The organism is Leptotrichia hofstadii, assembly GCF_007990525.1.
Lineage (GTDB): Bacteria > Fusobacteriota > Fusobacteriia > Fusobacteriales > Leptotrichiaceae > Leptotrichia > Leptotrichia hofstadii.
The window spans coordinates 460,497-691,182 of record NZ_AP019823.1; the positions used below are offsets into that span (position 1 = coordinate 460,497).

Sequence of the window (230,686 nt, forward strand, 5' to 3'; positions counted from 1 at the left end):
GGTTATAATTATCTATATATTTAGAAACTTTTTATTTTTTTAAATGAGAAGATTGAAAATTATAAATTTAAAAACAAAAATAGAATTGGAGATAATTATGAGAGAAAAAATATTAGTAATTGAAGATGATCCTAAAATTTCGAGATTACTTGAAATCGAATTAAAATTTGAAGGGTTTGATGTATTTTTTGCATACGATGGTAAAGAAGGTCTAAATATGGCAAAATATGGTTCGTATGACATCATCTTGCTAGATGTTATGCTTCCTAAGATGAGTGGAATGGAAGTATGTAAAAGGATAAGGGAAACTTCACAAGTACCTATCATTATGCTTACTGCAAAAGATGAAATTAGTGACAAAGTAGTTGGATTTGACTATGGAGCAGATGACTACATGACAAAACCATTCTCAAATGAAGAATTGCTTGCGAGAATAAAAGCTCTTCTTAGAAGAACTAAAAAATCTGTTGTTCATAAAGGAATATTTGAATTTGAAGATTTGACAATTAACTATTCAACTTATGAAGTGTTCAGAGAATACGGAAAAAATCTAATTCAACTTTCAAAAAGAGAATTTGAATTACTTGATTTTTTAGTGTTAAATAAAGGTATTGTTCTATCAAGAGATAAAATCTTGGAAGAAGTTTGGGGATTTGATTATATCGGAAATGATAATATTCTTGATTTGTATATTAAATATTTAAGAGATAAAATTGACAGACCTTATGAGAGAAAATTTATTCAGACTGTAAGAGGAATTGGATTTATTTTTAAATAAGGAGTAAAGAATGAAAAATTTAAAATTAGAAGATCGTATTTCAGCAAATTACGCTCTTCTATTTTTGGTATTAATATTAGTTTCTAATATTATTCTTGTTTATTCACTGCAAAGGCAGTCAAATAAAATGCTTGAAGTTTCTGCAGGCAGTAAAATGGAGGAAATAAACAGTTTTCTGGATAAAGTTGGAATTTTTTCTGACAAGACGAATGTTCTTACACTTGATTTTAATCCTGAAATTGTGGAAGGAAAGAAAGTCATCCACGTAAAGCCGTTTAATCCTGGCGAAGAGAATTATCTGTATGTTCTTGAAATAAAGCAGAACAAGGATTCGGTAATTCCTATTAATACGGTTGGAGATACAGATACGGAAGAAGCCTCCATGACCAACGAAAAAATGGTTGATTTGCTTGAAAGCTATAATTTAAAGGATAACGTTTCGGATGGGAAAATAATAAATATTGAAAAAAATAAATATTTTGTCTTCAAGGTAAGCCGTGAAATAAAAAATTATAAATTTAATATTTATACTTTAAAGAATGTAACGCAGGAAAATAAAATTTATAAAAGGCTGGAATATCTTGTTATCCTGTTTACTATAATTGGAGTTGTCATAACAATCATCGTTTCAAAGATAATGAGCCGAAGAATCTTAAAGCCGATTAATAATGTAATAAAAACGGCAAAAAGCATTTCAACGGATGACCTGAGCAAGAGAATAGAAATACCAAAAGAGGAAGACGAGCTGCAGAATTTGACGCTTATTATAAATGAAATGCTTGATAGGCTGGAAACTTCATTTGAAAATCAGACGAAATTTGTATCAGACGCTTCACACGAACTGCGTACACCGCTTGCAATAATAAAAGGTTATGCGGAAATTATACGAAAACGTGGAACTGCTGATATTGACATCTTTGTGGAATCGATTGATTCGATAATAAGTGAAACTGACAATATGCGTAATTTAATCCAAAAACTTTTATTTTTGGCTAAAGGTGAGATTACAAAAATTAATACAAAATTTATAGATATTGATGCAAATGAAATGGTGCATCAGATTCATTCTGATACAGTAGTTTCAACTAAAACGCATAGTTTTCATCTGGAAATGGGAGAAAATTATAAAATTAAAGGAGATGAAACATTGCTTCAGCAGGCAATCAGAGCCTTAATTGAAAATGCTGCAAAATATTCAGAACCAAACACAAATATTTATATAAAATCTTTCATAAAAGATGGATTTGGCTGGATTTCAATTCAAGATGAGGGAGTTGGAATTTCTGATGAAGATGCAAAAAGAATTTTTGACAGATTTTACAGGGTTGACCTGTCGAGAACAAAGGCAACTGGTGGAACTGGACTGGGACTTGCGATAGTAAAACGGATTGTAGAGATTCATAATGGAAGAATTGAAATTAATTCCAAAATGAATAAGGGAACGGAAATTTCAATTGTACTGCCAATTGGAGAAACTGATACAGCTGTTTCAGAAGAAACGGCAAAAAATGTCAAAAAGAACAAATTGGAAAAAAAGGCTGTTTTCAGTTTTTTAAAAAAAGAAAGCGAAAAAGAAAATAAAAGAAAAAATAAAAAGAATAGGAAGGAAGTATAATGGCTAGAAAATATTTTGGAACCGATGGAATGAGAGGGGAAGCCAACAAAGACTTGACAATCGACTTAGTTACCCGTCTAGGACTTGCTCTTGGATATTATTTAAAAAAACATAGAAAAAAAGCTGGCAAGCCAAAAATTATTCTTGGAACTGACACAAGAATTTCAGGTTATATGATTCGTTCAGCGCTTACTGCCGGATTAAATTCTATGGGTGTGAATATTGACTTTGTAGGAGTGCTGCCTACTCCAGGAGTTTGCTATTTAACTAGAAAATTAAAGGCTGACGCAGGAATTATGATTTCAGCTTCACATAATCCTGTAAAGGACAATGGAATAAAAATATTCAGTCAAAATGGCTATAAACTGCCTGATTCTGTTGAAGAGGAACTTGAAAAATTAATGGAAAAAAAAGATGAACTTTTAAAACATCAAGTCCCAGGTGATGATTTAGGAACATTTAAATATGTGGAAGATGATATGAGAATCTATTTGGATTACCTTACTTCTACTGTAAAAACTAGTTTTTCAAAATTGCGAATTGTAATTGATACAGCAAATGGAGCCGCTTATAGAGTTGCTTCAAAAGTTTTTCAAAATTTAGGAGCGGACGTTATCGTAATTAATAATATTCCAAATGGAAAAAATATTAATGTGAATTGCGGATCTACACATCCAGAACTTCTTCAAGAAGTTGTCAAGGTTTATAAGGCTGATTTAGGGCTTGCTTATGATGGAGATGCTGACAGGCTGATTGCTGTCGATAATACTGGTGCAATTATAAATGGAGATTTGATTATTGCGATTATTGCTGAATATATGCAAAAGAGAGGGCTTTTGAACGACAATAAGGTCGTGACAACTGTTCTTAGCAATATGGGATTTGAAAAATACTTGGATGAAAAGGGAATCGGATTAATTCGTGCAAATGTTGGAGATAGATACGTTCTTGAAAAGATGAAGGAATATGGACTGAACATCGGTGGGGAGCAGTCTGGACATATTCTGATGCTTGACTACAACACGACTGGAGATGGAGTTTTATCATCAATTCAGCTTGTTGCAGCTATTTTAGAAAGTGGAAAAACATTGCATGAACTTGTAAAAGGAATTAAATTATGGCCTCAAGATTCTAAGAATATCTTTGTTGCAAAAGAGAAAAAAGCAACTTGGGAAACAAATAAGGAATTAATTGACTTTATTAAGGCAAAGGAAAAAGAAATCGCTGGAAAAGGTAGAATTTTAGTAAGGGCTTCGGGAACAGAATCACTTATAAGAGTAATGGTTGAAGCAGAAAGCCAAAAAATTGTTGATAAATACGTAGCAGAATTAAGTAAAAAAGTGGAAGAAACACTTTGTTAATTAGAAAAAATATTTATAAAAAAAGAAAATCATAGTTAAATAGGCTATGATTTTTTTCTATTAAATTAATTTTTCTTCCTTGAATTTACTTCATTTACAAATTTTTTAAATAACTTTTGTGCAGTTTCATCATTAATTGCCATCATTTCTGGATGCCATTGAACTCCAACGATAAAAATTTCATCTGAAATATTTTCAATTGCTTCTATTACTCCGTCTGTACTTTTTGCCGTTACAACAAATCCTTGTGCCAGCTTATTTATTGTCTGATGATGGTAGCTGTTTATAAATCCAATTCCTTCAGGATAAATGTCGCTTAAAAAGCAGTTGCTTGCCACAGTAATGGAGTGAGTCGGAGTGTGGGCTCTAGCTTTCTGAAAATGCTTTATTGAAACATTTTCATTGTAGGAAAGGTCCTGATAAAGGGAACCTCCACATTCAACATTGGCTATCTGCATTCCACGGCAAATTCCGAAAATTGGCTTTTTATAAGTTATTGCATAACGGATAAGAAGCGAGTCAAATTTATCACGTTCAGGAAATATTTCTCCAAGCTTCTCTTTTGGCTCTTCCCCATAAAGAAGCGGAAAAACATCATTTCCTCCAGTTAAAATTATTCCATCTACATTTTTTACAAATTCCTCAATAACATCCTCATACTCGTTTAAAGGTAGAAGATGTGGTATACCACCAGCATTTATTACGGCATTGATATAGGAAACATCAACATAAGCACGCTTATATCCAGCAAAAAGCCCTTTTTCCAGTCCAAGTATATTGCTGGAAATCCCGATAATAGGTTTTTTCATACTATCCTCCCAATTATTAATTTTATATATAATTTAACCATATATTTTTTTATTAGTCAAATAATTTGTATGAGAGATTAAAAATAGTGTTGACAAAAAAGAAAGAGTATGATATTATAAATGAGCTAGTTTATTCTGGTAATACCAATATTTTATTGGGAGGGATAGAAACGATGAGAGTACAAGTTATTTTGGAATGCACTGAAACTAAGTTGAGACACTATGTGACAACTAAAAACAAAAAAACTCATCCTGAAAGATTAGAGATGAGAAAATATAATCCAGTGCTTAAAAGACATTCTCTTTACAGAGAAGTTAAATAATCTCATAAAAATAGATAGGTCAGTAGTTCAATTGGTAGAGCGTCGGTCTCCAAAACCGAAAGTTGCGGGTTCGATTCCTGCCTGGCCTGCCATTTTATTTTATGGGAATTTTTTTTTAAAATATTAATTTGATTGAAATCTTGAAGAGTAATCAAATTTTGTATGATTATACAGTCAGTATTTAGGTTCTTATTAAATGCCTAAATCATTCTAGGAGAAAAATCATGAGTAAATTTAATTTAAAAGAAGTTTTTGGAAATTTACGTGAAGAATATAAAAAAATATACTGGCCTGATAAAATTGAAGTTTATCATGTTACTGTGATTGTAATTTTGATGACAGCGTTTATAGCATTATATACAGTGCTTTTTGATACAGCCTTTAATTTTGTGCTGGCAAAAATAAGTGATGCTTTGAGAAATATTTTAGGAGGCGCGTAAAGTGACTGAAACGAAAGAAAGAATTGAAGATGAAGTTGTATACGAGAAAAAATGGTATATAATTCACACTTATTCTGGCTATGAAAAAAAAGTAGCGGCTGACCTTGAAAAAAGAATAGAGTCGCTTGACTTGACAGACAGAGTGTTTAGAATCTTGGTGCCTGAAGAAGAGGTGCTGGAAGAAAAACGCGGAAAAATGGTAAAAGTTCCAAGAAAACTTTTTCCAAGCTATGTAATGATAGAAATGCGTTCTGTTAGGGAAGAAAATGAGCTGGGACTAGGATACCGTGTTGACAGTGATGCCTGGTATGTAATAAGAAATACCAATGGAGTTACTGGATTTGTAGGTGTTGGAAGTGATCCTATACCGTTGTCAGATGAAGAAGCCTCGGATTTGCTGGCTAAAGTGGGAATGGACGTTGACGGGGAAAATGCTCCAAGAATCGGTATTGACTTTAAAGTTGGCGAAGTTGTTGCGATACGAGGAGGTTCGTTTGACGGGCAGCAAGGAGAAATTTCAGAAATTGACTATGAACACGGTAAAGTAAAAGTGATGCTTGAAGTATTGGGGCGTTTGACTCCTGTAGAAGTAGAGCATACAGAAATAGCAAAAATTGACTATTAAAAACTAAAAAACAAAAGTATTATTAGAGAATATTAATTAGCGAAATTTTAATTTGAAAGAAAAAGTGGGAGATTTAACAAATTCAATTACCACAGAGGAGGAAAGATGGCTAAAGAAGTAATCGGAAAGATTAAATTACAATTAGAAGCAGGGAAAGCGAATCCTGCACCACCAGTAGGACCTGCGTTAGGACAACATGGGGTAAATATTGCAGAATTCTGTAAATCATTTAATGCACAGACACAAGATAAAATGGGATTTGTAATTCCTGTGGAAATTACTGTTTATGCAGATAGAAGTTTTACATTCGTTTTAAAAACGCCACCTGCATCAGACTTGTTAAAAAAAGCGGCTAAAGTTCAGAAAGGTGCTGGAAATTCTATAAAAGAAGTTGCTGGAACTATAACTAAAGCTCAATTACAAGAAATTGCAGAAACTAAATTACCAGATTTGAATGCTGGATCAGTTGAAGCGGCTATGAACATTATTGCAGGAACTGCAAGAAGCATGGGAATTAAAATTTCTGAATAATTAAAATTATTCAAGTTTTAAAAATTGAATAAATGAAAAATAAAATTTAAATGATTTAGAATAAGTGGGAGATTTAGTAAATTCAATTACCACAGAGGAGGAAATAATAAATGGCAAAAAGAGGAAAAAGATATAACGACATTTCTCAAAAAGTAGATAAAATGAAAGTTTACACACCAGAAGAAGCGTTGGAATTAATTTTCGACACGAAAAGCGCTAAGTTTGTGGAAACAGTGGAATTAGCAATAAGATTGGGAGTAGATCCAAGACATGCTGACCAGCAAGTAAGAGGTACAGTTTCATTACCAAACGGTACAGGTAAAACTGTAAGAATCTTAGTTATCACAAGTGGAGAAAACATTGACAAAGCATTAGCTGCAGGAGCGGATTTTGCTGGAGATGACGAATATATTAACAAAATTCAAAATGGATGGCTAGATTTTGATTTAGTAATCGCTACACCTGATATGATGCCTAAATTAGGAAGATTAGGAAGAATCTTAGGAACAAAAGGATTAATGCCTAACCCTAAATCAGGAACAGTTACAACAAATGTTGAACAAACAGTTCAAGAATTTAAAAAAGGAAAAGTTGCGTTTAAAGTTGATAAATTAGGATCGATTCACTTGCCAATCGGAAAAGTTGACTTTACAAAAGAAGCTGTCGTAGAAAACTTTAAAGTTGCATTAGATCAAATTATCAAATTAAAACCAGCTGCTTCAAAAGGGCAATATTTAAGAACAGTTGCAATCTCATTAACTATGGGGCCTGGAATTAAAATAGATCCATTATTAGCTGGAGCATTTGTAGCTAAATAGTAAATAATCTTAATAATAATTTTTATTACCGGGTAGATTTTTCTATTCGGTAATTTATACTGTAATTTAAATGTTCTTTTCTCAACAAATTAATAAAAGACAAACTAATTCAAAGCTTAAATATAATATTTTAAATATTTTAGCTTGATTAAAAACATAGTTGTGAGATTAATAAAAAAAATGAAAAATACTTGCAATTTTGTTAAAATTGTAGTATAATACTATATATTGGTTTATAACGATATAAATCATATATAAATAACCAAAGACAGTAGGTAGAACGCAAGTTCTTTAAACCCTACCGAGGTAAGTATTATTATAAATAGATATTAAAATTAAATAATAGATATTTTTATAGTATGATACCTCTGGGCTTATTGTTTTTGTTTCAGAGGTTTTTATTATAAGGAGGTGAAACAAATTGCCAGCACAAGCAAAATTAGAAGCGGTAAAAGGTTTAGTTGAAAAATTAAAAGAAGCTAAAGCAGTAGTATTTGTTGATTATAAAGGGATCAGCGTTAATGAAGATACTGAACTTCGTAAAACGGCTAGAGAATCTGGAGTAGAGTACTTTGTTGCTAAAAACAGATTATTTAAAATAGCGTTGAAAGAAGCAGGATTTGATACAAATGTTGATGATCTGTTAGAAGGTACTACATCATTTGCATTAGGATATGAAGATGGAGTTGCGCCATCTAAATTAATCTTTGATTTTGGGAAAAAATTAAAAGATAAATTAACAATCAAAGGTGGATTGCTAGAATCTGAAAGAGTTGATGTATCAACTGTGGAAGCATTGGCTAAATTACCATCAAGAGACGAATTACTTGGTCAAATTGCTTATGGATTGCTGTCGCCAGTTAGAATGTTGGCTGTTGCATTAACAAATGTCGCAGAACAAAAAGGAACTGGAGAACCAACGGCAGAGTAATTTTTAAAATTATAAATAAACTTAAATAATAAAATAAAATCAAGAAAAAAATTAGGAGGAAATAAAATAATGGCATTTAATAAAGAACAATTTATAGAAGATTTAAAAGCTATGTCTGTATTAGAATTAAAAGAAGTAGTTGAAGCTATCGAAGAAACATTTGGAGTATCAGCTCAACCAGTAGCAGTTGCAGGAGGTGCAGTGGCAGGAGGCGCAGCAGCTGAAGAAAAAACTGAATTTGATGTAATCTTAGTATCAGCAGGAGCAGCTAAATTAGCAGTAATTAAAGAAGTAAGAGGAATTACTGGATTAGGACTTAAAGAAGCCAAAGAATTAGTTGAAGCTGGTGGAAAAGCAGTTAAAGAAGGAGTTGCTAAAGAAGAAGCTGAAGCATTAAAAGCTCAATTAGAAGGTGCAGGAGCAACTGTAGAATTAAAATAGTAAAAAACAGATTAATAGTGGAGGCACTCTTAAAATATAGAGAGTGTCTTTTTCCACTATAAAACTTGGAAAAAAGAAATTTTTCTTTTTTGTATTAATTTTTATAAAAGTCAATATAGATTATTCATAATTACAGTAAAACACTTTAAATTTAGACATAAAATTAAAACGTTTCTACATGCCTGCATGCTTTAAAAAATTTAATTTTAGCCTAGTTTAAAAAGCTTAGGCACATAATAATTCATTTTAAGACTAAATATGAAAGTTTAAATTTTCAAAAAAACGGTATTTTTAGTCTATTTTTTAGTTTTTTATATAGCAAAATGCTTTTGAAATTGTTCAATGCTATATAATATGAATTATAAAATAAACAGTAGAATTTAAGACTTTGTAAAAATAAAAAGATTTACAGTAAATAGTTTGAAGATACAATGTAAAGATGGATGATAATCAGATATTTTTTAGATTGCTTATTGAGATAATTAAATTTTTTGTAATTGGATTATTGTTTGAGTAATATGTAATAACAAATCGAAATTATGAGAACATTTTTTTGATAAAAGTTTAATTTTTGAATTAAAACAGAATATGTTCTTTATAGGGAGGAATTTTTTAAATGAACAAACTTATTGAAAGATATAGTTTCGGAAAAATAGTAGACAGGGGGGAAATGCCGCACTTTTTAGAATTTCAGTTAAATTCTTATGAAGATTTTTTACAGACAAAAGTGCCACCTCAAAAGCGTGAAAATAAAGGTTTTGAAGCAATCTTTAATGAAATTTTTCCAATCGAATCTAGTAACGGATTATTAAAATTAGAATACTTATGGTATGAAATTCACGATAATGACGAACCTTTAAACGATGAATTAGAGTGTAAAAAAAGAGGTAAAACATATTCTGGTCAATTAAAAGTTAGACTAAAATTAACTAACAAAAGAACAGGAGAAATTCAGGAAACATTAGTTCATTTCGGAGATATACCACTTATGACTGATAAAGCCACATTTATTATAAATGGTGCTGAAAGAGTCGTTATTTCTCAATTGCACAGATCGCCAGGAATCACTTTTAACAAAGAATTAAATATTCAGACAGGAAAAGATGTGTTTATTGGGAAAATTATCCCTTATAAAGGAACATGGCTTGAATTTGAAACTGATAAAAATGACATTTTAAATGTAAAAATTGATAGAAGAAAGAAAGTTTTATTACCTGTATTTTTAAAAGCAGTAGATTTTTTCCAAAATAATGCGGAAATTATGGGTCACTTTTTTGAAGAAAAAGAAGTTGAATTGTCAGAACTTTATGAAAAATATAGAGATACTGAGTTAGAAGAAGTTCTACGTTCAAGATTAGAAGGAAGTTTTGTAAAAGAGGACATTTTAGATGAGGAAACAGGGGAATTTGTTGCAGAAGCCGAGGAAATTGTTGACATGCCGGTTATTCAAAAAATAATTGATGCAAAAGTGCCTGTACTAAGCATTTGGGAAGTAAAACCTGAAGATAGAATTATCGCTAATGCTTTGGTTCATGATAGTACAAAAAACAGTGATGAGGCTGTTATAGAAGTGTTTAGAAAATTACGTCCAGGAGATTTGGTAACTGTGGACAGTGCCAGATCGCTTGTTAAACAGATGTTCTTTAATCCTCAAAGATACGATTTGGCAGATGTGGGAAGATATAAAGTCAACAAAAGATTGAAACTGGATGTACCAGCGGATGTAATCGTATTGACAAAAGAGGATGTTTTACAGACTATTGAGTATGTAAAGAATCTTGTAAGTGGAGAAGGATTTACAGATGATATTGACAACTTGTCAAATAGACGTGTAAGAGGTGTTGGAGAGCTGCTTTCTATCCAAATAAAAGGTGGAATGCTTAAAATGTCTAAAATGGTCAGAGAAAAAATGACAATTCAAGATATTACAACACTGACTCCGCAAAGTCTTTTAAATACAAAACCATTAAATGCGTTAATTCTTGAGTTTTTTGGAAGTGGACAGCTGTCACAATTTATGGATCAGTCTAATCCATTGTCAGAATTGACTCATAAGAGAAGAATTTCAGCATTAGGACCAGGAGGACTTTCAAGAGATAGAGCAGGATTTGAGGTGCGTGATGTTCATAACTCGCATTATGGAAGAATTTGTCCAATAGAAACTCCAGAGGGACCAAATATCGGACTTATTGCTTCACTTTCAACTTATGGGAAAGTTAATAAATACGGATTTATAGAAACTCCGTTTGTAAAAATAAATGATGGAAAAGCTGATTTTAATGATATTAGATATTTAGCGGCTGATGAAGAGGAAGGTCTGTTTATCGCACAGGCTGATACTCCTATTGATAAAGATGGAAACTTTCTGACTGACGAAGTTGTTTGCCGTTACGGAGATGAAATCGTACATATTGACAAATCAAAAGTTGATATTCTGGATGTGTCGCCTAAACAGCTAGTATCTGTTTCAGCGGGATTAATTCCATTCTTGGAACATGATGATGCCAACCGTGCGTTAATGGGATCAAATATGCAGCGTCAAGCTGTACCGTTATTAAAAACTCAGGCTCCTTATGTAGGAACTGGGCTTGAAAGAAAAGTTGCTGTGGATTCAGGGGCAGTTATCACTTCAAAAGCAGCTGGAACTGTAACTTTTGTAGATGCGAGAAAAATTATTGTAACTGATGAAGATGGAAAAGAGCATTACCATAGATTACTAAACTTTGAAAAGTCTAACCAGTCAATGTGTTTACATCAAAAACCGATTATTGACTTGGGAGATAAAGTTAAAAAAGGCGATATTATTGCGGATGGTCCATCTACTGCAGGTGGAGATTTGGCATTAGGTAAAAATATTCTACTGGCATTTATGCCTTGGGAAGGCTATAACTTTGAGGATGGAATCCTTATTTCTGAAAGACTTAGAAAAGATGATGTGTTTACGTCAATTCATATTGAAGAATTTGATATTGAGGCAAGAACTACAAAATTAGGAGACGAGGAAATCACAAGAGAAATTCCTAATGTTTCTGAGGAAGCCTTGAGAAACCTTGATGAAAATGGAATTATAAGAATAGGAGCTCACGTAACTCCTGATGATATTCTTGTTGGAAAAGTAACTCCTAAAGGGGAAACTGAACCGCCAGCAGAAGAAAAATTACTGCGTGCAATCTTTGGGGAAAAGGCAAAAGATGTAAGAGATACTTCATTAAGACTTCCACATGGTGTAAAAGGTACTGTTGTGGATGTGCTTGAATTATCTAAGGAAAATGGAGACGACCTGAAAGCTGGAGTAAACAAACTAATCAGAATTTATATTGCAGAAAAAAGAAAAATAATGGTTGGGGATAAAATGTCTGGACGTCATGGAAACAAAGGGGTAATTTCAAGAGTATTGCCAGTCGAAGATATGCCACATTTAGAAAATGGAACACCGATAGATGTTTGTCTTAACCCACTTGGGGTGCCATCACGTATGAATATCGGACAGGTTCTGGAAGTGCATTTGGGACTTGCAATTGGAGATATTGACAAATATATTGCAACACCAGTATTTGATGGAGCAAGTGAAGAAGATGTTAAAAATTACTTGGAAGAAGCTGGATACAGCAGAACTGGTAAAGTAAAACTTATTGACGGAAGAACTGGACAGCCATTTGACAATCCAGTAACAGTTGGACGTATGTATATGCTAAAACTTCACCACTTGGTAGAAGACAAAATGCACGCCAGAGCAATTGGACCGTATTCACTTGTTACTCAACAGCCACTTGGAGGAAAAGCCCAATTTGGTGGACAAAGACTTGGGGAAATGGAAGTTTGGGCATTGGAAGCCTACGGTGCGTCAAATATCCTTCAAGAAATGCTTACAGTTAAATCAGACGACATTAGCGGAAGAACAAAAACTTATGAAGCTATCGTAAAAGGGCAGGCAATGCCAGAAGCAGACGCTCCAGAATCATTTAGAGTGTTAATTAAGGAATTCCAGTCACTTGGACTAGATGTGGCTCTTTATGATAAAGATGGGGAACCAATTGAATTAGATAAGAATGTAGATGCTTAGAAAAAAATGATTAAAACAGATTTTTAAATTTAAAATTGGAATATAAAAAGATTTTCCCACTTTACTTTTCAAAAAAAGTGGAATTAAAGAATAGAGGAGGCTCTTAACGAATGAGTATAAGAGATTTTGACAGTATTCAAATAAAATTGGCATCGCCAGAAAAGATTTTGGAATGGTCGTATGGTGAAATTACAAAAGCCGAAACAATAAATTATAGAACTTTAAAACCTGAAATGGACGGATTATTCTGTGAGAGAATATTTGGACCGTCTAAAGATTATGAGTGTGCCTGCGGGAAGTACAAGAGAATGCGTTACAAAGGCATGGTATGTGAAAAATGTGGTGTTGAAGTGACGACTTCAAAAGTTAGACGTGAAAGAATGGGACATATTAAACTTGCTACACCAATTGCACATATCTGGTATTCTAAAGGTACGCCTAACAAGATGAGCCTTTTATTGGGAATCAGTACGAAGGAACTTGAGTCAGTTCTGTATTTTTCAAGATACATTGTAACTGATCCAGGAGAAACTGAGCTTAAAAAAGGGGAAATTTTGACTGAACGTGAATACAAATTGCATGAAAATCAGTTTAAAAACGAGTTTACAGCGAAAATGGGGGCTGAAGGAGTTTTAGCCTTGCTTGAGGAAATTGACCTGTTTGATTTGGAGAAAAAACTGCAAGGTGAAATGGATACAGAACATTCTACGCAAAAAAGAAGAAAAATTATAAAAAGATTAAAAGTAGTAAGAGATTTAATAGAGGCTGGGAATAGGCCTGAATGGATGATTTTGACTGTACTGCCTGTAATTCCTGCAGATTTGCGTCCAATGGTTCAGTTAGATGGTGGAAGATTTGCCACTTCTGACTTGAATGATTTGTACAGAAGAGTAATCAACAGAAATATAAGACTTAAAAAATTAATGTCAATAAAAGCGCCTGAAATTGTAATAAAAAATGAAAAAAGAATGCTTCAGGAAGCAGTTGACGCATTAATTGACAATGGTAGACGTGGAAAACCAGTTGTTACACAAAATAACAGGGAATTAAAATCGCTTTCTGATATGTTGAAAGGTAAACAAGGACGTTTTAGACAAAATCTTTTGGGAAAACGTGTAGACTATTCGGGAAGATCGGTTATCGTCGTTGGACCAAACTTGAAAATGAATCAATGCGGACTTCCTAAAAAAATGGCACTTGAGCTGTATAAACCATTTTTAATGAGAGAACTTGTAAAAAGAGAACTTGCTTCAAATATAAAAGTGGCTAAGAAAATGGTTGAAGAAGAAGACGAAAATGTATGGGAATTAATTGAAGAAATTATTAAAAATCACCCAGTTCTTTTAAATAGGGCACCAACATTGCACAGACTTTCAATTCAAGCCTTTGAGCCAACATTAATTGAAGGGAAGGCAATAAGACTTCATCCACTTGTATGTTCTGCTTTTAATGCGGATTTTGATGGAGACCAAATGGCAGTGCACTTAGTATTGTCACAAGAAGCACAAATGGAAGCAAAATTATTGATGCTTGCAACAAATAACATTATTGCACCATCAAGTGGTAGACCAATAGCGGTTCCATCACAAGATATGGTAATGGGATGTTATTATATGACAAAGGAAAGAAAAGGTGTTAAGGGAGAAGGGAAATCGTTTTCTAACAAAAATCAGTTAATCACAGCCTATCAAAATGGGCAAGTTGCAGTTCACGCACTTGTAAATGTGAGAATTGATGGAGAAATGGTTCAAACTACGCCAGGACGTCTTATGTTTAATACAATGCTTCCAAAAGAAGTGAGAGATTACACGAAGACTTTTGGTAAAGGTGAATTAGGAAAATTAATCGCTGAATTATATAAAAAATTTGGATTTGAAAAAACATCAGAATTATTGGATAAAATTAAAGCATTTGGATTCCATTATGGGACACTTGCGGGGATTACTGTTGGAATTGAGGATCTGGAAATTCCAGAAAGCAAAAAAAGTATTTTGGAAAAAGCTGAAAATGAAGTGGCTGAAATTGAAGATCAGTATAAATCTGGTGAAATTATCGATGCAGAAAGATACAGAAGAACAGTTGCTATATGGGATGAAGCTGTTTCAAAGGTAACTAAGGAAATGATGGATAACTTGGATGAATTCAATCCAGTTTATATGATGGCGAACTCTGGAGCCAGAGGTTCGATTGCACAAATGCGTCAGCTTGGTGGAATGCGTGGACTTATGGCAGATACGCAAGGGCGTATTATCGAAATGCCAATTAAAGCCAACTTTAGAGAAGGACTTAATATTCTTGAATTCTTTATGTCATCACACGGAGCGAGAAAAGGACTTGCCGATACAGCATTGAGAACTGCCGATTCGGGATATTTAACAAGAAGACTTGTTGATATTTCACACGAAGTTATTGTAAATCATGATGATTGTGGATGCGAACACGGAATTGTCGTATCAGATTTGATGGATGCCGGAGAAGTAATTGAAAAGTTAAGTGAAAGAATTTATGGAAGAAACTTGGCAACAGACTTAATTCATGAAGGAAAAGTAATTGCCAAAAGAAATACTTTAATAACGGATGATTTGATTAAGAAGATTGAAGAATTAGATATTCGTGAAGTTGAAATAAGAACACCTTTGACATGTAAACTGGAAAAAGGAGTTTGTAAAAAATGTTACGGATTAGATCTTTCTAATCACAAGGAAATTCTTAAAGGGGAAGCAGTTGGAGTTATCGCGGCCCAGTCAATTGGAGAGCCAGGTACACAGCTTACAATGCGTACTTTCCATACTGGAGGAGTAGCAACGGCAGCATCTGTTCAATCTGATTACAAAGCTGATGTTTCTGGAAAAGTTAAGCTTAAAGACATTTCTGTACTTGTAAATGATGAAGGAAAAGAAATTGTTGTTTCACAAAATGGACGTGTGATAATAGGAAAACACAGATATGAAGTGCCATCAGGTTCAACTTTGCATGTGAAAGATGGAGATTCAGTTAAGAAAGGGCAAGTGCTAGTCGAATTTGATCCTTATCAAATACCGATTATTACTTCTGTGGCAGGAAAAGTAGAATTTAGAGATATTTACGTGAGAGAAAATATTGACGTGAAATATGGGGTTACTGAAAAAGTAGCAATAAAACCTGTGGAAAGTAACGATGTCAACCCTAGAATCATAATTTATACAAAAGGTGACAAGAAAGTGGAATATGCAGTTCCTTATGGAGCATATTTGATGGTAAATGAAGGAGACACAGTAAAAAAAGGACAAATTATTACAAAAATCTTGAAAACTGGAGAAGGAAATAAAGATATTACAGGAGGTCTTCCTCGTGTCCAAGAGTTGTTTGAGGCAAGAAATCCTAAAGGGAAAGCCATTTTATCAGAAGTCGCAGGACGTGTAGTTTTCTCAGATAAAAAGAAAAAGGGTATGAGATTAATCTTGATTGAAGATCCTGAAAATGGGGAACTGATTCAAGAATATACAGTTCCAGTGGGAGAACATTTAGTTGTAACTAATGAAATGTTAATTGAAAAAGGTACGAAAATAACAGATGGACCTGTTTCACCACATGATATTTTGAAAATAAAAGGGCTTGTAGAAGCACAGCAATTTATTCTTGAGTCAGTACAGCAAGTATATAGGGAGCAAGGAGTTGCAGTTAATGACAAGCATATTGAAATAATTGTTAAACAAATGTTCCAAAAGATTAAGATTAAGGAAGCTGGAGATTCATTATTCCTAGAAGATGAACTAATTGATAAGAAAGTTGTGGAACGTGAAAATGAAATATTAATTTCAAAAGGAAAACGTCCAGCAACTTATGAGCCAGTAATTCAAGGTATTACAAAAGCCGCAGTAAATACAGAAAGTTTCATTTCGGCATCATCATTCCAAGAAACAACAAAAGTTCTTGCAAATGCTGCTGTTGAAGGTAAAACAGACAGACTTGAAGGTCTTAAGGAAAATGTAATTATTGGTAAGAAAATACCTGGAGGAACTGGATTTAAGGATTATAAATATTTGGATGCAGTTTTGAAAAATGACGTTGCAGAAGAAGAGGAACAAGACCAGGAAGATGTTAAAAATCAGGAAATTAAGGCATTGGGAACTTTAAGCAAAGAAGCGAATAGCGTTGCAGAAAACACGGAAGAAACAGAAGTTTAATAATCATCAGCCTAAAATCTAAAGAAAATTAAGAAAGAACGGTGAATAGGGAGATTTATGAATATGAATTTCCCTTATTCGCTTAAAAATAAAGGTGGTTTTTTATGAAAGGAAAACTATTCATTGTTTCAGGGCCTTCAGGTTCAGGAAAATCAACAGTCACAAAATTAGTAAAAGATAGACTGAATATCCCGTTATCAATATCAGCTACAACTCGACAGCCAAGAGATGGAGAAATCGATGGCAAAGACTACTTTTTTTTAACTAAGGAAATATTTGAACAGAAAATAAAAAATGATGAATTTTATGAATATGCAAATGTTCATGGAAATTATTACGGCACATTGAAGGAAGTTGTGGAAAGTAACCTGAACAAAGGGCTGAATGTAATTCTGGAAATTGATGTGCAAGGAGCATTGATTGCGAAAGAAAAGAAAAAGGACGCTGTATTGGTGTTTTTTCGTACAAAGGATATGGAAACTCTTGAAAAAAGACTTCGTGACAGGAAGACTGATACGGAGGAAGTTATTCAGACACGTCTAAAAAACGCATTAAAAGAGCTGGAATATGAAAAAAAATACGATTATACTATAATAAATGATGATATTGAAATGTCTTGTCAAGAATTGATAAACATTATTAATTCATAAGTATACTCAAAACCTTTTAAAATTAAACATAGGATCAAAGAATCTTAGATGTGATTTTGAAGTGGTTTTATTATATAAGAGGAGAATTTAAAAATGAAAAAAGAAAAAATAACGATAGATGAACTATTGACTAAAATACCTAATAAATATGAGCTTGCGATTGTTTCAGGAAAAATTGCGAAAAAGGAATTTGCTAAAGGGAAACAGAAATCAGAAATAATGGATGAAGTTTTTAAAGATATAATGGAAGATGAAGTGGAAGTAGTTCGTGAAATTAATGAGGAAAATTAAAAAATTTTGTTTACAAAGTATTGACTATTTGGAAAAATAAATTATACTAATAGTGTAAATATTTTTTATTGACTGTTTTTTGGAGGAATAAAAAATAATGATTTATAGTGAAAAAGAAATACAGAAACTGATTGACAATCTGGATATTGTTCAAGTAATCGGAGAATATGTAAATTTAAAAAAGGCAGGTTCAGATTATAAAGGGCTTTCTCCTTTTAAAGATGAAAAAACTCCTTCCTTTACAGTCAGCCCAGTGAAAAATATTTTTAAAGACTTTAGTACACAAATTGGCGGAAACGTAATTTCTTTTTATATGAAAATCAATGACATCGGTTTTCTTCAAGCTGTAGAAGAATTGTCGCGAAAATATAATATTCCACTCAAAAAAAGCAGGGAATACAGGACAATTGATCAGGAAATTGAGAGAAAAAAAGCTGTAAACAGGGAATATTATGAAATAATGAATGAAGCCCAGATATTTTTCAGGGAAAATATTGAAAAATATTCCGAAGCATTGGAATATATGAAGGAACGTGATTTTTCCCTTGAGGAAATAAGAAGATTTGGAATTGGTTTTGCCCCTAGTTTCCGTGATAACTTATTTCAGCATTTAGTAAAAAAGGAATTTCCAGAAGAGAAGATAATGTCGTTAGGACTTGCCAAAAGAAATGAAACTGGCGAGATTTATGATAGTTTCAGAAACAGGATAATTTTTCCAATTTATAATGTAAATGCTCAGATTGTAGGATTTGGAGGGCGTATAATTGAAAAAAATACCAATTTGCCTAAATATTTAAATTCTCCAGATTCTCCTATTTTTAAAAAAGGAAATGAGCTTTTTGGAATAAAGCATCAGGGAGAAAATATTAGGAAAAAAGGGTTTGCAATGCTGATGGAAGGCTATCTTGACGTATTGACAGCCCAGAAAAATGGTTTTGAAAGTGCAGTTGCAAGCCTTGGAACAGCATTTACTGAGGAACAGGCGCAGCTTTTAAAAAAATATACGGATAAAATACTGATTTCGTATGACAATGATGAAGCTGGAAAAAATGCCATAATAAAAGCAGGATATATTTTAAAGAAATATGATTTTGATGTAAAATGTCTAGTTATGGATGGAAATGAAAAGGATCCCGACGAGTTTCTAAGAAAAAATGGAAAGAAGGCGTTTATAGAAGTTGTAAAGAAATCGGAAGAAATTTTTGATTTTTTGACAAAGGAAGCTTCAAAAGATTTGGATTTGAATGATATAAGCGGTAAAAGAAAGTTCATTGAAAGATTAAAGCCATTTTTTTCAAATGTTACGAGCAATCTGAATAAAAATCTGTATTTACAGAGATTATCAGCTAATTTTGAAATTGATGAATTTATTTTAGCAGAGGAACTGAAAAATTTATCGAAGAAAACTTCCGAAGGGAAAAAGAGAAAAATCTATGAAAATCAGAAAGTTCAATATAAAAAATTAAAAAAAGACTTGTATATTGAGCTGGAAGAACAGACACTCATGTACATCCTGGAATTTTACAGATCTGAAAAGGAAAAGTGCATGGAACTGCTGAGCAAAGGATTTAGCCATCCGCTCTTTAATGAACTGATAGAAAAGTTAAAGGCTGTAGAGTTTGATATAATGCAGCTTGAAAAAATTGATATTAGTGAAGAAAACAGAGAAATCATTACAAAGCTGAAATTACGGGCAGATAATGATATCAAAGACAAGAAAATTTATTTTAGGGAAATTTATTCTGGATGGTTTGAGCGTGAAATAGACGAGGAAAGACAAAAAACTGAAGAGGAAAACGATAGAATCAAGAAAATTGAATTAAAAAAATTATTATCAAAGTTAAAAAATATTAATAAAATTAGTGAAATAGAAAAATTATATAACGAATTTATATTGATAAGGAGACCGAATTATGTCTGATAAAAAACAAAATTTAAAAAATAGTCTCGCAAATTTTATAAAACAGGCACGAGAGCAAAAAGTTGTAAGTTACGAAGAAATAAATTCTGTTTTATCTATCGGATTTTCAACTGAAAAAATTGATCAGTTAATAAAAAAATTGACTGATGACGGTGTTCAAATCGTAGATACTGCAAGGGAAAAGGAGGATTTGCTGAAAGTCCCTGATTCTATAGAAGCTATCGAAAAAATGGAAATATCAGATTTTGAAGATTCGCATGATGAATTTGTAGAGAGTGAAATCGACGATTCGGAAGTGGATAAATTATTACAGACAGATCTATTGAAAATGGCAGAAAGTATGGATGTGGATGAGCCGATTAAAATGTACTTGCGTGAAATCGGACAAATTCCATTACTTAGCTATGAAGAGGAAATTGACTACGCTCAAAGAGTTTTAAATGGAGAAGAGGAAGCAAAACAAAAATTAATTGAATCAAATTTAAGACTTGTTGTAAGTATTGCTAAAAAGCATACAAATCGTGGTTTAAAAATGCTGGATTTAATTCAAGAGGGAAATATGGGTCTTATGAAAGCCGTAGAAAAATTTGAATATGAAAAAGGATTCAAATTTTCAACTTATGCAACTTGGTGGATTAGACAGGCTATAACACGTGCAATTGCAGATCAAGGAAGAACAATAAGAATACCTGTTCATATGATTGAAACAATTAACAAAATCAAAAAGGAAAGCCGTATTATTTTACAGGAAACTGGAAAAGAGCCAACAGCTGAGGAATTAGCGGAAAAGCTGGAATTACCAGTAGAAAAGGTAAAAAGTATTTTGGAAATGAATCAGGATCCAATTTCACTTGAAACACCAGTTGGAAGTGAAGAAGACAGCGAACTTGGAGATTTTGTAGAAGATGATAAATTTGCAAATCCTTATGATGCAACAACAAGAGTTCTGTTAAAAGAACAGCTTGACGAAGTTTTAAAAACATTAAATGAGCGAGAAGAGATGGTACTCAGATATAGATATGGATTGGATGACGGTTCTCAAAAAACACTGGAGGAAGTTGGAAAAATATTTAATGTTACAAGAGAGCGAATCAGACAGATTGAGGTAAAAGCATTAAGAAAATTAAGACACCCAAGTAGAAGAAAAAAATTGGAAGATTACAGGAGCTAAAGGTATTATTTAGCTCTTTTTAGATATTAAGACTAACGGGAGAAAGAAAAGGATGTTAAAAGATATTTTTGAAGATATTAGAAAAAAAGGAAGTTTTAGCTTTGAAAAAATTATAGAAAATTATACAATGAACGATGATGATTTTTTTGAGTTTTTAAAATTTATTCATTTGGAAAACATTCCAGAAGTTAGGACTTCAACTGATGGAAGTGATTTTATTGTTTTAGAAGATGAAAATATATTTATTGAAGAAAAAGATACAATAAAATTGTATTTGGAAAACATAAAGGAAAAATACGAAGATCTTGAGAAAAAAAGTGAAACTGGGGAAGAAAAGGAAGAATTAATTGATAAATATTTAAAAATTGCAGTAAAAGAAAGCTTGCTTTACTCAAAATATGGATTTTCATTTTTGGATACAGTTCAGGAAGCTACACTTGGGATTATGTCAGGCTTGAATTATTATAATAAAATTATGGAAATTACAAAAGAGCCTGAATTTTTTGTAAAAAATTTTGCTGTAAAGTATATTTTAGAATTTCAGAAAAATCTTTTAAAGGATATTAAATCGTCTGAATTATCGTATATATTATATTTAAAAGTAAAAGTTGATAGAAGTATGGGATTTTCAATGGATGAAATTAGTAAGCAAATGAATGTTTCAACAGAATATATTGAACAGCTTGAAAAATTGTTTGACGAAGTAGAGCCTGAAGAGTTAATCGGAAATACACAAATATTGGAGAAAGCCGATAAAATTACACAAATGTATATCTTAGAAAATATTCCAAAAAAATTGAATTATCTAGATGAACAGATTTTGGTAATGACTTATGGACTAGATGATAAAGTGTATACAGAAAAGGAAATTGCAAAATCACTAAATATAGCAAGTCACAATGTGAAGATTTTAAAGGAAAAGGCTCTTAATAAATTGTCAATTGATTTAATGAGAAATGATTTTGTGGAAAATAGTGAAGCAACGGATTATACAATAAATTAATTAAATTACGAAAGGGAAAAATAATTATGAAACTTTGGGAAATAATGGGAGAACTACATACAATTTTTAGTCCAAGAATTGCAGAAGACTGGGACAATGTGGGGCTTTTGATAGGAGATAACACAAGAGAAGTAAACAAAGTATTGTTTTGTCTAGATGTTACTGAAAAAGTTGTACAAAAGGCGATAGATAAAAATATAGATTTGATAATTTCACATCATCCAGTAATTTTTTCTGGCTTGAAACGAATTACAAATGAAACTTCACATGGAAGAAAACTTTTAAAATTGATGGAAAATAGAATAGCAGTTTACTCAATTCATACAAATGCCGACTTTGCTATTAATGGTTTGAATGACTTTATAATGGACAAATTAAATTTAGATGGAGAAAAAATAATTTATAACGAGCAAAAATTTGATGATTATAACCCAATAAAACGTAAAATGGAGCATGTACATGGTGGGCTTGCCAGAATAAAAGTATTGAACAAAACAATGAAACTGGGAGATCTGCTTGAAAGAATAAAGGATTCGCTTGGAATAAGCTATGTAAGATATGTTGGAGATAAAAATGCTTATGTACGTAAAATTGGACTTGTTACAGGTGGTGGAAGCTCATTTTTACATGATATTGCAGATAAAATTGATGTTTTCTTGACTGGAGATTTGAGATATCATGAAGCTTTGGATGCTCTGGAAGATGGAAAGATTCTCGTAGATGTAGGACATTTTGAAAGTGAATATTTGTTTGTGGATATGATGGAAAAAGAAATGTCAAAATTTTTTGATGGAGAAATGATAAGGTATTTTGAAGAGGAAGTATTTAAATTAGGATAGAAAAATATTAAAAATAATCTAATAAAAATTAAAAATATTGATAAAAATACTAAAAAAATTTTGAATATTCAGTACAAAATGTTATAATATCCCTATAATTTCAAAAATTTGACTATCAAATGACTTGTTATAATTTTTGGAAAGACTAAGAGAAAAGGAAGGTATTTTTATGACAGCTACTCACTCAAGCTGGTATCACAAGTTTAAAGCCTTTGGACCTGGTATCCTTATGGCTTCAGCAGCTATTGGAGGTTCCCATATCGTAGCATCTACGCAGGCAGGTGCATTATATGGATGGCAACTGGCAATTATAGTTATTTTAGTCAATATTTTCAAATATCCATTTTTCCGTTTTGGGACACAATACACGCTGGAACGTAAACATTCGTTAATAGAAGGATATGAAGAAAAGGGGAAAATTTATCTTTGGGTATTCTTTATTATGAATATATTTTCTGCAGTTATTAACGTGGCGGCAATTGGTATTTTGACAGCGGCAATTTTAGCAAATATTTTAAAATTGACATTTTTAAGCAGTCTTACTCCTGCGGCGATGGCTTCAATGATTAACCTGCTTACTACAATTGTTCTTGTAGGTTCACTTGCAATGCTGGTATTTGGAGGTTATAAACTGTTGGACAGTTCTTCAAAATTTATTGTTATTTCATTGACAGTTGCAACAATTATCGCAGTTGTTATTGCGTTATTCAAGCAACATCCGATGGCACCTGATTTTGTTATCCAATCGCCTTGGAAATTGACAGCATTGCCATTTATTGTATCATTAATGGGATGGATGCCTGCTCCAATTGAAATTTCCGCAATTAATTCGATGTGGACTGTTGAAAAACAGCAAAATATGAAAGTTCCCCACAAACTTGCAATGTTGGATTTTAATGTAGGTTACTGGGTTACAACAATTCTAGCCTTCGTATTTTTGGCACTTGGAGCATTGATTCAATATGGAACGGGAACAGCGATTAAAGGAGCAAGTGCAGCTTATATCGCCCAGTTTATTCAAATGTATTCAAGCGTTATCGGAAGCTGGTCAGGACTTCTTATTGCATTTATCGCATTTATGTGTATTTTTGGTACAACAATTACAGTTGTAGATGGTTATTCACGTGCTAATGCTGAATGTCTTAGATTAATTATGAAACAGAAAGAAGTTAAAACCTCGCATTTTAATATATGGATGATAGTAACAGTAGCTGTGGCAATGGTTATCGTATTCTTTTTTGCTGGAAATGTCGCCGCAATGATGAATTTTGCCATGATATTCTCATTTGTTTCAGCTCCAGTATATTCGTATCTTAATTTTTCACTTGTTAAAGACAATAACAAGCTGCCTGTTTGGCTGTGGTTCTTATCAGTGGCAGGAATTATATATTTAGCAGGGTTTACAATATTTTTCCTTGTTTATTTGTCTGGAATTTTGAAATAATATCGTTATTTTATAGAGGAAACCATCCTATAGTATGATTTGTCAATTGTATTAGAGGGAGTTTTCTCTTTTTTGTATTTTGAATCTATTGAAATTATTTGTTTTTAAATTTATTAGTCTTGTAACATTTCTTCAAAAATTTCTTTTAAGTCAATGCTTTCAATAATTGATTTAAAAATTAATTTTTTTAGTTCTTCTGAAAAAATGACTTTTATATCTTCTTTTTTGCATTCTTCAATTAATTTTGGATTTTCCTCTTTTTTAGCTGGAGTTATAACCAAAATTTTATCAATTAGTTTACCCTCTTCCTCTTCCCGTCCATATTTTTCGGCTTTTTTTACTTGATCTATAATTGTATTAATGTTTTCATCAGAAATCTTACCTTTGTAATTTTTTACTTGTATAGCTATGTTGTAACTTTCTGAAATTGAGATTCCAGGTACATTTACCAAAACATCCGTTCCATGTTCTTCTTCTTTACTACCACCCGTTTTTTTAATCTTATATCCAGGATAGATTTTTTCTAAAATATCTTTTAATACCTCTTCCCACTGAGAAGCTACAAATTTTTGATTATATTCATCAACAATTTTGTCACAACATTCTTTTAAATTAAAATAAGATTTTACTTGCTCTGATACAATATTTTTTATATTTTCAATAACACTTATTGATTCCCTATTTCCTTCTAAATTTTTTATAATTTTTTCAATATCCTCTGAAAAACGGCTAATATTCCAAAATCTATTTCTTGCTTTTAACGTACTTTGTATATTTCCAGAAACATCTTTTCCGTGTCTATTAAAACATCCTCTGTACTTTGCAGGAAAAATATGTCCAAAATCCTTCTTTTCATCATCAATTTCAAATCTATATCCTTTTTCTTTATCTTTAACATTCCAATCTTCAGTTGCTTCAGCTATAGCAACACTACCCCAATCTGGTAATCTGGGTATTAATAAAATATCTCCTTTTTTTACATTATCATACATACTTAAATTTTTTCTAGCACCATTATCCGTTGTATCAGGCAATTTTTGGTTTTCAGCATATCCCCAACCTTGTCGTAAACGTCCTTGTTCTAATTCCTTAAAAAAGAAATCCTGATTTTTTACATCAATTCTGTACCCCCAGTAATTCTTTTCTCTTTCTTGTGTCTTTTCCATTCTAAATCCCTTCTTTCTATAATATTAATCAATTTATTTAACTGAATCTTCCACAATGTAAGCAATGATATTTATGAAATTTTCATTTTCTGGATATATTTGCAGTGCCCAAAGAAATGCCCGCTCATTAAGAATATTAGTCATTATTTTAGCGATATCTTTTATCTGAGTCAATTCGATATTTTTTCCTGCTGTTATATTTAAAAATATTTTATAAGTTTTATTTTTATCAAAAGTTTCCAGCTTTAGTTTTAGGTTTTGTAGGAAATCATCAAAAGTTTCTAAATTTCCTTTTTCAAAAATTACGAAAGATTTTGAGGTTTTTTGAAATACCGTTTTTAAGTCAGCTAAATCAAGAGTAACCATTCCTTTTGCTGTTAAAGTTTTTGTTATTCCATTGATTCCATTTTTTAAATCTTCGGAAGATTTGCATTTTATGATAAAGTTTATTTTTGAATCAAATAGGTCGGTATAGCCATTTCCAATATCGTAAATTCCAGTAAAAATATCGTTTTTTTCAGTGTTTCTAATTATTTCTAAGGCAAAATTTTTATCATTTTCAAAATATGTATTTAAAATTATCAAAATTACATCTGTATCTTGAAAATTTATTTTTAAATCTTTGTAGTCATTTTTAATTGTAATAATGCTTATATTTTCATGTGTAATTATTTCTTTCTCGATAGTATTTAATGCTGTTTCCCCTAAACTTATTATTTTTATTTTTGGTATTTTTTCCATAGATTTTCTCCTTTTTATAGAAATTTATTTTAAAATTTTGTATTCAATAACATAATCTCCCTGACTTCGTAGCCACATTTCCGCTCCAAAACTTCCATAAACTTCGATTTTTACAGTATAAACTGTAGTTTCTCGATTATTTTCTTTAACTATTTTTTTATCCAGTATTTCTGCAGTTGGAAATTTATCAAGCACATACTCGATATAGCCTCTATATTTAAATTCTATTCTTGTAAGAGACCCTGAGTGCATAAAATGTATATATTTTCTAAATTTACCATCTTTAAATTTTTCAGAATAATTCAAAATCTTAAATTTCTTGCCAGTATTTTCGATTTCAGTAATTCTATCAATCCTTAAAATTGCAGGGTATTCTTCTTTATTTTCGATGTATGCGATTAAGTAAAAGTAGTATTCAGAAAACATTACGGACAAAGGCTTTATATTGTAATTTTTACCTTGTTTATCTTTTGTAGTGTAATTTATATGTATTAATTCCTGTTTTTTTATATGCTGTGCTAAATTCCAGATAACTGTGAGCAGATTTTGTCCGTGCTGCAAAGGGATATAATTCGATTTTTCGCTATTGATAAGACCTTTTATTGTTTCTCTGTCATTTCCTGACGAGTGATTAATTAACTTATTTATTAATGTTTGAGTTTCATTTTTGTTAAATGCCCTACTTTCAAGTATAATTTTACTTATTGCTAAAAGCTCTTCATTAGTAAAAGAATTTTGACTATTTTCTTCAAGATAATACCCTTTTTTAGATTTGGAATACTTTATTTCTGCTCCATTTTCTTCCAAAAAATAGGCTCTCAAAGTTTCTATATCTCTTTGTATAGTCTTTATATCAACGTTAAATTCATTAGCTAAATCAGTTCCATTTAACATTTCCTTCTGATACAACCTTTTTATTATTTTTAGTATTCTAATTGATTTTTCTTCAGAATTTTGATTTTTTCCCGCCATAATCAAGCCTTTCGTACATTTTTTTTACTCCATGCTTTAATTATAACTTTATTTAGTATTTTGTCAAATAATTAAAATTTTCTTTTCTAATCTTTTACCAAAACCGAATACCACCTTTTCGCCTTTCATCTTTAATATATTTATCGTATTCATCTTTTATATCTAAACTACCTCTCGTTTCATTAAATTTTTCTATTTTTTCTGTTATTTCATCCAATATTTCCTTTATTTTACTCACCGAAGCATCTTTATCTACTTTTAAATAAAATAATGGAACTTCTTTCTCTTTTAAGTCAACTTCTTCCAAATAAATTTTTTGAAAATCTGGAAATATATTTTTTAATTCACATTGAATTGATTCAAACATATCTTCTTGCAATTCATCAAGATGAAACCAATTTAACACAAACAGTATATCAAATTCTCTATTTCTATTTTTTTTATATACACATTCTACAAAAAATTCATCTTTTATCCACTTTATATAGTAATCATTTCTATATACATCATAGTTTTTTCTTTTTTTATCAAAATACCACTCCAAAATACTGTATAGTGCTGAAACATTAAAAGAGTCATAATCCTCTTCACTTACTTCTCGCATGAGCTGGTTATAATAACTATCAAAAATACTGTCATCAATGTCTTTTTTAAAAGTTTTAAAAAATTCTAAAAGTTTTTCTTCGTCATACATAATAATTTTTTCTCCTATTTCTTCTTTTTCATATCTAGAAATTTTATCAGGAGTAATGTATACGATTTTTATTTTATCTGTCTCATTATTTCCTAAATTTTCATATATTTTAAGTAATTGAACTAGTTCTTGATTATATTCAAAAAAATATGGTGAAAATTCGTCATAGTCAAAACATTTGAAAAATATATATTTTCTATTGCTCTTTTTCTTTTTATTCACAATAAATAAAAGTGTATATTCATTTAGAATTCTATTAATAAAATCCTCATAGTCCTTCCCAATATAAAAATTAGAATAACATATTTCAATATCTTTCGTATTCAGTTTCTGTCCTAAAATTTCCTCAACGAATTTTTTTGCCATATTTTTTAAAGCTTTTTTATTACTATTATTTGTAGTATCGACTTTTAACCATTTTAACATCCAATACAAAAAAATATCATTATCAAATTTCATATTGTAAAAAGCATCATTTTCAGTTAATTTTAAATTACTCATAATAATTATCTCCTTATAATATTTTTTACATTATACTTTTTATAAAGGACATATTTTGTCTGTTAAAAAAAATTGTGTAATTCTCTAAATTTTAGAGTTTTACACAAATTTAAATTATTATTTTTATTTATTATTTCTTCGCAGTAATCACATAAATTGGATTTTCTGCCATCATCATATTAAAATCCTAAATTTTTTAATTTTTCCTTGTTTTTGCTTATTTAGTTTTGATAAATTTTATAAAATATAGTATAATAAAAACAAGAGTTTATAATAATTTAATTTTCATTAGAGATAGTAAAATTATTTTTTTATAGTTTCTATTTCAAAGGTTATAATATAATTTTAAACAAGGAGGAAAAATGATTTATTTGGATAATTCAGCCAGTACAAAGCCACGTAAAGAAGTTATAAATGTGTTAGTTCAAACAATGGAAGAAAATTATGCAAATCCCGATGCAATTCATGATTTTTCTCATAAAACTTTATTAAAAATAAAAAATGCTAAAAAGATAATATCTGATTACTTAAAAGTTGAAGCTGACAGAATTTACTTTACAGCAGGTGGCGGAGATGGAAATAACCTTGTATTGCAAGGAATTATCAATGCAAATTCACGAATAAAAAAACATCTAATTACAACAAAAATTGAACATCCGTCAGTCTATGAAGTGTTTAAGCATTATGAAAACTTGGGCTTTGAAGTGGATTATCTGAATGTGGATAAAGATGGTTTTATAGATATTGAAGAACTTGAAAATACGATTAGGGAAGATACAGTAATAGTTTCGGTTGGAGCAGTGAATAGTGAAACTGGGGCGATTCAAGATTTGGAGCAAATTTCAAAAATTATTAAAATGAAAAACAGAGATACATATTTTCATACTGATTTTGTACAGGGACTTGGATGTACGAATATAAAGTTTGATAAAATTCCTGTGGATGCAATAACAATAAGTGGACATAAAATTCATGCACCAAAGGGAATTGGAGCCATCTATATAAATAAACGTGTCAAAATTGCAAATATAATTTATGGTTCAAATGCTGAAAATGGAATTGTAAAAAGAACAATGCCGACAGAATTAATTTTGGCTTTTGCAAAAGCTGTAGAGATTTTGATAAAAGAGGAAAAAAACGAAATGGAGCATTCACAAAAGTTAAAAGAAATGCTTGCAAATAAAATCTCTGAGGAAATTACAAATATAAAATTTAATTCTTTGCTTAGCATTGAAAAATCAAGTCCTAAAGTATTGAATGTATCGTTTAACGGCACAAAAGGTGAGGTGTTGACACATTTTCTAGGAATGTATCAAATTTATGTTTCGACAGGCTCAGCCTGTTCATCAAAAAAAGGGAACAGCAGAATACTTGAAGTTATGGGGCTTACTCAATCAGAACTGGATGGAGCAATAAGGTTCAGTTTTTCAAAGGATAATACAGAAAAGGAAATTGATGAAGTTGTGAAGCGACTGAAGGAAAGTGTCGAAAGAATTAGGAAAATGAGATAATATTTTTTAAATAAAAAACAGAAAGGAAAAAGATGAGCAATTATACTGATAAAAATTTATTGAATGCAATAGGGCTTTCTTATGGAGAGTTGTCACTAAAAGGTAAAAACAGGGGGCAATTTGAAAAGAAATTGCGAAATAAGATTAATAAGGTGTTAAAAGGATTTGATTATCAGTTATTTGATGATTTATCAAAATTATATGTTTTAATAAATCCTGAAAATTTGGATGAGGTTACAGACAAGCTAAAAAAAGTTTTTGGAATAGTGAGTCTTAATCAATCGGCAAAAGTTGAAAGAAATGATGAATTTATAAAGGAAAAAGTATTAGAATTTGCAAATTATGCTTATGAAAATGGAGCTAGAACTTTTAAAATAACAGTTAATCGTAGTAACAAAGGATTTGAGAAGAAATCTATGGACTATGCACGTGAACTGGGAGGGCATGTGCTAGTAAACAGTCCTTTTGAAAAAGTTAAAATGAAAGATCCTGATGTTATGATAAATGTTGACATTAGAAAAAATGCTTATATTTATACGGATAGAATAAAAACTTATGGTGGACTTCCGCTTGGTTCAACGGGAAAGGGACTTGTTCTTTTATCAGGTGGAATAGACAGCCCAGTTGCTTCGTTTATGATGGCAAAAAGAGGGATGCGTTTAAATTTTATAACATTCCACAGTTTCCCATTTACAAGCCAGCAGGCTCTTGAAAAAGTAAAGGAACTAACTGATATTTTATCGCTTTATGTTGGTAAAACAAGACTTTATTCCTTAAATATATTAAAAATACAGGAAGCAATAAACACGCAGACAAAAAAAGATTTGGCTACAATTTTGACAAGACGTGCTATGATGCGTCTAGCTGAAAGATTGTCAAATATGATGCAGTATCAGGCATTAATTACGGGGGAAAGTCTTGGGCAGGTGGCATCACAGACAATAGGAGGACTTACTTGTACAAATGCTTCTGTAGAAAAATTGCCAGTATTTAGACCTCTTATTGGAATGGATAAGACAGAAATAATTGAAATTGCAAAGGAAATAGAAACTTATGAAAAATCCATTGAGCCATACGAGGATTCATGCGTGATTTTTGCTCCAAAACATCCTGTTACAAATCCTAAGCTGGAAGATGTTCTGGCAGAAGAGACAAAAATTGAAAACTATGATGAAATTATGAATGAAATTTTTGATGAACGTGAATATTTTAATTTTGGATAAATTTATTTTATAAAAAGAATAGGCATAAATATGATGTTTGTAGTATTCAGATACATTTAATAAAAAATAAAAAAGAAAATGGAGAAAGTTTATGAAAGAAAAGAAAAATTTTCAAAAACAAAAAAAAGAAGCAAAAGAAAACAGATTTAAGAAAAAAATGTCCGAAATAAAAAGAATGATTTACTTGATTTATCGAAATTATCGTGATGGTGAAACGCAAATACTTGCGATTTCTTTAACTTACTATTCACTTCTTGCCATTTTTCCAGTAGTTGCTCTTGTGTTAGGAATCACAAAGGGATTTGGGCTGGATAAAATATTCATACAGAAGTTTTTTGAATTATGGCCGGGAAATAACAGTTTTTTAAGGGTAATTGTGGATGTTGCTCAAAGGCTTCTTCTGTCTACAGAAAGTAGTATATTAACTGGAGTTGGGATTGTCATTCTGATTTATTCAGCAGTAAAAGTTCTAATAACGCTAGAAAATTCATTTAATAAAATATGGAAAATTAATAAGAAAAGATCAATTACGAGAAGAGTTGTTGACTATATCGCAATTATATTTTTAGGACCAATATTTTTTGTATTGCTGTCAGCCTTAAATTCGGTTGCAGTTGAGGAAATAGCAAAACATTTTTCGGAAAACGCAGTAATTATGAACTTATTTATTGGATTATTCGGGCCTGCAACATATATTATTTTATTTAGCTATCTATTTTATATTATTCCAAATACAAACGTAAAAATAAAACCAGCAGTTTATGCAGGAATTGTAACGACATTACTTACTTTTGGTTGGAAATTGCTGTTCTTATTATTACAGTCGTCAATTACAAGATACAATATAATTTACGGAAGTTTGGCTTTAATTCCTATTTTCCTAATATGGGTACAATATGTTTGGGTAACAATTTTGCTAGGAGCGCAAATAGCTTTTTCAATTCAAACATCTGATGAATTTTTATACAGTGAAAAAATTGAAATGCCAATTAAAGTAAAAAGGGAAGCTGGAATTTTAATTTTATCCTTAATTATCAAAAATTTTGTTGAAAAAAAAGAGTCCTTTACGTATCAGAAATTAACTGATAGACTAGGTATGGAAGTATTTTTTGTGAAAGAAATTTTGTCTGATTTGGAAAAAATGGGATTTATTAATGAAGTTTTTTATGATAAAAATTCAGACAGTCAATACCAAGTTGCATATAGTCCAGAATCTATAACAATCAGAGAATTTATGAAAAAATTTGATACAAAGAATATTGAACATTATGAAAATATTTTTGATAATTTAAATGAAGACGATCAAAAGCTTCTTGAAAAGATAAGGGAAAAGCTGGCAATGAAAAAAATTGAAAGTTCCGAGAATGAAAATGAAATTTCAAAACAGGAAACAGAATTTTCAGAAAAAGAATATTTTAAAGAAGCAAAACCCCCAGTAAATCCAAGAAAATCACAAGAATTAACAATAGACTTCCAGATTTCAAAACAGTCAAGACAAAAAAATGAAAATTTACAAACAAAAGATTCTCCAAAAATAATAAGAAAAGAAAAAATTAACCGTGAATCAGAAGTTCAAGATTCTCAATCAGAAGATAATAATTCTCAAGATACTCAAAAAAGAGTCAGATACGAAGATGGAACTTGGAAATTCTTTTAATTAGAAATGAGGAATAGAAATGATAACAGTAGTAATAATTATCGTGATAATAAACATTGTTACAGTTGTTGGAACAATTATTTTTCTTAATAAAAAAAACATTGAAAATGAAGAAAAAATGCTGTTAAATCAGATTAACGAAAATAATCAGCAAAATTTTGAGGAAAATAAGAAAAAATTTGATGAAATTGAAAAAACAATAAGCCTAAATGCAAAAAATAACTTACTTGAAGGCATAAATAACTTACAGAATAAATTATCTGAAAATAATGAAAAATTACTTTTAAGATTTAATCAGCTGGGACAAAATTTAAGTGGTACAATGAACGATAATAATCAGTTGTTATCTAAAAATCATACTGAAAACAGCCAACTTTTAACTTCCAGCATGAATAATAACATTCAAAAGCTGTCAGTTCGCTTAAATGAAAATAATACAGCGTTGACAGGTGTAATGACTGAAAATAATCAGAATTTGACAAAAAATATAAACGAATTTAAAGATGGACTTACAAAAAATATAAATGAAAATTTTGAAAAATTAAGTCAAAAAATTGAAAATAGACTTGATGTAATGAATATGAAAGTAGAAGAACGCTTATCAAAAGGGTTTGAAGAAACAACAAAAACTTTTGGAAACGTATTGGAACGTCTGAGTAAAATTGATGAAGCACAGAAAAAAATTGAAGCTCTGTCAAGTAATGTCGTTTCACTTCAAGACATTCTTACTGATAAAAAAAGTCGTGGAATTTTTGGTGAAATTCAGCTTTACCAAATATTATCCTCCGTTTTTGGAGAAAAAAACGATAAACTTTATCAAAAACAATATAAACTTTCAAATGGGACAATCGTCGATTCAATTATTTTCACGCCAGAACCACTTGGAAATATCGCAGTTGACTCAAAATTTCCATTAGAAAATTATAGAAAAATGTATAACAACGAATTATCGCAAATTGAAAGAGAAAATGCTCGGAAAGATTTTGTTAGTGATTTGAAAAAACATATAGATGCAATTTCTTCCAAATATATAATAAAAAATGAAACGAGTGAACAGGCAATATTGTTTCTTCCAGCTGAAGCAATTTTTGCTGAAATAAACGCTTATCATACAGATATAATAGAATATGCCTACAAAAAAAACGTACGGATAGCCTCCCCAACAACTTTAATTTCAGTATTGACAGTAATTCAGGTTATGATGACAAACTTAGAACGTGATAAATATGCAAATATAATTCAGCAGGAACTCGAAAAATTGAATGTTGAGTTTACGAGATACCGTACTCGTTGGGATAATTTGCAAAAAGATATCGAAAAAGTTTCTAAAGATGTAAAAGAAATCAATACAACTTCAAACAAAATAAGCAAAAGATTTACAGAAATTTCGAATGCAAAATTTGAAGAAAAAGTAGTTAATAATAATGTTGAAAATTTAAAAATTTTAGAAATGGAAGAATAGATTTTGTCAAAATTTAGTAAGTGAGATTTACTTCAAAAAGGAGAATAAAATAAAAAATGCAAAAAAATGGAATAATATTTGGAAAGTTTTATCCACTTCATATTGGACATGTTGATTTTATTCAAAGAGCCAGTGGTTACGTAGAAAATTTATATGTTGTGGTATGCACTGATGATGACAGGGATAAAAAATTATTTGAAGACTCAAAAATGAAAAAAATGCCAACTGTAAAAGATAGAATTAGATTTGCAGAAAAAACTTTTAAACACCAGAAAAATATAAAAATAATACATCTTGCGGAAGATGGTATACCATTTTATCCCAATGGCTGGAAATTATGGAGTGAAAGAGTACAGGAAACACTTTTAAAAAATAAAATTAAAGTGGACATAATTTTTACAAATGAAACTCAAGATGTGGAAAACTACAAAAATAATTTTTTGACATTGCCCAATTTTGAAAAAACTTTCAATAAAAATTTAGAAATTAAATTAATAGACATAAATAGAAACAATTTTCATATTAGTGCAACAGAAATAAGAAAAAATCCATATAAAAACTGGTTTTTTATTCCAAAATATGTAAGAGAATTTTTTGTCCTAAAAGTAGCAATAATTGGTTCTGAATATTCAGGAAAAACTAACTTAACTCATAAATTAGCAAATTATTATAACACAACTTATGTAAAAGAATATCGAAAAGAGTATATAAAAGAAGAAATGCAGAATCATATAGAAAACATTCAGTACTCTGATTACAGCAATATTGCTTATGAACACAATAGAAGAATATTAGAATCTATCAAAAATGCTGATAAACTAACTTTTATAGATACAGAATTTTCTTCTTTACAAACATTTTCAATAATTCAAAATGATACAAAAAACCCAGTAATAGAAGATTTTATTAAACATAGCAATTTTGATCTTCTGCTATATATTGAAAAAAAATCAAACTCAAAAGATAAATCAAAATATAAAACTTCTGAATATGATAAAATATTACAATCCTTACTTGAACAAAATAACCAAGAGTTTATACAATTATATTACAAAAATAATAGCAGTCTTACAGAAAATTATATAAAAAGTATTGAAATAATAAATAAATATCTTGAAATAAACTAATATAAAATAATACCTTTTTAAGAAATAAAAAATAGACTACGAATAAAAATATTCAAAAACACAAATTTTTTGAAAAAAAGTAGTTGACAAATAAATCCAGTTATGATAATATATATCCTGTCGATACGAAATCGTGTCGCAGGACAATTGAGATAAGAATAGAAGAAGCAATAATGTGTAAAAGATAGATAGTAGTCAAGAGCTCTTGTTGTAGAACAAGATTCTCGTCAAGACAAAGGTGGAATTTAAATATATGTGGAATATATTGAATGAAGAGTTTGATCCTGGCTCAGGATGAACGCTGACAGAATGCTTAACACATGCAAGTCTTTGGCGAATCTGTGCTTGCACAGGCTAGCCAAGGCGGACGGGTGAGTAACGCGTAAAGAACTTGCCCTGCAGACAGGGATAACAGACGGAAACGACTGACAACACCTGATACAGTTGCCGGCACGCATGTGCCCGGCAATGAAAAGAGATGCTGCGGGAGAGCTTTGCGTCCTATTAGCTTGTTGGCGGGGTAACGGCCCACCAAGGCGATGATAGGTAGCCGGCCTGAGAGGGTGGACGGCCACAAGGGGACTGAGATACGGCCCTTACTCCTACGGGAGGCAGCAGTGGGGAATATTGGACAATGGGGGCAACCCTGATCCAGCAATTCTGTGTGCACGAGGAAGGTTTTCGGATTGTAAAGTGCTTTCAGCAGGGAAGAAGGAAGTGACGGTACCTGCAGAAGAAGCGACGGCTAAATACGTGCCAGCAGCCGCGGTAATACGTATGTCGCAAGCGTTATCCGGAATTATTGGGCATAAAGGGCATCTAGGCGGCCAGGCAAGTCTGGGGTAAAAACTTGCGGCTCAACCGCAAGCCTGCCCTGGAAACTGCCTGGCTAGAGTGCTGGAGAGGTGGACGGAACTGCACGAGTAGAGGTGAAATTCGTAGATATGTGCAGGAATGCCGATGATGAAGATAGTTCACTGGACGGCAACTGACGCTGAAGTGCGAAAGCTGGGGGAGCAAACAGGATTAGATACCCTGGTAGTCCCAGCCGTAAACGATGATTACTGGGTGTGGGCATGAAGAGTGTCCGTGCCGAAGCGAATGCGATAAGTAATCCGCCTGGGGAGTACGGCCGCAAGGCTGAAACTCAAAGGAATTGACGGGGACCCGCACAAGCGGTGGAGCATGTGGTTTAATTCGACGCAACGCGAGGAACCTTACCAGATCTTGACATCCCACGTATGCCCGCGAGAGCGGGCAGTGCCTTCGGGAACGTGGAGACAGGTGGTGCATGGCTGTCGACAGCTCGTGTCGTGAGATGTTGGGTTAAGTCCCGCAACGAGCGCAACCCCTATCGCCAGTTGCCATCATTAAGTTGGGGACTCTGGCGAGACTGCCTGCGAAGAGCAGGAGGAAGGTGGGGATGACGTCAAGTCATCATGCCCCTTATGATCTGGGCTACACACGTGCTACAATGGCCGGTACAGAGAGCTGCGAGGCGGCAACGCCCAGCGAATCTTCAAAGCCGGTCCAAGTTCGGATTGAAGTCTGCAACTCGACTTCATGAAGCTGGAATCGCTAGTAATCGCAGATCAGCAATGCTGCGGTGAATACGTTCTCGGGTCTTGTACACACCGCCCGTCACACCACGAGAGTTGTCTGCACCTGAAGCTGCCGGTCTAACCGCAAGGAGGAAGGCATCTAAGGTGTGGACAGTGATTGGGGTGAAGTCGTAACAAGGTATCCGTACCGGAAGGTGCGGATGGATCACCTCCTTTCTAAGGAGCTAATTCATTGCACTGCTTCTTCGCATATCTTTATAGTCTTTAGGACAATGGGAAATGAATAGTAGGTAAAAGATTACAATGAAACTGGAGTAAAAGTTATTCTGGATAAAAAGCTAACAAGGGCACACGGAGGATGCCTAGGCAACAACAGCCGATGAAGGACGTGATAAGCTGCGATAAGCCGGGAGAAGATGCACATAATCGTTAATCCCCGGATTTCCGAATGGGAAAACCTGCATGCCTGGAGGGCATGCGTGAAAACGGTAAGCCCGCGAACTGAAACATCTAAGTAGCGGGAGGAAAGGAAAGTAAAAACGATTCCCTGAGTAGCGGCGAGCGAACGGGGAAAAGCCTAAACCGTGCCAGTGCCAAGCGGACAGCGTTGCTGGCACGGGGTTGCGGGACTTCCATTAACGGATTGTCATAATGTTTAAGCTGTATGCATGTAAGTGGAATCAGCTGGGAAGCTGGACCAAAGAAGGTGATAGTCCTGTAGAACATAAAATGCATATGGCGACTGGAAGCACCCGAGTAGCGTCAGGCACGAGGAATCTGGCGTGAATCAGCGTGGACCATATCACGCAAGGCTAAATACTGCTGTTGACCGATAGTGAAGAGTACCGTGAGGGAAAGGTGAAAAGAACCCTGAGCAAGGGAGTGAAACAGAATTTGAAACCGTGTGCTTACAAACGGTAGGAGCGCTTTATGCGTGACTGCGTGGATTTTGGTTAATCATCCTGCGAGTTATGGTCAGCGGCAAGGTTAATATAGCGGAGCCGAAGGGAAACCGAGTCTTAACAGGGCGACAAGTCGCTGGCCATAGACGCGAAACCTAGTGATCTAGGCCTGTCCAGGCTGAAGCTGAGGTAAGACTCAGTGGAGGGCCGAACTCACCGCCGTTGAAAAGTTGGGAGATGAGGCAGGTCTAGGGGTGAAAAGCCAATCGAACTAGGAGATAGCTCGTTCTCTCCGAAATGCATTTAGGTGCAGCCTTGACGTCAAGATATGTGGGGGTAGAGCTCTGTATGGTCTAGGGGGCGTACTGCTTACCGAAATCAAGCAAACTTCGAATACCATATATTAATAGTCAGGAGTGAGTCCATGGATGACAAGGTCCATGGACGAGAGGGGAACAGCCCAGACCGCCAGCTAAGGTCCCTAATTATGTCTAAGTGGGAAAGGAGGTGGATATTCACAGACAACCAGGAGGTTGGCTTAGAAGCAGCCATACCTTGAAAGAGTGCGTAACAGCTCACTGGTCGAGAGTATCTGCGCCGAAGATGTAACGGGGCTAAGACATAAACCGAAGCTGCGGAGGCGTGTTTTCACGCCTGGTAGGAGAGCGTTCTGTAGGCCGTTGAAGGAATGCCGCAAGGCCATTCTGGAGGTATCAGAAGTGAGAATGCAGGAATGAGTAGCGAGAAGGCGGGCGAGAATCCCGCCGGCCGGAAGTCCAAGGTTTCCAGGGGAAGGTTTGTCCGCCCTGGGGAAGTCGGGACCTAAGCATAAGCAAAAATGTGATGGCGAATGGAAAACAGGTTAATATTCCTGTACCGCTGTTATCGCCCTCGAGAGACGGAGTGACGCAGGAAGGTATGCGGGAAGGCTGACGGAATAGCCTTTCTAAGGGCGTAGCATGGGCATGCAGGAAAATCCGCATGCCTAAATGTGAGACCTGACGGGTAAGTGCATCTTGCATAAGCCGCAGATCCTACACTGCCGAGAAAAACTTCTATCGATGAGAACCAGCGCCCGTACTGTAAACCGACACAGGTGGACAGAGTGAGAAACTTAAGGCCGACAGGATAACTCTAGCTAAGGAACTCTGCAAAATAGCCCCGTAACTTCGGGAGAAGGGGTGCCTGACATACCTGAGAGGAGAAGCGCCTCAAGGGGAAACAGGCCGCAGTGAAGAGTCCCAAGCAACTGTTTACCAAAAACACAGGTCTATGCTAAGCTGAAAGGCGACGTATATGGGCTGACACCTGCCCAGTGCCGGAAGGTTAAGAGGAGGAGTGAGAGCTCCGAATTGAAGCCCCGGTGAACGGCGGCCGTAACTATAACGGTCCTAAGGTAGCGAAATTCCTTGTCGGGTAAGTTCCGACCTGCACGAATGGTGAAATGATTTGGGAGCTGTCTTGGCTGGAGACCTGGTGAAGTTGTAATGCCGGTGAAGATACCGGCTACCTGCAGTAGGACGGAAAGACCCCGTGGAGCTTTACTGCAGTCTGGCATTGGGTTTTGGCTGTGTGTGTATAGGATAGTTGGGAGACTGTGAAGCTGAGGCGTCAGTTTCAGCAGAGTCGCCGTTGGAATACCAACCATATGCCGTTGAAATTCTAATCTGGTAACGGAGACAGTGCTAGATGGGCAGTTTGACTGGGGCGGTCGCCTCCAAAAGAGTAACGGAGGCGTTCAAAGGTTCCCTCAGGCTGGATGGAAATCAGCCTAGGAGTGCAAACGCATAAGGGAGCTTGACTGCAAGACTGACGGGTCGAGCAGGCACGAAAGTGGGAGTTAGTGATCCGGCGGTTCCGTATGGAAGGACCGTCGCTCAACGGATAAAAGCTACCCCGGGGATAACAGGCTGATACTTCCCAAGAGTCCATATCGACGGAAGTGTTTGGCACCTCGATGTCGGCTCGTCTCATCCTGGGGCTGGAGAAGGTCCCAAGGGTTGGGCTGTTCGCCCATTAAAGAGGCACGCGAGCTGGGTTCAGAACGTCGTGAGACAGTTCGGTCCCTATCCACTGCAGGCGCCTGAATACTGAAAAGATCTGACCTTAGTACGAGAGGACCGGGTTGGACAGACCTCTGATGTACCAGTTGTCACGCCAGTGGCACGGCTGGGTAGTCACGTCTGGGACGGATAACCGCTGAAAGCATCTAAGCGGGAAGCCGGCTTTGAGATGAGTGTTCGCAGTATCCATGGAGAACACATGGTTGATAGGCCAGGGGTGCAAGCGCAGCAATGCGTTCAGCTGACTGGTACTAATATTACATCTGCTTTTTAGTCAATCTTTTACTGCTACTATTTATTTCCCATTGCCTTAGCTAGGCAGTTTAGTTTTTAAAGTTTGGTGATGCTAGCAGCAGGGATACACCCGGTCACATTTCGAACCCGGCAGTTAAGTCTGCTTACGCCTACGATACTTGGATTCGTCCCGGGAAAATAGGCAGTTGCCAAACTTTTTTCTTTTGCGTGTCTCCGTAGCTCAGCCGGTTAGAGCATCTGACTGTTAATCAGAGGGCCGTTGGTTCGAGTCCAACCGGGGACGCCATTTTTTTTTGCAAAATTTCATAGGAGTTTAAGGCAGAGAGGCATGAAGCATTGTACAGCATGTCAATGAACAGAGCTGCTGTAAATATGAGGGCAGCAGGTTGCTGTGGGGAATATGGGAAACTTGGGCAGGGAAGGATTAAGGCGCTCCTGCCTTTTTTTGTTTTCAAGAAAGTAGATTTATGTTGTGGAAGGTTTATCCAAAAGAATGGAAATTTCTAAAAGAAAAAACAAATGGTAGAGTAAATGTTCCTAGGAGTTTCCAGTGTATTCTAACTTGTCGAAAAAGACTGAGAATTGTAGGAAACAGAAGTGTAAATTTACCCTAATTAAGTGGTAATTCAGGAAAGAAAAATAAGAGTTATGCATACCGTGACGTATTCCCTAAAATATTGAAATTAATGAAACAAGGGTACTTCTCAAAAGATTTATTAGTAACAAAAAGAATTAAATTAGAAGACATCGTAAATGAAGGATTTGAAGCACTTGTAAAAGAAAAAAGCCAAGTTAAGATTTTAGTATCACCTAAATAATTAATAAAATAAAGGGCTATCTGAATATGGATAGTCCTTTTATGTTTTTTATTAATTTACAGATTTATATATTTCTCTAAAGTTTTTTAGTTTTTCATCAAGTTCAGCAATTCCCCATTTTCCATTATCTTTTTCTAAATAAATTGTTGTTTTCATAGAAGCATACTTATCGGTTTTTTGGAAGGCTTGTTTCATTGAACTAAACATTTTTGTTATTATTTTATCAAAGATTTCGTCTTCTGAGAAATTATTTAGATTTTTCATTTCTTTTTCGTTTAGAAAGTTGTTATTCATTAATTCTGAATATTTTTGTAAATTTGTTGTTACATCTGGCGTTTTTATATTTAATGTTACTTCAACAATATCATTTGTAACATATCTTATCTTCTCAACGTCAATTTTGTTTTTATCCATTATATAATCAAACATATTATTATATAATTCGTTCATTTTTTTCTGAAATTTAAGAGAATTTTTTTGACTTATTGCGGGTAATTGAATTTCTTCACCCATCATTCTGGAAATCATAGATTTCATTCCAATTGATGCTGCTCGTTTAATTGAATCATAATCCCTTTTAGCCGCAATCTCAATTTCACTGTTATTTTTTGTAATTTCCTGCTGTGATAAAGTAACGCCTTTCTTTAGAACAACTTTGTAATTAGCTGAGAATAGCTGGATTGAAAGTGTCAGTAGTAGAAAAGTTAGTAGTTTTTTCATAGGTAATCAACTCCTTTTATAATTTTGTTTGTGAGTTTATTTTAACATATTTTTTTGTATTTTTTTAGAGAGTAAAAAATTTATTTAATATAATATTTTTCTCCATAACTTTGCATAAGTTCCAAAATAGGCAATAAATCTTTTCCTTTTTCTGAGAGGATATATTCTGTCTTTTTTGGGTAAACATTGTATTCCCGTTTTTCTATAAGTTTTTCTTTGATTAAATAGTTTAAATGCTCAATAATCATTTTTTCGTTGCTGCCTTTTATTTGATTTTTGAAATCTTTTGTTCTGACTTTTCCGTGTCTTAAAAGCCATAATATGATGACTGTCCATTTTTTTGATAATATTTTTTGAGTTAGTTCCAGCGGACAAGTGTAAATTTTTTCTTCCATATAAATTTTCCTTTCAATAAAATTATTTGAAATTTTAAAAAACACCAAATAATCTTGATTTTACTATAATTCTTTTATTTTTTCTATATTTTTTTAGAAATTTTTATAAAATACCACACTCGAATTAGCAGTCCTGCTGTCCAGCCTATCGGTGCGGCAATCCAAATTCCGTTATAGCCTAACGATGTTTTGGAAAGTAAAATGGCTAGAGGCACTTGAAACATACAAAATGAAGTAATAGAGGCTATTAGTGGAACTAAGGATTTTCCGTAGCCTAGTAGCAATCCATTTAGTATTTGCATTGTGCAGAAAATTACGTAAAATGCTGAAATTATACGTAAATATTGATTTCCTATAAAAATCACTTCGGGATTTCGGTTAAATATTGAAATAAAGAATGCTGGAAAAATAAAAATAATAATTGAGATTATGATGGAAAATGAGATTCCTAAAATTAGGCTATCTTTTCCACCTTTAATTATTCTATCCATTTTTTTGGCTCCATAATTTTGGGCTGTAAAAGTCATCAACGCCTGTCCTAAATTTATGGATGGCAATTCTGCGAAGGAATCAATTCGGGAAGCAGAAATAAAAGCTGCAATACAGTCTGTTCCAAATCCATTTACAAGAATTTGAATGACAATAAATCCTAGGCTGATTAAAACTTGCTGTAACATTGCTGGCATTCCAATAATCAGTATTTCTTTTAAAATATTAAAATTTAAGTTGAAATAATATTTTTTAAAAATTAAATTTGGATATTTAAATTTTATGTAAAATAAGCAAAGAAAAAAGGAAATAAACTGTGAAATAACTGTTGCAATTGCCACTCCTGCAACTCCAGAGTTTAGTACTGCTACAAAAAATATATCTAAAATAATATTTAAAATTACGGAAGTAATTAAGATGTAAGTCGGTGTTTTTGAATCACCTACACCTTTTAACGTATTTGTAAGAGAATTGTAGCCAAAAGTTGGGACAACTCCAATAAAAATAATTTTTAAATAGATATTTGCCTTCAGTAACAATTTTTGCAGAACATTAATTAAAATTAAAATATTATTTGACAGTAAAAAACCTAATGTTGTAACAATAAGAGATAAAACTATGGAAAAAATAAATCCTGTATTTGCCGTGATTTTCAAATTTTCCATATCTTTTGCACCAAAATATTGGGAAATTAGAATGCTTGTCCCTAATGAAATACCTATCGAAACAGCTATTATAAGTACATTAATTTGATAACTTGAGCCTACAGCCGCAAGGCTTTCCTTTCCTAAAAAATTTCCCACAATGATTGTGTCTGAAATATTGTAAATCTGCTGAAATAAATTTCCTATTAAAATTGGCAAAGAAAAATAAATTATTGTTTTCAGTTCATTTCCTTTTGTTAAGTCTTTCATTTTTATTTTTTCTCCTTGTTTTTATTTATCTGCCTGTTAATTGATATTTTAACATTTATTTCATTTGATATGAATAACATACTTTTTTGTGAGTATAGTCCGTTCACTTAAAATAGAAGTAAAAATATATAAAAATTAGATATAGCCTAACCTTCTCCTTTTATTTTAAACTAGAATTATCATATATTTTTTTTATAAAAATAAAAAAAGAGAATGGGGAAATTTTTGTTTGACTTATATTTTCTCACATTGTATAATAAAATATATTTAAAAAAATGAAGAGTCTAAAAATACTGCTTCATAATAAATTGATACGGAAAAGAGGTTAAAATTTATGGAAAACGCTATGAAAAGCTTTGGAGAAAATGTCTTTAGGGACAGTAATTTGAAAAAAAGAGTTTCCAAGGCTGTTTTTAAAGAGTTTAAGGCGTCGCAACTGGGGGAAACTGAATTGTCGAAAGAAACTGCTGAAGTTATTGCAAACGCTATTAAGGACTGGGCGACTAAAAGAGGAGCTACTCACTACTGTCACTGGTTTCAGCCATTGAATGACTTGACAGCTGAAAAGCATGATTCATTTTTGGAACCTACTGAAAATGAGGAACTTATTTACAAGTTTTCTGGAAAAAATTTGATAAAAGGCGAATCTGATGCATCTTCATTTCCGAATGGAGGACTTCGTAGCACATTTGAAGCAAGAGGTTACACAATCTGGGATACGAGTTCATATCCATTTATAAGAGAAAATAAAAATGGAGTTACATTGTATATTCCCACAGCCTTTATTTCATTTACTGGTGAAGCGTTGGATAAAAAAGTACCTTTATTAAGATCAATGAAATATATAAGTGGACAAGCATTAAGAGTCTTGCGTGCTTTTGGAAATAAAACTTCTAATCATGTATTTAATACTTTGGGAGTAGAGCAGGAATATTTTCTTGTAAAAAAAGATATGTTTGAAGCAAGAGACGATTTATTGCTTACAGGAAGAACCTTATTCGGAGCTTCTGCACCTAAAGGACAGGAATTAAGCGATCATTATTATGGAAAAATTAAAGAAAAAGTAATAAACTTTATGAGTGATGTTGACGTTGAATTATGGAAATTAGGTATTCCATCAAAAACAAGACATAATGAAGTGGCTCCAAATCAGTTTGAAGTAGCACCATTATTTTCAGTAGCAAACTTGGCATCAGATCAAAATCAGATAATAATGGAAACTATTGAAAAAACAGCGTTAAGACACGATTTAGTAGCATTGCTTCACGAAAAACCGTTTGCAGGGGTAAATGGTTCAGGGAAACATAATAACTGGTCACTGGGAACAGATGATGGCAAAAATCTTTTCAGTCCTGGAAAAGATATGAAATCAAACACACAATTTTTAATTTTTGTAGCCGCGGTAATAGAAGCTGTTGACAGATATTACCCAATGTTGAGATATGCGACTGCAACTGCGACAAATGATCACAGACTTGGGGGACATGAAGCGCCGCCTGCAATTATTTCAGTTTTCTTAGGTGATGAATTGACAACAATTTTAAGCAATATTGCATATAAAAAAGATGCACCTGTGTCAGAATCATCAAAAGTGAATTTGTCAGTTGATGTGTTGCCTGCATTTAGTATGGATGCTGGAGATAGAAACAGAACTTCGCCATTTGCATTCACTGGAAATAAATTTGAATTTAGAATGCCGGGATCAAGTTCGACACCTGCAACTTCTGCGGCTGTAATAAATGCTATGGTAGGAAAAGTGCTGTCTGAATATGCAGATAAACTTGAAAAAGCAACTGAAAAATCATTCCCGAAAGTGGCAAATGACATTATTGCCAATGCGTATAAAAAACATCATAGAATAATTTTTAATGGAAATGGATACAGCGAAGAATGGGCAAAAGAAGCTAAAAAACGTGGACTTACAAACGAAGTGGCTTCAAATACAGCACTTAGAAAAATGATAGACAAAGATGTGCTAGAACTAACTCAGGAAATTGGAATGCTCTCTGAACAGGAATCTGTCGCAAGATACAATGCCTATGCAGACAGATATGTAACACAATTAAGCATAGAATCAAGAACATTAATTGACATTGCAAATAAAAATATCTTGCCATCTGGATTAAAATATTCAAATTTATTAGCTGATCATATTGAAAAAAATTCAAAATACGGGAAAGCGTTCATAAAGGAGCAGGAAGAAATTCTAAAAGATGTGTTAGCAAATATTACAAGCTTGAGAAAAGAAGTAAAATCGCTTGAAAAAGAAATTAATAGAGTAAGAAATGAAAAAGATTTAGGAAAACAGACAGATTTGGCAAAAGAAAAATTGGTAACAGGACTTGAGGCATTAAGAGTACCTTGTGATAATTTGGAAAAAATTATTAATAAGGAATACTGGAATTTCCCAACTTATACTGATTTACTGTTTAAGTTATAATATTGATAAAAAGTGCAGGGACTTTAACGAGTCCTTGCTTTGTTTGTTTAAAATAATATTTTTGTAGTGAATTGTTGTAAAATCAACTTTAAATGTTATGGAATTATTAGATTTGATTTTGAAAGAAATGGGTATAGTAAAGAAAGGAAAGTTTAAAAATGATTTTTTTGAAATCACTGGGAAGTATTTTCCCTATTATTGTTATGATTGCGATTGGATATATTTTGAAAAAAAGGCACTGGTTTCATCACACATTTAGTGAAAATGTGTCAAAACTTATTACAAATGTGGCTTTGCCTTGTTCGATATTCTATTCAGTCTTGAAATATCTAAATATGGATGCTTTGAAGGAAGTGTCAAACCGTTTGATTTTTACATTTGCTTCAGTTATTATCGGATATGTTGCAGCTTTTTTTGTAATAAAATTAGTGAAGATGAGAGAAGGTCGACGTGGAGTCTTTTATAATGCGGTAGTAAATGCAAATACGATATTTATTGGACTTCCATTGAATATGGCACTTTTTGGAGAAGCAGCTTCCAAATATTATTTAATGTATTATATTACAAATACTGTATCAATTTGGACTTTAGGGTATATGCTTTTGGCAGGTGATTCATTAGAAGGCAATAAAGATGAAAAAAGTGGATTTAATCTGAAAAAGTTGTTATCGCCTCCACTTATTGCTTTTGTAATAGCCTTTATTGTACTTTTGTCAGGCATAAAAGTAATAACTCCAATTGTGGAAACTACAAAATATCTTGGAAGCGTTGTAACACCTCTTGCATTACTATATATCGGAATAGTGCTGGCAGATGCAGGGCTTCACAGTATTCGTTTTGATTTGGATACAAATTTGGCTTTGCTTGGAAGATTTGTATTTTCATCAATTGTCATGATTGTGTTGTTGAAAATTGCTGGACATTTTGTGCAGTTAAATGATTTGGAAATAAAAACGTTTGTGATACAGTCGGCAGCGCCAGTATTTGCAGCATTGCCAATTTTAGTTAATGAAACTAATGGAGATATTGGATATTCCACAAATGTAGTTACAACAAGTACAATTTTATTCATATTAGTTGTTCCAATTCTGATGAGCATTCTTAATATAATTCATATATAAAATTTTAAATTTGGAAAATCATTAATTTGATTTTCTTTTTTACGTAAAAACCTGATTTTTAAGTTTGATTTTAAAGAGGTTTTAATATACGGCTTGAAATTAATAAAAAAATATGGTAAACTTTTATTAAAGAGAATGGATAACTAAAATAAAAGTGAAAAAAAAGTTATATAAATAATTTTAAAATATTTTTGAAATATCATTATAATACAAAACTAAATATATTGAAATTTTATTATAATTTTATTTTTTATAAAATATTAAGATTAGTGTAATAATTATGAAATTTAGGAGGAAAAGTGAAAAAAATAATCATATTGCTTGTTTTATTGGTAACAGGAATTTCTTTTTCAGATACCTGCAAATGGATAAAAAATCCGAATGTATATGTGCTGAAGGAAATAGAGCTTATAAATAAATCCCGTTTAATAGGAAATGTCTATTGTGATGTAGAGCATGACTTTATGACATATTATGTTGGAATAGATAATTTGGAAGTAGGGCTTGTATACAACACGCGTGAGAGAAAGGAACTGACATACGAAAATATTTTCAAAATATTAATTGATTTTGAGAGTGACATTGCAAAACTGATTCCTAGAAATATTCCTGCAAAGGATAATCAGAAAAAACCACGATACTATACTTTTAGACTCTATGCCTACGATGCGGCTAAAAAAGATACTTTTATGCTGTTTAAGTATATTCTTGATACAAAAAAGATAGACGGGGACTGGAAAACTTACTATAATAATGAAATATTTTCAAAGACAGGCGAAAAAATGCTAAAAACATTAAAAGACAGCGGATATAGCCCTACGGAAGATATCATGTACTAACTGAGGGGAAAAATGGAATTAATTTTAGAAGAAGATATAATATATAAAACTAAAATCAATGATTTTGGAGTTGAACCGATTAATAAGAGAATTATAACAACTGGAGAAAAGCTGATATACTTTAATAAAAATAAATTTGAAAAAGAAAGCGGAGGAAAAGTAAAAAATTGTGAAATTATAAAATATATAAAGGAAAAAAATCAATTGTTCATTTCGAGCATGTTTTTTGTTTCGACTCCAAACGGAAAAGTGTACAAGTGTGACGGAAATAAAAAGAAAATAGTCGAACTTGTATTTGATACAAATGATAGCATAAAAGTAATGAATTTCATAACAAGCGGCAGGATTGTCTATATTGAAAAAAATTGCCTATTTTCCTATGATGTTGACACAGAGGAACTTATCTCCGCAAAATTGGCAAGAACTAGAAAAAATGGAAATTATAAAATTTTCACAAGTGGAGAAAACGTTATAATCAAATTTAGGGAAGACCATAAACATATAAATACAATAAATATTTTTGAAAATAAATTAAAAAAAATATTTGAAGTAAAAACGGAAAATAATCACACTTACTCAAAAATAGTTGGACTTCAATATTTTGCGGGAACAGAAGATGGTGAAATAGAAATATGGAACATTCTGGATCAGGAACTTTATAATTCAATAAAAATTTCTGACAGAAAAATAACGTACATTGAAGAATTTGAAGGGAAATATTTTATTGGTTTGGAAAGTGGAGAATTGGTAATTACAGATAGTAAATTTCATATTTTAAAGCAGGAAAAGATACTGAAGGAAAGAATTGTAAAAATCTGTGTAATTGAAAATGAGATTTATGTGATGGGGTGTGAAAATAGGATAGTGAAGTATAGGATGGTTTTATAAAAAGATATTTTATTTATTAATCACAGTTATTAATTTAGCTGTGATTTTTTTTTAAAATTCATTTTGCAATTTTAATTGTAAAAATTGTGTATAAATGATATAATTTGGCGAAAAAATAAGTCAAAAAAATGAATAAAAATATGTGAAAAATAAATAAATTTTTACGACTATGGAAATAACATTTTAAAAAGAAATTTAAATCATAGATTTAAAGGATTTTAAGTGCAATGTGAAAATTGATGAAATAGGAGAGGAAGTGATGAATGAGTTGGAAAATAATAAAATTAAGCTGTATGGATTCAATAATTTAACAAAGACATTAAGTTTTAATATTTATGATATTTGCTATGCGGAAACAGAGAGGGAGCAGAAGGACTATATTGCATATATTGACGAGCAATATAATTCGGAAAGGCTTACAAAAATACTTATTCGTGTTGCGGAAATGATAGGGGCACAAGTCTTGAATATATCAAAGCAGGATTATGAGCCACAAGGAGCCTCTGTAAATGTTTTAATTGCAGAAGAAAGAATAAGTCCTGAGAATATTGATAAATCTTGTAATCAAGGAAAGCCGTTCTTTGAAGAAATTGGGATAGATAGCCAGAGCATGAAAAAGGGAAATACAAGTCAAGACACCGATACGGTTCACGCTCATTTGGATAAAAGCCATATAACAGTGCATACTTTCCCAGAATACCATCCAGATAATTCAATTTCCACTTTTAGAGCGGATATTGATATTGCAACTTGTGGAGAAATTTCGCCATTAAATACATTAAACTATCTGATAGACAGCTTTGATTCGGATATAATCACGATTGATTACAGAATACGTGGATTTACAAGGGATATTTCAGGAAAGAAATTTTTTACAGATCACAATATAACTTCTATTCAAGATTATATTGAGCTAGAAAAGTTAAAAATTTACGATGCGATTGATGTAAATGTATATCAGTCAAATATTTTTCATACAAAAATGCTTATAAAGGAAATTGAGCTGAAAAATTATCTTTTCAATCAGGATGTCTATGAAATTGCACCAAAAAAAAGGCTGGAAATTACGGATAGACTTAGGAAGGAAATGATTGAAATTTATAGTGGAATGAATATTTATTAGAGTCATTCAATAATAAATTAAGTATTCAGATAAGTTATTTTTTATAATTTTATGTCATTAAGTTATTTTTATTAATATTCGTTCTTTTATTTATATTAATGTTTTTTCTTTTTTATGTGCAAAGGGGAACAGTCGCCATCCCCTTTGCAAACCCGGCTCGTCTAAGCATTTTTTTGAAATAAAAACGAAACTCGTTACGTAAAACTTCGCTCAAACAGTCGTTTTCATTCCAAAAAAATCACGACAATTTTAAGTTTAACTACAATAACTAATTTGATTAAAATAAACATTGAAGAAAAATTTCGTTAAAAAAATATAAATAAAATAACAAAAACTATTTTAATCAAAATTTTCTAAAATAAAAATTTATAAAGCTGAATACTTAATATAAAATTTAGAAATTTAAAATTATAATAAATAAAAGTAAAAATATGTAAGGAGTTAAAAAATGGGGAAAAATATTGATAAAGATAGACAGAATAAGACAGTTCTTTTTGATGCTTTAAAAAATCATCTTTCTAACAGGGTTGTGAGATTTGATGTGCCGGGGCATAAAGGAGGGCGTGGAAATAAGGAGTTTCGGGATTTTATCGGACTGGATGCGATGCAGATGGATGTTAATTCAATGAAGCCGCTTGATAATTTATGCCATCCAACTTCAGTTATTAAAGAGGCTCAGGATATAGCGGCGGAGGCTTTTGGGGCAAAAGAGGCTTATTTTATGGTAAGCGGGACGACTGGGGCTGTACAGGCTATGATTATGGCAACTTGCAAGGCTGGAGATAAAATCATTATTCCAAGAAATGTGCATAGAAGCGCTATTAATGCACTGGTAATTTGTGGAGCGATACCAGTTTATATTAATCCCGGACTTAACAAGAAATTGGGAATATCTCTTGGGATGTCGATTAATGATGTGAAAAAGGCAATTCAGGAAAATCCTGATGCAAAAGCAATATTAGTGAATAATCCTACTTATTACGGAATTTGTTCAGATTTGAAATCTATTGTAAAACTGGCACATGAAAATGATATGTTTGTGCTAGTTGATGAGGCACACGGAGCACATTTTTACTTTGATGAAAATTTACCAATTTCAGCTATGGAAGCTGGAGCAGATATGGCGGCAATCAGTATGCATAAGACAGGTGGTTCTTTAACACAAAGTTCAATTTTGTTAAGTGGTGAGAGAATAAACGCTGATTATGTTCGGCAAGTTATAAACTTGACTCAAACTACGAGTGCATCGTATTTACTTATGACTTCACTTGATGTGGCAAGAAAAAATTTGGCGATAAATGGAAGGGAGCTTTTTGAAAAGACAGTTAAATTTGCAGAATATGCCAGAAATGAAATTAATAAACTGGGTGGATATTATGCGTATGGGAAAGAACTGATTGATGGAGATTCGGTTTATGACTTTGATACGACAAAATTATCTGTGTATACAAAAGATATTGGGCTTGCTGGAATTGAAGTTTATGATATTTTGCGGGATGATTATGAAATTCAGATTGAATTTGGAGATTTGGGAAATATTTTGGCGATAATTTCGGCGGGAGACAGAGGCTTGGAAATAGAACGGCTAATATCTTCACTTGCAGAAATTAAACGGCTTTACTCAAAAGACTCTACAGGAATGTTTGATCATGAATATATAAACCCTGACGTTGTACTTCCTCCACAAAAAGCCTTTTATTCAGAAAAGGAAATGATTCCCATAAAAGAAAGTGCTGGTAAAATAAGTGGTGAATTTGTTATGGCTTATCCACCAGGGATACCGATATTAGCACCAGGAGAGCGAATTACTGAGGAAATCATAAATTATATTGAATATGCAAAGGAAAAGGGATGTCTATTAACAGGGACTGAGGATATGCATGTTGAGAAGATAAATGTTGTTTTAGAGTGAAAATTTTTGACGTAAGAACGCAGACAGTATCTGTGAAATTCCAATTAAAATAAATGAAAGAAGGAAACAAAAATGGCTGACAGCAGATTTTTGAAATTTTTTAATTATATTTTGCTAGTTGAAGGAAGCTACTCTAATGATAAGAATGATAAAGGCGGGGAAACAAAATACGGCATTACTAAGGAACGAGCTAGAGAATGTGGATACAAAGGTAGCATGAAAGATTTAACAAAAGCAATGGCAGAAAAAATTTATGAGGAAAAATATTATAAGGCTAGAAAATTGGATCAAGTGAGAAATGATAAAGTGGCACTAAGCATATTTGATTTTTCAGTAAATGCTGGAAGATATGGAATTAAAAAGGCTCAAGAGGCTGTGAACAAGGTTTATGGTAAAAATGTAATTAGTGTAGATGGAGCGGTTGGACCTATGACATTAAAATATTTAAACGAAGTTAATCCAGCTAAATTTTTGATGGTTTATCATAATTTACAGCGTGAATATTACAAATCTCTTGCTAAAAATAATGTAACTCAGAATGATTTTCTAGCTGGATGGCTGAACAGAGTTAAGGTTAAGGAAAATTATTTGAGAAACGTTTAATGAGTGCAAGAAAATAGAATAAAATTATAAACAATGGAAAATTTGAGGAATTTATAAAAAAGTTTTAAAGTACAAAACATTGGAAATAAAAGGTTAGATATTAAAAAAATAGGTAATACAAATTGAAAGGAGTGTAGCAGATGGAATTATGGTACACAGAAGAACATACGAAAAATGTTCGTTTTTCTATAAAGATTGATAAGCAGTTAGTTAGTGCAAAAAGTAATTTTCAGAGAATTGATATTTTTGAGTCGCCAGAATTTGGGCGATTTTTGACATTGGATGGGTTTATGATGCTGACAGAAAAGGATGAGTTTATTTACCATGAGATGATAACTCACGTTCCTATGGCTGTAAATCCTAAGGCTAAGAAAATATTGGTAATTGGTGCTGGAGATGGAGGTACTGTTCGTGAACTTGTAAAATATGAACATATTGAGAGAATTGATATGGTGGAAATTGACAAGATGGTTGTCGACCTTTGTCGTGAATATTTACCTAAGACAGCGAATAAGCTGGAGGATAAGAGAGTTCATATTTATTATGAGGATGGATTGAAATTTGTACGTTCCAAGGCAAATGAATATGATATTGTAATTGTGGATTCGACAGATCCGTTTGGGCCTGGAGAAGATTTATTTACAAGAGAATTTTATGGAAACTGCTTTAATGCACTAAAAGAGGATGGAATTCTTGTGAATCAGCACGAGAGCCCATATTATGAGGCAGATGCTAAAGCAACAGCAAGGGCAAACAAACAATTAAGGGCGGTTTTCCCATTTGCGACAGTTTATCAGTTGCATATACCGACATATCCATCAGGACATTGGCTATTTGGATTTGCTTCAAAAAAATACAATCCTGTAAAGGACTTGAAAGCTGATGAATGGAATAAGTTTGGAATAGAAACGAAATATTATAACACGGAATTGCATAAAGGAGCTTTTGCTTTGCCAAATTATGTGAAAGATTTAATAAAATAATTTAGAATAAAAACTAGAAGGAGAATTTATATGAGAAATAAAAATATACATACATTTATAGGGTGTGACAATGAATACAATGAGAGCAAAATTGCTATTTTTGGAGCGCCGTTTGACAGTACAACTTCGTTTAGACCAGGGACTAGATTTGCTTCAGCAGTTATGAGAAATGAGAGTTTTGGAATAGAAACGTATAGTCCTTATCAAGATAAGGATTTGGAGGATATTAAGGTTTTTGATGGAGGAGATTTGGAACTTTCATTTGGAAATTCGGAAAGTACGTTGCAGGATATTCAGGATGAAACGACAGAAATTTTGAAGGATGGGAAAATTCCGTTTATGATTGGTGGAGAGCATTCTGTTACGTTGGGAGCTGTGAGAGCAGTTGCTGAAAAATATCCAGATTTGCATATTATCCAGTTTGATGCACATACAGACTTGAGAGATGAGTATTTAGGGCAGTATTATTCGCATGCTTCTGTAATTAGAAGATGTTGGGACATTGTTGGAGATGACAGAATTTTTCAGTTTGGAATAAGAAGTGGGGAAAGAGATGAATGGAAATTTGCAAAGGAACATCTTCATACAACAAAATTTAATTTTGATGGACTTGATGAAGTTGTAGAAAAATTAAAAGGGAAACCTGTGTATTTTACATTGGATTTAGATGTACTTGATCCATCGGAATTTCCTGGAACTGGAACACCTGAAGCTGGAGGAGTTACTTTTGTGGAACTTCATAAGGCAATAGAAAAAATTTCGCAGTTAAATATTGTTGGGCTTGACATGAACGAATTATCGCCTGTATATGATCAGTCTGGGCAATCTACAGCACTAGCTTGCAAACTGCTTAGGGAAATTTTGCTGTTTATTTATAAATAGTCTAGTTTGGTATTGACCAGGTAAAAAGGGAGGAATGTTAAATGAAGAAAAAACTGCCAATAGGAATATCAGATTTTAAAAAAATAATAGACGGAAATTACTATTATTTTGATAAAACAGAATTGATAAAAAGCATTATAGGAGAACCTGGCGAAGTTAAGCTGTTTACACGTCCGAGAAGATTTGGAAAAACACTTAATATGTCGATGATAAAATATTTTTTTGATATTGAAAATAAAAATGAAAATAAAAAACTGTTTGAGAATTTAAAAATTTCTGAAAATGAGTATTTTGAAAAGCAGGGAACTGCTCCAGTTATTTCGATTTCATTTAGGAATTATGATGAAAGTAGCTGGGGAAATGGGTTTGAGATGATAAAAAATACAATTTCGGATTTATATGATGAATTTGAATTTGTAAAGGAAAATTTAAGTGCGAGAAAAAAAGAAAAATACGATTCAATTTTATTTAACAGAGCAACAGAAGCAACATGGAAATTATCCTTGCTGGATTTAACAAAATATCTATATGAATATTATGGACAAAAAGTGGTAGTGCTAATAGACGAGTATGATCAGCCGATAATTGATTCATACGTGAAAGGCTATTATCAAGAAGCAATTAGCTTTTTTAAAACATTTTATGGAGTTGTCCTAAAGGATAATAATTATCTGGAAATGGGAATTATGACTGGGATTTTGAGAGTTGCAAAGGAAAATATATTTTCTGGATTGAATAATTTAAGAGTTCATACAATTCTGGACAATAGATTTACAGAATATTTTGGGATTACGGAAAGTGAAGTTGAGCAGGCTTTAAAGGATTTTGATTTAGAATTTGAACTTAAAGATGTCCAACGATGGTACAATGGATATTTGTTTGGAGATATAAAAGTTTACAATCCGTGGTCGATTATTAATTTTCTGAATGATGAAAAATTAAAGTCGTACTGGGTAAATACGAGTGGAAATGAATTGATAAAATTATATTTAAAAAAACTCAAAAATGAGATTTTTGATGATTTTTCAAAACTTTTGAATAAAAAATCCATTTTAAGAAGAATAGATGAGAATATGACTTTTGCAAACTTGGAAGCAAATTATGAAGAAAATATATGGAATTTGTTTTTTCACAGCGGTTATTTGACATTGGCAGAAGAAGTTCAAGATGATGAGGAACAAGTTTATTTGAAAATTCCGAATGAAGAAATATTAAAAATGTTTTCAAAAATGTTTATAGAAGTATATTTTGAGAATTATAACAGCTTTTATAATATGGTGTATTCCTTGAAAAATGGAGATATTGAAACTTTTAAGAAGGAATTAAGAAAAATTTTATTGGAAAACGTGGGAATATTCGATGTAAGCGGAGTTTATAAAGAGCAATTTTATCATGGCTTAATGCTTGGAATAATTTTGACTTTGAAAAATGAGTATGAAATAACTTCAAATAATTTTGCCGGGAAAGGCAGATATGATTTGCTTTTGAAGCCTAAAAATCTGGAAAAAAGAAAAGAAGGGATTATTTTGGAATTGAAGGTTGTAAATGCAATGGAAAATTTGAGTGAAGATAAAATTTTTGAAAAATTAGAGAATGAGTGTGATATTGCATTACAGCAGATTGAAAAGAAAGAATATGCTTCTGTATTAAAAAATTCTGGAGTTGAGAATGTATTGAAAATTGGGATAGCATTTTTTGGAAAAGAATTAGCAGTTAAATTTGATAGATAAATTCAATTTATATTGAACCTTGTTTAAATAAGAATTTGTTACGAACTTTTCTAACAAAAGATATAAACCAATATTCTTATAATAGTTGAAAATTTATTAAATATTCACTATTTAAATATGGAATAGTATAAAATTATAAATTATTTTGTAAATTAAAAATATATTTATAAAAAATTTGTGAGTTTTGAGGTGGTTTTACAATGATTGACAAAATAAAGGAATTGGAAAATCTTGAGAATAAGTATAAGGAAATTGGGAGAATAAATTCGGAGATAGAATCAATAATTGCAAATATAAAAAATGAGGCTGGAATAAGCAGGGAAAAGGAACTTTTGGAAAAGAATGAAAGATTGGCGAAAGATTTAAAGGCATTTCATGAAAAGATAAAAGTTAGGGAAGAGGAAATTGGAAGGCTTAAAAATAGTAATGCAGTGCTTATTGAGGAATTGAAGGAAGCGAAAAAGGTTAGGAGAAATGGTGAGATTGATAAGTTTCAGAATATTTTGGCGCAGAAGATGAATGTGGAATTGGAAAGTGGAGTGACTAGAAGGCTTTCTAATTATGCAGAGGAAATGAAGAGAAAAGTCAAAATGCTGGAAAGAAATCTTTCTCACGAATTTTCAGATGAAGCTGATTCTTTAAGAGATGAACTCAAAAAAATTAATGGAAAAATTGGTAATTTTTTAGAGAAAAGTAATAGGAAAACTTTTGAAAATAAGGTATTTCTTCAAGAGGAATCTTCGGTGTTTCATAATAAGATAAAAGAAGAAACAGCTTTGAAGGAAGGGGAATTTCTTTTTGAAAGAGAGAAAAAAAGATTTGTATTTGAAAAACTTATTGGTTTGAAGGGTTTTAACTTTTTAGGGATAATATCAATCTTTTTGGGAGTTTTTTTGGTATTTCGGACACAGTTTGTAAAAATTCTGGCAAATAATTATGTAAAAAGTTCAGCTTCATATTTGCTAGGGATGTTTTTTCTTTTTGCTGGAGAAAAATTTTATCAGAAAAATAAGAAGCATTTTGCAGTTGGGCTGATTGGTGGTGGAATTGGGATTCTTTATTTGACTACACTTCTTTCCACGCTTTATCTCAAACTTTATCCAATGACAGCGGGTCTTTTTATATCAGTAATACTGACAGGGCTAGTTGTGATTCTTTCGTTGCGATATGATAGCCAGATAATTGGAGTATTGTCGCTGATTGGTGGATATTTACCTTATGGAGCTTATATTTTGGTGAATAGGAGCAACGTTCAGATTTATTATGTTTTGGCATATTCTTTGATTTTGCAGGGAATTGTGCTTGGGGTTTCTTGGAAAAAGGACTGGATATACAGCAAGATTTTTGGATTTGTTACAGGTGTAGTGAATATGACGGGGCTGATTTATTACTTAAATCACAGTATTCATGATAAGATTACGGCATTTTTCTACATCGTAATTTTCACAACAGCATACAGTTTCATTTTCCTAAATTCTCACAAAAAAGAAAATCGTCAAAGCAACATAATCGACTATGTATTTCTAAGTTTAAATCTAATTATAAAATTTTCATTGATTTACAGCCTGTTTGACAAGACAACACCAAGCTGGCTAAAAGCCGTATTAGTCGGAACAGTCGGAATAATTTACGGATTTTTTGGTGACAGGCTAAAGGACAACAAAGTTGCAAAAATATTTTATATCGTGGCATTAGGAAGTTTTATCCTAATTATCCCGTTAATTGTACCAGAAAAATTTGTTGTGATTGCATGGGGTGTTGAAACTGCACTATTGTATTTCTTTTATAGAAAATATAAAAATAAGGAAATGCGATATGGGACAATTGCGATTTATCTAGTTTCGCTGGTAAGTAATTTAATTGTGCGGGAAGAAAAATATTTACTTGCGTATATTCAGGATTTGATGATAATATCTTTTTCATTTGTGCTTTATTTCCTGATAAAACAAAAGAGTTATAAAAAGGAAGTTAGGATTTTAAATGGAATATTTAAATATCTGATTTTTGCGTATTCAATATTTTTTATAAATAAAGTTATTTTTAATGTTGTCACTTCATTTGAAGCGATAAATTATGGTAAAGATGCATTATTTTGTATATTAGTTTCACTGTTTGTTTTAAGAACAGTAACGTATAGAGTAAAGAAATTACAGGATAGTTTTAGCTTGAAATTTTTAGTAATAATTGAAATAATTTATTTGTTATTTATGAATATGTACAACTTTTTCTTATATATTTCTGGTTGGAGCTGGAATATACAAGAAGAGAAAATTCCAATAAGTTATCTGCTATCTTTAATTTTATTAATTTTTGTAAATTTTTATTTGTTTATTGTGGCTAAAAATGATATTCATTTATGCTTTTTCAAGAAAAATGAGAAAAAGCCGTTGTGGATACTGGAAGAATCAATATATTTCCTTTGTGTAGCAAATATTATTTTACGGATATATGAACATTCAGGTGTATTAATTTTAGGAGCTGGACTAGCTTTGGATATAGTTGGTCTGCTATTGTGCGGATATTTAGTCTGGAAAGGATTTAGAGTGCCAAATAGAAATGTTAGAAGAATTGGGCTTGGAATAGGAATATTTTTTGTGGCAAAAAGTTTCCTTTGGGATTTCTTACGATTTGATAATTCCTATAAATTGATTGCTTACTTTAGTATGGGGGCTATTCTGATTGGAACTTCCTATATTTATCAGACAGCTTTGAAGAAATTGGAGCAGGAAGTGAAAGAGAGTTTGAGTGACACGGATTTTGGGAAAGGTGAGAAAAATGAAGAAAATAAATAAAATAATATTGTTTTTATTTTTAATAACAATTGTTCAACTTTTTTCCAGCCAGTATTTTAAAACTATAAAAATAACAGGAAAGTCGGCATACAAGCAATTTTTTCTAACAGAGGATATTTATGAGAACAGTAAAAATAATCTTGGAGATATACGGATAATTGATAAAAATGGGAAAGAAATTCCTTATGTTATTGAATCTGGAAAAGAGCAGGAAAAGCACAGCGAAAAAATTGTAGCAAGGGCAAAAATAGATGAAGTATTGACGAAAAAGGATAAAATGGAATTTATTGTGAAATTTAATTCTGACAGTTCGTTAAAGGATATAATTGGAAACAGGCTTGAGCTGATTCCTTCCAAAAATTTTTACACCGAATATACTTTGTTTGGAAGTAATAACGGTACAGACTGGGAACAGATAACTTCGGGAGAAATTTATAAGACACCTGATAAGTCAAACTTGACAATCGAATTTTCAGAAAAAAGATATGAATTTTATAAAATTGTAACGCCGTTAGATAAAGGAAATATCTTTAGTGAAGCAATTTTGAAATTGTCAAATAATGAGGCTGGAAAACTTAAAACTGTAGGGACAAAATTGGATTATAAAATTGAGCAGGAAGGAAAAAATACAATTCTGAAAATCAAGAGCAAGTTTTTGCCATTAAAAAATATTGTTCTAGATGTAAATGATGAGTTTCAGAGAAATTATACTGTGAGAAGCGGAGATAATTTTTATGCGGAAGGGGTAATTTCTAAAGTTGGAGAAAAGTCAAATTTGATGATAAATTTAGAAAATGTTCCGAAATTGTCTGAAATAATCGTTGAAATACAGAATGGAGATAATTCACCGCTCAAAATAAATAGAGTAACAGGAAACTATGTTCCGGACAGAATTGTGTTTAGGGCTACAGAAGGGGAAGATTATAAAATAACCTTTGGAGATGAGAACTTGAATAAGCCTGAGTACGATATTGCAGAATTTGCTGATTCAATAAAGGAACGGGATGAAGTTTTGGTAGGAAAATTGGAAAAATCAGAGGGAAATAATATCTCAAAATCAAAAGATTACACGGTTTATTATAATATTTTTATAGTATTTATCGTAATAGTCTTGATTGGATTTATGGTAAAAAAAATAGCCAAAAATAAAAAATAGAAGAGGAGAATGAATTATGAATATTGTATTTATTTTAATAGGAATTTTGGTAGTTTTGGTTGTAATGGGGATGGGAATTTATAATAAGTATATTAGACTGAAAAATCTGAATGAGGAAGGTTGGAGCGGAATAGGTGTTTATTTGCAAAAAAGACTGGATTTGATACCAAATCTTGTGAATACTGTTAAAGGGTATGCGACGCATGAAAAGGAAACGCTGGAAAATGTGGTAAAATTGAGAAGTCAGATGATGTCAATTGATACAAAGGATATTGATAATATTGAAAAGATTCAGAAACTTGAAAATGAAATGACAAAAACATTAAGATCAATAATGATGTTACAGGAAAATTATCCAGACTTGAAGGCAAATGAAAATTTTTTGAGATTGCAGTCACAACTGACTCAAATAGAAACAGAAATTCAAAGTTCAAGAAAATATTATAATGGCACAACAAGGGACAGAAATACTTTCGTGGAAACTTTCCCAAATAATATAATAGGTGGATTTTTAGGATTTAAAAAAGCTGAGTTCTTTAATGCTGTAGAAGGAGCGGAAAAAGTTCCAGAAGTTAAATTTTAATTTGTTTAAAGTTTAGTAAAATTATCATAAAGGAAATAATTTTATGGAAATAAGTTTGACTCAAATAATGATTTTATTGATAATGTTAGTAACATTGGCGATTTATAGCTATATTACGTGGAAAAAATTTGGGAAGGATTCTGTCGATGAAATTATTTCGGTATCAGAGCCACCTAAAGAAATTTCAGCAATGATGACTGCTTATATAAATAGTTCTCAGAAAGAAATGTCAAATTATCTGGTATATATTGGATTGCTGGAGTTGATAAGCAAAGGATTTGTAATAATTGAAGATTATGTTGACTTGAAAAAATATAATAAAGTTAAGAAAAATTCAAAAATGACAGAAGATGAATACGAAATAAAAAAAGATAAAAAAACTGTTGAAATTATTGACATTGAAAAATATTATAGACAGATAACCAAGAAGAAATATGCATTCAATATGGAAAAAGTCAATGATTATGGGTGCAGGCAGTGGGAACTTTCGGAAGAGGAGAGAATGATTCTGGAATTTTTAATTGAATATGATAAGGACAGTATTCTCGGGCATAAAAAGCCTATTATGGAGCAATTTTTTAAAATTCTTGAAGTTTTGAAGGAAAAGTTTGATGGGAGAGGAAACTACACTTTCTTGTATTTAATTGGAATAAAGTCTATAAAAAGGGAAAGATGGGATAAAAGGCTTTATAATTCAAATTGGAAGTTTAAAACATTTTACATAGTTATAATATTTTTGTTTGGAATTTTACTTTTTATTTTTGAAGGAATGAAAGCGATTGTTCCATCAATTGTTCTTTTTCCAATATTTTTCTGGGTAATACTTTTGTCAAATATACTTTTTTTAATTTTAAAAACTAAAGCATTCCCAATATTGATGAGATTAATGATTTCTCTTTTAATAGGAGCATTCTGTGGTATTATGTATTTTTGGGCAGGACTTATGTTATTTCTTTTTGGAATAGCAGGAGTTCTCATAACCTTGGCAACAATTTTACTTGTACTTTATTTTAGGAATATTGGAAAGTTTACAGATAGAGGAGCTAGGGTAAAAAAGGACTTGGAAGGATTTAGGATGTACGTAAAAAGCGGGGAAGTTAAAAAATTTAATGATGTAGAAGAGTTGATTTCATATTTTAAAAAGATTTTACCATTTTCACAAGCTTTGAAAGTGCAAAAACATGTTGTAGAAATGGTGAAAAGATCTATAGAAATATCAGGATTTAATGATAAAAAGGAATATATTGAAAATATGCTTAATATATTTATTTATAAAAATGATAAATTTATGAAATCGTTTGGGAATGAGATATTGACAAACGAGATATTAGAAAGTGCTCGTAATGATGCATTGGGAGGAAATTACTATGAAGAGTTTTAGCAATCGAAAATGGAAGAGTATTTTTTCAATAAGTTTTGTATTTTTCACATTGTTTTTTTTTAATGCAAAATCATTAATTGCTGAAGCAAACCAGATTATGAAATTTAACGATGTAGATGAGCTTGCGGAATATTTCAAAGGTATTTTATGCGGTTGCTTTGGGAGTCAAGAATAAAGCTATAAAATTGTTAGAGAATATGATAAAGGTGTATAATTTTTAAAGTTTACTATTGAAAGAGTTTGAGAATAACTAAAAAATAAGGATAGATAAGATATGATATTTCAAAATAAAAAATTTTCAATATTATTTATATTCATGGTAATGTTTTTATTTAATTCAAGCAGGCTTGATGCAGTAATATTGCATAGTGAAAAAATAAGAAATTATGAAGTTACAGTGCAAATTAATAAAAATGGCACGCTGACTGTAAATGAAGTGATTGATTACCAGTTTGGCGAAGAGTTTAAGCACGGGATTTATAGATATATTCCTTTGCGTTCAAAAAGGTTTGGATTTGATGTTCATAAGTCTTTTATCAAAATGAATTGGATAAAGAGAGACGGAGAGGATGAAGAATACACAAAAAATCATTTTTATGAAGGAATAAGGTACAGAATAGGTTCCGAAACAGAACTTGTAAATTTGTATAGGACTGAGAGCAGATATGAGCTGAATTACGATATTTATAATGCCGTGTTTGAAAAAGATGGAATTTATCAAGTGTATTACAATGCTATTGGACAGCTTTGGAATGTTCCTATTGAACAGGCAAGTGTTATTATAAGATTTCCTGATGGGCAAAAAATTAAAAAAAATGAAATTGAAAAGTTGGAAGTTTATACTGGAAGTTATGGAGAAAAAGGTGAAAATTATGACATTTTAGAAAATGATGAGGAAATACACATTTCAACAAAAGAGCTGGAGGCCAAAAACGGGCTTACATTTATGCTAAATTTGAAAACGGATAAAATAAGTCCAACTTTAGCAGATAAGCTAAAAATTGTATATCTTTCCAATCCAGCAATAATAATTTTGCCATTTTTATTGTTATTTTTAACAATATATTCTATTGTAACATGGAATCTTTTTGGAAGAGATCCGCAAGGAAAATCTGTAATTCCAGAATTTAATTTGCCAAAAGACATTTCTCCAATGTTTGCGGCATATATAAATGGTGAAAGAGACACAGTGGAAATATTAAATGCAGGAATATTTACATTACTTACAAAAGGGTTTATAGTAGCAAATAGAGTTAATGGTGAAATTAAATATAACAAGGAATACAAAACTGTGTATACACAGGAAACTGAGCTGGCTGAAGAGGAAAGGATGCTGCTTGATGCTCTTTCTTCAGAAAAGAATAATATTTTTGGTGGTGAAAAAAGAATTTATAATAAGGCAAATAGTATTATTGAAATCCTGAAGGATAAGTATCATAAAATAATTTATAAAAATAATGGAAGTTTTTTAGTTCCGTTTTATTGTGCAGCTCCTGTTTTTATAATTTTTATATTTTCACAGACAAATTTTGAGTTTTTCAATCCTTTTATAATATTGTATATACTTATAACATTAGGCTCATTTTTTCATAGAATTTGGATAACTGTTAGTAAAAAATTGTTAACAGGGCTAATAATTATAGCGATTTTAGGTGTATCTTTTTATCAGGGAATTGAGATTTTTGTTTTTGTAGCATATTTTGTAATACTATTTATTACGTATTCAAAGTTAATTGGGAAATATACAAATGAAGGCTTGAGAAAAAAAGAATACCTGAAAGGTATGAAAATGTATATAAAAACAGCAGAAGAGAATCAGATAAGAAAATTTGACAATGTAAAGGAATTAATCGAATATTTTAATGGAATCTTGCCTTTTGCAGTAGCGCTTGGAGTAAAAAGCGAGGCAATAAAATTAATGAAAAAAACAATAAAAATATACAACTTCGACATAAATGAATCTTATATAAATAGCCGCACTCATATGTACGCTTATAGTAATCATAGTTTTACGAACGCATTTTCAAGAAGTTATAGCAGTGGAAAATCGAAAATTATGAGTGAAAAATTTAGTTCATCCAAGAGTGGCTCAGGCGGAGGCGGCTTCTTTAGTGGGGGAGGCTTCTCTGGCGGAGGTTCCGGTGGGGGAGGTGGAGGAAGCTGGTAGAAATACTGGCTTTTTTTCTTGTTGTAAAGTATTGTTTTTTAGTTTATAATATTGGTATAAATATTATTTTTTTAAATTTGTGCAAGAATACAGATAAATCCAACAGAATACAAAAAATGAAAGAGATGAAATATGAAAAGATACGATTTGAAATTTAAGGAGCCTATTAATGAATAAATCTTATATGGTTATAATTGAAATTATTGTAGTTATACTTGTCGCAATATATTCTGTCTTAACATGGCATTTTTTTGGAAGAGATCCAAAAAGAAAAACAGTTATTCCTGAATTTAATGTGCCAGATAATATTTCTGCAATGTTCATCGCATATATTAATGGGGAAAGAGATTCAATAAGAATATTAAAGATTGGAATATTGTCATTATTATCCAAAAATTATATTTCCGTTACTAAAGATAAAAAAGGGAAAATTAAAAAATTTATTTTGAATAATAAAAATAAAAAAAATTTAGAATTAAGAAAGATAAATTTATTTGAAGAAGAAAATGAATTACTGGATATTTTGTCTGACGGGGACTTATTTTCCAACAAACAGTTAATTTTAAAATATAAAAATCGTATTGTACATTTTTTAGAGAAAAAATATAAGAAAACGATATATAAAAATAATTATTTTTGTTTTGTTCCATTTATTTTAGGAACTGCGATTTTATTATTTTTTATATTATTGAAATTAACAAAGGGAAATGTTGAAAATTCAGTTCGTACCACAATAGCAGGAATTATATGGTTAAAACTTGTGTATGATATGTCAAGGGGAGTTTTGAAATTCTTATATATTACAGTTGTTATAGGTGGAATTATTGGGGTTATAATGTATGTCGATATTTATTCGGGCATAAGTTTATTTGCTTTAGGGATAATATTTTTGGTTTATGAAAAAGCTATAGGAAAGTACACGACTGCAGGAAGAAGAAAAATGGAATATATCGAAGGGATGAAAATGTATTTTAATACAACGGAAAGATACAGGATAGATAAATTTGAAACGCAAGAGGAAAAGTTGAATTATTTTAATTATTTGCTTCCTTATGCTGTTGCGCTTAAAATAGAAGATGAAAGTTTTAAATTATTTATGGATTCTTTAAATTTTTTAAACATGATGGGAAGTTACAAAGAGGCAAAATATTTTGTCGATGAATATACAGTTTCGATATTTCCTAATAAATTGTTTAAAAATGTATTTGATTTTTTTAAAGTTTGACTTATTAAGATTAGATAAGTTTAGAGCTTGAGAAGGTTAAAGTATAAAAATGTATTAAAGGAGCTTATTAATGAATAAATCTTATATAGTTATAATTGAAATTATTGTAGTTATACTTGTCGCAATATATTCTGTCTTAACTTGGCATTTTTTTGGAAGGGATCCGAAGAGAAAGGCAGTTGTTCCTGAATTTATGGAGCCAGATTACATTTCTTCAATGTTTGTGGCTTATATTAATGGCGAGAGGGATTCAAAAGAAATAATAAAAATAGGTATATTATCGTTAATACTGAAAGGATACATTTCCAAAGCTGATGAAACTGGGACAGGGAATAAAAAGTATGTTTTGAATAAGAAAAATAGGGATAATTTGACGTTGAGAAAAGAAACCTTGTTTGAGGAAGAAAATAATTTGCTGGATGTTCTTTCAGAAAATGAGTTATTTGAGAATAAACTTAAGATTATTGGGTACAAAAATCGGATTGCTCATTTTTTAGAAAAGAAATATAAAAAGATGATTTATAAAAATAATTACCCGTATTTTATTCCTTTTATTTCGGGAACTGCAATTTGTGTGGCTTTTACATTGTCAAAATTAATGAAAAAAGATATTGCAAGTTCGATGATTATCACAATTTTTATATTTGGATGGCTAGCGCATGTGTACGGAATGCAGAGGGGAATACTGAAATTTTTGTATGTAACAATTACTGTGGGCGGGCTTATTGGCGTGATATTGTATGCAGATATTTTTTCTGGAATAATTTTGCTAATTTTAGGGATAATGTTTTTGGTATATGCGAAGGCGATAGGGAAATATACAGTTTCAGGACGGCGAAAAATGGAGTACATCGAAGGACTAAAAATGTATTTTGAAACTGCTGAGAAAAATAAAATAGATAAATTTGAAACAGAAGAAGAAAAACTTAATTATTTTAATCGAATATTTCCTTATATTGTCGCACTTAAAATGGAAGATGAAAAAATAGGAATTTTTAAGGATTCTTTGGATTTTTTAAATATAATGGGAAGTTATGCTGAGGCTCAATATTATATTGATGAATATATAGATAGGAAATTTCCGATTTTTAGAAAAAAATATATTTTTTGGTAAGATAAGCAGATAATTAGAAAGGCAAAATATATTTTTGAATTAAAAACAGTTCACTATAATTATAAAATTTTATAAATCATAAAATAAAGAAATGAAAAAAAGGAGAAGAAAGTTAAAAATGAAAATAGTATATTTAGATAATGCCGCAACTACAAAAATGTCCGACAAAGTGATAGAAGAAATGACAAAATCGTTTAGTGAAAATTACGGAAATCCGTCTTCTGTGCATTCAATGGGACAACGTGCAAAATCAGCTGTGGAAAGGGCAAGATATATTATAGCACAGAATTTGAAGATTGAAACAACTGAAATTGTATTTACATCTGGCGGAGCTGAAGGGAATAATCTTGCGATAAGAGGATTTTTGAAAGCGAATAAGAATAAAGGAAAACATATTATAACATCTAAGATTGAGCATTCTACGATTTTAAAAACTTTTGAGCAGCTGGAAAATGAAGGGTATGAAGTTTCGTATATTAGCGTTGATGAAAATGGAGCTGTGGATATTGAAGAATTGAAGCAGGAATTGAGGGAAGATACGGTACTTGTTTCAATAATGTTTGTGAATAATGAAACTGGAGTTATTCAGCCAATTAAGGAAATTGGAGAAATTTTGGCAGAGAGAAATATATTTTTTCATACGGATGCAGTTCAGGCAATAGGGAAATTGGAAATTTTTCCAAAAGAATTGAAAATAGGAGCTTTGACGGCAACAGCTCATAAATTTTATGGGCCTAAGGGAGCAGGATTTGTATTTATTGATAAAAAATATTCAGTTGAAAAGGAAATCTGGGGCGGATCGCAGGAAAGAAACAGACGGGCTGGAACGGAAAATGTTCACGGAATTTTGGGACTTGGTGTGGCACTTGAGGAAGTTTATGAAAATTTGGAAGAAATGTCGGAAAAAGAAGATAAACTGCAAAATTATCTAGAAAATAAACTGAAAACTGAAATTAAAAAATTAGGTAAAAAAATACGGATAAATGGAGAAAAAGCCAATAGAATAAAAACAACAACGAATGTCTACATAGAAGGAGCGGATATTCAAATGCTGCTGGTAGCACTAGATTTAAGAGGAATCTGTATAAGCGGTGGTTCTGCATGCATGTCAGGCTCGCTTGAAAATTCCCATGTTTTGAAGGCTATGGGACTTACTGATGAGGAATTGAAAGGTTCATTTAGAATTAGTATTGGAAAAGATACCACTATTGAAGATATAGATTATTTTGTCGAAAATTTAATTGAAGTTATTTTATAATTAAATCTTTAAATAAGACAGATTGTATAATAAAATGCAACAAATTTAAAATTTGTGGAGGAGGAATAGGTAATGAGAATAAGGGATAAAAAAGCTTTGCCAATTGGGTTATCTGATTTTAAAAGCATTATAGAAGAAAATTACTATTATGTCGATAAAACTGATTTAATAAGCAATCTTCTGTATGATGGGGCAAAAGTGAACTTATTTACTCGTCCGAGAAGATTTGGGAAGACGCTTAATATGTCGATGCTAAAGCATTTTTTTGATATTGAAAATGGAGCGGAAAATCGTAAGTTATTTGAAAATCTTAAAATTTCAGACAGTAAATATATGACAGAACAGGGGAAATATCCAGTAATATTCATAAGTTTTAAAAATTTGGAAGAGGAAGACTGGAAAAATTGCTTGAGAAAAATAAAAAATTTGATTGGTGATTTGTATAATGAATTTGAGTTTTTACGCAAGAAATTGAATAAGAGGGATTTAAAATTTTTTGATAGCATTTGGATGGAAGAAGAGGATGTGGTGTGGGAAAGTGCGTTGAAGAACTTGACAAGATATTTGTATAATTATTATGGGGAAAGAAAGGTAATTGTACTGATTGATGAGTATGACACGCCGATAATCCAGTCGTATCAGGAAGGTTATTATAAAAAGGCGATATTGTTTTTTAAGAAGTTTTATGGGGATGCATTGAAAGATAATAGTTATTTGCAATATGGAGTTATGACAGGTATTTTAAGAATCGCAAAGGAAGGAATTTTTTCTGGTTTGAATAATTTGAAAGTGGATACAATATTTAATGAAGGATATTCGGATTTTTTTGGGCTTACAGAAAAGGAAGTTACAAAAGCTGTGAGATATTATGAACTTGAATATGAAATGGAAGAAGTAAAAAAATGGTATGATGGCTATCAGTTTGGAAGTAGTGAAATCTATAATCCATGGTCGATTATTAATTTTTTGTCAGCTAAACAATTACGTCCTTATTGGATTGGAGTTTCTGGAAATAAACTGATAGATGAAATGCTGGATAATGGAAATAAGGAATTGTTTGATGATTTGGGAAAATTGTTTAATAAGGAGAAAGTTTATAAGCAGATAAATGATTACTCTGAATTTACTTTCGATATAAATGATATATGGCAATTATTTTTGTATAGCGGTTATTTGACAACGGATGGAGAAAAGCAGAAAAAGGAATATCCGTTGCGAATACCAAATAAGGAAATTTTGGATTTTTTCGAAAATAGATTTATAGCTAGATTTATTAGGGAAACTCAAAAATTTACAGATATTATAAAAAATTTGAAAAAAGGAAAAATAGCAGAATTTGCCAAAGGTTTACAGGATGAAATATTATCATCGCTAAGTTATTTTGACACAGATAAGGATGAAAAATATTACAAAGTGTTTTTAATAGGAATATTTATAGTTTTGGGAGATGACTATATCAGGCTTTCAGAAAGGGAAGCTGGATATGGAAGGGCTGATTTGGTGCTTGAGCCGAAAAATAAGGAAAATCCAGCGTATATTTTTGAATTTAAGACGACTGAAAACGAGAGCGAGCTTGAAAGTTATGCAAATGAAGGGTTTGAGCAGATAAAAGTAAAAGAGTACGATGTGGAGCTGAAAATCCGTGGAGTTAAGGAAATTATCTATATTGGACTTGCTTTTTACAGAAAAATGTTGAAAATGAAGTATGAAAAAGTGGAATTTTAAGTATGAAATTTGCTTGATAATCAAAATTTTGAATTAAAAAAATTTGTTAATAAGGAGTTGAATTAAAATGAATAATATAAAAGCGATATTTATGGATTTGGACGGAACAGTGCTGACAAGTGAGCATAAAGTTTCGGAAAATTTGATAAAAAAATTGAGAGAATTGGAAGAAAAAGGAGTGGAAACATTTATTGCAACTGGGAGAACCTTTATTTCTTCAAAACCTTTTGTAGAAATGCTGGGGATAAAAAATCCAGTAATTAATTATAATGGAGGAAGAGTTACAAATCCGTTAAATAATGAAGTTATCTTTGAAAAACCTGTTGAGGCGCAGGATGTTAAGGAACTTATTAAAGTTTCAAGAGAAAAGGGAATTCACTTAAATTTATATATGGATGACAAGTTATATATTGAACATGAAACAGATGAAGGTAAAAAATATTCAGAAAGTGTGGAAATTCCATATTATGTGAAAAATTTTGATGAATTCATTGGAAAAACTTCTACGAAAGCCTTATTTATTGCAGAAAATTCCATTTTGCTGGAGTTAAAAAAGGAGTTGGAAGAAAAATTGCCACATATTAATTTTGTATTTTCAAAACCGCATTATTTAGAATGCTTGAATAAAGAAGTGAATAAAGGGCTGGCAATAAAGGAACTATTGAAAAAATATGATACTTCTCCAGAAGAAACAATGGCGTTTGGGGATCAGTGGAACGATTTGGAAATGTTGAAGTTTGTGAAATATGGGTATCTTATGGGGAATGCTACGGAAGAATTGAAACAGGAATTTTCAAAGGATAAAATTACTTTATCGAATGATGAAGATGGGATTTATGAAGTGATAAAAGAACTTTAGGTATTTTTATAAAAATAGAAATTAGGTAGAAATTATGGGAAATAAATTTGTACATTTGAAATTGCATACGGAGTATTCACTGCTTGAAGGAGTAGGGAAAATAGATGAATATGTTGAAAAGGCTAAGGAAATTGGAATAAAAGCACTTGCAATTACCGATACTTCGATGTTTGGGGCAATCGAATTTTTTAAAAAGTGTAAAAATGCTGGAATAAAGCCAATTATTGGACTTGAAGTGTTTCTGGATGGGTTGGAGAAAGTGGGAGAATTTTCGCTTACTTTGCTTGCTAAAAATCAGAATGGGTATAAAAATTTATCAAAATTGTCGTCAATTTCATATAGCAGGTTTACACGGAATCGGAATAAAATTAAGTATGATGAATTGAAAAAATATTCAGATGACTTGTATATTTTGTCAGGTGGCATAAATAGTGAGGTTATAAAGGGTATTCTGGATTTGGAAAATACTCAGGTTAGAAGGGTTATTGAGAAACTTGGTAAAGATTTTGGGGATAATTTTTTTATTGAAGTTCCTGCTGTGGAAAAGCTGGAAAAGGCTAGGAAAATGCTTTTTGACATTGTGCGTAAAAATAAATTTGACAATTTTGTTATTACGAATGATGTTTATTATCAAAATCGGAAAGATGCAGTTTTGCAGAAAATTGTGGAATCAATAAAAGAAGGAAGCAAAATTGATACAGAAAAATCCGAAAATAGTGAAATTTTGTATGATGATCTGTATTTAAAATCTGAAAATGAAATAGAAAAAAGTTTTGAAAATAAGGAATATAGCGAGTTTTATGAAACTGGAATTAACAATGTGGAAAAAATTGTGGAAAACTGCAATGTTGATTTTGAGTTTCATCATTTTAAATTTCCAAAATATTCGTTGCCACAAAATGTAAGTGAAAAGGAATTTTTACGAAATTTAGTATTTGAGGGGCTTTTTCACAAATACTTGAAAAAATCTGTTTCAGATTCTGAAAAATTACAGCTGGATAAAAATTTTGAAATAATAGAAAAAGAGATTGCAAAAGATGAAATTGCTGGGCAGAAATTGAAAGAAGTTAAAATTCGGGAAGAATTATTAAAAAATAATTTGGAAAATGTTTTAGAGCGTGCAGAGTATGAGCTGGAAATTATTGATAAAATGGGATACAATGGATATTTTATCATTGTCTGGGATTTTATAAAATTCTCACGTGAAAATGGGGTTTATGTTGGACCTGGAAGGGGTTCTGCGGCTGGAAGCATTGTTTCGTATGCCTTGAATATTACCGAAATTGACCCGCTTGAATATAATCTGATTTTTGAACGTTTTTTGAACCCTGAACGTATTTCGATGCCAGATATTGACATAGATTTTGATCAGGAACAGCGGGAAATTGTCATAAATTATGTGGTGAATAAATACGGGGCGGAGTATGTGGCACATATCATTACGTTTGGAACGCTAAAGGCAAGGCTTGCGATTCGTGATGTGGGGCGTGTGTTAAATGTTTCGCTTGTAAAAGTCGATAAAATCGCTAAAATGATACCGTTTAATACAGAACTGAAAGATGCCCTGAACAATATCCCTGAAATTAGAAAAATGTATGAAACTGACAGGGAAATAAGAAGGGTAATTGATTATTCGCTTAAATTAGAAGGAAAAGTACGTCACGCCTCTGTTCATGCGGCTGGAGTCGTTATTTCCAAAGATGTGCTAAGTGATGAGATTCCGACTTATTCTGATGGGAAAACAAAGATTGTTTCGACACAGTATCAGATGAAAGAACTGGAAGAGCTGGGAATTTTAAAAATGGATTTTCTTGGCTTGAAAAATCTTACGATTTTGCGGAAAACTGTGGAAAATATTGAGAAAAGAAGAAAAACAAAAATTGTATTAAATGATATTCCTCTAAATGATGAAAAAACGTATGAATTGCTTACAAAGGCTGATACAATGGGAGTTTTTCAATGTGAGTCAGCTGGAATCAGAAGCCTTATGAAAAAAATGAAAATTGAAAAATTTGAGGACATAATCGCATTGCTTGCACTGTATCGTCCAGGACCTTTGCGAAGTGGAATGGTGGATGATTTTATAAATGTGAAAAATAACAGGACAGAAATAAAATATATTGATGATTCCCTGAAATACATACTTGAGGAAACTTACGGAATAATTTTGTATCAGGAGCAGGTTATGAAAATCGTGAGTGAAATGGCAAATTATTCGCTTGGAGAAGCTGATGAGCTACGGCGTGCAATTGGAAAGAAAAATCCTGAACTAATGAAGAAAAATCGTGAAAAATTTGTAACAAATGCTCAAAAAAACGGAGTTTTATCGAAAAAAGCAAACGAAATTTATGATTTAGTGGAAAAATTTGGTGGATATGGATTTAACAAGTCACATTCGGCGGCTTACGCCTTGATTGTTTACTGGACAGCGTATTTTAAGGCAAATTATCCATTGGAGTTTTTTGCTGCGATAATGACAACTGAAGTACATAATTTGGATAGATTTGTTGTTTTTGTGAATGAAGCGAAGGAAAAAGGGATTAATATATTTTTGCCAGATGTGAATTTGTCTGATTATGATTTTGAAATTGAAGAAAATCAGGAGGATAAAGAAAATTTTGGAAAGGCTGGAATAAGATTTGGGCTTTTTGCGATAAAAGGCGTGGGGGCAGCTTTAATTAATGAAATAAAAAAAGAACGAAAAAACGGAAAGTTTGTTTCCTACAAAGATTTTGGATATCGGATGAAGCAAAACGGAATTACAAAAAAACAGCTGGAATCACTAATTTTGTCGGGAGCATTGGATGGACTTGATGGAAACAGGTTTGAAAAATACAAGTCCATTGACAAAGTTCTGGAATACAGCCAGAAAAAATACGAATCTGAAGAAGATTTTCAATTAATTTTATTCGGAGGGAAAAAGGAAATATCAGTTGACTTCCAGATGGAAAAAAGTGAGGAATTTCCTCAAAAAGTCTTGCTTCAAAATGAAAAGGAATATTTGGGAATCTACGTTTCGAGCCATCCTTTAAATGAGAAAAAAAATCTGATAAATATAATTTCCCATAATAAAATATCAGAAATTTCTCAAAAAAAGCTAAAAAAAGTACGAATTATCGGAATAGTAAAAAATGTAAAAAAATTTGCAACACGGGCTGGAAAAGAGCCGATGGTAAAATTTGAAATGGAAGATTTTCAAAAAAGCATTGAAGTAATCTGTTTTCCAAGAGAATACATAACTTTTGGATATAAAATCACGGAAGGGCAGATTATGGTGCTGGAAGGAATTGTAAATTCCGAGCAAAATAAAAATACACTTATTTTAAACAACATTTGCAACATTGAAAATCTGGAAGAAAACAAGAATCTGAAATTATACATCTTAATTGATGAAGAAATGAAAGAAAAGAATCAGGAATTGAAGCAGATTATTTTAAAAAATAAAGGTGACAATCAAGTATTTTTGGCGTTTAAAACGAACGAGAAAAAAGAAGTTGTAAAACTGTCTGAAAAATATAATGTGAACTTGTCGATCAAGTTTATTAGGAAAGTTGCGAAATTGGTGGGGGCTGATAGGATAAAGTTGAAATAAAAAATTTTGAAAAGATAGAATAGGAAAAACATATACCTCTTAACAAATTAATTGTAAGGGGTATTTTTTCTTATTTATACTAAACCATTAATTTTATTCATTACCAATGAATCTTGAACTTCTTGCTAATACTATTTTCTTTTTTAAATAGCGGAAATCAAGAAATTCATGAAAATTAAAATTATTTTTTACAAGATTATGTCGATATATTTGCTTATTAACTATCATAGATTGTATAATATATTGCGACAAACTGAAAAAATATAAAAACTCATGATAATTTCGTGTTAAAATGTTAGTAACGACAAAAACATTAACGAAAGGAAATATATCATGAGCCATAAATATTTTACCATAAATGAAAGAAATAAACTAGAGGTCCTGTTAAAAGAAAATTACAGAATTTCTAAAATTGCCAAAATCCTTGACAGGCACAGGACTACCATTTACCGTGAAATCAAAAGAATTGATGGCGAATACTCTTCTGAGAATGCTCAGGCAGATGCCAGTACAAAAGCTGCTAATAAAGGAAGAAGCTCAAAAATTACTGCTGAATTGAAAAACCTGATAGAGGACAGGCTCTACAAAACCTGGTCCCCTGAACAAATTGCTGGCAGGGAACTAAAGGGGAGACTGTCATTTAAAACTATCTATAACTGGCTGTACAGTAATTTTCTGGATGTTTCCCTGAATGTCTTGAGAAGAAAGGGGAGGAGAGTGAAAACTAAGGAGACGAGAGGAAAATTCAATATTGGGAAGTCAATTGGCGACAGACCGGAAGAAGTCAGGAAAAAAGAAGTTTTTGGGCATTGGGAGCTGGACTCGGTAGTTTCAGCAAGAGGAGAAAGCAAAGCCTGCTTTGCAACATTTGTGGAATTGAAGACACGGTTTTATGTTGCGATAAAGATGAAAGATAGAAGTAAAAGTTCAATGCTGGAAGCAATAAGACAGCTGACAGCCGGTATTCTCCAAAAGGAGCATTCAAGACTTTCACATCAGACAGGGGAAGGAATTTTCGTGCTGGGAAGAGGTGGAGAAGATGGGAATAGATTTCTATTTTGCAGATCCTTACTGCTCATGGCAGAGAGGCTGCAATGAAAACAGCAACGGCCTTCTAAGAGAATTTTACCCAAAGAAGACCGACATATCAAAAATAGACACAGAAGACTTGATAAGAACCTTAATGCTGATAAATTCGAGACCAAGAAAATGTTTAAACTATGCAACGCCATTTGAAAAATTTTTACACGAAATTAGTTTTTAAAAAAAATTTGGTAAAATGTCGCAATTAATATTGCAATTTATGTAGGAATACTGTAAAATTAAGCGCAAAACAAAACAAAGATAATATAAAATATTTTTTAAAGAGCAGAAATTTTTTGCTCTTTAATTTTTTTTTCAAAATCATTTTTTCCTGCTTAACTTCTTTTTCTCAATATAATGGCAATGTACTAAATTTTTAATTGGTCTTGGGGAGGTGGAAATAATTTATTAAAAAAGTAGAAAAATACTAGGAATAGGTGTATAATAGGAGAAAACAAAAAATTAATGTTGAAAGGGATGAAATTAATGAAAGAAAAAACTGGGTTAGTATTGGAAGGTGGAGGACTTAGGGGGATATTTACGGCAGGAGTGCTAGATTTCTTTTTGGAAAAAAATATTGAATTTGATAGTTGCATAGGCGTATCTGCTGGGGCTTGTCATGCCTGCAGTTATTTAGCCAAACAGCATAAGAGAGCGTTTAATGTGTCGGTAGATTATTTAGATGATAAAAGATATTGCAGTTTATACAGCTTAATTACTACTGGAGATTTGTTTGGAGTAGACTTTGTTTATGATGAGATTCCGAATAAATTGAATCCAATTGACAATGAGGCGTTTATGAAAAATAAGACAAAATTTCAGGTAGTAATTACAAATTGTGAGACTGGAGAAGCGGAATATCCTGAAGTTAAGGATTTTGATAAGGATACCGTTTATGTAAGGGCTTCAAGCTCTTTGCCGTTACTTGCCAGAATGGTTAATATTAATGGAAATGTTTATCTGGATGGTGGAGTTTCTGATTCAATACCAATTAAAAAGTCTATAGAAAATGGAAATACAAAAAATGTAGTTGTCTTGACACGTGATAAAAATTATAGAAAAAAACAAAGTGTATTGGGTAAAATTACTGGGATAAGATATAAGAAGTTTCCTAAATTTGTAGAACTTATGAATACAAGATATAGCCGATATAATGAAGTGCTTGACTATATTGATGAGCTGGAGGCAAAAGGAGAGATTTTTGTGATTCGTCCAGAAGTGGAACTGACACTTGGGAGAATTGAGAAAAATAAGAAGAAACTTTTGGAAGTGTATAGTATTGGCTATGAAACAGCGAAAAAAAATTATGAAAATTTGAAAAAATATTTGGAAGGGTAATAATTTTTTGATTATCTGAACTTGAGCATTTATAAATAAGAATTGAATTTGTAGAAGGAAAATATTGAGAAAGCTGGTTTAAATAATGCTTTAGAAGTTAAAAATAAATAAAATGGAAGAGGAAAAAAGTGAAAAATGAAAAAATATGGTATGAGCTGGACGCTTTTGCAAAAACATATTCTTCAATAATTAGCGAAGGAAGAACGACCTGTTTTCGGCTTTCAGCATTGTTTTCTGAAAATATTGACTTGGAAATATTGCAAAAAGTTGTGATTTCGCTTGAAAAGAAATATCCGTTTTATAATTCGGAGCTGAAAAAGGGAATTTTTTGGAATTACTTGCAGCAGAAAAAAGCTCATTTTATGATTGAAGAGGAAAAAACTTATCCTTGTACGGATATACAGAAGGATAATCCACTGAGAATCATTTATTTTAATAATAAATTATCGATAGAAATAGCACATTTTTTGACCGATGGAAAAGGTGCGGCGTTATTTTTTCAGGATTTGATTGAAGAATATTTGGAGAAAAAGTATTTTTTGGAAAATATTGAAAAAGATAAAAAGGATAATTTAATTGATAAGACTGAAAAAAAGAAGGAAGTAGAAATTGAGAAAATAAATAAAATAATTAATTTTGGAAAAAAGATAAATAAAAATGAAAAAGATTTTGAAAATAAAAAATTTGAAAAAAACTTTTTTGAAAAAACAAGAGAACTGCTGGGAAATGACAGTGGATTGAAAAATTCTCAAAAAAATGAGTATGTCGATCTTTATGAAAAATATATGCGAAAAGTAAGCAAGGAAACTACGATAAAGTCAGCATTTCACTTGCCAATGAAAATACTGGAAAAAGGGCAGTACCATATTACAACTGGAGAAATTGATGTGGAAAGCCTGAAGGAAGAAAGTAAAAAATATGGGACTACTATTGGGAAGTATCTTCTCTCAGTATATTTCAAAATTTTGCTGGATAGGTATTCTCAAGCCAAAAATCCTATTGTTATTGGAGTGCCGGTTGATTTACGAAAAATTTTTGAGGAAACTACATACAGAAATTTTTTTATAAACATAACTCCTAGTATGGATGCAAGTCTTGGTGCATATTCCCTCTCTGAAATCATAACCTATCTGGATAACTATTTTGCCCTAAAAATTACAAAAAAAGAATTTTACAAAAGTATATACAAGGCAATGAATCCAATGCAAAATATAATAATAAAGTCTGTTCCATATTTGATAAAACGCATGTTTTTCCCATTTATATTTGATTATTACGGAGAACGGGGCTATACAACAGGATTTTCAAATTTAGGAATTTTTAAAGTTAATAAAAAGTATGAAAAATATCTAAAGGGATTTCGATTTTTACCACCACCAAGCAAAAGGTGCAAAATCAAGATGGGAGTTATAAGTGACTGTAAAAAAGTTTATGTAAATTTTGGAAATTTGACTGCAAATTATGATATTGAGAGAGATTTTTTTGTTTATTTAAGAAAGAGAGGAATAAAATCCAAGATTATTACGAATTATTTTTAAATGTTTAATTGAATTTTTTCAAAATTAATATGGATGAAAATTACATTTTGAAAAAAATAGCACAATTTTTGAGTTCAGTTTTAAAGTAGAATTATTATAGAAAAAAGAGGATAAGTATGTATTGTATAAAATGTGGAGTGGAACTGGAAGACGGAGCGCAAAGATGTCCGCTGTGTGAAACGCCTGTTCCTGAATTAGAGGGTCTGGAAGATAAGGAATTTGTGAAGGAATATCCGACAATTAATATAAATTTGTATGAAATGAAAATGAAGAAAGTTAAAAAGGCTGTATTTTTATCATTTTTTACAATATCAATAATTTCGATTCTGGAAGTTCTTTTTCAAAATTTGATAATGTATGGAAAATTGGAATGGGGTTATTATGCAATTCCATCTATTTTAATATTTGATTTAGGTTTATTTGTTTTTTTAGATTCGTACAGAATGAGAACAAATCTATTTTTATTGCTAAGTGGCTTTATTGCCTATTTTCTTTTGCTTGATTTTGGAGATGAAAAATTGACTTGGAGCCTTAGACTTGGCATTCCCATTGTCCTTGCCCTTTATCTTATCAGCCTTATTTTTTCGTATGTCTGGGATAAGCATAGGAGCGACAAATTAAAGATGCTAAACTTTTTCATTTTTTTTGTTGGAATATTTCTTTTGATTTTGGAACTGATTATAAGTAAAAAAATGACATGGAGCATATTTTCATCTATTCCGTTATTTATTTTAAGCATAATGCTAAGATATGCCTATAAATCTTACAAGGAAGAGTTTAAACGCAGATTACATAGGTAATAAAAGAGGCTAGATATTTTTCTAGCCCCAATTTTTTTAGTATAAATTCAGCTTGTATGTCAAGTAGTATAATGGTTTATTTTGATTCTGCACAGCAAAGTCGTATTCATTGAATACTTTTTTTACTTGAGGAATATTTTTTTGAAGCTGTGTGGACAGGCTGAATTTTTCTGTAACCATGTTTGTAAAGGATTTTAATTTTTGTGAGAAATCCTCTTCCAGATAAATACTTTCCACAGCGTAATCTTTACGCAGTCCCAAATCTTTTGCCATTATTTTTATAACTTCATCAAGACTTGCAATTCCATCAACTAAATTTATATTTTTAGCTTCATCTCCAAGCCATATTTTACCTTGTGCATAATTTTCAAGAGCATTTTCATCAATCTTACGGTTTTTAGAAACACGTGACTTGAATTCCTTGTATGTTTCTTCCATTGATTGAGTAATTTTAGCACGGGATTCTTCAGATAATGGGGCAAAGCTGTCATTGATATCAGAATATTTTCCTTTTGATACTGAATTTGAATGAACTCCATATTTATCTTGTGCATTGTAAAGTTTTGGAATCATTGAAACTACTCCGATTGAGCCTGTAATTGTGGCATTGTTTGCAAAAACTTTATTTCCAGCCATTGAGATGTAGTAACCTCCAGAGGCTGCTGTATCAGACATTGAAACGTAAATTGGAATATTCAGTTTTGTAAGTTCCTGATAAATTATTTCAGAAGCAAGCGCTGAACCTCCGCCTGAATTTACCCGAAGGACAATTCCCTTTAAATTTTTAGTCTGCATTGCTTTTTCAACTTTTTGCAAAATGTTGTCAGGTGTAATGACACCTTCGGTAACTCCGTTTGGATCGTACAGGATTGAACCTTCGGCATAAATTACAGCGATAGTTCCATTTCTAGGATTACCAATGTTCTGATCTTTTACTCGTTTTTCATAATAATCAGTAATATCTGCAACGTTATCTTCACGAATGTTTAGACGTTTTGTAAAATCGGAAAAATGTTCCAATTTATCAACTAAATTCTTATCACGTGCGGCAAATGGTGTCAAGCTTGTATCATTCCCGTTTATAATATCGTTATTCAATGTATTTTTATCAATTTTACGATTTTTTGAAATATCAGTAATAAACTTATTGTATCTGTTTTCCAGTATTCTTGTAAGTTCTGAACGTAATTCAGGAGTCATTTCATTTCCAGTATAATTTTCACCATAAGACTTGTAGTTTCCGATACGGACAACCTCCATGCTTATTCCTAATTTGTCAAACAGCCCTTTATAGTAAATATCCGAATAATGGTAGCCAGTTAAATCCAGGCTTGCCGACGTGGATGGAACCATTACAACTTCATTTGCAATAGCGGCCAGTTTATAATTGGCATTTGTAATATAGGCTCCAAAAGCGTAAACTTTTTTGTTATTTGCCTTCAGTTCCTCAAATTTCTTTGAAAGCTCCTCAATTTTTGAAGATGGTAAATCTATTGTGTCAAGTGCAATAATAACACCTTTTACTTGGCTGTTGTTCTTTATGTCGTCTAAGCTCTGCAGAATATCCATATAGGACAGGTTTTCTTCAGAGAGGAAGTTTCCCTTGATTTTATCTTCATTGACATTTGTAACATTAAAAAGTATGTATTCGTAGCTTTTTTTTCTTTCATTCTTATTTTTAGAATCGAAAATCGCAATAGTGGAAATCCCAATAATAAAAATTAGAAGTATAAACAGAGCTGTTTTCAGAAAAAACGAATATGTTTCCTTTAATGTGAACATTAAAGCCCTTTTTAAAAAGTTCCAGAATTTCATTTTTTTATTTTCCTCCCAATCTAGCATTAAATTTAAATCCGAGTTTCTTAAAACCATACCTGAACTTCATCAGCAGTAAACTGCTGAAAATAAGCCGCTCTTAACTGTGAGCAGGAAAAGTCATAAATTTTGAGTCCGGCTTTAAATAATCCAAATTATATCACTTTAATTAATAAATAGCAATAAATAAGTTTTTTATAACTTCCATATTTCTAAACTCGTACTAAACCCAAATTATTGACAAAAGGAAAAAGTAATGTATAATTAAATTATAATTTACAGAATATTTAAAGAAGCCAAATAAAATGAAAAAACTTGCTATATTAGGAATTATTGCTTTAGTATACATGGAACAAGCTGGATATTAATAATCAAAAAAGTTTCAGTAAAGAGAGCGTTGCTTCCTTGTATATTTTTTAAAATCCAAATTGTTTCACATTCTAAGTTTTTTATAAAATATAAAATAAAACTTCCCACTTGCTAAATACCTAAATTTATGCGATAATTTAACATATTAAGAAGAGTTTTAGTTTAATTTGTCAGGAGGTATCAGAATGAACGATAGAATTGTTATTACGGTTATTGGAACGGATAAAACGGGAATTGTTGCGAATGTATCAACAAAATTAAGCGAACTTAGCTTAAATATTATTGACATCACACAAAAGGTCTTTGAAAACGATATTTTTGCCATGATTATGCTTGTAGAAGCAGAAAAAAATACAGATATAAAAGGTTTGCAGGAGAAATTTAAAGATGTTGAGGAAAAAATTGGGGTAAGAGTTTACTTGCAGCATGAAAATATTTTTAAGGCAATGCATAGAATCTAATTTTTTCAAAATTTTTTAAGCAATTATTATAAGAAATTTAGGAGGGAAAAATGAATTTATTACCTGATGAGATACTGGAAACGATAGATATGGTAGAAATGCAGCACCTTGATGTGAGAACTGTCACAATGGGGATAAGCCTGCTTGACTGCATTGATGCAAATGCCAAAAAAACAGCAGAAAATATTTATAACAAAATTACGGAAAATGGAAAAGATTTGGTAAGAATTGCCGATGAAGTAGCAAGCAAATACAATATGCCAATTATTAACAAAAGAGTTTCAGTTACTCCAATTTCAATAATTGGAAATGCAACTAACGCCGAAGATTATACAATTTTTGCAAAAGCACTGGATAAAGCGGCGAAAACAATCGGAATTGACTTTATTGGAGGATTTTCGGCACTTGTGGACAAAGGTTTTACAAAAGGGGATGTTAAGCTGATAAACAGTATTCCAAAGGCGCTTTCTGAAACAGACAGAGTTTGCTCCTCTGTAAATGTAGGCTCTACAAAGTCAGGAATCAACTTGGATGCTGTAAAAATGATGGGAAAAACTGTAAAGGAACTGGCTGAACTTTCCAAAGATTCAGACGGATTGGCAGCCGCAAAATTTGTCGTATTTACAAATGCTGTTCCAGATAATCCGTTTATGGCAGGTGCATTTCATGGCGTAGAAAATCCAGATGTTGTGCTAAACGTTGGAATTAGTGGACCAGGAGTTGTAAGACACATACTTGCCAATATTTCAAAAACGGCAAAAATTGATGAAATAACGGAAGCAATAAAAAAAGTAAGTTTCAAAATCACAAGAATGGGAGAATTAATCGGAAAAGAAGTTGCTGAAAGACTTGGGGTTGAATTTGGAATAATTGACTTGTCACTTGCACCAACTCCAGCTGTAGGCGATAGTGTTGGAAATGTACTGGAAGAATTTGGACTGGAAGCAGTCGGAGCTTATGGAACAACACTTGCACTTGCAATATTGAATGACGCTGTAAAAAAAGGCGGAGCAATGGCTGCAACTCGTGTGGGAGGCTTAACAGGGGCATTTATCCCAGTAAGTGAAGATCAGGGAATGATAGAAGCCACAAGCAAAGGATATTTGACACTTGAAAAACTGGAAGCAATGACTTGTGTATGTTCTGTCGGACTTGATATGATAGCTATTCCAGGTGATACTTCTGAAGCTGTAATTTCTGGAATAATAGCAGATGAAATGGCAATCGGAATGGTAAACAGCAAAACTACTGCAGTCAGAATAATCCCAGTTCCTGGAAAAAAAGCTGGAGATAGAGTAGTGTTTGGAGGACTTCTCGGAGAAGCAGATATTATAAATATAAATAATTTAGACTGTTCTGTCTTAATAAATCGCGGTGGAAAAGTAGCTCCGCCAATTCAGGCGTTGAAAAATTAATTTAAAAATATACTCGAACCCATTTAAAACCGAACTATTGAAAATTATATAAATTTAGGGTTTGAGTAAAATAGTCATAGCTTTTGAGTTCGGCTTTAAAGCAGTTTTACTATACAATAAATAAAAAATGGAAAGTTAGGATTTACTCTTGGCTTTCTTTTTAAACTATAATTTAAAATAAGGAGTGATAAAATGTATCATATAAAAGATGAAGAATTTTTAAGAGGAAAAGTTCCTATGACAAAAGAGGAAATCCGTTTTGTAAGCCTTGGGAAAATGGAGATGAAAGATGATGATATTTGTCTTGACATTGGTGGCGGAACTGGTTCTGTAAGTATGGAAATGGCGAGATTTGCACGAAACGGAAAAGTTTTTGTAATTGAGAGAAATGATGAGGCAGTTGAGCTAATTCATAAAAACAAGGAAAAATTAGGATTGGAAAATATTACTGTAATTAAAGGAATGGCTCCAGATGGACTAAAAGACTTAAATACAAGGTTTAATAAAATTTTTATTGGAGGTTCTGCTGGAAATCTGGTGGAAATTATAAAATATTCTTATGATAACCTTGTTGAAGATGGAATTTTAGTATTAAACTTTATCGTGCTGGAAAATATTTTTACGGCTGTTGAGGAATTGAAAAAATATGACTTTAAAGATGTGGATATTTGTCAGTTAATTGTGAGTAAAAATAGAAAAGTTAAAGATTTTAATATGATGATGGCAGAAAATCCAATTTATGTGATTACTGCGAAGAAATAAGAATGCAGCAAAATTTTTTAATTTGCTAGTTTAATTTTAAGAGAATTAAGTATAATTTTAAATTTGTGTAAAGCTCTGAAAAGATATATATTTATATTACTAAATTAGAGAATTACACAAATTTTTTATATTATTTAATTTTATATACTTTGCCAAAAGACATTCCCATACCTTGACTTGAAATATCCCATCCATTTTTAGTCTTGCTTAACATAATAAAACCTGATTTTCTCTTATATGTTTTAATTTTTGCGATTTCAGCATGAGCTGTATCTGCTGTTATTGAAAAAACATCTTTTAAGTACAATTGTTCCTGAATTTTTGATGAAGATTTTTTGGAAATTTCGCTAATATTAAATCCATATTTTTGTTTAAATTTAAACCCAATAGTTTTAATAATAGCATTGTAATCTCTTTCAGAAAGATTTTTTACATTCGATTCATAAGAAACGGCCGCAACTGTATTAGAACGATATTCAATTTTGGTAATCATAAAAGAAGCATCTTTAAACTGCTCTTCCATTAAAATTCTCATCACTCTAACTTCATTTGGAGAAGAAAAGCCTAAAAACGCCGTAACCTCTTCATCTGTAACTTGAAATAAATTTTCCGGACTTAGCAGCTTTTCAATCTGAGCATTATTTTTTTGCAATTCACTTTCACTAAGGCTGACTTTATCACTGCGAAAAACAGGATAACTGAATAAGAATGAAGATATAGCAAAAGTCAAAATAGCTATCAGTAATTTATTTTTCATAAAAATTCTCGCTTTCTATTTTTGATTTAAAGTATAACTATGTTAATTATAGCACATTATTTTTGAAAAACAAGTTGGAAAATTATATTGGTTTTATATGCTGGTTAATGTAATAGGGCAAATTTTAACGATAGCGGAGCAGTTAGAATTTAAATACACTGAAAACTATGAAAAAAAAAGAAAGTTATTCAAGACATTTTGAAAAAATTATAAAATAATTTTGAATTCATTACAAAATATAAAAGTATTTTTTGTAAAAATATGATATAATTCTAAAAGATATAAATTTAGAAAAATGAAAGATTAAAAATGAATAAACTTAACTGGAAAAGAATTTATGAAAAAACTGAAGAAGCTGATGGTTTTAGAGTGTTTGTAGACAGGCTGTGGGCAAGGGGAATGAAAAAGGAAGATGCCAAAATTGATTACTGGGCAAAGGAAATTACACCTACAAAGGAGCTTAGGGAAGATTACCATAAAGGAAGAATTGATTTTGAGACGTTTGCAGCAGGATATTTGAATGAATTGGAAAAAAATCCTAATTTTGATAAATTTTTACAAATAATAAAATCTGAACTGGTTTCAAAAAATGTTACAATGGTTTTTGCAAGCAAGACTCCTGAAATTAGTCATATTCCGATTTTGAAAAAATATTTGGAGAATAAGTTATAATAAAGAGGAGAAAAATATGATTACGACATTATGTTATTTAGAAAAAGATGAAAAATATCTGATGCTACATAGAACTAAAAAGAAAAATGATATAAATAAAGGAAAATGGCTAGGAATTGGTGGGAAATTGGAAGCTGGGGAAACACCCGAAGAGTGCTTAAAAAGAGAAGTTCAAGAGGAAACTGGCTACAAATTGAATAGTTATGAATTTCGTGGACTTGTGATTTTTAATTACAATGATGATGAGTCGCTATTTATGTATCTTTACACAAGTTCAGATTTTTCAGGAAATCAGCATGAATGTGACGAAGGCAACTTAAAATGGATTCCTAAAAAAGAAATTTTCAATTTAAAATTGTGGGAAGGCGACAAAATATTTTTAGAATTATTGTTTAAAAATACACCATTTTTTTATTTGACTTTAAACTATGAAAACGACGATTTATTGAGTTCAAAATTAGAATTTAAAGAAAAATATAGCTGTTTTGAAGTTTTTGTACCAGAAAATTATGTGGAAAAAATTGTGGAAAACTTGCAAAAATACAACCTTTTGACAGAAGGATTTTACGCAGATGTTTATTCTACGATTGATGGAATTGGACATTGGAAAACTCTGGAAGGTGGGAGTCCTTTTGACGGAGAAGTGGGAAAATCAAGTGTTGCAGATGAAAAAATAATGAAGTTCAGAGTAAAAAGAGAATTTGAGGAACTGGCATATTATCTGGTAAAAGAGGCTCATCCTTATGAAACTGCAGTTATTAATGTATTCAGGATGGAAGTGTAGAAAATTTTAAGAAGAGGTTTAAAAATATGAAAAAGAATTTTATTAAAATATTTTTATTGATATTTTTAATTAGTAATCTGATTTTTTCAGAAAATAAAAAATTAAATGGAAATTTTGGAATAGAAGATGGAGAAGTTTATTACATAAATAGAAAAATTGAGGGAGCTGATGCAAAGACTTTTGAAGTTTTTGAAGATAATGAATATGCAAAAGATAAGAAAAATGTTTATTATGGAGACAAAGTTCTTAATGAAGCAGATCCTAAAAGTTTTAAATTATTGACAAAAATTAGTTACGGATTGGGAAAAGATAAAAATAATCTTTATTTTTTTGAGGACAAGGTAAATAATATAGATATAAAAACTCTTGAAATAATGGCAGATGAATTTTTGATTTATTTAAAGGACAAAAATGGAGTATATATTTTATTGCCAACTAGTGGAGGATTTCCTGACGATTTAGATAATGGTATAATATCTCCAAAAATTTTAAAAAATGTTGACAAACAAACTTTTCAACTAATTGGTGGAGGGTATTCAAAAGATAAAAATAGTGTTTATTATATTGGTAAAAAAATAGAGGAAGTAAATCCCAAAAACTTTAAAGTTTTAAAAGACTATATTTTTACAGATGGAAAAAATGTGTATCTTTATGGAGAAAAAAAAGAAGAAATAGATTTACAGACATTAAAATTTTTTGATGATAATTCCAGTTATTTTTTTGACAAAAATAATATTTATTTTCAAGGTGATAAACTCGAAAATGCTGATTTTAAAAGTTTTAAAACAATGGAATTGAATTTTTCAAAAGATAAAAATAATGTTTATGAAGGAAATGAAAAAATTGAAGGTGCAGATGCAAAAACTTTTGAAGTAATTGATATTTATGCAGGATTTGCGAGAGATAAAAATTATTTGTATTATTCTAATGAAAGAATAAAAAATTCTGATCCGTATACTTTTCAAAGAATTAATGAACATTTGGTAAGAGATAAAAATCAATTTTATTCTAATGACGGAACAGTTTTAAATGTGGATGGAAAAAGTTTTCAAATAGTAAAAGATTATGAAAAAGATTATTTTATGTATGCAAAAGATAAAAATAAAGCATATTACATAAATTTTATGGCTGGAAAAGATGAAATGGTAAAAGAGTTAAAAGGATTAAATCCTAAAAATTTTAAAGTGCTAAATCCTTATTATACAAAAGATGATAAAAAAGTTTATTTTAGTAAAGAATATGCGGATATACAAGAACTTCAAAATGCAGATGTGAAATCATTTGAAGCGTTACATTTGGAAAATATAGAGAATAAAGATGATTTTGGAAAAGATAAAAATAAAGTTTATTTGTTTGGTCTTGAATTAAAAGATGTAAAACCTGAAAAATTTCAAGTTGTGAAAGAGCCAATAACGGAAAAAATTATATATGTTCGAGATGAAAATAATTTATCTGTAATTTTTTATGATTATTTTTCGGGATTTAATTTTGTAAAGACTAAAAAATTTGAAAATATAGATTTTGAAACTCTTAAATGGAAATCAGCAAGAGAACTGGAAGATAAAAATGGAAAATATATTGTGAATGGCAGCGTAATTGATGAAGATAAAATAGAAATTAAATTTATAAAGAAATAGAAAAAAGGAGATAAAATGAGAACAGCAATTTATTGCGTAAGCAAAAACGGATATGAAACTTGTTTAAAAGTAAAAGAAAATGTGTACAATAATTTGCATATTTACGTATCAGGAAGAGTAGCTAACTTGCTAAATCTTGAAAATGAAAATAACGAAAATTTAATTATAATAAATGAAAGAGTGCCAATTTTACTGGAAAAGACATTTAATAAATATGATTTACACATATTTGTTGCAGCGACTGGGGCAGTTGTGAGAATTATTGAAGGAAAATTTAAAAGCAAAGATACTGATCCTGCAGTTATAACGATTGATGATCACGCTAATTTTGTAATTTCATTGCTTTCGGGACATCTTGGTGGTGCAAATGAAGAATGTAAAAAGATTGCTAATGGAATAGGAGCAATACCAGTAATTACAACGGCATCCGATGTTGGCGGAAAAATAGCAGTTGATACATTATCACAAAAAATCAAAGCCAAATTGAATGATTTGGATGGAGCAAAGAGAGTAACTTCGTTAATTGTAAATGGAGAAAATGTAAGCCTTCATTTACCAAAAAACATTGTAAATCATGATGAAAATAGTGCTGGAGCAATAATTGTGTCAAATAGAAAAAATATTGAAATCTCAAAAATTATTCCACAGAATATTTTTATTGGTATTGGATGTAAAAGAGGAGTTAGCAAGGAACACATTATCGAAAAACTGAAATATGCAATGGATAAACAGAATTTAGAGCTTTCATCTATAAAAATGGCAGCATCTGCCTGGGTAAAATCTGATGAAACAGGACTTCTTGAAGCGATGAAGGAGCTTGATATCCCAATAAAATTTTTTGAAAAGGAAGAAATTTTGAAACTGGAAAATTTGATTGAAGAACGTTCTGAATTTGTAAAAAATCAAATTGGGGTATATGGTGTTTCTGAGCCTTGTGCCTATCTAGCTTCAAGTAGAAAAGGAAGTTTTTTGGTGAAAAAAGTGAAGTTGGAAGGAGTTACAATTTCAATTTTTGAGGAACAAATGTAAGAATGGAAATATACAAATTGTCATTTATAACAATAGTACTATTTATGATACACGAATTTGAAGAAATAATTTTTATAAAAAAATTTATAGAAAAAAATAAAGTTGTAAAAGATATGAAAAATGAATTATTTGTGAAGAAAAAGGAAAGTTATCCATCTACAGAAACAACTTCATTAATGATTGCCCAAGAATTTATAATTTTATCAACATTACTTTTTATGGCAAGCGAGTTTAGGATGTATGAAATAGTTCTGTCATTATTTATTGTATATATTGTACATTTAGTACCTCATATATATGATGCGCTTAGATATAGAAAGTTTTCCCCAGGAAGTCGGACTTCTTTTATAATTTTCCCTTTAGGAATTTTAATGATCTGGAATGTTATTTTAAATAAAGAAATTAATTTTGTTATTTTTATTTTATGTGTTATAATAATTGGATTTCTGATGATTTTAAATTTGATATTTTTGCATAAAATTAGTAAAAAAATTGATAAGTATCTTCAGAAATAAAAAAATTATAAAAATATTTAAAATAAAAATAGATTAAAAAATTTAAGAAAGGAAAATAATATGAAAAAAATATTTCTAATCATAGTCCTTTTTTTAATAAATCTAAATTTAACCGCCTTAACAATGAAAGAAAAAATCCAGCAGGATTTGTCAAAAGTTGGGGTGAAAAAGGAAATTATTGATGAAACTGTGAAATTGGATAAAGAAACAGGAGAGGGATTTACAACGAAAAACGAAGATGGAGAAGTATCAACAAAAGATAGGGACAAATGGGAAAAAATTTATTTAAAGGATAAAAGAAATTACGTTGCTTTGGAAAGATTAATAGAATTCTATTTTTTGACTAGAACAGAGAATGATTCTAAAAAAGAGAAGTATATTTCAGAATATTTGAAAACAAATATTTCTGAAGATAGAAAAAATTTCTTTTTGGGAAAGAATTTTTGGATCAGTTCAGAAGGAAAAACTGAGAAAAATAAATATTTTGAAAAAGTTAAAAGTATCAGCAATAATCAGTATTATTTGAAAGTAATAGATTTTTTTGAGTATTTATCAAAGGAATCACAAAATATAAATCAAGATAATAATTTAAAAACAGTTAAGCCCAAAATAGATGAAATAATGCAAAAAATAGAGAAAATTGATAAAATACTTAATAATAAAGATTTGAGGGAAAAATACAGAATTTCTGATGAAGAGGCATATTCTGATCAACTAATTTTTTTTATGGCTGGCGGTATTCTAAAAGCAGTAGCAGGTGATATAGAAGGAATGGTCAATGATTTTATAAATAAAATTGCGAATAAACAGGTTTCTAAGGAAGTGGCAGAATATAATAAAAATAAAGAAATAATGACTGTTATGACAATTCAGATGACAATGGCTTTGAAAGGATTTTTTGGAGAAATGTCAGAAAAAGAAATTACAAAACTTGAAAAATTGACAAAAAAACTTCAAGATACTGAAATGTTTAAAAGAATTATGGAAAATTCTGAAAAAGAGGAAACTATTGAAAGCGATATTCATTTAGAAGATAAAAGAAAAAAATTTGAAGCATTTTCAGATGATGAGCAAATAAAACGAATTGTTGCTCAAAAAAAATTTGACTATATCGAAACAAGAATAGACAAGGAGAAAAAGATTTTTGATTGGACATTTGGATGTAGTGGATTAAATTGCAAACTTGTTTTTTTAGGAAAAAATAAAGATTTTGAGAAAAAAATAAAATTAAAAGATCTGAAAGAAAAAGAAAAAATTGTTAGAATTCTTGTTTTTGGAAAAAGAGAAGAAGATGAAGAAATTTCAGAAGGAGTATTTTTAAGAAAAGGAACTGACAGTAAAGGCAATGAATTTTATGTGTATGATGATGAAAATAAAGATAAAATATTAACAGTTTTTGTAGGTCAAAATGAAAATTTAGATTTTTTTAAATTTGTAAATGAAATATTGGGAGAAAGTTATAAAAATATTGAAGCGAAATATGGTGGAAGAGATTAAAAAATATTAAAATTCAAATAATTAAGGAAAAAATAGGAGAAAAAATACTTTTATCGCTAGCATTATTTTGTATCCTAAACCTAAATTTAAATGCTTTAACAATGAAGGAAAAAATCCAGCAAGATTTGTCCAAAATAGGAATAAATGAAAAAATTATTTTTATAAAAAAGAATATGAAAAAGGAATTGACTATTATTTAAGCATAGCAAATGTGAAAAAAGAAAGCTTGAAAAAATTTGTTTTATTTAAACAAGAAATGATGTGGTTATTTGTCGCTTCAAGTGTTGGTAATTTAGAAATACTGGAAAAAGCCAGAGAAAAAATAAAGAATCTTGAAGCATTAGACATATATAATAAAATTGTAAATTAATTTTTTAATTAATTAGATAATAAAATTTAGGAGGAGAGAAAAAATGAACAAAAAAGGAAAAATTTATGTAGTAGGAATTGGGCCAGGAAAAAAGGCAGATATGACTTTTAAGGCTTATGAAGCAATGGAGAAAAGCGATATAATTGTTGGGTATAAAACTTATACTGACTTGATTAAGGAATATTTTCCAAATACGGAAATAAAAAGTTCAAGTATGATGAAGGAAGTTGACAGATGTATTGAAGTTTTGGAACTTGCAAAATCTGGTAAAAATGTTGCTTTGATTAGCAGTGGAGATGCTGGAGTATACGGTATGGCTGGAATAATGTATGAGGTTATTGATGAAAAGGATGATGTGGAAATTGAAGTAATCTCAGGAGTTACAGCAACAAACGCTGCAGCCGCAATCGTAGGAGCTCCAATTATGCACGATTATGTAACAATCAGCCTAAGCAACCTTCTAACAGACTGGGAACTAATAAAAAAACGTCTAGAATTAGCTGCACAAGGTGATTTCATCATAAGCTTATACAATCCAAAAAGTAAAGGAAGAACAACTCAAATCGTAGAAGCACAGCAAATTATGCTAAAACACAAATCAAAAGACACGCCAGTTGCAATCGTAAGAAATGCAGGACGTGAAACTGAAGAGCATGAAATCACAACACTTGAAAAAATGCTTGATTCTGAAATAAATATGCTTACAATTGTATTAATCGGAAATTCAAATACATTTGTTAAAAAAGGAAAAATGGTTACACCTAGAGGTTATGATAAAAAATATGAATATTAATACTTTTTAAAAAGTCAGAAACAAAATTTGATAATATACTCGAACCTATTTAAAATTAAACTGCTAGAAATTATATAATTTAGGGTTTGAGTAAAATAGTCATAATTTTTGAGTTCTGTTTTAAACTAGTTTTATTATATTTATAAAATAAAAAAATTGGACTATCATATAAAGTTAGTCCATTTTTATTTTCAAATCTGTCATTTTTATTTCTTCTTGAACCATTCAAACACTTTTTTCAGCGACAATACTGGTTTATTTCTTACAATTTTTTCATTTCCTAAAAAATCACGCATTGTCTTTAATGTTTTTCCAGCATTTTTTACAACGAAATTATATGAGCCAGCACTTTTAGTATCTATGAAAAAACCACGAATATATTTGTCTTTAAAAAAAATCTGTGCCCTTACTCTTATAATTTCTCCCCAAGGAATCTGAATATAGTCTTCGGGATTACGGTTATTATAAAATTCAAAGGCTTTGTCTCCCACAAGTATATTTCCATTTTTATTCCCAATCATTCCCGATAGAGAATTTGCCTTTGTTGTAAATAACACTTTTGTATTCATCGAAATAGCCACTTTTATTCCTCATTTCTTTAATTCAAATTTATTACATAAAATTAGAAAAAAGTTGGCTTTTTAGTTCCAACTTCTCTCCTTTAAGTAAATTTTCCAATTATTTAATTAGTAGTAATTCTTTATTTTTAGAATATTTTAACTAAATGTCCTAAAATTCCAACTAAGAATAATCCAAAGATAATTAGAATTGGACTTATTTTTTTCTTTAACAGCCACATACATAGGAATGTTAATAATAAAGCCGCTAATCCCGGTACTAGTTGATTTAAGTTATCTTGTAAAGTCGTTACTTTTTCTGGAGAAAGCGATAGTCCTTTTGCTACATCTCCAAGAATTTTTTGTAACTGGGTACTGTCTATAGGTCCTTTTGGAAATTCTACATAAGCCCCTTTTGCTAAAGGAACTTTTGATACAACCATTGGGAAATTAATTGTTGTCCAACGTTGAACTAGTATTCCCATAACGAACATTCCTAAAATGGATGCTCCTTTAGTAATTGTTTGTAATAAACCACCTGATAAATCTTTTGTAATTTCAGCACCTTTTTGGTAACCAAATTCTTGAGTATACCATAAAAAGCCTATACGTATTACATTCCATACAATAAAGAAGAAGAAAGGTGCTATAAGTGATCCACCTGCTGCCAATGAAGCTGCAATTGCTCCTAAAATTGGACGTACTGTGAACCAGAATACTGGATCTCCGATTCCTGCAAGTGGTCCCATCATTCCAACTTTTACCCCTTGAATAGCTGCATCATCAATTTTTGATCCATTTGCTCTTTCTTCTTCAAGAGCAAGAGTTACTCCTAAAATTGGTGCAGCAATATATGGGTGAGTATTAAAGAATTCCATATGTCTTTTTAAAGCTGCTGAAGCATCATCTTTATTTGGATATAATTTTTTCAATGCTGGGATTAAAGAATAAGCCCAACCTCCATTTTGCATACGTTCGTAGTTCCAAGAACCTTGAAGAAATTGAGAACGTAACATTACACTACGACGATCTGATTTTGATAATTTTATTCTATTATTTTCTGCCATTTCTTGTTCCTCCCTTATTAATAATCGTTTAAAATGTCACCTAGCGGATCTCCAGAAGAAGATGCTCCGCCATCTCCGCCACCGTTACCTTTATTATTTGTAACATTTAAGTAAATAATAGCTGCACATACACCTATAATACCAGTTGCAATCAATGTCAATTCATTTAATGGTGCTAATGCAAAACCTAGGAAGAAGAACGGCCATACTTCTTTAGTTGCCATTAAGTTAATAACCATTGCATATCCTACTGCTACAACGAATCCACCACCAATTTTCATTCCATCAGTAAACCATTCTGGCAATAATTTAAGAGCATGTTGAATAACAGGAGAAGGTATAAATAACAATAATAGGGCAGGAATAGCAATACGTAAACCTTGACATGCAAGCGCAACCATATGCCATAATTCTACACCTTTGAAATTTCCTTTTTCTGCTTCTCTATCAGCTTGGTGAACAATAACTACTGATAAAGTACGAACAACCATAGTTAAAACTAACCCAGCTGTAGCAAGTGCAATCGCTGTACCAATCGCTACAGTTTGACCCGCAGCATCAAATTTTCCAGCTTTAACAAAAATAATTGCCGAAGCTACAGAAGCAAGAGCCGCGTCTGGAGCAACTGCCGCTCCTACATTTGCCCAACCTAAAGCCATTAACTGTAAAGCTCCACCTAACATAACACATTCCTTTATATGTCCTGTCGCAACTCCAACTAATGAACACGCAATAATTGGCTGATGGAATTGGAACTGATCAAGGATTCCTTCCATTCCTGCTAGAAATGCGACGATTAATATTAAAATAATTGATAAAATATTAAAATCCATAATAACCTCCTAAAATTAAAGTTTTAATCCTTCATTTTGTTTTTCTGAAATTAATTTAAATAAATCTGCCTTCTTGTCAGCGGCAACTTTTCTTACATCAAATTGAACACCTAAATCTCTAAGTTTCTTATAAGTGTCAACATCTTTCTGATCCATTGAAAGCACATTGTTTACCATTACTTTTCCAACAGTATGCGCCATCGAACCTACGTTTAACTCTTTAATGTCCACACCTTTTTCAATTACATAAAGTGCATCCTGAGGATTTTCAAATAGTAATAATGCTTTTGTATTTCCAAATCTTGGATCTTTTGAAATTGCTACTAATTTGTCAAGTGGTATAACGTGTGCACGTACACCTGGAGGTGCCGCCTGTTCAATTAATTTTTTACGTAATTCATCTTTTGAAACTGTGTCTGAAACAACAATTATTCTGTTTGGATTTGTTGCTTTTGTCCAGCTTGTTGCAACTTGTCCGTGTAACAAACGTGTATCAATACGGGCTAGAACAAATTTTATTTTCCCATCTCCGATAACTGTTCCTTCTGGAATTGCTCCTTTTGGCGTGTCATCTTGAGCCGCTGCTTTTGCTGCTGTTTCTTTAGGCTGTAATTCTTCAGGACGAACCTTAACTTGATCTTTTCCTTCTGGAACAATAGCTTTTGCTACTTCGTGAGCTGTATCTAAATCTTCTCTTTCTGATAAAGCCGCTAACAGCATTGGCAAGTTAAGTCCTGCTACAATTGCTCTTTTTTCAGGTGCTTCTTCAAAGAAACGATTTGATTGGTTGAAAGGGCTTCCTCCCCATAAGTCAACTAAGAAAAGAACTTCTTCAGTTCCTAGTTTGGCAATGGCATCTTGAATTTTTTTATATAAGTCATCTGGTCCTTCACTTGGCATAAATACAACTGATTCCAGCAATTCCGCCTCACCTAGAATCATTGAAGCCGACTGCTTTATACCAGCCGCAAATTCACCATGACTTGCAACGATAATTCCTACCATTTTGAACCTCCTTTTAAATAAAATTTATTTTTTATGTTTTCACTTTACAAATTTTTAACATCCTTAATTATCTCTAAGAATGATTTTACTGAAATTAAAAGTGAACAACCTCATACTATAAGTCTACCACATTTTTTTAGATTTGCAAGCATATTATAAGAAATTTATAAAAAAAAATTAATAGATATTGATTTTTAGTATATTTTTTATAATTTATAATATTGTAATAAATATAGTTTGATATTAAAAATAATTTCTAATAATGTGTATATACAAAGGAAATATGACAGGAGCAGATAAAAATTAGAATACTAAAATGATAAATAAAGGATTAATTTGAATTTTTTTATACAAAGAATAATTAAATTAATTTATTAGATATTTTTGATTTTATAGAGAGCTGTCATCATATATAATTTGAAACAGCTCTTTTTATACTATTTAATTGAGTAAATTTTCTATTGAAAAATTTTGACTAAACTTAACTGGTTGAAATTCGATTATTTCATAATCTGCTATTTCTTCAATATAAAATGGATCTTCATACAGTATTTTTTTTGCTTCTTTCAAATTGTTAGAATCAAACAAGATTACTCCTCCTAATTCAGGAAAACTTTTCTTCCCTGTACATATAAATTTTTCTTTTTCAAAATATTTGTCAAGATATTCTAAATGAGCTTCTAAAACCTTATTTACTTCTTTTATTGATTTTTTATATTTTAAATTAGCAATAAACATTCATTTTCAAATATTTTATATGCCATGTGCTTCTGGGGTCGAGAAAATATTAAATTACGGTAAAAAATGGGTGAAGATATTATACTGCTTGATAAAAAAGACGAATTTAGAAAAAATATTGGTAACTAATTTTATTAAAATAAAGAATAAGATATATTCATAGCATTTTATCAGAATGTTATGTTTTTTTTTAAGAAAAAACTTGCATTATTTTTTAAAAAGGTATAAAATTAGTTTGATAGCTAAAATATTTGAATTTCAGAGTATTTGTTACACTTTTGAAATAATTTTAAAGTGAATCCTTAAAATAAAAGTTTATCAAAAAACTTATTTTAAAATTATTTTAAATAAAAAAACTTCAGAAATCAAAAATAATAATGAGAGGAGATGGACTAAAATGACTCTAGTGGAAGGAAAAATTGGAGAGAAATTTTTGCTAAAAGATATTGATGAGAGGACATTGGATACACGATTATTAAGTTTGGGAGTTTGCAGAGGCGACGCATGTACAATAGAAAATATTGCAAATGGAAATATTTTAATAAAGACAGTGGAAACAAAAATCGTAATCAGTACAAATTTAGCAAATCATATTCAAATTGAGGTGGTAAAATGATAAACGTAGCATTTGTTGGAAATCCTAACGTAGGAAAAACCGCTTTAATTAATCAAATCTCACATGCAAGTTTAAAAATAGGAAACTGGCCAGGAGTAACAATAGAAAAAAAAGAAGTTTTTTTTAAGATAGGCAATGAAGATATAAAACTTATCGATTTGCCGGGAATTTACAATTTATCAATAAATACTCCTGAAGAACGTGTTTCAAGAGATTTTTTATTAAATGAAAAAGTTGATATAATAATCAATGTTATGGATTCCACATCGCTTGAGAAAAATATTTATTTAACAGCTCTATTAAAGGAACTCAGCATTCCAATCGTTATGGCACTTAACTTTGAGGATGAATTTAAAAGGATTGGTTATAAGCTGGATGTGGACAGATTTCAAAAGCAGCTTGGCATCCCAGTCGTCTTTACAAGTGGAAAATCTGGAAACGGTGTAGACAAGCTTATGGAAAAAGTAGTTGAAATTTCAAAACAAACTTCATCAGAACATAAACAGCACAGACTTTTGTTTGACAAAGAAATTGAAAGTAATATCGAAACTTTGAAAAATAAACTAAAAAATGAGAAATCCTATGAAAAAATGCTAGAAAAATATCCTGTTGACTGGCTTGTTATCAAAATTTTAGAAAATGATACAAATGTAATAGCAAGAGTAAAAAATGAATTCGGGATCAACTTATTAGATGTTGGAAGTCTTGAGAAGAAAAATCTTGAGGAACATTACGGAATTGAGCCTGAAGATGTATTGGCAAGGGCAAGATACGGAATTGTGCGTGGAATTATTTCGGCAAATTTAACAAGAGGTACTGGAAATAAATTTGCCTTGACAGATAAAATTGATAAAATACTTCTAAATAAATTTTTGGGCGGAATCGCATTTCTTGCTATAATTTATGCAGTGTTTGTTATTGTATTTGATGGAAGTTCGCCCTTTATTGACTGGATTGACGGATTTTTTAGTGATTTTGTAATAAAATATGTAGGGCATGCTATTGAAGGAGTACCTGACTGGCTAAGCAGCTTTGTGCTGGAAGGAATTCTTGCTGGAGTAGGTTCAGTCTTGACATTTGTTCCGCTTATGTTCTTTATATATTTTTTCATGGCAATTCTTGAAGAAAGTGGGTATATGGCACGTGTAGCGTTTATTCTGAATAAAATGATGACAAAGGTTGGGCTTTCTGGAAAAGCATTTATCCCAATGTTAATCGGATTTGGATGTACAGTTCCAGCAATTTATTCAACAAGAACCTTAGAAGATGAGAAAACAAGAAGGCTGACAGGAGTTATTGCCACTTTTATGTCTTGTGGTGCAAGACTTCCAGTTTATTCTCTTCTTGCGGCAGCTTTTTTCAGCAAACAGGCAGCCCTAGTTGTAGTTTCAATTTATCTTTTTGGAGTATTTATGGCTCTTTTTGTGGCATTTATACTAAAACGGTTCAATTACTTCAAGGGAAATAACACGGAACTTCTAATAGAACTGCCTCCATATAGATTACCAAGTGCAAAAGTTGTATGGAACAATATGAAATCAAAAACTTTTGCTTATGTAAAAAAAGCAACCACAGTAATTTTAGGAATACTGCTAATTATCTGGTTTTTCCAATATTTTCCAAATAAAGGAGATGCCGAAAATTCTTACTTAGGACAAGCGGCAAAAGTTGTACAGCCTGTTTTCAAGCCAACTGGCTTTGGTGACAGATGGGAACCTGTAGCTTCCATTGTTCCAAGTATTATAGCAAAGGAAACTGTTGTAGGATTTTTAGGGCAAATTTTGTTGTCAGAGAAAGAAGACGAGCAACAGGAATATAATTTTGTAAATGATTTAAAAAAGCAAGGAATTGGTCTAGGAAATGCTGTACTTGATTCTATAAAATCTTTAGGACACATTGCGACTTTCAAAATTTCAACTTTGGAAATGAAAAGTCAGGAAGATCTTGATGAGGATGCTGGAGGAAATATCGTTCCAGCAATTAGAAATCTATGGAATGATAAATATGGTCCAATAAGAGCTTATTCATTTATGCTGTATGTTCTTCTTGTAGTGCCGTGTGCTGTAGCAATGGGAGCATTAAAACAGGAATTTGGCTGGAAATTGTTAGCATTTCAGGTATCAATGCTATTAATTTTACCTTATGCTGTATCAGTACTGTTTTTTAATGTCGCACGATTATTTGTATAATTTTAGAATCTTTGATTATTGTAACTCAAATACATTTTTAGATTAAAATATATTTTCAAAATAAAATTTATTGTTATTTATACAATCTTGAAAGGAAGTTAAAACATGGTAAAAACAGTCGTTGTTGCTGCAATTGCAGCTGTAATTGCGCTTACAGTCTTTAGAAAAATATACAAAGATTATAAGAAAAATAAAAATTTTTGTGGAACAGATTGCTGTAGCTGTTCAGGTGCTTCATCCTGCAATTCACATGGAGAAGCAGAAGATTATAATAAATAGTGCAATTCAATCATTATCATTATTTAAAGACAAAACAAAGTTTTTAAAAACTTTATTATAAGAGTTATCCTGTATAATCATATCTGACCAATAGAAAAAGTGAAAACTTTTTTCTTCAAAACTCCTTTTTAAATATGCTATCACAAGGGTAGCATATTTTTTTTGCCAATTTTTTACAAAGCAAGGTAATACAGTACCAAAAAGGTATTCAGTTACCTTTTTCATTTTTTAATATTTTTTATTTATTTGTGATTTTTCCAAAAAAGGTACTCATTTACCTTGCCGGTTGGTCCCCCGTTGGACCCCAAATTCATTGCCTACAAATTATCAGTTTTATTGATTCAATTAATGGTTTTAATTTACATCATTCAAAAATTTGATGTTATCCATTGATACAGTCAATTCCTCGATATCTGATTGAATATAATATTCATTTGTAGTGCTTATGTCCTCATGTCCTAGTATATCGGTTATTACAACGCTATTTATTTTCTGATTGTTCATAAAGGTTGCCAATGTCTTTCGGCAATCGTGTGGCTTATGATTCATTTCCAACTCTTCCAGCGTCTTATAAAACTTTTCTCTAAAATAATTTGTACGTATCGGCTTATTTTCTTTTTTCTTTTTCTCGAATACCCATTTTTTATTATATAGCAAATATTCAGTTGGACTGCTCTCATATAGTCCTTTCACTAACTGAAATATGTCCTTGTGTATAGGTATTTGTCTATGTCTCCCTTTTTCCGTCTTGTTTCCGCCATTTATAATCCTACGTAATAAGTCAACGTTTTCTTTTTTCAGTTCTGTAATTTCGCCTATTCTCATACCTGTGTAAATCATAATTAAAATATAGTCTACCCATTGTATGCCAATATTATTCCATAGCTTTTGAATTTCATAGCCTGTAAACACATTCTTTTGCCTTTTACTGCTTTCCTTTGGCAATCTTATAAACTTTGCCCTGTTCACTGTCATTATCTCAAGCTCCATAGCATAGTTGGATAATACTGTCAGAAAATTCTTTGTGATTTTCTTTGTTGCTACACTGCAATCAAGACTGTTTACCGTGTCTTGCATTTGAGGGCTTTTTATTTCCCTAAATATTAGACTATGTAACGGCTTACATCTTTTAAAGCTGTTCTCGTAGCCCTTTATCGTGCCAACTGCAACCAGTCCTTTCTGATTCTCTATAAACAATCTATACAGCCCCTTAAATGTCATTGTGCTGTTCTCTACATCATAGGGATTGTATAAATATTCATTCAGCACTTCCATTGCCTGTTTCCTTGTTTCATAATATCCCAGCGATACCCTTTTCTTTGTTTTCCAGTCCGTAACTCTTACCCTGTACGGCTTTCTTTTCGTGGTTTTTGTTACACTTCCAGTACCATTTGCATTTTTTATTCTTTTCATTTCTTCCACCAATCCAAAAATCTAGCTAATAGGCACTACTCTGCCCTATAATTTTAATACCGTTTTTTACAATAGTCAAAAAAATATTTTAATCAATTCATTGTCCGTTAGTTCTAATAACTCTTTTATTTTGTATATTTCCGACTGTGTAAAATAATTTTTTCCGTTTATTTTTTTATTAAGTCCACTTTCCGATATTCTTAATTCCTTAGCTAATTTCTGGTAATTTAATCTTTTCTCCCTTATCTTGTGCTTTAATACAATGTATTCCATTCTTTTTGATTTCAAGTTCAATTAAATCACCCCGTTTTGTTATTTGAATATCCCTGAAGTAGTAAACAGCCTTTTCCTGTCGTTTATCATTTCAAAAAAGGCCCGAATTTCCATATCATAAAGTTTCATTATACGCTTTTTCCTTGCAACCGTGATATATCTCAATACTTTTTCTATATCTTCATCAGTATTCTTTACCACTTTTACATCAATAGCGTTTGTGATAGTTTCCTTTTTCCATTTTTTCCAAGTCTTTTCCAGTTTTTCAATTTCTTTTTTTCTAATCCAATGCTTTTTAAAATCCTCTCTAACTCCTAATAATAAATGGATATGCGGTAAAAGTCTTTTAGAATATTTATTATAGGAAATTTCAACTATCTTTACATAACCCAGCATTATTGCCTGTATGCTCCTTTTCCTTACGATTTTTGCCACTATGTCATTATTTTCCCCCACTTCCTTGCTTAGTTTTGATAAATCGCTTATTTCTCTGCCATTAAATGTCATTAGGATATATCGGATTCCCTTTTGTTCGTTTATTTTTTCCTTTAGCTTTAAATATGTCTTGTATTTCCTGTTTTCCCTGCATAGAGGACAAGTCTGACGCTTGCACCTTGTTATATAGCTTATTTCTCCATTTCCATACAAAAGTTCATTGTTTATGCATTCAAGCGTTTCATCAATCTCACTTTCTTTCCTGTATTCCTCTATGATTTCCAATATTTCTATTATCCTGTCTGTGTCTTCTTCCGTGTATCTATATCTTTTCGGATAATTTCCCCTTTCACTCATTAATTTCACTTCCTTACCCAAATGTTAAATTCGGCGTGCATTTTCCCTCTCTTTTCTCTATAATTATTTTTCTTTGTGTATGTCTGTATATAATCAATTAATTATCATTGCTTTTCTTTGAATTATATAGATTATTTTGTATTCTAGGCTTTTATTTATGCTATCTAGGGTATTTCTTTGTATCTAAAATGATAAAAAATGTAAAATCCAATCCCACATTACTATATAAAGTAAAGGAAAAAAATTTTTGCTTATTCAAAATTACGTAATTTTTTTAACCTTGTATTAATCTTACATTTTTGGCTGTTATGGTATCTAACTTTACATTTTTATTTGCTATTTTTTACTTCAAAAATGTATAATTTGTTATGGTATTTAATCTTACATTTTTATTCTCTTATCATTTAAAGATTGGGACCTAAATTTTGATTGTCTTAAATGCTGTGATATGGTATAATTGATACATAGAAATACACCAAAATAATTATGATTGCTTGTTAAATCACTCCCCCCTTTTGTGAAATAACAGGCATTTTTTTATTTCCCACTCTTTTTCTTCGGCTTGAATACTGGGGCTGTGTTTCCATAGTTCACTTTGCCACATTTCTTGCATTTGGCAACATAATAAATACGATTGTTCTCTATTCCAAATAAGAATGTTCCACAATGCTTGCAATATACTGATTTCATATTTTCTCCTTTCTCTGTTATGATAATGGTTGTCCGTCTTCCTCTTCATCGAGGACTTGCATTATTTGTTCGCTTTCGTCAATAAGTGCTTCAAAAACAACATTATCTATTGACACTTCTAACAAATCGGTAACTTTATCCACTATTTGAATTATTTGTTCACTAGGTATTTGTAATTCACCCAAAAACTCAACAAATGCCACTGCCTGTATTTTCCGTTCTTTTTGTGTTTCAATCCACTTCTTTTTTCGTTCTTCATTTGCTGTTGTTACGACTTTTCTTAATATATCTATTTTATCCATTCTATCCCCCTTAATTGTATGCTAACGCTGTTATTTTTATACCAAGCTCCATTAATTCATATATTGATGTTAAATGTCTCTCATATAGCTTATAATCGTCTATTTCCTTATCTAATTTCTTTATCACGCTTTCTATATCCTCGTTATAATTTTTATGTTTCTGTATCTTTTGAATGTTTTTTCTAACATTCGGCATTTTCTTTTCGTATGCTCCCATTATTTTTCTCCTCTAGCTTTCTGTTTGTCAGTATTCCTAACTTAATTAATAATTTCTCCATTTCTTCCACGCTTAATTGTTCAAATGCTTTGATTATCGCCTTTGCTCTTTCGCTACTGTTTGCTTTCTCCATTTTTAAATTTCTCCTATTTTTTCAAATTTAAAGCCTAAAATTACAATTATCTTGAAAAATTAGGCTATTTTTTATAATTAATATCCTATTTTCCACACAGGCCCATTATCTACGTTTTCAACTCTCTGTAATGCCTTTAACAGCACCTTAGCCTTGATTTCTGTTCTGTCCTTTACTTCTTGATACATAAGTACAAAAGGTATGTTTTCCGCCATACATTCGTTTATAACCGCTGCCATAATCAACTCAACTTGCTGTAGTATTCCTAATTGTCCTTGCGTCAATTCGTCTCTCTTGATTCCTTTTGGTATTCCAGCAATGTTCCGTGCCAAGTTTGAATAATGAATATAATATATTTTCTGTTTCTCTTTTCTTACTTTTCCATACTCCAGCAATGCCTTTAAATTCAATGTTTCAATGTTCCTTGTTACTTTGCTTAATTCTCTTGCCTGTAACCTTGCAAGCTCCTCTAATTGCCTGTTTTGGTTTTCCAAATAGTCTATATACTCAATCACGGCTTTTCTTACAAATTTGCTTTCTCTCATTAAAACTTGTTTGGCTTTTTCTAAAGGCAATACATACATATCTCTTTTTTCGCCTTTTTCATCTAAGTATTTGCTAAGGGAAAATTTCCCCTGTGCTATTTCGTTTTCAACCGGCTCAATTTTGAGCCCGTTAATTTCTTCTGAAAATTCATCTTTTATTGTTCTTAAAAGATTTTTATGTCTTAATTCAATAAACTTTCCTCTTTTAATTTCCGATTCCGTTAATGTTCCAGCCTTTGCCTTTTCTTCGTATTCCTTTTCTCTAAGTTCATTGATTTTCTTTAATAAATCCCTACTTGTTATCATTTCGTTGTTTCCTGTCAATTCCATTTTCTTTCCCTCCGTCTTTTATATTTTCTGTTTCAAATAGTTCTGTTTCTGGTATTTCAAACAATTCTACATCTTCTATTTCCGGCAATTCAATTTCTTCTATCTCTTCCAGCTCTATTTTTTCCAATTCAAATAAATCTTTTTCCAGTAATTCCAATATTTCTGTAAATTCCATTGTTACTGCTCCATTTCCATTCTTGCCACTTGTTTTCCTAACTTAAAAAAAGTTTTTTGTGTTTCTACAAGCAAATCAGCAAAAAAATTACTCGCCTCTCTACTGCTTTTAAGTTCTTTCATTACAATATCCATTTTTCTTTTGCAACGTATCTCAAGTTCTATATCTGCCCATTCAAGTATTGCTTCTTCCATACTTTTTTTTGCTTTTTCTTTCATTTCTTCCATTTAATCCACGCTCCTTAATTTGATTTATCTAATATTTCTTTTATTGTTTTTTCTTCCTCTGTAAATACATCAATTACAACTATGCTTTCACGTATAACGTTTTCAATATCCATATTACTGATGTTTTCCCTGTATGTTTTTTGTAAATCTTCCTTGACTGTTATTTCTTCCCTTGCTACCTGTATAGCTGTAAACAGTTCAATTAATTTTTCTTTTACTTTTTCATTCTTAGCAAGTTTTAGGCTTTCACGTTCTGCATACCTCTCTTTTTGCCATATTTCTTCCCTTATCTCGTCTGCCTTGTCGCCTAAAATTTCTTCCCTTATTTTCTTTTCCATAATTATTTCACTCCCTTAATCATTCTTTTTATTATGTTAATCACTTTATTTCGGGCCTTTTCCCTTGCTTTGTCGCTGTTTTTGTTTACCATTCCTATAGCTTCAAATTTGTGTTTCATTCCTTACCACTCCATTTCAATATTAAATTTTCTGTGTATCTCCGTTTTCGATGTATCAAAAAATTATTAAGCCCAACGCTTAACCTAACAATCAAATTTATTTGTGTATTTTCTTATCGCCTAGAAATGTATTTTATATGCTTTATACTTGATTTTTTATATGTTTTCTGATATGATTTGTATGGTTTATTTATTTTTAAGCATTAAAAAAATACTACAAATTCCTTTGCATTCTTAAGAAGTTTGTAGTATAATTTACTTGCTACAGTATATTTATTATACTACAACTCTTTTATCTAAGGATATATGGAGTTTGCCTTATATAACTTAAATAGTTGTATAGGGCTTTTTTTTAATTCCTTTTTATAATTATTTGCTTGTTTTCTTCATCTAAAATGATTTTAATATCATTGTTTTCTTTTGACAATTCCAAAAATCTAGCAAATTCAGCTGGTATTGTTACCTTGTTCGTTGTTCCGTTTCCAGCTTTATAAAAAGTGATTTTTGCATTTTTCTCTTTCATAAAACTCTCCTATCCGTTAGTACAAACATATTATATAATATTAGTACTAACTTGTCAAGTTATAATTTACATTTTTTTCATAAATTACACTACAAACTTCTCAAGTATGCTATTTGATTGTGATTGTCCGTATTAATTGGCTGTTACATCAGGCCCAATTGTTTCTGATTTTCATTGATTTTGTATATATTTGGCATATCCAGTTTCATAAATTGCATTAATTGGTAGCCAAGTGCTTTGCATTTTCCGTAAATATCTTTATAAAACAACTGCTTTTCCATACTCTCAAATATAACTTTTGAAAATAAGTCCTCTAGCTTTTTGATATGTAGCAACGTTTCAACATCGACCGTTTCCCTTGTTCCGTCATCTACTCCTGCAAGTCTATTTACAAGCCTTGAATACACAATATAAAGCCTGTCAGCATTGTTGCTCCCCTGTGATTTTGCATAAGGTATTAATACAGCTATTGCGTCCGTTTCCTTTCGCCTTGTGATTTTTCCTTGCTTTCTAGTGAGTAGCCATTCATTATTTTGCCTGTTCCATAATGCCTGCCTTAACATCTGATTTTGTTTTTCCAGCTTTTCAATATAATCAAATACTTTTTCTCTCACTTCTATGCTTTCCTTTGTCAAAAGTCTTAATGATTGCTTTAAAGTCAAATCAAACTTAGGCTGGTTTCTATTCCAATTATCCTTATACGAGGTCGGCGAAATTTTTCCCTCACCTATTTGTTTTCTAAATTCATTTCTTATAGCTTTCAATAGGTCTTTATGTTCTAATTTTGTTTTATTTCCGTCTTCTATCCTAAACTTATTGATTAATTCCAATAATTCCAAACTTGTGATACTTTCCTTAGGCTCTTTGCCTATTTTTGTTACTAATTCATTCATTTTCATTCACTCCTATACTGTTTTTTATTTGTTCTGACCGATTTTAATTCGTTCAGAATTTTTTTAATATTACTCGGCTAAAATTTCAGCCCAGCCCTATTCGTTTATAAAGATTTCTACTACTTCATCATTGGTTAAATTAAAGATTTTTTTCATTTTAGCGATTTCCTTATCTTTAAAACCTTTTCCATTGATTTTATTTGTAAATGCTGTTTTTGATAATCCTATAACCTTTGAAAAATTATCATAATTGAAACTGTATTCTTTCAATTTCCCCTTTAATTTGTTGTTTACCATTTTTACCACACTCCTAAAAGTAATATTTTATGTTACCAATTCTAAATAATAGTAACATATATTGTTACTTTAGTCAATGTATTTTTTATAAAAAATATAAAAAGTTGCTTTTTTTGTTACTTTTTGATATTATATTATTAGAAAATTAATAATTAATATGGAGAAAAAATGGAAAAAGAAATTAATGATTTTAAGCATTTGGGGGAAGTTGTTAAATTTTTAAGAAAATCTAAAAAAATGACACAAATAGAATTAGCGAAAAAATTAAATAAAACCCCATACACTATAAAAAGATATGAAAAAAACGGAAAAATTCCTTTGGAAGTAGTTAAGGAAATTTTTTTAATATTTGAGGTTTCTAAAACATTAGCAGCTTCTTTTATTTCTAATGCATTTTTAGATTATAGAGCTTTAACTGAAACCGAAAGGCAAGAAGTAGTAAAGATTTTAAAGGCTGGAGTAGACGAAATGACAGAAGAAGAAGAATTTGAAAAAGGTTTTGAAATATTAGTAAACCTTTCACATTTTAATAGATTTTCAGTTTACAAAGAAGATGAATATATTATTGTAAGGATAGCGGATTATGATTTTAACGAATATTTTAAGGTAAAAAAAAGTGATGTAGGTAGAATAGCGGAATTTCTTAATGAAAATATAACAAATACATTACAAAGCTATTTGTATATTTTGAAAGCTCTTGTAAATATTGAAGAAAAGAAAAAAATTAAAACAAAGTCTGAGAAAGATGAGAACGGTTATATTATTTTAAAACCCGATAAATCTCAAAAGGATTCCGATTAATTCGTTATCCTAAAATCAGCTGGCAAAACTTCTACCATCTTATTGTGATGGCGTCCACCAAAATGACACCATAATTAAACGACTGGGCAAATCGCCTACCCATAGTTAAAGGACTGGGAGAATTGCCTACCCCTATTAAACGGATTGTTAAGGGAGTCCGTTAAAATGACACCCTTTGAAGTGTGTAGATTAAATCTACTGTGTTATCTTTTGTTAGCCAGTATATAAAATTTATATATCAGATAACGGGCTATGTTAAACTTAGGTCGTGAATAATCATTGAATACAGCCAATAGGGATAAACTCCCCTTTGGTTGTTTTTATTTCTCCATTTGTGGGAAAAATTAATAAGCGATACATCTTACCTATTTGACTTCGCCACAAGTGGCGAAAATGATTTTATTCTAGTTATTTTTTGAATCACTGTTTGTGATTCAGAATTATACCGACAAAGCTCGACAATTTCCCTTATAACTTTTTCCAGCATAAATAAGTGATAACCTAATGCGTAAACTTTCCGTATTGTGAATAATAATTTTTTTCGTTTCCTCGTGAAACACAACCCCATATAAACGAAATACAAGCCCATACACGCTTTCAATTCAATTCCTTGATAATTTATTGCCTAACTTATCAAAATACTTCCACAGCTTGTTTTTAAGCTCACAGCATTGTGAAACTTACAGACAATTAATTTACATTTGGGCCTTTTGAAAATTCTCTATAATTCCCCGAATAGCTTGTAAAAATTAAAAAATAAAACATTTTTTTAATGTTAATAGAAATTAAATTGTTGGCTTTTGTTAAGTTTTTATATCCGTACTGCATAAATCTAACTTAGGGAGTTTTTTTATACCCTAATTCAAGTTTAGTGTTTCCAGTTTTAAAAAATTAGTATTTTTTAGTAATTTATATTTTCTATTTCACAATTTATTTCTCAGACGTTCACAGACGAACGTAGAGGGGGTATCACGTTCACTAAATTAAATTTTGGTATTAATCTATGGCTAGGGTATAAATCTATCTTAAATCGCTTAATTTTCATTAAAAAATTATTTTTATTTTTAATTTTTACAGGCTATTCGCGTTTTTATAGGATATTTTTAGCTGTTACTTAAATTTAAGTAGTAGCTCCGGCGTTCTTCTTTGTGAAGTACGCAGGTAAAATATTTTACTCACATCGTTTTTGAATAGGTCTGCTAAAATTCCAGCCAACCAAAATACGAAACCTTAAATTTTCATATTTTGCCAAATTTTCTATAATTGTATTAAAGACTGATTTTTAAGTTATTTAAAGAATTTTAAAAAATTTCCTAAAAGTTTTCAATTTAAGGTTTCATAAAAATTATTGCACGAAAAATATCCCTCCTGAAATATTAGGGGAGCTTTTAGCTGATACGGAAATTTTTCGCATCAGCTTTTATAATTTGACTCCATAATTTTTTGGAGTAAGATTTTTATAATTTACATTTCAACACTTGTTCTTAAAATCAATTTTAAGGTGGCTAGCGTTTCGCTCACGTTCGTTTGTAAACTTTTTGATATAAAACTATGGCTAAGATGTAAAATGTTCTCAAATCGCTTTAAATTTGTTAATAATTAATTATTTCCGTTTTTATTAAATGGTAAAATTGCTTGCAAGTACGTAAATAAGCTATGTTGGATATTTATTTGATTTAAAAAAAATGGAACGGAAATGAAATTTGAAAATAATAGCGTGTATAAATTAATTGGGACTCGCCAGACCCACAGGGCAAAAAAGTCTCCCCAAAGTACCTTTTCATTTTTGCATAAAAAAATCACAGCTAAATTAATAACTGTGATTCGTTTATCTTATCCAAACAGGTCGCTGTGAGTTCCTGTATCTGTCAATAACAGTATCAAGCCCTTTTCTGTTATCTTGTATATCAACAGCCAATCAGGCGCTATATGACACTCACGATGTCCTACATAGTCTCCTATCAAAGAATGGTCTTTATTCTTTTCGGGTAACTTTTCCCCTTTTGCCAGTTCTTTCCATTTCTTCTGCCTCTTTAATAGCGGCCAATAACTCTTGTCTTGGGCGTGGATTCCTAATTTCAAAAGGTATCTTTTGTTCTTTTATTGCCTGTTTTAAGAATATGTTTATCGCTGTAGTTAAGTTCATTCCTAAGTCCTTAAATAACTCCTGTGCTTCTTTTTTAGTAGTATCGTCTATATTTATAGTTGTTGCGCTCATCTCTATCACTCCTTAATATTTATATTATACATATATTATACACTTAAAATATATAAAAAGCAATAAAAAAAGCCAAATCTTTACATCAGGCCCATTTATTCAAGTTCAATTATAATTTTATTTCCAACGTTCGCTCGTTTTTAACGTTCGTTGTCTCATTTTTTGTCATAACCAATCATTATTTACGCTATCCTTTAACCCTTATAATTTCTATGCTGTAATGTATTTTGAACGTCCCAACGTTCGTTCGCTTTTGGCTGTATTTTTTCCGTGATTTTCCAATTTTTCATGTTCCTGTACAATTTGCAACCTTTTTTTAGTGGGTGCATTTTGGTTTTTACTGCCATTTTTTGCCATTATTATTTGGTTTTGGTTACCGTTTCAATATACCATAATTACAGGCTTATTTGATAGTTTGCATCCTTTTGCTTTGGGGTGCATTTTTGAAAAAAGGGTGCAAATTTTTCCGCGTTTTTCCATAAAATTTTATTTTCGGTTGTTACCTTTAACCCTTATTATTGCTGTATTCTTTAGCATTTTGCAACCATTAAAATTGGTTGTGTTTTTGGTTACTTTTGGTTGTATTCCCAATTCTAAGTGGTTGCATTATTAAATTTTTATGGAGTAGTACCATTATGAAATACACTACTAGCCTTTGGATTGGTAATATAATTATACCATATTTTACAAAGAAATTGAATCAGCTACAAAATAATTTACATCAAAAAAGGACTACTCAAATTTGAATAATCCTTTTTTTATTAGCTAGATTTTTTTGTTTTAAAATTGCAAAAGTAGTGGTATTTTTCTTGGTACTCGCAACCCCCCATAAATAGCGACTTCATTTTTTTACTTTTCGAGGTTGGTCTCCTGTTGGTCTCCAAATTAAATTTTATGCCCATTTTTACTGGCTTTCTCTTAAAAAAGAAGTTTTTTCTTCAACTCCTTTTTAAATATGCTATCACAAGGGTAGCATATTTTTTTTGCCAATTTTTTACAAAGCAAGGTAATACAGTACCAAAAAGGTATTCAGTTACCTTTTTCATTTTTTTAGTTTTGTTTCCACCGTGTATAAATTCCTGCTGTAAATCTGGATTTTTCTTTTTTTATTCCACAGTTTCTTCGGTTTTTATGCCTGCGTTACAGTGTAAATAAAGATTTTGTTGGAAAATAGAAGTTGTCAAGGCTTGAAATATCCTTACTCAAGAAAAACTTCAGATGAAATTTATCTGAGTTTTAAAAGTTGTAGATATTTTCATAATTTTTATAAAAAATAATAAATTTTATACTAATTAAAAATTTAAAGATAGTGAAAATGTTTTTGTCAGGAATATTTAAATATTTTGAAGAGTTGTAAATTAGGCTAATTATAGTGGTTATAATCTAAAATTAATGTCAACTTTGCAGTTTAAAAATAATCGGAAAATATAAAAAAATCAAGAGAAACAGATTTTATCAAGAAATTCACAAATGAAAAACTAATAAACGAGTGTTAAAATACATTTTGGTAAATTTATTTAGATAATGAAAAGAGGTTAAAAGGAATAAAAATGAAAAAAAAGTTAAACATTGGTAGAAGAAGTAAAAAAATAATTATATCCATGGCATTTTTAACAGTCTCAGCACTTTCGTTTGCTAGCGGAGAAGATTATTATGACTACAAATCGCTCTTGATTGGGGATATTAATGGAAATATTATAAAAGAGGACAACAGTTCAGCTGTAAGACCTCTGGCATCGGTAACAAAAATTATGACATCAATATTAACATTGGATAAAATAAAAAATGGACAAATTTCATACGAAGATAAGGTAACAGTTTCAGCAAAAGCCGCTTCAGTTCCGTATGGAATAAAATTAACTGCTGGAAAGCAATATACAGTAAGAGATCTGTTAAAGGCAACAATTATAAAATCATCAAATAATGCGGCATACGCTCTTGCCGAGTATGTCGGAGGGGATGTTTCAAACTTTGTGCATTCAATGAACGAAAAAGCTAGAAGTTATGGACTAAATTCTCTTAGATACTGTTCTCCGCACGGATTGCCGCCTAGCTATACAGGTTCATGCATGGATCAGGGAAACGCAAAAGATTTGTACAAACTTGCTCAAATAACATTAAAAGATTACAGTGAATACTTGAATTTTTCAAAAAATAAGACGGATTATGTAGACAACGGAAATACAAAGGTAACTTCAACAAATTCACTTTTAGGAAATGTGCTGGGAGTGGACGGAATAAAAACAGGTTATCACGATGCTGCCGGTTCCAATATAGTTTTGACTGCAAACAGAGGAAATGACAGAATGATTGCTATTATTCTTGGTTCAAACAGAGCTAAGGACAGAAACGCAATTGGAGCAAAGGAAATAAATGATTATTACGCTAACGGATATGCAAGAAAAGCAAGCATGAACACTAATACTTCAAGACATGTTGAAAGTACCCATAATACTGACAGTACGGAAACTAGTAAAAATTCCAAAGGAAATAGTAAAGTAGATCAGTTTTTCAATATGATTTTTGGAAAAAATCATAACAATTCAGCTGGTAAAAAAATGAAAATCATAAATAAGAATGATGTTGTGGCAACAGCAACAATAGAAGATGTTAAATATAATCTCTATCCGACAAAGGATGTGGAAATAACTGCAACCGAGCGTCCAAACTTAACTTATTCAGTCAACCTTAATTCAGGAGTGACTAAGGAAAGCCGTGGAAAAATTGTAGGAACATACGTTGCAACTGATGGTACATTGACTTATAGCGGAGAATTAATTATGAAATAAACTGAAATAAAAATAGAGCTGTTTTTTAACGGCTCAATTTTATTGTTTTAGATAAACATTTTGAATATACAAAGAAAGGAAGTACAATGTCAATTGGTGTATTTGATTCTGGAATTGGGGGGCTAACAGTATTAAAAGAAATTAGAAAAGTCCTCCCAAATGAAAAAATATATTATTTTGGAGATACTGCAAGAGTTCCGTATGGAGAAAAAACAAAAGAATTAATTATTCGATATTCAAAAGAAATAGTTGAATTTTTGCTAGAAAAAGATGTGAGTGCAATCGTAGTAGCCTGCAATACAGCAACGGCACTAGCCTTAAAGGAGTTGAAGGAAATATTTAAAATTCCTATTATAGGAGTAATTGAAGCAGGTGCAAGAACGGCGATAAATACTACAAAAAGTAATGAAATTGGGGTGATAGGAACAAAAGCAACGATAAAATCAGAAAAATACATAGAAGAAATAAAGCTTTTCAATCCAAAAGTAAAAGTTTTTCAGAAAGCTTGTCCGCTTTTTGTACCAGCAGTAGAAGAAGGGATTTTAAGTGGAAAATTAGTAAATCAAATAATAAAAACATATCTTGATGATTTTGAAGAGAAAATCGACACATTAATATTAGGTTGTACTCATTATCCTTTGTTAAAAGATGCAATTAGTAAAATTTATCCTGATATAAAAATAGTAGATCCAGCAAAAGAAACAGCTTTAGATTTAAAAAGTATTTTACAAAAAAATAAATTTTTAAAAAACGATGCTCTTAAAAATGAAGAAGTAAATTATTATGTAACTGATGGACAGGAAAAATTTAAAGAAATCGGTATTATGTTTTTAGAAGAAAATATTAAAAAAGTAGAGCTCGTTAAATTGTAATAATAGAAATTATATTATATAGAAATAGTTATAACATATTATAAAGAAAGGAAATAAATGTTTGAATATATTTCTGGAAAATTAACAATAAAAAAAATTGATTATGTAGCCTTAGATATAAATGGTTTGGCGTATAAAGTATATGTATCCTTAAAAACATTTGAAAAATTAGATAACATTGGAAATGATGAAAAATTATACGTTTATACAAATGTAAAGGAAGACGATATTTCATTATATGGCTTCAAAACCCAAAATGAAAGAGAACTTTTCAAGGCATTAATAAGTATAAGCGGTGTAGGACCTAAACTTGGAATTGCAATACTATCGACATTTAATACACGTGAAATTATTGATATTGTAAATGAAAATGAATCAAAGATTTTCACAAGAGTTCCAGGGCTAGGAATAAAAAAAGCCCAAAAAATAATTTTAGACTTAAAAGATAAAGTAAAAAAACTAGATTTAACAGAAACAATAGAAGAAATCAGTGATATATCATCAGGTAAATTAATAACATCAAACACATCAAATCCAAAATTACTATTAATGAAAGAAGATTTAAAGTTAGCTTTAGAATCTTTAGGATACATAAATAGTGATGTTTCTAAATGGATAACAGATAAGGAATTAGCACAAGTGAAAGATATAAGTGAAGCTATAAAAATGATTTTACAAAAAATTCAAAAATAAAAAGGACTTGAAAAGAAGGTAAAACTTCTAAAGTACAAAATATTGTACATAATACAAATTAAACTTAGATTTTAAAGCACTTTCTAAGAAATAAAAAATAGACTACGAATAAAAATATTCAAAAACACAAATTTTTTGAAAAAAAGTAGTTGACAAATAAATCCAGTTATGATAATATATATCCTGTCGATACGAAATCGTGTCGCAGGACAATTGAGATAAGAATAGAAGAAGCAATAATGTGTAAAAGATAAATAACAGTCAAGAGCTCTTGTTGTAAAACAAGATTCTCGTCAAGACGAAGGTGGAACTTAAATATATGTAAAATATATTGAATGAAGAGTTTGATCCTGGCTCAGGATGAACGCTGACAGAATGCTTAACACATGCAAGTCTTTGGCGAATCTGTGCTTGCACAGGCTAGCCAAGGCGGACGGGTGAGTAACGCGTAAAGAACTTGCCCTGCAGACAGGGATAACAGACGGAAACGACTGACAACACCTGATACAGTTGCCGGCACGCATGTGCCCGGCAATGAAAAGAGATGCTGCGGGAGAGCTTTGCGTCCTATTAGCTTGTTGGCGGGGTAACGGCCCACCAAGGCGATGATAGGTAGCCGGCCTGAGAGGGTGGACGGCCACAAGGGGACTGAGATACGGCCCTTACTCCTACGGGAGGCAGCAGTGGGGAATATTGGACAATGGGGGCAACCCTGATCCAGCAATTCTGTGTGCACGAGGAAGGTTTTCGGATTGTAAAGTGCTTTCAGCAGGGAAGAAGGAAGTGACGGTACCTGCAGAAGAAGCGACGGCTAAATACGTGCCAGCAGCCGCGGTAATACGTATGTCGCAAGCGTTATCCGGAATTATTGGGCATAAAGGGCATCTAGGCGGCCAGGCAAGTCTGGGGTGAAAACTTGCGGCTCAACCGCAAGCCTGCCCTGGAAACTGCCTGGCTAGAGTGCTGGAGAGGTGGACGGAACTGCACGAGTAGAGGTGAAATTCGTAGATATGTGCAGGAATGCCGATGATGAAGATAGTTCACTGGACGGCAACTGACGCTGAAGTGCGAAAGCTGGGGGAGCAAACAGGATTAGATACCCTGGTAGTCCCAGCCGTAAACGATGATTACTGGGTGTGGGCATGAAGAGTGTCCGTGCCGAAGCAAATGCGATAAGTAATCCGCCTGGGGAGTACGGCCGCAAGGCTGAAACTCAAAGGAATTGACGGGGACCCGCACAAGCGGTGGAGCATGTGGTTTAATTCGACGCAACGCGAGGAACCTTACCAGATCTTGACATCCCACGTATGCCTGCGAGAGCGGGCAGTGCCTTCGGGAACGTGGAGACAGGTGGTGCATGGCTGTCGACAGCTCGTGTCGTGAGATGTTGGGTTAAGTCCCGCAACGAGCGCAACCCCTATCGCCAGTTGCCATCATTAAGTTGGGGACTCTGGCGAGACTGCCTGCGAAGAGCAGGAGGAAGGTGGGGATGACGTCAAGTCATCATGCCCCTTATGATCTGGGCTACACACGTGCTACAATGGCCGGTACAGAGAGCTGCGAGGCGGCAACGCCCAGCGAATCTTCAAAGCCGGTCCAAGTTCGGATTGAAGTCTGCAACTCGACTTCATGAAGCTGGAATCGCTAGTAATCGCAGATCAGCAATGCTGCGGTGAATACGTTCTCGGGTCTTGTACACACCGCCCGTCACACCACGAGAGTTGTCTGCACCTGAAGCTGCCGGTCTAACCGCAAGGAGGAAGGCATCTAAGGTGTGGACAGTGATTGGGGTGAAGTCGTAACAAGGTATCCGTACCGGAAGGTGCGGATGGATCACCTCCTTTCTAAGGAGCTAATTCACTGCACTGCTTCTTCGCATATCTTATGGGCGTGTAGCTCAGGTGGTTAGAGCACTGTGCTGATAACGCAGGGGTCGCTGGTTCGAGTCCAGCCATGCCCACCATATTATGTCTTGGGGATATAGCTCAGTTGGGAGAGCGCTGCCCTTGCAAGGCAGAGGTCAGCGGTTCGAACCCGCTTATCTCCACCAATTAATTTTTAGGACAATGGGAAATGAATAGTAGGTAAAAGATTACAATGAAACTGGAGTAAAAGTTATTCTGGATAAAAAGCTGACAAGGGCACACGGAGGATGCCTAGGCAACAACAGCCGACGAAGGACGTGATAAGCTGCGATAAGCCGGGAGGAGATGCACATAATCGTTGATCCCCGGATCTCCGAATGGGAAAACCTGCATGCCTGGAGGGCATGCGTGAAAACGGTAAGCCCGCGAACTGAAACATCTAAGTAGCGGGAGGAAAGAAAAGTAAAAACGATTCCCTCAGTAGTGGCGAGCGAACGGGGAAAAGCCTAAACCGTGCCAGTGCCAAGCGGACAGCGTTGCTGGCACGGGGTTGCGGGACTTCCATTAACGGATTGTCATAATGTTTAAGCTGTATGCATGTAAGTGGAACCAGCTGGGAAGCTGGACCAAAGAAGGTGATAGTCCTGTAGAACATAAAATGCATATGGTGACTGGAAGCACCCGAGTAGCGTCAGGCACGAGGAATCTGGCGTGAATCAGCGTGGACCATATCACGCAAGGCTAAATACTGTTGTTGACCGATAGTGAAGAGTACCGTGAGGGAAAGGTGAAAAGAACCCTGAGCAAGGGAGTGAAACAGAATTTGAAACCGTGTGCTTACAAACGGTAGGAGCGCTTTACGCGTGACTGCGTGGATTTTGGTTAATCATCCTGCGAGTTATGATCAGTGGCAAGGTTAATAAAGCGGAGCCGAAGGGAAACCGAGTCTTAACAGGGCGACAAGTCGCTGGCCATAGACGCGAAACCTAGTGATCTAGGCCTGTCCAGGCTGAAGCTGAGGTAAGACTCAGTGGAGGGCCGAACTCACCGCCGTTGAAAAGTTGGGAGATGAGGCAGGTCTAGGGGTGAAAAGCCAATCGAACTAGGAGATAGCTCGTTCTCTCCGAAATGCATTTAGGTGCAGCCTTGACGTCAAGATATGTGGGGGTAGAGCTCTGTATGGTCTAGGGGGCGTACTGCTTACCGAAATCAAGCAAACTTCGAATACCATATATTAATAGTCGGGGAGTGAGTCCGCGGATGACAAGGTCCGCGGACGAGAGGGGAACAGCCCAGACCGCCAGCTAAGGTCCCTAATTATGTCTAAGTGGGAAAGGAGGTGGATATTCACAGACAACCAGGAGGTTGGCTTAGAAGCGTACCATGCCTTGAAAGAGTGCGTAACAGCTCACTGGTCGAGAGTATCTGCGCCGAAGATGTAACGGGGCTAAGACATAAACCGAAGCTGCGGAGGCGTGTCTGCACGCCTGGTAGGAGAGCGTTCTGTAGGCCGTTGAAGGAATGCCGCAAGGCCGTTCTGGAGGTATCAGAAGTGAGAATGCAGGAATGAGTAGCGAGAAGGCGGGCGAGAATCCCGCCGGCCGGAAGTCCAAGGTTTCCAGGGGAAGGTTTGTCCGCCCTGGGGAAGTCGGGACCTAAGCATAAGCAAAAATGTGATGGCGAATGGAAAACAGGTTAATATTCCTGTACCGCTGTTATCGCCTGAGAGACGGAGTGACGCAGGAAGGTATGCGGGAAGGCTGACGGAATAGCCTTTCTAAGGGCGTAGCATGGGCATGCAGGAAAATCCGCATGCCTAAATGTGAGACCTGACGGGTAAGTGCATCTTGCATAAGCCGCAGATCCTACACTGCCGAGAAAAACTTCTATCGATGAGAACCAGCGCCCGTACTGTAAACCGACACAGGTGGACAGAGTGAGAAACTTAAGGCCGACAGGATAACTCTAGCTAAGGAACTCTGCAAAATAGCCCCGTAACTTCGGGAGAAGGGGTGCCCGACATACCGCGAGGAGAAGCGCCTCAAGGGGAAACAGGCCGCAGTGAAGAGTCCCAAGCAACTGTTTACCAAAAACACAGGTCTATGCTAAGCTGAAAGGCGACGTATATGGGCTGACACCTGCCCAGTGCCGGAAGGTTAAGAGGAGGAGTGAGAGCTCCGAATTGAAGCCCCGGTGAACGGCGGCCGTAACTATAACGGTCCTAAGGTAGCGAAATTCCTTGTCGGGTAAGTTCCGACCTGCACGAATGGTGAAATGATTTGGGAGCTGTCTTGGCTGGAGACCTGGTGAAGTTGTAATGCCGGTGAAGATACCGGCTACCTGCAGTAGGACGGAAAGACCCCGTGGAGCTTTACTGTAGTTTGGCATTGGGTTTTGGCTGTGTGTGTATAGGATAGTTGGGAGACTGTGAAGTTAAGGCGTCAGTTTTAACAGAGTCGCCGTTGGAATACCAACCATATGCCGTTGAAATTCTAATCTGGAAGCGGAGACAGTGCTAGATGGGCAGTTTGACTGGGGCGGTCGCCTCCCAAAGAGTAACGGAGGCGTTCAAAGGTTCCCTCAGGCTGGATGGAAATCAGCCTAGGAGTGCAAACGCATAAGGGAGCTTGACTGCAAGACTGACGGGTCGAGCAGGCACGAAAGTGGGAGTTAGTGATCCGGCGGTTCCGTATGGAAGGACCGTCGCTCAACGGATAAAAGCTACCCCGGGGATAACAGGCTGATACTTCCCAAGAGTCCATATCGACGGAAGTGTTTGGCACCTCGATGTCGGCTCGTCTCATCCTGGGGCTGGAGAAGGTCCCAAGGGTTGGGCTGTTCGCCCATTAAAGAGGCACGCGAGCTGGGTTCAGAACGTCGTGAGACAGTTCGGTCCCTATCCACTGCAGGCGCCTGAATACTGAAAAGATCTGACCTTAGTACGAGAGGACCGGGTTGGACAGACCTCTGATGTACCAGTTGTCACGCCAGTGGCATGGCTGGGTAGTCACGTCTGGGACGGATAACCGCTGAAAGCATCTAAGCGGGAAGCCGGCTTTGAGATGAGTGTTCGCAGTATCCATGGAGAACACATGGTTGATAGGCCAGGGGTACAAGCGCAGCAATGCGTTCAGCTGACTGGTACTAATATTACATCTGCTTTTTAGTCAATCTTTTACTGCTACTATTTATTTCCCATTGTCTTAGCTAGACAGTTTAGTTTTTTGAAGTTTGGTGATGCTAGCAGCAGGGATACACCCGGTCACATTTCGAACCCGGCAGTTAAGTCTGCTTACGCCTACGATACTTGGATTCGTCCCGGGAAAATAGGCAGTTGCCAAACTTTTTTCTTTTGCGTGTCTCCGTAGCTCAGCCGGTTAGAGCATCTGACTGTTAATCAGAGGGCCGTTGGTTCGAGTCCAACCGGGGACGCCATTTTTTTTTGCAAAATTTCATAAGAGTTTAAAGCAATGAGGCATAAAGTATTGGACAGCATGTTATTGTGGGGAATATGGGCAACTTAGGCAGGGAAGCTTTGATAGGGAAGGATTAAGGCGTTCTTGCCTTTTTTTGTTTTCAAGGATGAGTGATTATCTATTTCAAAGCTGCTTTTCTGAAATATCTCTACTGTTCAAGCTTTTTAAAAATATTTCTATTCGATGTTCCTAATATTTAATGAGAATTTATTTCTTTTATTTAAATTTAAAAATACGATATGACTCCAATTTTAAAGAGGTTTATAACTAGGTTGGAAATAAAAAAAACTGCTTCATTTACAATACTGAAACAGTTTTTGAATAAATATGCTTATTAATAATGATGTTATTTAGGAACTTCATAGGCTTGGTGACAAATCGGACATTTCATAAATTCCTGCTTCTTGCTTATTGGAAAAACAGGTATCCAAAAAAGCGTAAACCATTGCTGTGTACTTATAAACTCTAAGTCTGATAAATTGTGACATCGAGAACATTCGTATGTTCCCACTACGCCTAGATTTTTTATTTTATTTTTTGTTCCAAATATTATAATCATTTTAGACAGTTCTCCTTTCAGTTTTTAGGTTAAAAATATGCATCACCATTTTCAATATTACCTATAATATATCCAATTGTAATACATTTAAACACAAAATATTTAATAAAAATAATATCAAATATTTTAATTTTCTCATTTTAGTTACCTTAATTCTTTTTAAAATTACTAATTTTCTTTTTCAGTTTCTAATAATTTCAATCTTAAATCTTCTGCAAGTATATTTTCTTCAATTTCAGCAGGAGCTCCTGTCATCAAATCCTGTCCTTTATTTGTTTTAGGGAATGGGATTACTTCTTTTATAGAATTTTCTTTTAGCATTGCCATAAGCCATCTGTCGATTCCAAAGGCAAGACCTCCGTGCGGTGGTACTCCATATTTCAGAACTTCCAAAAAGAAGCCAAATTTTTCTTGTTGTTCTTCTTTGTTAAGCCCTAATTTTTCAAATACTTTTTCCTGTAATTCCTCTTCGTGAATTCTGATACTTCCTCCACCGATTTCATAACCGTTTAGAACCATATCGTAGGAATCTGTTTTAATCTTATCAAGCTCATTTGAATCAAGATATTTTCTATCTTCTTGCTTTATTGAAGTAAACGGATGATGTTGAGCCTTATATCTATTTTCCTCTTCGCTCCATTCAAACATTGGGAAGTCAATTACCCATAGGAATTTGAAAGAATCTTTGTCAATTAATTCTAGTTCTTCTCCAAGTTTTAGTCTTAATGCTCCCAGTCCGTCGTGGACAATTTTGTATTTATCAGCTAGAATTAAAGCAATTTCATTATTTTTAATTTCCAATTTTTGAGTAATTTCAGCCAGTTTTTCTTCGGTAAAAAATTTGGCAATTGGAGAATTAATTTCACCATCTTCATTAATTTTGATATAAGCTAGTCCTTTTGCTTTGAAATATGTTTTTACAAAGTCTTCTAAATCTTTGATGTATTTTCTTGAAAATTTTTCAGCATTTGGAGCAACAATCGCTTTTACATTTCCACCATCTTTTACTGCATTTTCAAATACTCCAAATCCACAATTTTGTGTTTCTTTGGATAAATCAATTAATTTCATGTCAAATCTTAAATCAGGCTTATCTGAACCATAAAAATTCATTGCATCATCATAACTCATTCTTTCAAAGTTTTCAGTAATTTCAATGCCTGTAACATCTTTAAATACTTGTTTTGCAAGTGCTTCTGTCACATTTAAAATATCTTCTTGCTCAATAAACGACATTTCCAAGTCCAATTGTGTAAATTCAGGCTGTCTGTCGGCTCTTAAATCCTCGTCTCTAAAACATTTTGCAAGCTGGTAATATTTATCAACACCCGATACCATAAGTATTTGCTTAAATAACTGTGGAGATTGCGGCAAAGCATAAAAGTCGCCTTTGTTTATTCGGCTTGGAACAACAAAATCTCTCGCTCCTTCGGGAGTGGCTTTCGCTAAAATAGGAGTGTCAATATCTAAAAATCCATTTTCATTCATAAATTTTCTAATTGAAAACAGCATATCGTTTCTTTTTATAATGTTATTTAACATTCTTGGACGTCTTATATCGAGGTATCTGTAAGTTAGACGCATATTTTCATTAAGATTTCCTGTTTCATCAATTTCAAATGGTAATTGTTTAGAACGGCTCAGAATTTCAATATTTTTTGCTTCAACTTCAATATCTCCAGTAGGAATATTTTTATTTTTGCTGCTTCTTTCAGCTACTTTTCCAGTAACTTTTATAACCCACTCATTTTTTAATTTTCTAGCTTCTTCAAAAAGTTCTTTTCCTGAAACTTCTTCATTTACTAAAATTTGAGTAATTCCATATCTATCTCGCAAATCAATGAATGTGAAATGCCCCAAATCCCTAACTTTTGAAACCCATCCAGATAAAACAACTTCTTCTCCGATGTTTTCCATTCTTAATTCATTTAATTTATAATTTCTGTACATTTTATTTCCTTTCTTTATATTCAAATTTCTTTTAATTTATTTATATAAAAATCTCTAAAATAATTGGTATAAATAATGCCGGCAACATATTTGCAATTTTTATTTCTTTTTTTAATAATAAATTTACTCCGATTGCCATAACCATTATTCCACCAAGAAAATTTATATCTGAAATTGTTTTTTCAGTTAAATATGGTTTTAGATAATTAGCAAAAAGATAGAAAAATCCTTGGTAAATAAAAACTGAAACAGCTGAAAACATAACGCCTATTCCATATAGAGATGTTATAACGATGGAAATTACTCCATCTAAAATTGCTTTTATCTTTAACGTTGTATCGTCACCTGTAAGTCCGCTGTTTATTGCTCCTACAATTGCCATTGCTCCTGTACAAAATAAAATTGTAGCAGTTGAAAAGCCTTTTGCAAAACTTTTTTCAGTATCATTAGTTTCTGAATTTTTGATAGCAAAATTAAGTTTTTTTTCCAAAAATAATCCCAAATTTTTTAATTTTAAATCAATATCTATGATTTGTCCAATTATCGAACCGATAATCAGATAAATTAAAACAATAATATCTCGATTTGAATTTATCGTGCTTTTCAAACCAGCAACTATTATAAATAGTCCGGCACACTCCATTATAAGATCTTTCATTTCATTTTTAAATTTATGGCCTACGAAAAATCCTATCAAACTACCCAAAATAATAGCTAAAAAATTTATAAAATTTCCCATAGCCCCCCTATTTTTCAAGACTCTTTCTTTCAAAATGTTTCAAAACTTGCTCAAAACTGTATTTTTCCTGTTCTCCAGTACTAAATTTCTTTATTGTAACTACATTTTCTTTTTGTTCATCTTCACCTAAAATCAATACATAGTCTGCATTTTCACGGTTTGCCTTTTTCATTTGGGCTCCAAAACTTTTTGGATTGTAGTCAAAGTTGACTTTTATTCCATTTTTTCGTAGTTCTTCTACTATTTTTACAAAATATTCTTTTGTTTCGTCAAAATAAATAACGTAAATCTTGCTTTCTTCTTTTGCAATCAAATTTTCGTCCATAAGCATTGCAATTCTTTCCATTCCAGCCGCAAATCCTATTCCCGGTACTTTTGCATTTCCAAGTATTTCAAGGAGCCTGTCGTAGCGTCCTCCAGCCAGTACAGTTGCCTGCGAACCTAATTTGTCGGATTTTATCTCAAAGACTGTATCGGAGTAATAGTCAAGTCCACGCACCAGCTTGTCATTTACCACATAATTAACATTCATCAATTCAAGATATTTTTTTGTATCTTCAAAATAATTTTTACTTTCTTCATCAAGATAGTCGTATAATTTCGGGGCATTGATAAATTGTTCCTGATCGCCTTTATCCTTTGAATCTAATGCTCTTAGCGGATTTGTTGCATATCTTCGTTTTGAGTCGTCACTAAGTTTATCCAGCCTTTTTTCCATAAATGCTTTTAAATCATCAATGTATTTTTTTCTTGATTCAATATTTCCTAGACTGTTTATTTCCACAACTAAGCCAGTAATTCCAAGTTTTTCAAGAAATTCACATCCCATTCGGATGATTTCTGCATCAAGGTAAGCAGAACGGACTCCAAACATTTCAATACCAATTTGGTGAAATTCTCTGAATCTTCCTTTTTGTGGGGCTTCGTAACGGTACATTGGACCATGATAAAACCATTTTACAATTGGAGAGGATTTGTGGAAACCAGCTTCCAAATAGGCACGCACGACTCCAGCGGTACCTTCTGGACGCATTGTAACATTTCTGTTGCCTTTGTCTGTAAATTCGTACATTTCCTTTGAAACAACATCTGTTTCATCTCCAACACCACGTCTAAAAAGCTCAGTTTCTTCCAGAATAGGTGTTATAATTCGTTCAAATCCATATTTTTCAAATACATTTTTTGCTGTATCAACAATTAAGTCATATTTTTTTACATCGTCAGAATATCTATCTTTCATTCCCTTTAAAACATTAATCATTCTTAATTTGTCCTTTCATTACATGCAATTTTAGCAATTAAAAATTTATCTTCTCATATTATATCAAAAAATGTAAGTTATTATCAACATTTATTTTGAATTTACCTTCAAGTAGTCAAATAAGAAGGTTTTACGTTAAATAGGACTTTCGCTATTAGTGTTAAATGATAGGTCATTATAACTGTTATTGTGAAATAAGAGGTATGGCATCCGATGCTTCTGCGTCAAAAGAACTGATACTAAATAAAATAAGAAAAAATTGATTTTTATTAATTCTAAAGGTATACTATAATAAATAGGGAATAAAGATTGAAAAAGGAGCTGTTGAAAATGTGAACAAGAATAGTTAGAGTAATATTAATGATAATTTTTGGAATGATTGTTGTTAGTTGCAGTCTTTTTGATGCTGATGAGTGGAGAGAAGCACACAGAGAGCGAGTAAAAAATGGAGAAAAATGTTACGAAAAATCTAATGGAACTTTTTATTGTGAAGATAAGTATGGAAACAGGACTTACTAACTAAACTGAGAATAAATGAAAAGGAGTTGTTGAAAATGCGAACAAGAATAGTTAGAGTAATATTAATGATAATTTTTGGAATGATTGTTGTTAGTTGTAGCCTTTTTGATAGTAATGAGTGGAAAGAAGCACATCGTAGAAGTGTTGAGCATGGTAGAACATGTTATGAAAGAGCAAATGGAAGTATTTATTGTAAGGATACTAAATAGTAAAGAGTTATTTGAAAAAATAAATAGGTGTTAGAGAAAGCCTTTTGTAATAAAGTATTATTGTAATTGGCTTTCTCTTTTTTTGTGAAATGTAAAAATTAATGTAATTGATCGAAACCTTCTCCAAAAACTTTTGTTGTGTCGGTTACTGTTACAAAGGAAGTTGGATCGTGAATTTTTAGGAATTTTCTTAGCTGAATGAACTGCCTTCTTTCGATAATTGTGAGTAAAATATCCTTTTCAGCTCCAGAATAGCCTCCAACGGCTTTAAGCACAGTGCAGCCTCTGTCAAAGTCTTTTAAAATGTAGTTTAGCACGATGTCCTTGTTTGAAGTGATAATCATAATCTGCTTACGTGAATTAAATCCTTCAATAAACTTGTCAATGATAAATCCTGTTACATAAACACTTAAAAGTCCCACAAGTCCCAGTTCAATTCCAAAGGCGAAAATCGCTAAAAGAGTAACAATTGCGTCTACGATGAAGCTAGACATTCCGTAACTGATGTGGCAATATTTTGTAAGAATTCTTGCAATGATTGAAGTACCGCCAGTAGAAGCTTCATAAAAATATATAATCGTTATTCCTAAAGCACATAATGCGCTTCCAAAAATTGTCGCTAAAATTAAATCGTGAGTAAGAGCATAGTTAGGGTAAAATTTTTCAAAATATGAAAGAAAAACGGATAAAATTACCGTAGCATAAATGCTTTTTATACCAAACTGCCCACTGATTACAATAAACGCAAGTGTAAACAGGATAAAATTGCTAACTGCAACAAAGAATCCTGTTGAAATGTTAAAAATACTATTGACAACCAGTGCCAGCCCTGTTACTCCGCCACTTGCTATTTTATTCTGGAAAAAGAAAAAATGTAATCCAAACGCCAGGATAAAAGTTCCAAGTCCAATTAAAAAATACTCTTTAATCAAGGTAAAAATTGTATTTGTTCTCATAAAAATGTCCTTCATCAAAAATTTACGTTAATTCAGGATAACGCATGCTCCTTTTTTGAATTATACATGATATTTCTTTTTTTTTCCTTTAAATTTTTTACTAATATTTGAAAAATTTTACTAAATTAATGTAACACATGTTATTTTTTTCGATAAATAAAGGATTTAAAACTAATAAAAAAATAGAAATTATTGTTTTTCATGGTTAAATTATGATTAAAAATATGGAAAAATTTTTTCATAAAATAATTGAAAATTTGAAAAAAGTATGGTATACTCCTATTGAAATTTTAGAAGGTATTCAAAAAATTTCAAAAATGTAATTATTATAGCCAGATTACTTTAAAATGGATACAGTTTGGGCTATTCTCAAACAGAACTTATATGTTTCATTTTTAGGAGTTTGAGCATATAATAAAAAAATAAATTGAAGAAAAGAGAGTGAGTGTTATGAAATCAGCAAACAAAATGATTTTAACAGCTTTAGTTGGAGTTTTAGCTCTTAGTTCTATTGGTTTTTCAGCAGTGAGAGCAAGATCTTCAAGAAAAGCATCAAATGTAACAAGAAAATTTAGCTGCAGCAGCAGAGATGTGACAGTACAAAATCTTTCAACAGACAAAGTAAGATTGACAGATGGAAATGGAAAAGTTTACAATCTGAAATTAACAAGATCTGGTAGTGGAGAAGAATACACAGGTGGAGGAGTTTCTATTCACATAAAAGGAAACGACGCAGTCTTCACAAAAAATGGAAGTGATGAAAGCTGCTCTATGACAGCAAGTGACAACTCAGGAAGCTACAACCAAAGTTCTAGCAGCAACTTGCTAAGAAAATACAGCTGTGATGGTTATCAAGACATAACAGTTGAAAACGTTTCAACAGACAAAGTAAAAGTAGCTGACGGTTATGGTGGAATTCACACTTTAAGTTCAGCAACATCTGGTAGTGGAGAAAGATATTCAAATGGAAATATCTCAATTCACATGAAAGGTAATGATGCTATTTATACTGAAAATGGAAAAGATAAAAGCTGTAGCCTTCAAAACTCTGGGCATGGTTCAATTAACGAATAAAGCCTGAAAAATTGAAATTAACAATTAAAAACTAATTTAAAAAGCTGTTTATATAATTTTTAAAATTATATCAAATGGCTTTTTTCTATATTTTTAAAAAGAAAAGTTGAAAAAAAGCCTATTATATAGTAAAATCTTTACTATAGGAGGAAAGATGAAAATTGCTGAATTTATTAGTGCAAAGGCAATGGAAGATATGCGTCTGGAAATCAGTGAATCTGGTGGGAATGAAGTCTTTTTCAGAGGGATTCCTGATGGAGAAGGGATTGTTTCTGCAGTCGAGGTTATTGCAAGAGGAAATTCCAGCTCTGTTGCTGCATTATTAAATATGATGAGAAAAAATGAAGTTATAATACATAATCATCCATCTGGGGTGCTGATTCCATCAGATGAGGATGTGAATATTTCCAGCATGTATGGGGAAGTTGGGGGAGCTTCATACATTGTGAATAATGCTGTGGATGATATTTATGTGATTGTGCCTTTAAAAGAATTTATAAAAATAGATGTGGATGAATATTTTGGAGAAAATGGGGCTATCCATAAGAATTTTGGCAAATTTGAGGTACGGCGTGAGCAGTATGAAATGGCTAAGTTTATTGAAAATAGCATGAATGAGAATAAGAAACTTATAGTAGAGGCTGGTACTGGTACTGGAAAGACGATTGCCTATTTATTGCCAACATTGCTTTACGCGATTGAAAATAATCTAAAGGTAATTGTTTCCACAAATACCATCAATTTACAGGAACAGCTTATTAATAAAGATATTCCGCTTTTAAAGAAAATTATTGACGAGGATTTTAATTATCAGATCGTAAAGGGACGAGGGAATTATCTTTGCAAGAGAAAACTTTACAATATAGATGTTACAGAGAAGGAAACAGATACGGAAGAGGAAAAAAATGAAAAAAATATTATAAGAAATCTTATTGACTGGGATAAAAATGTTACGAGGACAGGTGACAGGAATGAACTGAAATACGAAATTTCAAACAGTATCTGGGAAAAAGTGAATAGTGAAGCGGATATGTGTAAAGGAGTAAAGTGTCCGTATTATTCAAAATGCCACTTTTTTAATGCTAGAAAAAATATTGCGGATGCAACACTTCTTATTGTTAATCATCATATGTTCTTTGCAGATTTAGCAATTAGAAATCAGACAGGATTTTATACAAATTATTCAATTTTGCCAAATTATGATATTGTTGTTTTTGATGAGGCTCACAATATAGAAGATACGGCTCGAAATTATTTTACTTTTGAAACGTCGAAAATATCATTTGGACGGCTTATGGGGAATATTTATAATAGACGTGTTGTAAATTCTAGTAATGGTGGGGCTATCGTAAGGTTAATGACTTATCTGAACGAAAGTCTTTCAAGTGAAGAATATGAAAAAGTTGATGAATTGAAGGAAGATGTTATTGCGGAATTGAATGTATTTTACGATAAAGGAATAGATATTTTTGATAAATTGATTTATCTTTTTTCAGAAAATAATAACAACAGGGAAATCAAGATAAAGATTGATAAGCAGAAAATGCGAAGTAATAAGGCTTTTCGTGAAGTTATGGAAATTAATAGTCAATTTAAGGAAAGTTATGGAAATTTAGTTATAAGAATTAACAAGTTTTTGAATACTGTGAGCAATTATAATTTAGAAGACAAAGAGGGTTTTTTATTTGAATTTTCAAGATACTATGAAAGATTGAAGCAGTATTATAAGAAATTTGAATTTATTCTGGAAGGGAAAGAAGAAGGGTATGTTTACTGGGCTAATGTTACTACTGTCCGTCCAAATGTAAAATTATACGCTACTCCTTTTGATATTTCAGATGAACTGAATGATAATTTGTTTACAAAAATGGATAGGATGGTTTTTACTTCAGCAACACTTGCTGTTGACAATAAGTTTGACTATTATAAAAAAAGTATTGGGCTTATGAAGGAAAATCGTAGAAAAATAGATGAAAAAATTGTAAAATCGCCATTCGATTATGAAAAGCAAATGAAAGTTTATATTCCAGAAGATGCACTTGATCCAACAAATATTGAATTTATAAGGGATTTGGAAGAATTTATTGAAGGCGTGATAAAAAGTACGAAAGGACACTGTTTTTTATTATTTACTTCATACAGTACTTTGAACTTTTTGTACAACCAGTTAAAATCACGTTTTTCAGAAAAGGAATATACGCTTATAAAGCAAAATGATTTTCCACGGCATGAAATGATAGAAATATTTAAAAATTCTAAAAATCCGATATTATTTGGGACAGACAGCTTTTGGGAAGGTGTCGATGTACAGGGAGAACAGTTGAAATCAGTAATTATCACAAAATTGCCATTTAAAGTGCCAAATGATCCTGTAACTGAGGCGATTATTGAAAATATTAGAAAAAATGGACAAAATCCATTTAATGACTATCAGGTTCCGCAGGCTGTAATTAAGTTTAAGCAGGGAGTTGGAAGGCTTATAAGAAGTAAAACTGACAGCGGAAATATTATAATTCTTGATAATAGAATAATAAAAAAAATGTACGGAAAAAAATTTTTAGCGACTTTGCCAAGAAACAAGGTGGTTGAAAGTAAAAGTGAAATTTTAAAAAAGATGAAGTAAAAAGGGAGTTTTATAAAATTTAGGAAAGGAAAGGGAAAATGAGAGTAAATATACTAGGGCGAGAATTTGTTTTTGAAGTGAAGGAAAGAAAGACTAAAAGCAAAGAAACACAGTATAAAGTCAAAAACAAGTTCATGTTCAGATTTATTATTTTGACAATAACATTTATGATATTTGGAATAATTATCGAAATGTCGAGATTAAATGTGAATTATGTTGTTGGCAGCATTGCAAAATCTGATATTGTGGCTTATAAAAATGTATCTTATTTTATAGATATTTTGGACGACAGCATTGAAGAAAAAATAATGAAGACTACGCAGCCTGAATTTGATAAACTGAAGGATGTGAATAGAGAAACTATAATTTCGCTTAACAAATTTTTACGTGATGTACGAAATTTATCTGATGATGCAGCGATTAAAGGGTATATAAAAGATAATAAGTACACGTTTTCGGTTGAGGATATTAAGGAAATAAAGGCAAGAACTGAAAATGTTGAGTATTCTGTAAATCTGACGGACATTATATCAGAAATTTATAGTGATGGAATTTATAAAATGGAAAATCTGTCAAAAATAATACGAAAAAAAGATATAAAAGCTGATAATCTGGATATGAAAGTTCTGCAAAATTTTATGAAGCCAAATCTGGTTATTAATGAAGAGGCTACAAAGAAAAAAATTGCAGACAATATGATGTCGTTAAGGGATAAGGAAATTAAGATTTATAAAGGAGACATTATTGTAAAAAAAGGCGAGACGATTGATTCAGATGCGCTTTTAAAGCTGGAAAAGTTAAATCTGGTAAGAAATGGAGACAAGTTCAGAAAAATAGTTGGACTTGCTGCTACATTTTCGCTTCTTATGATTTTAATTTATTATTTACTCAGAAAAAACGCGAAAAAAGTTGTAGAATCGAAAGCGTTTTATCCGACACTTCTCACAATAATGTTTGTAAACACCATCTATATTTTGTTTTTGAACAATGAATTTTTTATTTATTTACTTCCATTTGCAATGCTTCCGATTATATCGACGATTTTGGGAAACAGGGCATACGCAATTATAATGACGTTTTCAAATATGATTATTCTGTCACGGGAAGAATCGTGGTTTCTAGTTACAATAGCAGTTTCGCTAGTTGCAATTTATAAGGCTGCAAATCTTGTAAGCAGAAGTGATATTGTAAAACTCAGTTTCTTTCTGGGAATATTTCAGGCTTTGATGTCGTTTAGCTATGGGCTTGTTAACCAGTCAAGCTTTGGTTTGATGATGTTAATGATAGTATTTTCAGTGTTTTCAGGAATTCTGACTGGAATGGTGTCGCTTGCGGTGCTGCCATACTTTGAAGATTACTTTGAAATACTGACAACGATGAAATTGCTGGAACTGAGCGATTTTTCACATACATTGCTTAAACAGATGCTTATGAAAGCTCCTGGAACTTTTCATCATAGCATAATGGTTGGAGCTCTTGCGGAAGGAGCGGCTGAAAGTATAGGAGCAAATGCTACGTTTGCAAGGATTGCGTCATATTATCACGATATTGGGAAAATGAAGCGTCCAGAATTTTTTGTAGAAAATCAGCGGGACGGAGTCAATCCCCATAATAAGATAAAACCGTCGTTAAGTGCATTAATATTGACTTCGCATACAAAAGATGGATATATTATGGGAAAAGAGAATAAATTGCCAAGTGAGATACTGGATGTAATACTACAGCATCATGGAACAACGCTGACACAGTATTTTTACTACAAGGCTTTAGAAAATGGAGAAGAAGTTGTGGAAAGCAATTTCCGATACAGCGGGCCTAAGCCAAAGACAAAGGAATCAGGAATAATCCTTTTGGCAGATACAGTGGAAGCGGCTACAAGAACGCTTGAAAACAAAAGCAAGGAAGGAATTGAAAACTTTATCAGGTATCTAGTAAAATCCAAAATTGAAGACAAGCAGCTAAGTGATTCCGATTTAACTTTGGGAGAAATAGAAACCGTAGTGCAGTCATTCATAAATACACTGCAAGGTGTTTACCACGAAAGAATAAAATATCCAAAAATGGATGAAAAAATGAAAAAAAATTAAAGCTAAAATGGAGAAAATTATGTTAAGCATTGATATAACTTATGATATTGAACAAATTGACAATTTTTTTGATGAAGAAAAAATAAAGGAATTTGTCAGCTACATCTTAAAGGATGAATACAAGGAAGAATTTGACAAAAATGAATATTATTTGTCATTATTAATTACAACAAATGCGCAAATTCAGGAAATAAACCGTGAATATCGTCAAAAAGACACTCCAACCGATGTAATTTCTTTTGCTTATAATGAAACTGAAAACTTCGGAGCAATGAATATGCTGGGAGACATTGTAATCTCAATCGAGCGTGTAAAAGAGCAGTCTAGTGAATACGGACATTCTGATGAGCGGGAATTTTATTATGTTTTGTGTCACGGAATGCTGCATTTACTGGGATACGACCACATTGAAGAGAAAGATAAAGTTGTTATGAGAAGACGAGAAGAGGAAATTTTGAGTAAATTTAATTATTGCAGATAAATTTACCTGTAATTAAAAATGGAAAGGAGTAGAAAATTGGAAGAAAAAAATAGAGAAAATAAAGATAAAGAAACTAAGAAGGCGAAAAAGTCAATATTTTCATTCTTTCATAAGAAAGATAGGTATAATTGGGATATAATGAAGGAACGGGCAAGAGATAAACGGCTTGTGGACAGTTTTAATTTTGCGATTGACGGTATGATTTCGGCATTACGGAATGAAAAGCATATGAAAGTACATATACTTGCGGCAATTGTTATCGTGATTTTGGCAATTTTAATAAATGCGAGCAAAGTGGAGATTCTTGTGATTTCACTGTCGGTGTGCTTTGTAATAATTACGGAGCTTATAAATACAGCCGTTGAAGCGCTTGTGGATTTGGTTTCTCCTGAACGGCATCCACTTGCAAAATTGGCTAAGGATGTGGCGGCTGGGGCAGTATTGGTTGCGGCGATAAATGCAGTCTGTGTTGGATATTTGCTGTTTTATGATAAATTGCTAGATGTTTTTGATGGTACGAACAAATTGCATATTATAGCGGGAAGAAAGGGTAATATTACACTTTTAATATTACTTCTGGTTGGAATTTTAGTAATCGTCCTAAAATCCTTTTTTCAAAAAGGTACACCTCTTGAAGGAGGTATGCCGAGCGGACATAGTGCCATAGCTTTTGCAGCTTTTGGAATATTGCTTTTTATGACATCTGACATAAGAATATTAATTTTAGGTTTTTTTATGGCAGGATTGGTAGCACAGAGCCGTGTTAAATCTGGAATTCATAGCATAAGGGAAGTTCTTGCGGGTGGACTGCTTGGATTTTCAGTTGCATTTATCATATTGTTTGTAATGCTGCAATTTGGGATTTTGTATAATTAACACTAGCTCTGTCTTAGATAATGAATTTATTACAAATTTTTCTAATTAAAGGATAAAACTTAATATTTTAATTGATAAAAAGGAGATAATATTCAATGTTTAAGAAAATTTTACTCTGTTCATACTTGTTATGTCCGTCGTGGGATGTGAATTGTTTGATGCAAAAAGATGGGATAGAATAAATCGAGAAGATGCTGAAAGAGGTGTGAAATGTTATGAAAGGGCTAACGGTGATTATTACTGCAAGGATAGATACGGAAACATAACATACTAACCTCAATGCGACATGGAAAAGATATTGGGGTGGATAATGAGAATAAAAAAAGGAATGAAATATATACAAAGGGCAGGGACTTTCCGTACAGGAGAAGGATTTCTTGCCCTTTTTTCTTTTTTTATTTTCGTAGGATTGCTCATTGCCGCAAATCCTACAACCTATGGCTAGTCTACGACATTTTTCTGTGCTGACAAAAAACTCGCTATGCTCAGACAGTTTTGCCATCACAGAAAAATGCTCCGACAAATTAATTTATATTAGAATCTGTTTAAAAAGTGAAAATTATATTTTAAGTTTTTAAATGTAAAAAACTAAAATCTAAATATAATAATTTTTATAATTTAATATAAGAATGTCGTAATTTTTTTGAAATGGAAACGACTAAACACATTTATGTGTTTCTTTCGCCATAACCTTTATCGCAAATATATTTTATGGAGTTGTTATAGTCTTTATTTGCGAAAGTGAGCGTCAGCGAGTTTCGTTTTCGTAGTAATTCAGGTTTATCCAAATAATAAATGTTTTGACTACTTTCCCAAATAAAATTTGGGAATATTCCAAAAAAATGTTTAGACAAGCCAGGGTTAGTGCGTAGCACTTTCGTCATTTTCTTTAATATGCTATTAGTTAAATATGTTAAAATAACTATTATTGCGAAATGAGGGGAAATGGCGACTGATTTCCCTTGCTTATATAATTAAAGGAAAAACATAGTAATATAAAAAATATTTATTAATAATAAACAGTTTTTGAAAATCTGAATAAAAATTCCTTATATAAATACTTAAAAATTAGATTTAAATTTTTTAACAAGGATTAAATTAATTATTATAGATTTTTTTTATTTCATTTTTTAGTTGTATTTTCAGAAGTATATTTTACATTAGTGCTACATTTGATTATACAATACACCATACAAGAATTGATAGAAATTTGTACAAGAAAAAATTGAAAAAAGTTTAAAAATATGCTACAATAATTGGTGTTGAAAGTTACTTTATTAAAAAAAATCAACATAATAAAATTCAAAAATTATTTAAAAATTTAGGAGTTGAAAAATAAATTATGTTTCAAAAATTAGACGATGTTGTCTTAAAGCATAAAGAACTTACAGAAATGCTTATGGATCCTGAAGTTGTTTCAGACCCAAAGAAAATTATGGAGTATAATAAGGCTTTAAACAGCATTGATGAAGTTGTTCAAAAATATACATATTACAAAAATCGTAAAGAGGAAATGGAAAGCCTGAAGGAAGATTTAAAAGCTGAAAAAGATTCAGAAATGAAGGAAATGATGCTTGAAGAAATTCATTCAATCGAAGAAGAAATTCCACAGCTTGAAGAAGAATTAAAGATACTTTTACTTCCAAAAGATCCTAACGATGATAAAAATGTTATCATGGAAATCCGTGCTGGAGCGGGTGGAGATGAAGCGGCATTATTTGCAGCTGATATTTTCAGAATGTTTACAAGATATGCAGAAAGAAACCGTTGGAAAACTGAAATCATTGACAAAAGTGAAATTGGGGTTGGCGGACTGAAGGAAGTAACGTTCCTGATTAAAGGTAATGGAGCTTATTCAAGATTAAAATTTGAAAGCGGAGTTCACCGTGTACAAAGGGTTCCGGCTACTGAATCTTCTGGAAGAGTTCACACATCTACAATTACAGTTGCAGTATTGCCTGAAATAGATGATGTAAGTGAGGTTGAAATTAATCCAAGTGATTTAAAGATTGACACATACAGATCAAGCGGAGCGGGTGGTCAGCACGTAAATACTACTGATTCTGCCGTAAGAATTACTCACTTGCCAACTGGACTTGTGGTAACTTCGCAAGATGGACGTTCACAAATAAAAAATAGAGAGGCTGCAATGAAAGTACTGGCTTCTAAGCTATATGAAATGGAATACGAAAAACAAAGAAGCGCAGTTGAAAACGAAAGACGTTCGCAAGTTGGAAGTGGAGATAGATCAGAAAAAATCAGAACTTATAACTTTCCACAGGGAAGAGTTACAGATCATAGGATTAAATTGACGCTTCATAGACTTGAAGGTGTTCTGGATGGGGATTTGGACGAAATGATAGATGCTCTGATTGCTTATGAACAGGCAGAATTATTAAAAGAGGTTGGAAGTAGCAATGAATAATTTGCTGGATATTTTGAATAAATCGGTTAATTATTTGGAAAAAAAAAATATAAAAAATGCTAGATTGACAGCAGAAAGTATAATTTCAGAAGTAATGGGAATGGAAAGAATAATGCTTTATGCTGAATTTGAGCGTATGTTATCAGAAGATGAATTAAAAAAAATTAGAGAAAAACTAAACGATATAGTAAATGATGATAAAAAAATATCTGAGAATAATGATTTTGAAAATAATGAAAAATCTGAAAAGCAGTTAAAATTGCTGCTTGATAAAAGCATTTCATATCTTAAAAAAAATAATATTGATGAGAGCAGGTTAATTGCTGAAATTGTATTTTCACATGTTTTGAATACAGATAGAATGATGCTTTTTACAAAGTATAGAGACGAAATTGAAAATGAAAAAATCGAAAAAATCAGATATTTTATTCAAAAAATCGGACGTGAAAAATTTCCAGTTCAATATTTGTTAAATGAACAGGAATTTTATGGAAGAAAATTTTACGTTGACAAGGGAGTTTTAATTCCACGTCAGGATACTGAGGTTTTGGTTGAAAAGATGATTGAAATTTTAAAAAATAATATTCTAAAAAATAAAAATTTAGAAAAAAATTTAAAAATTCATCCAAAAATACTTGATATTGGCGTTGGAAGTGGTATAATAGGAATAACAGCCGCATTGGAAATAAAGGATTCCTATGTATTAGGCGTGGATATTTCTGAAAAGGCGCTTGAAACTGCTGAAAAAAACAAGGAACTTTTAAAAGTTCCAAATATAAAATTTTTAAAATCAAATTTATTTGAAAATATCGAATTTAAGCAGTTTGATATGATAGTGTCAAATCCACCGTATATTTCCCTTAATGAAGCTGGTATTATGTCAGATGACACTTTATTGCATGAGCCAAGTGAAGCACTTTTTGCAGAAAATGACGGATTATATTTTTATTATGAGATTTGTCAGAAAGCACTTGATTATTTGGCTGATTTTGGGTATTTACTATTTGAAATTGGCTATAAGCAGGGGAAAAATGTTGCTGAAATTATGACAAGCTCAGGCTTTAAAAATGTGGAAGTTATAAAGGATTTAGCTGGACTGGATAGAGTTGTCGTGGGACAGAAATTATAAATAAAATTAAAAATTAACAAAGGGATTAGATAATTTCAGATTTTTATTTCATTATAAAATTGGAATTTAAAACGTCAGAAAATATTTAATCAAGAAAGAATGGAGATGAATTAATGATTAGTGATAGGAGAATGTTTAAAAAGACAGGAGCATTGTTATTGGGATTAACGTATTCAATAATATCATTTGGAAGTGAGAGTATTAAGGAGGTGGCTTCATCATCAGAAAATATTGAAACTGTAAATACACCAAAACCTGAACCAAAATTTGTAGCTTCTACAAGAACAAACGTTAGTAATTCTCAATTGGAAAATTTAATTAAGAATCAGTATAATAATAAAAGCATTGACTTAAATGTAAATACAAGTTTAAGAAATATGCGTGACAGCGGAAGCTATGAGCGTCCAAATGTAAATACCTATACGGCAAACAGAAAGACACAGCAGGAAACTTCCGATATGAAATTATCAAAGGAGCAGCTGTTAGCCGTGGCTGAAAAAATATTCCAAAATGAAACAGGTGGAGTTAGAAACAATCTGGTTGACTGGAATGACGGAGAAAATTTCCCTTCACTTGGAATAGGGCATTTTACTTGGTTTAAAGCAAGCGGTGGAAGAAGCGGATTTGGAGACAGTTTACCTGATATGGTGGCATACTATAAGCAAAAAGGAATCTCTTTGCCTAAATTGCTGACAGATTTTAGATATTCGCCATGGAACAGTAAATCAGAACTGATGGCTAAAAAAGCTAGTGGAGATAAGGATATTGAAGAATTGATAGCATTTTTTGATAATACAAGAGACGTTCAGGTTATGTTTATTTATGACAGGTTAAAAAGTTCGCTTGATAAAATGATAGAAGCGTCTTCAAACAAGGAAAATTTAAGAAACCAGTTTGAAAGAATGGTAAATACTCCTAATGGACTTTATGCGTTGATTGACTATGTAAACTTTAAAGGTGAAGGATTGAAAGGTGTTTCTGCATACAATAATATAGCTTGGGGACTAAGACAAGTGCTTGAAAATATGAAAGGAACAGCAGTAGGACAAAGTGCATTAGTAGAATTTAGCAACTCTGCCAAGGATGTGTTGGCAAGACGTGTGAGAAATGCTCCAAGAAATGAGAGAAGATGGCTGCAAGGATGGTATAACAGAGTAGACACATACAAAACTTTTGAAATTGGAAGAGCATATTAATTGAATAATAATTATGGCAGGGAATTATTAAATTCCCTGTTTCCTTTGAAATAAACAAAAATAAAAAAAGAAAATATAGAAATAGGAGAAATAAATTAAATGAAAATTTCAGATTTTGATTTTGAACTGCCTGAGGAACTGATAGCACAGCATGCTGTAAATCCGAGAGATCATTCAAAATTATTAGTGTTGAATAAAAAAGAAAAAACATTGGAACATAAAAAATTTTATAATATTATCGATTATTTAAAAAAAGATGATGTTTTAGTAATTAACCGTACGAAAGTTATTCCCGCAAGACTGTTTGGGCATAAGGAAAATGGGGTTGTGCTGGAATGTTTTCTTTTAAAAAGATACGACTTATATACGTGGGAAGTTTTGCTGAAACCTGCTAAAAAATTAAAAATTGGACAGAAACTTATATTTCTGGAGGGAGTTTTAGAAGCAGAACTTATGGAAATAAAGGAAGATGGGAACAGAATCATAAAATTTAATTTTGAAGGAAGATTTGAGGAAATTTTGGATAAATTAGGAGAAATGCCGCTTCCACCATATATTGTGGAAAAACTGGAGGATAAGAACCGATACCAGACTGTTTATGCTAAAGAGGGGGAATCGGTAGCCGCACCGACTGCAGGACTTCATTTTACAAATGAACTTTTAGGTAAAATCCGTGAAAAAGGAGTTATTATAACAGAAGTATTTTTGGATGTGGGGCTTGGAACATTTCGTCCAGTACAGGTGGAAAACGTTCTGGATCATAAAATGCACAGCGAAAAGTACCGAATTCCTGAAGAAACTGTTAAAATTATTAACAAAGCTAAAGAAAAAGGGAATCGTGTAATTGCGGTAGGAACGACCTCAGTAAGAACATTGGAATCTTCAGTCGATGACAATGGAAAGCTCATAGCTTCAGAAGGGGATACAAATATTTTTATTTATGGAGATTATAATTTTAAAATTACTGATGCAATAATTACAAATTTCCATTTGCCAAAATCTACTTTAATTATGTTAATTTCAGCATTTGGTGGTAAGGAGCTTATTTTTGAAGCTTATAAGAAAGCTATTGAAGAAAAGTATAGATTTTATAGTTTTGGAGATTCGATGTTTATTTATTAAAATATTAATTCTGGTAAAAAATAAAAAATTGTTTCATAATATTTACGGTTCTAGATTAATGAAACAGTTTAATTTAATTAACATAAATTACATTGCTTACCTTTCAATAGAAGTCTACCATACAAATTAGCTAAATATAATACAATTTTCGATTTATTTCTTAAAAATTTTAATTGTCTGACCTAAATAAAATATTTAGTGACAATCTGTTTTTAAGTATATTTTTTATGGTATAATATAAAATAATGAAAAAATAATTTTTTAATATTGTTTAGAAAAAATTTAAATAAAAGATGGTGCTGTTTAAATAAGGAAGTGATTACTATGAAAAGTGATGATTTTAGATGTAAAAATTGCGGCGGGATGATGCGATTTGATCCAAAATCTGGAAATTTGAAATGCGAGAATTGTGAAACAGAAGAAGAACTGCCTAAAATCCTTACGTACAAAAGACACGGAATAGATAATTACGAAGAAAGAATGAAAAGTGAAATAACGGAGGGGAAGATAATAGTAGAGTGCAGTTCCTGTGGAGCTACAATTGAAATGGATACTTTTGAAACTTCCCAAAAATGTCCTTATTGCGATTCCAATATTGTGTTGAGTGAAAGAGCAGTGGCTGTGCTGGAACCAGATGGAATGAAACCTTTTTTGATTGATAAAAAAGAAGTTGGTCAGCTTTTTTCAGAATGGATAAAAAAAAGATGGTTTGCTCCAAATGTTCTGAAAACTTTGTATCAAAGCGGAAAAGTGACAGGCATATATCTTCCATACTGGTCTTTTGATACTGATGCGGATAGTGAATATACTGCTGAAGGAGGGATTGATAGAACAGAAACTTATGAAGAAGATGGGAAGATAAAGACTAGGATAGTTACAGACTGGTATTTTGTAAGAGGAAATGTCCAAAATGAATTTGAAAATGTAATAATGCGGGCCTCTAGAACATTAAAGGACAGTCTTATAAAAAATCTAGGTGGATTTAATGTGGAGGACACAATAGATTTTGCTTCAGGATATTTGTCAGGCTATAATTCTGAAATTTTTAAGGTTCCTATGAGGCAAGGATATGAAGAATCTAAGCAAATAATGGAAAATAGGATTTATAATACTATCAGTTCGGATGTTTTAAGAAGATATGACAGAGTAAGGAATATAAGATTTCATGTTTATTGGAGCAATGAATATTATAGACTTTTATTATTGCCTGTGTATTCAATGTCTTATTCTTTTAATGGAAAATCCTATCAAGTTCTTATAAATGGAGAAAGTGGAATAATGGTGGGAGAATATCCGAAATCTGCAGTTAAGATAGCATTTGCTGTGATAGCGGCATTAATTGCGGCCGCAGCAATAATTTACTATTTATATAAATAAAATTTAATAAATAAATTAGGAGGAATAAAAATGGCTGGTATTTTAGAAAGATTTAAAACAATTATGTCGTCTAATATTAATGCATTATTGGACAAAATGGAGGATCCTGAAAAAATGATAGATCAGTATCTAAGAGATATGGAAAAGGATCTAGGTAGTGTAAAGGCTGAAACTGTTGCTGTAATGGCACAGGAAAGCGCTGCGAAGAGAAAAGTTGCAGAATGCGAAGACGAGATTAAAAAAATGGAAAGTTATGCGAAAAAGGCTCTTCAAGCAGGAAATGAAGCGGATGCAAGAATGTTCTTGGAAAAGAAGGAGTCTATCAGGATAAAGCTGGAGTCTTTAGAAAAGGAAAAAATGATTGCGGTTGAAAATTCTTTGAAAATGCGAGAAATGCATGATAAACTTACATCAGATATACAAAAACTTAATGCAAAAAGAAATGAAATAAAATCCAAAATAAAAATGGCAAAATCTGCACAAAAAATTAATTCAATGTCATCTTCTGCTGGAATAAGCGGGAAAATGGATTCATTTAACTCTATTGAAGAAAAAGTGGATAGAATGCTAGACGAAGCAAATGCGTCTATGGAACTTAATTCGCCTAAAAAAGATGAAGTGGATGATCTTATGAAAAAATATGACAGTGGAGAATCAGAAAGTTCATCAGCAGTTGATGAAGAACTGGAAAGATTGAAAAAGGAAATGGGTTTATAAATTGAAAGGAGCAGTTTAAAATGGGATTATTTGGCAATCAGCTTGCGAACGTAGTAGAATGGGAGCAATTTAATGATGAGATGATTTTTTGGAAATGGTCAAATAAGGAAATAAAAAAAGGTTCAAGATTAATTATAAGACCTGGACAGGATGCAATTTTTCTTTTTAATGGAAAAGTAGAAGGTGTGTTTGAAAATGAGGGGAGTTATGATATTGCCTCTCAAATTGTGCCTTTTCTATCAACATTGAAGGGGTTTAAATTCGGATTTAATTCGGGAATGAGAGCAGAAGTGCTTTTTGTCAATACAAAAGAAATCACTGTAAAGTGGGGAACCAAAAACGCCATTAATATTCCAGCGCCAGGACTTCCAGGAGGAATGCCAATAAGAGCCTTTGGTACAATGGCTTGTAAAGTTGATAACCATAACGTATTAATTGATAAAATTGCTGGAATTAAGCAGCAATTTAACATTGATGATGTAAAGGAAAGAGTAATTTCAATGTTAGATCAGCTTCTTATGAAATGGATAGCGAGAGAAGGAAAGGATATGTTCAATCTTCAGATAAATTCATTTGAAATAGGGAATGGAATAAAGGAGGATATGGACTTTGAAATGCGAAAAATAGGGCTTTCTATTCCTAGTTTTTCTATTTCCAGTTTCAGTTATCCAGAAGAAGTCAAGAGAATGCAGGAAAAGGCGGCAGGACAAAGTATGGTTGGAGATGTAAATAAATATACTCAAATGTCTATGGCTGACTCAATGGAAAATGGCGGAGGAGCAGGAAATATGGCTGGAAGTATGGCAGGTATGCAGATGGGAATGATGATGGGACAGCAGATGGCAAATCAGATGAACCAGTCAAATCAAATGCAAAACAGACAGCAATCTGCAGGAAGTGAACAATCAGCAGGAAACGCTGCCGCGCCAAAGTTCTGCCCGGAATGCGGTACAAAAACAAATGGCAGTAAATTCTGCCCAGAATGTGGAACTAAATTGTATTGATTTTTATAATTCGGAGCATAAAATTATATGGACTAATATTTCTTAATATTTTTTAGGATTAGTCCATATTTTTATTAATGTAGAATTTTTAATAGTTTCTTCAACGGAAGTGCGTGTGAGCAAAGTTATAAAAGTCTTTAAGGTGGATACTTAAAAATTAGATTTGATTTTTTTAATAAGGCTTTTAAATCAATTGTTATAGAATTTTATTGCCGTTTTTTTTATGAAGAATAGTGTTAAGTACAGATAAAAAAAGAAGTTTTATGTTATTTTGGTATAAAAAAACATGATCTTTAAACTAATTTTTGTGTCTAGTCGTTAGATCATGTTTTATAAAGCGGAAGTTAATCCTTTTAATTTCCAGAAGAAAATAGCTCACTTAATTTATCATAGCTTACAACACCACTTTGAATATCCTGAATCACAGAATTTTGGATTTTTAAGTTATACGGAACTGATTTAATTTTAAAAGCATTTATTAAAGATCTGTCAAGATCGTAGTATACAGGAAAAGTGAAACCATTTTCATCTATAAATTTCTTTGAATCTGCCAATGTTGTATTTTTGCTTATGAAAACAACGGCAACATTTACAGAGTCCTTGTTTTCTTCATAGAATCTTTGAATTTCAGGAAGTTCATGCTGGCAATGTGGACACCATTCGGCAACAAATACAAGCAGTGTAGGATTTCCATTGTTTAAAATCTTGTGGCTTTTTATTTTTGTCCTGTTAAAATCCATAAGTTCAAAACTTGGAAGCTTTGCTCCTTTTCTTACATTAATTTCAGCATTTTTTCCATATCCAACTAAAAATACCATAAACATTGAAATAATAACTAATAATTTTTTCATTTTTATCCCTTCTTTCTATAAATTTAAAATTCTTAATTAGATTATATAACATTATTTGGAATATGTAAAATAATTTTTTTATAAATATATTATTTTTATTTGACATTATCTGTAAAAATTATTATAATTATATAAATAGTAAAATAAATTTTAAATGAAACTCAAAGGAGTAAAAATAAAATGAAAATTATTATTTGAATTTAAAGTTATTATAAATAAAGGAGGAGTGAAGATATTTTATGAAAAAAATAGGAATAATAGTGATAATAATGTCAGTTATTGTATTTTTATCATTACATAAAAAAAAGCCGGAAGATGAAATTTCAAAAGAACCTTCCAAAGAACAGATTGTATTGGAACAGAATAAGGAAAAATACAGTAAGCATATACGATTTTATAATCGAATTTTAAATATTGACAAAGGACTTTTGTATTATTTTGAAGATGCTGGAATGGATAAAAAATTTAAAAATATTCAAAATGAAGATATTGCAGCTGATATTGCAATTGATAAAAACTTTATTGATAAATTAAAAGAATTATCTGAAAGCAAAGAAAAAAAGGATGAATTGGATAAAAAAGCAGTGGCTATGCTTCCGATACTTGAGAAAATGCTGCCAGTTGCTGATGAAATGAGAGCATATTACAAAAATAAGCAGTATTTGCAGGACAATTATGAAAAAGCCCAGACTTTACATACGCAGCTGCTTGAGGCTTTGGATAAGTATAATCAAGTTACAAAAAGCTACAAGGAAGCATTTGAAAAAAAATCTGATGAAATTAAAAAGCTGATGATAAAGGATTATGACAAGAGAAGCCAGTTTATCACATATAATCAGTTTATGTTTATTGAAGAAGGTGACAAAATTATAAAGGAAATACATAAGCAAGGACTGGATGCAAGTGATTTTACTGCAAAAGGCAATGTAAAAAAATTCAAGAGAATGGAAGAAAAAATGGATAAAGCCTTTATAAAATTTGAAAAATCTATAAAAAATACAAAACAGCTTGGAAAAGAAGGATATAATCCTGGAGACCACAGTGAATTTATCCAGAAAGCAAATAAATTTAAGCAATCTGTAAATGTATTTATCCAAAGAATAGAGAAAAAGGAAAAAGCTTCGCATTCGTCTGTAAGTGATAGTTTCTTTGCACAGACTGAGGAAGGGACACCAGAAAATGTACTTGCAAACTTCAACGAAGTAATAAAGGAACACAACAAATTATTAGCGAAAAAAACTAAAAAATAATAATTAAAATTAATTTATGAAAGAAAGATTTGATTTTATCAGATTTTTCTTTTTTTTTGCAAAAATGTGTTATAATTATAATGAAAAAATATTAAGGAGTGATAGTAATGAAGAAAGCAGTTATATTTTTGGTAATGGCAGTTGGAATAAATGCAATGGCACATTTAGGGGAACCTTGTTCGTTAGAAGAAAAAAAATGTGTTATAAGAGGTTTTAACATAGATGGAAATGTACTGAATGAGTCGGAAGCATCAACTATTAGAGAAATTGTCAATGATTTAAATAAATATGGTAAATCTGGAACAATTGATGTTATAGGGCATACAGATTCTACAGGTTCACAAAAACATAATTTAAAATTATCAGAAACAAGAGCAAAAAACTTTGCAAGATTAATGAGGGAATTTGGGCTGGATAAAAGATTTTCCTTTGGAAAAATAAAAGGCGAAGGAGCAAATTCGCCTGTAGATACAGACGATAGAGCTGATGGGAGATACAATAACCGAAGGGTTGAGATTCTTTTGAATAATGTGGAATTTGAAACTTCAGGAAAATAAAATCGAATTTAGAAAAGGGGGAGTTTAAAATTTATTGCATTTTATTATAGAATTTATCTAGGGAAAAAAGTTATGAAAAAATTAATTATACTTTTGATGATAGTAACAGGTATGAGTGTGCAGGCAGAGGAAATTTTAAAAAAAGAGGAAAAAGTTAATACGGAGAATACTAAGTATATTCCAGAACCCCCAAAGTCAACTCAGATAATTTGCGGTTTTCCACCTTGTGATTTGACATATGGAAAATGTGTAGTTCGTGGATTTAAGGTGGATGGAGAAAAAATGAATGAATCTGAAAGTTATGATTTGAAATACATTGCAAATATGCTTAATACCCATATAGAAAAAGGTTCTCTTGAAATTATAGGGCATACAGATTCAACTGGTTCAAAAAAACATAATCTAAAATTATCTTTGGAAAGGGCAATAAATGCGGCTAAATTATTGCGGGAATATGGATTAGATAAAAGATTTTCCATTGTGAAAATTATAGGAAAAGGTGGAGAGGAACCTATGGATACAAATGAAACTGTAGAAGGAAGATATAATAATAGAAGAATTGAAATCATTTTAAATGATTTGGAATATAAAGAATCAAGATTTATAAATGAATAAATATCAAATGAATTTAAAGAAATATTATTATAAATTTTTATGATTATTATTCTTTTTGAGTTATAAAATATTTTATAATTTAATACCAAAAATTAAAGTTGATATTTTCAAAAATTTATAAAAAAAACTATTTTATCAAAATAAAATAGTCCTAAAATTATAATATGAGTGATTTTTATAAAGTGGTGCCGCTTGTCGGACTCGAACCAACCACCTACTGATTACAAGTCAGTTGCTCTACCAGATGAGCTAAAGCGGCAAAATTTACAAAGATATTATATCGGATTTTTATTGTAATGTCAAGGAAAATTTAATTTGATTTTTTGTTGTTTTTTCAAAAGACTTTGTGATATACTTTTATTATTAATACTTGTTAATTTTATTGAAATTTAAAAGATTGGAGAACAAAATGAGTGAAAAGAATTTAAAAATCTTAGGATGGATTGGAACATTACTTTCTGTAATAATGTATGTGTCTTATGTTCCACAAATAATGGGAAATTTGCACGGACACAAAACATTTTTTTTACAGCCTTTAGCAGCAGCAATTAACTGTACGATATGGACAAGTTATGGGCTTTTAAAGGAAAAAAAAGATTATCCTTTATCAGCAGCAAACTTTCCAGGGGTAGTCTTTGGGCTACTTGCAACGATTACAGCATTTTAGAAATTTAATTTTAAAGATTTAATATGAAAAGTTCATTTGAATGATGATTAATCATTTTAGTGAGCTTTTTTTGTTAATTTTTTTATAAAAGTAGAAAAAAACTCATCTTTGTGATAAAATATACAATATGATTTGTGAAATAAAAAAATTTAAATAAAAACTATATATAATTAAAACAGGAGGAAAAATAATGCCAAACGAACTGAATAAAGTTTATTCACCAAATGAAATAGAAGATAAATGGTATAAAATATGGGAAGAAAAAGGGTATTTTAATGCACAGCACAATGCAGAAAAGCCAGGATATTCAATTGCTATTCCGCCGCCAAATGTTACAGGGATTTTGCATATGGGTCATATGCTTAACAACTCAATACAGGATGCGATTATTAGATATAAGAGAATGAGCGGATTTGATACACTTTGGATTCCGGGAATGGATCATGCTGGAATTGCTACGCAAAATAAAGTTGAGAGAATGCTGGCTGATGAAGGAACTTCTAAAGAAGAAATTGGGTATGATGAGTTTTTGAGAAGAACTTGGGAATGGAAGGAAAAACATGGCGGGCTGATTACAAAGCAGCTTAGAAAACTGGGAGTTTCACTGGACTGGACAAGAGAGAGATTTACTATGGATGAAGGGCTTTCGGAAGCTGTAAAGGAAGTATTTATCAAACTTTATAATGATGGGCTTATTTATCGTGGAGAATACATTGTAAACTGGTGTCCGCACGACAAGACGGCACTTGCTGATGATGAGGTAAATCACGAGGATAAAAATGGAAAAATCTGGGAAATCAGATACCCAGTTAAAGATAGTGATGAGGAATTTGTAATTGCTACAACTCGTCCTGAAACAATGCTTGGAGATACAGGGGTTGCAGTAAATCCAAATGATGAAAGATACAAGCATCTGATTGGCAAAACTGTAATTTTGCCTCTTATGAATAGAGAAATTCCGATTGTGGCAGATGAATATGTGGATATGGAATTTGGGACTGGGGTAGTTAAGATGACTCCGTCACACGATCCTAACGACTTTGAAGTGGCAAAAAGAACTGGACTTGCATTTTTAAATATTTTTACAGAAGATGCACATGTAAATGAAAATGGCGGAAAATATCAGGGGCTAGAAAGATTTGATGCTAGAGAGGCTATACTTGCTGATTTGGAAGAGCAGGGACTGCTAGTTGGAGTAAAAGACCATAAAAATGCTGTGGGGCATTGCTACAGATGTAATTCGGTTATTGAGCCAAGGGTTTCTACGCAATGGTTTGTAAAAATGGAGCCGCTTGCAAAAAGAGCTCTGGAAGTTGTAAAAAATGGAAAAATTCAAATTACGCCAAAAAGATGGGAAAAAGTTTATTACAACTGGCTGGAAAACATAAGGGACTGGACAATTTCACGTCAAATCTGGTGGGGGCACAGAATACCTGCCTATTATGCAGAAGACGGAACAGTTTTTGTGGCAAAAAGTCTGGAAGAGGCAAAAATTCAGGCACGTGAAAAATTTGGAAAAGATGTGAACTTGACGGAAGAAACAGATGTGCTTGATACTTGGTTTTCATCAGCATTATGGCCATTTTCAACATTGGGCTGGCCAAATGAAACTGAAGACTTGAAAAAATTCTTTCCAACAAATGCACTCGTTACAGGGGCGGACATATTATTCTTCTGGGTAGCAAGAATGGTAATGATGAGCCTTTATATAAAAAATGAAATTCCATTTAATTATGTTTATCTGCACGGAATTATACGGGATGAAAAAGGTAGAAAAATGAGTAAATCTCTAGGAAATTCTCCTGATCCCCTTGACTTGATAGCAAAATACGGTGCAGATGCAATAAGATTCAGCTTTTTATACAATACTTCACAAGGGCAGGACATCCATTTTTCAGAAAAACTGCTTGAAATGGGTTCAGCTTTTGCAAATAAAGTATGGAATGCATCAAGATTTGTGTTGTCAAATCTGGAAGATTTTGATGTTTCAACAACTGTGGATAATTCAGAATTTAAACTTGAAGATAAATGGATTTTATCTAAATTGCAGACTGCTTCAAAATTGATTAATGAAAATATGGAAAAATATGAACTGGACGCTGCTGCAAAATTGGCATACGAATTTTTCCGTGGAGATTTCTGTGACTGGTATGTAGAAATTGCCAAAACACGTGTATATGGACAGGAGGGTAGTGATAAAGTTGTGGCACAATGGGTATTAAGACACGTTCTTGATAAAGGGCTGAAAATGCTGCATTCATTTATGCCGTTTATTACTGAGGAAATTTGGCAAAAATTACAGACTGGCGAAGAAACAATTATGTTATCAGATTTTCCAGAAGAAGAAAAAGAGTTTATAAATATTGATGCTGAAAAGGAATTTGACTATTTGAAGGAAATTATTTCGGCAATTAGAAATATCCGTGGAGAGGCAAATGTTTCGCCATCTAAGAAAATTGAGGTTATTTTCAAGACAGCTGATGAAAATGCAAGGAATATTTTGCAAAATAATGCCAAAATACTGGATAAACTGGCAAATGTTGAAAAATATGAATTTAATGTGGAAATTCCAAAACTTGTAGGATTTAGATTGGTTGACACAACTGAGATTTATGTTCCGTTAGCAGAGTTAATTGACTTGGACAAGGAAATTGAAAAATTGGAGAAAAAGATTGAAAAAACTCAAGTTGAACTGGATAAAGTATTGAAAAAATTGTCTAATGAAAATTTTGTAAACAGGGCAATACCTGAAGCTGTGGAAAAAGAAAGAAGAATAAAAGAAGAGCTTGAAAACAAAATTTCCAAATTTAAAGAATCGATGAATTTGTATAAATAGTATTGGAATTTAAGTTACTAGACAAGTTTAATGAATAAAAAACTTGAAAAATTAAAATTATGTTGTAAAATATATTAAGTAAAATAAATTTAAAATGGAGGAAATATGAGAAAGCTTTTGATATTGGTTTTATTGGCTTTAGTTTTAAGTTCGTGCATATCAGCCAATGTAGGTGTTGGACCGGGTGGAGTACATGGTGGAGTTGGATTATATTTTTAATTCTAAGCTACATGCAATATAAGATAAAAAAAGAGGTGAGATGGAATGAAAAAGTTAATTATTTTGATTATGATTTTGTTCACGCTTGCGGGTTGCAGCAGTACTGGAAAAGGGACAAATTCGATTCATGTTGGAGTAGGTTTTTCAGGACTTTAAGATTTTGTAGTTAAAGTATTTATCAGAAAAAAAGGAGAGAGAAAAATGGGAGCATTATTTTGGGCAATTTTGTCAGGAACAGCGGCAATTCTGGAAATAATTATTCCGGGGCTTGTAACAATCTGGTTTGCACTTTCAGCTTTAATTGTAATGTTTCTTGCAAATTTTATAGAAGATTCGCTAATACAGTTTTTAATATTTGCTGTACTTTCGGTAATTTTCCTAATATTTACACGTCCAGTCTTGAGAAAATACATTGAATCGCAAAGAAAGACAAATTTTGATGCGAGCATGAAAGGGACTGATGTAAAAATTGAAAAAGTAGTCGATACTAAACAAGCTGAAAAGGAATATGAAGTAAAATTTAAAGGATCCATTTGGACAGGAGTAAGCGAGGAAATATTGTCAAATGGAGAAATTGTTAAAATTAAAGGCTTTAAAGGCAACAAGATAATTCTTGAAAGAAAATGATAATTTTTTAAATAAAAATAGGAGGTAATATTATTATGTATTGGAGTTTACCATTAATAGTTATTCTTATTGTAATAGCGTTAATTTACATTTTTAAATCAATAAAGATTGTACCAGAATCACGTGTACTTATTATTGAAAAATTGGGGAAATACGATAGATCCCTAAGTTCGGGGCTTAGCTTTCTGAATCCATTTTTTGACAGGGTTGCAAGAAGCGTGTCTTTAAAGGAACAAGTTGTGGATTTTCCTCCACAGCCTGTTATTACAAAGGATAACGCCACAATGCAAATTGATACAGTTGTTTATTTTCAGATAACTGATCCGAAGCTGTACACTTATGGAGTAGAACGTCCACTTTCAGCAATTGAAAATTTGACAGCAACAACTTTGAGAAATATTATTGGAGATATGACAGTCGATCAGACATTGACTTCAAGAGATATTATCAACACGAAAATGCGTCAGGAACTGGATGATGCAACAGATCCTTGGGGAATAAAAGTAAACCGTGTGGAATTGAAAAGCATCTTGCCACCAGCTGACATTCGTGTAGCAATGGAAAAGGAAATGAAGGCAGAACGTGAAAAAAGGGCAAACATTCTGGAAGCACAAGCAAAAAGGGAAGCGGCAATCTTGGTTGCGGAAGGAGAAAAACAGGCTGCAATTTTAAGAGCAGAAGCTAAAAAAGAACAGCAGATAAAAGAAGCAGAAGGGCGTGCAGAAGCAATCTTATCAATTCAAAAAGCACAAGCAGAAGCATTGAAACTGTTAAACGAAGCTGCACCAACAAAAGAGGTATTGTCATTAAAAGGAATGGAAACATTTGAAAAAGTGGCAGACGGAAAATCAACAAAAATCATTATTCCAAGCGAGTTACAAAATCTGGCTGGAATGGTTACTGCATTTTCGGAATTTGCTAAAAAAGATAAAGATGTGGAACAAAAATAGATTATATGGGACTGGACAAAATGTTCAGTCTTTTTTTGAAAATTTTTAATAATTATATAGGTTGTAATAGTATAATCTTGAAAAAAATAACTTTATACTAAATTTCATTTAAAATTTTTATAATAGGGTTGTTTAATAGCTAATTCATAATTATTAAATTAAATTATTTTTTAGATATTTTGATTAATAAATATTTTTTCATATTATTATGTTTTTTCTTTTTATTTTTGTAGGATTGCTCATTGCCGCAAAACCTTATCTTGCAGTAAAGGTTTATCCTGATAATCAAAATATTTGGCAAGATTGCTACGCAATAACCTATGGCTAGTCTACGACATTTTTCTGCACTGACAAAAAACTCGCTATGCTAAGACAGTTTTGCCAGCACAGAAAAATGCTCCGACGGGTTATTTATACTAGAATCTGTTTGAAAAATGAAAATTATATTTTAATTGTTTGAAAATATTAGATTTATAACCTTTATCAGAAAAGTTTGTAATAATTTCGTTATTTAAATGGGGGAATAGTATTAAATCACTTAAAATGCAAAGAATAACAGCTAAAATTTAGAAAAGAACAAATTGAAGAAATATAGAAAACACCTTGTATTCCAACATAAAATATTGTACAATAAAAATATAAAAACATAATCAGAATACATAAAATGAAATAATAATTTGACATGGATATTTAAAACAGAAGGAGATGATATGCGATGTTTAAGAAAATTTTACTGATGATTATTTTTACTATGGCAATTATGGGATGTACTGCAGAGGATATAGACATTTGGAGAAATGCAGATCGGAGAGCTGCTGAAAGAGGAGAAACATGTTATAGGAGGGCTAGTGGAACGTATTACTGCAAGGACGATTATGGAAACAGAACATACTAGCTATGTGTGATACGGAACAGATGAAATAACGGCAGTTTAAAAACAATGAATTTTAAGGACAGGGGGCTTTCCAGATTTGGGAATGTGTTCCTGTCTTTTTTGGTTAAGTATTTTATTTTTAGATTATGAAAAAAACATTTATTAACAATAAATAGTTTTCCAAAATTTAAATAAAAAATCTTTTATACGGATACTTAATGATAAAATTTGATTAAAGGATATACATAGGTTGTATAATAGAAAAAATAGCTTTAATTTCATGAATTTTTTGATTTCCAGTATTTAGACAGGAAACAGTGTTATTTTGATAGATAAAAGGGTTCGAGCATAATTTGAAAAAGATTAAAATAAAATTTTTTTTATAATAAAAAATTAAAACCTTTTTCTATTGACAAATTGAAAAAATGGGGTAACATAGGAATATAGGAAACATTAAGCGAAAGGTAAAAAAAGGTATAATTATGAGTAAAGAAGAATTATTGGAAAAATTAAAAGGGAAATTGATTGTTTCGTGCCAGGCGTTGCCTGGGGAGCCTCTTTATATAGAAAATGGGACTATAATGCATCTTATGGCTATTGCGGCAGAACAGGCTGGAGCAGCGGGAATAAGAACTAATGGAATAAGAGATATTGAAGAAATCAAAAAAAACTTAGATTTACCTGTTATAGGATTAATCAAAAAGCAATATGAAGGATTTCCTCAGCATATAACTGTAACGATGAAGGAAATAGATGATTTAGTGAAAGCTAAAACAGATATAATTGCACTAGACTGTACAATGAGAGAACGTCCTGAAGCAAAAACAATAAATGAATTTATAAAAAAAATTAGGGAAAAATATCCTGACGTGTTATTAATGGCAGATATTTCAACATTTGAAGAAGGCGTGAACGCTGAAAAAGCTGGTGTAGATTTTGTAGGAACAACGCTTAGTGGCTATACTCCCTACAGTAAAAAATCAGAAGGGCCTGATTTTGAATTAGTAGAAAATCTTGCTAAAACACTTCATATTCCAGTAATAGCAGAAGGAAAGATACATGAACCGAAGCAGGCGAAAAAAATGCTGGAATTAGGTGCGTTTGCAGTAGTTGTTGGAGGTGCTATAACAAGACCTCTTGAGATTGCTCAAAGATTTGTTAGGGAAATGGAGTAAAAGTTATTCAATTTTTTTATTTATTACCGAAAAGATATTCTAAAGACAGAGAGTTAGTATTAAATTTTTAAAATTATATAAAAAATTAGTGATAAAAATAAATATTATTTATAGAAAGGAAATTGTTGAAATTGTTTTAGAACATAGGAAGGGAGGAGGAAATTTAATATTTTAAATAGTTTCAATAGATGGTATATGCGATGAAAAATAATGGAATTTTTGCAGTATTACAGAAAATAGGTAGGGCTTTTATGTTACCTATCGCAGTATTGCCAATGGCGGGAATACTTTTAGGGGTGGGAGGTTCTTTTACGAATCCTGTCCTTATAAAAACGTATAATTTAACTTTTCTTGAACCGGGAACTCCGTTAAATTACCTTATGCAGCTGTTTTCTAACACAGGGTTATTTGTTTTTGCAAATTTACCTTTACTGTTTGCGGTTGGTGTAGCTATAGGGCTTGCAAATAAAAACAAAGAAACTGCCGCTTTATCAGCTGTTTTAGGATTTTTGCTTTTTCACACTATAATAGGAACAATATTGAGTTTTAAAGGAATAACTCCTGATTCAGTAACTTATGATGCTCTTATTGGAAAAGGTTTGAGTGAAGCCGCGGCAAGAGGAACGGCGGCATTATATGCGAAGGAACTTGGAATATTTACATTACAGACGGGTGTGTTTGGTGGTATCGTGTGTGGTATTATGGCTTCGGCAATTACAAACAAGTTTTCAGATAAAAAATTACCTGATTATTTGGCATTTTTCAGTGGAAATAGATTTGTGCCTGTCATGACGATTATTTTATTTATTCCTTTGGCAGCGATATTTCCGTTTATCTGGCCTACAATTTTTATGGGAATTGTAAAAGCTGGAGAAATGTTTGCAGCTACAGGGGCTATAGGAACATTCTTCTATGGATTTACAATGAGATTGTTAAATGTATTTGGATTGCACCATGCGATATATCCTCTGTTCTGGTATACTCAGCTTGGAGGTTATCAGGAAGTGGGAGGACAGATGGTAGCAGGAGGGCAAAATATATTCTTTGCGCAGCTTGCAGATCCTTCAGTAAAACATTTTAGCGCAGCGGCGACAAAAACAATGACAGGTGGATTTTTGCCTATGATGTTTGGATTACCTGCAGCGGCCCTTGCAATGTACAGAACTGCAGATGACAAGAATAAAGCGGCTATAAAAGGAATATTGCTGTCAGCTGCATTGACATCATTCCTTACAGGAATAACTGAACCAATAGAATTTACTTTCTTATTTGTAGCACCTGTACTATATGTAATTCATGCAGTGCTTGAAGGACTTGCCTATATGCTGATGTATGTGCTTAATGTGGCAGTAGGAATTACATTCTCAAGAGGAATTATAGATTTCACTTTCTTTGGACTTTTACAAGGAAATGCAAAGACTTCATATTACTGGATACTAATATTAGGCCCTGTATATGCACTTGTATATTACTTTGTGTTCAAAACATTAATTTTGAAATTTAACATTCTTACACCAGGTAGAGGAGATTCTGAAAATAAACTTTATACAAGAAAAGACTATAACGAAGCCAAAGAAAATACAGAACTTATAGACAATATAGTAGTTTCATTGGGAGGAGCAGAAAATATAGAAAATATAGATGCCTGCATTACAAGACTTAGAGTTACTGTAAAAGATGCCTCTATAGTTGCTGATGATGCGAGATGGAAAGAATTGCAGGCAAAAGGTGTAATTCGTTCTGGAAAAGGAATTCAGGTAGTATACGGAACTCAGGCTGAGACATATAAAAATCAAATAAGAGAAAAATATAGAATATAATTTTTACAAATTTTATTTGTTTTTTGTTTTAAAGTTCAAATTATACCAAAAATTTGATATAATTTTCTCAAGAAATAAAAAATAATTATAGACGCGAGGGAATAAATGATTTATTTTATTGGAGGAAAAAAGCAAAGAGAATTTAAGTATTTTGAACTTTTGGAGAAAATTCGGAAAGAAAATGTTGGAATTAGTGAAAGTTTTTTTGATGTGGATTTGAAGGAAAATGAAAAATTTTTGGAAAAAATAAATATTAATTCCATATTTTCGAGTCAGGAACTGGTTGTATTGAAAAGAGCAGAAAAGCTTAAAAATATTGAGGAAATTTTGAAATACATAGCAAACCTTGAGATAGTAAATAAGGAAATTATTATTGATTATGACAGGGAAGACGGAAAATTCGGAGTAAAATTAAAAAAGCTGCTGGATGAATTTAGTAAAAATAAGCAAATGGAAGTTTTTTTATTTCAAAAGGAAACAGAAGAGGAAATACGGGCTTATGTTGTAAATGAACTGGATATAAACGCAAGGGATGTGGCAATGCTTCTTGAAATGATAGGGAGCAATCCGTTTAAGGTCAGAAATGAAGTTGCAAAAATAAAGATTTTTCTGGATGGAGAAAAGTTTGATATTGAAAAAATTAAAAATATTGTGTCTATTGAAAAAGAGTACCAAATTTATGAAATGACCCGAAACATATTGTTAAACAATCCGGCGGATGTAATGAGATACTTGGAGCAAAAAAAAGAATATATGGGAATCTTGTATTCTCTTTACAATGAACTTGAAATAATGTACAAAATAAGCTCGTTAAAAATGAAAGGGCGAAAATTCAGCAAAAATTACAACACTTTTAAAATGGAATTTGAAGAAATAAAGGAAATTTTCAAATCCAATACCAGAATCCCAAATTCCTATGTGATTTTCAAAAAAATAGAACTCGAACAAAACTACACAAATGCCAGTTTAAAAAAATTAGTTTTTAGATGCTGGGAAATTGAAAAAGATATAAAAACTGGAAAAATAGAGATGGAAACGGGAATTGAAATATTAATAATGGAAATTTGCTCATTATTTAGAAAAAAATAATTTTAAAAATTGTAAAATATGAACGAATCTAAACATTGAACAGAGATGTGTAAATAATGGATTCATAATTAGATTGTTTAAAAGCTGTTTTAACTGCAATTCCGTGAAAAATACGACAGAATTTCAATAAAATAAAATTTAAAAGTAAACAGAAAAGAGGTGTATTTCTAATGGGAATATTAAAAAAAATATGGGATATGCTGCCAGAAGGACGTCCAGTTTGTGTGCCTAAGCCTGAAGCGTGGGGAGTAAAACAGGAGGAAGATAAGGAAAGTGATGAAAAACTAAAGAAAAAAGATGATGTAGAAAAAATAAAGAAATAAAGTTTTTTGTGAAATTAAGTTTTAATACAAACTGATTATTGTTAGAAAATAATGAAAGAGGGTGCATTTTGACGCTCTCTTTTTTATTTTATAGGAATTTTTATACTAAATCCCATTAAAAAAATAGAAATAATTTTTTATAATAAGGTTGTTTGATAATGGATTTATAATCATTCAACTAAATTATTTTTAGATATTTTGATTAATAAATATTTTTTTATAATTACTATGTTTTTTCTTTTTTGCTTTTGCAGGATTGCTTATTGCCGTAAAACCTTATTTTGCAGTAAAGGTTTGAAAATTTAGAAGCATAAAGCAGAAATATACAATTATAAAGAAATGTGGTATAATAACAGCAGAATACACAGTAAAATACGAAATCAATATTTAGTACCAATAACGAAAACAGTAGATGATATTTTTTATAGTTCAAGAAATTGGAATAAACAAAAACTCATTATAGATGATTATATGCCAGATGAAAGTATAGATTATTTAATGATAAAGCTACTGCAAGTTTAATGAATAAAATTGTAAATAGATGGACGGATTCTATTAAAGATAAAAATACCAGTGAACTGGGATATAAAGATAGGCTAAAAGAACATAAAATAGTAGACTTTACTTTATCTAAGACCGAATTTACAGCACTGGGGAATACTAGTTTATTTACTTCTTCATATGGAAAAATAAAAAAAATTAATGGAGGATATAATGTAAATATAACAGTACTTATTCAGTATAGAGATACTTTTGATGATGTGAAAAATATTTTAGCTTCAGGTTCACGAAACAATCCGCGAAAAGAATTGGAAGGTGGAAACCCTTTTGGAATGGAAACACGAAAAAAAGAAATCAAGATTAATAAAACTTTAAAATCACTAAAAGAAATAGAAAATGAAGTAAAAAGAAAATTATCTCAAAGAAGATAGGAGTAATAGAAATGTTAAAAAAAATTATGCCAATAATCTTGATAATTATAATAGTGCTGTCTTTTAAATTATTTGTAATAAATAATTTTTATGTACCTAAAGAATTTTACTGGGATAGATTTGATTTTAATTTTAAAAAAAGAGAATACTTTTTAGAATGGGAAGACGGATGTAAAATAATAGAAATAGGTAAAAGAGGTAAATACTACTATGGTAGGGTTATTTCAGGTGGAATAACATTATATAAGCCTGGAGAATATGATTATTCAAAATGTGAAGATGAATATTTTTTAATAGATGATAGTAATGGTTTAGATATAAATATCTATTATAAGAACAAAGAAGATATTTTAAAAGTTATAAAAAAATACAAACCTAAAGAACCATATAAATTTTTTATGTTTTCAATATTAAGGTAATTATTTATTTTAATTAAAAAAGAATTGATATTTTTAAAAATAGAAATTAAAAGTAATCGTTGTTGTAAAAGACAGCGGTTATTTTTTTTATATTGCATATAATTTGAGTTTTTAAAACAGCTTTTTATCCAATAAATTTTATAAAAATAGTAATTTATAATAATCTCAGTTAAAAAGTAGTAATAAATTTTTAAAACAAACTTGACAGTGATAAGATTTAGTTGTATAATCTTTACGGTGATAAGATAATGAAAGTTAGGGGGAATTTAAGTATGGAAAAATCTAAAAAAAGTTACCATCATGGGAATTTACGAGAAGAATTGATTGAAAAAGGGATAGAGGTTATAAATGAAGCAGGAGAAGAAAAATTATCTTTAAGAAAAGTGGCTAAAATGTGTGGAGTAAGTAATGCGGCACCGTATACATATTTTAAGAAAAAAAGTGATTTGCTTTACGCAATGAGCGATTATATATGGGGAATATTGGCGGTGGAACTTGATAGAACGAGGAAAAAATATGAAAATCAAGAGGATTTGCTGGTAAAATTAGGAAAAACGTACGTTATGTTTTTTTGTGAGAATCATAGATACTATCATTTTATGATTTCAAGAAAAAATATGAAAATAGATTTATTCTCAAAGTTTTCAAAAATAGAAAATAATAATGAAAAAGCTTTTAGCATATTAAAAATTGAGGCAATGAAAATACTTGAAAAAATGGGAGTGCCAAATCAGGCTATGCAAGATAAAATTATAGCAATGTGGGCGTTGGTACAAGGATTGACAACAATAATGATTACAAATGATATAAAGTATTCTGAAAGCTGGGAAGAAAAAATAGAGGAGATAATAAAATCAGTTTGTATAGCGAAGTAATCTTAAAATATAATCGAATCCATTTGAAATAGAACTATTAAAAATTATATAAATTTAAGATTTTAGTAAAATAGTTATGTGTTTGAGTTTTATTTTAAGACAGTTTTATCATAGAATTGAAAGTTGCTGGGTATTGTACGATTTTGAAACTTAAATTGTTAATATTTAGCAGTTAAATTTTAGATGGATTTTAATATGTCTATGGAAGGTGAGAAATATGGAATTAATTATACACGATTTAGACGATGAAAAATTGGAAAATTTAAAGTGGAAAATTGAAAAAAAGGAAAAAATTACGGATAAAATAAAAGATAGCATAAATCAAAAGAAAATAATAGTCGATGAAGATATATCTATAATTTGTGACAATGATAGAATTAAAAGCTGCATGGGATGTTTTGAATGCTGGATTAAAACTCCGGGGAAATGTAAAATTAAGGATGGATATGAAAATTTAGCAAAATTATATTCAAAAGCAGACAAAGTTGTAATTATAAGTCAATGTGTCTATGGTTCTTACAGTCCGTTTGTAAAAAATGTGCTAGATAGGACAATTCCATATTTGTTGCCATTTTTTAAATTTAAAAATAAAGAGATGCATCATATTACACGAAATAAAACAAAATTTGACTTAAATGTATATTTTTATGGGGAACATTTGTCGCCAAATGAAAAGACAGCCGCTAAAGAAATAGTAAAGGCCAATAGCGTAAATTTAGATGTAAAAACTTTTAAAGTTTCATTTTTAGAAGATTAGGAGAATAGATATGAAAATTAGTATAATAAACGGAAGTCCAAAAGCAGGCAAAAGTAATTCTGAAATATTAGGAAATTATATTTTATCCTTGCTTAAAGATAATGAAATAAAAAAATATTATTCAATTTCTGTTAGATTAGATAATAAAATTAAAAATGAAATTCACAATAGTGACATCTTAATATTTCTTTTTCCTTTGTATGTTGATGGAATTCCGTCCAATTTGTTAAAATTACTTGTAGAATTTGAAAAGGAAAAAGTTATAAAATCTGGAACTAAAATTTATTGCATGGCGAATAATGGATTTTATGAAGGTAAGCAAAATCGGTTGGCAATTTTGCAGATGAAAAATTGGTGCGAGAAAGTTAAGGCAGACTGGGGACAAGGAATTGGTGCAGGTGCAGGGGAATTGTTGCCGTATTTAAAAAAATATAAACTGGGGCAAGGACCGCTCAAAAATTTAGGTAAAGTGCTAAATAAATTTTCTGCTAATATTCTAACTCTAAAAAGTGATAAAGATATTTATGTAAATCCAAACTGGTTGAAAAGCCTATATTTTTTTCAAGGCACAATTTCATGGATTTTAAAAGGTAGAAAAAATAATTTGAGAGTAAGGGAACTTTTTAGAAAAAGTAATTAAAATTGTATAACTAAAAAAGACTATCCTTAGATTGTGATAGTCTTTTATTTTTGTTAATCTTAAAAAAATTTTTTTAAAATCAATCAGTGGCAAAAAAAATTAATTTGCCAATGAATTAACTTTTAATGTTAATCTAGATTTTTTTCTTGATGCAGTGTTTTTCTTAAGAACACCTTTTGTTACAGCTTTATCTAATTCTTTATATGCTACGCTTAATGCTGATTTAGCTTCGTCGACATTTTTAGCTTCAACAGCGGCAAGCACTTTTTTTACGAAAGTTTTAGTTCTGCTTCTAATAGCTTGATTTCTAGCTGCATTTCTTTTACCAATAAAAACTCTTTTTTTAGATGATTTTGAGTGTGCCATTTATTTCTCCTTTCAATAATTTTTACTTATGAAATAAAATGCTATATAATTTAATATATGCAAATTACACAATATATTATCATTTTTTTCAAGAAAAATCAAGCTATAAAGAATAAATTTTTTCTATTATCTTGATACTTGATACTAGGTTATTTTAATCAATAAATATTTTTTTGTTATTTATATATTTTTCTTTTTTTATAAAGCAAAGGGGAACAGTCGCTATCCCCTTTGCAAACCCAGCTCGTCTAAGCATTTTTTTGAAATGAAAACTAAACTCGCTTTTTAATAAAAGTTATACCAATTCTTTAGATATTTATATTTTTAAATGTTTTGAAAAAGCTCAAACAGTAGTTTTCATTCCCAAAAAATCACGACATTTTTAATTTAATCATAAAACGGCTATTTTGATTAAAAATTATAAATTTTAAAATAAGCAAAATTTCGTTAAAAAAAAACAGTTATTAACAAGAAGAACTTATAACATAAGATTTGAAAAAGGTTTTTTGGAATTTTTTATTCAAATTCCTTGATAAATTTAGAAAAAATCTGTATAATAGATATAGAAAAAGAAAGTTATTTAAAAAATGGAAGGAAGAATGTTTATGAAAAAAAGACCAGTAGTTTTAATAATTTTGGATGGATGGGGAATGAACCATCATGATAATGAAGTAGATGGAGTAAAATTAGCAAAACCGATAAATTTTAACAATTATGTAAAAGAGTATCCGTATACTGAATTGAGAGCAGATGGGGAATTTGTAGGATTGCCTGAAGGACAGTTTGGAAATTCTGAAGTTGGGCATACAAATATTGGTGCTGGAAGAGTAGTTTACCAAATGCTGCCAAAAATTACAAAAGCTATTAAAGAAGGTACAATTTTAGAAAATAAAGTGCTGTCAGATATTATGGAAACTACAAAAGCAAATGGAAAAGCTTTACATATTACAGGATTGACTTCTGACGGTGGAGTTCACTGTCACATTAATCACATAATTGGATTAGCTGACATGGCTAAGAAAAAAGGACTTACTGAAGTTTATGTTCATGCGATTATGGATGGAAGAGATACTGCCCCTGAAAGTGGAGTGGAGTACTTGGCACAATTGCAAAAAGCATTGGATGAACTTGGTGTAGGAAAAATTGCTACAGTTGTAGGAAGATACTATGCAATGGATAGAGATAACAACTGGGATAGAATAGAACTTGCCTATGATGCTCTAACTTCTGGAGAAGGAAACTTGGCGGCAACTGCTGATGAAGCAATCAGAAATTCTTATGCAGAAGGAATTACAGATGAATTTGTAAAACCTGTTAAAATTGGTTCAAAAGACAATGGATTAATTAAAGATGGAGACGGTGTAATTTTTGCAAACTTTAGACCTGATAGAGCCAGACAATTAACTAGAACATTTGTTGACCCTGAGTTTACTGGATTTACAAGAAAAGTTTATCCTAAAGTAAACTTTGCTACAATGGCTCAATATGACGCAACATTCAGCTCGCCAGTGGCATTCCCGCCTGAAACGATTGTAAATGGATTTGGGGAAGTTGTATCAAAAGCTGGATTAATCCAAGTAAGAACAGCAGAAACTGAAAAATATGCACACGTAACATTCTTCTTCAACGGAGGAAAAGAAGAACCATATCCAGGAGAAATCAGATTGTTGTCTGATTCACCAAAAGTTGCAACTTATGATCTGCAGCCTGAAATGAGCGCTTATAAAGTGAAAGATAGATTAATAGAAGAATTAAATACTGGAAAAGTTGACACAGTTGTATTAAACTTTGCAAATCCTGACATGGTTGGGCATACTGGAAATGTAGAAGCTGTTATGGAGGCTTGTCAAGCGGTGGATAACTGTACTGGGCAAATTGTAAGAAAAGTATTGGAACTTGATGGTGCAGTATTAATTACAGCAGATCACGGAAATGCTGACTTATTAGTAAATCCTGAAACTAAAGAGCCTCATACAGCACATACTGTAAATCCTGTTCCATTTATCTTCATCTCAAATGATATGAAAGATGCAAAATTGAGAACAGATGGAAAACTAGCTGACATTACTCCAACAATGCTTGATTTATTAGGATTGGAAAAACCAGCTGAAATGGATGGAAGTACATTAATTATAAAATAATGGTTTTATAATTAAAAATCAATTTAAAAACAATCGTAAAAATAGTATATTAAAAGAAATCTCTCTAAAATTTATATAAAAAAGAGAGATTTTTTGTTGTAATAGAAATAAAAAAATGCTATAATACTACGAAAAGCAATTTCAAATTTTAGATTTAAATTTGAAAAATATTTAAGCTTCTTCAAAATCAAACTGGTAAAACAATTAAGCTTGGAGCTTGAGTAGAATAGCTATGATTTTTGAGTTTGGTTTTAAAGCAGTTTTATTAGCAAAAATTAAATAACATAATTCATAAGCCAATCAGTTTAATGTATCATTATTATGATTTAGATATTAATGATATTGAGGGAAATAACAGTTTCAGGTATGATTGGCTATAATTATGAATAATTAAAAAATTGTAATTATTACAGAGTAATAAGCATTTAAAATTTAAAAAATAGTAATCGGATAATCCAGGCAGGTAAAAATTAATTGATTATCCAAAGCTAAAAAAGAAAAATGTAAAAAGGAGAATTTAGAGTATGAGTAACAATTTAAAACAGGCAAAAAAAGATTTAAAAGCCTTTGCTAAAAGGGCTAAAAATGTAAAGTACACGGAGTCGCTGCTGTTCACGTATCTAATAACGGGAATGATAACTTTTTCAGTTGGAGTGAATACATCTTCAAATGTACTTTATGAACGTGCAAACAAGGAGCTTATAATGTCAGCTGACAAGACACGTACCGCCATAAAGAAGGCAAAAAAGGAAAATGAAGAAACTATAGAAGAATTGAATCTGGAATTAATTCAGCTGATGGAACAGGGAGATCACGTTGTAAAATCAAAATGGGATTCGTGGCAATTTGGATCAAATACCTTTATGTCAAAGAACAATGGGTCTTACAAGGGAAGAGGAGACAAGGCTTCCAAATACCCTTTTGTAGGAATTTATAACCGTGGAAACTGGGCAGAAACAGGAGCTTTGGCAAATAGAAGAAGAGCTGTAAATCCGCCGATTAATTCATCATCTGTAGGATCAACGTCTTATGGGCTGGCTTCGTTATTACACGTTCAAGAGCCAGAAGTAGAAATTCAGATAATGGCAAATGTACGTCCAAAATCCATTTTAAAAGAAGAAATAACAATTATGCCACAAATTGATATGCCAAGGGAAGTTGTGAGACCTTCAATCAGCCTGAACGTTAACACGCCTCTGGAAGCACCTGTGCTGACATTGCCTAGACTGAATCCAGTAACTATCAATGTTCCAAATCCACAGGAACCAGACACACCGCCAACAGTAACTGCGCCAAACATCACGATGAACTTGTCAACGCCATCAATCAGCCTGAACATTGCACCGCCACAGCTGAACATGGAAATAACGCCGCCAACACCTACAGTAAATACTTTGACAATAACGCCTCCGAGCGTTACACCGGTTAGTGCAATTAGTGTAAATAAGCCGGCTGCACCGAGTGTTACACCACCTAGTTTAACACCAAGTACAGTATCGTTTACAGTTCCAAATTTGGATGCTTATGGAAATGCTCAAGGGACTACAATGAATATGAATAAGAATTTAAGTGGAACTTATAGATTATCTGACGGTTCAAAAGTTGGTAAAGGAAATGCAATTGCCGAATACATTGCTAATACTGGAAATTTTACTGCAGCTGATAATACAACTATGTATGTAGACGTAACACAAAAAAGAGCAATAACATTGGATCCAGGACTTCCTACAAAACAAGGGGGGATAAGCAGTCCTAACTATTCTTTTGAAAATAAGGGTAAAATTTATTTAGAAGCTGATCTTACAGCAGGTATAGAAGTACAGCCGGACACTCATGCTGGGGATATGAAGGTTACAGGTATAAACAGCGGAACTATTGAAGGGCGAGGTAACAATCAGGTTGCAATGCTATTTACATCTGAAAATCCTACTGTTAAAAATAATCATACTTTGATAAATAAAAAAGATATTATTATGACAGGTAAGAATTCAGCAGGATTTGCAACAAGCAACTTTGCAGATCTTAATAAGACTTCAATTAGTTGGCATATGACAGCTACAAATACAGGAAATGTTACTTTAACTGGAGAAAAAAGTCATGGTATGGTAGTGGCTAAAACTCAAGTTCCGATAGGTAGTAATTCTAGTTTTGAAAATAGCGGGACAATTAATGTGAATGGGAAAGAATCTGGTGGAATTACCTTGTTAGATAAGATACCGACTGCAACAAATACTGGTACTATTAATATAACAGGAAAAAATTCTTTTGGGCTTTATTCTGAAGTGGATTCAAAGATAAAAAATGCTGGAAATATAAATATTAAAGATGGTGCTACAGGAAGTATGGGAATTAGAGTTGGAAGCGCTACAGCGACTAATATGTCCAACGAAGGTGGAACTATTACTATTAGCAGTAAAGATGGTAATAATATGGGGGTTTATTCACAAGATGCAGCATTTGATAATAAAGGTGCTATTAAAGTTGAAGGAAAGAATGGAAATATTGGAATGTATTTCAATGGAACAACTGGAACAAATAAGAATCAAGGTGCGATTACTGTAACTGGAGAAAACGGTTATGGTATAATGCTTAATAAAGGTTCAATTTTTGAGAATCATGATTCAATAACAGCAACAGGAACTGATGCTATGGGAATGTACATGAAAAATTCAACTGCTACAAACAAACAAAATAAAACGATTTCAAGTACAAAGCATCATGCAGTAGTTCAGGATGGCGGAACATTTACGAATGAAGGAACTGTTTCCACTGAAGCAGGTGGAAAAGTTGCTTTATATTCTGAAAACGGGATATTTACAAACACGTCTGATGGAACAATATCGGCTAAAAATGGTGGAATCGCTATGTTTGTAAAAGATTCCCAAGGAACTGTCGCTGGGAAAATTAATGTTGGAGATTCAACAAAGAATGATACAGGAATAGGAGTATACATGGATGCCGCCTCAACTAAGACAGTAACATTTAACGGAAATGCAGAGCTTACTTTGGGGAAAGGTACGGTTGGATTGTATGCAGAAGATGCAGATAAGTTTGGTACAGGATTTGCCATAAGCGCTTTAAAGACTAGTGTTGGAGATGGAGCGGCATTAGCTTATTTTGGCTCTACAGGAACAGGAACTATAAGTTCTGGAACTTTATCTAACTTGACAGTGCTTAAAATGGGTGCTAAATCAACACTTCTTTATGGAGATACAGGATCGACAGTAAAAGTTGATGATGATATTGATATGACGACATATTCAAATGTTGACAAGACAGCCCAGTTTTTAGTATCTAATCAAGGTACTGCTACAATTAACAGCGGAAAAACGATTAAATCTAATTTGAAGACTACAGTTTCAGGACTAAGTGGAGCCAATATAAAAAATGAAGGTACAATTGATATGACAGCAACTGAGGAAGCTGTAGGTATTTATTTAAAGGCATCTACAGGAACGAATGAATCCTCAGGTACAATTACTGTGGGAGAGAAAAAATCAATTGGAATTTATGGAATAGAAACTTCTACACTGAAAAATAAAGGTACAATTGAGACAAAAGGAGAATCCTCTGTAGGGATGCTTGGAGATAAGAGTACGATAGAAAATGCTTCAGGAGGAACTATAACTACGGAGAAAGAAAAATCGGCAGGAATTTATGGAGCTAATGAATCTACGATTAAGAATGAAGGTACAATAACTGCCAAGGAAACCGAATCAGCAGGAATTTATGCCGATGACAGCCAAGTTACAAATGCTTCGGGAGGAATCATAAATACTGAAAAAGGAAAATCGGCAGGAATTTATGGAGTATTTTCAAAAACAAACAAAATTGAAAATTCGGGAACTATAAATGTAGGGACAGCATCTTCTCCAGGTACTGAAACTCAAGGAGTGGGAATCTATGCCCAGCTAAAAACTGGAGCTGCAGGAAATTTAACCGTAGAAAATAAAGACAAGATAGAAATCAGCATAAAGGATTCAATTGGGATTTATGCTCAGAATGAAACTGGAGATGACAACAGGATTGCTGTTACGAATGAAAAGGACATTGTCTCAACATCAAATGCTGACGGAGCAATTGGGATAATGGCGAAACAGTCTAAAGTTACTAATGCGGCTGCAGGTAAAATAGAGCTGGAAGGAAAAACTTCTGTAGGAATTTATGGAACAGTTAAGTCTGTACTTCAAAATCTTGGAACTATTCATCTTAAAAATACAGCAAATGACTCAAAATCAGTCGGAATGCTGTCGGATGGAAAAACTATCACGAATGACGGAACTATTAAGATGAGCGGTGGCGCCTCTGCCGGACTGCTTGGTAAAAATGGAGCTACAGTAACAAATAATACAAGTGGAACTATTACAGTAGAAGGGCAAAAATCAGCTGCAATCTATACTGAAAATTCTACACCTGTAAATAAAGGGACAATAAATGTTGAAGGTAAGGAATCAGCAGGAATATTTGCGAAAAATACTGATAATAAGGACTACACTATCGAAAATACGGGAACAATAAACTTAAAAGGGACTGCAACACCTCCTGGAACTCAGTCAGCTGGAATATATGCTGAACTTGGATCTGGAGCTGGAAAAACAACTGTGTATAACAAAAATGACATAGTGGTGGGACAGGAAAGCTCCGTTGGAATTTATGTTAAAAACAACACAGGTGACAGAAACAAAGGAAAGGCAATAAATACTGGGAAAATTGATCTGGATGTTGACAGTACCGTTGGAATTTTTGTTGACAAGGCGATTGGAGAAAATGAAGGCGTTATAAATGTGAAGAAAAAAAATTCGGCAGGAATGTATGGAAGCAATGATTCTGAAATAACAAATAAAAAAAATATAATTATTTCAAGTGAAGATTCGGCAGGAATGTACGCGTCAGACTCAAATGCGACGAATGATGAAAATGCGAAAATAACGATAAACGGTTCTTCGGGAGCAACTAGCGGATCGGCAGGAATGTATGGGAAATTGTCTAAAGCATCGACTAGCAATTACACAATACTGAATAAAGGGGCAATTGAAATTGAAAGTGTAACGAAGAATGTTGGAATTTACGGTGAAGTTGAAAAAAGTGCAACTAGCAAGCTGACATTGCAGAATGACAAGGATATAAATATTGCCGCAGGAAGCAAGCAGTCTGTGGGGATGTTTGCAGTAAATGATGAGGACAATGACAAGGATAAGCTGGAAGTAGTCAACAATGACAATATTACTGCAAAATCCGAAGAATCCATAGGAATATCAGCTCAGAAAAGTACGGTTAAAAATGCTGGAACTATCACAATGGAAGATAAGAAATCAGCTGGAATCTATGGAAGCAAGGGATCAAAAGTAACAAATGAGAAAGAGATAGAAATAAAAGAGGAAAAATCAGCAGGAATCTATCTTGAAGACAGTGACGCTGTAAATGCTGAAAACGCAAAGATTACAGTTCATAAAGGAGAATCGGCTGGAATTTACGGTAAATTTACTAGCGGATCAAAAGCCGACAATACAATTGAGAATAGCGGGGAAATTATACTTAAATCTGGAACTGGAAAGCAAAGCGCAGGTATTTACGGGGAGCTTGAAAGCACAGCCGCTAAAAAGCTGACAATAAGCAATAAGAATAAAATAGAAGTCGATATGGAAGAATCGGTTGGAATATATGCTAAAAACGGAAAATCCTCAAAGACGGACCTGATTGCTGAAAATGAAGGAACAATTGACCTGAAGTCTAAAAAATCCGTTGGAATGCTGGCTGACAAGTCTGTAGCAAACAATAAGAATGAAATCAATATTACTAACGAAGAAGCAACAGGAATGTATGGAACAAACGGCTCAGAAGTGACTAATACATCTGACGGTACAATATTAATTGAAGCGCCTAGTTCAGGAAATGACAGCAAATCAACTGGAATCTATGTTACAGAATCAGGGACAAAAGGTGTAAATGATGGAAATATCATTATAAAAGGTAAAAAAGGTACAGGGATGCTTGCTACAAAAAGTGCTGAAATTGTAAATAATAACTTGATTCAAGGACCTTTAGATTCGGTGGAATCTGTAATTGGAATATATGGTGTCGATAGCGGGACAATCGTTACAAATGAAAAGGATATTGAGCTGCATGGACAAAAATCAACAGGAATATTCTCTAAAGATGATGCTGTGGCAAAAAATAAAGGAACGATAACATTAAAGCCTACATCTAAGAACTCTGTTGGAATGTTTGGTTCATCAAGCGCTTCAGGAAAAACTATCAAACTGCTAAATGCAGGAACGATTGATATAGAATCTGAAAGCTCTACAGGAATGTTTACAAAGAATAAAGGAGATTTAGGAGATTCGACTGTGGAAAATGAAGGAACAATCAACCTGAAGCAAAAAAGTACAGTAGGAATCTACACTCCAAAATCTGATATAAAGAAAGTAGGGAAAATAAACCTGAATGATGATGCGGATTCATCTGTTGCGGTATATCTTTCGGATGAAGCTAAAGCTGACACATCAACAGGGGAAATTGATCTGAATGAAAAATCACAAAATCAGGTTGCCTATTATGTAAAAGGAACAACAGCTACAGATACAGGAAAGCTCTACGGAGGAAACATCGGAAAGATAAAAGGATATGGAGTTGGAGTTTATCTTGACGGAGGAACGCTGGATGCAAGTACATCTAAACTTGACTATACTGCCAGTGGAAATACAGGAAAAGGGATAATTGGACTTTTAATGAAAGGCAATGCCAATATCACGGCCTATACAGATGAAATAAAAGTTGGAGATTCGGTATTGAGCGATGACGGATTGAATGACTTTTATGCAATTGGGATATATGCAGATGGACAGCAGGCTAAAAATATGACTGCCAATATCACGGCAGGTAAAAACGGAGTTGGACTGTTTGCTGAAAATAAGAGTAATATCACTTATGCGGGAACAATGAATATTGGAGATGGAACTACAGCTGGAACGGGAATCTACATTGGAAACGGATCGGATGGAAAATCTGCTTCTACAGTAACAATTGCAAGTGGAGCTGATATAAAGCTTAACGGTAAAAATGGAGTTGGTGCAATAGTTACAGGTGGAGCGACTGCCAACTTTGAGTCTGGATCAAAAATTGAGTTTGGTGGAGATGGAGTAGGTATCTTTGGACAAAAAGGCGCAATTATTAACGATAACGGAGGAACGCTTGTTACGAATGGACATTCTGTAGAAAGAACAAGAATAACAGAAGGAAGCTCTATAACTTCAAAAAATTTAACAGTAGCACTTGGAAATGCCTTGGATACGGGAAATATACTTTCTCACGTTATAAATGGGGAAGCTATAATACAGACAGGAGTAACAGTTGAAGCTAAGCCAAGTACAAAAAATATCATCGGTCTAATGGCAGACGGTAACAAGAATCCTGGATTAACTTGGGTAGGAACAGCAGGATACGAGGCTGAAAATAAAGGTAAAATTGATCTTTCAAATGCCGTTACAAGTACTGCCATGTACCTTGATTCCTCAAGAGGGCTTAACTCAGGTGAAATTACCATAGGAGACAAATCTACAGGAATCTATGGAATTTACAACAATACAACTGCAAACTACAGCGGATCGACTACAAAAAATATTGGAACAATAACAACTACGGCAGCTTCTAAAATTGAAGTTGGAGATGAATCTGCGGCAATTTATTCTATAGGATTTGATAAAGTTGAAAATAAAGGTGAAATAACAGGTAAAGAAAAATCAGTTGGAATTTATGCGACAAATGGTCCTGCCGATGGTCATAAAGCAATAAACATTGTAAATAATGGAGATATAACGCTAGATAAAGGTTCAGCGGGAATATATGTTTCTCCTAAGCCGGCAACTTCAGGAGCCTCAAAAGTTACAAATACTGGAAACATTACAATTGGAGATTCCATTGTAAATACTGGAACTGGAAAAGTGGAAACAACTTCGGTTGGAATGTATGTAGAACATAAGACTACTCTTGATACGACAGGAGACGTAAAAGTTGGAAATAAAGGATTTACATTATATGGAAATGATTCGACAATAAACGTGAACGGCGGAAACTATGACTTCTCAGACAGCGGAAGCCTTGCCTACCTTGAAAACAATGCAGTTCTTAATTATAACAACAGCGGAACATTGACAACATCGTCAGAACCAATGCTGTTTATCGTCAACAGTAAGGCAAATATGAACAATAATGACATTATTGTAACTTCCAAAGGAACGGGTATTTATATGAATGGAGTTTCTGAATTTAGCGGATGGAATAATATGATTTTAAATAACGGCTCTACTGGTATTTATGTAGATAATTCATCAGCTACGGTTACAGGTAAGAAGATAACGGGGACATCTGACAAGGCAAAAGGAATTGTCTCAATAAATTCTAACGTGACAAATAATGCAGATATGGAATTTTCAAGCGATGATTCAATTGGAATTTTCTCACAGAATAAATCGTCAGCTGTAAAAAATATCGTAAATAATGGAAATATTAATATTACAGGAAAACGTTCAATTGCCGCCTATTTAGAAGGTACAATGGAGCAGTCGTTTGAAAATACGGGTACAATAAATGTTGACAAGACGACAACCGCTGTAAAAAATGACTCTACAGTTGGAATTTATGCACAAAGTGGCTCTAAAATCAACATAAAGAACAGCGGAAAAATAAATGTTGACGAAGCTTCATTTGGAATATACTCGCTTAGTGAAGATGGAAACGTGGAAACTACGGCAAGTTCAGAAATAAACGTGGCTGACAAGGCGATTGGCGTGTATAAGAAATCTGGAACTGCCAATCTGGGAGGAAAAATTAATGTGGCAGATCACACGGCAACAGAAGTGAACAGTGAGCCTGTGGGAGTCTATGGAACAAGTGGAGTTGTAATAAATGACAGTACTTCTGATTTCATCGTTGGGGACAAATCTTACGGTGTAATCCTTGCAAACCCTGGATTAAGCAAAACAAATGTTTATTCAAATTCTTCTTCATCAAAGATAAGCTTAGGAAAAGAATCGACATTCCTTTACACTGAAGGAACATCACAGGTTACAAATAATGGAACAATTACGTCTGGAACAAATAACGGAATTATAGCAATTTATGGAAAAGACGGAGCAAACATTATAAATAACGGAACAATTGACTTGTCACAAGGAATTGGAAATCAGGGTATTCTTGTAACAGGAGCATCGAATGCTGTAAATAGAGGAACAATAAAAATAGGAAAAACTGACAAATCTGATCCAGATAATATTATCTACGGAATTGGAATGGCTGCTATTGATGGAGCGTCTGCAACAAATGAAAGGGATATTTACGTTTCAGGAAATCTAAGTATCGGAATGTATGGAGATAAGAGCGGTACAACTTTGAGAAATGCTGGAAACATTTATCTTGACGCTTCTGGAGCGACTTCAACTGACAAGATTCAGACAATGATGGGAGTGTTTGCAAATAACGGTACCACATTTGTAAATACAGGGACTATAACTACAGTCGGTTCGTATGTAGGCAACAGCAATGTTCAGGGACTTGTGGGAGTTGCTGTATTAAACGGAAGTACATTGGAAAATTACGGAACAATAAATATTGATGCAGATAACAGCTATGGTGTGCTTATAAAAGGTACAGAGAGCAACAAGTCCATAATCAAGAACTACGGAAACATTAATATTAGCGGGCTTAAATCTTATGGTGTACGTTATGATGGAAATTCAAAAGGTGTAACTGGAAATGACCTTCCGATAGGAAATGATGCAACACCTTCCAACACGCTGCCTGCAATAAGTTCAGGAGCTGGAAAAATTACTTCATCAAATGGAGCTGAAGACTATTATGCTCCTAAAGATCCAAGTAAAACTATTGGAGGAACAGGAATTGTACAGCTGCCTGATGGAAGGCTGGCAATTCAAAGAAACGGTGTAGTGCTGGATGAAAACCAAGTTCAGGTAATAGATTATGCAACTCCGGCAGTAAACTACGCTCTGGCAAACTTTGGAGTGTATGTGGATACGCTTGGAAGAACAAGACCTATTAATCTGGATGGGGCGACTGACATTGGAATAAACAGCGACCTTCTGATAGGAACAGAATTTTCTGTGCTGACAAACAAGAAAGATGTAATAATAGGAAAACAAATACTGCAGCCGTTCCTTAACCAGATAAATGCTGGAATATTCAACTTTACGCCATATTCAGCTTCGTTGACATGGATGGCGACACCTGAAGTGGATCCTGCAACACAGCAGATTACACGTGTACTTATGACAAAAATTCCTTATACAGCCTTTGTAGGAAGAACAGCAAATGAATTTAACTTTGCTGACGGGCTGGAGCAGAGATATGATGCAAATGCTCTTGATTCAAGGGAAAAACTGATATTCAACAAGCTGAATACTATAGGAAATAATGAAGAAGCCCTATTGGCACAGGCTTATGATGAAATGATGGGACATCAGTATGCAAATGTGCAGCAGAGAATATTTGCAACAGGAAACCTTCTGAACAAAGAGTTTGACTATCTGAGAAACGAATGGGACACTAAGACAAAAAATTCCAACAAGATAAAGGCATTTGGAATGAAGGGAGACTACAAGACTGATACTGCAGGAATTATTGATTACAAGAACAACGCTTATGGATTTGCCTATATACATGAAAATGAAACTGTGAGGCTGGGCGAATCAAGCGGATGGTATGCAGGAGCTGTTAAGAATAAATTTGATTTTAGCGATATTGGAGGTTCGACAGAGGAGCAGTCCATTGTAAAAGCAGGGGTGTTTAAGTCAATGCCTATCGGAAATGACCATAATAACGGTCTCAACTGGACTGTTTCAGCGGAAGGGTTTATGGGGAATGGAGAAACTAAGAGAAAATTCCTTGTAGTTGATGACATCTTTGAGGCAAAATCTGACTTCCATTCGTATGGAGCTTCCATAAAAAATGAGATCAGAAAAAATATCAGAGCAAGCCAAAGAATAAGTATTTCACCATACGGAAGCCTGAAACTTGAATACGGAAGATTTACTGGAATAAAAGAAAATACAGGTGAAATGCGTCTGGAAGTTAAGTCAAATGACTATTATTCAATAAAACCTGAAGCTGGTGTGGAATTTAAGTATAGCCAGCCACTTGCAGTCAGAACAAAATTTGTTGCAAAACTAGGACTTGCCTATGAAAATGAACTGGGACAAGTTGGAGATGTTGATAACAAGGCAAGAGTACGTTATACAACAGCTGGATGGTTCAACATAAGAGGCGAAAAGGATGACAGGCGTGGAAGCGGAAAAGCCGATCTTAACATAGGAATAGAAAATACAAGATTTGGTGTAACGGTAAATGCCGGTTATGATACGAAAGGTAAAAATTTAAGAGGTGGAATCGGATTTAGGGCAATCTACTAATTTGAATTTTAATCTTAAATAAAATAAAATCTAAAAAAATCTTTCAAAGAGGGAGAGTTATTTCAGAATAAATGGAATAGCTCCCTCTTTTTATTATTTTTTTGAAATTTTTAAAAATTAAGAATGAAAAAATATTAAAAATGTAGTATAATATTTAATAAGCAAGTATAATAAAAATCACTTTAAAATCTAAGAAGTCGGGTTAATCCTGATCAATTTGATATTAAAGGGATTTGAATATGAATTTAAGTAAAAGATATTCTTGAGAAGAATCAACTATTGGACGGAGGACATTTTATAATGGCTAGGGATGCAATGAGTGAAGACAAAGCCGTTAAGGCGCGAATGGAGGCTGTATGTCAGGAAATTAGGGAATTTCTCGCTGGAAGCGGGGAGCTTAGGGGAAGAGTTTACCGAAATGTTCTGCAGCATGTTAACAACCCTCAAGCAAGGGAAATTATGGAAAAGGAAGGTTTTTTTGAAACTGAGGGCGGACAGGCGTTCTTAGAATATTTTGAATATATGTACAGAAATTTTCCTAATGAGCTTATTAAACAGCTTCTAAATTTTCCATTAAAATACAGAATTTTTAAAATGATGAATTTTTCGTATGAATTTGTTAAGAGGGATTTTGAAAATAATTTAGAAATGAAGGACAGTCGTATTTTTTTAAAAAACTGTAAATATTTTTTAAATTATTTTGAAAATCTGGCTAATGGGTATATAGAAAATTATTCCCTGTATTCAGATAGTTTTTTGCTAAAGCTGGGGATTACCATAATTATTAGGAATATTAATGTGAAAAATGAGGAAGAAATAAAAAAGCTGGATACCATTTTTATAAACTACATAATGCACAAAATTGATAAATGCGGCATGAACACGATATTTGAAAAGCATCTTGACAGTAATGGATTTAAGGAATATATAAGAAATACTAAAAGGCTGGATATGGGAAGAATCAGAAAATATATGGAAAAAATATTCTTCAGCGTGATAAATGAAAATAATAGAATATCACAAGCCGTTTTCGAGGGAACAGAATTGCTTGTCATGTTTTCAGAAACAGAATTCTCATCAACTAACAATAATTATTACTATCGGAACAAGGTATTCGGAAAATTGGAGAAAAGCTTTAAAAAATATTCGTTTTCTCAGAAACAGAAGCTTTATTTACTTATTAACTATGGGATGAATGCTGTCTTTGACAATTTTGAGCATTCGCAGAAAATGTATGAGCTGTTTTCAGAAACAGTAAAGGAAAGTGCCAAAAATACAATTGAACTTATTAGGGATAATCTCAATGAGGGAAGACTAGGCTATTCATTTTTGCTGCATTTTCTTATAAAGGAAAATTTAATTGGCAAGAGGGAAAAATATGAGCTTTTAGAAAAATCTGAGGACATGATGATTCAGGAACTGAAGGAAATATTTAATTCAAAGGCCTGGAGATGGAATGAAAGGGAATTAGGGAATCTGGAGTTTTTAAGAAGAGACAGGGATGAATGGGGAAATATAAAAGTAACGTGCCTTGGAATAAAAACTGGGCATATCCTTGCCTCAAAGGATAAAATAGTATTTTCACTTTTAAAATATTCCAGAATTTACAGGAATGTCTTCCAGTTTATCGTAAACTGTGTTAGCGATGTTGAGCTGTTCAGCAACATATTTGACAGATTTCATATAGTTTATGGAATAAAGGACTTGCGAGCCATACTTGATGAAATGTGGGATTATAATCTTCCCATCAGCTTCATAAATGAAAAATATTTTGAATATATTGAAAAATCAAGCTGTAACAGCTATAATAATAAAATATGGAGAGAATTTCTTCATGAACATGAGGAAGAGCTGTACAGAACTTTCCGAAAGAATGCGGTTTCGGAAAAAAGCGTGGAAAATTATGTGGAAATTCTTTATATTAAAAATAATACATTTGACTGCAGTCAGCTTCCTATTCTTTTAACAAAGGCAAACCGGCATACTGCACACGAGATTGGGAAAATTTTGAAGGACAGGCAGGAAACAAGGGAAGAAGTTGAAAAGCTGCTGAAAAACGGAACGGAAGAAATTGCATTGGAAACAGCAGGAAGCCTTGTAAGGCACTGGAATAATATACAGGCAAGAAAGGATCTGAAAAATCTGTCAGATCCAAAAGGAATCCTTGAATACGTTGAAAGCCTGTATCTTCCAAAGCATGAAGAAAATGCAGTATTTGGCAGTGAAATTGACTACAGTTCGGTAAAGATGGCTGACGGTAACGGAAAAATTCCTGAAAAACTGCTAAAACTTTATATTTCGGAATATATTTTATCAAATGATATAAAGCTTATAGAAGTCTGCACTAAAATTGAAAAAATTGCCCATAAAGGCGACTTGAGAAAATTTGTAGAAAAAATCTTTGAAAAATGGAAGGAACTTAGATTTAATCCAAAATATAAGAATCTGTTCATTCCAATGATACTGACTGCCAATATGAAACAGCTGAATGGAATATCTGTAATTATTGACATGCTTGTGAGCGAGTACAATAAAGCCGCGGTTGCGGCTTACGCTATAAGGGCACTTTCCCTGCGTGAAGAGGCAAAAGAAACAGGAATACTGATAAAAAGCTTTATTACAAACTACAAGGACAAGAGAATAAAATCAGCCGCATACGAAGCTCTTGCCATGATTGCTGAAAACAAGGGGATAAGCAGGGATGAACTGAATGATATTCTTGTGCCTGATTTTGGATTTCAGATTGACAGGACAAGGATACTTGATTATGGAACAAAAAAAATAAAGATTGAGCTTAGCGTTCTTTCTGATGTCTATGGAATAAATATCTATGATGAGAAGGGGAAAATGTTGAATATGCTTCCAAAAGCAAGTAAAAAAATTGGAGATGTAGAAAGCATAGCTGAAAAATACAGAAGAGAGCTTAAATACATAAAAAAACAGCTAAAGGAAATTGCCGTTTTTCAAGGAAATAATCTTACGAAGGCTCTTTTCATGCAAAGAAAATGGAAAGTGAAAAAATGGATGGAAGTATTCATACATAATCCTGTAATGCAGAAATTTGCAATTCAGCTAGTCTGGGAAGAAGTCGGTCAAGATGATGAATTAATCAGTACTTTCAGATATTCTGGAAATGAAAGTTTTTTAGCTTCTGATGGCACAGAATATGAACTTGACAGCAAAAATTATGTAAAACTTGTTTATTTTCCTGAAATTTCTCAAAAGGAAACAGAAAAATGGGAAGAAAATTTTAGAAAAAATGAAATTGCGCAGCCAATAAGACAGCTGAACATGCCTATTTATAAAATCACAGAAGAAAAACAGGAAAATAAAGAAATTAAAGGTTATAATGTAAAGGAATTTTCTGTAAACATGCTCAGAAAGAAAAGTTCAAATTTAGGTTTTGAAATTAGCTATGGAAATGACGGGGCAGGTTATGGAAGCCATTATTTTGACGAAAAAACTGGAATAAGCATATTAATTATAACAAGTTCATTTCTTTCAGGGGAATATTCAAAAAAACTGAAAATAGAAAAAATATTATTTCTAAAATCTGATATGGAAATATGTCATGAAAAGTCCCTTGAGAGTCAGGAAATAATCCCCATGAAGATAAAAGAAGTTCCAAAAAGGATATTAAGCCTGGCATGTCTTATGGCTGAAATTTTAACCAGCTAGAAATTTTAGAATAAAAATCAAAATAATAAAAATAAGAAGGAGAAAAAACAATGAGTGGAAAGAAAAAAGTAATATTATTTTTAGGAGCAGTTTCATTAATTGCATTCGGAAATTATAAACAATTTACAAAGAATAAGGTACAAATTTCAGCGGAAGGTAAAACTAGCGAACGTGCGACATCATCAGCTGGAAATGGGCAAAATCAAAATTCTCAAAACAAGGAGCCTATGGCTGAGGTAAAATCAGTTCAACAGCCACAACAGCCTGCACCACAGCCACAAAACAAGCCAGCGACCCCAAATACACAAACTGCAGAGGAAAAGAAAGCTGAAACTATCCAAAACTCAAATACGCAAAAAAGCAGTGGCGATTTAAAAATGGATTCAGACGTTAAAGATAAGTTCAAGCTTGATACAGCTAAAAAATAACTTATGATGTGTAAATACGGGTAAACAGGTGAAAATATGATGTATAAAGTTCAAGTGCGTTTTTTATTTCATTCAGATATAAAAATTAAAATACCTGAAAGCTATGATGATTCTGTGTTTGAAAGGTTATTTGGAATTTTAGAAGATGTGAATGAAAAGTATAATTCTTATGCTGAAAATTCGTACATTGATAAAATAAATAAAAATAGTGGGCATTTTGTAAAAGTAAATGATGAAACCATACGTATTTTGAATAAGATTATTCATTTATCAAAAATTATTGGTGGAGAGTATGACATTACAATAATGCCTCTTATAAGACTGTGGGGTTTTTATAAACAAGCCCCCATTTTGCCGTCTTTTGATAAAATAAAAAAAGCGAAAAGGCTTGTAGATTATAAAAAGATAATTATTGATAAAAAGAAAAAGCGGGTAAAAATTGAAAAGAATCAGGAAATTATAACAGGTTCGTTTATAAAGGCGTATGCGATAGAAAAAATGGTTCAGGAAATGAAAAAAATTGGGATAAAGGACGCAATTGTAAATGCTGGCGGGAGCAGTATCATTGCTATTGATGAATGGGGCATTATTGCTGAAAATCCTGAGGAAGAGAAAGAAATATTAAGAAATGTCGATGGAATGCCTGTAAGAATAACAAAGTATGGGTATAATGGAAAAAATGAAGATAATGATTTATTTGAAATAAAAATAAAAAATACAAGTTATTCCACTTCTAATCAGAAAAATACATATCTTTTGATAAATAACGAAAAATGCGGACACATTATAAGTCCCAGAACTGGCTTTCCTTCTCAAAATAAACAAGTCGGAATAATTACAAAAAGTGCTTTTTTTGGTGATATTATTTCAACAGGAATGTATAACCAGACACCTGAAAAATTTTATGAAATTATGGGAAAATTATCTGAAGAAATGGAAATTTCAGGATTTTTGATTAATAAGGCAGGAAAGATATTTTATTTTAATATGGAAGAATATTTTTGTGGAAAATAAAAAAGGAAGAAGGAAATAAAATGGCAAAAGATGTTTTACATGAACTAAGGGATATAAATTCACTAAAATCAAGACGGAATAATGTGGTACTTATATTATTGTGCTTTTTAGTAGGGATTTTTTCAGGAATAATTGTCGGAACATATACGTTGATGTTAAAAAAAATGTCGATTTTCAGGGAATTTTTTACAACAAATCTGGAATTTCATAAAATATTTATTGGAATAGCAGTTTTTATTATTATGGGGTTAGCCATGCAATTTATGCTTGTAAAATATCCATTAATTAGTGGGAGTGGAATCCCTCAGGTTAGTGGACTGCTTACGAAAAAAGTGAAATTTAAATGGTTTGGGGAACTGGTTACAAAATTTGTGGGAGGAATATTAGCGATTGGGGCTGGAATGTCTATGGGACGTGAAGGACCTTCGGTTCATTTAGGGGCTTTGGTTGGCTCTGGAATAAAGGAAATTACAAAACGTTCTGAAGTAGAGGAGAAATATCTCGTAACATGTGGAGCAAGTGCTGGAATTTCTTCAACATTTAATGCGCCGCTAGCAGGAGTCATTTTTTCGCTTGAAGAACTGCATAAATTTTTCTCGCCGTTATTGTTAATTTGTACTCTTGTGGCAAGCGGAACCTCAAATTTTGTTTCAAGAATGATTTTAGGCTCGCAAACTTCCTTTCAATACAATTTTATGCTTCCCAAGGACATACCATATTATATATTTGCTCTTATAACAGTTATTTTCTGCATTATAATTACGATTACTGGAAAAGCATTCAGCTATTTTTTATTGCTTATTCAAAGACATTATAGAAAGATTAAAATTAATAAATATGTAAAAATAGCTCTGTTTATGATAATGGCATACGTTATTGCCGTATATTTTAGTGAAATAACAGGTGGTGGACACGAACTTATTGAGGAAATGTTTGGGAAAGATGTTATTCTAAGGACACTCATTATAATTTTAGCTTTGAAATTCTTTTATACAATGCTTTGCTATGCAACAGGAGCACCTGGCGGGATTTTCTTGCCGATGCTTGTAATAGGAGCTTTAACAGGAAAAGTGTACGGAGGAATATTAAATCAGTATTTTGCAATTCCTAGTGAAGTAATCGTTCATTTTATGCTGCTGGGAATGGCGGCCTATTTTACAGCAGTTGTGAGAGCTCCGATTACTGGAATCACGTTAATTCTTGAAATGACGGGAAATTTTTCGTATCTTTATATGTTAATAATTGTCTGCACAATAACTTATATTTTTACAGAATTGCTTAAAATGGAGCCAATTTACGAGCGGCTTTATTTTAATATGTTTCAGAAGCAGATTTTAGAGGAAGACGAGAAAAAAAGAAGAATGCAGAAACGTTTCAAAAGACTGGAAATTTTGGAAAAATGGTGGAAAAATAAAAAAATTGAAATTGGAATAAAGCCAGACGAAAAAAATATAAAGGATAAAATAGTGACACTTTTAATTCCTGTGGGAGCAAATTCTGAATTTGACAATAAGACAGTTAAAGAACTAAAACTGCCTGAAAATCTTCTTATTGTGAGTGTACGCAAGGCTGGGAAAGATAGCATCGCACGGGGAGATACATTAATTCAGAGCGGAAATCAGCTTGTAATTATTACGGATTATACGACAGCACAGAAGTATGCTGGGGAATTGAAGGAAAAGGGAATGAAAATAGTAGATTAAAAAAATAATATGCTTGAAAAAAGAAAAACAGTGGAATTTTACTTTCACTGTTTTTTTGTATTTGTTATTTGTCAATCTTCCTCCCAGCTTTTAGCTTTCTCAACAGCCTTTTTCCAATGGCTATAATATTTTTCCCTTAAATTGTCAGGTAAGTCTGGTGTAAATTCCTTGTTTAAACGCCAGTTTTTTTTGATTTCTTCTTTATTTTTCCAAAATCCAACGGCAAGTCCAGCCAGATAGGCCGCGCCTAATGCAGTTGTTTCGATAATTTCAGGACGTAAAACTTTTGTATTTAAAATATTGCTTTGAAATTGCATAAGAAAATTGTTTGCTGTTGCACCGCCATCGACTTTTAGAGAATTTATTTCAATGCCTGAATCTTCTTTCATTGCATTTATCAAGTCTTTTGACTGGTAGGCGATAGATTCGAGGGCAGCACGGATTATGTGATTTTTATTCGATCCACGGGTAAGCCCAACGATTGTGCCACGGGCGTACATATCCCAGTATGGCGAACCTAATCCAACAAATGCTGGAACTAAGTAAACGCCACCGTTATCATCAACTTGCTGTGCAAAATATTCTGTATCAGAAGCCTTGTCAAAAAACCTTAATTCGTCACGAAGCCACTGGATAACAGCCCCGCCAATAAAAATACTTCCTTCCAGAGCATATTCCACTTTTCCGTCAATCCCAATGGCAATAGTTGTAAGCAAGCCATTATTTGATTTTATGCACTTGTTCCCAGTATTCATAAGCATAAAGCACCCTGTTCCGTAAGTATTCTTTATATCTCCAATATGAAATCCAGCCTGCCCAAACAGCGCCGCCTGCTGATCTCCAGCGATACCTGAAATTGGAATGGAAGTACCGTTTTCTTCGCCAATTGTAATTCCCATTCTTGTTTTTCCGTAAACTTCGCTTGAGTTTCTAACTTCTGGAAGCATACTTTCTGGAATATTAAGTTCCTTTAAAATTTTTTTATCCCATTCCAAATTTTTTATGTTAAAAAGCATAGTTCTGGAAGCATTTGTAAAATCAGTAACATGAACTTTTCCGCCAGTTAATTTCCACACAAGCCAAGTATCGACCGTTCCAAAAAGCAGTTCCCCGTTTTCAGCTTTTTCCCTTGCACCTTTCACATTGTCAAGAATCCATTTTACTTTTGTCCCTGAAAAATAAGCATCAATTATCAGTCCTGTATTTTCCTTTACATAATCTTCAAGTTCACGGCTTTTCAATTCTTCGCAGATTTCAGCCGTTCGTCTGCATTGCCAGACAATTGCGTTATAAACAGGTTCGCCAGTATTTTTATCCCACACGATTACAGTTTCCCTTTGATTTGTAATTCCGATTGCCGCCACATCCTTTAGGGAAATTCCAGATTGTGCGATAACTTCGGTAAGAACGGAACGCTGACTTGCCCATATTTCCATAGGATTATGCTCAACCCACCCTGGCTGTGGAAAAATCTGCGTAAATTCCTTTTGAGCTTTCTCAATAATGTTAAGATTTTTATCAAAAATAATTGCACGTGAGCTAGTTGTTCCTTGATCTAGAGCTATTATATATTTTTTATCCATAAAAACCTCCTTATAATAAATTATATCTTGAGAAGTTTATTTGTCAAATTTTTAATTTGTAAAATGATGGAATCTGTGATATAATACAAATTATAGTAAAAATTACTAAATTTTTTAAACACAAGGAGGAAAAAATGGACAAAAAGAAAATCAACACAATCGTTGGCTCAATAGGAGCATTTATAGGTATATTTGTATTTATAACATATATTCCTCAAATTATTGCTAATATAGGTGGAGAAAAAGCACAGCCATGGCAACCGCTTACTGCCTCAGTTTCCTGTTTAATATGGGTAATTTACGGATGGACTAAAGAACCAAAAAAAGATTATATTTTAATTGTGCCAAATGCAGCAGGGGTAATATTAGGATTTTTGACTTTTATTACAGCACTTTAATAAAAAATAACTTTAAAAGACTGTGAAAAATCAGTCTTTTTTTCTTTTCCAGATTTATAAAAAAAAATTATTTTTCTTTAATTTTTAGATTATTTAAGGTATAATAAACTGATAAAAATTTAAAATGTGAGGAGAAATATGAAAAATAAAATAAATGTACTTGGATTAGGTCCTGGAAATTTGGACTATACTTTGCCCATTGTATTAAAGGAAATTATGGAATCAGAAATAATAATCGGTGGAAAACGTCATATCGAGAGTCTTGGGAAATATGCTGAAAATAAGGAATATTGTTATATTAATGCTGATTTGCAAAGAGTTTTGGATTTTATTGAGCAAAATAGAGATAAGAAAATGTCATTAATATTGTCTGGAGATACGGGATTTTACAGTATGCTGACATTTATGAGAAAGCATTTTAAGGCTAATGAACTGAATGTGATACCTGGAATATCTTCAGTTCAATATATGTTTGCAAAAGTTTCGAGCTATTGGAATGATGCCTTTGTGTCGAGTGTTCACGGAAGAAACACTGAATATGTGGAAAAATTACGTGAATATGGAAAAATTGGACTTTTGACGGATAAGAAGAATACCCCTCAAAGGATTGCAGAGGAAGTTGTCAAGGCTGGAATGACTGAAGCGACAATATATGTAGGAGAAAATTTATCCTATGAAAATGAAAAAATATGGGAAATGCCAGTAAAGGAAATGATGGAATACGAAAGGGATTTTGAAATGAATGTAGTGCTGGTTTTTTTACAGGATTAAAGGAGTACAGTAAAATTTTAAGGAGGGAAAGTATGGATTTTATAATGCTTTCAGGTAAAAAAAGATTGAAGAAAAGTTTGAAAATAGTATTTGCGGCAATAATATTTTTTATAGTTAGCATATTATCTTTTTCTGAAAAGTCAGAATTTTTAGCAATTGGAAATTTGAAAATTGTAAGGCAGGAGCCGTTAGTTATAAAGAGGGAAGATTTGAATATTACGATTGAAAAAAATAAGACAATAAAGGTTGAAAGTGTTTATACATTTGAGAATGTCGGAAATTATAATGTGAAATCGACGTTTATGTTTTGGCTGGACACAAATATTGAGAAGAGCTTAAAAGAGGATTTTAGTAATAAAAATACGAATAATCGAGGGAAATTTGTAAAAAATATAAAGTTTTTGACAGATTATAAAAAGGCACAAAATTTGAGAGCAGTTATAAAATTTGATGAAAATATTTATGAAAGTCAAGTTACAGATAGTATCCAGCGTGAATGGTTTGCCATTTCAAAGGTTATTCCGTCGATGGAAGAAGGGAAAATCGCTGTTTATTATGATTTAGTAAATACAAAATTTTCAAGAAATAAGGATTTTGTGTACAGTTTTGAGTTAGTTGACAATTTTTTTAACAAAAATAAGGCGGAAATATTGTATGTAAATGTTTATAACAAATCAGATTTAAAAATTGACAGTATAAATTTTAAAGATTATGAATTTAAGAATGTTAGTAAAAATAATACAAAAGAGCATTACGAACTGCTAGAGAGTGGAGTAAATCTGGATGGAAAAATTTCAATAAAATTTAAGTAGGGCAAATGTTGGTAATTTTGCCTGAAATGTAGTAAAATATACACAGATTAATCCAAATATAGAGAGAATCATAAAAATTGAAAAGAGGAAAAAATGAGAATTGTAGCAGGAACATTGAAAAATAGAAGAATAAAATCAAGGGAAGGAAGAGAAACTAGACCTACGCTTGAAAGAATAAAGGAGGCAATTTTCAGTATAATTGGAGAAAAAGTTGTAGATGCAAAATTTCTGGACTTGTATTCAGGAACGGGAAATGTCTCATTTGAAGCACTTAGCCGTGGTGCAAAAAGAGCGATTATGATTGAGGAAGATAAAGAGGCGCTTAGAGTAATTATTGAAAATGTGAATCATCTTGGAGTGGAAGAAAAATGCCGTGCCTACAAAAATGATGTTTTTCGAGCTATAGAAATCCTTTCAAGAAAAAATGAAACATTTGATATAATATTTTTGGATCCGCCTTACAAGGAAAATATTTCAACAAAAACGATTGAAAAAATATCAGAAGAAAATCTTTTGGAGCGAGATGGAATTATAATTTCAGAACATAGTACATATGAAAAAATGGCGGATAAAATAGGTAATTTTGTGAAATACGATGAAAGAGATTACAATAAGAAGGTAGTTAGTTTTTATAGGTTTGAGGATTGAAAAAAATAAAAAATAAAGGAGAAAAATAAAAATGGCAGTGAAAAAACAAAGTTATGAAGAAAATATTGCACAAATTGATGAAATTTTGGAAAAATTGGAAAGTGAGGAATTATCACTAGATGATTCAATTTCTGAATATGAGAAAGCAATTAAACTTATTAAAGATTCCGAGAAATTGCTTGAAGCTGGGGAAGGGAAAGTTATGAAGGTACTTGAAAAAAATGGAAAAGTGGAAATGGAAGAATTTGAATAAAGATTAAAGATAGATTTTTTAAATATAGTCTAATATAAGCTAAACCGTCGGAGAATTTTTCTGTGCTGGCAAAACTGTTTGAGCATAGCGAGTTTTTTGTCAGTGCAGAAAAATGTCGTAGACTAGCCATAGGTTGTAGGATTTGCGGCAATGAGCAATCCTACGAAACAAAAAAAACATAGTAATTAGTTGAATAATTATGAAATAGTTAGTATAAAAATTTATTCCTATTTTCAAAAGGAGTTTAGTATTAGTTTTTAAGTAAAATAAAAATTTGAGTGACGGGGGATAAAATGTTACGGGAATATTTGGAAGAAAAAAAGAAGATTGTGGAAGGCAGTCTGATAGAATTGCTTGCAAATTACAGAAATAAATATCCTGAAAAATTGGCGGAAGCAATGGAATATGCAGTTATGAACGGAGGAAAGCGAATACGTCCTGTTTTGATGTATATGATTTGTAATTTATTTGAAAAGAATAATTATGAAAGTTATGATAAAGTCAGAGAAATTGCCGTTGCACTTGAGTTTATACATTGTTATTCACTCGTTCACGATGATTTGCCGGCGATGGACAATGATGATTACAGACGTGGTAAACTTACAGTTCATAAAAAATACAATGAAGCAATCGGGATTCTTGTGGGAGATGTTCTTTTGACAGAAGCCTTCGGAATAATTGCAAATTCTAAAAGTTTAGGAGATAAAAATAAGGTTGAAATTATTTCAAAATTATCTGAATATGCAGGATTTTTTGGAATGGTTGGAGGGCAGTTTATAGATATGGAGTCTGAAAATAAGAAAGTGGAAATTGACACATTAAAGTATATTCACGCACATAAAACTGGGAAATTGCTAACTGCTGCAATAGAATTGCCGATGATTGCTTTGGATATTGAAGATGAAAAGCGTGAAAAAATGGTGGAATATTCAAAATTATTGGGAATTGCCTTTCAGATTAAGGATGATATTTTGGATATTGAAGGGAATTTTGAGGAAATTGGTAAAAAATCGAATGATGCTCAAAATGAAAAGACGACCTATCCTAGTATTTTTGGACTTGAGAAAAGCAAAAAATTACTTCAGGAATATTTGAAAAAAGCAAAAAAGATTATTGAAGATGAGTTTGAAAACAATCAATTGTTTTTGGAATTAACTGATTATTTTGGGAATAGAAAAAAATAAGAAGACTGTAAAAAGAAAGCGAGATATTATGAAGATAAAAAAATTAGTGATGACAGTACTGGTGTTATTATTTGTGCAGATGTGCGGACCTGAGCCTAAATTGGACTATAATGTTACAAAAAGTGAAAGTTACAAAATTTCTGAGAAAAAAATGAAAAAGAATTCTTTAGAAGTAAAAAAAGGGTTTGAAGCTGATAATGAGAAATTTGAAAAAAAAGTAAAAGAATCTGCTAAAAGTTTTATAGAAAATATGGTGGCAAAACAATCTATAAGTGGAAATGAAACTTTTGCCGATCAGGCAATGAAACAAATGGCAGTTAATATGATAGAAAAAGGTATCGAGTATCAGAAAAATAAAATAGAAGAAATTAGGTTTTTTAACGATGAAGAAGCGGAGATTACTCAAAAAGTAAAAGTTTTTAGCAACAACAATGGCAGTTTTGCAAAACTTCAAAATGAATATGAGCTTTTTAAACGTGTTGCAGAAAAATTGCGATATAAAGATACGGAAGATATGATGTCCCAAATGGAGAAAATGGATAGAAAAGAAGTTTTTTCTAAACTTATGAAGGGTATAAGCGAAGTTATTGAAGATGAATTTAAAAAAGAGGAAAATTATACAGAGATGACTACAACTGTAAGTGTACGTAAAGTAAATAATACTTGGCATATAAAAAATCTGGATGAACAAATTAAAGCAGTGGATGTATTATTTTCAAGTTTAGCTAACAGTATGTAAAAAATATAGAAGGATAGATAATTATGTTTATAGAAAAGGAAAATTATTTTTATATTGAAGAGTTTGAAAAATACGGTATTACAGCAGTTTATACAAAAAAAATTGCTGGAAATATGTCTGATTACTGTCCAATTGAAAATCAGGAAGAAGGAATACAAAAAAAAAATCGTGAAAAGTTATTAGAAGACTTGAATTTAACAGATAAACAGGAAGTAATGGCTTTTCAGACACATTCTAACAATGTAAAAATTATTGATGAGGATACAACGAAATATTATTATGAAAAAGAAGAAGATATTGATGGATTTCTGACAAAAAGGAAAGACATTGCTATTTTTACATTTTATGCGGATTGTTTGCCGATTTTTGTATATGATAAGGAAAATCAGGTTATAGGAGCGTGGCATTCAGGATGGCCAGGGACGTTTAAGGAAATGATGAAATCAGGGCTTTTGGAAATGCAAAAACATTATGGGACGCAAGTAGAGAATGTGATAATGGCGTTAGGAATTGGGATTGGGCAGAAAGATTATGAAGTTGGAAATGAATTTTATGATAAGTTTGTGGAAAAATTTTGGAAAAATGATAAGGAAATTGTAAAAAAATCATTCTGGCTTAATGAGAAAACAGGAAAATATCATTTTGACAATACAAAATTTAATGAACTTATGGCACTCAAACTTGGGATAAAACAGGAAAATTTGATTGTAGCAAATGAAAGCACATTTGATAAAAAATTTCATTCTTATAGAAAGGAGGGAAAAAATGCTGGAAGGGCTACAGCAATGATTAGTTTTAAATAAATAAAAAATATATTTTAAGAAAGGAAAGGAAAAATTATGAAAAAGATTTTAACATTAGCATTTTTAGTGATTGGAGCGACAACATTTTCTGCTGGCTGTGACTGGTTTAAAGGGAATACAAAATATGCAGATAAAATGGTGGAACTTGTAAAGAAAGAGGGATTGACAAGCAAGGTTTATTGTGATATGGACCAAAAAAAAATGGTTTATGAAACTTTGTATAACAAGACTAATGAAAAATATATAGAAATAGGATTAAGTTACAACAAGAACAAGAAAAATGATCTTACTTATGCAGATATTCTAAATTCTTTTGCGGAATTTGAAAAAGACATAGATAAATTATACCCTTGGACAAATTTAACAAAACCAGAGTATCAAAATGCTCCAAGATACTATAATTACAGAATGTACATATATAGTCCTGAAAGTCAAAATGAATACATGGCTTTCCTAGTTACCTATGATACATCTAATGGAACTTGGAAGAAATATTATAATAATGGATTTTGGAAAGGAAAAGATGAAGTTGAGAAAGAAATAATAGACCTAATGAAAAAAAAGGGATTAAAAGAAACAGATAATATAATTTATTAAAAAAGTAATTTTTAAATAAATAGTTTATATAAAAGTTACGCAATAATGAACATAGGAGATAGTAATGAATTTTTTAATAAAAATATGGATTGCATTTATTTTGGACTTGATTTTTGGAGATCCAGAGAAAATTACACATCCAGTCCAGATTATTGGTAAAATGATTACATTTTTAGAGAAAAAATTATACGGGAAAAAAGGTAGCTTTATTGGTGGAACAGTTTTAGGTATTTTAGTGGTTGCAAGTACATTTTTAGTAATGTATGGATTTGTGAAATTGACAAAAATTGTAAAAGTTTTGGAAATTTTGGAAATTTATTTGATGTATACAGTATTTTCAGTAAAATCACTGGCTCGTGAAGGGAAAAGAGTTTATAAGATTTTAAAATTAGGAAACTTGAAAGTCGCAAGAGAAAAATTGTCTTATTTGGTTTCAAGAGATACTGAAAAGATGGATAAAGTTATGATTATTAGAAGCACAATGGAAACTATTTCCGAAAATATGGTGGATGGTGTGATTGCACCGATGTTTTATATGTTTGTGGGTGGACTTCCGCTTGCAATGGCTTATAAAGCGATAAATACCCTTGATTCAATGCTTGGATATAAAAATGAGAAATATGCAAAATTTGGTACATTTTCGGCAAAATTAGACGATGTGGTAAACTTTATTCCAGCTAGAATTTCTGGGATTTTTATAACAGCAGCAAGCTATATTTTGAGATACAATTACAAAAATGCATGGAAAATATTTAAAAGAGATAGAAAAAATCACGCAAGTCCAAATTCAGGACATTCAGAAAGTGCAGTAGCGGGAGCTTTAGGAGTACAATTTGGAGGAAAAGTTTCGTATTTTGGAAAAGAAGTTGAAAAGCCGACAATAGGAGACAAGATAAAGGAATTTAGGTTAGAAGATATTAAAAAAAATATATTATTGATGTATGTTACAAGTTTTGTAGCGATATTCTGTTTTTCTATAATGCATTTGATTATAAATGGCATGTTTAATGGTGTTCTTAATTCAATTGCATATTTTGTGACATATTTTTTTGTAAATATGCTATTATAATAATTAAAAAGCCTGTCCGATTCTTAATGACCTTAAGAACTGGTACAGGCTAATTAAATATATAAATTATTTAGGTGATACTAAAATTTTAACTTGGCTCTTTTCTTTTACAAGAGCTTCAAATCCTTCAGTTACAATATCTTCTAATTTAATTCTTTTTGTTACTAATAAATCTTTTGAGAAATATCCTTGTTTCATCAGTTCCAATGTTTTAGGGAACACATCACGATATGCAATAACCCCTTTTATCGTTCTTTCTTGAATTACCACTTCGTTAGGCTGGATAGGGGCCTCTGTTTCCCAGATGCTCACAACCATAAGCTCTCCATCTTTCTCAGCGGCTTCAAGAGATTGCTGCAATACTGCTGGAACTCCTGTAACTTCGTATGAAACATTTACTCCTCCATTTGTTTTTTCTTTTATGTACTCAACAGAGTTTACTTTCGTAGGATCGACGATTATTGCACCTAATTTTTTGGCAATTTCCTGTCTTTCAGGCGAAACTTCCACGGCATAGATTTCTGTTGCGCCAGAAGCTCTTAATGCATCAATTATAAGAAGTCCGATTGGACCGCATCCAAATACTGCTGCAGTATCGCCAGTATTAAATCTGCTTTGTCTAACTGCATAAACGGCTACAGCTGCAGGTTCTGTCAATGCTCCCTGTTCATAGTCGATTTCATCAGGAAGTTTGTGAGCCTGATCTTCATTTACAACTACAAATTCAGAGAAACCTCCGCCTCCACCTGCAAGTCCAATAAAGTTCAAATTAGGATCCAAATTATATTTTCCAATTAGCCCATTTTTTGCTAGAATCGGCTCAACTGTAACTCTGTCTCCAACTTTAAATTTTGTAATTCCGCTTCCTATTTCCACAACTTCTCCGCAAAATTCGTGTCCCATTGTAATTGGGGCTTTTTCTCCAGTATATGGATGTGGGTTATCGGCTGGAATAAAAATAGGACCTCCTAGATATTCATGTAAATCGCTCCCACAGATTCCTGCATATTTTACTGCAATCTTAATCTGATTTTCTTTTGTAATTTCTGGAACTTCTACCTCTTCAACTCTTACGTCTTTTCTATTATGCCATCTAGCGGCTTTCATTACTGCCATTTTTTATTTCCTCCTAATTTATTAATATTTTATTTCCGTACTATAATAGTATACCCTGTTTTTCTTTAAAAGCAATATCTATTTATAAAAAAACATGGCAGGAAAACCAAAGTTATGTGTCATTTAGTTTTTTAGCCATGTTCAGTATTATATTTGTCAATTATATATCAAGCTTAACTCTTTCAATCTGAGCGCCGACAGTATTCAGTTTTAATTCCAATTTATCGTATCCTCTGTCAATATGGTAAACTCTGTTTACAATTGTTTCGCCATCAGCCGCCAGTGCCGCAAGAACCAGCGCTGCTCCCGCTCTTAAGTCAGAAGACATCACTTCTGCACCTGTTAGAGGAAGTCCCCCGTTTATAAAGGCAATACCATGTTTTATAGTAATATCTGCTCCCATTCTGTTAAATTCAGGCACGTGCATAAATCTGTTTTCAAATACAGTTTCTTCCATTGAGCTTCCTCCGTTTACAAGGGCTTGCAGCAGCATCATCTGAGGCTGCATGTCTGTTGGGAATCCTGGATGCGGCAAAGTTTTTATCTTTGATGGTTTCAAATCTTTTACTTTTCCTATTACAGCCAAAATATCTCCATCCTGTTCAAACTTTGCTCCCATTGCTTCCAGTTCTGATTTGAATACTCCGAGGTCTTCAAGTCTTGCATCCTGTATTTTTAAATCTCCTTCTGTAACTAATGAAGCTATCACATAAGTTCCTGCTTCAATTCTATCTGGCATAATCGAATATTCCACAGCGTGAAGCTCTTCAACTCCTTCAATTTCAATATTTGGTGTTCCTAGTCCTGTAATTTTTGCTCCCATTTTGTTTAAAAAGTTTCCTAAGTCAACAATTTCAGGCTCTCTTGCAGCATTTGAAATAATAGTTTTTCCAGGAGTTTTTACTGCCGCCATCATAATGTTCTGAGTAGCTCCTACGCTTGGAAAGCCTAATGGAATTTCGGCTCCTTTTAATTTATCGGCTTTTGCATGCACATATCCATGAACTCTTGTAATATCTGCTCCCAGCAGTTCAAATCCTTTTAGATGCAAGTCAACAGGTCTCGAACCAATTGCACATCCTCCAGGCAGTGAAACAACTGCTTCATCCAGATTTGCAATCATTGGTCCCATTACTAAGAATGATGCTCTCATCTGCTTTACAATTTCGTAGCTTGCTTCTGTCCTTTTAAATCCGTTATTTACAATTTTATAAGTATTGTCGTCTAATTTCTCAGTTTCCATTCCCAAATCTTCCAGCAGTCTCATTGTTACTCTGATGTCACGTAAATTTGGCACATTTCGTAAAATGTATTCTCCTCTTGCAACAAGTGTCGCTATAATTATCGGAAGTGCTGCATTTTTAGCTCCACTTACCTTAATAACACCATTTAATGGTGTTTTTCCTTTTATTCTAAATCCATCAACCACGTTTTTTTCCTCCTAATTTTTGACATATCGGACATTTTGAGCCAAATAGCTTGTCCATGAACGTTAATTCTTTATAATTTTTAGCATATTCAGGCATTTCATTTTTTATTATATTTAAATGAAAATTACAAACTGCACTTTCCATAGCTTCATAATACACATCTGGCAAGTGCTTCAAATGGCATTTCTCCAGTTTGGAAGTTACAATAATCTCGTCTCCAGCTTCATGGATAATTGCATCCTTTGCAACGACAACAAGTGCTATTTCCCCCATGGACGCGAGATTATCTATCATTTTATACGGTATTTTCTTTTGCTTTGCTATTTCAATATATTTTTTTATATTATTAAAATCTACATGACGGGAAATAACCATTTTGGCTGCATCTTTATTTTCTAAAGCCTTCTCTATCTCATAATAAATCCCTTTTTCCTTTATTTCCTCAAATGTAAGAGCCTTTATAATTCTTTCTTTGTATTCCCCAAGAAACAGATTTTTTTCAACTTGGGCATTTACAGCTCTATCTGTCGCCTCTTCTACAGATTTCATAACATCTGCTTCATTGTTGCAGTTATTAACGCCAGTTCTCATTTCATTTCTCCAATTCATATAAATATTCAGCTTATCTTTAAATTTAGTGTTTAAAATTTATCGTATTTTCTCATTATACTACTTTTTTTAACATTTCTCAACTGTTTTTTAGAACTTTTAACCAATTTTAGTATTCAGTTAATTTTTCATATTTATATAATTAAGAAAATGTAGATATATAGCTAAAAAACTAGCATGGAAAGAACAAATACAGCTTTAAATAGAATAAATATATTTATGAACTTGGTTATTTTGGGTATTTCTTCACGTCCTTCATCCTTCCGGATTGAAAAAAATAGGCATGCAAACAGTGCGGTATATAAAATTGCTCCTATTAACGAAACGTTTGCAGTAAAAAGATAAATTACTTCAAGAAGAAGAAAGGCGTATATCTTAAAAGTTGTTCTTTTACTTGTAAAGAACATGTTTATTAGACTGTAGTTTGCGTACATGTAGAGCAGAATCATCATAATAATTCCGAAGTATGGAGTTATTATGTCCATCTTCTTTATAATGAAGATGATAAAGTATGCTGCGATTGTGAATAGCAATACTCTTAGTTTTTCATCGCTATGTTTTCCTGTTTCACGTTTTTCTCTCATTTTTCTAGTCATCTCCCAGCTTTATGTTATTATAGATCATTTTTAATTTGGATTTTTCAACATGCGTGTAGACTTCTGTTGTTGTAATGTTGGCATGTCCGAGTATTTCTTGAACAATACGTATATCTGCGCCATTTCCAAGTAAAATTGTCGCAAGCGAATGTCTGAAAATATGTGGATAAACATTTTTTTCAATTTTTGCATTTTTTGCAATGGTTTTTAAATCTTTCCAGAATTTTTCCCGTCGAGTATTTGGAAAAATCTTAAAACTTTCGCTCGCATTTTTTAATTTTGGTCTGTAAATAGTCAAATAGTTTTTTATTTCATTTTCAAGACTGTCATAAATTGGTATTATACGGTATTTTGAACCTTTTCCAAGCACTTTTATAAATTCATAGTCCTGATTTTCCACATCTTTTATTTCCAGATTTAAGGTTTCTGAAATTCTTGCTCCAGTTGCAATGAGAATTTTGATAATCAGCTTGTTTTGCATTCCTTCAGGCGTGTGAGGGCAGTTATCGACAATTTGTTTCATTTCCTTCAGTGTTAAAATTTCAGGAAGCCTTTGTTCACGTTTCAAAGTTTTTATCATTCCTGTCGGATCCTTTTCCACGTCTTTATTCAAATAACAAAATTTATAAAATGTCTTTAAAGCTGAAACTTTTCTCAATACCGAATTTCTTCTCAATTTTTCATTCAAATTTTCTATATATTGAAAAATATCCTTTTCTTCAATTTCAGAAAAATTTTTTTGAGCAAACAGAAAAAATTGCAGCAAATCACGATTGTATCCAGTAATAGTGTTTTTGGAACTTCCTTTTTCAAATTCAAGAAAATCAAGAAATTCTCTAATTTGCGTTTTATTTTCACGTGATATTTTTTTCTTTTGAACTTTTCTTTTGCTTTTTGAATTATTTTCATTATTTTTTTCTTCTGTTTTGGAAATATGTTCAGTTAAATTTGAATTTTCTTTTGCCGGATTTTTTAAATTAATACTTTTTTGTCCCATAGCCCCATTATCTCCTTAGCATGATTAACAGATGCTTCTGTAATGTTGTCTCCTGAAATAATTCTTGCAATTTCCCTTATTCTTTCTTCCGTATTTAATTCCCGTACTTTTGTTTCTGTAAAGTTATTTTCAATTTCCTTTTTGATGAAAAACTGCTGCTGCGCCTTTCCAGCAATTTGTGGGGAATGTGTTACACAGATAATTTGCGTGTTTCTCGAAAGTTCCCGTAATTTTTCAGCAACTCTTCTGACAGTTTCTCCAGAAATTCCGGTATCAATTTCATCAAAAATCAGTACGGAGATATTGTCAACAGCAGAAAACACAGTTTTAAGAGCAAGCATTATACGTGAAATTTCCCCTCCTGAAGCTATTCTGGCAAGCGGCTTGAATGTTTCTCCTACATTTGTCGCAATTAAAAATTCTGCGTTGTTTATGCCGTATGCCGTTATTTCTTCAGTTTTTGTAATTTCTACCTTGAATTTTGCATTTTCCATATTTAAGTCGCTTAGCTGAATATCAATTGTGTTCTGAAGGCTTTCTGCGATTTCCATACGAATTTGGCTAAGTCTTTCACCATCTTGAAAATATTGGCTTACCAGTTCATTTTTTTCAGCTTTTAAATTTTCCAGCTCTTCATTTTCAAAATTAACTAATGACAGATCTTTTTCAAGCTTATCCTTGTATTCAAGGATTTCAGTAATTGTTGAGCCATATTTTAATTTCAGCTTGTTAATTGCGTCAATTCTTTCGACAGTTTTTTCCAGTTTCTCATCGTCCATCTCGACATCTCCAGAAAAATTATCTACAGAATACGAAATTTCCTCCACTTCATAAAGTACAGACTCAATCTTATCGTATAATTCGCTATAAGATTCTGACAAATCCGAAAGCTGCTCCAAATTTCTCTTAGCCCTTCCAAGTGCTGATAAAATCGAAAATTCTCCCTCTTTCAAAAGTTCTGAAGTTTCTCCCAGCTTTTCGTTAATTTTTCCAGCATTGAAAAGTATCTTATACTCTTCTTCCAGCTCTTCATCTTCATTTTCCTTTAGATTAAGATTGTTGATTTCATTAAACTGAAATTCTAGAATATCTTTTTTTTCTGCAATTTTTTCTTTTTCTTCTTCAATATTCCTTATTCTTGAATTTAATTTTTTTATTTCATTTACGTTTTCACGAATCTTTTTAGAAAGTTCCTTTCCCTCGTCATCAAGAAATCTGTCAAGCAAGTGCAAATGGTATTCCTCATTCAGGAGGAACTGATGTTCATGCTGCCCAACCAGATCAATAATATTTACCATAAGCTCCTTTAATCTTGACAAAGTAAGCCTTGAACCATTTACAGTAATCTTTGACTTGGCACTCCTGTCGAAATACCGTGTTATGATAAGTTCGTCATCGTCTATCTCAAACCCAAGTTCATTGAGCCTTTTTTTCTGATTTTCATCCAATTCAAAAATACCTTCTGCAAAAAGGCTTTCTTCCCCATTCCTAATCATATCTGTATGACTTCTTTCACCAATTAATAGTGAAATTCCATCCAGAATAATTGATTTACCAGCTCCAGTTTCCCCAGTCAATGCAATAAATTTTTTATTAAATTCTAAATCCAATTTTTTGATTATTGCTAAATTATTTAATCTTAATTCCCTTAACATCTTTTCCCTTTCACTATTTTATTTTTTATAAAACAGAATCTCCCCATTTCAGTTTTTGTCGGAGAATGCTGTAATAATCGCTGTTTGTAGGTTTTATTATTCGGATTTTTTTCTTTGATAATCTTGCGGATACCAAATCATTTGGCTGTATTTGAAACCATTGATTTCCATCGATATTCAGGTGAACTGAGTCATCTCTGGAGGTTGCCTTGAAACTTAGGACTTCGCAGCCGTTTACAATTATCGGTCTTGCTGTCAGGCTTTGTGAAGCAAGAGGGGTTATAGAGAGCGCATTTAGTCCAGGGTGGACAATTGAACCGCCAGCAGAAAGCGAATAAGCGGTAGATCCTGTAGGAGTTGCGACAATTATTCCGTCAGCCCTGTACTTGTTCACAAAAACACCGTTTGAGTAAACTTCCACCTGTATTAGATGTGCTTCATGCCCTCCCTTTGTTATTACAAGCTCATTTAGTGCATAAAAAATATTATCTTCATATTTTACTTCTAAAAATGCCCTTTCCTCAATCTTGTATTTTCCGTTCTGGTAGTCCTGAAGCATTGTCGCCGCATTTTGTGGCTTCACTTCTGCAAGATAGCCAAGAGAGCCCATATTTATTGCAAGAACGGGAATATCTCTGGAAATAGCTTCTTTTACAGCTACAAGCATTGTCCCATCTCCGCCAAGTGAAATTATCAAGTCAGCTTCTTCCACTCCAAAAACTTCCTGAATATCTTTTTTTTTCAGGAAATTATAAAAGTCCTTTAATAAATTTTCATCTCCGTATCCACTTTTTATAATTCTAACTTTTTTAACTTGATTTTTCTTGTTTAGATTATCATTATTTTCCAATTTTTCAGAATTTCCCATAATAAATACCTCTTTTAAACATTAAAATTAAATTCTAAAACATTTTTTTACCTTTGTGAGATATTGTATCATTTTTAAAGATTTTTTTCCATAAGTTTTCTAAATATTTTTAAGGTCTGAATATAATCTGATTTAATGCTGAACTCCATTTAAAAAATAGAAATTAAAATTTTATAACAGCTAATTTGACAGCTTTATAAAAAAATCTAATTGTTAAGCTAAAAAAAGACTGCCGTAAAAATCCAGCAGCCCGGTTAATTTATTTATTCAGAATAATAGTATTCACTGCGTCTGTAATTTCTATGTGAAGGGGTATAGTAATAGAGCCTTTTTATGATGAAAGCGTTTTTCCCTCTTTTCATGTCATTCAGCATTCTTTGTGAAAAATTTTTTCCTAGGACATGAATTGTTTTTTTCTCTGCATTTGCAGGGATTTTTGGATTGTCCCATTCAACTTTACGCCCTGGATATGTGTCAATGCAGGTTGCATAAAGATTTACATGATCAAGTGAAGAATTCTTGTAAAAAGCTCTGTAAGTCGAGATGAAGCATTGCTGATTGGCGATATATCCCATTGTTCCGTTTCTTATATCCCATTCCACAGTTTCAGGCAGTTCCTCGAAGGGAGCTTTTTTAGTAAATACAATACTGTCAGCAAATATATTGAATGAAAGCAAAAAGATGCAGAGAGCAAATAAAGATTTTAAATTATTTTTCATGCCATTCTTCTCCTTTGTATTAATCGTTTAATGTATTCTAACATTTAGTATCCATTTTTTCAATATATTTTCCTTTTATTATCATGTGTATTACAGAGAGTTTCTAACGCTTTTATAATATATGTTCGGATGTTTTTATACTGTTTTTCATTTAAATAGCAGGCTGTTTTATTATAATAATATATCGCACAATATATTGGGGCAAACTAAAAAATTTTGAAAATCAAATAATTTTGCTTTACAAATAAAAGAATAAAAAGTATAATTATACCATAAATATAAACTAGGAGGAATTTTTTTATGAAAAAAATGGGAATTTTACTAATTATTGGAGCATTAGTGGTGGTAAGTTGTGGGAAAGACGCTGGAGCAAAGGAAGCTGGGAAGGCTGGAACAACAGCAGAGCAAACTGCTGAACAAGGAAAAGCTGATTTGAGTAAGGAAACTGCTGAATACAAGAAATATGTTGAAGGTCAGATTGATATGCTTTTAAAGGATACAGAAAACTTTGCACAATTACTAAAGGATGGAAAATTAGAGGAAGCAAAAAAAGCATATCCGTTAATCCGTATGGCTTATGAAAGATCTGAACCTATTGCTGAAAGTTTTGGAGAATCTGATATTAAGATAGATTACCGTCTTGTAGACTTCAAGGAAGAATTTAAAAATGAAGAAGGATGGAAAGGTTTTCATAGAATTGAAAAAATACTGTGGGAGCAAAACACTACAAAAGGAACTGAAAAATACGCAGACGATCTTGTAAACGACATTAAGGAGCTAAAGGCAAAAATTGCTACAATTGAAGTAACGCCTGATTTAATGGTTACAGGAGCGATTGACTTGTTAAATGAAGTTTCGACTCAAAAAATTACTGGAGAAGAAGAAGTATTCTCGCACACTGATTTATACGACTTTAGAGCAAACATCGAAGGGGCTCAGAAAATTTTTGAACTATTTAGACCTAAATTAGAACAAAAAGATGCTAAGCTTGTAACAACTTTAGATACTGAATTTAAAGCTGTAAATGCACTTCTTGATAAATATATGACTGATGATAAGCATTACAAATTATATACAGAATTAACAAAAGAAGATACAAAAGCTCTAGCTGAAGCAGTTACTAAACTTGGAGAACCTTTATCGCAAATGGGAATCGTAATAGACGCAACTCCTAAGAAATAATGTAATTATTCGGTAACTAATATGTTTAAGTATTATTTAGATAAGGAGTTAATTCTCCTTGTTAAAATTAACGTTTAGATTATCGAACACATCTTAAAATAACTTGCAGTATAAAAGAGGTAAAATAATGAGTGACGAAAATGATAAAAAATGGTTTGACAAAAAAATATCACGTCGTGATTTTTTGAAAAAAGCTGGAATGGTAGGAGCTGGAGCCGCAATTGGAGCAAGTGGAGCTGGCGCTATTTTTGCCAACATGTTCAGCGGTAAAGCAAATCAGGTTGTTGGAAATGAAAAGATTTCATTTTATGGGGAACATCAGTCAGGAATTGCTACTCCTGTTCAAAAAAATGTCTATTTTGCGGTATTAGATTTACATTCTACGGACAGGGAAGAAATAAAGCAGATGTTCAAGGACTGGACAGATTATTCTGAAAAACTTATGAAAGGTGAACTTGTTGCACCTGAACTTTCCAATCATCTAGTTCCTCCACTAGATACAGGAGAAGCGGTGGGATTAAATCCATACCGTTTGACAATAACTTTTGGAATAAGTCCATCTTTTCTGGATAAATTGAAAATGGATAATAAGAAAATGGAAGAATTTAAGGATTTGCCACATTTTCCGAGAGACCAGATAAAGGATAAGTACAAAGGCGGAGATATTTGTATTCAGGCTTGTGCGGATGATGCGCAGGTAGCGTTTCACGCTGTGAGAAATCTTGTTCGTAAAGGTCGTGCCTTAATTACTTTAAAATGGACCCAAGCTGGTTTTTTACCAATTGGAAATGGAAAAGAAACTCCAAGAAATCTTTTTGGATTTAAAGATGGAACGGAAAATCCGAAAAATGATAATGATTTTAAAAATGTTGTCTGGTATGATAAAGATAATTGGCTTAAAAATGGGACTTTTCTTATTGTAAGACGTATTCAAATGCATCTTGAAACATGGGATAGAACTAATTTGCAGGAGCAGGAAAATACGTTTGGAAGGTATAAGGAAAGTGGAGCTCCCTTTGGAGAAACAGACGAATTTGCAACGATTGACATAAATAAAAAAGGACCAGACGGGAAACCGGTTCTACCAATTGATTCACATGTTTATCTTGCCAAAAAAGCTGATGTTAAAATAGCACGCCGTGCTTTTTCGTATTCCAATGGAATAGATGAAGTGAGTGGACAGTTTGATGCAGGTTTACTATTTATATGTTTCCAAAAACATCCTGATCAGTTTATAAAGATTCAGAACAGCTTAGGAAATGAAGATAAACTGAATGAATACATTACTCACATTGGAACAGGAATTTTTGCGTGTTTTGGAGGAATAAGGAAAGGAGAATACATTGGCCAGAAATTATTTGAATAAAATAAATATATTACTATTTTTATGTTTTATATTATTCTTCACAAATGTTATCGCAAAGGAAAGCTACAGCAGTCTTTATATAAAAATAACAGATACAGCGACTGCAATAAGAAACAATAATCAAAATGAAGCAAAAAAACTTTTTTCCGAAGTAAAGGATGAATTTAAAAAGGTAAAAAATGCTGATTCAGTAAAAGGGAAAAAAGTGCAGGAACTTTTAAATAAAGAAAAGTCCACATTGTCAGAAGATGACTTAAGAGAAGTTACAACAGCACTATTAGCTTTTGAAAAAGAGCAGAATCCTGTTGACGATAATGAGGAAAAGAAAAAGTTCCAGTCAAGAATGAATCCTGCTTTAGATGTGCTGGAAAAGGCAATTCAATCTAAAGATGTGGAACTTATGAAGAAAGAATATCTAAAATTTAATGGCGTATGGACAAGAAATGAAAGTTTTATAAGAAGCAGAAGTATTCCTTACTATGGAAAAGTGGAAACTGCAATGTCGTTTTTGAGAAGCTCTATGGAAGTGGAGCCATTTGATTATGACAACACAATAAATTCTTTTAATGACTTGAAATCAACAATACAAGACTATTTAGATGGCAAGAAGATAGAAAATAATGTTTCAAGCACAATTACACTAAAAGAAGCTGTAGATATGTTGAAAGATGCGTTGGAAGCCTTTAAAAATGGAAATAAATCTAAAGGTCAGTCAAAAGTGAAAGAGTTTATTCAGGTATGGCCTACGGTTGAAGGCGATGTAAGTACGAGAAATTCGGCTTTATATACAAAAGTGGAAACACAGACTCCAATAATCATGGTAAAAGGTAGTGAAAAAGAGTATCAGGAACAATTACAAGGATTAATTACAGAATTATCACAAATCGATACAAAAGCACAATATACGTTTATTGATGCAATGTTTATCCTCCTTCGTGAAGGTGTGGAAGCACTTTTAATAGTTCTAGCATTGGTAAGCAGTCTGAAAGCTGCAAATCAAAAGAAAGGATTACGTTGGGTGTATGCAGGAGCTGCTGCTGGAATTTTTGCAAGTGTGGTAATAGCATTTACTCTTCAGGCTTTATTTCCTGCCGTATCTTCAGGAACAAACCGTGAAATTCTGGAAGGATTTGTAGGAATTTTTGCGGTTATAATGATGATTGGGATTGGATTTTGGCTGCATAGTAAATCATCCTTGAAATCTTGGAAAAATTATATTGATAAAAAAATGGATATTGTGTTAAGTACAGGAAGTTTTGTGTCAATGTTTGTACTTAGTTTTCTTGCGGTATTTAGGGAAGGGGCAGAAACAATATTGTTTTATGTAGGAATTTTACCGTTAATTTCATTGCAGAATTTGATTATCGGTATTGTAAGTGCGATATTGATATTAATTGTAATTGCACTTGTTTTAATATATGCTTCTTCAAAAATAAAAATACATCAAGTGTTTTTTGTGCTTACGTGGACAATTTATTTCCTTGCATTTAAAATGCTTGGAACAAGTATTCACATGCTGCAAGTTGTTGGGATTTTACCGTTGCACGTAGTTCATTTTATACCTACAATGGAAATTTTGGGAATTTATGCAAATATGGAAGTATTTATTAGTCAATTAATTTTAATTGTGATTATCGTGATTGCTGCATTGATAAAAAAGAGAAAAGATAAATAAAATTTTAAAAGATAAAATATCGGAAAGGAATAGAATGGCTAAAATTGACGAACAGACGCTTGTAGAACATTTGAGCGAGTTTAGGAAAAGACTCATTATTACAATTATATTTTTTATTGCGGCTTTTTTAGTAAGTTTGCTATTTTGCTCCGATATTTACAAATTACTGACAGCTTCATTCAAGCAGAAGCTCACAGTTCTTGGACCTAATGATATTTTGAGCATTTATTTAATGCTGGCTGGAATATGTGCTTTTAGTTTGACATTGCCTTTTACAAGTTATCAGCTATGGGCTTTTATCCGTCCTGCTCTTAAGGAAAAGGAAGCTAAGGCAATTTTATCTTATGTGCCTGCAACTTTTATATTATTTGTTACAGGACTTTCTTTTGGATTTTTTATAGTAACACCTGCGTTATTAAATGTTTTACTGTCTTTTGGCAATGATTTGTTTAATATTCAGCTTACAGCAAATAATTATTTAACATTTGTATTACATACATCATTACCGCTTGCTGTAATATTTGAATTGCCCGTTATTGTGGCATTTCTAACATCGCTGCATATCTTAACGCCGCAATATTTGATAAAAAACAGGCGATATGGCTACTTTATTTTACTGGTAGTCGCAGTCGTTCTGACGCCAGCTGATTTTATAAGCGATTTAACGATGGCGGCACCATTGATCTTGCTTTATGAAGTGAGTATTTCTGTTTGTAAATATGTCTATAAAAGAAGGAGGAATGATTAAAAATGGGAATTTTCAGAGATATAGGAGCGCCAGGCCTAATAGTTCTTATACTTGGGGCATTACTTATTTTCGGACCAAAAAGACTGCCTGAACTGGGAGAATCCATCGGAAAAATGATTCGAGAATTTAAAAAATCAGTTTCTGGAATTGAGTCAGAAAGTGATGAAACTAAAAATATAGAGGATAAAAAAGAAGATAAATAAAAAATTATTTTTAAAATAAATAAATAAATTAATATAATTTTATAACCAATTTTTTGATTCCACCCAATATAAGGGCATTATTACTGTGTCCTTATATTTTTTTATTTGAGAAAATTGTGTTGCTAAAATTTTGTCAAAAAATATTTGTTAATCAAAAAAATTAAAACAAGAAAAAATCACAGCCAATATTTTTAACTGTGATTTTAATACTTTTATAAAAAATCAAAAAAATTTACTTTTTAAAAATTATCTTACAATTTGGAATAAGATTGCGACAACTAGAAATAATGTTGCAACAATTTCTGTAAATTTCTCAATTCCTTCTTTTTCTTCGTCCAAGATATTAGCAGAACTTTTTGCTAAACCTTGGCTTCTGTCTGGCTGTAGTAAAATTACGCTTATCATGATGATTGATAAAATTACTAGAGCTATAATTAATAAATTTTCTAACACGTTATTACTTCCTCCTATAATTTACAAAACAAGAGAATAGCCAATTAATTTTTATTGCAAAATAATTATTTAGCTGCTGCATCTCCGGCTTTTATTATTACAGCGAATTTTTCAGGAATTAAACTTGCTCCTCCTACTAATCCGCCGTCAATGTCTGTTTGAGCGATTAAGTCAGCTGCATTTGCATCGTTCATTGAACCGCCATATTGAACAGTTACGTTTTCTGCAACTTCTTTTCCATATAAATCAGTTAATAATCCTCTGATGAATGCGTGAACTTCCTGAGCTTGTTCTGGAGTAGCAGTTTTACCTGTTCCAATTGCCCATACTGGTTCGTAAGCAAGTACAACGTTTGCCATTTCAGCGGCTGTTACATCTTTTAATCCACCAGTAATTTGAGTTTTTACAACATCGTTAGTAGTTCCAGCTTCTCTTTCTTCCAAAGTTTCTCCGAAACATAAGATTGGTTTTAAATCGTGAGCCAATGCTGATTTTACCTTTTCATTGATGATTTCATCAGTTTCGTGGTAATATTCTCTTCTTTCAGAATGTCCTAAAATCACATATTCTACACCTAAATCTTTTAACATCAATGGTGAAACTTCTCCAGTATATGCTCCGCTTTCTTTAGCGTTCATATTTTCAGCAGCAATTTTAATGTTGCTTCCTGCAGTTTCTCTAGTTGCTGTTTCTAGTGCAGTGAAAGGAGCTCCAATTACGATTCCTGCATTTTTCACATCTGCTACTAAAGGTTTTAATTCATTGAAGAATTGTGCGGCCTCTTTTGCAGTTTTGTTCATTTTCCAGTTTCCAGCTACTATTACTTTTCTCATAGTTTCTCCTCCATTATTTATTTAATATTTTACATTTTCTTTTATTTTATCACATATTGCTTTTTTTATCAATGCTAATACACGAATTTTTCAATTTGATTTTTTATATCTTTTATGTTAAAATTCTTTTAAGTAATTAAAGTAAATAAAATCTAAAAATATATTAAGATTAGGAGGAGTATATGGACAATAATATCGGTGAAAAAAAATCAATTGCAGGATTAAGAGCTTATGCTGCAGCTTTTCTTATAAATCTAAGTTTTTTTGCAGGATTTAGAATCGAAGCCGCTTCATTTCCAATAAAACTAAGTTTTTCAATGGGATTTAGCCTATTAATACCAATAATTGCATTAATTCTGGAGCAGGAGAATGGATTTGTAAGAGCCTATGCAAAACAGACATTGGCAGTAACAGTGCTATTGTTAATTTCGACATTTTTAAATATTATTATAGTCGCGGGAAATATCTTATTTTTCGTAATTTTTGTAATATTATCTGTTTTCCAAATTATTGCAACAGTATCATCAGCTTTGAAAAAAGAATTTAAAATTCCTTTTATAGAAAAAATTACGGATTTACTATTTGTAGACTAATAGAAATAAGGGGTATAGGCTATTTTATGCCCCTGTATACAAATTTTAACAAAATTTATGAAAAAGTTATTGACAAATTATAAAAATGTGTGATATACTAACTGAGTAATGTATGGGTGGATGTCCGAACGGCTAAGGGACCGGTCTTGAAAACCGGCGAAATCGCAAGATGTCTGGGTTCGAATCCCAGTTCACCCGCCATTTAAAATTTATATTTTTGGAGAAGTGGCAGAGAGGCCGAATGCGCTCCCCTGCTAAGGGAGTATCCGGGCTAAAACTTGGATCGAGGGTTCAAATCCCTCCTTCTCCGCCATTTTTTTTTAATAGACGAATTAATTCAATACAAACAAATGCATCTGTAGCTCAATTGGATAGAGCGTCTGACTACGGATCAGAAGGTTATGGGTTCAACTCCTGTCAGGTGCGCCACTAAATAAATTAACTAAAAATAATAACGATAATCACTCTCAAAATTAATGTTTTGAGATTTTTTTTTAAAAAAATAAATAGAATGTGGTTGAAATCCTAGCTTTTTGTTTAATAATTTCCGAGTTTAAAAATCTGAAATTTAAATATAGCAATATTTATAATTTAATGTCGTGATTAAAAAAAATGCTTAGATGAGTTGAGATTATAAAGGAGATGGCGGCCAGTATAAAAGAAGGAAAAATATAAGAATTATAGAAAGAATATTTATTAATCAAAAAATTTAAAATAAGCTATCAAATAAATTTGCTTATTTGATTAACAAAATTAAATTTCAAAATAAGAAAATTGCAGTTTGAGGAGGGCAAAATATTATGAAAATTACTTATAAAGGGATTGGCTCTGATTTAAAGAATATATTGTTTGAAGAGTTTGAAAAGAATGAAAATACGCTTTTTGTATTTGAAAATTCGGCTTCGTTTTTTGAGATAAAAAGGGAATTTTTACAGAATGAGGAAATACAGCAGGAATTAGGGATTTTTCAGAATTTCAAGATGATGAATAGTTATGATTTTTATGAGAATGTCTTTGTTACTGATAAAATTGTGGTAAAAGAAGAGAAACAGGTTGTGCTCTTTTACAATGCTTTGACTGAGAAGCTGAAAAGGGATATGAAGGTTAATAATTATTATGATATTATTGATGTTGCCTATAATTACTACAATTTATTTGCAGAATTGCAGGAATATAAGATTGATCTGGAAAAAATTGAGCTGGAGAAATGGCAAGCTGAAACTTTTGGAACTTTGGTTGAGATTGATAATGAGATGAAAAAAGTTGTGCAGCGGAAAGGGCTTATTTTGCCGTATATGCTTAGAAATGTGGAAAATATTTCGGACAATTTTTTGAAGAAGTTTTCTAAAATTTGCTTTGTGAATAAAGTTAAAATTACTCCATTTGAAAAGGAGTTAATTGGAGAAATTGAAAATAGAGGGATTGCTGTAGAAAATATTTTGCAGCTTTCGGAAAATGATTTTAATGAGGAAAAGTTGAAAATAAAGGATGGTTTTTCATTGCCCGCAAGAGAGATTTTTGAGTCAAAAAATATAAATGTGGAAATTCATGAATTTAGCAGTAAATTTGGAGAATTATTAGGATTAGTGAAAAAATTAGAACAAGTTGAGAAGGATAGCAAAAAGGCAAGTAAGAAAAATGAAGATGCGAGAGAAAATTATAGAATTTTTGAGGCTGAGGAAAATTCTGAAGAGGTAAAAAGTGATTATCAGCTTTTAAAACAGAAAAAAATTTCTTCAAATTTAGAAATAACTATGAAAGATACGAAAATATACAAAATACTGAATTTAATTTACAATTTGCTAGACAATCTGAGAGAAATTGACAGAAAAGACAAGGAAAAACTGTTTCTGTTTAGAACGAAAGATTTTTATGACGCATACAAATCTAATGATTTACTTAATATTTTTAATTTGAAAGAAAGCTATCAGATTTTTCAAGATTTGGTTTCAAAAGATTATAAATACATTTCACGAGAGGAATTGGAACGAATTAATCAAGAAGATTTGAAAAAATTGGAAAAAGAAACTCAAAAAGCGAAATTTAAAGAAATTTATAATCAAAGAATGACTGCTATCAGTAAAATTATTGAATTTGTCAAAGAGCTGGAAAAGATTTATGAATACACGACATTGGCGGAATATAGCGATTATTTGGAAAAAATCTATCTAAATAATGAAAGGAAAGTAAAAGAAGATAAAAATGTGAAAGATAAATACTTTGAGGCTTTATCCGAAATGCTCGTGTTAGAAGATTTTAGCTTTGATAATTTGTGGGATAAATTTTTTAGTCAAAATATTTCAGCTAATTTATTAAAATTATTTTTGAAATATTTGGATAAAAAATCGATTGGACTGAATTTGGAGGACAGTGCAGAAGAAGATTTGGAAAACAGATTTGCAATAAACTCATTTGAAAATATTTCAGAAACAACGAAGGAAAATATAATTATTTTAAATTTACAGGATTCATTTCCAAAAATAAAAATGAATAATTTTTTATTCTCAAAAATTCAACGTGCAAAAATGGGACTTCCAACAAGTGATGACAAGAAACTGATTGGAATGTTTAAAATTTACCAAAACATACTTAGTGCAAAAAATGTATATTTAGCCTATATTAAAGACTTGGAAAACAATATTGATTCAGCAAGTGTTATCGAGGAATTGAAACTGAAGTATGGAATTGGAGTTATAAAAGGTGAAATAAGCGAGGCTGAAGAGCTTTATTTTGTAAAAAAATATTTTTTAAAAGATAGAAAAGAAAAATGGGAAAAAAGGGAAATTGGAGATTTTATTCCGTCAAAACTGGAAAAAGATCTTAATAAAATAAAAAATGAAAAATTGAAATTGGGGTATTATTCATTTCAAGAAATGAGAGATTGTGAGTACGGATATTATCTGAAAAAATCGATTGGAGAGCAAGAAGTTGAAGAGATTGAAGATGAAATAAATGTTAAAATATTTGGAACAATAATTCACTCTTTTTATGAAAATGTCGTTATGAAAAACAAAGCAGACTTCGAGAATAAAACTTTCAAAATTGATAGAAACCAGCTGGCAGAAATTTTGGAAAAAGTGCTTAATTCATTTGATTATAAAGTTCCTAAAGAATATTTGGAGTTTTATAAAAAAGTGTCGTTTGAGGAAATTTTAAAATCTGCAGAAAAATATTTTGAGGAATTAATTAAGAAACTGGAAACAGAAAACGATATTGAAATTTACTTTGAGGAAAGAATAAAATTATCTTCAGAAAAAGAACTGTTTGAAAATGTATCTATTAATGGAGTTACAGATTTGCATATAAAAACGAGTAATAAAAATTACTTATTTGATTATAAGTCAGGGAAATTGAGAGATGGACAAAAGGGCTATAAAACTGATAAAGTTTATAAAGCAATGGAACAGCTGGATTACTATTCATTAATGCTGGAAAATGACAATAATGAAAATATTGAAAAAATTATTGTAGATACTTGGGAAGGTAAGTTAGTGCCAGACGAGAGAACGCATGATAAAATACTAACTTCAAAAGATGTTGAAGAAGTGATTTATAAATATCGAAATGAAGAGTTTTATGATTTAGGTAATATCAAAAACCAAAAAAATTATCTTTACAAAGAATACATAAATATTTGTAGAGGGGAGGATGAATTAAGCGATGCTGAATAATATAATTTTGAAAGCTAGTGCAGGAACTGGAAAAACATACAGACTATCGCTAGAGTTTATAGCTAATCTGGTACGAGGTGTTAATTACAAAAACATAGTTGTAATGACTTTTACAAAAAAAGCTACAGCTGAAATCAAAGAGAGAATTTTTGATTTTTTATATCAAATCGCTTTTGATAAAGGAAATGGAGCAGAATTAGAAAAAAATTTAAAAGAAATCTATAAATTTGATAATTTGAATAAAAAAGAATTACAAAATATTTATTTTGAAATGATAAAAAATAAAGAGGACATTCGGATTTCTACCATTGACCGTTTTACTAACCAAATCTTTAAAAATGCAATAGCACCGTATTTTAATATTTACAATTATGAGATTTTTGAGAAGGAAACAGATGAATTTTATTCAAAAGTTTTGATAAAAATAATTGAAAATGAAGAAATTTTTCAAAAATTCAAATTTATTTTTGATGAAAAAAAAGAGAAAAAAAATATCGCAGTCTATATAAAAATTATTGAAGAAATATTGGAAATGCATCCAAAATTTGTTTTGGCAAGAGATTTTAAGATGCCAGAGAATAAGAAAATATCATATAGATTTATAGATGAATTAGATGGGATATTTAAAAAAATTGAAGAAATTTCCGATAAAAAGGGTAAAGATGTAGAAGAAGTTTTAACAGAGCCATTTCATAGTCTTTACAAGAAATATAGTATTTTAATAAAAGATGAAAGTAAAAATGAAAATCAGAAAATAAAAGCGAAATTGGAATTAGTTGCTCTAAAAGTAGATTTATTTTTTGAAAAGAAAATTTGGAATGGAAATTATACTAAAGGAGCGAAAAATCAAGATGATAGAGAAGAATTGGAGGAAAGTTCTGAAAATTTAAAAGAAAAATTGTCTGAATATATTTTTGTAAGCAAAGTACTGCCATTAGACAAAAAATTAAAAACTATCGCTCAAATCATATTTAATATCGCTCAAAAAATCAAAATTTCTTCAAAAAGATTTACTTACAATGATATTTTGGTGTACACGTATGAATTTATTTTCAATAAAGAACTAAAATTTGTGGAAAATGATAAAGTTACAGAAGAATTTCTTGAATTAATCGGCGGGAAAATAGACACAATCATGATTGATGAATTTCAAGATACGAGCATTTTGCAGTGGAAAATTTTGAAATTAATGATGAATACTTCGGAAAATATTATTTGCGTTGGTGATGAAAAACAGAGCATTTATAATTGGCGTGGTGGAGAAAAGGAATTATTTGAAAAATTAGAAACAATGATTCAAGGAAATGTTCAAACTCTGGATAAATCGTATAGAAGTTACAAGCAAATTATCGAGAATGTTAATAAAATATTTAATGGCTATGATTCTAATTGGAATTATACAGATTCTGGCTATAGGGAAGATGAAGAGTATCAAAGAGGATATTTTGGATATTTTATTCAAGATACAAAGGAAGACAAAGAAAAAATTTATACAAAAATTATTGACATGATAAAAGATGGTCAAATAAAAAATCTGGGAAAGAGTGCAATTATCTGTCGTAAAAATATTCATTTAAAAGAAATTGCGACAGCGTTGAATGAGGCAAAAATTCCGTATACACTTGAAAGCAAGGCAACTATTTTGGAGTACAAGCCTATTGTTCCAATGTATCAGCTAATTAAATTTTTTGCATTTGATAATTTTAAATATTTGTTAGAATTTGTGAGAAGTGACTTGATTGGTGGATTAAATAGCCATGTAAAATATCTGCTAGAAAATAAAAATGAGATTATGAAGTATATTGCCGGTAATTCTAAAATAAATAGCTTTGAAGAGTTTATTAATATTCAAAAAGATGATGAGATAAAAGAAAAACTTTTAGAATATAAAAAAATTAATACTTTAGAAAGAAATGGACTAATTTTTGAGGAAATTATCAATAAAATTAAGGATTTGAAAGTCTTGTCAATAAACTTGAATGATAAATATCAAAAAGAAAATTTTTCAAGAAAACTTGTTGAGAAATTTGAAATAACAAAATTTTATTCAACAAACAGTGATTTGAAAAACATTTTTATATTTTTTAACATTTTGAAAAAATACAGTAATTTATATGAATTTATAACATTTGCCGAAGAAGAAAAGGAAAATTTGAAACAGGTTAGCAGCAAGGATATAAATGCGATAAATTTACTGACGATTCATGCTTCAAAAGGATTAGAATTTGATACGGTATTTTATTATAAAAGAGAAACAAATAAGGGGCGTACAGATAAAGATAATTTTAAAAGCTATTTAGATTTTGATGAAAAATTTAATATTGTAAAAAAATTTATTGTGCTGTTTACAGATTATAATAAAAAAATGTTTGAGAATGAATTGAGTGAAATGAGAGATAATAATTCTCAAAAAGAAATGATGGAAGAAATTAACAATGATTATGTTGCATTGACTCGTGCTAAAAAAAATCTGATATTATTGTTTGACGCTGAAATAACAAAAGACAAACGATATGCTGATTCTTTAGTGAAAAGAGTGATAGATGCTTATGAAGATGAAAACAGATATGAAATAGGTGAAATTGTAGAATCGGAAATTCCTGAAGAAACAACAGATACTTCAGATGTAAAAGTGAGCAATAATTTATTTGAAACGTATTTTGATGATGATAAATTTGTTGTAAAAAAATCTTCAAATACATTGGAAAATGAGTTTAAACGTAAAAAAGGGCTTGCAATGCATTACTATTTTGAACATATTTCAAATAATCTGGAAAATGATAAATTAATTGCAAAATCTGCACTTTTGAGCCGATATGGAAATATGCTTGGGAAAAAGATTGTAGAAGAATTAATTGTTAGAATGGAAAAATTTATTGAAAAAAATAGAGATATTTATGATGAGAAATACAAAGTTTACACGGAATTTGAAATTTATGATTCCGAAGGGAAAAAACGTATCATTGATAGAATTAATATTGATGAGGAAAATAAGAAAATCTATATTTATGATTATAAGACTGGATTTGAGCCTGAAACGAATGAGAAGTATCAGGAACAGATTAATGAATATAGGGATATTTTAAGCAAAAAAGTTTCGGCAGATTATGAAATTGATGCTCAATTGTTAGAAGTTTAAAGTGATTTTTGAAAAAAACGGATTTTTCTATTTCAAAAATAAGATTAATAGGTTATAATAATGTGAAATGATTAAAATTTAGGAGGAAAAAATATGTCAATATTAGTTTTTGGACACAAAAATCCAGATACAGATACAATTTGTTCGGCAATTGCTTATGCGGAACTGAAAAATAAATTAGGAAAAGAAGTTAAGGCTGTAAGACTTGGAGAAATTAATGAAGAAACCAAGTATGCTTTGAACTATTTTAAAGTTGAAAAACCTGAATTAGTGGAAAATGTGGCTGGAAAAGAAATAATACTGGTGGATCATAATGAGAGAACTCAAACTGCTGAAGGATTTGAAGAAGCAAAAGTTCTGGAACTAATTGATCATCACAGAATTTCAAACTTTAATGTGGATGAGCCTTTATATGCAAGATTAGAGCCTGTTGGATGTACTGCGACAATTATTTTAAAATTATTTAAGGAAAATAATCTTGTCCCAAGCAAGGAAACTGCTGGACTTATGTTAAGTGCAATTATTTCAGATACATTATTGTTCAAATCTCCAACTTGTACAGAATGTGATGTGAAGGCTGGTAAGGAACTGGCTGAAATCGCTGGAGTAAATGCGGATGAGTATGGACTTGAAATGTTAAAGGCTGGAACTGCGCTTGGAGATAAATCTGAAGCAGAACTGTTAAATATGGATATGAAAATCTTTGAAATTGATGGTTCAAAAATCGGTGTTGCACAAGTTAATACTGTAAATGAAACAGAAGTTTTGGAAAGAAAAGAAAAATTACTTGCTGAAATTAATAATATTATTACAAAAGAAGGACTAAAATTCTTTATGTTTGCAATCACAAATATTTTATCAAATGATTCTGTGGCTCTAGTTTCAGGAGATGGAAATGATATTATCGAAAAAGCGTTTGGAGAAAAAGTTGACAGCAACTTGGTAACTTTGAAAGGTGTTGTTTCAAGAAAGAAACAAATTATTCCGCCATTGACAAAAGTAATTCAAGGGTAAATTTATAAAAATAAAAAATAAGGATTTGAAAAATGGCAATAGTAAAATTTAAGAAAAGAGAAGAATTGAAAATATTATTTGCAATAAAACTGCCTCCAATAATTTCTGAACTTTATAAGGAAGTTAGAAGTAAAAAGACAGCGAATGAAATAATAAGAAATTCTCTTAACATGAAAAAAAATCGTGTAATTAACACGCTAGAGCTTGTGGATGGCTTTGGAAACCAATTTTCTGTACTTGTTATTTATGATAATATTATGGAAGAAAAGGAGCTTTTAAAATACAATATGGAAATAGAAGATATTGATTTTAGAATTCTGGAATTTGATTTTAATGGCAAAATGGAAATTGAAGAAATGATAGGGCATGTGAAGAGGCTGTACAGCAACTAGCTGTTTTTTATGGGAAAATGTGCAGTAACTATGCTTAAAATAGCGAGGAAAGTTTATGAAGAAGAAAATAACGATATTGGCTGGCATACTGATGATTTTAATAGTAGGAATTGCAGGTGCAAAGGAAAAGAAGGTAAACAAGTCGAGAGAAAATAAAAAATTTGAAAAAGCTATGAGAAGTTTTGAAATGGAAGCGGTTATTATGACAACGAAGGGGAATATCTCCTTTTACTTGTATCCTGAAGCCGCTCCTAAAAATGTGGCAAATTTTGTATTTTTGGCAAAAAACAACTTTTATAACGGACTGACTTTTCATAGAATTATTCCGAATGGACTGATTCAGGGAGGAGATTCTGTGGGAGATGGAACTGGGACAGCTGGATATTATTTGAAGGATGAATTTTCAGACTGGCTGACATTTGCGCATGAAGGAATGCTTGCTTTTGCAAATTCCGGACCTGATACGAACAGCAGCCAGTTTTTCATAACGATGAGTCCGCTGACTAACCTTAATAAAAAGCATACAATTATTGGCGGGACAAAAACTCGTGAGGATCTAGGTGTGCTAAGAACATTGAGGCAGGATGACAAGATACTGAATATTGATATAAAAGGTAGAAAGATTGACAAATTTTTAGATTATTTCCCTGAGGAAGTCAGCGAATGGGAAAGCAAGCTTGTAAAACCTGCAAAACGCTAAAGAATGAAAAGCTCCCTGCTTAAATTGGGGAGTTTTTCTTTTGATTATGCCTGAATTTGATTCAGATTTGTGCCAATATTCACAAATAAGGGTAAAAGTGATATAATAATAACAAATAAATAATGATGAGGGGGAAATTAATGCATAGGGAATTTGCGGAAATTTACGATGTTTTTATGAAACACGTAAACTATGATGTATGGTATAAATTTTTAAGAATGTTTATTACAAAAAAAGGGGCAGTTCTGGATTTGGGATGCGGAACAGGGGAGTTTATATGGAGATTTCTTAGGGACGGATTTCCTGTCATAGGGGTAGATTTATCTGAAAAAATGCTGGATATTTCTGAAAAAAAACTAATTGGAAAAAACTTGGCGGACGGTAATTACAAGCTGATAAGAGATAATATCGTAAGTTATGAAAATAAGGCAATTTTTTATGAAAGTTTGGATGTGGGCAGAAATCACGGAATTAGTGGAAATTGTGATGAAATACAGCCAGTTGACTACATTATCTGCAATTTTGACACAATAAATTATTTGAAAAGTGAAAAAGAATTTTTGAAATTTATTGAGAAATGTGGGAAAAATTTGAAAAAAGGCGGGTATTTAATTTTTGACGCTGTGACGGAAGATATTTTTGAAGAAATATTTGAAAATGATATATTTCTGGATGAAGAGCCTGAATATACGAGTATCTGGCGGCATGAGAAAATAAGCGGGAAAAAACATATTGTAGAGATTGACCTGTTTATTCGTGAGGATAAAAACGATAATTTGTTCAGAAAATACAATGAGGTTCAGGAAAAATTCATTTATGATCCAGAATGGATTGTGGAAACTGTCCAGAACAAAGGGTTTGAAGTATTTGATACAGCTTCTAATCCTGAATTTGGAGAAAGCAGAATATTTTTTGTATTAAAAAAATTGTAGTTTTTAAATACTTGAACTTTTTGATATTATGCTGAAAAATTAAGAAATGTGAGGGGAATAGTTGGAATTTTACTACAAAATAAGAAGGAAGTAATTTTATGGAATTTGAAAACGAAAAGAAAATTTTAGAAAACGAAACAGCTAATGAAGAAGAAAATGTCATAACCGAAGAAGAAAAACGAAGACAAAAACTTTTTGAGATTGAAAAGAAGCTAGGCAGACACAACAATGAGAAGGAAATTAAAAACAGAAGAAACAATAAGATAATGAAATATTTTGCGCTCGCTACAAATATGGTGTATATTCTGTCCTTGCCAATTCTTCTTATGCTTGGACTTTATATGCTTCTGAAAAAATATCTGTTTAAGGCGGATCAGCCTCTCGTTCTTGTTATTTTTCTTGTAATTGGGGCAGTGTCAGGCTACTGGTCGCTCATAAAGCAGGTAAACAACATAAAATAATATTGGATTTAGATGTTAATTATGGAGAAAGGCAGGGAAAATGCTGGAAAGAATGCCCAAAAATATAAAAAAGGCGTATATTGTTTCGATTTTTATTATGATATTTCTTGTTATTATGGGAATATTTTTTAATTGTGTGGAACTTTATTTTGGATATTTAGTCGGAGCCATTATTTCTCTAATAAATATAAATTTACTTGTAAATGGAGTGCATAAAATTCTCTATTTTCAGAACAATCCAAAGTTTAGGGGAAATTTTGAATATTTAAAACGAATGGCTATATTTTGCCTTGGAATGTTTATTGTTGGGAAAGTTAGTCAAAAATATTTTGAAAGTCATGTTTTAACAAATATTGCAGCAACAGGAGCTGGAGCATTAAATTTTAAAATTGCATATTTATTGTGTCATTTTAAAGAAAAACTTTTTTTCAGTAAAAAATAGTAATTAAAAATTATTTAAAATAAATTTAGTATTAAACTTGAAAAATGAAAAAAGTGTAGTATAATTAGAATGAAAATATTTACTAAAAAAAATTGAAAAGAGGTAAAAAAATGGCACAAAGAATTATTTTGAACGAAATTTCGTATCATGGTTTTGGAGCAATAAACCATATCCCAGAGGAAGTTAAGAAAAACAAATTCAAAAAAGCTCTTATATGTACAGACAAGGGGCTTTTAGAATTTGGTGGAGTTTCAAAAATTACAGATTTGCTGGATAAGGAAAATTTAGCTTATGAAGTTTTTTCTGATATTCAGCCAAATCCGACTATTGAAAATGTAAAAGATGGTGTTGAAAAGTACAAATCTGCAGGTGCTAACTACATTATCGCAATTGGTGGAGGCTCACCAATGGATACTGCAAAAGCAGTTGCCATTATTATCAACAATCCAGAATTTTCTGATGTAAGAAGCCTTGAAGGTGTTGCAGACACTAAAAATAAATGTGTACCAATTATCGCTGTTGCGACAACAGCTGGAACTGCTGCAGAAGTTACAATTAACTATGTAATCACAGATGTTGAAAAAGACAGAAAATTTGTCTGCGTTGATCCGCATGATTTACCAATTGTGGCAATTGTTGACCCTGGAATGATGACAAGCATGCCAAAAGAACTTACCGCTGCAACTGGATTAGACGCTTTAACTCATGCGATTGAAGGATTTACAACAAAAGCCGCTTGGGAAATGACTGACATGTTCCATTTAAAAGCCATTGAACTAATTGCAAAATATTTGAGAAGCGCTGTAAATAATGAACCTGAAGGACGTGAAAAAATGGCACTTGCTTCATATTTAGCTGGAATGGGATTCTCAAATGTAGGACTTGGAATTGTACACTCAATGGCACATCCGCTAGGAGCATTTTATGGTACTCCACATGGAATTGCAAACGCAATAATTCTTCCAACTGTAATGGAATACAATGCTGAATTTACTGGAGAAAAATTTAAAGCTATCGCAAAAGCATTCGGTGTAAAACATACAAGAACAATGTCACCAGAAGAATATAGAAAAGCTGCAGTTGATAAAGTAAGAGAACTGGCAAGCGATGTTGGAATTCCAAACAACCTAAAAGGAATTATGGATATAAAGGATTTGGACTTTATTGCTGAATCTGCATTAAATGACGTTTGTACAGGTGGAAATCCACGGGACACAAATTTAGAAGATATAAAAGAATTATATAAGAAATTATTATAATTTTTAAAATTATATAAATTGTATAAAAAATTTTCTTTTAATTTTTATGTTTTTGTTTTTTTAAGCAAAGGGGAACAGTCGCCATCCCCTTTGCAATCCTGGCTTGTCTAAGCATTTTTTTGAAATAAAAATGAAACTCGCTCCGTATTACTTCGCTCAAACAATCATTTTCATTCCAAAAAAATCACGACGTTTTCAATTTAACTACAATAATTGTATCAGATATAAAAGCGAATATTTAATCAAAATATAAAAATTAAGAGAAGTTAAAAAATATATTCTAAAGTTTTTTATTTATACAAATTCTCAACATATTCACTTCTTCTTCCATTTTCATCATAAACAAAAATTGGCATTTCAATAGAAAATCCTTTCTTTGCATCCTTTATTGCTTCCAAAAGGCAAATTTTTGAATTTTCATTCCATTTTGTGTAGCAGTTTTTCATTCGTTTTGGCTCTAAATTATATTTTTGTAAAAGTGATAGAACTTCTACTAGACGTTCGCTTCGGAATACAATTGAGAAACTTCCCATATTTTTTAATAAATAAGAAGAAATTTTTATTATTTCTTCAAGTGTTAAATTAATATTATGTCTTGCGTTTGCCAGTTGTTCCAAATTGTTTGTCTGGGAAATGTCGCCGGTAAATTCAAAATATGGGGGATTTGTAACGATGGTGTCAAATTCGTCACGGTTAAAAATATTTTTATAATTTTTTATATTTTCGTTTATTATTTTAACCTGATTTTGAAATTTATTGCCATTAATATTTCTTATGGCAATTTCCGCCATTGTTTCTTGTAATTCTATACCTGTAATTTGAGCTTTTGACCGCTGTGCCAGAAGTAATGCGATAATTCCGCAGCCAGTCCCAATATCAAGGATTTTTTTAGTTTTTCGATTAATTTTTACAAAGTCTGCAAGCAAGACAGAATCAAGTGTAAAGTTTTGAAAGTCATTTCGTTGAATAACTTTCATATTTTTTATTGGGGTAACTGTTTCTTCTCCGTTTTTTTTCATAAAATGTAACTCCTTTTTCTTTATTATACTAATACTATTCCCTATTTAAATAGCGAATATTTGGTAAATTTTGTAAAATATCTTAATATTGTAATTTATGACAAAAATAAAAGCGGAAAATAATTCCCGCAATTAAAATTTTTAAATTCACACATATTTATTATAATTCTCCAGCGTAGTTATGATGAACTTTTTGAACATCATCGTCATTTTCCAGAGTGTCAATTAATTTTTTAAGTTTTTGCAAATCCTCTTCGCCAAGAGTATCAACTTCGATAGATGGCAAATATTGAATATCTGCTTCCAGCAATGTGTATCCTGCGTTTCTTAAAGCATCTGCTACTGTATCAAAGTTAGATGGTTCAGTTGTGATATAAAAACTGTCTTCCAGAGTTTCCATATCTTCCATTCCAGATTCAAGTGCTACTTCCATTAATGCTTCCTCATCAATATCATCAGTTTTTTCAATAATAATCTCACCTTTTCTTCCAAACATATACGAAACTGATCCAGAAACACCAAGATTTCCGCCATTTCTATCAAAAGCTACTTTTACAGATGAAGCAGTTCTATTTTTATTATCAGTAAGAGCCTCTACGATGATAGCAACTCCTGCTGGTCCGTATCCTTCGTAATTTAACGTTTCAAAAGCTGTCGAACCGTCAGTTCCTGCTCCTTTCTTGATTGCCCTGTTAATATTGTCGTTAGGCATATTAATCGCTTTTGCTTTTTCGATTGCGTGTTTTAGGGCTACGTTAAATTCAGGATTTTCTCCGCCTCTTGCTGCCACTGTTATAAGTCTAACAAGTTTTGTGAATGATGCGGCTCTTTTTTTGTCCTGTGCTTCCTTACGCCCTGCTATTGTACCATGTCTTCCCATTTTTTCCTCCTAAATTAATTATATGAAAATTATATCATAAAAAAAAAGTCTAATCAATGGGGAAATTAAAGGAATTTTTGATAAGAAAAAAATTATTGGGTATATTGTCAAATTAAAATGTGAAAAAAAGTAAAAATAAATTTGCCAAATATGAAAAAATAATGTAAAATATAACTAAATAATAATACAGTTAAAAGGATGTGATCTTGATGAAAAAAACAATTATGTTTTCTATATTAGGTATCTTGCTGTTTTCATTAGCAAGCTGCGCCTCTTTTGAAAATCTTGAGAGAGAAAGACAGGAAAGAGGGGAAAAATGTAGAAACGGTGATGCAGGAAACTGGAGATACTGTGATTACATAAATAACGCCGCCAAAAAATAGGATTATCTGAAAATAATATAGAGCCGTTGAAAAGAGAGAATCTTCAGACCAGCTCTATTTTTTTGTGGAAAATATTTCCTAAAAAATGGTAAATTTTGAAAAATAATAGGAAAAAGAATAAAAATTATGCTACAATGTCTGTATCAAATAAATTTTTAACAAAGAACTTTTAGAGGAGAAAAATATGGAACAAACTGAAACATTAATAAAAATTAATAATCTTGTTACAAGTTTTCGGATAAAAGATGAATATTTTCCCGCTGTGGATAATGTTTCGCTGGAACTTAGAAGAAATGAGATACTTGCGATAGTGGGGGAGTCAGGATGTGGAAAAAGTACGCTTGCAACTTCTATTATTGGACTGCATAATCCGATTAATACGAAATTGACAGGGGAAATCAATTTTGAAGGGAAAAACTTGGTAGAAATTGATGAAGAAGAATACAATAAAATTAGAGGAAATAAAATTGGCATGATATTTCAGGATCCTCTATCGGCTTTAAATCCACTTATGAGAATAGGAGAACAAATTGAGGAGGGAATGATTTATCATACAAAATTGTCCAAAACCGAAAGAGAAGCCAGAATGCTGGAATTACTAGAGAATGTAGGAATAAAAAATCCAAAACGTGTAGCAAGGCAATTTCCGTACGAATTATCGGGAGGAATGCGTCAAAGAGTAATGATTGCAATAGCACTTTCATGTAAACCTGAAATTATTATAGCCGATGAGCCGACAACAGCATTGGACGTTACAATACAGGCACAAATATTGGATTTACTAAAAACTTTGCAAAGTGAAATAAACGCTGGGATTATACTGATTACACATGATTTGGGCGTTGTTGCTGAAATGGCGGACAGAGTGGCAGTAATGTATGCTGGAGAAATTGTAGAAATCGCAAACGTAAATGATTTGTTCAATAATCCAAAACATCCTTACACAAGATCTCTGCTAAATTCAATCCCGCAACTTGACACAGAAACAGAAAAATTACACGTAATTCAAGGAATTGTTCCATCGCTAACCAAATTAGAGAGAACAGGATGCCGTTTTTCTCAAAGAATTCCATGGATAAAGGAAAGTGAACACGAAAAAAATCCAACATTGCATGAAGTGGAAAAAGAGCATTTTGTGAGATGTACTTGCTGGAAAAATTTTCATTTTGAAAAATAAATCATAGAGTTAACTTATTTTTAAAATTTTAATATAATAAATTTTTTGTTAATAAATATTTTTTTTGTATTTTCTTTTTTTATACATAAAGGGTGTTATTCGCCCCCCTTTACAATCCTGGCTTGTCTAAGCATTTTTTGAAAGCGAAATCTAAACTCGCTGTGTAAAACTTCGCTCACTTTCACAAATATAAAGTGAATTTAATTCTACAAACGGATTTATTATAGAAGTTATGACGAAAGAAACATATAAATATGTTTAGTTAATTTTATTTTCAAAAAATCATGACAATTTTTAGTTTAATTGATGCAAATAATCTAACTAAAATAAAAATTAAGCAAAATTTCGTTAAAGAAAAAATAACTGTTTGAGATTTTGGATTAAATTTTAAATTATATGCAGTTATTAATGTTGAAATAATCTTAATTCAAAATCGAGTTTTATTTTTTCTTTATAAGAAAGTTTTGCGTAAAGCAGGGTAGTTCGTAGAACGTTTCGCCAGTATCTCTAAGTAGCAGTCAGTTAAAGATGTTAAAATAACTGTTATTGCGAAAGAGGGCATGGCGTTTGATGCCCTTACGTTAAAACAGAAAGTATAAATAGAAAATAATTATAATTATTAATTGGAAATAAGAACTTAAAAACATTGAATATTGGAAAGGAAAAATAGAAAGATGAGTTTTATTGAAGTGAAAGACTTGAAGGTTCATTATCCTATTCGTGGGGGCTTTTTCAATAAGGTAATTGACCATGTGTATGCTGTAGATGGTGTCAGTTTGACTATTGAAGAAGGGAAGACTTATGGACTTGTGGGGGAGTCGGGGTCTGGAAAGTCTACGATTGGGAAAGCGATAATTGGGCTTGAGAAGATAAAAAGTGGAAAGATTATTTATGAAGGTAAGGAAATTGATAGGAAGTTTCGTAATAGAAGAAGTGAATATAATAGAAATGTGCAGATGATTTTTCAAGATTCGCTATCTAGCTTAAACCCTAAGAAGAGAGTGATTGATTTGATTTCTGAGCCTTTGAGAAATTTTGAGAATCTGACTTCAGATGAGGAAAAGAGGAAAGTTTCAGAACTGCTGGAAATTGTAGGAATGAACAGAGAAGATATTTACAAATATCCACATGAATTTTCTGGCGGACAGAGGCAGAGGCTGGGAATTGCACGGGCTGTTGCTACAAAGCCTAAGCTAATTATTGCAGATGAGCCTGTGTCGGCACTTGATTTATCTGTTCAGGCACAAGTTTTGAATTATATGAAGGATATTCAGGAGCAGTTTGGGCTTAGTTATCTTTTTATTTCTCACGATCTGGGAGTTGTAAAGCATATGTGCGATTATATGTTTATAATGTATCGTGGAAGGTTTGTGGAAACTGGGACAAAAAATGATATTTATAAAAATCCTGAACATTTTTACACAAAACGCCTAATTGCCGCAATTCCAGAAGTGCATCCTGAAAAAAGGCTGGAGAATAAAAAAAGAAGGATAGAAATTGAAAAGGAATATTTGAAAAATGAAAAAAAATATTATGATGAAAATGGACGTGTCTTTGATTTGAAAAAATTGACAGATACCCATTTTGTCGCTATTAAAGATGAAATAATGAAAAATAACGGAAAAGGGGGAAAATAATCAATGTGGAAAACAGTTTTACGAAGAATTCTGGTTATGATACCGCAATTATTTATACTTAGCCTATTAATCTTTATTTTGGCAAAGCTTATGCCGGGAGATCCGTTTACAGGACTCATTACACCACAGACTGATCCTGCGGCACTTGAAGAATTGCGAAGAAAGGCAGGATTGCTGGATCCTTGGCATGTTCAGTATGTGAGATGGCTAAAAAATGCCGTTTCTGGAAATTTGGGAATGAGCTACACTTATAATGTCCCTGTAAAGACGCTTATTGGAGAACGGGCAGTAAACACATTTATTTTGTCGCTGCTTAGCCTTATTTTGACATATTGTATTGCAATACCGCTTGGAATGCTTGCTGGACGTTATCAGAACTCATTTCTTGATAAATTTGTCACATTTTATAATTATGTGAGCTATGCGATTCCAACTTTTGTGCTTTCGCTTATAATGATTTGGTTTTTTGGATATACGCTTGGCTGGTTTCCGACAACTGGATCGGTGACAGCTGGACTTAATACTGGTACTTTGGGACATATTTTGGACAGGATTTATCACATCATATTGCCTGCAATTACGTATGCATTGCTGGGAACAACTTGGATTGTGCAGTATTTGAGAAATGAAGTAATTGACGCTAAGAATCTGGATTATGTAAAAACGGCGAAAAGTAAGGGAGTACCAGAAAATAAAGTTTATTCTAGACATATTTTCAGAAATTCGATTTTACCGATTGCGGCGTTTTTTGGATATTCGATAACAGGGCTTCTGGGAGGTTCGATTTTTATTGAAAAAATATTCAGTTATCCTGGAATGGGAGGACTGTTTGTAAATTCAATTATAACACGGGATTACAGCGTTGTCACAGCATTAATACTGCTGTTTGGATTTTTAACATTGCTTGGAAGTTTGCTTTCAGATATTATTCTTAGCATTGTTGATCCTAGAATTAGAATAGAGTAGGTGGTGAAAAAATGTCTAATAATGAAATTTTAAAGAAAAATAATGAAAAAGCAGAAAATTTTGATGAAATTAAGAAAAGTGACAAACCGACTGGAATTGGTGTTATTGTGAGGGAGATTTTGAAAGATAAATTGGCACTTGCTTCGCTTATTATTCTTGTAATTCTTTTTGGAATAATTTTTGTCGGATCGCTTTTTGCAAATCAGGAGGAAATTATGAAAATAAGCCTTCTGGATAAATATGCCATTCCTATGAAAGAGGGATTTTGGCTAGGTTCTGATTCTGGAGGGCGTTCAATACTGGGTCAGCTGATACTAGGTGCTAGAAACTCGATTATTATTGGTTTCACAATAACGATTTTAACATCAGGAATTGGGATATTTTTTGGTTTGATTGCAGGATATTATGGAAAATGGGTGGATAATGTAATTATGAGAGTTATCGATTTTATTACGATTTTGCCTACACTTATGATCATTATTGTGTTTGTTACTATTGTTCCAAAGTACACTATAGCAACTTTTGTGCTGATAATGAGTGCATTTTACTGGGTTGGAGCAGCAAGGCTGATTAGAAGTAAGGCACTTGCTGAAAGTCAGAAAGATTATATTTTGGCTTCAAAGACTATGGGGACAAAGGATTTTACGATAATTTTCAGGGAGATACTGCCTAACTTGAGTTCAATTATAATTGTGGAATTGACATTAGGATTTGCTGGAAATATTGGAATTGAAACAGGGCTTAGTTTTCTTGGCTTTGGATTGCCGCTTTCTACTCCGAGCCTTGGGACTTTGGTTGGTTATGCAGCAGATCCGGAAGTATTGTCAACAAAATTATGGATTTGGCTTCCAGCATCAATATTGATTTTAATTATGATGCTTTGTATTAATTATGTTGGACAAGCTTTAAACAGGGCAGCTGACGCAAAACAGAGAAGAGGATAAAATAAAAAAGGAGAACAGTATGAAAAAATGGAAATTATTAATCACGCTTCTTGTATTGATATTCGTAGTTTCGTGCAATCCTGGTAAAAAGAGAAGTGAAATGCCAGGTGCAAAATTAAATTTATCACTATTTCCAGAAAAAACATCAAACAATGAGCCTGCAGTGCAAGGCGGAACTTTGCAAGTGGCGATAGTAAAGGATGATCCATTGGTTGGAGTCTTTAATGAGACATTCTATTCAGATGGCTATGATGGCGATATTATCTCAATGTTTTTAAGCTCGGGTATATTTGAAGTGGATGAAAATTTTGAAATAACAGACAAAGGGCCTGCCATTCTTACAGTTGATGCAAAAAATAAAAAAGCTACAATAAAAATAAAAGACGGCATAAAATGGTCTGACGGACATCCTCTAACTGCTGATGACATTATTTTCCCCTATGAAATTGTAGGACATAAAGATTATACAGGGGTGCGGTATACTGAAGAAAGTCAAAAGATTGTTGGAATGAAGGAATATCACGATGGGAAAGCCCCAAATATTTCAGGTATAAAAAAAATAGATGATAAAACAGTGGAAATTTCATTTTTGCAGCTGGGACAAAGCATTTATACAGTTGCAAACGGACTGGTTGGAAATGCACTACCAAAACACTATTTGAAAGGAATTCCAATAAAAGAATTGATTTCATCGGATAAAATTAGAATGAAACCAGTAACATTGGGACCATATAATTTAACAAAAGTTTCACGTGGAGAAAGTTTAGAATTTACAGCCAATCCTTATTATTACAAAGGAAAGCCGAAAATTGAAAAGGCAATAGTGCAAGTAGTAAATTCACAATCTATAGTGGCGGCATTAAAAGCTGGGAAATATGATTTTGTAATGAGCATGCCTGATTCTCTTTACAATAATTATAAAGATTTTAAAAATATAGAAACATTAGGACAGCAGGATTTGTATTATTCGTATTTGGCCTTTAAATTGGGGCATTATGACAAGGCTAAAGGTGAAAATGTGACAGATCCGAATGCCAAGATGTCGGATTTAAGATTACGTCAAGCTCTTGTGCATGCCATAAATGTTGAGGAAATAGCACAGGCATTTTATTTTGGGTTAAGGCAGCAAGCAACTTCATCAATTCCTCCTGTTTTCAAGAAATATTTTCCAAAGGACCTGCAAGGTTATCCATACAATCCTGAAAAAGCAAAGCAATTACTGGATGAAGCAGGATACAAGGATGTAAATGGCGATGGAATCCGTGAAGATAAAAATGGAAAGCCTTTTGAAATAAAGATGGCATTTATGGCAGGAGGCGATGTGGCAGAACCGCTTGCTCAAAACTACATTCAAAGCTGGAAAAAAATAGGGATAAAAGCAGTTCTTACATCAGGAAGATTGCTGGCTTTCCAGAATTTTTACGAAAAAGTGCAGGGAGATTCTAAAGACATAGATGTATTCTTTGGAGCTTGGGGAGTTGGAACAAGTCTAGATCCAACTGGATCAGCAGGAAGAAAATCCCAGCTTAACTTTTCTCGTTTTGCATCAGAAGAAAATGACAGGCTGATAGGTGAAATATTAGGAGAAAAATCATTAACAGTTCCAAATTATAAAGTGGAAGCCTACAAGAACTGGCAAAAATACTATATTGGACAAGCGGCAGAAGTTCCGTTAATGTACAGATATAAACTTTATCCAGTAAATAAAAGGCTAAAAAATGTTTACATTGGATATGATTCATCAAAAAAAGATGAAGGAATTCACAAATGGGAATTGACAGCAGTTGCTCCGATGAGATAGATTTTTGAATTTTATAATAAAATTATTAGAAACCTCATAATTATGGTTTTAGTTCTTGACTTACATAATAATTAAGAGTAAACTTAAAGCAACAAACAATAAAATTGTTTAAAATTTATAAAAAAGTGAGGTAGTAATTTATGAGTAGAGATTTTAACAGTATGGATGATCTTTTTAATCAGTTAATGGGAGGAATGAGAGGTTTTAATTCTGAAAATCGCCGTTATCTGATAAACGGAAGAGAAGTTACACCTGAAGAATTTGCACAATATCGTGCAACGGGACAATTGCCAATAAATAATGAAATGCAGACTCAAGCATCTCAAGGGCAAAATGTTAAACAAGATGGAATTCTTGCAAAACTTGGACGTAATCTTACACAGGAAGCTCGTGATGGAAAACTAGATCCAGTTATAGGACGTAACAAGGAAATTCAGGAAACCTCGGAAATTCTTTCACGTCGTACAAAAAATAATCCAGTTCTTGTAGGTGATGCAGGTGTTGGGAAAACAGCTGTTGTAGAAGGACTAGCTCAAGCCATTGTAAATGGGGATGTTCCTGCCGCTATTAAAAATAAGGAAATTATTTCAATTGATATTTCGGGACTTGAAGCAGGTACACAGTATCGTGGAAGTTTTGAAGAAAATATTCAGAATCTTGTGAAGGAAGTAAAAGAACTTGGAAATGTTATACTCTTCTTTGATGAAATTCATCAGATTTTAGGCGCAGGAAATACTGGAGATGGTGGTTCTAAAGGGCTTGCCGACATTTTAAAACCTGCTCTTTCACGTGGAGAACTGACAGTTATTGGAGCAACTACTCAAGATGAATATCGTAATACAATATTAAAAAATGCCGCACTTGCACGTCGTTTCAATGAAGTGAAAGTAAATGCTCCATCAGCGGAAGATACTTATAAAATACTTCAAGGAATTCGTAATTTATATGAAAAACATCACAATGTAATTTTGCCTGATAATGTTTTAAAAGCAGCAGTTGATTTCTCAATACAATATATTCCACAACGTAGCTTGCCAGATAAAGCAATTGATTTAATTGATGTGACGGCAGCACATTTGGCTGCTCAACATCCTGTAACGGATGTTCATGCAGTAGAACATCAAATTGAAGAACAGAAAGTAAAACAAGCTGAGGCAGTAAAATCTGAAGATTATGAAGCTGCACTTAATGCAAAAAATCGTATTGAGGAATTAGAAAATAAAATAAAAAATCATACTGAAGATATGAAAGTTACAGCAACAATAAATGATGTGGCTGAATCTGTAGAAAGAATGACAGGAATTCCCGTTTCTCAAATGGGAGCAAGTGATATTGAACGTCTAAAAGGAATGAACAAACGTCTAAAAGCAAAAGTTATCGGTCAGGATAAAGCAGTTGAAGCAGTTGCGCGTGCAATTCGTCGTAACCGTGCAGGATTTGACGAAGGTAACCGTCCAATTGGAAGTTTTCTTTTTGTAGGTCCTACAGGTGTCGGGAAAACTGAACTTGCAAAACAACTAGCACTTGATATGTTTGGAACTAAGGATGCTATTATTAGATTAGATATGTCAGAATATTCTGATAGAACTGCAGTTTCAAAACTTATTGGAACAACGGCTGGATATGTTGGATATGATGACAATAATAATACTTTGACTGAAAGAGTACGTCGTAATCCTTATTCAATTATTCTTTTGGATGAAATTGAAAAAGCTGATCCGCAAGTTATAACGCTTCTTTTACAAGTATTAGATGATGGACGTTTAACTGATGGACAGGGAAATACTGTAAATTTTAAAAATACTGTAATTATAGCTACTTCAAATGCTGGATTTGGATATGAAAAAGGACTTGTTGAGAATGCAGACAAACAGGAAATTATAGAAAGATTGAAACCATACTTCCGTCCAGAATTTTTAAATCGGTTCAATGCTGTGATTGAATTTTCGCATCTTAATAAAAAAGACTTATCACAAATTGTTGATTTAATGCTTATTGAAGTAAATAAAACTCTTTCTAAAAAAGAAATTGATTTAGCTGTATCTGATGCAGCAAAAGAATTTTTGACAGAAGAAGGATATGATGAAGTTATGGGAGTACGTCCGCTACGTCGTGTAATTGAACAGCAAATACGTGATAATGTGACTGATTTCCATCTTGAAAACCTTGATGCAAAACATCTTGTTGCTGATTTGGAAGATGGTATTTTGGTTATTAAGGAAAAATCAGAAACAGATAAGAAAACTGAAGAAAAAAAAGTGTCTAAAAATAAAAAATCTTTAAAAAAAGATACTGAATAGTTGATAATTTAAAGTTTAATACGTAAGAAATAAAGACTCTAACTAAAATTACTTGGTTAGAGTTTTTTTGTAACATAGATTGTATAATATATTGCGACAAACTGAAAAAATATAAAAACTCATGATAATTTCGTGTTAAAATGTTAGTAACGACAAAAACATTAACGAAAGGAAATATATCATGAGCCATAAATATTTTACCATAAATGAAAGAAATAAACTAGAGGTCCTACTAAAAGAAAATTACAGAATTTCTAAAATTGCCAAAATCCTTAACAGGCACAGGGTTACCATTTACCGTGAAATCAAAAGAATTGATGGCGAATACTCTTCTGAGAATGCTCAGGCAGATGCCAGTACAAAATCTGCTAATAAAGGAAGAAACTCAAAAATTACTACTGAATTGAAAAATCTGATAGAGGACAGGCTCTGCAAAACCTGGTCGCCTGAACAAATTGCTGGCAGGGAACTAAAGGGGAGACTGTCATTTAAAACTATCTATAACTGGCTGTACAGTAATTTTCTGGATGTTTCCCTGAATGTCTTGAGAAGAAAAGGAAAGAAAGCGAAAACTAAGGAGACGAGAGGAAAATTCAATATTGGGAAGTCAATTGGCGACAGACCGGAAGAAGTCAGGAAAAAAGAAGTTTTTGGGCATTGGGAGCTGGACTCGGTAGTTTCAGCAAGAGGAGAAAGCAAAGCCTGCTTTGCGACATTTGTGGAATTGAAGACACGGTTTTATGTGGCAATAAAGATGAAAGATAGAAGTAAAAGTTCAATGCTGGAAGCAATAAGACGGCTGACAGCCGGTATTCCAGAAGGAGCATTCAAGACTTTCACATCAGACAGGGGGAAGGAATTTTCATGCTGGGAAGAAGTGGAGAAGATGGGAATAGATTTCTATTTTGCAGATCCTTACTGCTCATGGCAGAGAGGCTGCAATGAAAACAGCAACGGCCTTCTAAGAGAATTTTACCCAAAGAAGACCGACATATCAAAAATAGACACAGAAGACTTGATAAGAACCTTAATGCTGATAAACTCAAGACCAAGAAAATGTTTAAACTATGCAACGCCATTTGAAAAATTTTTACACGAAATTAGTTTTTAAAAAAAATTTGGTAAAATGTCGCAATTAATATTGCAATTTATGGTAAGGAAAGCAAATTTATCTTTTTTTACTTAACGTATTGTTTATATAAGAAAGTTTTATTTTATAAGAGTAAGTCAAAAAAGGCGATTTAACTGAATAATATTAAGAATAAAGTTTAGAATATTCATTATACAAAATTAAGATAATGGATAAATGATATTAATTTTAACAAAAAGTATTGAAATAATGCTAAAAAAGTGGTAAAGTGAAGTGGAAATAAAATATTTAGGAGGAAATATGAAAATTGACAAAGCTGAATTAAAGGACAATATTCTTAGGGAACTGAGAAGGCAATATGGGAAAACTCTTGAAGAAGCTCATGAATTTGAGTTATATAATGCGATTTCAAAAGTAGCTTTGGACTACGCAATGGAAAAATGGTACAATACTAAAAAAACTTATGCTAAGAAACAGGTAAAACAAACGTACTATTTTTCAGCAGAATTCCTAATGGGAAGATTTTTGGGGAATAATCTGATTAATTTGCAAATTAATGACGTTATAAAAGAAACATTGAATGAATTAGGCGTAGATATTAACAAAATTGAAGACCGTGAGATGGATGCAGGACTTGGAAATGGAGGGCTTGGAAGACTTGCTGCATGTTTTCTAGATTCGCTTGCAACATTGGCATTACCAGGACATGGATATGGACTTAGATACAAATACGGAATGTTTGAGCAAAAAATCGAAAATGGGTTCCAAATGGAATATCCAGATGACTGGACAAAATATGGGGATCCTTGGTCAATCAAAAGAATGGACAGAGTATTTGAAGTAAAATTTGGCGGGCAAATTGAGGTTCATCGTGATGAATTTGGGAAAGAATACTTTAAACGTGTAAATACGGAAACAGTTCATGCTGTACCTTATGATGTGCCAGTTATCGGTTATGGAAACGATACTGTAAATACGTTGAGATTGTGGGAAGCAAGATCTCCTGAAGGATTTGACTTAAAATTATTCAATGATCAGACTTATTTACAAGCTTCTGCAAAAGCAGTTCAAGCTGAAGATATTTCAAGAGTACTGTATCCAAATGATACTGAAAAAGATGGAAAACAATTAAGATTAAAACAGCAGTTCTTCTTTACATCGGCTTCATTGCAAGATATTATCAGAAGATATAAATCTGTATTTGGAAACGATTTTTCTAAATTTGCAGACAAAGTTGCAATTCAGTTAAATGACACTCACCCAGTAGTTGCAATTCCTGAATTGATGAGAATTTTTCTGGATAAGGAAAAATTAGGATGGGATGAAGCTTGGAATATTTGTAAAAATGTATTTGCTTACACAAACCATACAATCTTGTCAGAAGCATTGGAAAAATGGGATATTTCACTATTCCAGCCATTACTTCCAAGAATTTATCAAATTATCGAAGAAATCAATAGAAGATTTGTCGCAGAATTACAGCAAAAATATCCAGGAGATTGGGAAAGAATCAACAAAATGTCAATCATTGGAAATGGACAAGTTAGAATGGCATGGCTTGCAATCGTAGGATCGCACAAAGTAAACGGAGTTGCGGCACTGCATACAGAAATTCTTAAAAACAGTGAATTAAAAGAATGGAATGAATTATATCCTGAAAAATTCCTAAATAAAACAAATGGAATTACTCAAAGAAGATGGCTATTAAAAGCAAATCCTGAATTAGCAGCGTTAATTACTGAGTTAATTGGAGACAAGTGGGTTACAGACTTATATGAACTTAAAAAATTGGAGCAATACTTAGATGATGACAACATATTAAATAGAGTTTCTGAAATCAAATTGCATAATAAGGAAAGATTGGCTAAATATATAAAAGATACTACAGGAATCGAAGTAAATCCTCATTCTATCTTTGATATTCAAGTTAAGAGACTGCACGAGTATAAAAGACAGCTATTAAATGTACTTCATATTATGGACCTGTACAACAGATTAAAAGAAAATCCGTATTTGGATGTTGAGCCAAGAACATTTATCTTTGGAGCAAAATCAGCTGCTGGATACAGACGTGCAAAAGGAATTATCAAATTAATCAATGCCGTTGCAGAAAAAGTAAATAACGACAGCGACATTAACGGAAAAATCAAAGTTGTATTCCTTGAAAACTACAGAGTTTCACTTGCAGAAAAAATATTTCCATCAGCAGATGTATCAGAACAAATATCTACAGCAAGTAAGGAAGCTTCTGGAACTGGTAATATGAAATTTATGCTAAACGGTGCATTAACTCTTGGAACAATGGATGGAGCAAATGTGGAAATCGTTGAAGAAGTTGGACTTGACAATGCCTTTATCTTTGGACTTTCTGCACAGGAAGTTGAAAATTATCAAGCACATGGAGGGTATAATCCATTTGACGAATATAACAGCGTAGAAGGACTTAAAAAAGTTGTGGATCAGTTAGGTGACGGAACTTATGACGATAATCATACAGGAATCTTCAGAGAACTACAAAATTCATTATTATACGGAGTAGATGGTTCTCGTCCGGATGTATATTTCCTATTAAAAGATTTCGCATCGTATAGAGAAGCTCAAGATAGGCTTCAAAATGCCTTCAAAGATAAAAGAGAATGGACTAGAAAAGCTCTTAAAAATATTGCAAATGCAGGTAAATTCAGTTCAGACAGAACAATTGCCGAATATGCAAAAGAAATTTGGAACATTGAGCCAGTTGAAGTTCAAGATTATATAGAAGATTAATTTTCTTATGTAAAAAACAGCTCTAAAATTACCAATACTGAAGTAAAGTTAATTCTGAAAAAATTTAGACAGGCTGGAAAATAAGGACTGCTTCATTATGAAGCAGTTTTTTTAGTTATATTCTGTTAACCTGTTCGATAATTATATAATACTAAATCCCATTTCAAAAATAGAAAAAACTATTATTAATCATAATACTTATAAATAAAATTATAAAAGTCTTTAAGACGGATACTTAATGATTAAATTTAATTAAAAGAATATTTTAACAGCCACATAGATTATATAATAGTATAATCTTCTAAAAAAGACTCTAATTCCATGGATTTTCTGATTTCTGTTACTTGAATGGGAAATAGTATTATTTATGCTGAACTGATAAAAGTGGGTAATACTAGAATATAGACTTAATAGTTATAATTTTTTAATGACTTTGTTATAGTTTGACAATACAAATATAATGTGATAACATTAATTAAATAAACTAAAAAAAAGGGAAGTGATTTGAATGAATGAATTGATAAAACAATTGCAAAATAGACGTTCTGTAAGGGAATTTACAGGAGAAAAGATAAAAGAAGAAGATTTGAAGACAATACTTGCAACAGCTCAAAGAGC

197 protein-coding genes, 9 tRNA genes, 6 rRNA genes, 1 pseudogene and 1 other annotated feature (1 of these 214 running past the window's edge) are annotated in these 230,686 nt (G+C 31.9%); of the genes and pseudogenes, 159 read left to right on the forward strand and 54 right to left on the reverse strand.

Translation table 11 applies throughout. The features are described from left to right. The first annotated feature begins 97 nt into the window (after positions 1-97). From FVE77_RS02275 to glmM, 3 genes are read left to right on the forward strand one after another with little or no spacing between them, the layout of a single operon-like run. Positions 98-778: a response regulator transcription factor gene (locus tag FVE77_RS02275; protein WP_006805100.1), complete on the forward strand. Its 681-nt coding sequence runs from the start codon at positions 98-100 to the stop codon at positions 776-778. Between the two features lie 10 nt (positions 779-788). Then, positions 789-2,393, forward strand: coding sequence for a sensor histidine kinase (locus FVE77_RS02280; RefSeq protein WP_026745359.1), 1,605 nt, complete (start codon positions 789-791; stop codon positions 2,391-2,393). Next, the gene (gene glmM / locus FVE77_RS02285) at positions 2,393-3,754 is read left to right on the forward strand and encodes a phosphoglucosamine mutase (protein ID WP_026745360.1); all 1,362 of its coding nucleotides are present in this window, start codon (positions 2,393-2,395) and stop codon (positions 3,752-3,754) included. The genes FVE77_RS02280 and glmM overlap by 1 nt, the downstream gene beginning before the upstream one ends. 65 nt (positions 3,755-3,819) lie before the next feature. On the opposite strand, the gene FVE77_RS02290 is transcribed toward glmM, so the two are convergent. Continuing rightward, positions 3,820-4,563, reverse strand: a complete 744-nt coding sequence (locus FVE77_RS02290; RefSeq protein WP_026745361.1) for a gamma-glutamyl-gamma-aminobutyrate hydrolase family protein — start codon at positions 4,561-4,563, stop codon at positions 3,820-3,822. Positions 4,564-4,736: 173 nt separating this feature from the next. Between FVE77_RS02290 and rpmG the strand changes: the two genes are divergently transcribed. From rpmG to FVE77_RS02375, 17 genes are all read left to right on the forward strand, one after another. After that, a complete protein-coding gene (gene rpmG / locus FVE77_RS02295; RefSeq protein WP_006807173.1) occupies positions 4,737-4,886 on the forward strand; it encodes a 50S ribosomal protein L33 in 150 nt (49 codons plus the stop codon). Positions 4,887-4,902: 16 nt separating this feature from the next. Further along, positions 4,903-4,978, forward strand: a tRNA-Trp gene (locus FVE77_RS02300). Positions 4,979-5,110: 132 nt separating this feature from the next. Next, positions 5,111-5,326: a preprotein translocase subunit SecE gene (gene secE / locus FVE77_RS02305; RefSeq protein ID WP_006805105.1), complete on the forward strand. Its 216-nt coding sequence runs from the start codon at positions 5,111-5,113 to the stop codon at positions 5,324-5,326. A 1-nt stretch (position 5,327) separates the two neighbouring features. Further along, positions 5,328-5,951 (forward strand): transcription termination/antitermination protein NusG, encoded by a 624-nt coding sequence (gene nusG / locus FVE77_RS02310; RefSeq protein WP_006805106.1) that lies wholly within the window; start codon positions 5,328-5,330, stop codon positions 5,949-5,951. A 105-nt stretch (positions 5,952-6,056) separates the two neighbouring features. After that, the gene (gene rplK, locus FVE77_RS02315) at positions 6,057-6,482 is read left to right on the forward strand and encodes a 50S ribosomal protein L11 (protein WP_006805107.1); all 426 of its coding nucleotides are present in this window, start codon (positions 6,057-6,059) and stop codon (positions 6,480-6,482) included. 110 nt (positions 6,483-6,592) lie between these two features. Next, positions 6,593-7,300 carry a 50S ribosomal protein L1 gene (gene rplA / locus FVE77_RS02320; RefSeq protein WP_026745363.1) on the forward strand — a complete coding sequence of 236 codons (708 nt, stop codon included), beginning with the start codon at positions 6,593-6,595 and terminating at the stop codon, positions 7,298-7,300. 244 nt (positions 7,301-7,544) lie between these two features. Continuing rightward, positions 7,545-7,710: a sequence feature (ribosomal protein L10 leader region), on the forward strand. Between the two features lie 11 nt (positions 7,711-7,721). Further along, positions 7,722-8,231: a 50S ribosomal protein L10 gene (gene rplJ / locus FVE77_RS02325; protein ID WP_026745364.1), complete on the forward strand. Its 510-nt coding sequence runs from the start codon at positions 7,722-7,724 to the stop codon at positions 8,229-8,231. Positions 8,232-8,300: 69 nt separating this feature from the next. After that, positions 8,301-8,672: a 50S ribosomal protein L7/L12 gene (gene rplL / locus FVE77_RS02330; protein ID WP_026745365.1), complete on the forward strand. Its 372-nt coding sequence runs from the start codon at positions 8,301-8,303 to the stop codon at positions 8,670-8,672. 616 nt (positions 8,673-9,288) lie between these two features. Continuing rightward, positions 9,289-12,735: a DNA-directed RNA polymerase subunit beta gene (gene rpoB, locus FVE77_RS02335; RefSeq protein WP_026745366.1), complete on the forward strand. Its 3,447-nt coding sequence runs from the start codon at positions 9,289-9,291 to the stop codon at positions 12,733-12,735. Between the two features lie 110 nt (positions 12,736-12,845). After that, positions 12,846-16,901 (forward strand): DNA-directed RNA polymerase subunit beta', encoded by a 4,056-nt coding sequence (gene rpoC, locus FVE77_RS02340; RefSeq protein WP_026745367.1) that lies wholly within the window; start codon positions 12,846-12,848, stop codon positions 16,899-16,901. 104 nt (positions 16,902-17,005) lie between these two features. Next, positions 17,006-17,551, forward strand: a complete 546-nt coding sequence (gmk, locus tag FVE77_RS02345) for a guanylate kinase (protein WP_026745368.1) — start codon at positions 17,006-17,008, stop codon at positions 17,549-17,551. A gap of 93 nt (positions 17,552-17,644) precedes the next feature. Next, complete coding sequence (gene rpoZ, locus FVE77_RS02350) at positions 17,645-17,842, forward strand: DNA-directed RNA polymerase subunit omega (protein ID WP_006805115.1); 198 nt, start codon at positions 17,645-17,647, stop codon at positions 17,840-17,842. 97 nt (positions 17,843-17,939) lie between these two features. After that, positions 17,940-19,763: a DNA primase gene (dnaG, locus tag FVE77_RS02355; protein ID WP_026745369.1), complete on the forward strand. Its 1,824-nt coding sequence runs from the start codon at positions 17,940-17,942 to the stop codon at positions 19,761-19,763. Next, entirely contained in the window at positions 19,756-20,934 is a 1,179-nt protein-coding gene (gene rpoD / locus FVE77_RS02360; RefSeq protein ID WP_006805117.1) for an RNA polymerase sigma factor RpoD, read from the forward strand. Before dnaG ends, rpoD begins: the two co-directional genes overlap by 8 nt. Positions 20,935-20,986: 52 nt before the next feature. Further along, positions 20,987-21,937 carry an RNA polymerase subunit sigma gene (locus FVE77_RS02365; RefSeq protein ID WP_026745370.1) on the forward strand — a complete coding sequence of 317 codons (951 nt, stop codon included), beginning with the start codon at positions 20,987-20,989 and terminating at the stop codon, positions 21,935-21,937. Between the two features lie 26 nt (positions 21,938-21,963). Then, positions 21,964-22,776 carry a Nif3-like dinuclear metal center hexameric protein gene (locus FVE77_RS02370; protein ID WP_026745371.1) on the forward strand — a complete coding sequence of 271 codons (813 nt, stop codon included), beginning with the start codon at positions 21,964-21,966 and terminating at the stop codon, positions 22,774-22,776. Between the two features lie 169 nt (positions 22,777-22,945). Then, complete coding sequence (locus FVE77_RS02375) at positions 22,946-24,220, forward strand: NRAMP family divalent metal transporter (protein ID WP_026745372.1); 1,275 nt, start codon at positions 22,946-22,948, stop codon at positions 24,218-24,220. Between the two features lie 113 nt (positions 24,221-24,333). Here FVE77_RS02375 and FVE77_RS02380 read toward each other — a convergent pair whose 3' ends face one another. From FVE77_RS02380 to FVE77_RS02395, 4 genes are all read right to left on the reverse strand, one after another. Continuing rightward, positions 24,334-25,386: a PDDEXK family nuclease gene (locus FVE77_RS02380; protein WP_026745373.1), complete on the reverse strand. Its 1,053-nt coding sequence runs from the start codon at positions 25,384-25,386 to the stop codon at positions 24,334-24,336. Positions 25,387-25,419: 33 nt separating this feature from the next. Continuing rightward, positions 25,420-26,127, reverse strand: coding sequence for an FtsZ/tubulin family protein (locus FVE77_RS02385; RefSeq protein WP_026745374.1), 708 nt, complete (start codon positions 26,125-26,127; stop codon positions 25,420-25,422). Between the two features lie 24 nt (positions 26,128-26,151). After that, a complete protein-coding gene (locus FVE77_RS02390) occupies positions 26,152-27,099 on the reverse strand; it encodes a helix-turn-helix transcriptional regulator (RefSeq protein ID WP_026745375.1) in 948 nt (315 codons plus the stop codon). A 94-nt stretch (positions 27,100-27,193) separates the two neighbouring features. After that, positions 27,194-28,294 carry a hypothetical protein gene (locus FVE77_RS02395; protein WP_026745376.1) on the reverse strand — a complete coding sequence of 367 codons (1,101 nt, stop codon included), beginning with the start codon at positions 28,292-28,294 and terminating at the stop codon, positions 27,194-27,196. 362 nt (positions 28,295-28,656) lie between these two features. On the opposite strand from FVE77_RS02395, the gene FVE77_RS02405 reads away from it, so the two are divergent. From FVE77_RS02405 to FVE77_RS02450, 11 genes are all read left to right on the forward strand, one after another. Beyond that, positions 28,657-29,805, forward strand: a complete 1,149-nt coding sequence (locus tag FVE77_RS02405; RefSeq protein WP_026745377.1) for a cysteine desulfurase family protein — start codon at positions 28,657-28,659, stop codon at positions 29,803-29,805. A gap of 32 nt (positions 29,806-29,837) precedes the next feature. Then, positions 29,838-31,028 (forward strand): tRNA uracil 4-sulfurtransferase ThiI, encoded by a 1,191-nt coding sequence (gene thiI, locus FVE77_RS02410; RefSeq protein WP_026745378.1) that lies wholly within the window; start codon positions 29,838-29,840, stop codon positions 31,026-31,028. Positions 31,029-31,119: 91 nt separating this feature from the next. Next, the gene (locus tag FVE77_RS02415; protein WP_026745379.1) at positions 31,120-32,685 is read left to right on the forward strand and encodes a YihY/virulence factor BrkB family protein; all 1,566 of its coding nucleotides are present in this window, start codon (positions 31,120-31,122) and stop codon (positions 32,683-32,685) included. A 19-nt stretch (positions 32,686-32,704) separates the two neighbouring features. Continuing rightward, positions 32,705-34,147: a DNA recombination protein RmuC gene (locus FVE77_RS02420; RefSeq protein WP_036087432.1), complete on the forward strand. Its 1,443-nt coding sequence runs from the start codon at positions 32,705-32,707 to the stop codon at positions 34,145-34,147. 56 nt (positions 34,148-34,203) lie between these two features. Next, positions 34,204-35,274, forward strand: coding sequence for a multifunctional transcriptional regulator/nicotinamide-nucleotide adenylyltransferase/ribosylnicotinamide kinase NadR (gene nadR, locus FVE77_RS02425; RefSeq protein ID WP_026745380.1), 1,071 nt, complete (start codon positions 34,204-34,206; stop codon positions 35,272-35,274). Positions 35,275-35,540: 266 nt separating this feature from the next. Beyond that, positions 35,541-37,052, forward strand: a 16S ribosomal RNA gene (locus FVE77_RS02430). 115 nt (positions 37,053-37,167) lie between these two features. Beyond that, positions 37,168-40,076: ribosomal RNA gene (locus FVE77_RS02435) — 23S ribosomal RNA — on the forward strand. A 61-nt stretch (positions 40,077-40,137) separates the two neighbouring features. Continuing rightward, positions 40,138-40,250 (forward strand): 5S ribosomal RNA (gene rrf, locus FVE77_RS02440). Together the 16S, 23S and 5S rRNA genes with 1 tRNA gene alongside form the textbook arrangement of a ribosomal RNA operon. Before the next feature lie 15 nt (positions 40,251-40,265). Then, positions 40,266-40,342 (forward strand) — tRNA-Asn (locus tag FVE77_RS02445). Positions 40,343-40,401: 59 nt separating this feature from the next. Then, positions 40,402-40,563 (forward strand): hypothetical protein, encoded by a 162-nt coding sequence (locus tag FVE77_RS12595; protein WP_172966409.1) that lies wholly within the window; start codon positions 40,402-40,404, stop codon positions 40,561-40,563. A 170-nt stretch (positions 40,564-40,733) separates the two neighbouring features. Beyond that, positions 40,734-40,874 (forward strand): hypothetical protein, encoded by a 141-nt coding sequence (locus FVE77_RS02450; RefSeq protein WP_269472242.1) that lies wholly within the window; start codon positions 40,734-40,736, stop codon positions 40,872-40,874. A gap of 51 nt (positions 40,875-40,925) precedes the next feature. On the opposite strand, the gene FVE77_RS02455 is transcribed toward FVE77_RS02450, so the two are convergent. The 3 genes from FVE77_RS02455 to FVE77_RS02465 form a co-directional block, all read right to left on the reverse strand. Then, positions 40,926-41,594 (reverse strand): hypothetical protein, encoded by a 669-nt coding sequence (locus FVE77_RS02455; RefSeq protein WP_026745835.1) that lies wholly within the window; start codon positions 41,592-41,594, stop codon positions 40,926-40,928. 80 nt (positions 41,595-41,674) lie between these two features. After that, on the reverse strand, positions 41,675-41,989 hold the full coding sequence (locus tag FVE77_RS02460) for a winged helix-turn-helix transcriptional regulator (RefSeq protein ID WP_026745834.1): 315 nt from the start codon (positions 41,987-41,989) through the stop codon (positions 41,675-41,677). Positions 41,990-42,072: 83 nt separating this feature from the next. Next, positions 42,073-43,392 (reverse strand): MATE family efflux transporter, encoded by a 1,320-nt coding sequence (locus FVE77_RS02465; protein WP_026745833.1) that lies wholly within the window; start codon positions 43,390-43,392, stop codon positions 42,073-42,075. Positions 43,393-43,726: 334 nt separating this feature from the next. Here FVE77_RS02465 and FVE77_RS02470 point away from each other — a divergent pair, with 334 nt between their 5' ends. The 26 genes and pseudogenes from FVE77_RS02470 (at position 43,727) to FVE77_RS02595 (ending at position 78,524) form a co-directional block, all read left to right on the forward strand. Beyond that, positions 43,727-45,832, forward strand: a complete 2,106-nt coding sequence (locus FVE77_RS02470; RefSeq protein WP_026745832.1) for a glutamine synthetase III family protein — start codon at positions 43,727-43,729, stop codon at positions 45,830-45,832. A gap of 158 nt (positions 45,833-45,990) precedes the next feature. After that, positions 45,991-46,953: an AEC family transporter gene (locus FVE77_RS02475; RefSeq protein WP_026745831.1), complete on the forward strand. Its 963-nt coding sequence runs from the start codon at positions 45,991-45,993 to the stop codon at positions 46,951-46,953. 299 nt (positions 46,954-47,252) lie between these two features. Beyond that, on the forward strand, positions 47,253-47,792 hold the full coding sequence (locus tag FVE77_RS02480) for a hypothetical protein (RefSeq protein ID WP_006805154.1): 540 nt from the start codon (positions 47,253-47,255) through the stop codon (positions 47,790-47,792). A gap of 12 nt (positions 47,793-47,804) precedes the next feature. After that, complete coding sequence (locus FVE77_RS02485) at positions 47,805-48,680, forward strand: hypothetical protein (RefSeq protein ID WP_026745830.1); 876 nt, start codon at positions 47,805-47,807, stop codon at positions 48,678-48,680. Between the two features lie 259 nt (positions 48,681-48,939). Further along, entirely contained in the window at positions 48,940-49,803 is an 864-nt protein-coding gene (gene speD, locus FVE77_RS02490) for an adenosylmethionine decarboxylase (protein WP_026745829.1), read from the forward strand. A gap of 448 nt (positions 49,804-50,251) precedes the next feature. Beyond that, positions 50,252-51,715, forward strand: a complete 1,464-nt coding sequence (locus tag FVE77_RS02495) for an aminotransferase class I/II-fold pyridoxal phosphate-dependent enzyme (RefSeq protein WP_026745828.1) — start codon at positions 50,252-50,254, stop codon at positions 51,713-51,715. 72 nt (positions 51,716-51,787) lie between these two features. Further along, positions 51,788-52,318: a glycoside hydrolase family 108 protein gene (locus tag FVE77_RS02500; RefSeq protein ID WP_026745827.1), complete on the forward strand. Its 531-nt coding sequence runs from the start codon at positions 51,788-51,790 to the stop codon at positions 52,316-52,318. Between the two features lie 140 nt (positions 52,319-52,458). Further along, positions 52,459-53,301: a polyamine aminopropyltransferase gene (gene speE, locus FVE77_RS02505; protein ID WP_026745826.1), complete on the forward strand. Its 843-nt coding sequence runs from the start codon at positions 52,459-52,461 to the stop codon at positions 53,299-53,301. 30 nt (positions 53,302-53,331) lie between these two features. Then, entirely contained in the window at positions 53,332-54,183 is an 852-nt protein-coding gene (gene speB / locus FVE77_RS02510) for an agmatinase (protein ID WP_026745825.1), read from the forward strand. A gap of 41 nt (positions 54,184-54,224) precedes the next feature. After that, a complete protein-coding gene (locus FVE77_RS02515; protein WP_026745824.1) occupies positions 54,225-55,913 on the forward strand; it encodes an AAA family ATPase in 1,689 nt (562 codons plus the stop codon). A gap of 200 nt (positions 55,914-56,113) precedes the next feature. After that, positions 56,114-58,705 (forward strand): DUF2339 domain-containing protein, encoded by a 2,592-nt coding sequence (locus FVE77_RS02520; protein WP_026745823.1) that lies wholly within the window; start codon positions 56,114-56,116, stop codon positions 58,703-58,705. Then, a complete protein-coding gene (locus FVE77_RS02525) occupies positions 58,689-59,861 on the forward strand; it encodes a hypothetical protein (protein ID WP_026745822.1) in 1,173 nt (390 codons plus the stop codon). Before FVE77_RS02520 ends, FVE77_RS02525 begins: the two co-directional genes overlap by 17 nt. A gap of 16 nt (positions 59,862-59,877) precedes the next feature. Next, positions 59,878-60,444 carry a LemA family protein gene (locus FVE77_RS02530; RefSeq protein WP_026745821.1) on the forward strand — a complete coding sequence of 189 codons (567 nt, stop codon included), beginning with the start codon at positions 59,878-59,880 and terminating at the stop codon, positions 60,442-60,444. A 43-nt stretch (positions 60,445-60,487) separates the two neighbouring features. Beyond that, on the forward strand, positions 60,488-61,825 hold the full coding sequence (locus FVE77_RS02535) for a DUF2207 family protein (protein ID WP_026745820.1): 1,338 nt from the start codon (positions 60,488-60,490) through the stop codon (positions 61,823-61,825). Then, positions 61,812-62,000 (forward strand): hypothetical protein, encoded by a 189-nt coding sequence (locus FVE77_RS12750; protein ID WP_026745819.1) that lies wholly within the window; start codon positions 61,812-61,814, stop codon positions 61,998-62,000. The genes FVE77_RS02535 and FVE77_RS12750 overlap by 14 nt, the downstream gene beginning before the upstream one ends. A 147-nt stretch (positions 62,001-62,147) precedes the next feature. Continuing rightward, entirely contained in the window at positions 62,148-63,992 is a 1,845-nt protein-coding gene (locus tag FVE77_RS02545) for a DUF2207 domain-containing protein (protein ID WP_081690295.1), read from the forward strand. Between the two features lie 169 nt (positions 63,993-64,161). Further along, positions 64,162-65,217, forward strand: a complete 1,056-nt coding sequence (locus FVE77_RS02550) for a DUF2207 family protein (RefSeq protein WP_026745817.1) — start codon at positions 64,162-64,164, stop codon at positions 65,215-65,217. Between the two features lie 70 nt (positions 65,218-65,287). After that, positions 65,288-66,331 carry a DUF2207 family protein gene (locus FVE77_RS02555; RefSeq protein WP_026745816.1) on the forward strand — a complete coding sequence of 348 codons (1,044 nt, stop codon included), beginning with the start codon at positions 65,288-65,290 and terminating at the stop codon, positions 66,329-66,331. 118 nt (positions 66,332-66,449) lie between these two features. After that, positions 66,450-67,589, forward strand: coding sequence for a cysteine desulfurase family protein (locus tag FVE77_RS02560; RefSeq protein ID WP_026745815.1), 1,140 nt, complete (start codon positions 66,450-66,452; stop codon positions 67,587-67,589). Between the two features lie 72 nt (positions 67,590-67,661). Continuing rightward, on the forward strand, positions 67,662-69,314 hold the full coding sequence (locus tag FVE77_RS02565; RefSeq protein ID WP_026745814.1) for an AAA family ATPase: 1,653 nt from the start codon (positions 67,662-67,664) through the stop codon (positions 69,312-69,314). Positions 69,315-69,381: 67 nt separating this feature from the next. Beyond that, complete coding sequence (locus FVE77_RS02570; RefSeq protein WP_026745813.1) at positions 69,382-70,173, forward strand: Cof-type HAD-IIB family hydrolase; 792 nt, start codon at positions 69,382-69,384, stop codon at positions 70,171-70,173. A gap of 34 nt (positions 70,174-70,207) precedes the next feature. Next, positions 70,208-73,765 (forward strand): DNA polymerase III subunit alpha, encoded by a 3,558-nt coding sequence (gene dnaE / locus FVE77_RS02575; protein WP_026745812.1) that lies wholly within the window; start codon positions 70,208-70,210, stop codon positions 73,763-73,765. Between the two features lie 333 nt (positions 73,766-74,098). Next, positions 74,099-75,029, forward strand: a pseudogene (locus FVE77_RS02580) (IS30 family transposase). Positions 75,030-75,313: 284 nt separating this feature from the next. Continuing rightward, on the forward strand, positions 75,314-76,186 hold the full coding sequence (locus FVE77_RS02585; protein ID WP_232052949.1) for a patatin-like phospholipase family protein: 873 nt from the start codon (positions 75,314-75,316) through the stop codon (positions 76,184-76,186). 128 nt (positions 76,187-76,314) lie between these two features. Continuing rightward, on the forward strand, positions 76,315-77,724 hold the full coding sequence (locus tag FVE77_RS02590) for a hypothetical protein (RefSeq protein WP_026745810.1): 1,410 nt from the start codon (positions 76,315-76,317) through the stop codon (positions 77,722-77,724). A 116-nt stretch (positions 77,725-77,840) separates the two neighbouring features. Further along, positions 77,841-78,524, forward strand: coding sequence for a DUF6320 domain-containing protein (locus FVE77_RS02595; RefSeq protein ID WP_026745809.1), 684 nt, complete (start codon positions 77,841-77,843; stop codon positions 78,522-78,524). A gap of 36 nt (positions 78,525-78,560) precedes the next feature. Here the strand turns inward: FVE77_RS02595 and sppA are convergent, their stop codons facing one another. Then, on the reverse strand, positions 78,561-80,339 hold the full coding sequence (gene sppA, locus FVE77_RS02600) for a signal peptide peptidase SppA (protein WP_026745808.1): 1,779 nt from the start codon (positions 80,337-80,339) through the stop codon (positions 78,561-78,563). 554 nt (positions 80,340-80,893) lie between these two features. Between sppA and FVE77_RS02605 the strand changes: the two genes are divergently transcribed. The 3 genes from FVE77_RS02605 to cbiT all read left to right on the forward strand — a co-directional run bounded on the left by FVE77_RS02605 (position 80,894) and on the right by cbiT (position 83,346). After that, positions 80,894-81,169, forward strand: a complete 276-nt coding sequence (locus FVE77_RS02605; RefSeq protein ID WP_006805198.1) for an ACT domain-containing protein — start codon at positions 80,894-80,896, stop codon at positions 81,167-81,169. Between the two features lie 50 nt (positions 81,170-81,219). Beyond that, positions 81,220-82,584 (forward strand): PFL family protein, encoded by a 1,365-nt coding sequence (locus FVE77_RS02610; protein WP_026745807.1) that lies wholly within the window; start codon positions 81,220-81,222, stop codon positions 82,582-82,584. A 192-nt stretch (positions 82,585-82,776) separates the two neighbouring features. Beyond that, positions 82,777-83,346: a precorrin-6Y C5,15-methyltransferase (decarboxylating) subunit CbiT gene (gene cbiT / locus FVE77_RS02615; protein WP_026745806.1), complete on the forward strand. Its 570-nt coding sequence runs from the start codon at positions 82,777-82,779 to the stop codon at positions 83,344-83,346. Positions 83,347-83,476: 130 nt separating this feature from the next. On the opposite strand, the gene FVE77_RS02620 is transcribed toward cbiT, so the two are convergent. Next, complete coding sequence (locus FVE77_RS02620) at positions 83,477-84,103, reverse strand: hypothetical protein (protein WP_026745805.1); 627 nt, start codon at positions 84,101-84,103, stop codon at positions 83,477-83,479. Between the two features lie 309 nt (positions 84,104-84,412). On the opposite strand from FVE77_RS02620, the gene FVE77_RS02625 reads away from it, so the two are divergent. From FVE77_RS02625 to cobJ, 7 genes are all read left to right on the forward strand, one after another. Next, entirely contained in the window at positions 84,413-84,775 is a 363-nt protein-coding gene (locus tag FVE77_RS02625; protein ID WP_026745804.1) for a DUF488 domain-containing protein, read from the forward strand. A gap of 16 nt (positions 84,776-84,791) precedes the next feature. Next, complete coding sequence (locus FVE77_RS02630) at positions 84,792-85,559, forward strand: NUDIX domain-containing protein (RefSeq protein WP_026745803.1); 768 nt, start codon at positions 84,792-84,794, stop codon at positions 85,557-85,559. Positions 85,560-85,585: 26 nt separating this feature from the next. Next, positions 85,586-87,196 carry a DKNYY domain-containing protein gene (locus tag FVE77_RS02635; protein WP_026745802.1) on the forward strand — a complete coding sequence of 537 codons (1,611 nt, stop codon included), beginning with the start codon at positions 85,586-85,588 and terminating at the stop codon, positions 87,194-87,196. 15 nt (positions 87,197-87,211) lie between these two features. Then, positions 87,212-88,225 (forward strand): cobalt-precorrin 5A hydrolase, encoded by a 1,014-nt coding sequence (gene cbiG, locus FVE77_RS02640; RefSeq protein WP_026745801.1) that lies wholly within the window; start codon positions 87,212-87,214, stop codon positions 88,223-88,225. Between the two features lie 2 nt (positions 88,226-88,227). Continuing rightward, positions 88,228-88,740, forward strand: coding sequence for an HXXEE domain-containing protein (locus FVE77_RS02645; RefSeq protein ID WP_026745800.1), 513 nt, complete (start codon positions 88,228-88,230; stop codon positions 88,738-88,740). A gap of 60 nt (positions 88,741-88,800) precedes the next feature. Beyond that, complete coding sequence (locus tag FVE77_RS02650) at positions 88,801-90,237, forward strand: hypothetical protein (protein WP_026745799.1); 1,437 nt, start codon at positions 88,801-88,803, stop codon at positions 90,235-90,237. A 413-nt stretch (positions 90,238-90,650) separates the two neighbouring features. Further along, positions 90,651-91,400, forward strand: coding sequence for a precorrin-3B C(17)-methyltransferase (cobJ, locus tag FVE77_RS02655; protein ID WP_026745798.1), 750 nt, complete (start codon positions 90,651-90,653; stop codon positions 91,398-91,400). 206 nt (positions 91,401-91,606) lie between these two features. On the opposite strand, the gene FVE77_RS02660 is transcribed toward cobJ, so the two are convergent. From FVE77_RS02660 to FVE77_RS02680, 5 genes are all read right to left on the reverse strand, one after another. Then, positions 91,607-91,981, reverse strand: a complete 375-nt coding sequence (locus FVE77_RS02660) for a DUF956 family protein (protein ID WP_026745797.1) — start codon at positions 91,979-91,981, stop codon at positions 91,607-91,609. A 125-nt stretch (positions 91,982-92,106) separates the two neighbouring features. Then, a complete protein-coding gene (locus FVE77_RS02665) occupies positions 92,107-93,024 on the reverse strand; it encodes a PTS system mannose/fructose/sorbose family transporter subunit IID (RefSeq protein ID WP_006805211.1) in 918 nt (305 codons plus the stop codon). 17 nt (positions 93,025-93,041) lie between these two features. Beyond that, the gene (locus FVE77_RS02670; protein ID WP_006805212.1) at positions 93,042-93,857 is read right to left on the reverse strand and encodes a PTS mannose/fructose/sorbose transporter subunit IIC; all 816 of its coding nucleotides are present in this window, start codon (positions 93,855-93,857) and stop codon (positions 93,042-93,044) included. Between the two features lie 15 nt (positions 93,858-93,872). Next, the gene (locus tag FVE77_RS02675; protein ID WP_026745796.1) at positions 93,873-94,862 is read right to left on the reverse strand and encodes a PTS sugar transporter subunit IIB; all 990 of its coding nucleotides are present in this window, start codon (positions 94,860-94,862) and stop codon (positions 93,873-93,875) included. A 441-nt stretch (positions 94,863-95,303) separates the two neighbouring features. Next, the gene (locus FVE77_RS02680) at positions 95,304-95,600 is read right to left on the reverse strand and encodes a YciI family protein (RefSeq protein ID WP_026745795.1); all 297 of its coding nucleotides are present in this window, start codon (positions 95,598-95,600) and stop codon (positions 95,304-95,306) included. A gap of 397 nt (positions 95,601-95,997) precedes the next feature. On the opposite strand from FVE77_RS02680, the gene FVE77_RS02690 reads away from it, so the two are divergent. The 3 genes from FVE77_RS02690 (at position 95,998) to FVE77_RS02700 (ending at position 98,684) form a co-directional block, all read left to right on the forward strand. Then, positions 95,998-96,216 carry a FeoA family protein gene (locus FVE77_RS02690; RefSeq protein ID WP_006805216.1) on the forward strand — a complete coding sequence of 73 codons (219 nt, stop codon included), beginning with the start codon at positions 95,998-96,000 and terminating at the stop codon, positions 96,214-96,216. Beyond that, positions 96,213-98,405: a ferrous iron transport protein B gene (gene feoB, locus FVE77_RS02695; RefSeq protein ID WP_026745794.1), complete on the forward strand. Its 2,193-nt coding sequence runs from the start codon at positions 96,213-96,215 to the stop codon at positions 98,403-98,405. Before FVE77_RS02690 ends, feoB begins: the two co-directional genes overlap by 4 nt. Before the next feature lie 105 nt (positions 98,406-98,510). Beyond that, positions 98,511-98,684, forward strand: a complete 174-nt coding sequence (locus tag FVE77_RS02700) for a FeoB-associated Cys-rich membrane protein (protein ID WP_081690293.1) — start codon at positions 98,511-98,513, stop codon at positions 98,682-98,684. Positions 98,685-99,038: 354 nt separating this feature from the next. On the opposite strand, the gene FVE77_RS02705 is transcribed toward FVE77_RS02700, so the two are convergent. The 14 genes from FVE77_RS02705 to FVE77_RS02760 form a co-directional block, all read right to left on the reverse strand. Further along, the gene (locus FVE77_RS02705) at positions 99,039-100,097 is read right to left on the reverse strand and encodes a tyrosine-type recombinase/integrase (protein WP_026745792.1); all 1,059 of its coding nucleotides are present in this window, start codon (positions 100,095-100,097) and stop codon (positions 99,039-99,041) included. Positions 100,098-100,172: 75 nt separating this feature from the next. After that, positions 100,173-100,391 (reverse strand): helix-turn-helix domain-containing protein, encoded by a 219-nt coding sequence (locus FVE77_RS02710; protein ID WP_026745791.1) that lies wholly within the window; start codon positions 100,389-100,391, stop codon positions 100,173-100,175. Positions 100,392-100,409: 18 nt separating this feature from the next. Next, positions 100,410-101,162 (reverse strand): protein rep, encoded by a 753-nt coding sequence (locus tag FVE77_RS02715; RefSeq protein ID WP_026745790.1) that lies wholly within the window; start codon positions 101,160-101,162, stop codon positions 100,410-100,412. A gap of 537 nt (positions 101,163-101,699) precedes the next feature. Next, the gene (locus tag FVE77_RS12600; RefSeq protein WP_169718708.1) at positions 101,700-101,852 is read right to left on the reverse strand and encodes a hypothetical protein; all 153 of its coding nucleotides are present in this window, start codon (positions 101,850-101,852) and stop codon (positions 101,700-101,702) included. A 17-nt stretch (positions 101,853-101,869) separates the two neighbouring features. Continuing rightward, the gene (locus tag FVE77_RS02720) at positions 101,870-102,154 is read right to left on the reverse strand and encodes a hypothetical protein (RefSeq protein ID WP_026745789.1); all 285 of its coding nucleotides are present in this window, start codon (positions 102,152-102,154) and stop codon (positions 101,870-101,872) included. Between the two features lie 10 nt (positions 102,155-102,164). Continuing rightward, entirely contained in the window at positions 102,165-102,371 is a 207-nt protein-coding gene (locus tag FVE77_RS02725; RefSeq protein ID WP_026745788.1) for a hypothetical protein, read from the reverse strand. After that, positions 102,337-102,504: a hypothetical protein gene (locus FVE77_RS12435; protein WP_154669749.1), complete on the reverse strand. Its 168-nt coding sequence runs from the start codon at positions 102,502-102,504 to the stop codon at positions 102,337-102,339. Before FVE77_RS12435 ends, FVE77_RS02725 begins: the two co-directional genes overlap by 35 nt. Positions 102,505-102,581: 77 nt before the next feature. After that, positions 102,582-103,379: a hypothetical protein gene (locus tag FVE77_RS02730; protein WP_026745787.1), complete on the reverse strand. Its 798-nt coding sequence runs from the start codon at positions 103,377-103,379 to the stop codon at positions 102,582-102,584. Beyond that, entirely contained in the window at positions 103,342-103,554 is a 213-nt protein-coding gene (locus tag FVE77_RS02735; RefSeq protein WP_026745786.1) for a hypothetical protein, read from the reverse strand. The genes FVE77_RS02730 and FVE77_RS02735 overlap by 38 nt, the downstream gene beginning before the upstream one ends. A gap of 2 nt (positions 103,555-103,556) precedes the next feature. After that, positions 103,557-103,781 carry a hypothetical protein gene (locus FVE77_RS02740; protein WP_026745785.1) on the reverse strand — a complete coding sequence of 75 codons (225 nt, stop codon included), beginning with the start codon at positions 103,779-103,781 and terminating at the stop codon, positions 103,557-103,559. A 14-nt stretch (positions 103,782-103,795) separates the two neighbouring features. Beyond that, a complete protein-coding gene (locus FVE77_RS02745) occupies positions 103,796-104,119 on the reverse strand; it encodes a hypothetical protein (RefSeq protein ID WP_026745784.1) in 324 nt (107 codons plus the stop codon). 471 nt (positions 104,120-104,590) lie between these two features. Continuing rightward, positions 104,591-104,761: a hypothetical protein gene (locus FVE77_RS02750; protein WP_021770111.1), complete on the reverse strand. Its 171-nt coding sequence runs from the start codon at positions 104,759-104,761 to the stop codon at positions 104,591-104,593. 143 nt (positions 104,762-104,904) lie between these two features. Then, positions 104,905-105,654 carry a Rha family transcriptional regulator gene (locus tag FVE77_RS02755; RefSeq protein WP_026745783.1) on the reverse strand — a complete coding sequence of 250 codons (750 nt, stop codon included), beginning with the start codon at positions 105,652-105,654 and terminating at the stop codon, positions 104,905-104,907. 96 nt (positions 105,655-105,750) lie between these two features. Continuing rightward, positions 105,751-105,951, reverse strand: a complete 201-nt coding sequence (locus FVE77_RS02760; protein WP_026745782.1) for a DUF739 family protein — start codon at positions 105,949-105,951, stop codon at positions 105,751-105,753. 168 nt (positions 105,952-106,119) lie between these two features. Between FVE77_RS02760 and FVE77_RS02765 the strand changes: the two genes are divergently transcribed. Beyond that, positions 106,120-106,752, forward strand: a complete 633-nt coding sequence (locus tag FVE77_RS02765) for a helix-turn-helix domain-containing protein (RefSeq protein ID WP_026745781.1) — start codon at positions 106,120-106,122, stop codon at positions 106,750-106,752. 361 nt (positions 106,753-107,113) lie between these two features. Here FVE77_RS02765 and FVE77_RS12955 read toward each other — a convergent pair whose 3' ends face one another. The 4 genes from FVE77_RS12955 to FVE77_RS12440 form a co-directional block, all read right to left on the reverse strand. Continuing rightward, entirely contained in the window at positions 107,114-107,239 is a 126-nt protein-coding gene (locus FVE77_RS12955; protein ID WP_269472243.1) for a hypothetical protein, read from the reverse strand. Positions 107,240-108,585: 1,346 nt separating this feature from the next. Then, a complete protein-coding gene (locus FVE77_RS02770) occupies positions 108,586-108,822 on the reverse strand; it encodes a type II toxin-antitoxin system YafQ family toxin (protein ID WP_081690294.1) in 237 nt (78 codons plus the stop codon). After that, the gene (locus FVE77_RS02775; protein WP_036087762.1) at positions 108,728-108,970 is read right to left on the reverse strand and encodes a type II toxin-antitoxin system RelB/DinJ family antitoxin; all 243 of its coding nucleotides are present in this window, start codon (positions 108,968-108,970) and stop codon (positions 108,728-108,730) included. The genes FVE77_RS02770 and FVE77_RS02775 overlap by 95 nt, the downstream gene beginning before the upstream one ends. Positions 108,971-109,180: 210 nt before the next feature. After that, positions 109,181-109,327: a hypothetical protein gene (locus FVE77_RS12440; RefSeq protein WP_154669750.1), complete on the reverse strand. Its 147-nt coding sequence runs from the start codon at positions 109,325-109,327 to the stop codon at positions 109,181-109,183. Positions 109,328-110,520: 1,193 nt separating this feature from the next. Between FVE77_RS12440 and FVE77_RS02780 the strand changes: the two genes are divergently transcribed. From FVE77_RS02780 to FVE77_RS02820, 9 genes are all read left to right on the forward strand, one after another. Then, positions 110,521-111,759 (forward strand): D-alanyl-D-alanine carboxypeptidase family protein, encoded by a 1,239-nt coding sequence (locus tag FVE77_RS02780; protein ID WP_026745780.1) that lies wholly within the window; start codon positions 110,521-110,523, stop codon positions 111,757-111,759. Between the two features lie 86 nt (positions 111,760-111,845). Continuing rightward, a complete protein-coding gene (murI, locus tag FVE77_RS02785) occupies positions 111,846-112,631 on the forward strand; it encodes a glutamate racemase (protein ID WP_021769273.1) in 786 nt (261 codons plus the stop codon). A gap of 57 nt (positions 112,632-112,688) precedes the next feature. Continuing rightward, complete coding sequence (ruvA, locus tag FVE77_RS02790; RefSeq protein WP_026745779.1) at positions 112,689-113,324, forward strand: Holliday junction branch migration protein RuvA; 636 nt, start codon at positions 112,689-112,691, stop codon at positions 113,322-113,324. A 332-nt stretch (positions 113,325-113,656) separates the two neighbouring features. Next, positions 113,657-115,168: ribosomal RNA gene (locus FVE77_RS02795) — 16S ribosomal RNA — on the forward strand. 42 nt (positions 115,169-115,210) lie between these two features. Continuing rightward, positions 115,211-115,287: transfer RNA gene (locus FVE77_RS02800), tRNA-Ile, on the forward strand. A gap of 11 nt (positions 115,288-115,298) precedes the next feature. After that, a tRNA-Ala gene (locus FVE77_RS02805) sits at positions 115,299-115,374 on the forward strand. A 75-nt stretch (positions 115,375-115,449) separates the two neighbouring features. After that, a 23S ribosomal RNA gene (locus tag FVE77_RS02810) occupies positions 115,450-118,357 on the forward strand. A 62-nt stretch (positions 118,358-118,419) separates the two neighbouring features. Further along, a 5S ribosomal RNA gene (gene rrf / locus FVE77_RS02815) occupies positions 118,420-118,532 on the forward strand. Between the two features lie 15 nt (positions 118,533-118,547). Then, positions 118,548-118,624: transfer RNA gene (locus FVE77_RS02820), tRNA-Asn, on the forward strand. A gap of 387 nt (positions 118,625-119,011) precedes the next feature. Here FVE77_RS02820 and FVE77_RS02825 read toward each other — a convergent pair. The 4 genes from FVE77_RS02825 to hisS form a co-directional block, all read right to left on the reverse strand. After that, on the reverse strand, positions 119,012-119,224 hold the full coding sequence (locus tag FVE77_RS02825; RefSeq protein WP_026745560.1) for a zinc ribbon domain-containing protein: 213 nt from the start codon (positions 119,222-119,224) through the stop codon (positions 119,012-119,014). Between the two features lie 168 nt (positions 119,225-119,392). Then, on the reverse strand, positions 119,393-121,174 hold the full coding sequence (aspS, locus tag FVE77_RS02830) for an aspartate--tRNA ligase (RefSeq protein ID WP_026745561.1): 1,782 nt from the start codon (positions 121,172-121,174) through the stop codon (positions 119,393-119,395). Positions 121,175-121,214: 40 nt separating this feature from the next. Then, the gene (locus FVE77_RS02835) at positions 121,215-121,913 is read right to left on the reverse strand and encodes a DUF554 domain-containing protein (protein WP_026745562.1); all 699 of its coding nucleotides are present in this window, start codon (positions 121,911-121,913) and stop codon (positions 121,215-121,217) included. A 7-nt stretch (positions 121,914-121,920) separates the two neighbouring features. Next, positions 121,921-123,174 (reverse strand): histidine--tRNA ligase, encoded by a 1,254-nt coding sequence (gene hisS, locus FVE77_RS02840; RefSeq protein WP_026745563.1) that lies wholly within the window; start codon positions 123,172-123,174, stop codon positions 121,921-121,923. Positions 123,175-123,534: 360 nt separating this feature from the next. Between hisS and FVE77_RS12605 the strand changes: the two genes are divergently transcribed. Together FVE77_RS12605 and FVE77_RS12610 are read left to right on the forward strand one after the other, a co-directional pair. Continuing rightward, complete coding sequence (locus tag FVE77_RS12605) at positions 123,535-123,693, forward strand: hypothetical protein (protein WP_036087633.1); 159 nt, start codon at positions 123,535-123,537, stop codon at positions 123,691-123,693. Between the two features lie 35 nt (positions 123,694-123,728). Then, positions 123,729-123,902, forward strand: coding sequence for a hypothetical protein (locus FVE77_RS12610; RefSeq protein WP_026745565.1), 174 nt, complete (start codon positions 123,729-123,731; stop codon positions 123,900-123,902). A gap of 98 nt (positions 123,903-124,000) precedes the next feature. Here the strand turns inward: FVE77_RS12610 and FVE77_RS02845 are convergent, their stop codons facing one another. Next, on the reverse strand, positions 124,001-124,858 hold the full coding sequence (locus FVE77_RS02845; protein WP_026745566.1) for a YitT family protein: 858 nt from the start codon (positions 124,856-124,858) through the stop codon (positions 124,001-124,003). A 450-nt stretch (positions 124,859-125,308) separates the two neighbouring features. Between FVE77_RS02845 and FVE77_RS02850 the strand changes: the two genes are divergently transcribed. The 14 genes from FVE77_RS02850 (at position 125,309) to FVE77_RS02905 (ending at position 140,969) form a co-directional block, all read left to right on the forward strand. Continuing rightward, entirely contained in the window at positions 125,309-125,932 is a 624-nt protein-coding gene (locus FVE77_RS02850; protein ID WP_006804936.1) for an MliC family protein, read from the forward strand. Between the two features lie 154 nt (positions 125,933-126,086). Further along, complete coding sequence (locus FVE77_RS02855) at positions 126,087-128,555, forward strand: helicase C-terminal domain-containing protein (RefSeq protein WP_026745567.1); 2,469 nt, start codon at positions 126,087-126,089, stop codon at positions 128,553-128,555. Positions 128,556-128,593: 38 nt separating this feature from the next. Next, positions 128,594-130,642, forward strand: a complete 2,049-nt coding sequence (locus FVE77_RS02860) for an HD family phosphohydrolase (protein WP_026745568.1) — start codon at positions 128,594-128,596, stop codon at positions 130,640-130,642. A gap of 19 nt (positions 130,643-130,661) precedes the next feature. Beyond that, entirely contained in the window at positions 130,662-131,123 is a 462-nt protein-coding gene (gene ybeY, locus FVE77_RS02865; RefSeq protein WP_408610396.1) for an rRNA maturation RNase YbeY, read from the forward strand. Between the two features lie 18 nt (positions 131,124-131,141). Next, positions 131,142-131,999: a diacylglycerol kinase gene (locus tag FVE77_RS02870; RefSeq protein ID WP_051254461.1), complete on the forward strand. Its 858-nt coding sequence runs from the start codon at positions 131,142-131,144 to the stop codon at positions 131,997-131,999. Positions 132,000-132,138: 139 nt separating this feature from the next. Next, the gene (locus FVE77_RS12960; RefSeq protein WP_269472256.1) at positions 132,139-132,273 is read left to right on the forward strand and encodes a hypothetical protein; all 135 of its coding nucleotides are present in this window, start codon (positions 132,139-132,141) and stop codon (positions 132,271-132,273) included. 36 nt (positions 132,274-132,309) lie between these two features. After that, positions 132,310-132,444, forward strand: coding sequence for a hypothetical protein (locus tag FVE77_RS12965; protein ID WP_269472244.1), 135 nt, complete (start codon positions 132,310-132,312; stop codon positions 132,442-132,444). Positions 132,445-133,341: 897 nt separating this feature from the next. Further along, positions 133,342-134,424 (forward strand): peptide chain release factor 1, encoded by a 1,083-nt coding sequence (gene prfA / locus FVE77_RS02875; protein WP_006804929.1) that lies wholly within the window; start codon positions 133,342-133,344, stop codon positions 134,422-134,424. Further along, positions 134,417-135,553, forward strand: a complete 1,137-nt coding sequence (prmC, locus tag FVE77_RS02880) for a peptide chain release factor N(5)-glutamine methyltransferase (RefSeq protein ID WP_026745571.1) — start codon at positions 134,417-134,419, stop codon at positions 135,551-135,553. The genes prfA and prmC overlap by 8 nt, the downstream gene beginning before the upstream one ends. Before the next feature lie 113 nt (positions 135,554-135,666). Next, a complete protein-coding gene (locus FVE77_RS02885) occupies positions 135,667-136,749 on the forward strand; it encodes a hypothetical protein (protein WP_026745572.1) in 1,083 nt (360 codons plus the stop codon). 99 nt (positions 136,750-136,848) lie between these two features. Next, positions 136,849-137,871: a tRNA preQ1(34) S-adenosylmethionine ribosyltransferase-isomerase QueA gene (gene queA, locus FVE77_RS02890; protein ID WP_026745573.1), complete on the forward strand. Its 1,023-nt coding sequence runs from the start codon at positions 136,849-136,851 to the stop codon at positions 137,869-137,871. Between the two features lie 324 nt (positions 137,872-138,195). Continuing rightward, positions 138,196-139,248, forward strand: coding sequence for a hypothetical protein (locus FVE77_RS02895; protein WP_026745574.1), 1,053 nt, complete (start codon positions 138,196-138,198; stop codon positions 139,246-139,248). A 30-nt stretch (positions 139,249-139,278) separates the two neighbouring features. Further along, on the forward strand, positions 139,279-139,965 hold the full coding sequence (locus FVE77_RS02900) for a PspA/IM30 family protein (RefSeq protein ID WP_026745575.1): 687 nt from the start codon (positions 139,279-139,281) through the stop codon (positions 139,963-139,965). Between the two features lie 20 nt (positions 139,966-139,985). Continuing rightward, on the forward strand, positions 139,986-140,969 hold the full coding sequence (locus FVE77_RS02905; protein WP_026745576.1) for an SPFH domain-containing protein: 984 nt from the start codon (positions 139,986-139,988) through the stop codon (positions 140,967-140,969). Positions 140,970-141,322: 353 nt separating this feature from the next. Here FVE77_RS02905 and FVE77_RS02910 read toward each other — a convergent pair whose 3' ends face one another. Beyond that, a complete protein-coding gene (locus FVE77_RS02910) occupies positions 141,323-141,820 on the reverse strand; it encodes a TlpA family protein disulfide reductase (RefSeq protein ID WP_026745577.1) in 498 nt (165 codons plus the stop codon). 239 nt (positions 141,821-142,059) lie between these two features. Between FVE77_RS02910 and FVE77_RS02915 the strand changes: the two genes are divergently transcribed. The 3 genes from FVE77_RS02915 (at position 142,060) to FVE77_RS02925 (ending at position 144,242) form a co-directional block, all read left to right on the forward strand. Continuing rightward, entirely contained in the window at positions 142,060-143,070 is a 1,011-nt protein-coding gene (locus tag FVE77_RS02915; RefSeq protein ID WP_026745578.1) for a YiiG family protein, read from the forward strand. Positions 143,071-143,177: 107 nt separating this feature from the next. Continuing rightward, the gene (locus tag FVE77_RS02920) at positions 143,178-143,627 is read left to right on the forward strand and encodes an OmpA family protein (RefSeq protein WP_026745579.1); all 450 of its coding nucleotides are present in this window, start codon (positions 143,178-143,180) and stop codon (positions 143,625-143,627) included. A 72-nt stretch (positions 143,628-143,699) separates the two neighbouring features. Next, a complete protein-coding gene (locus tag FVE77_RS02925) occupies positions 143,700-144,242 on the forward strand; it encodes an OmpA family protein (protein WP_026745580.1) in 543 nt (180 codons plus the stop codon). Between the two features lie 183 nt (positions 144,243-144,425). Here the strand turns inward: FVE77_RS02925 and FVE77_RS02930 are convergent. Continuing rightward, positions 144,426-144,501, reverse strand: a tRNA-Thr gene (locus tag FVE77_RS02930). A gap of 150 nt (positions 144,502-144,651) precedes the next feature. On the opposite strand from FVE77_RS02930, the gene FVE77_RS02935 reads away from it, so the two are divergent. The 16 genes from FVE77_RS02935 to FVE77_RS03000 all read left to right on the forward strand — a co-directional run bounded on the left by FVE77_RS02935 (position 144,652) and on the right by FVE77_RS03000 (position 158,445). Continuing rightward, positions 144,652-144,909 carry a SemiSWEET family transporter gene (locus FVE77_RS02935; RefSeq protein WP_021770288.1) on the forward strand — a complete coding sequence of 86 codons (258 nt, stop codon included), beginning with the start codon at positions 144,652-144,654 and terminating at the stop codon, positions 144,907-144,909. Positions 144,910-145,099: 190 nt separating this feature from the next. After that, positions 145,100-147,745, forward strand: coding sequence for a valine--tRNA ligase (locus FVE77_RS02940; protein ID WP_026745581.1), 2,646 nt, complete (start codon positions 145,100-145,102; stop codon positions 147,743-147,745). A 264-nt stretch (positions 147,746-148,009) separates the two neighbouring features. Further along, positions 148,010-148,120 (forward strand): lipoprotein, encoded by a 111-nt coding sequence (locus FVE77_RS12615; RefSeq protein WP_162141758.1) that lies wholly within the window; start codon positions 148,010-148,012, stop codon positions 148,118-148,120. A gap of 45 nt (positions 148,121-148,165) precedes the next feature. Beyond that, positions 148,166-148,591 carry an NfeD family protein gene (locus FVE77_RS02945; protein WP_026745582.1) on the forward strand — a complete coding sequence of 142 codons (426 nt, stop codon included), beginning with the start codon at positions 148,166-148,168 and terminating at the stop codon, positions 148,589-148,591. 35 nt (positions 148,592-148,626) lie between these two features. Then, a complete protein-coding gene (locus FVE77_RS02950; RefSeq protein ID WP_036087639.1) occupies positions 148,627-149,541 on the forward strand; it encodes an SPFH domain-containing protein in 915 nt (304 codons plus the stop codon). A 760-nt stretch (positions 149,542-150,301) separates the two neighbouring features. Then, entirely contained in the window at positions 150,302-150,436 is a 135-nt protein-coding gene (locus tag FVE77_RS02960; RefSeq protein WP_332102979.1) for a hypothetical protein, read from the forward strand. A gap of 461 nt (positions 150,437-150,897) precedes the next feature. Beyond that, complete coding sequence (locus FVE77_RS02965) at positions 150,898-151,590, forward strand: N-acetylmannosamine-6-phosphate 2-epimerase (protein ID WP_026745585.1); 693 nt, start codon at positions 150,898-150,900, stop codon at positions 151,588-151,590. A 188-nt stretch (positions 151,591-151,778) separates the two neighbouring features. Continuing rightward, positions 151,779-153,410 (forward strand): PTS transporter subunit EIIC, encoded by a 1,632-nt coding sequence (locus FVE77_RS02970; RefSeq protein WP_081690281.1) that lies wholly within the window; start codon positions 151,779-151,781, stop codon positions 153,408-153,410. Positions 153,411-153,515: 105 nt separating this feature from the next. Continuing rightward, positions 153,516-154,499 (forward strand): DNA polymerase III subunit delta, encoded by a 984-nt coding sequence (gene holA / locus FVE77_RS02975; protein ID WP_026745587.1) that lies wholly within the window; start codon positions 153,516-153,518, stop codon positions 154,497-154,499. Between the two features lie 170 nt (positions 154,500-154,669). Then, positions 154,670-154,822: a hypothetical protein gene (locus FVE77_RS12620; protein ID WP_169718706.1), complete on the forward strand. Its 153-nt coding sequence runs from the start codon at positions 154,670-154,672 to the stop codon at positions 154,820-154,822. 339 nt (positions 154,823-155,161) lie between these two features. Further along, positions 155,162-155,344, forward strand: coding sequence for a hypothetical protein (locus tag FVE77_RS12625; RefSeq protein WP_021745959.1), 183 nt, complete (start codon positions 155,162-155,164; stop codon positions 155,342-155,344). Next, positions 155,344-155,754, forward strand: coding sequence for a hypothetical protein (locus FVE77_RS02980; protein ID WP_051254462.1), 411 nt, complete (start codon positions 155,344-155,346; stop codon positions 155,752-155,754). The genes FVE77_RS12625 and FVE77_RS02980 overlap by 1 nt, the downstream gene beginning before the upstream one ends. A gap of 11 nt (positions 155,755-155,765) precedes the next feature. Then, positions 155,766-156,173, forward strand: coding sequence for a hypothetical protein (locus FVE77_RS02985; protein ID WP_026745588.1), 408 nt, complete (start codon positions 155,766-155,768; stop codon positions 156,171-156,173). Positions 156,174-156,445: 272 nt separating this feature from the next. After that, positions 156,446-157,048 (forward strand): TetR/AcrR family transcriptional regulator, encoded by a 603-nt coding sequence (locus tag FVE77_RS02990; protein WP_026745589.1) that lies wholly within the window; start codon positions 156,446-156,448, stop codon positions 157,046-157,048. 217 nt (positions 157,049-157,265) lie between these two features. Beyond that, positions 157,266-157,805 (forward strand): NAD(P)H-dependent oxidoreductase, encoded by a 540-nt coding sequence (locus FVE77_RS02995; protein ID WP_026745590.1) that lies wholly within the window; start codon positions 157,266-157,268, stop codon positions 157,803-157,805. A gap of 10 nt (positions 157,806-157,815) precedes the next feature. Further along, entirely contained in the window at positions 157,816-158,445 is a 630-nt protein-coding gene (locus FVE77_RS03000; protein WP_026745591.1) for an NADPH-dependent FMN reductase family protein, read from the forward strand. A gap of 99 nt (positions 158,446-158,544) precedes the next feature. On the opposite strand, the gene rpsT is transcribed toward FVE77_RS03000, so the two are convergent. Beyond that, a complete protein-coding gene (gene rpsT / locus FVE77_RS03005) occupies positions 158,545-158,811 on the reverse strand; it encodes a 30S ribosomal protein S20 (RefSeq protein WP_026745592.1) in 267 nt (88 codons plus the stop codon). 605 nt (positions 158,812-159,416) lie between these two features. Here rpsT and gpmI point away from each other — a divergent pair. From gpmI to FVE77_RS03035, 6 genes are all read left to right on the forward strand, one after another. Then, positions 159,417-160,952, forward strand: coding sequence for a 2,3-bisphosphoglycerate-independent phosphoglycerate mutase (gene gpmI / locus FVE77_RS03010; RefSeq protein ID WP_026745593.1), 1,536 nt, complete (start codon positions 159,417-159,419; stop codon positions 160,950-160,952). A 524-nt stretch (positions 160,953-161,476) separates the two neighbouring features. Then, the gene (locus tag FVE77_RS03015; RefSeq protein ID WP_026745594.1) at positions 161,477-172,372 is read left to right on the forward strand and encodes an autotransporter-associated N-terminal domain-containing protein; all 10,896 of its coding nucleotides are present in this window, start codon (positions 161,477-161,479) and stop codon (positions 172,370-172,372) included. A 300-nt stretch (positions 172,373-172,672) separates the two neighbouring features. Further along, the gene (locus FVE77_RS03020; protein ID WP_026745595.1) at positions 172,673-176,050 is read left to right on the forward strand and encodes a DUF4132 domain-containing protein; all 3,378 of its coding nucleotides are present in this window, start codon (positions 172,673-172,675) and stop codon (positions 176,048-176,050) included. A gap of 50 nt (positions 176,051-176,100) precedes the next feature. Continuing rightward, entirely contained in the window at positions 176,101-176,478 is a 378-nt protein-coding gene (locus FVE77_RS03025) for a hypothetical protein (protein WP_006804901.1), read from the forward strand. Positions 176,479-176,514: 36 nt separating this feature from the next. Continuing rightward, positions 176,515-177,492 carry an FAD:protein FMN transferase gene (locus tag FVE77_RS03030; protein ID WP_006804900.1) on the forward strand — a complete coding sequence of 326 codons (978 nt, stop codon included), beginning with the start codon at positions 176,515-176,517 and terminating at the stop codon, positions 177,490-177,492. Then, entirely contained in the window at positions 177,480-179,195 is a 1,716-nt protein-coding gene (locus FVE77_RS03035; RefSeq protein WP_232052950.1) for a ClC family H(+)/Cl(-) exchange transporter, read from the forward strand. The genes FVE77_RS03030 and FVE77_RS03035 overlap by 13 nt, the downstream gene beginning before the upstream one ends. Before the next feature lie 71 nt (positions 179,196-179,266). On the opposite strand, the gene glpK is transcribed toward FVE77_RS03035, so the two are convergent. Next, positions 179,267-180,778, reverse strand: a complete 1,512-nt coding sequence (gene glpK, locus FVE77_RS03040; RefSeq protein WP_006804897.1) for a glycerol kinase GlpK — start codon at positions 180,776-180,778, stop codon at positions 179,267-179,269. Positions 180,779-180,912: 134 nt separating this feature from the next. Between glpK and FVE77_RS03045 the strand changes: the two genes are divergently transcribed. The 10 genes from FVE77_RS03045 (at position 180,913) to cbiB (ending at position 188,052) form a co-directional block, all read left to right on the forward strand. Then, positions 180,913-181,176, forward strand: a complete 264-nt coding sequence (locus FVE77_RS03045) for a SemiSWEET family transporter (protein WP_006804896.1) — start codon at positions 180,913-180,915, stop codon at positions 181,174-181,176. A 138-nt stretch (positions 181,177-181,314) separates the two neighbouring features. Beyond that, complete coding sequence (gene cbiE / locus FVE77_RS03050; protein ID WP_006804895.1) at positions 181,315-181,947, forward strand: precorrin-6y C5,15-methyltransferase (decarboxylating) subunit CbiE; 633 nt, start codon at positions 181,315-181,317, stop codon at positions 181,945-181,947. Between the two features lie 32 nt (positions 181,948-181,979). Further along, positions 181,980-182,759 carry a hypothetical protein gene (locus tag FVE77_RS03055; RefSeq protein ID WP_026745597.1) on the forward strand — a complete coding sequence of 260 codons (780 nt, stop codon included), beginning with the start codon at positions 181,980-181,982 and terminating at the stop codon, positions 182,757-182,759. A gap of 93 nt (positions 182,760-182,852) precedes the next feature. Beyond that, entirely contained in the window at positions 182,853-183,407 is a 555-nt protein-coding gene (rsmD, locus tag FVE77_RS03060) for a 16S rRNA (guanine(966)-N(2))-methyltransferase RsmD (RefSeq protein ID WP_026745598.1), read from the forward strand. 31 nt (positions 183,408-183,438) lie between these two features. After that, positions 183,439-183,660, forward strand: coding sequence for an exodeoxyribonuclease VII small subunit (gene xseB, locus FVE77_RS03065; protein WP_018451160.1), 222 nt, complete (start codon positions 183,439-183,441; stop codon positions 183,658-183,660). A 293-nt stretch (positions 183,661-183,953) separates the two neighbouring features. After that, the gene (locus FVE77_RS03070) at positions 183,954-184,844 is read left to right on the forward strand and encodes a polyprenyl synthetase family protein (protein WP_026745600.1); all 891 of its coding nucleotides are present in this window, start codon (positions 183,954-183,956) and stop codon (positions 184,842-184,844) included. A gap of 28 nt (positions 184,845-184,872) precedes the next feature. Beyond that, positions 184,873-185,583: a hypothetical protein gene (locus FVE77_RS03075; protein ID WP_146967806.1), complete on the forward strand. Its 711-nt coding sequence runs from the start codon at positions 184,873-184,875 to the stop codon at positions 185,581-185,583. A gap of 23 nt (positions 185,584-185,606) precedes the next feature. Then, entirely contained in the window at positions 185,607-186,386 is a 780-nt protein-coding gene (locus FVE77_RS03080; RefSeq protein WP_026745602.1) for a polyphenol oxidase family protein, read from the forward strand. Positions 186,387-186,422: 36 nt separating this feature from the next. Next, entirely contained in the window at positions 186,423-186,983 is a 561-nt protein-coding gene (locus FVE77_RS03085; protein WP_026745603.1) for a hypothetical protein, read from the forward strand. 64 nt (positions 186,984-187,047) lie between these two features. After that, a complete protein-coding gene (gene cbiB / locus FVE77_RS03090) occupies positions 187,048-188,052 on the forward strand; it encodes an adenosylcobinamide-phosphate synthase CbiB (protein ID WP_006804880.1) in 1,005 nt (334 codons plus the stop codon). A gap of 66 nt (positions 188,053-188,118) precedes the next feature. On the opposite strand, the gene FVE77_RS03095 is transcribed toward cbiB, so the two are convergent. The 8 genes from FVE77_RS03095 to FVE77_RS03130 form a co-directional block, all read right to left on the reverse strand. Further along, positions 188,119-189,168 carry a 2,3-butanediol dehydrogenase gene (locus tag FVE77_RS03095; protein ID WP_081690282.1) on the reverse strand — a complete coding sequence of 350 codons (1,050 nt, stop codon included), beginning with the start codon at positions 189,166-189,168 and terminating at the stop codon, positions 188,119-188,121. A 160-nt stretch (positions 189,169-189,328) separates the two neighbouring features. Further along, entirely contained in the window at positions 189,329-190,597 is a 1,269-nt protein-coding gene (murA, locus tag FVE77_RS03100) for a UDP-N-acetylglucosamine 1-carboxyvinyltransferase (RefSeq protein WP_026745605.1), read from the reverse strand. Continuing rightward, on the reverse strand, positions 190,590-191,207 hold the full coding sequence (locus FVE77_RS03105) for a DUF1694 domain-containing protein (RefSeq protein ID WP_006804877.1): 618 nt from the start codon (positions 191,205-191,207) through the stop codon (positions 190,590-190,592). Before FVE77_RS03105 ends, murA begins: the two co-directional genes overlap by 8 nt. A 164-nt stretch (positions 191,208-191,371) precedes the next feature. Then, the gene (locus FVE77_RS03110) at positions 191,372-191,791 is read right to left on the reverse strand and encodes a hypothetical protein (RefSeq protein WP_026745607.1); all 420 of its coding nucleotides are present in this window, start codon (positions 191,789-191,791) and stop codon (positions 191,372-191,374) included. A 4-nt stretch (positions 191,792-191,795) separates the two neighbouring features. Then, positions 191,796-192,800 carry a tyrosine-type recombinase/integrase gene (locus tag FVE77_RS03115; RefSeq protein ID WP_026745608.1) on the reverse strand — a complete coding sequence of 335 codons (1,005 nt, stop codon included), beginning with the start codon at positions 192,798-192,800 and terminating at the stop codon, positions 191,796-191,798. Beyond that, positions 192,776-194,455, reverse strand: a complete 1,680-nt coding sequence (gene recN / locus FVE77_RS03120) for a DNA repair protein RecN (RefSeq protein ID WP_026745609.1) — start codon at positions 194,453-194,455, stop codon at positions 192,776-192,778. The genes FVE77_RS03115 and recN overlap by 25 nt, the downstream gene beginning before the upstream one ends. A 25-nt stretch (positions 194,456-194,480) precedes the next feature. Then, entirely contained in the window at positions 194,481-195,323 is an 843-nt protein-coding gene (locus tag FVE77_RS03125; RefSeq protein ID WP_026745610.1) for an NAD(+)/NADH kinase, read from the reverse strand. A 263-nt stretch (positions 195,324-195,586) separates the two neighbouring features. Continuing rightward, a complete protein-coding gene (locus tag FVE77_RS03130) occupies positions 195,587-196,042 on the reverse strand; it encodes a hypothetical protein (protein ID WP_026745611.1) in 456 nt (151 codons plus the stop codon). A gap of 300 nt (positions 196,043-196,342) precedes the next feature. Here FVE77_RS03130 and efeO point away from each other — a divergent pair, with 300 nt between their 5' ends. The 5 genes from efeO (at position 196,343) to FVE77_RS03155 (ending at position 201,216) form a co-directional block, all read left to right on the forward strand. Then, the gene (gene efeO, locus FVE77_RS03135) at positions 196,343-197,224 is read left to right on the forward strand and encodes an iron uptake system protein EfeO (RefSeq protein ID WP_026745612.1); all 882 of its coding nucleotides are present in this window, start codon (positions 196,343-196,345) and stop codon (positions 197,222-197,224) included. A 127-nt stretch (positions 197,225-197,351) separates the two neighbouring features. Then, positions 197,352-198,590: an iron uptake transporter deferrochelatase/peroxidase subunit gene (efeB, locus tag FVE77_RS03140; RefSeq protein WP_026745613.1), complete on the forward strand. Its 1,239-nt coding sequence runs from the start codon at positions 197,352-197,354 to the stop codon at positions 198,588-198,590. After that, positions 198,568-200,265, forward strand: coding sequence for an FTR1 family iron permease (locus FVE77_RS03145; RefSeq protein WP_026745614.1), 1,698 nt, complete (start codon positions 198,568-198,570; stop codon positions 200,263-200,265). The genes efeB and FVE77_RS03145 overlap by 23 nt, the downstream gene beginning before the upstream one ends. A gap of 34 nt (positions 200,266-200,299) precedes the next feature. Beyond that, the gene (gene tatC, locus FVE77_RS03150; protein WP_026745615.1) at positions 200,300-201,013 is read left to right on the forward strand and encodes a twin-arginine translocase subunit TatC; all 714 of its coding nucleotides are present in this window, start codon (positions 200,300-200,302) and stop codon (positions 201,011-201,013) included. Positions 201,014-201,015: 2 nt separating this feature from the next. Beyond that, positions 201,016-201,216: a twin-arginine translocase TatA/TatE family subunit gene (locus FVE77_RS03155; protein WP_021769740.1), complete on the forward strand. Its 201-nt coding sequence runs from the start codon at positions 201,016-201,018 to the stop codon at positions 201,214-201,216. 246 nt (positions 201,217-201,462) lie between these two features. Here the strand turns inward: FVE77_RS03155 and secG are convergent, their stop codons facing one another. Then, positions 201,463-201,669, reverse strand: coding sequence for a preprotein translocase subunit SecG (secG, locus tag FVE77_RS03160; protein ID WP_006804864.1), 207 nt, complete (start codon positions 201,667-201,669; stop codon positions 201,463-201,465). A gap of 65 nt (positions 201,670-201,734) precedes the next feature. Next, positions 201,735-202,502: a triose-phosphate isomerase gene (gene tpiA, locus FVE77_RS03165; protein WP_006804863.1), complete on the reverse strand. Its 768-nt coding sequence runs from the start codon at positions 202,500-202,502 to the stop codon at positions 201,735-201,737. Between the two features lie 182 nt (positions 202,503-202,684). On the opposite strand from tpiA, the gene FVE77_RS03170 reads away from it, so the two are divergent. The 13 genes from FVE77_RS03170 to fucO all read left to right on the forward strand — a co-directional run bounded on the left by FVE77_RS03170 (position 202,685) and on the right by fucO (position 215,105). Beyond that, positions 202,685-203,095, forward strand: a complete 411-nt coding sequence (locus tag FVE77_RS03170) for a DUF4870 domain-containing protein (protein WP_026745616.1) — start codon at positions 202,685-202,687, stop codon at positions 203,093-203,095. A 114-nt stretch (positions 203,096-203,209) separates the two neighbouring features. After that, positions 203,210-203,296 (forward strand) — tRNA-Ser (locus FVE77_RS03175). An 18-nt stretch (positions 203,297-203,314) separates the two neighbouring features. Then, positions 203,315-203,408: transfer RNA gene (locus FVE77_RS03180), tRNA-Ser, on the forward strand. Between the two features lie 39 nt (positions 203,409-203,447). Further along, positions 203,448-203,524, forward strand: a tRNA-Arg gene (locus FVE77_RS03185). 371 nt (positions 203,525-203,895) lie between these two features. After that, positions 203,896-206,766 (forward strand): PD-(D/E)XK nuclease family protein, encoded by a 2,871-nt coding sequence (locus tag FVE77_RS03190; protein WP_026745617.1) that lies wholly within the window; start codon positions 203,896-203,898, stop codon positions 206,764-206,766. Beyond that, complete coding sequence (locus FVE77_RS03195; protein WP_036087645.1) at positions 206,756-209,905, forward strand: UvrD-helicase domain-containing protein; 3,150 nt, start codon at positions 206,756-206,758, stop codon at positions 209,903-209,905. The genes FVE77_RS03190 and FVE77_RS03195 overlap by 11 nt, the downstream gene beginning before the upstream one ends. Before the next feature lie 93 nt (positions 209,906-209,998). Continuing rightward, the gene (locus FVE77_RS03200; RefSeq protein ID WP_026745619.1) at positions 209,999-210,919 is read left to right on the forward strand and encodes a manganese-dependent inorganic pyrophosphatase; all 921 of its coding nucleotides are present in this window, start codon (positions 209,999-210,001) and stop codon (positions 210,917-210,919) included. Between the two features lie 32 nt (positions 210,920-210,951). After that, a complete protein-coding gene (locus tag FVE77_RS03205; protein ID WP_026745620.1) occupies positions 210,952-211,311 on the forward strand; it encodes a hypothetical protein in 360 nt (119 codons plus the stop codon). 55 nt (positions 211,312-211,366) lie between these two features. Then, a complete protein-coding gene (locus FVE77_RS03210; RefSeq protein WP_026745621.1) occupies positions 211,367-212,011 on the forward strand; it encodes a peptidylprolyl isomerase in 645 nt (214 codons plus the stop codon). A gap of 140 nt (positions 212,012-212,151) precedes the next feature. Then, a complete protein-coding gene (locus FVE77_RS03215) occupies positions 212,152-212,943 on the forward strand; it encodes a class I SAM-dependent DNA methyltransferase (RefSeq protein WP_026745622.1) in 792 nt (263 codons plus the stop codon). Positions 212,944-213,041: 98 nt separating this feature from the next. Next, positions 213,042-213,404, forward strand: coding sequence for an AtpZ/AtpI family protein (locus FVE77_RS03220; RefSeq protein ID WP_026745623.1), 363 nt, complete (start codon positions 213,042-213,044; stop codon positions 213,402-213,404). Positions 213,405-213,444: 40 nt separating this feature from the next. Continuing rightward, entirely contained in the window at positions 213,445-213,846 is a 402-nt protein-coding gene (locus tag FVE77_RS03225; RefSeq protein ID WP_026745624.1) for a hypothetical protein, read from the forward strand. 110 nt (positions 213,847-213,956) lie between these two features. Next, on the forward strand, positions 213,957-215,105 hold the full coding sequence (gene fucO / locus FVE77_RS03230; RefSeq protein WP_026745625.1) for a lactaldehyde reductase: 1,149 nt from the start codon (positions 213,957-213,959) through the stop codon (positions 215,103-215,105). Positions 215,106-215,395: 290 nt separating this feature from the next. On the opposite strand, the gene FVE77_RS03235 is transcribed toward fucO, so the two are convergent. Both FVE77_RS03235 and FVE77_RS03240 read right to left on the reverse strand, forming a co-directional pair. Continuing rightward, positions 215,396-216,124 carry a tRNA1(Val) (adenine(37)-N6)-methyltransferase gene (locus FVE77_RS03235; protein ID WP_026745626.1) on the reverse strand — a complete coding sequence of 243 codons (729 nt, stop codon included), beginning with the start codon at positions 216,122-216,124 and terminating at the stop codon, positions 215,396-215,398. Positions 216,125-216,284: 160 nt separating this feature from the next. Continuing rightward, entirely contained in the window at positions 216,285-217,004 is a 720-nt protein-coding gene (locus FVE77_RS03240; RefSeq protein ID WP_026745627.1) for a YebC/PmpR family DNA-binding transcriptional regulator, read from the reverse strand. A gap of 209 nt (positions 217,005-217,213) precedes the next feature. Here FVE77_RS03240 and FVE77_RS12445 point away from each other — a divergent pair, with 209 nt between their 5' ends. From FVE77_RS12445 to FVE77_RS03285, 10 genes are all read left to right on the forward strand, one after another. Continuing rightward, complete coding sequence (locus FVE77_RS12445) at positions 217,214-217,387, forward strand: hypothetical protein (protein ID WP_154669751.1); 174 nt, start codon at positions 217,214-217,216, stop codon at positions 217,385-217,387. A gap of 184 nt (positions 217,388-217,571) precedes the next feature. Next, on the forward strand, positions 217,572-218,564 hold the full coding sequence (locus FVE77_RS03245) for an ABC transporter ATP-binding protein (protein ID WP_026745628.1): 993 nt from the start codon (positions 217,572-217,574) through the stop codon (positions 218,562-218,564). A 674-nt stretch (positions 218,565-219,238) separates the two neighbouring features. Next, a complete protein-coding gene (locus FVE77_RS03250; RefSeq protein ID WP_026745629.1) occupies positions 219,239-220,201 on the forward strand; it encodes an ATP-binding cassette domain-containing protein in 963 nt (320 codons plus the stop codon). A 3-nt stretch (positions 220,202-220,204) separates the two neighbouring features. Beyond that, positions 220,205-221,167, forward strand: coding sequence for an oligopeptide ABC transporter permease (opp4B, locus tag FVE77_RS03255; RefSeq protein ID WP_026745630.1), 963 nt, complete (start codon positions 220,205-220,207; stop codon positions 221,165-221,167). Between the two features lie 11 nt (positions 221,168-221,178). After that, the gene (locus FVE77_RS03260; RefSeq protein ID WP_026745631.1) at positions 221,179-222,111 is read left to right on the forward strand and encodes an ABC transporter permease; all 933 of its coding nucleotides are present in this window, start codon (positions 221,179-221,181) and stop codon (positions 222,109-222,111) included. Positions 222,112-222,130: 19 nt separating this feature from the next. Continuing rightward, the gene (locus FVE77_RS03265; RefSeq protein WP_026745632.1) at positions 222,131-223,912 is read left to right on the forward strand and encodes an oligopeptide ABC transporter substrate-binding protein; all 1,782 of its coding nucleotides are present in this window, start codon (positions 222,131-222,133) and stop codon (positions 223,910-223,912) included. A gap of 140 nt (positions 223,913-224,052) precedes the next feature. Continuing rightward, positions 224,053-226,212 (forward strand): AAA family ATPase, encoded by a 2,160-nt coding sequence (locus FVE77_RS03270; protein WP_026745633.1) that lies wholly within the window; start codon positions 224,053-224,055, stop codon positions 226,210-226,212. A gap of 181 nt (positions 226,213-226,393) precedes the next feature. Beyond that, positions 226,394-227,323 carry an IS30 family transposase gene (locus FVE77_RS03275; RefSeq protein ID WP_146967808.1) on the forward strand — a complete coding sequence of 310 codons (930 nt, stop codon included), beginning with the start codon at positions 226,394-226,396 and terminating at the stop codon, positions 227,321-227,323. Positions 227,324-227,602: 279 nt separating this feature from the next. Then, positions 227,603-230,068, forward strand: coding sequence for a glycogen/starch/alpha-glucan phosphorylase (locus FVE77_RS03280; RefSeq protein WP_026745635.1), 2,466 nt, complete (start codon positions 227,603-227,605; stop codon positions 230,066-230,068). Between the two features lie 508 nt (positions 230,069-230,576). Beyond that, positions 230,577-230,686, forward strand: the 5' portion of a protein-coding gene (locus FVE77_RS03285) for a nitroreductase family protein (RefSeq protein WP_026745636.1). It continues 649 nt past the right edge of the window; only the first 110 of its 759 coding nucleotides appear in the window; the start codon lies at positions 230,577-230,579; the stop codon falls past the right edge of the window.

Bases quoted from the DNA above. Each gene is read 5' to 3' on its own strand.
- rpoD (WP_006805117.1), top strand. From the start codon at position 19,756: ATGTCTGATAAAAAACAAAATTTAAAAAATAGTCTCGCAAATTTTATA.
- FVE77_RS02915 (WP_026745578.1), top strand. From the start codon at position 142,060: ATGAAAAAAATAGGAATAATAGTGATAATAATGTCAGTTATTGTATTT.
- FVE77_RS03170 (WP_026745616.1), top strand. From the start codon at position 202,685: ATGGACAATAATATCGGTGAAAAAAAATCAATTGCAGGATTAAGAGCT.
- FVE77_RS12435 (WP_154669749.1), bottom strand. From the start codon at position 102,504: ATGGAGAAAGCAAACAGTAGCGAAAGAGCAAAGGCGATAATCAAAGCA.
- FVE77_RS02545 (WP_081690295.1), top strand. From the start codon at position 62,148: ATGTTTTTATTTAATTCAAGCAGGCTTGATGCAGTAATATTGCATAGT.
- FVE77_RS02635 (WP_026745802.1), top strand. From the start codon at position 85,586: ATGAAAAAGAATTTTATTAAAATATTTTTATTGATATTTTTAATTAGT.
- FVE77_RS03125 (WP_026745610.1), bottom strand. From the start codon at position 195,323: ATGGGAAATTCTGAAAAATTGGAAAATAATGATAATCTAAACAAGAAA.
- FVE77_RS02990 (WP_026745589.1), top strand. From the start codon at position 156,446: ATGGAAAAATCTAAAAAAAGTTACCATCATGGGAATTTACGAGAAGAA.
- recN (WP_026745609.1), bottom strand. From the start codon at position 194,455: ATGTTAAGGGAATTAAGATTAAATAATTTAGCAATAATCAAAAAATTG.
- FVE77_RS02845 (WP_026745566.1), bottom strand. From the start codon at position 124,858: ATGAGAACAAATACAATTTTTACCTTGATTAAAGAGTATTTTTTAATT.
- opp4B (WP_026745630.1), top strand. From the start codon at position 220,205: ATGTGGAAAACAGTTTTACGAAGAATTCTGGTTATGATACCGCAATTA.
- FVE77_RS02380 (WP_026745373.1), bottom strand. From the start codon at position 25,386: ATGGAAAAGACACAAGAAAGAGAAAAGAATTACTGGGGGTACAGAATT.
- FVE77_RS03205 (WP_026745620.1), top strand. From the start codon at position 210,952: ATGGCAATAGTAAAATTTAAGAAAAGAGAAGAATTGAAAATATTATTT.
- speB (WP_026745825.1), top strand. From the start codon at position 53,332: ATGAGAAATAAAAATATACATACATTTATAGGGTGTGACAATGAATAC.
- FVE77_RS02475 (WP_026745831.1), top strand. From the start codon at position 45,991: ATGATTTTTTTGAAATCACTGGGAAGTATTTTCCCTATTATTGTTATG.
- FVE77_RS02905 (WP_026745576.1), top strand. From the start codon at position 139,986: ATGGGATTATTTGGCAATCAGCTTGCGAACGTAGTAGAATGGGAGCAA.
- FVE77_RS03105 (WP_006804877.1), bottom strand. From the start codon at position 191,207: ATGAATTGGAGAAATGAAATGAGAACTGGCGTTAATAACTGCAACAAT.
- FVE77_RS02570 (WP_026745813.1), top strand. From the start codon at position 69,382: ATGAATAATATAAAAGCGATATTTATGGATTTGGACGGAACAGTGCTG.
- FVE77_RS02555 (WP_026745816.1), top strand. From the start codon at position 65,288: ATGAATAAATCTTATATAGTTATAATTGAAATTATTGTAGTTATACTT.
- FVE77_RS12605 (WP_036087633.1), top strand. From the start codon at position 123,535: ATGATAATTTTTGGAATGATTGTTGTTAGTTGCAGTCTTTTTGATGCT.
- FVE77_RS02550 (WP_026745817.1), top strand. From the start codon at position 64,162: ATGAATAAATCTTATATGGTTATAATTGAAATTATTGTAGTTATACTT.
- FVE77_RS02985 (WP_026745588.1), top strand. From the start codon at position 155,766: ATGTTAAAAAAAATTATGCCAATAATCTTGATAATTATAATAGTGCTG.
- FVE77_RS03025 (WP_006804901.1), top strand. From the start codon at position 176,101: ATGAGTGGAAAGAAAAAAGTAATATTATTTTTAGGAGCAGTTTCATTA.
- aspS (WP_026745561.1), bottom strand. From the start codon at position 121,174: ATGTACAGAAATTATAAATTAAATGAATTAAGAATGGAAAACATCGGA.
- FVE77_RS02850 (WP_006804936.1), top strand. From the start codon at position 125,309: ATGAAATCAGCAAACAAAATGATTTTAACAGCTTTAGTTGGAGTTTTA.
- cbiT (WP_026745806.1), top strand. From the start codon at position 82,777: ATGTATCATATAAAAGATGAAGAATTTTTAAGAGGAAAAGTTCCTATG.
- nadR (WP_026745380.1), top strand. From the start codon at position 34,204: ATGCAAAAAAATGGAATAATATTTGGAAAGTTTTATCCACTTCATATT.
- rpsT (WP_026745592.1), bottom strand. From the start codon at position 158,811: ATGGCACACTCAAAATCATCTAAAAAAAGAGTTTTTATTGGTAAAAGA.
- feoB (WP_026745794.1), top strand. From the start codon at position 96,213: ATGATAAACGTAGCATTTGTTGGAAATCCTAACGTAGGAAAAACCGCT.
- FVE77_RS02720 (WP_026745789.1), bottom strand. From the start codon at position 102,154: ATGGATAAAATAGATATATTAAGAAAAGTCGTAACAACAGCAAATGAA.
- FVE77_RS02520 (WP_026745823.1), top strand. From the start codon at position 56,114: ATGATTGACAAAATAAAGGAATTGGAAAATCTTGAGAATAAGTATAAG.
- FVE77_RS02375 (WP_026745372.1), top strand. From the start codon at position 22,946: ATGACAGCTACTCACTCAAGCTGGTATCACAAGTTTAAAGCCTTTGGA.
- FVE77_RS02560 (WP_026745815.1), top strand. From the start codon at position 66,450: ATGAAAATAGTATATTTAGATAATGCCGCAACTACAAAAATGTCCGAC.
- FVE77_RS02860 (WP_026745568.1), top strand. From the start codon at position 128,594: ATGAGAGTAAATATACTAGGGCGAGAATTTGTTTTTGAAGTGAAGGAA.
- FVE77_RS03260 (WP_026745631.1), top strand. From the start codon at position 221,179: ATGTCTAATAATGAAATTTTAAAGAAAAATAATGAAAAAGCAGAAAAT.
- FVE77_RS02765 (WP_026745781.1), top strand. From the start codon at position 106,120: ATGGAAAAAGAAATTAATGATTTTAAGCATTTGGGGGAAGTTGTTAAA.
- FVE77_RS02535 (WP_026745820.1), top strand. From the start codon at position 60,488: ATGGAAATAAGTTTGACTCAAATAATGATTTTATTGATAATGTTAGTA.
- FVE77_RS02515 (WP_026745824.1), top strand. From the start codon at position 54,225: ATGAAGAAAAAACTGCCAATAGGAATATCAGATTTTAAAAAAATAATA.
- FVE77_RS03020 (WP_026745595.1), top strand. From the start codon at position 172,673: ATGGCTAGGGATGCAATGAGTGAAGACAAAGCCGTTAAGGCGCGAATG.
- FVE77_RS02565 (WP_026745814.1), top strand. From the start codon at position 67,662: ATGAGAATAAGGGATAAAAAAGCTTTGCCAATTGGGTTATCTGATTTT.
- FVE77_RS02645 (WP_026745800.1), top strand. From the start codon at position 88,228: ATGGAAATATACAAATTGTCATTTATAACAATAGTACTATTTATGATA.
- queA (WP_026745573.1), top strand. From the start codon at position 136,849: ATGAAAATTTCAGATTTTGATTTTGAACTGCCTGAGGAACTGATAGCA.
- FVE77_RS02470 (WP_026745832.1), top strand. From the start codon at position 43,727: ATGGAAAACGCTATGAAAAGCTTTGGAGAAAATGTCTTTAGGGACAGT.
- FVE77_RS03280 (WP_026745635.1), top strand. From the start codon at position 227,603: ATGAAAATTGACAAAGCTGAATTAAAGGACAATATTCTTAGGGAACTG.
- FVE77_RS02605 (WP_006805198.1), top strand. From the start codon at position 80,894: ATGAACGATAGAATTGTTATTACGGTTATTGGAACGGATAAAACGGGA.
- prmC (WP_026745571.1), top strand. From the start codon at position 134,417: ATGAATAATTTGCTGGATATTTTGAATAAATCGGTTAATTATTTGGAA.
- FVE77_RS03085 (WP_026745603.1), top strand. From the start codon at position 186,423: ATGAAAAAGATTTTAACATTAGCATTTTTAGTGATTGGAGCGACAACA.
- FVE77_RS02960 (WP_332102979.1), top strand. From the start codon at position 150,302: ATGGGATGTACTGCAGAGGATATAGACATTTGGAGAAATGCAGATCGG.
- FVE77_RS03080 (WP_026745602.1), top strand. From the start codon at position 185,607: ATGTTTATAGAAAAGGAAAATTATTTTTATATTGAAGAGTTTGAAAAA.
- FVE77_RS02715 (WP_026745790.1), bottom strand. From the start codon at position 101,162: ATGAGTGAAAGGGGAAATTATCCGAAAAGATATAGATACACGGAAGAA.
- ybeY (WP_408610396.1), top strand. From the start codon at position 130,662: ATGTTAAGCATTGATATAACTTATGATATTGAACAAATTGACAATTTT.
- FVE77_RS03155 (WP_021769740.1), top strand. From the start codon at position 201,016: ATGGGAATTTTCAGAGATATAGGAGCGCCAGGCCTAATAGTTCTTATA.
- ruvA (WP_026745779.1), top strand. From the start codon at position 112,689: ATGTTTGAATATATTTCTGGAAAATTAACAATAAAAAAAATTGATTAT.
- FVE77_RS03130 (WP_026745611.1), bottom strand. From the start codon at position 196,042: ATGAAAAATAATTTAAAATCTTTATTTGCTCTCTGCATCTTTTTGCTT.
- speD (WP_026745829.1), top strand. From the start codon at position 48,940: ATGAATGAGTTGGAAAATAATAAAATTAAGCTGTATGGATTCAATAAT.
- tpiA (WP_006804863.1), bottom strand. From the start codon at position 202,502: ATGAGAAAAGTAATAGTAGCTGGAAACTGGAAAATGAACAAAACTGCA.
- FVE77_RS02735 (WP_026745786.1), bottom strand. From the start codon at position 103,554: ATGGAATTTACAGAAATATTGGAATTACTGGAAAAAGATTTATTTGAA.
- FVE77_RS12955 (WP_269472243.1), bottom strand. From the start codon at position 107,239: ATGCTGGAAAAAGTTATAAGGGAAATTGTCGAGCTTTGTCGGTATAAT.
- hisS (WP_026745563.1), bottom strand. From the start codon at position 123,174: ATGATTAATGTTTTAAAGGGAATGAAAGATAGATATTCTGACGATGTA.
- cbiE (WP_006804895.1), top strand. From the start codon at position 181,315: ATGAAAAATAAAATAAATGTACTTGGATTAGGTCCTGGAAATTTGGAC.
- xseB (WP_018451160.1), top strand. From the start codon at position 183,439: ATGGCAGTGAAAAAACAAAGTTATGAAGAAAATATTGCACAAATTGAT.
- FVE77_RS02740 (WP_026745785.1), bottom strand. From the start codon at position 103,781: ATGGAAGAAATGAAAGAAAAAGCAAAAAAAAGTATGGAAGAAGCAATA.
- FVE77_RS03245 (WP_026745628.1), top strand. From the start codon at position 217,572: ATGGAACAAACTGAAACATTAATAAAAATTAATAATCTTGTTACAAGT.
- FVE77_RS02420 (WP_036087432.1), top strand. From the start codon at position 32,705: ATGATAACAGTAGTAATAATTATCGTGATAATAAACATTGTTACAGTT.
- FVE77_RS02275 (WP_006805100.1), top strand. From the start codon at position 98: ATGAGAGAAAAAATATTAGTAATTGAAGATGATCCTAAAATTTCGAGA.
- rplA (WP_026745363.1), top strand. From the start codon at position 6,593: ATGGCAAAAAGAGGAAAAAGATATAACGACATTTCTCAAAAAGTAGAT.
- gmk (WP_026745368.1), top strand. From the start codon at position 17,006: ATGAAAGGAAAACTATTCATTGTTTCAGGGCCTTCAGGTTCAGGAAAA.
- rplK (WP_006805107.1), top strand. From the start codon at position 6,057: ATGGCTAAAGAAGTAATCGGAAAGATTAAATTACAATTAGAAGCAGGG.
- FVE77_RS02595 (WP_026745809.1), top strand. From the start codon at position 77,841: ATGTATTGTATAAAATGTGGAGTGGAACTGGAAGACGGAGCGCAAAGA.
- FVE77_RS02495 (WP_026745828.1), top strand. From the start codon at position 50,252: ATGGGGAAAAATATTGATAAAGATAGACAGAATAAGACAGTTCTTTTT.
- FVE77_RS02385 (WP_026745374.1), bottom strand. From the start codon at position 26,127: ATGGAAAAAATACCAAAAATAAAAATAATAAGTTTAGGGGAAACAGCA.
- FVE77_RS02290 (WP_026745361.1), bottom strand. From the start codon at position 4,563: ATGAAAAAACCTATTATCGGGATTTCCAGCAATATACTTGGACTGGAA.
- speE (WP_026745826.1), top strand. From the start codon at position 52,459: ATGGAATTATGGTACACAGAAGAACATACGAAAAATGTTCGTTTTTCT.
- FVE77_RS02485 (WP_026745830.1), top strand. From the start codon at position 47,805: ATGGAATTAATTTTAGAAGAAGATATAATATATAAAACTAAAATCAAT.
- efeB (WP_026745613.1), top strand. From the start codon at position 197,352: ATGAGTGACGAAAATGATAAAAAATGGTTTGACAAAAAAATATCACGT.
- FVE77_RS12620 (WP_169718706.1), top strand. From the start codon at position 154,670: ATGGGAATATTAAAAAAAATATGGGATATGCTGCCAGAAGGACGTCCA.
- FVE77_RS02675 (WP_026745796.1), bottom strand. From the start codon at position 94,862: ATGGTAGGAATTATCGTTGCAAGTCATGGTGAATTTGCGGCTGGTATA.
- FVE77_RS02780 (WP_026745780.1), top strand. From the start codon at position 110,521: ATGAAAAAAAAGTTAAACATTGGTAGAAGAAGTAAAAAAATAATTATA.
- murI (WP_021769273.1), top strand. From the start codon at position 111,846: ATGTCAATTGGTGTATTTGATTCTGGAATTGGGGGGCTAACAGTATTA.
- FVE77_RS02415 (WP_026745379.1), top strand. From the start codon at position 31,120: ATGAAAGAAAAGAAAAATTTTCAAAAACAAAAAAAAGAAGCAAAAGAA.
- sppA (WP_026745808.1), bottom strand. From the start codon at position 80,339: ATGAAATTCTGGAACTTTTTAAAAAGGGCTTTAATGTTCACATTAAAG.
- FVE77_RS02460 (WP_026745834.1), bottom strand. From the start codon at position 41,989: ATGGAAGAAAAAATTTACACTTGTCCGCTGGAACTAACTCAAAAAATA.
- FVE77_RS02775 (WP_036087762.1), bottom strand. From the start codon at position 108,970: ATGAGCGCAACAACTATAAATATAGACGATACTACTAAAAAAGAAGCA.
- FVE77_RS03000 (WP_026745591.1), top strand. From the start codon at position 157,816: ATGAAAATTAGTATAATAAACGGAAGTCCAAAAGCAGGCAAAAGTAAT.
- FVE77_RS02760 (WP_026745782.1), bottom strand. From the start codon at position 105,951: ATGGTAAACAACAAATTAAAGGGGAAATTGAAAGAATACAGTTTCAAT.
- FVE77_RS03045 (WP_006804896.1), top strand. From the start codon at position 180,913: ATGGACAAAAAGAAAATCAACACAATCGTTGGCTCAATAGGAGCATTT.
- FVE77_RS12750 (WP_026745819.1), top strand. From the start codon at position 61,812: ATGAAGAGTTTTAGCAATCGAAAATGGAAGAGTATTTTTTCAATAAGT.
- FVE77_RS02665 (WP_006805211.1), bottom strand. From the start codon at position 93,024: ATGGCAGAAAATAATAGAATAAAATTATCAAAATCAGATCGTCGTAGT.
- FVE77_RS02650 (WP_026745799.1), top strand. From the start codon at position 88,801: ATGAAAAAAATATTTCTAATCATAGTCCTTTTTTTAATAAATCTAAAT.
- FVE77_RS02730 (WP_026745787.1), bottom strand. From the start codon at position 103,379: ATGGAATTGACAGGAAACAACGAAATGATAACAAGTAGGGATTTATTA.
- FVE77_RS02925 (WP_026745580.1), top strand. From the start codon at position 143,700: ATGAAAAAATTAATTATACTTTTGATGATAGTAACAGGTATGAGTGTG.
- FVE77_RS02750 (WP_021770111.1), bottom strand. From the start codon at position 104,761: ATGAAAGAGAAAAATGCAAAAATCACTTTTTATAAAGCTGGAAACGGA.
- FVE77_RS02455 (WP_026745835.1), bottom strand. From the start codon at position 41,594: ATGAAAAAACTACTAACTTTTCTACTACTGACACTTTCAATCCAGCTA.
- FVE77_RS02390 (WP_026745375.1), bottom strand. From the start codon at position 27,099: ATGGCGGGAAAAAATCAAAATTCTGAAGAAAAATCAATTAGAATACTA.
- FVE77_RS12600 (WP_169718708.1), bottom strand. From the start codon at position 101,852: ATGAAATCAGTATATTGCAAGCATTGTGGAACATTCTTATTTGGAATA.
- FVE77_RS02950 (WP_036087639.1), top strand. From the start codon at position 148,627: ATGTATTGGAGTTTACCATTAATAGTTATTCTTATTGTAATAGCGTTA.
- FVE77_RS02965 (WP_026745585.1), top strand. From the start codon at position 150,898: ATGAGTAAAGAAGAATTATTGGAAAAATTAAAAGGGAAATTGATTGTT.
- efeO (WP_026745612.1), top strand. From the start codon at position 196,343: ATGAAAAAAATGGGAATTTTACTAATTATTGGAGCATTAGTGGTGGTA.
- FVE77_RS03015 (WP_026745594.1), top strand. From the start codon at position 161,477: ATGAGTAACAATTTAAAACAGGCAAAAAAAGATTTAAAAGCCTTTGCT.
- FVE77_RS02855 (WP_026745567.1), top strand. From the start codon at position 126,087: ATGAAAATTGCTGAATTTATTAGTGCAAAGGCAATGGAAGATATGCGT.
- FVE77_RS03055 (WP_026745597.1), top strand. From the start codon at position 181,980: ATGGATTTTATAATGCTTTCAGGTAAAAAAAGATTGAAGAAAAGTTTG.
- FVE77_RS02700 (WP_081690293.1), top strand. From the start codon at position 98,511: ATGGTAAAAACAGTCGTTGTTGCTGCAATTGCAGCTGTAATTGCGCTT.
- FVE77_RS02970 (WP_081690281.1), top strand. From the start codon at position 151,779: ATGGTATATGCGATGAAAAATAATGGAATTTTTGCAGTATTACAGAAA.
- FVE77_RS12965 (WP_269472244.1), top strand. From the start codon at position 132,310: ATGAGAATAAAAAAAGGAATGAAATATATACAAAGGGCAGGGACTTTC.
- glpK (WP_006804897.1), bottom strand. From the start codon at position 180,778: ATGGATAAAAAATATATAATAGCTCTAGATCAAGGAACAACTAGCTCA.
- rplL (WP_026745365.1), top strand. From the start codon at position 8,301: ATGGCATTTAATAAAGAACAATTTATAGAAGATTTAAAAGCTATGTCT.
- FVE77_RS02825 (WP_026745560.1), bottom strand. From the start codon at position 119,224: ATGATTATAATATTTGGAACAAAAAATAAAATAAAAAATCTAGGCGTA.
- gpmI (WP_026745593.1), top strand. From the start codon at position 159,417: ATGAAAAAAAGACCAGTAGTTTTAATAATTTTGGATGGATGGGGAATG.
- FVE77_RS02405 (WP_026745377.1), top strand. From the start codon at position 28,657: ATGATTTATTTGGATAATTCAGCCAGTACAAAGCCACGTAAAGAAGTT.
- glmM (WP_026745360.1), top strand. From the start codon at position 2,393: ATGGCTAGAAAATATTTTGGAACCGATGGAATGAGAGGGGAAGCCAAC.
- FVE77_RS03030 (WP_006804900.1), top strand. From the start codon at position 176,515: ATGATGTATAAAGTTCAAGTGCGTTTTTTATTTCATTCAGATATAAAA.
- FVE77_RS02680 (WP_026745795.1), bottom strand. From the start codon at position 95,600: ATGTTTATTGCTAATTTAAAATATAAAAAATCAATAAAAGAAGTAAAT.
- FVE77_RS12615 (WP_162141758.1), top strand. From the start codon at position 148,010: ATGAAAAAGTTAATTATTTTGATTATGATTTTGTTCACGCTTGCGGGT.
- rpoC (WP_026745367.1), top strand. From the start codon at position 12,846: ATGAGTATAAGAGATTTTGACAGTATTCAAATAAAATTGGCATCGCCA.
- secE (WP_006805105.1), top strand. From the start codon at position 5,111: ATGAGTAAATTTAATTTAAAAGAAGTTTTTGGAAATTTACGTGAAGAA.
- dnaE (WP_026745812.1), top strand. From the start codon at position 70,208: ATGGGAAATAAATTTGTACATTTGAAATTGCATACGGAGTATTCACTG.
- FVE77_RS02980 (WP_051254462.1), top strand. From the start codon at position 155,344: ATGAATAAAATTGTAAATAGATGGACGGATTCTATTAAAGATAAAAAT.
- fucO (WP_026745625.1), top strand. From the start codon at position 213,957: ATGGCACAAAGAATTATTTTGAACGAAATTTCGTATCATGGTTTTGGA.
- FVE77_RS02610 (WP_026745807.1), top strand. From the start codon at position 81,220: ATGAATTTATTACCTGATGAGATACTGGAAACGATAGATATGGTAGAA.
- FVE77_RS03270 (WP_026745633.1), top strand. From the start codon at position 224,053: ATGAGTAGAGATTTTAACAGTATGGATGATCTTTTTAATCAGTTAATG.
- FVE77_RS02945 (WP_026745582.1), top strand. From the start codon at position 148,166: ATGGGAGCATTATTTTGGGCAATTTTGTCAGGAACAGCGGCAATTCTG.
- FVE77_RS03095 (WP_081690282.1), bottom strand. From the start codon at position 189,168: ATGGCAGTAATGAAAGCCGCTAGATGGCATAATAGAAAAGACGTAAGA.
- rpoZ (WP_006805115.1), top strand. From the start codon at position 17,645: ATGAAAAAAGAAAAAATAACGATAGATGAACTATTGACTAAAATACCT.
- cbiB (WP_006804880.1), top strand. From the start codon at position 187,048: ATGAATTTTTTAATAAAAATATGGATTGCATTTATTTTGGACTTGATT.
- FVE77_RS02620 (WP_026745805.1), bottom strand. From the start codon at position 84,103: ATGAAAAATAAATTACTGATAGCTATTTTGACTTTTGCTATATCTTCA.
- FVE77_RS03110 (WP_026745607.1), bottom strand. From the start codon at position 191,791: ATGAGAGAAAAACGTGAAACAGGAAAACATAGCGATGAAAAACTAAGA.
- FVE77_RS02895 (WP_026745574.1), top strand. From the start codon at position 138,196: ATGAAAAGTGATGATTTTAGATGTAAAAATTGCGGCGGGATGATGCGA.
- FVE77_RS03250 (WP_026745629.1), top strand. From the start codon at position 219,239: ATGAGTTTTATTGAAGTGAAAGACTTGAAGGTTCATTATCCTATTCGT.
- FVE77_RS02625 (WP_026745804.1), top strand. From the start codon at position 84,413: ATGAATAAACTTAACTGGAAAAGAATTTATGAAAAAACTGAAGAAGCT.
- FVE77_RS02465 (WP_026745833.1), bottom strand. From the start codon at position 43,392: ATGAAAGACTTAACAAAAGGAAATGAACTGAAAACAATAATTTATTTT.
- FVE77_RS03225 (WP_026745624.1), top strand. From the start codon at position 213,445: ATGCTGGAAAGAATGCCCAAAAATATAAAAAAGGCGTATATTGTTTCG.
- FVE77_RS12595 (WP_172966409.1), top strand. From the start codon at position 40,402: ATGTCAATGAACAGAGCTGCTGTAAATATGAGGGCAGCAGGTTGCTGT.
- FVE77_RS02885 (WP_026745572.1), top strand. From the start codon at position 135,667: ATGATTAGTGATAGGAGAATGTTTAAAAAGACAGGAGCATTGTTATTG.
- rsmD (WP_026745598.1), top strand. From the start codon at position 182,853: ATGAGAATTGTAGCAGGAACATTGAAAAATAGAAGAATAAAATCAAGG.
- FVE77_RS02370 (WP_026745371.1), top strand. From the start codon at position 21,964: ATGAAACTTTGGGAAATAATGGGAGAACTACATACAATTTTTAGTCCA.
- dnaG (WP_026745369.1), top strand. From the start codon at position 17,940: ATGATTTATAGTGAAAAAGAAATACAGAAACTGATTGACAATCTGGAT.
- FVE77_RS03070 (WP_026745600.1), top strand. From the start codon at position 183,954: ATGTTACGGGAATATTTGGAAGAAAAAAAGAAGATTGTGGAAGGCAGT.
- FVE77_RS02940 (WP_026745581.1), top strand. From the start codon at position 145,100: ATGCCAAACGAACTGAATAAAGTTTATTCACCAAATGAAATAGAAGAT.
- rpmG (WP_006807173.1), top strand. From the start codon at position 4,737: ATGAGAGTACAAGTTATTTTGGAATGCACTGAAACTAAGTTGAGACAC.
- FVE77_RS12445 (WP_154669751.1), top strand. From the start codon at position 217,214: ATGAAAAAAACAATTATGTTTTCTATATTAGGTATCTTGCTGTTTTCA.
- FVE77_RS12625 (WP_021745959.1), top strand. From the start codon at position 155,162: ATGTGGTATAATAACAGCAGAATACACAGTAAAATACGAAATCAATAT.
- FVE77_RS03195 (WP_036087645.1), top strand. From the start codon at position 206,756: ATGCTGAATAATATAATTTTGAAAGCTAGTGCAGGAACTGGAAAAACA.
- FVE77_RS02870 (WP_051254461.1), top strand. From the start codon at position 131,142: ATGGAAAGGAGTAGAAAATTGGAAGAAAAAAATAGAGAAAATAAAGAT.
- FVE77_RS02690 (WP_006805216.1), top strand. From the start codon at position 95,998: ATGACTCTAGTGGAAGGAAAAATTGGAGAGAAATTTTTGCTAAAAGAT.
- FVE77_RS02530 (WP_026745821.1), top strand. From the start codon at position 59,878: ATGAATATTGTATTTATTTTAATAGGAATTTTGGTAGTTTTGGTTGTA.
- FVE77_RS02280 (WP_026745359.1), top strand. From the start codon at position 789: ATGAAAAATTTAAAATTAGAAGATCGTATTTCAGCAAATTACGCTCTT.
- FVE77_RS12610 (WP_026745565.1), top strand. From the start codon at position 123,729: ATGCGAACAAGAATAGTTAGAGTAATATTAATGATAATTTTTGGAATG.
- tatC (WP_026745615.1), top strand. From the start codon at position 200,300: ATGGCTAAAATTGACGAACAGACGCTTGTAGAACATTTGAGCGAGTTT.
- FVE77_RS12440 (WP_154669750.1), bottom strand. From the start codon at position 109,327: ATGGCAAAAAATGGCAGTAAAAACCAAAATGCACCCACTAAAAAAAGG.
- rpoB (WP_026745366.1), top strand. From the start codon at position 9,289: ATGAACAAACTTATTGAAAGATATAGTTTCGGAAAAATAGTAGACAGG.
- FVE77_RS03240 (WP_026745627.1), bottom strand. From the start codon at position 217,004: ATGGGAAGACATGGTACAATAGCAGGGCGTAAGGAAGCACAGGACAAA.
- FVE77_RS02395 (WP_026745376.1), bottom strand. From the start codon at position 28,294: ATGAGTAATTTAAAATTAACTGAAAATGATGCTTTTTACAATATGAAA.
- FVE77_RS02705 (WP_026745792.1), bottom strand. From the start codon at position 100,097: ATGAAAAGAATAAAAAATGCAAATGGTACTGGAAGTGTAACAAAAACC.
- FVE77_RS02935 (WP_021770288.1), top strand. From the start codon at position 144,652: ATGAGTGAAAAGAATTTAAAAATCTTAGGATGGATTGGAACATTACTT.
- FVE77_RS02910 (WP_026745577.1), bottom strand. From the start codon at position 141,820: ATGAAAAAATTATTAGTTATTATTTCAATGTTTATGGTATTTTTAGTT.
- FVE77_RS03190 (WP_026745617.1), top strand. From the start codon at position 203,896: ATGAAAATTACTTATAAAGGGATTGGCTCTGATTTAAAGAATATATTG.
- thiI (WP_026745378.1), top strand. From the start codon at position 29,838: ATGAGCAATTATACTGATAAAAATTTATTGAATGCAATAGGGCTTTCT.
- FVE77_RS03220 (WP_026745623.1), top strand. From the start codon at position 213,042: ATGGAATTTGAAAACGAAAAGAAAATTTTAGAAAACGAAACAGCTAAT.
- FVE77_RS03075 (WP_146967806.1), top strand. From the start codon at position 184,873: ATGAAGATAAAAAAATTAGTGATGACAGTACTGGTGTTATTATTTGTG.
- holA (WP_026745587.1), top strand. From the start codon at position 153,516: ATGATTTATTTTATTGGAGGAAAAAAGCAAAGAGAATTTAAGTATTTT.
- FVE77_RS03235 (WP_026745626.1), bottom strand. From the start codon at position 216,124: ATGAAAAAAAACGGAGAAGAAACAGTTACCCCAATAAAAAATATGAAA.
- FVE77_RS02670 (WP_006805212.1), bottom strand. From the start codon at position 93,857: ATGGATTTTAATATTTTATCAATTATTTTAATATTAATCGTCGCATTT.
- FVE77_RS03210 (WP_026745621.1), top strand. From the start codon at position 211,367: ATGAAGAAGAAAATAACGATATTGGCTGGCATACTGATGATTTTAATA.
- FVE77_RS02365 (WP_026745370.1), top strand. From the start codon at position 20,987: ATGTTAAAAGATATTTTTGAAGATATTAGAAAAAAAGGAAGTTTTAGC.
- FVE77_RS02500 (WP_026745827.1), top strand. From the start codon at position 51,788: ATGGCTGACAGCAGATTTTTGAAATTTTTTAATTATATTTTGCTAGTT.
- FVE77_RS02995 (WP_026745590.1), top strand. From the start codon at position 157,266: ATGGAATTAATTATACACGATTTAGACGATGAAAAATTGGAAAATTTA.
- FVE77_RS02920 (WP_026745579.1), top strand. From the start codon at position 143,178: ATGAAGAAAGCAGTTATATTTTTGGTAATGGCAGTTGGAATAAATGCA.
- FVE77_RS02835 (WP_026745562.1), bottom strand. From the start codon at position 121,913: ATGGGAAATTTTATAAATTTTTTAGCTATTATTTTGGGTAGTTTGATA.
- FVE77_RS03115 (WP_026745608.1), bottom strand. From the start codon at position 192,800: ATGGGACAAAAAAGTATTAATTTAAAAAATCCGGCAAAAGAAAATTCA.
- FVE77_RS03265 (WP_026745632.1), top strand. From the start codon at position 222,131: ATGAAAAAATGGAAATTATTAATCACGCTTCTTGTATTGATATTCGTA.
- FVE77_RS02630 (WP_026745803.1), top strand. From the start codon at position 84,792: ATGATTACGACATTATGTTATTTAGAAAAAGATGAAAAATATCTGATG.
- FVE77_RS02585 (WP_232052949.1), top strand. From the start codon at position 75,314: ATGTTGAAAGGGATGAAATTAATGAAAGAAAAAACTGGGTTAGTATTG.
- FVE77_RS02745 (WP_026745784.1), bottom strand. From the start codon at position 104,119: ATGGAAAAGAAAATAAGGGAAGAAATTTTAGGCGACAAGGCAGACGAG.
- prfA (WP_006804929.1), top strand. From the start codon at position 133,342: ATGTTTCAAAAATTAGACGATGTTGTCTTAAAGCATAAAGAACTTACA.
- FVE77_RS03215 (WP_026745622.1), top strand. From the start codon at position 212,152: ATGCATAGGGAATTTGCGGAAATTTACGATGTTTTTATGAAACACGTA.
- FVE77_RS03200 (WP_026745619.1), top strand. From the start codon at position 209,999: ATGTCAATATTAGTTTTTGGACACAAAAATCCAGATACAGATACAATT.
- FVE77_RS02900 (WP_026745575.1), top strand. From the start codon at position 139,279: ATGGCTGGTATTTTAGAAAGATTTAAAACAATTATGTCGTCTAATATT.
- cbiG (WP_026745801.1), top strand. From the start codon at position 87,212: ATGAGAACAGCAATTTATTGCGTAAGCAAAAACGGATATGAAACTTGT.
- FVE77_RS02725 (WP_026745788.1), bottom strand. From the start codon at position 102,371: ATGGGAGCATACGAAAAGAAAATGCCGAATGTTAGAAAAAACATTCAA.
- FVE77_RS03275 (WP_146967808.1), top strand. From the start codon at position 226,394: ATGAGCCATAAATATTTTACCATAAATGAAAGAAATAAACTAGAGGTC.
- FVE77_RS02755 (WP_026745783.1), bottom strand. From the start codon at position 105,654: ATGAATGAATTAGTAACAAAAATAGGCAAAGAGCCTAAGGAAAGTATC.
- FVE77_RS02525 (WP_026745822.1), top strand. From the start codon at position 58,689: ATGAAGAAAATAAATAAAATAATATTGTTTTTATTTTTAATAACAATT.
- cobJ (WP_026745798.1), top strand. From the start codon at position 90,651: ATGAACAAAAAAGGAAAAATTTATGTAGTAGGAATTGGGCCAGGAAAA.